Source organism: Bradyrhizobium sp. McL0615 (genome assembly GCF_049993905.1).
Classification (GTDB): domain Bacteria; phylum Pseudomonadota; class Alphaproteobacteria; order Rhizobiales; family Xanthobacteraceae; genus Bradyrhizobium.
Window position 1 is genome coordinate 5,793,995 of the sequence record NZ_CP188254.1, and the last position, 225,367, is coordinate 6,019,361.

At 61.6% G+C, this 225,367-nt stretch carries 212 protein-coding genes, 25 tRNA genes and 4 pseudogenes (1 of these 241 only partly in view); 68 read left to right on the plus strand and 173 right to left on the minus strand.

Annotated features, from left to right (window positions below; translation table 11 throughout):
- The first annotated feature begins 64 nt into the window (after positions 1-64).
- Positions 65-1,801: an adenylate/guanylate cyclase domain-containing protein gene (locus tag ACPPVP_RS27745; RefSeq protein ID WP_426526375.1), complete on the plus strand. Its 1,737-nt coding sequence runs from the start codon at positions 65-67 to the stop codon at positions 1,799-1,801.
- Positions 1,802-1,978: 177 nt separating this feature from the next.
- On the opposite strand, the gene ACPPVP_RS27750 is transcribed toward ACPPVP_RS27745, so the two are convergent.
- Positions 1,979-5,479, minus strand: a complete 3,501-nt coding sequence (locus ACPPVP_RS27750; RefSeq protein WP_426526377.1) for an indolepyruvate ferredoxin oxidoreductase family protein — start codon at positions 5,477-5,479, stop codon at positions 1,979-1,981.
- A 269-nt stretch (positions 5,480-5,748) separates the two neighbouring features.
- Between ACPPVP_RS27750 and ACPPVP_RS27755 the strand changes: the two genes are divergently transcribed.
- On the plus strand, positions 5,749-6,984 hold the full coding sequence (locus tag ACPPVP_RS27755; RefSeq protein WP_426526379.1) for a cytochrome c: 1,236 nt from the start codon (positions 5,749-5,751) through the stop codon (positions 6,982-6,984).
- Between the two features lie 121 nt (positions 6,985-7,105).
- Here ACPPVP_RS27755 and ACPPVP_RS27760 read toward each other — a convergent pair whose 3' ends face one another.
- Positions 7,106-7,744: a trimeric intracellular cation channel family protein gene (locus tag ACPPVP_RS27760; protein ID WP_426526381.1), complete on the minus strand. Its 639-nt coding sequence runs from the start codon at positions 7,742-7,744 to the stop codon at positions 7,106-7,108.
- 133 nt (positions 7,745-7,877) lie between these two features.
- On the opposite strand from ACPPVP_RS27760, the gene ACPPVP_RS27765 reads away from it, so the two are divergent.
- Positions 7,878-8,315, plus strand: coding sequence for a hypothetical protein (locus ACPPVP_RS27765; RefSeq protein ID WP_426526383.1), 438 nt, complete (start codon positions 7,878-7,880; stop codon positions 8,313-8,315).
- Positions 8,316-8,385: 70 nt separating this feature from the next.
- On the opposite strand, the gene ACPPVP_RS27770 is transcribed toward ACPPVP_RS27765, so the two are convergent.
- From ACPPVP_RS27770 to ACPPVP_RS27790, 5 genes and pseudogenes are all read right to left on the minus strand, one after another.
- Complete coding sequence (locus tag ACPPVP_RS27770) at positions 8,386-9,999, minus strand: hypothetical protein (protein ID WP_426526385.1); 1,614 nt, start codon at positions 9,997-9,999, stop codon at positions 8,386-8,388.
- A gap of 297 nt (positions 10,000-10,296) precedes the next feature.
- Positions 10,297-10,509: pseudogene (locus tag ACPPVP_RS27775) on the minus strand (isocitrate lyase/phosphoenolpyruvate mutase family protein); the annotation flags it as partial.
- Positions 10,510-10,553: 44 nt separating this feature from the next.
- Entirely contained in the window at positions 10,554-11,930 is a 1,377-nt protein-coding gene (locus ACPPVP_RS27780) for a SagB/ThcOx family dehydrogenase (RefSeq protein WP_426538100.1), read from the minus strand.
- A 93-nt stretch (positions 11,931-12,023) separates the two neighbouring features.
- Positions 12,024-14,270, minus strand: coding sequence for a TOMM precursor leader peptide-binding protein (locus ACPPVP_RS27785; protein ID WP_426526387.1), 2,247 nt, complete (start codon positions 14,268-14,270; stop codon positions 12,024-12,026).
- 215 nt (positions 14,271-14,485) lie between these two features.
- Positions 14,486-14,635, minus strand: coding sequence for a hypothetical protein (locus ACPPVP_RS27790; protein ID WP_426526389.1), 150 nt, complete (start codon positions 14,633-14,635; stop codon positions 14,486-14,488).
- A 500-nt stretch (positions 14,636-15,135) separates the two neighbouring features.
- Between ACPPVP_RS27790 and ACPPVP_RS27795 the strand changes: the two genes are divergently transcribed.
- Entirely contained in the window at positions 15,136-16,005 is an 870-nt protein-coding gene (locus ACPPVP_RS27795; RefSeq protein WP_426526391.1) for a VOC family protein, read from the plus strand.
- 381 nt (positions 16,006-16,386) lie between these two features.
- Here the strand turns inward: ACPPVP_RS27795 and ACPPVP_RS27800 are convergent, their stop codons facing one another.
- The 3 genes from ACPPVP_RS27800 to ACPPVP_RS27810 all read right to left on the minus strand — a co-directional run bounded on the left by ACPPVP_RS27800 (position 16,387) and on the right by ACPPVP_RS27810 (position 20,752).
- The gene (locus ACPPVP_RS27800; protein WP_426538102.1) at positions 16,387-18,027 is read right to left on the minus strand and encodes a glycosyltransferase family 39 protein; all 1,641 of its coding nucleotides are present in this window, start codon (positions 18,025-18,027) and stop codon (positions 16,387-16,389) included.
- Between the two features lie 1,536 nt (positions 18,028-19,563).
- Entirely contained in the window at positions 19,564-20,376 is an 813-nt protein-coding gene (locus ACPPVP_RS27805) for an isocitrate lyase/PEP mutase family protein (protein ID WP_426526393.1), read from the minus strand.
- Between the two features lie 67 nt (positions 20,377-20,443).
- On the minus strand, positions 20,444-20,752 hold the full coding sequence (locus ACPPVP_RS27810; RefSeq protein WP_426526395.1) for an NIPSNAP family protein: 309 nt from the start codon (positions 20,750-20,752) through the stop codon (positions 20,444-20,446).
- Between the two features lie 230 nt (positions 20,753-20,982).
- Between ACPPVP_RS27810 and ACPPVP_RS27815 the strand changes: the two genes are divergently transcribed.
- The 4 genes from ACPPVP_RS27815 (at position 20,983) to ACPPVP_RS27830 (ending at position 23,797) form a co-directional block, all read left to right on the plus strand.
- On the plus strand, positions 20,983-21,681 hold the full coding sequence (locus tag ACPPVP_RS27815; protein ID WP_426526397.1) for an ArsR/SmtB family transcription factor: 699 nt from the start codon (positions 20,983-20,985) through the stop codon (positions 21,679-21,681).
- Positions 21,682-21,760: 79 nt separating this feature from the next.
- Entirely contained in the window at positions 21,761-22,285 is a 525-nt protein-coding gene (locus tag ACPPVP_RS27820) for a DUF1993 domain-containing protein (RefSeq protein WP_426526399.1), read from the plus strand.
- 160 nt (positions 22,286-22,445) lie between these two features.
- A complete protein-coding gene (locus tag ACPPVP_RS27825; RefSeq protein ID WP_426526401.1) occupies positions 22,446-23,456 on the plus strand; it encodes an alpha/beta fold hydrolase in 1,011 nt (336 codons plus the stop codon).
- A gap of 92 nt (positions 23,457-23,548) precedes the next feature.
- Positions 23,549-23,797: a GCG_CRPN prefix-to-repeats domain-containing protein gene (locus tag ACPPVP_RS27830; protein ID WP_426526402.1), complete on the plus strand. Its 249-nt coding sequence runs from the start codon at positions 23,549-23,551 to the stop codon at positions 23,795-23,797.
- Positions 23,798-23,872: 75 nt separating this feature from the next.
- Here the strand turns inward: ACPPVP_RS27830 and ACPPVP_RS27835 are convergent, their stop codons facing one another.
- Together ACPPVP_RS27835 and ACPPVP_RS27840 are read right to left on the minus strand one after the other, a co-directional pair.
- A complete protein-coding gene (locus ACPPVP_RS27835; RefSeq protein ID WP_426526404.1) occupies positions 23,873-24,307 on the minus strand; it encodes a twin-arginine translocation signal domain-containing protein in 435 nt (144 codons plus the stop codon).
- Positions 24,308-24,461: 154 nt separating this feature from the next.
- Positions 24,462-24,809, minus strand: a complete 348-nt coding sequence (locus ACPPVP_RS27840; protein WP_426538104.1) for a hypothetical protein — start codon at positions 24,807-24,809, stop codon at positions 24,462-24,464.
- A 143-nt stretch (positions 24,810-24,952) separates the two neighbouring features.
- On the opposite strand from ACPPVP_RS27840, the gene ACPPVP_RS27845 reads away from it, so the two are divergent.
- On the plus strand, positions 24,953-26,200 hold the full coding sequence (locus ACPPVP_RS27845) for a glycerophosphodiester phosphodiesterase family protein (RefSeq protein WP_426526406.1): 1,248 nt from the start codon (positions 24,953-24,955) through the stop codon (positions 26,198-26,200).
- Positions 26,201-26,326: 126 nt separating this feature from the next.
- Here the strand turns inward: ACPPVP_RS27845 and ACPPVP_RS27850 are convergent, their stop codons facing one another.
- The 5 genes and pseudogenes from ACPPVP_RS27850 to ACPPVP_RS27870 form a co-directional block, all read right to left on the minus strand.
- Complete coding sequence (locus tag ACPPVP_RS27850; RefSeq protein WP_426526408.1) at positions 26,327-26,674, minus strand: hypothetical protein; 348 nt, start codon at positions 26,672-26,674, stop codon at positions 26,327-26,329.
- A gap of 78 nt (positions 26,675-26,752) precedes the next feature.
- Positions 26,753-27,741 (minus strand): annotated as a pseudogene (locus ACPPVP_RS27855) (Bug family tripartite tricarboxylate transporter substrate binding protein).
- Between the two features lie 213 nt (positions 27,742-27,954).
- Positions 27,955-28,761 carry a hypothetical protein gene (locus tag ACPPVP_RS27860; protein ID WP_426526410.1) on the minus strand — a complete coding sequence of 269 codons (807 nt, stop codon included), beginning with the start codon at positions 28,759-28,761 and terminating at the stop codon, positions 27,955-27,957.
- A 195-nt stretch (positions 28,762-28,956) separates the two neighbouring features.
- Positions 28,957-30,195 carry a cell division protein FtsZ gene (gene ftsZ, locus ACPPVP_RS27865; protein ID WP_426526412.1) on the minus strand — a complete coding sequence of 413 codons (1,239 nt, stop codon included), beginning with the start codon at positions 30,193-30,195 and terminating at the stop codon, positions 28,957-28,959.
- 57 nt (positions 30,196-30,252) lie between these two features.
- Positions 30,253-30,750: a hypothetical protein gene (locus ACPPVP_RS27870; RefSeq protein WP_426526414.1), complete on the minus strand. Its 498-nt coding sequence runs from the start codon at positions 30,748-30,750 to the stop codon at positions 30,253-30,255.
- Between the two features lie 242 nt (positions 30,751-30,992).
- Between ACPPVP_RS27870 and ACPPVP_RS27875 the strand changes: the two genes are divergently transcribed.
- From ACPPVP_RS27875 to ACPPVP_RS27895, 5 genes are all read left to right on the plus strand, one after another.
- Positions 30,993-31,202 carry a hypothetical protein gene (locus ACPPVP_RS27875; RefSeq protein WP_426526416.1) on the plus strand — a complete coding sequence of 70 codons (210 nt, stop codon included), beginning with the start codon at positions 30,993-30,995 and terminating at the stop codon, positions 31,200-31,202.
- A 208-nt stretch (positions 31,203-31,410) separates the two neighbouring features.
- On the plus strand, positions 31,411-31,764 hold the full coding sequence (locus tag ACPPVP_RS27880; protein WP_426526418.1) for a cupin domain-containing protein: 354 nt from the start codon (positions 31,411-31,413) through the stop codon (positions 31,762-31,764).
- Between the two features lie 212 nt (positions 31,765-31,976).
- Complete coding sequence (locus ACPPVP_RS27885) at positions 31,977-33,935, plus strand: alpha/beta hydrolase domain-containing protein (protein ID WP_426526420.1); 1,959 nt, start codon at positions 31,977-31,979, stop codon at positions 33,933-33,935.
- A gap of 287 nt (positions 33,936-34,222) precedes the next feature.
- Positions 34,223-34,771: a hypothetical protein gene (locus ACPPVP_RS27890; RefSeq protein ID WP_426526422.1), complete on the plus strand. Its 549-nt coding sequence runs from the start codon at positions 34,223-34,225 to the stop codon at positions 34,769-34,771.
- Positions 34,772-34,916: 145 nt separating this feature from the next.
- The gene (locus ACPPVP_RS27895; RefSeq protein WP_426526423.1) at positions 34,917-35,567 is read left to right on the plus strand and encodes a glutathione S-transferase family protein; all 651 of its coding nucleotides are present in this window, start codon (positions 34,917-34,919) and stop codon (positions 35,565-35,567) included.
- A gap of 56 nt (positions 35,568-35,623) precedes the next feature.
- Here ACPPVP_RS27895 and ACPPVP_RS27900 read toward each other — a convergent pair whose 3' ends face one another.
- Positions 35,624-36,001, minus strand: a complete 378-nt coding sequence (locus tag ACPPVP_RS27900; RefSeq protein ID WP_426526425.1) for a DUF7674 family protein — start codon at positions 35,999-36,001, stop codon at positions 35,624-35,626.
- Positions 36,002-36,066: 65 nt separating this feature from the next.
- The gene (locus ACPPVP_RS27905) at positions 36,067-37,599 is read right to left on the minus strand and encodes an acyl-CoA carboxylase subunit beta (RefSeq protein WP_426526427.1); all 1,533 of its coding nucleotides are present in this window, start codon (positions 37,597-37,599) and stop codon (positions 36,067-36,069) included.
- 137 nt (positions 37,600-37,736) lie between these two features.
- Between ACPPVP_RS27905 and ACPPVP_RS27910 the strand changes: the two genes are divergently transcribed.
- From ACPPVP_RS27910 to ACPPVP_RS27920, 3 genes are all read left to right on the plus strand, one after another.
- Positions 37,737-38,144, plus strand: a complete 408-nt coding sequence (locus tag ACPPVP_RS27910; RefSeq protein WP_426526429.1) for a DUF4260 domain-containing protein — start codon at positions 37,737-37,739, stop codon at positions 38,142-38,144.
- 70 nt (positions 38,145-38,214) lie between these two features.
- Positions 38,215-39,213, plus strand: coding sequence for a dienelactone hydrolase family protein (locus tag ACPPVP_RS27915; RefSeq protein ID WP_426526431.1), 999 nt, complete (start codon positions 38,215-38,217; stop codon positions 39,211-39,213).
- Positions 39,214-39,296: 83 nt separating this feature from the next.
- Positions 39,297-39,785 carry a hypothetical protein gene (locus tag ACPPVP_RS27920; RefSeq protein ID WP_426526433.1) on the plus strand — a complete coding sequence of 163 codons (489 nt, stop codon included), beginning with the start codon at positions 39,297-39,299 and terminating at the stop codon, positions 39,783-39,785.
- A gap of 79 nt (positions 39,786-39,864) precedes the next feature.
- Here ACPPVP_RS27920 and blaOXA read toward each other — a convergent pair whose 3' ends face one another.
- Entirely contained in the window at positions 39,865-40,683 is an 819-nt protein-coding gene (gene blaOXA / locus ACPPVP_RS27925; RefSeq protein WP_426526435.1) for a class D beta-lactamase, read from the minus strand.
- A 160-nt stretch (positions 40,684-40,843) separates the two neighbouring features.
- On the opposite strand from blaOXA, the gene ACPPVP_RS27930 reads away from it, so the two are divergent.
- Positions 40,844-41,803 (plus strand): hypothetical protein, encoded by a 960-nt coding sequence (locus ACPPVP_RS27930; protein ID WP_426526437.1) that lies wholly within the window; start codon positions 40,844-40,846, stop codon positions 41,801-41,803.
- Positions 41,804-41,810: 7 nt separating this feature from the next.
- Positions 41,811-41,951 (plus strand): hypothetical protein, encoded by a 141-nt coding sequence (locus ACPPVP_RS27935; RefSeq protein ID WP_426526439.1) that lies wholly within the window; start codon positions 41,811-41,813, stop codon positions 41,949-41,951.
- A gap of 17 nt (positions 41,952-41,968) precedes the next feature.
- On the opposite strand, the gene ACPPVP_RS27940 is transcribed toward ACPPVP_RS27935, so the two are convergent.
- The 7 genes and pseudogenes from ACPPVP_RS27940 to ACPPVP_RS27970 form a co-directional block, all read right to left on the minus strand.
- Complete coding sequence (locus tag ACPPVP_RS27940) at positions 41,969-42,235, minus strand: EscU/YscU/HrcU family type III secretion system export apparatus switch protein (RefSeq protein ID WP_426526441.1); 267 nt, start codon at positions 42,233-42,235, stop codon at positions 41,969-41,971.
- Positions 42,232-43,830, minus strand: a complete 1,599-nt coding sequence (locus ACPPVP_RS27945; protein ID WP_426526443.1) for a flagellar hook-length control protein FliK — start codon at positions 43,828-43,830, stop codon at positions 42,232-42,234. The genes ACPPVP_RS27940 and ACPPVP_RS27945 overlap by 4 nt, the downstream gene beginning before the upstream one ends.
- A 68-nt stretch (positions 43,831-43,898) precedes the next feature.
- Entirely contained in the window at positions 43,899-44,672 is a 774-nt protein-coding gene (locus ACPPVP_RS27950) for an ATP12 family chaperone protein (RefSeq protein ID WP_426526445.1), read from the minus strand.
- 185 nt (positions 44,673-44,857) lie between these two features.
- Positions 44,858-46,084 (minus strand): amidohydrolase family protein, encoded by a 1,227-nt coding sequence (locus tag ACPPVP_RS27955; protein WP_426526447.1) that lies wholly within the window; start codon positions 46,082-46,084, stop codon positions 44,858-44,860.
- Positions 46,085-46,186: 102 nt separating this feature from the next.
- Positions 46,187-47,383: an RluA family pseudouridine synthase gene (locus ACPPVP_RS27960; RefSeq protein WP_426526449.1), complete on the minus strand. Its 1,197-nt coding sequence runs from the start codon at positions 47,381-47,383 to the stop codon at positions 46,187-46,189.
- Positions 47,380-47,697, minus strand: coding sequence for a HigA family addiction module antitoxin (locus ACPPVP_RS27965; RefSeq protein WP_426526451.1), 318 nt, complete (start codon positions 47,695-47,697; stop codon positions 47,380-47,382). The genes ACPPVP_RS27960 and ACPPVP_RS27965 overlap by 4 nt, the downstream gene beginning before the upstream one ends.
- A gap of 12 nt (positions 47,698-47,709) precedes the next feature.
- Positions 47,710-47,886 (minus strand): annotated as a pseudogene (locus tag ACPPVP_RS27970) (type II toxin-antitoxin system RelE/ParE family toxin); the annotation flags it as partial.
- 195 nt (positions 47,887-48,081) lie between these two features.
- Between ACPPVP_RS27970 and ACPPVP_RS27975 the strand changes: the two are divergent.
- Complete coding sequence (locus tag ACPPVP_RS27975) at positions 48,082-49,029, plus strand: alpha/beta hydrolase (protein ID WP_426526453.1); 948 nt, start codon at positions 48,082-48,084, stop codon at positions 49,027-49,029.
- Between the two features lie 6 nt (positions 49,030-49,035).
- Here ACPPVP_RS27975 and ACPPVP_RS27980 read toward each other — a convergent pair whose 3' ends face one another.
- The 3 genes from ACPPVP_RS27980 to ACPPVP_RS27990 are packed head-to-tail and all read right to left on the minus strand — an operon-like array spanning position 49,036 to position 52,480.
- Positions 49,036-49,752: a tetratricopeptide repeat protein gene (locus ACPPVP_RS27980; RefSeq protein WP_426526455.1), complete on the minus strand. Its 717-nt coding sequence runs from the start codon at positions 49,750-49,752 to the stop codon at positions 49,036-49,038.
- On the minus strand, positions 49,749-51,083 hold the full coding sequence (locus ACPPVP_RS27985) for a replication-associated recombination protein A (RefSeq protein WP_426526457.1): 1,335 nt from the start codon (positions 51,081-51,083) through the stop codon (positions 49,749-49,751). The genes ACPPVP_RS27980 and ACPPVP_RS27985 overlap by 4 nt, the downstream gene beginning before the upstream one ends.
- A complete protein-coding gene (locus ACPPVP_RS27990; RefSeq protein ID WP_426526459.1) occupies positions 51,080-52,480 on the minus strand; it encodes a DegQ family serine endoprotease in 1,401 nt (466 codons plus the stop codon). The genes ACPPVP_RS27985 and ACPPVP_RS27990 overlap by 4 nt, the downstream gene beginning before the upstream one ends.
- Positions 52,481-52,782: 302 nt before the next feature.
- Between ACPPVP_RS27990 and ACPPVP_RS27995 the strand changes: the two genes are divergently transcribed.
- The 8 genes from ACPPVP_RS27995 to ACPPVP_RS28030 all read left to right on the plus strand — a co-directional run bounded on the left by ACPPVP_RS27995 (position 52,783) and on the right by ACPPVP_RS28030 (position 65,158).
- Positions 52,783-54,291 (plus strand): porin, encoded by a 1,509-nt coding sequence (locus ACPPVP_RS27995; protein ID WP_426526461.1) that lies wholly within the window; start codon positions 52,783-52,785, stop codon positions 54,289-54,291.
- A gap of 197 nt (positions 54,292-54,488) precedes the next feature.
- Positions 54,489-57,704 (plus strand): efflux RND transporter permease subunit, encoded by a 3,216-nt coding sequence (locus ACPPVP_RS28000; RefSeq protein ID WP_426526463.1) that lies wholly within the window; start codon positions 54,489-54,491, stop codon positions 57,702-57,704.
- A gap of 24 nt (positions 57,705-57,728) precedes the next feature.
- Entirely contained in the window at positions 57,729-58,991 is a 1,263-nt protein-coding gene (locus ACPPVP_RS28005) for an efflux RND transporter periplasmic adaptor subunit (protein WP_426526465.1), read from the plus strand.
- A gap of 71 nt (positions 58,992-59,062) precedes the next feature.
- On the plus strand, positions 59,063-60,616 hold the full coding sequence (locus ACPPVP_RS28010; protein WP_426538106.1) for an efflux transporter outer membrane subunit: 1,554 nt from the start codon (positions 59,063-59,065) through the stop codon (positions 60,614-60,616).
- A 106-nt stretch (positions 60,617-60,722) separates the two neighbouring features.
- Positions 60,723-61,736 (plus strand): zinc-binding alcohol dehydrogenase family protein, encoded by a 1,014-nt coding sequence (locus tag ACPPVP_RS28015; protein WP_426526467.1) that lies wholly within the window; start codon positions 60,723-60,725, stop codon positions 61,734-61,736.
- Between the two features lie 154 nt (positions 61,737-61,890).
- On the plus strand, positions 61,891-62,868 hold the full coding sequence (locus ACPPVP_RS28020) for a Bug family tripartite tricarboxylate transporter substrate binding protein (RefSeq protein WP_426526469.1): 978 nt from the start codon (positions 61,891-61,893) through the stop codon (positions 62,866-62,868).
- Between the two features lie 7 nt (positions 62,869-62,875).
- Positions 62,876-64,369 carry an amidase gene (locus ACPPVP_RS28025; protein WP_426526470.1) on the plus strand — a complete coding sequence of 498 codons (1,494 nt, stop codon included), beginning with the start codon at positions 62,876-62,878 and terminating at the stop codon, positions 64,367-64,369.
- Between the two features lie 399 nt (positions 64,370-64,768).
- Positions 64,769-65,158, plus strand: a complete 390-nt coding sequence (locus ACPPVP_RS28030; RefSeq protein ID WP_426526472.1) for a hypothetical protein — start codon at positions 64,769-64,771, stop codon at positions 65,156-65,158.
- Positions 65,159-65,410: 252 nt separating this feature from the next.
- Here the strand turns inward: ACPPVP_RS28030 and ACPPVP_RS28035 are convergent, their stop codons facing one another.
- The 35 genes from ACPPVP_RS28035 to rpsL all read right to left on the minus strand — a co-directional run bounded on the left by ACPPVP_RS28035 (position 65,411) and on the right by rpsL (position 86,873).
- Entirely contained in the window at positions 65,411-65,812 is a 402-nt protein-coding gene (locus tag ACPPVP_RS28035) for a hypothetical protein (protein ID WP_426526474.1), read from the minus strand.
- A gap of 155 nt (positions 65,813-65,967) precedes the next feature.
- Complete coding sequence (locus ACPPVP_RS28040) at positions 65,968-66,264, minus strand: DUF1330 domain-containing protein (protein ID WP_426526476.1); 297 nt, start codon at positions 66,262-66,264, stop codon at positions 65,968-65,970.
- Between the two features lie 8 nt (positions 66,265-66,272).
- Positions 66,273-67,073 carry an SDR family NAD(P)-dependent oxidoreductase gene (locus ACPPVP_RS28045; RefSeq protein WP_426526478.1) on the minus strand — a complete coding sequence of 267 codons (801 nt, stop codon included), beginning with the start codon at positions 67,071-67,073 and terminating at the stop codon, positions 66,273-66,275.
- A gap of 146 nt (positions 67,074-67,219) precedes the next feature.
- Positions 67,220-67,675 carry a hypothetical protein gene (locus tag ACPPVP_RS28050; protein WP_426526480.1) on the minus strand — a complete coding sequence of 152 codons (456 nt, stop codon included), beginning with the start codon at positions 67,673-67,675 and terminating at the stop codon, positions 67,220-67,222.
- 132 nt (positions 67,676-67,807) lie between these two features.
- Complete coding sequence (gene rplQ / locus ACPPVP_RS28055; RefSeq protein WP_426526482.1) at positions 67,808-68,224, minus strand: 50S ribosomal protein L17; 417 nt, start codon at positions 68,222-68,224, stop codon at positions 67,808-67,810.
- A 122-nt stretch (positions 68,225-68,346) separates the two neighbouring features.
- Positions 68,347-69,387 carry a DNA-directed RNA polymerase subunit alpha gene (locus tag ACPPVP_RS28060; RefSeq protein ID WP_426526484.1) on the minus strand — a complete coding sequence of 347 codons (1,041 nt, stop codon included), beginning with the start codon at positions 69,385-69,387 and terminating at the stop codon, positions 68,347-68,349.
- Between the two features lie 117 nt (positions 69,388-69,504).
- Positions 69,505-69,894, minus strand: a complete 390-nt coding sequence (rpsK, locus tag ACPPVP_RS28065; RefSeq protein WP_006021048.1) for a 30S ribosomal protein S11 — start codon at positions 69,892-69,894, stop codon at positions 69,505-69,507.
- A 117-nt stretch (positions 69,895-70,011) separates the two neighbouring features.
- The gene (rpsM, locus tag ACPPVP_RS28070; RefSeq protein ID WP_161855307.1) at positions 70,012-70,380 is read right to left on the minus strand and encodes a 30S ribosomal protein S13; all 369 of its coding nucleotides are present in this window, start codon (positions 70,378-70,380) and stop codon (positions 70,012-70,014) included.
- Between the two features lie 188 nt (positions 70,381-70,568).
- Positions 70,569-71,438, minus strand: coding sequence for an adenylate kinase (locus ACPPVP_RS28075; protein WP_426538108.1), 870 nt, complete (start codon positions 71,436-71,438; stop codon positions 70,569-70,571).
- Positions 71,439-71,515: 77 nt separating this feature from the next.
- Complete coding sequence (gene secY / locus ACPPVP_RS28080) at positions 71,516-72,847, minus strand: preprotein translocase subunit SecY (RefSeq protein ID WP_426526487.1); 1,332 nt, start codon at positions 72,845-72,847, stop codon at positions 71,516-71,518.
- 146 nt (positions 72,848-72,993) lie between these two features.
- Positions 72,994-73,482 carry a 50S ribosomal protein L15 gene (gene rplO, locus ACPPVP_RS28085; RefSeq protein WP_426526489.1) on the minus strand — a complete coding sequence of 163 codons (489 nt, stop codon included), beginning with the start codon at positions 73,480-73,482 and terminating at the stop codon, positions 72,994-72,996.
- A 76-nt stretch (positions 73,483-73,558) separates the two neighbouring features.
- Positions 73,559-73,753 carry a 50S ribosomal protein L30 gene (gene rpmD, locus ACPPVP_RS28090; protein ID WP_171578044.1) on the minus strand — a complete coding sequence of 65 codons (195 nt, stop codon included), beginning with the start codon at positions 73,751-73,753 and terminating at the stop codon, positions 73,559-73,561.
- 37 nt (positions 73,754-73,790) lie between these two features.
- The gene (gene rpsE, locus ACPPVP_RS28095) at positions 73,791-74,363 is read right to left on the minus strand and encodes a 30S ribosomal protein S5 (protein ID WP_079570998.1); all 573 of its coding nucleotides are present in this window, start codon (positions 74,361-74,363) and stop codon (positions 73,791-73,793) included.
- 62 nt (positions 74,364-74,425) lie between these two features.
- Entirely contained in the window at positions 74,426-74,785 is a 360-nt protein-coding gene (gene rplR, locus ACPPVP_RS28100; RefSeq protein WP_426526491.1) for a 50S ribosomal protein L18, read from the minus strand.
- A gap of 11 nt (positions 74,786-74,796) precedes the next feature.
- Positions 74,797-75,330 (minus strand): 50S ribosomal protein L6, encoded by a 534-nt coding sequence (gene rplF, locus ACPPVP_RS28105; RefSeq protein ID WP_426526493.1) that lies wholly within the window; start codon positions 75,328-75,330, stop codon positions 74,797-74,799.
- A gap of 16 nt (positions 75,331-75,346) precedes the next feature.
- Positions 75,347-75,745: a 30S ribosomal protein S8 gene (gene rpsH, locus ACPPVP_RS28110; protein ID WP_426526495.1), complete on the minus strand. Its 399-nt coding sequence runs from the start codon at positions 75,743-75,745 to the stop codon at positions 75,347-75,349.
- Between the two features lie 14 nt (positions 75,746-75,759).
- Positions 75,760-76,065 carry a 30S ribosomal protein S14 gene (gene rpsN, locus ACPPVP_RS28115; RefSeq protein WP_334385807.1) on the minus strand — a complete coding sequence of 102 codons (306 nt, stop codon included), beginning with the start codon at positions 76,063-76,065 and terminating at the stop codon, positions 75,760-75,762.
- 44 nt (positions 76,066-76,109) lie between these two features.
- Positions 76,110-76,667, minus strand: a complete 558-nt coding sequence (gene rplE / locus ACPPVP_RS28120; protein ID WP_426526497.1) for a 50S ribosomal protein L5 — start codon at positions 76,665-76,667, stop codon at positions 76,110-76,112.
- Positions 76,660-76,974 carry a 50S ribosomal protein L24 gene (gene rplX, locus ACPPVP_RS28125; protein ID WP_426526499.1) on the minus strand — a complete coding sequence of 105 codons (315 nt, stop codon included), beginning with the start codon at positions 76,972-76,974 and terminating at the stop codon, positions 76,660-76,662. The genes rplE and rplX overlap by 8 nt, the downstream gene beginning before the upstream one ends.
- Positions 76,974-77,342 carry a 50S ribosomal protein L14 gene (gene rplN, locus ACPPVP_RS28130; protein WP_011473865.1) on the minus strand — a complete coding sequence of 123 codons (369 nt, stop codon included), beginning with the start codon at positions 77,340-77,342 and terminating at the stop codon, positions 76,974-76,976. The genes rplX and rplN overlap by 1 nt, the downstream gene beginning before the upstream one ends.
- 84 nt (positions 77,343-77,426) lie before the next feature.
- Positions 77,427-77,675, minus strand: coding sequence for a 30S ribosomal protein S17 (rpsQ, locus tag ACPPVP_RS28135; protein WP_057843583.1), 249 nt, complete (start codon positions 77,673-77,675; stop codon positions 77,427-77,429).
- Positions 77,676-77,686: 11 nt separating this feature from the next.
- A complete protein-coding gene (rpmC, locus tag ACPPVP_RS28140; protein ID WP_426526502.1) occupies positions 77,687-77,893 on the minus strand; it encodes a 50S ribosomal protein L29 in 207 nt (68 codons plus the stop codon).
- A gap of 4 nt (positions 77,894-77,897) precedes the next feature.
- On the minus strand, positions 77,898-78,311 hold the full coding sequence (gene rplP, locus ACPPVP_RS28145) for a 50S ribosomal protein L16 (protein WP_025588649.1): 414 nt from the start codon (positions 78,309-78,311) through the stop codon (positions 77,898-77,900).
- A gap of 32 nt (positions 78,312-78,343) precedes the next feature.
- Complete coding sequence (gene rpsC / locus ACPPVP_RS28150; RefSeq protein WP_074828492.1) at positions 78,344-79,042, minus strand: 30S ribosomal protein S3; 699 nt, start codon at positions 79,040-79,042, stop codon at positions 78,344-78,346.
- Positions 79,043-79,061: 19 nt separating this feature from the next.
- Positions 79,062-79,448, minus strand: a complete 387-nt coding sequence (gene rplV / locus ACPPVP_RS28155; RefSeq protein ID WP_334385804.1) for a 50S ribosomal protein L22 — start codon at positions 79,446-79,448, stop codon at positions 79,062-79,064.
- A 10-nt stretch (positions 79,449-79,458) separates the two neighbouring features.
- On the minus strand, positions 79,459-79,737 hold the full coding sequence (gene rpsS, locus ACPPVP_RS28160; protein WP_108518089.1) for a 30S ribosomal protein S19: 279 nt from the start codon (positions 79,735-79,737) through the stop codon (positions 79,459-79,461).
- Between the two features lie 12 nt (positions 79,738-79,749).
- A complete protein-coding gene (gene rplB, locus ACPPVP_RS28165; protein ID WP_212420848.1) occupies positions 79,750-80,583 on the minus strand; it encodes a 50S ribosomal protein L2 in 834 nt (277 codons plus the stop codon).
- A 12-nt stretch (positions 80,584-80,595) separates the two neighbouring features.
- Positions 80,596-80,895 (minus strand): 50S ribosomal protein L23, encoded by a 300-nt coding sequence (locus tag ACPPVP_RS28170; RefSeq protein WP_025588656.1) that lies wholly within the window; start codon positions 80,893-80,895, stop codon positions 80,596-80,598.
- Positions 80,892-81,512 carry a 50S ribosomal protein L4 gene (gene rplD, locus ACPPVP_RS28175; protein ID WP_426526506.1) on the minus strand — a complete coding sequence of 207 codons (621 nt, stop codon included), beginning with the start codon at positions 81,510-81,512 and terminating at the stop codon, positions 80,892-80,894. Before rplD ends, ACPPVP_RS28170 begins: the two co-directional genes overlap by 4 nt.
- Before the next feature lies 1 nt (position 81,513).
- Positions 81,514-82,233 (minus strand): 50S ribosomal protein L3, encoded by a 720-nt coding sequence (rplC, locus tag ACPPVP_RS28180; RefSeq protein WP_334385801.1) that lies wholly within the window; start codon positions 82,231-82,233, stop codon positions 81,514-81,516.
- Between the two features lie 52 nt (positions 82,234-82,285).
- Complete coding sequence (rpsJ, locus tag ACPPVP_RS28185) at positions 82,286-82,594, minus strand: 30S ribosomal protein S10 (protein WP_002712302.1); 309 nt, start codon at positions 82,592-82,594, stop codon at positions 82,286-82,288.
- Positions 82,595-82,682: 88 nt separating this feature from the next.
- A complete protein-coding gene (gene tuf / locus ACPPVP_RS28190) occupies positions 82,683-83,873 on the minus strand; it encodes an elongation factor Tu (RefSeq protein WP_426526509.1) in 1,191 nt (396 codons plus the stop codon).
- 40 nt (positions 83,874-83,913) lie between these two features.
- Positions 83,914-85,986: an elongation factor G gene (gene fusA, locus ACPPVP_RS28195; protein ID WP_426526511.1), complete on the minus strand. Its 2,073-nt coding sequence runs from the start codon at positions 85,984-85,986 to the stop codon at positions 83,914-83,916.
- A 29-nt stretch (positions 85,987-86,015) separates the two neighbouring features.
- Positions 86,016-86,486, minus strand: a complete 471-nt coding sequence (gene rpsG, locus ACPPVP_RS28200) for a 30S ribosomal protein S7 (RefSeq protein ID WP_057849131.1) — start codon at positions 86,484-86,486, stop codon at positions 86,016-86,018.
- Positions 86,487-86,501: 15 nt separating this feature from the next.
- Positions 86,502-86,873 carry a 30S ribosomal protein S12 gene (rpsL, locus tag ACPPVP_RS28205; RefSeq protein ID WP_025588683.1) on the minus strand — a complete coding sequence of 124 codons (372 nt, stop codon included), beginning with the start codon at positions 86,871-86,873 and terminating at the stop codon, positions 86,502-86,504.
- A 712-nt stretch (positions 86,874-87,585) separates the two neighbouring features.
- Between rpsL and ACPPVP_RS28210 the strand changes: the two genes are divergently transcribed.
- A complete protein-coding gene (locus ACPPVP_RS28210) occupies positions 87,586-88,794 on the plus strand; it encodes an FAD-dependent oxidoreductase (RefSeq protein ID WP_426526514.1) in 1,209 nt (402 codons plus the stop codon).
- A gap of 5 nt (positions 88,795-88,799) precedes the next feature.
- Here the strand turns inward: ACPPVP_RS28210 and ACPPVP_RS28215 are convergent, their stop codons facing one another.
- The 8 genes from ACPPVP_RS28215 to rplJ form a co-directional block, all read right to left on the minus strand.
- Positions 88,800-89,540, minus strand: a complete 741-nt coding sequence (locus tag ACPPVP_RS28215) for an MOSC domain-containing protein (RefSeq protein ID WP_426526516.1) — start codon at positions 89,538-89,540, stop codon at positions 88,800-88,802.
- Positions 89,541-89,632: 92 nt separating this feature from the next.
- On the minus strand, positions 89,633-91,654 hold the full coding sequence (locus ACPPVP_RS28220) for an ABC transporter ATP-binding protein (protein ID WP_426526518.1): 2,022 nt from the start codon (positions 91,652-91,654) through the stop codon (positions 89,633-89,635).
- 165 nt (positions 91,655-91,819) lie between these two features.
- Positions 91,820-93,874 (minus strand): FAD-dependent oxidoreductase, encoded by a 2,055-nt coding sequence (locus ACPPVP_RS28225; protein WP_426526520.1) that lies wholly within the window; start codon positions 93,872-93,874, stop codon positions 91,820-91,822.
- A gap of 242 nt (positions 93,875-94,116) precedes the next feature.
- Positions 94,117-95,214 (minus strand): helix-turn-helix transcriptional regulator, encoded by a 1,098-nt coding sequence (locus ACPPVP_RS28230; protein WP_426526522.1) that lies wholly within the window; start codon positions 95,212-95,214, stop codon positions 94,117-94,119.
- A 182-nt stretch (positions 95,215-95,396) separates the two neighbouring features.
- A complete protein-coding gene (gene rpoC, locus ACPPVP_RS28235; protein WP_426526524.1) occupies positions 95,397-99,596 on the minus strand; it encodes a DNA-directed RNA polymerase subunit beta' in 4,200 nt (1,399 codons plus the stop codon).
- A 153-nt stretch (positions 99,597-99,749) separates the two neighbouring features.
- Positions 99,750-103,868, minus strand: a complete 4,119-nt coding sequence (gene rpoB, locus ACPPVP_RS28240) for a DNA-directed RNA polymerase subunit beta (RefSeq protein WP_025588701.1) — start codon at positions 103,866-103,868, stop codon at positions 99,750-99,752.
- Between the two features lie 371 nt (positions 103,869-104,239).
- On the minus strand, positions 104,240-104,611 hold the full coding sequence (gene rplL, locus ACPPVP_RS28245; protein WP_426526526.1) for a 50S ribosomal protein L7/L12: 372 nt from the start codon (positions 104,609-104,611) through the stop codon (positions 104,240-104,242).
- Positions 104,612-104,663: 52 nt separating this feature from the next.
- The gene (rplJ, locus tag ACPPVP_RS28250; RefSeq protein ID WP_426526528.1) at positions 104,664-105,182 is read right to left on the minus strand and encodes a 50S ribosomal protein L10; all 519 of its coding nucleotides are present in this window, start codon (positions 105,180-105,182) and stop codon (positions 104,664-104,666) included.
- 637 nt (positions 105,183-105,819) lie between these two features.
- Between rplJ and ACPPVP_RS28255 the strand changes: the two genes are divergently transcribed.
- The 3 genes from ACPPVP_RS28255 to ACPPVP_RS28265 are packed head-to-tail and all read left to right on the plus strand — an operon-like array spanning position 105,820 to position 107,600.
- Positions 105,820-106,197 (plus strand): hypothetical protein, encoded by a 378-nt coding sequence (locus ACPPVP_RS28255; RefSeq protein ID WP_426526530.1) that lies wholly within the window; start codon positions 105,820-105,822, stop codon positions 106,195-106,197.
- Complete coding sequence (locus ACPPVP_RS28260; protein ID WP_426526532.1) at positions 106,190-106,735, plus strand: hypothetical protein; 546 nt, start codon at positions 106,190-106,192, stop codon at positions 106,733-106,735. The genes ACPPVP_RS28255 and ACPPVP_RS28260 overlap by 8 nt, the downstream gene beginning before the upstream one ends.
- Positions 106,707-107,600 carry a sigma-70 family RNA polymerase sigma factor gene (locus tag ACPPVP_RS28265; protein WP_426526534.1) on the plus strand — a complete coding sequence of 298 codons (894 nt, stop codon included), beginning with the start codon at positions 106,707-106,709 and terminating at the stop codon, positions 107,598-107,600. The genes ACPPVP_RS28260 and ACPPVP_RS28265 overlap by 29 nt, the downstream gene beginning before the upstream one ends.
- A gap of 4 nt (positions 107,601-107,604) precedes the next feature.
- On the opposite strand, the gene ACPPVP_RS28270 is transcribed toward ACPPVP_RS28265, so the two are convergent.
- From ACPPVP_RS28270 to secE, 5 genes are all read right to left on the minus strand, one after another.
- On the minus strand, positions 107,605-108,558 hold the full coding sequence (locus ACPPVP_RS28270) for a 2-hydroxyacid dehydrogenase (protein ID WP_426526536.1): 954 nt from the start codon (positions 108,556-108,558) through the stop codon (positions 107,605-107,607).
- 118 nt (positions 108,559-108,676) lie between these two features.
- Positions 108,677-109,369, minus strand: a complete 693-nt coding sequence (rplA, locus tag ACPPVP_RS28275; RefSeq protein WP_334385786.1) for a 50S ribosomal protein L1 — start codon at positions 109,367-109,369, stop codon at positions 108,677-108,679.
- Positions 109,370-109,375: 6 nt separating this feature from the next.
- A complete protein-coding gene (gene rplK / locus ACPPVP_RS28280; RefSeq protein ID WP_334385785.1) occupies positions 109,376-109,804 on the minus strand; it encodes a 50S ribosomal protein L11 in 429 nt (142 codons plus the stop codon).
- A 129-nt stretch (positions 109,805-109,933) separates the two neighbouring features.
- On the minus strand, positions 109,934-110,464 hold the full coding sequence (gene nusG / locus ACPPVP_RS28285) for a transcription termination/antitermination protein NusG (RefSeq protein WP_247787048.1): 531 nt from the start codon (positions 110,462-110,464) through the stop codon (positions 109,934-109,936).
- A 20-nt stretch (positions 110,465-110,484) separates the two neighbouring features.
- The gene (gene secE, locus ACPPVP_RS28290; protein ID WP_283034105.1) at positions 110,485-110,676 is read right to left on the minus strand and encodes a preprotein translocase subunit SecE; all 192 of its coding nucleotides are present in this window, start codon (positions 110,674-110,676) and stop codon (positions 110,485-110,487) included.
- Positions 110,677-111,054: 378 nt separating this feature from the next.
- Between secE and ACPPVP_RS28295 the strand changes: the two genes are divergently transcribed.
- Positions 111,055-111,240, plus strand: a complete 186-nt coding sequence (locus tag ACPPVP_RS28295; protein ID WP_426526538.1) for a hypothetical protein — start codon at positions 111,055-111,057, stop codon at positions 111,238-111,240.
- Positions 111,241-111,294: 54 nt separating this feature from the next.
- Here ACPPVP_RS28295 and ACPPVP_RS28300 read toward each other — a convergent pair.
- Positions 111,295-111,370, minus strand: a tRNA-Trp gene (locus tag ACPPVP_RS28300).
- Positions 111,371-111,518: 148 nt separating this feature from the next.
- On the opposite strand from ACPPVP_RS28300, the gene ACPPVP_RS28305 reads away from it, so the two are divergent.
- The gene (locus ACPPVP_RS28305) at positions 111,519-112,742 is read left to right on the plus strand and encodes a serine hydrolase domain-containing protein (RefSeq protein WP_426526540.1); all 1,224 of its coding nucleotides are present in this window, start codon (positions 111,519-111,521) and stop codon (positions 112,740-112,742) included.
- 142 nt (positions 112,743-112,884) lie between these two features.
- Here the strand turns inward: ACPPVP_RS28305 and ACPPVP_RS28310 are convergent, their stop codons facing one another.
- Positions 112,885-113,652 carry an SDR family NAD(P)-dependent oxidoreductase gene (locus ACPPVP_RS28310; protein ID WP_426526542.1) on the minus strand — a complete coding sequence of 256 codons (768 nt, stop codon included), beginning with the start codon at positions 113,650-113,652 and terminating at the stop codon, positions 112,885-112,887.
- A gap of 90 nt (positions 113,653-113,742) precedes the next feature.
- Positions 113,743-114,456, minus strand: coding sequence for a histidine phosphatase family protein (locus ACPPVP_RS28315; RefSeq protein WP_426526544.1), 714 nt, complete (start codon positions 114,454-114,456; stop codon positions 113,743-113,745).
- A 135-nt stretch (positions 114,457-114,591) separates the two neighbouring features.
- Here ACPPVP_RS28315 and ACPPVP_RS28320 point away from each other — a divergent pair, with 135 nt between their 5' ends.
- The gene (locus ACPPVP_RS28320) at positions 114,592-115,377 is read left to right on the plus strand and encodes an SDR family NAD(P)-dependent oxidoreductase (RefSeq protein ID WP_426526546.1); all 786 of its coding nucleotides are present in this window, start codon (positions 114,592-114,594) and stop codon (positions 115,375-115,377) included.
- Positions 115,378-115,447: 70 nt separating this feature from the next.
- On the opposite strand, the gene ACPPVP_RS28325 is transcribed toward ACPPVP_RS28320, so the two are convergent.
- A complete protein-coding gene (locus ACPPVP_RS28325; protein ID WP_426526548.1) occupies positions 115,448-115,804 on the minus strand; it encodes an NIPSNAP family protein in 357 nt (118 codons plus the stop codon).
- Positions 115,805-116,064: 260 nt separating this feature from the next.
- On the opposite strand from ACPPVP_RS28325, the gene ACPPVP_RS28330 reads away from it, so the two are divergent.
- Positions 116,065-116,955, plus strand: a complete 891-nt coding sequence (locus ACPPVP_RS28330) for a hypothetical protein (RefSeq protein ID WP_426526550.1) — start codon at positions 116,065-116,067, stop codon at positions 116,953-116,955.
- 56 nt (positions 116,956-117,011) lie between these two features.
- On the opposite strand, the gene ACPPVP_RS28335 is transcribed toward ACPPVP_RS28330, so the two are convergent.
- The 3 genes from ACPPVP_RS28335 to ACPPVP_RS28345 are packed head-to-tail and all read right to left on the minus strand — an operon-like array spanning position 117,012 to position 120,280.
- Positions 117,012-117,923 (minus strand): DMT family transporter, encoded by a 912-nt coding sequence (locus ACPPVP_RS28335; RefSeq protein ID WP_426526552.1) that lies wholly within the window; start codon positions 117,921-117,923, stop codon positions 117,012-117,014.
- Positions 117,924-117,930: 7 nt separating this feature from the next.
- Positions 117,931-118,989, minus strand: a complete 1,059-nt coding sequence (locus tag ACPPVP_RS28340; protein ID WP_426526554.1) for a phosphotransferase family protein — start codon at positions 118,987-118,989, stop codon at positions 117,931-117,933.
- A 58-nt stretch (positions 118,990-119,047) separates the two neighbouring features.
- Positions 119,048-120,280, minus strand: a complete 1,233-nt coding sequence (locus ACPPVP_RS28345; protein ID WP_426526556.1) for an acyl-CoA dehydrogenase family protein — start codon at positions 120,278-120,280, stop codon at positions 119,048-119,050.
- Positions 120,281-120,485: 205 nt separating this feature from the next.
- On the opposite strand from ACPPVP_RS28345, the gene ACPPVP_RS28350 reads away from it, so the two are divergent.
- A complete protein-coding gene (locus tag ACPPVP_RS28350; RefSeq protein ID WP_426526558.1) occupies positions 120,486-121,178 on the plus strand; it encodes a TetR/AcrR family transcriptional regulator in 693 nt (230 codons plus the stop codon).
- A gap of 242 nt (positions 121,179-121,420) precedes the next feature.
- Here ACPPVP_RS28350 and ACPPVP_RS28355 read toward each other — a convergent pair whose 3' ends face one another.
- Positions 121,421-121,813, minus strand: a complete 393-nt coding sequence (locus tag ACPPVP_RS28355; protein ID WP_426538110.1) for a RidA family protein — start codon at positions 121,811-121,813, stop codon at positions 121,421-121,423.
- 270 nt (positions 121,814-122,083) lie between these two features.
- Between ACPPVP_RS28355 and ACPPVP_RS28360 the strand changes: the two genes are divergently transcribed.
- The gene (locus tag ACPPVP_RS28360) at positions 122,084-123,247 is read left to right on the plus strand and encodes a mandelate racemase/muconate lactonizing enzyme family protein (protein WP_426526560.1); all 1,164 of its coding nucleotides are present in this window, start codon (positions 122,084-122,086) and stop codon (positions 123,245-123,247) included.
- A gap of 90 nt (positions 123,248-123,337) precedes the next feature.
- On the opposite strand, the gene ACPPVP_RS28365 is transcribed toward ACPPVP_RS28360, so the two are convergent.
- From ACPPVP_RS28365 to ACPPVP_RS28410, 10 genes are all read right to left on the minus strand, one after another.
- A complete protein-coding gene (locus ACPPVP_RS28365) occupies positions 123,338-124,564 on the minus strand; it encodes a CaiB/BaiF CoA transferase family protein (protein WP_426526561.1) in 1,227 nt (408 codons plus the stop codon).
- A 285-nt stretch (positions 124,565-124,849) separates the two neighbouring features.
- On the minus strand, positions 124,850-127,228 hold the full coding sequence (locus ACPPVP_RS28370; protein WP_426526563.1) for an ABC transporter substrate-binding protein: 2,379 nt from the start codon (positions 127,226-127,228) through the stop codon (positions 124,850-124,852).
- 454 nt (positions 127,229-127,682) lie between these two features.
- Positions 127,683-130,058 carry an ABC transporter substrate-binding protein gene (locus tag ACPPVP_RS28375; RefSeq protein WP_426526565.1) on the minus strand — a complete coding sequence of 792 codons (2,376 nt, stop codon included), beginning with the start codon at positions 130,056-130,058 and terminating at the stop codon, positions 127,683-127,685.
- A gap of 304 nt (positions 130,059-130,362) precedes the next feature.
- On the minus strand, positions 130,363-132,657 hold the full coding sequence (locus ACPPVP_RS28380) for an ABC transporter substrate-binding protein (RefSeq protein ID WP_426526567.1): 2,295 nt from the start codon (positions 132,655-132,657) through the stop codon (positions 130,363-130,365).
- Positions 132,658-133,054: 397 nt separating this feature from the next.
- Positions 133,055-134,248: a M20/M25/M40 family metallo-hydrolase gene (locus tag ACPPVP_RS28385; protein ID WP_426526569.1), complete on the minus strand. Its 1,194-nt coding sequence runs from the start codon at positions 134,246-134,248 to the stop codon at positions 133,055-133,057.
- A 91-nt stretch (positions 134,249-134,339) separates the two neighbouring features.
- Entirely contained in the window at positions 134,340-135,803 is a 1,464-nt protein-coding gene (locus tag ACPPVP_RS28390) for a GntP family permease (RefSeq protein WP_426526577.1), read from the minus strand.
- 4 nt (positions 135,804-135,807) lie between these two features.
- Complete coding sequence (locus ACPPVP_RS28395) at positions 135,808-136,836, minus strand: patatin-like phospholipase family protein (protein ID WP_426526580.1); 1,029 nt, start codon at positions 136,834-136,836, stop codon at positions 135,808-135,810.
- A 38-nt stretch (positions 136,837-136,874) separates the two neighbouring features.
- Positions 136,875-137,108, minus strand: coding sequence for a hypothetical protein (locus ACPPVP_RS28400; protein WP_426526582.1), 234 nt, complete (start codon positions 137,106-137,108; stop codon positions 136,875-136,877).
- Between the two features lie 54 nt (positions 137,109-137,162).
- The gene (locus ACPPVP_RS28405) at positions 137,163-137,738 is read right to left on the minus strand and encodes an HdeD family acid-resistance protein (protein ID WP_426526584.1); all 576 of its coding nucleotides are present in this window, start codon (positions 137,736-137,738) and stop codon (positions 137,163-137,165) included.
- Positions 137,739-138,083: 345 nt separating this feature from the next.
- Positions 138,084-138,515 carry a hypothetical protein gene (locus tag ACPPVP_RS28410; protein ID WP_426526586.1) on the minus strand — a complete coding sequence of 144 codons (432 nt, stop codon included), beginning with the start codon at positions 138,513-138,515 and terminating at the stop codon, positions 138,084-138,086.
- 276 nt (positions 138,516-138,791) lie between these two features.
- Between ACPPVP_RS28410 and ACPPVP_RS28415 the strand changes: the two genes are divergently transcribed.
- Positions 138,792-139,520: a DUF4908 domain-containing protein gene (locus ACPPVP_RS28415; RefSeq protein WP_426526588.1), complete on the plus strand. Its 729-nt coding sequence runs from the start codon at positions 138,792-138,794 to the stop codon at positions 139,518-139,520.
- Positions 139,521-139,776: 256 nt separating this feature from the next.
- Positions 139,777-140,115 carry a hypothetical protein gene (locus tag ACPPVP_RS28420; RefSeq protein WP_426526590.1) on the plus strand — a complete coding sequence of 113 codons (339 nt, stop codon included), beginning with the start codon at positions 139,777-139,779 and terminating at the stop codon, positions 140,113-140,115.
- 153 nt (positions 140,116-140,268) lie between these two features.
- Here the strand turns inward: ACPPVP_RS28420 and ACPPVP_RS28425 are convergent, their stop codons facing one another.
- A complete protein-coding gene (locus ACPPVP_RS28425) occupies positions 140,269-140,406 on the minus strand; it encodes a hypothetical protein (RefSeq protein WP_426526592.1) in 138 nt (45 codons plus the stop codon).
- Here ACPPVP_RS28425 and ACPPVP_RS28430 point away from each other — a divergent pair.
- The gene (locus ACPPVP_RS28430) at positions 140,405-142,036 is read left to right on the plus strand and encodes a caspase family protein (RefSeq protein WP_426526594.1); all 1,632 of its coding nucleotides are present in this window, start codon (positions 140,405-140,407) and stop codon (positions 142,034-142,036) included. The genes ACPPVP_RS28425 and ACPPVP_RS28430 overlap by 2 nt on opposite strands.
- Positions 142,037-142,247: 211 nt before the next feature.
- Here ACPPVP_RS28430 and ACPPVP_RS28435 read toward each other — a convergent pair whose 3' ends face one another.
- The 4 genes from ACPPVP_RS28435 to ACPPVP_RS28450 form a co-directional block, all read right to left on the minus strand.
- Entirely contained in the window at positions 142,248-142,565 is a 318-nt protein-coding gene (locus ACPPVP_RS28435; protein WP_426526596.1) for a hypothetical protein, read from the minus strand.
- 223 nt (positions 142,566-142,788) lie between these two features.
- Positions 142,789-143,583: a hypothetical protein gene (locus ACPPVP_RS28440; RefSeq protein WP_426526598.1), complete on the minus strand. Its 795-nt coding sequence runs from the start codon at positions 143,581-143,583 to the stop codon at positions 142,789-142,791.
- Between the two features lie 24 nt (positions 143,584-143,607).
- Positions 143,608-144,825, minus strand: a complete 1,218-nt coding sequence (locus ACPPVP_RS28445; protein WP_426526600.1) for a sigma-70 family RNA polymerase sigma factor — start codon at positions 144,823-144,825, stop codon at positions 143,608-143,610.
- A gap of 824 nt (positions 144,826-145,649) precedes the next feature.
- Complete coding sequence (locus tag ACPPVP_RS28450) at positions 145,650-145,946, minus strand: HU family DNA-binding protein (protein ID WP_426526602.1); 297 nt, start codon at positions 145,944-145,946, stop codon at positions 145,650-145,652.
- A 392-nt stretch (positions 145,947-146,338) separates the two neighbouring features.
- Between ACPPVP_RS28450 and ACPPVP_RS28455 the strand changes: the two genes are divergently transcribed.
- Positions 146,339-147,325: an LLM class flavin-dependent oxidoreductase gene (locus tag ACPPVP_RS28455; RefSeq protein ID WP_426526604.1), complete on the plus strand. Its 987-nt coding sequence runs from the start codon at positions 146,339-146,341 to the stop codon at positions 147,323-147,325.
- Between the two features lie 87 nt (positions 147,326-147,412).
- Here ACPPVP_RS28455 and ACPPVP_RS28460 read toward each other — a convergent pair.
- The 10 genes from ACPPVP_RS28460 to ACPPVP_RS28505 form a co-directional block, all read right to left on the minus strand.
- A tRNA-Trp gene (locus ACPPVP_RS28460) sits at positions 147,413-147,487 on the minus strand.
- 3 nt (positions 147,488-147,490) lie between these two features.
- A tRNA-His gene (locus ACPPVP_RS28465) sits at positions 147,491-147,565 on the minus strand.
- 99 nt (positions 147,566-147,664) lie between these two features.
- A tRNA-Gln gene (locus tag ACPPVP_RS28470) sits at positions 147,665-147,741 on the minus strand.
- A gap of 19 nt (positions 147,742-147,760) precedes the next feature.
- Positions 147,761-147,837 (minus strand) — tRNA-Glu (locus ACPPVP_RS28475).
- A 1-nt stretch (position 147,838) separates the two neighbouring features.
- Positions 147,839-147,914 (minus strand) — tRNA-Gly (locus ACPPVP_RS28480).
- Between the two features lie 113 nt (positions 147,915-148,027).
- Positions 148,028-148,114: transfer RNA gene (locus ACPPVP_RS28485), tRNA-Ser, on the minus strand.
- A gap of 8 nt (positions 148,115-148,122) precedes the next feature.
- Positions 148,123-148,198 (minus strand) — tRNA-Arg (locus ACPPVP_RS28490).
- Positions 148,199-148,202: 4 nt separating this feature from the next.
- Positions 148,203-148,277, minus strand: a tRNA-Cys gene (locus ACPPVP_RS28495).
- A 24-nt stretch (positions 148,278-148,301) separates the two neighbouring features.
- Positions 148,302-148,378 (minus strand) — tRNA-Arg (locus ACPPVP_RS28500).
- 7 nt (positions 148,379-148,385) lie between these two features.
- Positions 148,386-148,460 (minus strand) — tRNA-Glu (locus ACPPVP_RS28505).
- A 254-nt stretch (positions 148,461-148,714) separates the two neighbouring features.
- On the opposite strand from ACPPVP_RS28505, the gene ACPPVP_RS28510 reads away from it, so the two are divergent.
- Positions 148,715-149,557: a hypothetical protein gene (locus tag ACPPVP_RS28510; protein ID WP_426526606.1), complete on the plus strand. Its 843-nt coding sequence runs from the start codon at positions 148,715-148,717 to the stop codon at positions 149,555-149,557.
- Between the two features lie 122 nt (positions 149,558-149,679).
- On the opposite strand, the gene ACPPVP_RS28515 is transcribed toward ACPPVP_RS28510, so the two are convergent.
- The 17 genes from ACPPVP_RS28515 to ACPPVP_RS28595 form a co-directional block, all read right to left on the minus strand.
- A tRNA-Asn gene (locus ACPPVP_RS28515) sits at positions 149,680-149,755 on the minus strand.
- Between the two features lie 82 nt (positions 149,756-149,837).
- Positions 149,838-149,913: transfer RNA gene (locus ACPPVP_RS28520), tRNA-Phe, on the minus strand.
- Positions 149,914-149,917: 4 nt separating this feature from the next.
- Positions 149,918-149,991, minus strand: a tRNA-Gly gene (locus tag ACPPVP_RS28525).
- Between the two features lie 9 nt (positions 149,992-150,000).
- Positions 150,001-150,085: transfer RNA gene (locus tag ACPPVP_RS28530), tRNA-Tyr, on the minus strand.
- A 679-nt stretch (positions 150,086-150,764) separates the two neighbouring features.
- On the minus strand, positions 150,765-151,301 hold the full coding sequence (locus tag ACPPVP_RS28535) for an HNH endonuclease (RefSeq protein WP_426526608.1): 537 nt from the start codon (positions 151,299-151,301) through the stop codon (positions 150,765-150,767).
- A gap of 19 nt (positions 151,302-151,320) precedes the next feature.
- Positions 151,321-151,395 (minus strand) — tRNA-Ile (locus ACPPVP_RS28540).
- A gap of 5 nt (positions 151,396-151,400) precedes the next feature.
- A tRNA-Pro gene (locus ACPPVP_RS28545) sits at positions 151,401-151,478 on the minus strand.
- A 4-nt stretch (positions 151,479-151,482) separates the two neighbouring features.
- A tRNA-Asp gene (locus ACPPVP_RS28550) sits at positions 151,483-151,557 on the minus strand.
- A gap of 3 nt (positions 151,558-151,560) precedes the next feature.
- Positions 151,561-151,643: transfer RNA gene (locus ACPPVP_RS28555), tRNA-Leu, on the minus strand.
- Between the two features lie 10 nt (positions 151,644-151,653).
- Positions 151,654-151,737 (minus strand) — tRNA-Lys (locus ACPPVP_RS28560).
- Positions 151,738-151,808: 71 nt separating this feature from the next.
- Positions 151,809-151,967: a hypothetical protein gene (locus ACPPVP_RS28565; RefSeq protein WP_426526610.1), complete on the minus strand. Its 159-nt coding sequence runs from the start codon at positions 151,965-151,967 to the stop codon at positions 151,809-151,811.
- Between the two features lie 20 nt (positions 151,968-151,987).
- A tRNA-Ile gene (locus ACPPVP_RS28570) sits at positions 151,988-152,061 on the minus strand.
- A 7-nt stretch (positions 152,062-152,068) separates the two neighbouring features.
- Positions 152,069-152,144, minus strand: a tRNA-Val gene (locus ACPPVP_RS28575).
- A gap of 4 nt (positions 152,145-152,148) precedes the next feature.
- Positions 152,149-152,223: transfer RNA gene (locus ACPPVP_RS28580), tRNA-Val, on the minus strand.
- A 46-nt stretch (positions 152,224-152,269) separates the two neighbouring features.
- Positions 152,270-152,346, minus strand: a tRNA-Leu gene (locus ACPPVP_RS28585).
- A gap of 4 nt (positions 152,347-152,350) precedes the next feature.
- Positions 152,351-152,426, minus strand: a tRNA-Ala gene (locus ACPPVP_RS28590).
- 291 nt (positions 152,427-152,717) lie between these two features.
- Positions 152,718-152,918: a hypothetical protein gene (locus ACPPVP_RS28595; protein ID WP_426526612.1), complete on the minus strand. Its 201-nt coding sequence runs from the start codon at positions 152,916-152,918 to the stop codon at positions 152,718-152,720.
- A 1,193-nt stretch (positions 152,919-154,111) separates the two neighbouring features.
- Between ACPPVP_RS28595 and ACPPVP_RS28600 the strand changes: the two genes are divergently transcribed.
- Complete coding sequence (locus ACPPVP_RS28600; protein ID WP_426526614.1) at positions 154,112-154,471, plus strand: hypothetical protein; 360 nt, start codon at positions 154,112-154,114, stop codon at positions 154,469-154,471.
- A 65-nt stretch (positions 154,472-154,536) separates the two neighbouring features.
- Here the strand turns inward: ACPPVP_RS28600 and ACPPVP_RS28605 are convergent, their stop codons facing one another.
- From ACPPVP_RS28605 to ACPPVP_RS28620, 4 genes are all read right to left on the minus strand, one after another.
- Positions 154,537-157,014 carry a two-component system VirA-like sensor kinase gene (locus ACPPVP_RS28605; RefSeq protein WP_426526616.1) on the minus strand — a complete coding sequence of 826 codons (2,478 nt, stop codon included), beginning with the start codon at positions 157,012-157,014 and terminating at the stop codon, positions 154,537-154,539.
- Positions 157,011-158,060: a cytochrome-c peroxidase gene (locus ACPPVP_RS28610; protein ID WP_426526618.1), complete on the minus strand. Its 1,050-nt coding sequence runs from the start codon at positions 158,058-158,060 to the stop codon at positions 157,011-157,013. The genes ACPPVP_RS28605 and ACPPVP_RS28610 overlap by 4 nt, the downstream gene beginning before the upstream one ends.
- A 162-nt stretch (positions 158,061-158,222) precedes the next feature.
- Positions 158,223-158,834 (minus strand): DUF1127 domain-containing protein, encoded by a 612-nt coding sequence (locus tag ACPPVP_RS28615; protein ID WP_426526620.1) that lies wholly within the window; start codon positions 158,832-158,834, stop codon positions 158,223-158,225.
- Between the two features lie 162 nt (positions 158,835-158,996).
- On the minus strand, positions 158,997-159,722 hold the full coding sequence (locus ACPPVP_RS28620; RefSeq protein WP_426526622.1) for a response regulator: 726 nt from the start codon (positions 159,720-159,722) through the stop codon (positions 158,997-158,999).
- Between the two features lie 609 nt (positions 159,723-160,331).
- Here ACPPVP_RS28620 and ACPPVP_RS28625 point away from each other — a divergent pair.
- Positions 160,332-161,690, plus strand: coding sequence for a glycosyltransferase (locus ACPPVP_RS28625; RefSeq protein ID WP_426526624.1), 1,359 nt, complete (start codon positions 160,332-160,334; stop codon positions 161,688-161,690).
- Between the two features lie 451 nt (positions 161,691-162,141).
- Positions 162,142-164,670: an ATP-binding protein gene (locus tag ACPPVP_RS28630; RefSeq protein ID WP_426526626.1), complete on the plus strand. Its 2,529-nt coding sequence runs from the start codon at positions 162,142-162,144 to the stop codon at positions 164,668-164,670.
- 75 nt (positions 164,671-164,745) lie between these two features.
- On the opposite strand, the gene ACPPVP_RS28635 is transcribed toward ACPPVP_RS28630, so the two are convergent.
- The 6 genes from ACPPVP_RS28635 to ACPPVP_RS28660 are packed head-to-tail and all read right to left on the minus strand — an operon-like array spanning position 164,746 to position 168,884.
- A complete protein-coding gene (locus ACPPVP_RS28635; protein ID WP_426526628.1) occupies positions 164,746-165,480 on the minus strand; it encodes an amino acid ABC transporter ATP-binding protein in 735 nt (244 codons plus the stop codon).
- Entirely contained in the window at positions 165,477-166,127 is a 651-nt protein-coding gene (locus ACPPVP_RS28640) for an amino acid ABC transporter permease (protein WP_426526629.1), read from the minus strand. Before ACPPVP_RS28640 ends, ACPPVP_RS28635 begins: the two co-directional genes overlap by 4 nt.
- A gap of 5 nt (positions 166,128-166,132) precedes the next feature.
- Positions 166,133-166,840, minus strand: coding sequence for an amino acid ABC transporter permease (locus tag ACPPVP_RS28645; protein WP_426526631.1), 708 nt, complete (start codon positions 166,838-166,840; stop codon positions 166,133-166,135).
- A 57-nt stretch (positions 166,841-166,897) separates the two neighbouring features.
- Positions 166,898-167,767: an amino acid ABC transporter substrate-binding protein gene (locus ACPPVP_RS28650; RefSeq protein WP_426526633.1), complete on the minus strand. Its 870-nt coding sequence runs from the start codon at positions 167,765-167,767 to the stop codon at positions 166,898-166,900.
- Positions 167,768-167,785: 18 nt separating this feature from the next.
- Positions 167,786-168,484 (minus strand): HAD hydrolase-like protein, encoded by a 699-nt coding sequence (locus ACPPVP_RS28655; RefSeq protein ID WP_426526635.1) that lies wholly within the window; start codon positions 168,482-168,484, stop codon positions 167,786-167,788.
- Complete coding sequence (locus tag ACPPVP_RS28660) at positions 168,477-168,884, minus strand: hypothetical protein (protein ID WP_426526637.1); 408 nt, start codon at positions 168,882-168,884, stop codon at positions 168,477-168,479. Before ACPPVP_RS28660 ends, ACPPVP_RS28655 begins: the two co-directional genes overlap by 8 nt.
- Before the next feature lie 233 nt (positions 168,885-169,117).
- Here ACPPVP_RS28660 and ACPPVP_RS28665 point away from each other — a divergent pair, with 233 nt between their 5' ends.
- Entirely contained in the window at positions 169,118-169,753 is a 636-nt protein-coding gene (locus ACPPVP_RS28665; RefSeq protein ID WP_426526639.1) for a GntR family transcriptional regulator, read from the plus strand.
- Positions 169,754-169,930: 177 nt separating this feature from the next.
- On the opposite strand, the gene ACPPVP_RS28670 is transcribed toward ACPPVP_RS28665, so the two are convergent.
- Entirely contained in the window at positions 169,931-171,007 is a 1,077-nt protein-coding gene (locus ACPPVP_RS28670; protein ID WP_426526641.1) for an alpha/beta hydrolase family protein, read from the minus strand.
- A gap of 150 nt (positions 171,008-171,157) precedes the next feature.
- Here ACPPVP_RS28670 and ACPPVP_RS28675 point away from each other — a divergent pair, with 150 nt between their 5' ends.
- Positions 171,158-171,556 (plus strand): hypothetical protein, encoded by a 399-nt coding sequence (locus ACPPVP_RS28675; protein ID WP_426526643.1) that lies wholly within the window; start codon positions 171,158-171,160, stop codon positions 171,554-171,556.
- Positions 171,450-171,803, plus strand: coding sequence for a cupin domain-containing protein (locus ACPPVP_RS28680; protein ID WP_426538112.1), 354 nt, complete (start codon positions 171,450-171,452; stop codon positions 171,801-171,803). Before ACPPVP_RS28675 ends, ACPPVP_RS28680 begins: the two co-directional genes overlap by 107 nt.
- 246 nt (positions 171,804-172,049) lie before the next feature.
- Here the strand turns inward: ACPPVP_RS28680 and ACPPVP_RS28685 are convergent, their stop codons facing one another.
- The 12 genes from ACPPVP_RS28685 to ACPPVP_RS28740 all read right to left on the minus strand — a co-directional run bounded on the left by ACPPVP_RS28685 (position 172,050) and on the right by ACPPVP_RS28740 (position 182,950).
- Positions 172,050-172,487, minus strand: a complete 438-nt coding sequence (locus ACPPVP_RS28685) for a hypothetical protein (RefSeq protein WP_426526644.1) — start codon at positions 172,485-172,487, stop codon at positions 172,050-172,052.
- Positions 172,488-172,777: 290 nt separating this feature from the next.
- On the minus strand, positions 172,778-173,779 hold the full coding sequence (locus ACPPVP_RS28690; RefSeq protein WP_426526646.1) for an amidohydrolase family protein: 1,002 nt from the start codon (positions 173,777-173,779) through the stop codon (positions 172,778-172,780).
- Positions 173,780-173,846: 67 nt separating this feature from the next.
- Positions 173,847-174,551 carry an ABC transporter ATP-binding protein gene (locus ACPPVP_RS28695; RefSeq protein ID WP_426526648.1) on the minus strand — a complete coding sequence of 235 codons (705 nt, stop codon included), beginning with the start codon at positions 174,549-174,551 and terminating at the stop codon, positions 173,847-173,849.
- Positions 174,544-175,299, minus strand: a complete 756-nt coding sequence (locus ACPPVP_RS28700; RefSeq protein ID WP_426526650.1) for an ABC transporter ATP-binding protein — start codon at positions 175,297-175,299, stop codon at positions 174,544-174,546. The genes ACPPVP_RS28695 and ACPPVP_RS28700 overlap by 8 nt, the downstream gene beginning before the upstream one ends.
- 115 nt (positions 175,300-175,414) lie before the next feature.
- Positions 175,415-176,674, minus strand: a complete 1,260-nt coding sequence (locus ACPPVP_RS28705; protein WP_426526652.1) for an ABC transporter substrate-binding protein — start codon at positions 176,672-176,674, stop codon at positions 175,415-175,417.
- Positions 176,653-177,669: a branched-chain amino acid ABC transporter permease gene (locus ACPPVP_RS28710; protein WP_426526654.1), complete on the minus strand. Its 1,017-nt coding sequence runs from the start codon at positions 177,667-177,669 to the stop codon at positions 176,653-176,655. The genes ACPPVP_RS28705 and ACPPVP_RS28710 overlap by 22 nt, the downstream gene beginning before the upstream one ends.
- Complete coding sequence (locus ACPPVP_RS28715; protein ID WP_426526656.1) at positions 177,666-178,517, minus strand: branched-chain amino acid ABC transporter permease; 852 nt, start codon at positions 178,515-178,517, stop codon at positions 177,666-177,668. The genes ACPPVP_RS28710 and ACPPVP_RS28715 overlap by 4 nt, the downstream gene beginning before the upstream one ends.
- A 13-nt stretch (positions 178,518-178,530) precedes the next feature.
- Positions 178,531-179,409 (minus strand): polysaccharide deacetylase family protein, encoded by an 879-nt coding sequence (locus ACPPVP_RS28720; RefSeq protein WP_426526658.1) that lies wholly within the window; start codon positions 179,407-179,409, stop codon positions 178,531-178,533.
- 2 nt (positions 179,410-179,411) lie between these two features.
- On the minus strand, positions 179,412-180,119 hold the full coding sequence (locus ACPPVP_RS28725; RefSeq protein WP_426526660.1) for a fumarylacetoacetate hydrolase family protein: 708 nt from the start codon (positions 180,117-180,119) through the stop codon (positions 179,412-179,414).
- Positions 180,116-181,012, minus strand: coding sequence for a polysaccharide deacetylase family protein (locus ACPPVP_RS28730; RefSeq protein WP_426526662.1), 897 nt, complete (start codon positions 181,010-181,012; stop codon positions 180,116-180,118). The genes ACPPVP_RS28725 and ACPPVP_RS28730 overlap by 4 nt, the downstream gene beginning before the upstream one ends.
- A gap of 37 nt (positions 181,013-181,049) precedes the next feature.
- Complete coding sequence (locus ACPPVP_RS28735; protein ID WP_426526664.1) at positions 181,050-181,700, minus strand: cysteine hydrolase family protein; 651 nt, start codon at positions 181,698-181,700, stop codon at positions 181,050-181,052.
- 8 nt (positions 181,701-181,708) lie between these two features.
- Positions 181,709-182,950, minus strand: a complete 1,242-nt coding sequence (locus ACPPVP_RS28740) for an alpha/beta hydrolase family protein (protein ID WP_426526666.1) — start codon at positions 182,948-182,950, stop codon at positions 181,709-181,711.
- A gap of 305 nt (positions 182,951-183,255) precedes the next feature.
- Here ACPPVP_RS28740 and ACPPVP_RS28745 point away from each other — a divergent pair, with 305 nt between their 5' ends.
- On the plus strand, positions 183,256-183,903 hold the full coding sequence (locus ACPPVP_RS28745; protein WP_426526668.1) for a GntR family transcriptional regulator: 648 nt from the start codon (positions 183,256-183,258) through the stop codon (positions 183,901-183,903).
- 340 nt (positions 183,904-184,243) lie between these two features.
- On the opposite strand, the gene ACPPVP_RS28750 is transcribed toward ACPPVP_RS28745, so the two are convergent.
- The 7 genes from ACPPVP_RS28750 to ACPPVP_RS28780 all read right to left on the minus strand — a co-directional run bounded on the left by ACPPVP_RS28750 (position 184,244) and on the right by ACPPVP_RS28780 (position 190,162).
- A complete protein-coding gene (locus tag ACPPVP_RS28750) occupies positions 184,244-185,095 on the minus strand; it encodes an amidohydrolase family protein (RefSeq protein WP_426526670.1) in 852 nt (283 codons plus the stop codon).
- Positions 185,095-186,126 (minus strand): aldo/keto reductase, encoded by a 1,032-nt coding sequence (locus ACPPVP_RS28755; RefSeq protein WP_426526672.1) that lies wholly within the window; start codon positions 186,124-186,126, stop codon positions 185,095-185,097. The genes ACPPVP_RS28750 and ACPPVP_RS28755 overlap by 1 nt, the downstream gene beginning before the upstream one ends.
- Before the next feature lie 512 nt (positions 186,127-186,638).
- Positions 186,639-186,803: a hypothetical protein gene (locus ACPPVP_RS28760; protein ID WP_426538431.1), complete on the minus strand. Its 165-nt coding sequence runs from the start codon at positions 186,801-186,803 to the stop codon at positions 186,639-186,641.
- Between the two features lie 240 nt (positions 186,804-187,043).
- Positions 187,044-188,258, minus strand: a complete 1,215-nt coding sequence (locus ACPPVP_RS28765; RefSeq protein WP_426526674.1) for an MFS transporter — start codon at positions 188,256-188,258, stop codon at positions 187,044-187,046.
- A 47-nt stretch (positions 188,259-188,305) separates the two neighbouring features.
- A complete protein-coding gene (locus ACPPVP_RS28770; protein ID WP_426526676.1) occupies positions 188,306-189,196 on the minus strand; it encodes a TauD/TfdA dioxygenase family protein in 891 nt (296 codons plus the stop codon).
- 446 nt (positions 189,197-189,642) lie between these two features.
- Positions 189,643-189,774: a hypothetical protein gene (locus ACPPVP_RS28775; RefSeq protein WP_426526678.1), complete on the minus strand. Its 132-nt coding sequence runs from the start codon at positions 189,772-189,774 to the stop codon at positions 189,643-189,645.
- 94 nt (positions 189,775-189,868) lie between these two features.
- Complete coding sequence (locus ACPPVP_RS28780; RefSeq protein ID WP_426526680.1) at positions 189,869-190,162, minus strand: usg protein; 294 nt, start codon at positions 190,160-190,162, stop codon at positions 189,869-189,871.
- Positions 190,163-190,408: 246 nt separating this feature from the next.
- Between ACPPVP_RS28780 and ACPPVP_RS28785 the strand changes: the two genes are divergently transcribed.
- The 4 genes from ACPPVP_RS28785 (at position 190,409) to ACPPVP_RS28800 (ending at position 194,858) form a co-directional block, all read left to right on the plus strand.
- On the plus strand, positions 190,409-190,726 hold the full coding sequence (locus ACPPVP_RS28785; RefSeq protein WP_334437886.1) for a co-chaperone GroES: 318 nt from the start codon (positions 190,409-190,411) through the stop codon (positions 190,724-190,726).
- Between the two features lie 136 nt (positions 190,727-190,862).
- Positions 190,863-192,512 carry a chaperonin GroEL gene (gene groL, locus ACPPVP_RS28790; protein WP_426526682.1) on the plus strand — a complete coding sequence of 550 codons (1,650 nt, stop codon included), beginning with the start codon at positions 190,863-190,865 and terminating at the stop codon, positions 192,510-192,512.
- Positions 192,513-193,455: 943 nt separating this feature from the next.
- The gene (locus ACPPVP_RS28795; RefSeq protein WP_426526684.1) at positions 193,456-194,490 is read left to right on the plus strand and encodes a complex I NDUFA9 subunit family protein; all 1,035 of its coding nucleotides are present in this window, start codon (positions 193,456-193,458) and stop codon (positions 194,488-194,490) included.
- A complete protein-coding gene (locus tag ACPPVP_RS28800; RefSeq protein ID WP_426526686.1) occupies positions 194,487-194,858 on the plus strand; it encodes a hypothetical protein in 372 nt (123 codons plus the stop codon). Before ACPPVP_RS28795 ends, ACPPVP_RS28800 begins: the two co-directional genes overlap by 4 nt.
- A gap of 708 nt (positions 194,859-195,566) precedes the next feature.
- Here the strand turns inward: ACPPVP_RS28800 and rocD are convergent.
- From rocD to ACPPVP_RS28815, 3 genes are all read right to left on the minus strand, one after another.
- Positions 195,567-196,775 (minus strand): ornithine--oxo-acid transaminase, encoded by a 1,209-nt coding sequence (gene rocD, locus ACPPVP_RS28805; protein ID WP_426538114.1) that lies wholly within the window; start codon positions 196,773-196,775, stop codon positions 195,567-195,569.
- A 490-nt stretch (positions 196,776-197,265) separates the two neighbouring features.
- Entirely contained in the window at positions 197,266-197,436 is a 171-nt protein-coding gene (locus ACPPVP_RS28810; protein WP_426526688.1) for a hypothetical protein, read from the minus strand.
- 149 nt (positions 197,437-197,585) lie between these two features.
- Positions 197,586-197,948 (minus strand): hypothetical protein, encoded by a 363-nt coding sequence (locus tag ACPPVP_RS28815; RefSeq protein WP_426526690.1) that lies wholly within the window; start codon positions 197,946-197,948, stop codon positions 197,586-197,588.
- A gap of 755 nt (positions 197,949-198,703) precedes the next feature.
- Here ACPPVP_RS28815 and ACPPVP_RS28820 point away from each other — a divergent pair.
- Positions 198,704-198,880 carry a PRC-barrel domain-containing protein gene (locus ACPPVP_RS28820; protein WP_426538116.1) on the plus strand — a complete coding sequence of 59 codons (177 nt, stop codon included), beginning with the start codon at positions 198,704-198,706 and terminating at the stop codon, positions 198,878-198,880.
- A 288-nt stretch (positions 198,881-199,168) separates the two neighbouring features.
- Here the strand turns inward: ACPPVP_RS28820 and ACPPVP_RS28825 are convergent, their stop codons facing one another.
- Positions 199,169-199,387 carry a hypothetical protein gene (locus ACPPVP_RS28825; RefSeq protein ID WP_426526692.1) on the minus strand — a complete coding sequence of 73 codons (219 nt, stop codon included), beginning with the start codon at positions 199,385-199,387 and terminating at the stop codon, positions 199,169-199,171.
- Positions 199,388-200,266: 879 nt separating this feature from the next.
- Between ACPPVP_RS28825 and ACPPVP_RS28830 the strand changes: the two genes are divergently transcribed.
- The 4 genes from ACPPVP_RS28830 (at position 200,267) to ACPPVP_RS28845 (ending at position 204,646) form a co-directional block, all read left to right on the plus strand.
- Positions 200,267-201,466, plus strand: a complete 1,200-nt coding sequence (locus tag ACPPVP_RS28830) for an LLM class flavin-dependent oxidoreductase (protein WP_426526694.1) — start codon at positions 200,267-200,269, stop codon at positions 201,464-201,466.
- Positions 201,467-201,547: 81 nt separating this feature from the next.
- Entirely contained in the window at positions 201,548-202,900 is a 1,353-nt protein-coding gene (locus tag ACPPVP_RS28835; protein WP_426526696.1) for an MFS transporter, read from the plus strand.
- 22 nt (positions 202,901-202,922) lie between these two features.
- Positions 202,923-203,804 (plus strand): SDR family NAD(P)-dependent oxidoreductase, encoded by an 882-nt coding sequence (locus ACPPVP_RS28840; protein WP_426526698.1) that lies wholly within the window; start codon positions 202,923-202,925, stop codon positions 203,802-203,804.
- Positions 203,801-204,646 (plus strand): SDR family NAD(P)-dependent oxidoreductase, encoded by an 846-nt coding sequence (locus ACPPVP_RS28845; protein WP_426526700.1) that lies wholly within the window; start codon positions 203,801-203,803, stop codon positions 204,644-204,646. The genes ACPPVP_RS28840 and ACPPVP_RS28845 overlap by 4 nt, the downstream gene beginning before the upstream one ends.
- A 21-nt stretch (positions 204,647-204,667) precedes the next feature.
- Here ACPPVP_RS28845 and ACPPVP_RS28850 read toward each other — a convergent pair whose 3' ends face one another.
- The 3 genes and pseudogenes from ACPPVP_RS28850 to ACPPVP_RS28860 all read right to left on the minus strand — a co-directional run bounded on the left by ACPPVP_RS28850 (position 204,668) and on the right by ACPPVP_RS28860 (position 206,698).
- Positions 204,668-205,321 carry an IclR family transcriptional regulator domain-containing protein gene (locus ACPPVP_RS28850; protein WP_426538118.1) on the minus strand — a complete coding sequence of 218 codons (654 nt, stop codon included), beginning with the start codon at positions 205,319-205,321 and terminating at the stop codon, positions 204,668-204,670.
- A pseudogene (locus ACPPVP_RS28855) lies at positions 205,322-205,429 on the minus strand (helix-turn-helix domain-containing protein); the annotation flags it as partial. It lies immediately after the preceding gene.
- A gap of 384 nt (positions 205,430-205,813) precedes the next feature.
- Positions 205,814-206,698 carry a LysR family transcriptional regulator gene (locus ACPPVP_RS28860; protein ID WP_426526702.1) on the minus strand — a complete coding sequence of 295 codons (885 nt, stop codon included), beginning with the start codon at positions 206,696-206,698 and terminating at the stop codon, positions 205,814-205,816.
- A 278-nt stretch (positions 206,699-206,976) separates the two neighbouring features.
- Between ACPPVP_RS28860 and ACPPVP_RS28865 the strand changes: the two genes are divergently transcribed.
- The 4 genes from ACPPVP_RS28865 to ACPPVP_RS28880 all read left to right on the plus strand — a co-directional run bounded on the left by ACPPVP_RS28865 (position 206,977) and on the right by ACPPVP_RS28880 (position 211,724).
- Positions 206,977-207,924, plus strand: a complete 948-nt coding sequence (locus ACPPVP_RS28865) for an MBL fold metallo-hydrolase (protein WP_426526704.1) — start codon at positions 206,977-206,979, stop codon at positions 207,922-207,924.
- A 467-nt stretch (positions 207,925-208,391) separates the two neighbouring features.
- Positions 208,392-208,901 carry a hypothetical protein gene (locus tag ACPPVP_RS28870; RefSeq protein ID WP_426526706.1) on the plus strand — a complete coding sequence of 170 codons (510 nt, stop codon included), beginning with the start codon at positions 208,392-208,394 and terminating at the stop codon, positions 208,899-208,901.
- A 593-nt stretch (positions 208,902-209,494) separates the two neighbouring features.
- A complete protein-coding gene (locus tag ACPPVP_RS28875) occupies positions 209,495-211,096 on the plus strand; it encodes a hypothetical protein (protein WP_426526708.1) in 1,602 nt (533 codons plus the stop codon).
- Complete coding sequence (locus tag ACPPVP_RS28880) at positions 211,080-211,724, plus strand: tetratricopeptide repeat protein (protein ID WP_426526710.1); 645 nt, start codon at positions 211,080-211,082, stop codon at positions 211,722-211,724. The genes ACPPVP_RS28875 and ACPPVP_RS28880 overlap by 17 nt, the downstream gene beginning before the upstream one ends.
- 1,175 nt (positions 211,725-212,899) lie before the next feature.
- On the opposite strand, the gene ACPPVP_RS28885 is transcribed toward ACPPVP_RS28880, so the two are convergent.
- Positions 212,900-213,310, minus strand: a complete 411-nt coding sequence (locus tag ACPPVP_RS28885) for a nuclear transport factor 2 family protein (RefSeq protein ID WP_426526712.1) — start codon at positions 213,308-213,310, stop codon at positions 212,900-212,902.
- A 30-nt stretch (positions 213,311-213,340) separates the two neighbouring features.
- Positions 213,341-214,075: an SDR family NAD(P)-dependent oxidoreductase gene (locus tag ACPPVP_RS28890; RefSeq protein WP_426526714.1), complete on the minus strand. Its 735-nt coding sequence runs from the start codon at positions 214,073-214,075 to the stop codon at positions 213,341-213,343.
- A 278-nt stretch (positions 214,076-214,353) separates the two neighbouring features.
- Here ACPPVP_RS28890 and ACPPVP_RS28895 point away from each other — a divergent pair, with 278 nt between their 5' ends.
- Positions 214,354-215,250, plus strand: coding sequence for a LysR family transcriptional regulator (locus ACPPVP_RS28895; RefSeq protein ID WP_426526716.1), 897 nt, complete (start codon positions 214,354-214,356; stop codon positions 215,248-215,250).
- Positions 215,251-215,557: 307 nt separating this feature from the next.
- Here ACPPVP_RS28895 and ACPPVP_RS28900 read toward each other — a convergent pair whose 3' ends face one another.
- A complete protein-coding gene (locus tag ACPPVP_RS28900) occupies positions 215,558-216,064 on the minus strand; it encodes a MarR family winged helix-turn-helix transcriptional regulator (protein WP_426526718.1) in 507 nt (168 codons plus the stop codon).
- 275 nt (positions 216,065-216,339) lie between these two features.
- On the opposite strand from ACPPVP_RS28900, the gene ACPPVP_RS28905 reads away from it, so the two are divergent.
- From ACPPVP_RS28905 to ACPPVP_RS28920, 4 genes are all read left to right on the plus strand, one after another.
- The gene (locus tag ACPPVP_RS28905; protein ID WP_426526720.1) at positions 216,340-216,735 is read left to right on the plus strand and encodes a putative quinol monooxygenase; all 396 of its coding nucleotides are present in this window, start codon (positions 216,340-216,342) and stop codon (positions 216,733-216,735) included.
- A 107-nt stretch (positions 216,736-216,842) separates the two neighbouring features.
- A complete protein-coding gene (locus ACPPVP_RS28910; protein WP_426526722.1) occupies positions 216,843-217,337 on the plus strand; it encodes a cupin domain-containing protein in 495 nt (164 codons plus the stop codon).
- A 188-nt stretch (positions 217,338-217,525) separates the two neighbouring features.
- Positions 217,526-218,461, plus strand: coding sequence for a glutathione S-transferase family protein (locus ACPPVP_RS28915; protein ID WP_426526724.1), 936 nt, complete (start codon positions 217,526-217,528; stop codon positions 218,459-218,461).
- 676 nt (positions 218,462-219,137) lie between these two features.
- Positions 219,138-219,437, plus strand: coding sequence for a hypothetical protein (locus ACPPVP_RS28920; RefSeq protein WP_426526726.1), 300 nt, complete (start codon positions 219,138-219,140; stop codon positions 219,435-219,437).
- A 613-nt stretch (positions 219,438-220,050) separates the two neighbouring features.
- On the opposite strand, the gene ACPPVP_RS28925 is transcribed toward ACPPVP_RS28920, so the two are convergent.
- The 5 genes from ACPPVP_RS28925 to ACPPVP_RS28945 all read right to left on the minus strand — a co-directional run.
- Positions 220,051-220,839, minus strand: a complete 789-nt coding sequence (locus tag ACPPVP_RS28925) for a 3-hydroxybutyrate dehydrogenase (protein ID WP_426526728.1) — start codon at positions 220,837-220,839, stop codon at positions 220,051-220,053.
- Positions 220,840-220,913: 74 nt separating this feature from the next.
- Positions 220,914-221,705 carry an acetoacetate decarboxylase gene (locus ACPPVP_RS28930; protein WP_426526730.1) on the minus strand — a complete coding sequence of 264 codons (792 nt, stop codon included), beginning with the start codon at positions 221,703-221,705 and terminating at the stop codon, positions 220,914-220,916.
- Between the two features lie 37 nt (positions 221,706-221,742).
- A complete protein-coding gene (locus ACPPVP_RS28935; RefSeq protein ID WP_426526732.1) occupies positions 221,743-222,894 on the minus strand; it encodes a patatin-like phospholipase family protein in 1,152 nt (383 codons plus the stop codon).
- A gap of 349 nt (positions 222,895-223,243) precedes the next feature.
- On the minus strand, positions 223,244-223,756 hold the full coding sequence (locus tag ACPPVP_RS28940; protein WP_426526734.1) for a hypothetical protein: 513 nt from the start codon (positions 223,754-223,756) through the stop codon (positions 223,244-223,246).
- A gap of 13 nt (positions 223,757-223,769) precedes the next feature.
- Positions 223,770-225,367, minus strand: the 3' portion of a protein-coding gene (locus tag ACPPVP_RS28945; RefSeq protein ID WP_426526736.1) for an efflux RND transporter permease subunit. 1,555 nt of this gene lie beyond the right edge of the window; only the last 1,598 of its 3,153 coding nucleotides appear in the window; its start codon lies beyond the right edge, outside the window; its stop codon occupies positions 223,770-223,772.

The window sequence follows — 225,367 nt, forward strand, 5'->3', positions numbered from 1 at the left end:
CAACAAAGTGCTAGGTTCCTCCTTGTCCCAGCGACGTGGTTGGTCTGGCCGTTTGGAGGGCGCTGTGACCGAGCAGCGGATTCAAAGGCGACTAGCGGCGATCTTGGCCGCTGACGTGGTCGGTTACTCCGCGTTGATGCAACGCGCTGAGGAAGCTACCCATGCCGAGTTCGAACAGCTCAAGCGAGAATTGATCGAGCCTAGCTTCTGCCGCCACGAAGGGCGACTTATAAAGACAACGGGTGATGGCGCGCTCGCCGAGTTCGCCAGTCCCTTAGCCGCCATGAGATGTGCGGTTGAGATACAGGATCATCTCGCAGCGAGCAGCAGTCCCCTAAGGTTACGCATCGGGCTTAACCTTGGTGACGTTATCGTTGGGCAGGACGGTGACCTCTACGGCGACGGGATCAACATTGCGGTCCGGCTGGAGGGCGCCGCCGATCCGGGCGGCATCCTGATTTCGGAGAAGGTGTACAGCGAAGTCGGAGACAAGCTGGACGTTGGCTTCGAAGATCGTGGCGAGCAGCAACTCAAGAACATCACCAAGCCGGTCCGCGCTTACGCTGTACGCGCGGCAGCGCGTGGCGTGTTGATGAGTGCGGCCCCTCCACTTCCAGACAAGCCTTCTATTGCGGTTCTGGCGTTCCAGAACATGTCCGGGGATCCCGAGCAGGAGTATTTTGCCGATGGGATGGTTGAGGAGATCATCACCGCACTCTCGCGGTTCAAATCGCTGTTCGTAATCGCTCGCAATTCGAGCTTCACCTTCAAAGGCCGAGCCGTCGATATCAAGGAAGTCGGACGCAGGCTTGGTGTGCGCTACGTCCTTGAGGGAGCTGTACGCAAGGCTTCGGGGAAAGTCCGTATCACAGGACAGCTGATCGATGCGATTACGGGCGCACACATTTGGGCGGACAGATTTGAACGCGACTTGACCGACGTTTTCGCCCTGCAGGACGAAGTGACGGTCGCGGTTGTCTCAGCCATTCAGCCAAAATTGCTTCAAACAGAAATTGCAATGGCGGCCCGGCGGAGACCAGAGAACCTTACCGCCTATGACCTTTTTCTCCGAGCCATGCAGCAGTTTTACCTAGCGACCCGCGAAGGGGAGACCGAAGCGCTCCAGCTCGCTCGTCGTGCTCTGGAGCTAGACCCTCGCTTCAGTTCTGTCGCTGCGCTGGCAGGTGCCTGCCACATGCACAACGTCGTTTGGGGCTACACTATCGATCCCCAATTCGACCGCGAGGAAGCAATCCGGCTGCTTCGCTTGGCATTGAGCCTCGACGATAGTGACCCGGAAACGCTGGCTTGGGCTGCCTTTATCTCGGCGTACATGGTCGGCGATTGTGAAAGTGAGATCGAAATGGCAGACAGGTCGGTCGCGCTCAATCCCAATTCATTTATCGCTTGGCACTTTAGAGGCTGGGTCTATAGAAATGCGGGGCGGCCGGAGGAAGCGATCCAGAGCTTTGAACGTGCCATTCGCATGAACCCAGTAGACCCGCTGCTACACCGGTCATTTACTGGGATTGGATACGCCTTTACTGAGCTTCGCTGCTTTGACGAGGCTGTCGCCGCAGTTAAAAAAGCCCTGCGTCAGAACCCCTTCTTTGCGCCGGCTCACCGCTGTCTCGCATCCGCTTTCGCTCATCTCGGACGTGACGAAGAGGCCCGTGAGGCGGCGGCTCGTCTGCTTGAGCACGATCCTAAGTTTACAATCTCTTCGTGGATTGCTCGTGGCGGGCAATCAAACGCGAAGCTGTTGATTGAGGGACTTCGGAAAGCGGGGTTGCCCGAATGAACCCGCGCAAACTTGTGCCAATAAGGTGATCGAATGACCCAAAGCGGCCACCTGAGGGGATCGCGAAGCGGTCGTCTCGAAGGATGGCGGCGGTCGAGATTGGGGCCGCGTGATTCTCCCGGCGATACGAAGCGTCGTCCGGCGACTGCGCTTCGCACCTCCGTGAGGGTTAGTGCCCTACTCCGCCGCGATCTGCCGCGGTGCCGGCGGCGGATTGACGAGATCGGCGGCTAGTTGCGCGTAGCGCGCCTTGGCGTCCTGCACGGCCTTCTCCTTGACCGGGCCGTAGCCGCGGATGCGGTCGGGCAGCGAGAGGATCTCGACCGCCGTATCGTGCGTCATCGGCGACAGCAGGCCGAGCACGGTAGCGACGTCTTTCTCGTAGCCTGCAATGAGATCGCGCTCGAGCTTGCGGTCGGGGCTGTAGCCAAAAATGTCGAATGGCGTGCCGCGCAGGAAGCGGAGTTTCGCCAGCGTCCGGAACACCGGCATCATCCAGGCGCCGAAGGCGCGCTTCTTCGGGCGGCCGAGCGCATCCTTGCCACCGCCGAGGATCGGTGGCGCAAGATTGAAGTTGAACTTGAACTCGCCTTCGAACTGGTCGCGGAGCTGTTTTTCGAACTTGCCGTCGGTGAACAGGCGCGCGACTTCGTATTCGTCCTTGTACGCAAGCAGCTTGGCGTAGTTGATTGCGACCGCGCGCGGCAACGCGTCGCCATAACCGCCGTCGATAGCGGCATCGCGAACGCGCTTCACGAGGCTCTGGTAGCGTTCGGCTAGTCCGCGCCCCTGATAGGAGGTCAGGAAGTCGCTGCGATGGGCGATGACCTCATCGAGCGTCATGGCGTCCAGCGTCTTCGTTACCACCGGCTCGTCCTGACCCTTCATCATGCCCTCGAGCCGCGCCGGATCAGCCGCGGCGAGACGGCCGAGCTGGAAGGCTTGCGTGTTCATCTTGATCGAAACGCCGTTGACCTCGATCGCCTGCAAAATGGCCTTCGCCGACAGCGGCAGCAGCCCTTTCTGGTAGGCGTAGCCCAGCATCATGATGTTGGTGGCGATGGAGTCGCCGAGCAGCGCTTCGGCCGGCTTGGTGAAATCGTAGAAAGAAGAGTCCTTGCGCAGCTCGGTCTCCAGCACGTGGTTGACCTTGCGGCTCTGGAAGTTGAAGTCGCGGTTGAGGATGAAGTCGGCGGTCGGAATGACGTGGGTGTTGATGACGCCGACGGTGCGGGTCGCTTCACAGAGCGTAATCGTGTCCTTGGCGGCGGCGACCACCTCGTCGGCGGCCATCACCAGATCGGCGGTGCCGGTGACGATGCGCGAACAGGTGACGTCGGCGGTGTGTTCGGAAAGCCGGACATGGCTCAGCACCGCGCCGCCCTTTTGCGCAAGGCCGGACATGTCCAGGATCATGCTGGCCTTGCCCTCGATATGCGCGGCCATGCCGAGCAGCGCGCCGATGGTCAGCACGCCGGTGCCGCCGACGCCGCCGACCGCGATGTTGTAGGGCCGCTCCAGCGAGGGGAACGAGGCCGGCTCGGGCAGATCGCCGATGTCGCCGGCGTCGCCAGGGTTGGCCGGCGCACGGCGGCGCGGCTTGCCGCCGTCGATGGTGACGAAGGACGGGCAAAAGCCCTTCACGCAGGAATAGTCCTTGTTGCAGGTCGACTGGTTGATGGTGCGCTTGCGGCCCATCTCGGTTTCGAGCGGCTCGACCGAAATGCAGTTCGACTGCACCGAGCAATCGCCGCAACCTTCGCAGACGGCCGGATTGATCATGACGCGGCGCGCCGGATCCTCCATCAGGCCGCGCTTGCGGCGGCGGCGTTTTTCAGCGGCGCAGGTCTGCACGAAGACGATCGCCGAAGTGCCCTTCAGCGTGCGGCAGGTCTTCTGGACCGCGTCGAGGTCGTCGCGATGCGCGACCTTGACGCCGGGCGCGATGTCGGACGCCGGATAGGCCTCGGGAGTTTCGGAGACGAGATAGATGTTGCGGATGCCTTCCGAATGAAGCTGGAAGGTGATCTGCTGCGGCGACAAATCGCCGTCGACATGCTGGCCGCCGGTCATCGCGGTCGCGTCGTTGTAGAGCAGCTTGTAGGTGATGTTGGCGCCGGAGGCGACCGCCTGCCGGATCGCGAGGCTGCCGGAATGGAAGTAGGTGCCGTCGCCGAGATTGGCGAACACGTGCTCTTCCTTGGTGAAGGGAGCGACGCCAACCCACGGCACGCCCTCGCCTCCCATATGGGTGTAGGTCTCGGTCGAGCGGTCCATCCACAGCGCCATGAAATGGCAGCCGATGCCGGCAAAGGCGCGGCTGCCCTCGGGCACCTTGGTCGAGGTGTTGTGCGGGCAGCCGGAGCAGAAATAAGGTGTGCGGGTAACCGGCGCGACCGCCTGCATCTGGGTCGCCTGCCGGCCGTTGAACCAGTCGGCCTTGGCGCGGAGCATCGCCGCGATCTCAGGGTTGAGATTAAGTCGAAGCAGGCGTTCGGTCAGCGAACTGGCGAGCGAAGCGACGCTGAGTTCGGCGGCGAAAGTGAGAAAACGCTTGTCGTGATCGTCCATCTTGCCGACGATGCGCGGGCGGACGTCGTCGCGCCAGTTGAACAGCTCCTGCTTGACCTGGTTCTCGACGATCTCGCGGCGCTCTTCGACGATAAAGATCTCTTCGAGTCCGACCGCGAATTTGCGTACGCCTTCCGGCTCCAGCGGCCAAGGCATGCCGATCTTGTAGAGTCTGAGCCCGATCTTGGCGGCGACCTCCTCGGTGATCCCGAGTTCGCGCAGTGCCTGGCGGATATCCTCGTAGCTCTTGCCCGACGCCATGATGCCGTAGCGGGCGTTCGGCGAATCCATGGTGATGCGGTTGATCTTGTTGGCGCGGGCAAACGCAATCGCGGCATAGCCCTTGTAGTCCTGCAGCCGCAGGTCCTGCGCAAAGCGATCGTCGGGCCAGCGCAGATTGAGGCCGCCGGGCGGCATCTCGAAATCGGTCGGGATCACGAATGGCGTCATCTCGTCGGTGAGGTCGATCTCGGCGGTGGTTTCCACCGTCTCGGTGATCACCTTCATGCCGACCCAGCAACCGGAGTAGCGCGACATCGCGATGCCCAGCAGACCCATCTCGATCATTTCATGGATGCTGGAGGGATAAAGATAAGGCATCAGCGCGGAGATGAAGGCGTGGTCGGACTGATGCGGGACGGTGGAGGATTTGGCGCCGTGGTCGTCGCCGGCAAGGACGAGCACGCCGCCATTCTTGGCCGAGCCTGCGGTATTGCCGTGCCTGAATACGTCGCCGCAGCGGTCGACGCCCGGGCCCTTGCCGTACCAGATGGCGACCACGCCATCGTATTTGGCGCCGGGCGACAGATTGAGCTGCTGCGAGCCCCAGACCGCGGTCGCCGCCAAGTCTTCATTCACGCCTGGCTGAAACTTGATGTTGTACTGTTCGAGGTGTTTTCGGGCCGCAAAGAGCTGCTGGTCGTAGCCGCCCAACGGGGAGCCGCGGTAGCCGGAGATGAAGCCTGCGGTGTTCAGCCCCGCGGCACGGTCGCGGCGGATCTGCGCCATCGGCAGGCGGACCAGCGCCTGGATGCCGGTCAGGAAGATGTGGCCGGTGCCTTGGGTGTATTTCTGATCGAGACTGATCGGACCCTGGTTTATTCCCATTGCACCCTCTTGAGCCTTGATCGGGACGACTGTTTTTAGCTAGTCATCTGAGCTTGTTAGAACCAGTCTATGTCGGATTTTCCTGGCCACGCACTACAAATCTCGGCAATGGAGCCCCGGTTTCAAAGATCGCAACTTCGTGCCGGGAATGGCGGCGCGGCTTTTCGGTTTGTGTCTTCCGGGAGCCTTGGCGCGAAACGGCATGACGTCGCCACACTCCCCGCTTTCACGCTATAACGCCCGAAGAGGCCAATAGGTGCAGGGACGACATGCGGACGATTCTCGCCGGCTTGCTTTTGTGCACTGCGCTCGCTGTGGGCGCGGGCCATGCCCAGATCAAGCTCCAGCCAATCGCTGAGCCGATCACCGAAGAGGACATCGCGCGCGGCAAGGCGCTGACGGAAGCCGGCGACTGCGCAAGCTGCCACACCGCTGACCCCGCCAAGCCATTCGCGGGCGGAAAGCGGATCGATACGCCGTTCGGCGGCATCTATTCGCCCAATCTGACGCCGGACCGCGAGACGGGCCTGGGCGCCTGGAGCGATGACGATTTCTACAGCGCCCTGCGCTTCGGCGTCGCACGCGACGGCTCGCGTTATTACCCGGCCTTTCCCTATCCGAATTTCACGAAACTGACGCGGCAGGACATTTTTGCCATCCGCGCCTATCTGGCGACGCTGACGCCGGTGAGCAATGCGCCGCGCGCACCCGAGCTACGCTTTCCGTTCAACTATCGCTTCGTGATGCGCGGCTGGAACTGGTTGTTCTTCAAACCCGGCATATTGATGCCGGACCAGCAGAAGAGCGCGGAGTGGAATCGCGGCCGCTATCTGGTCGAGGGCGTCGCGCATTGCGGCGCCTGCCATACGCCGAAGAACATGTTTGGCGCGGACAAGCGCGGCCGGGCCTATGGCGGCGGGCGGATCGCCGGCATGTTTGCACCAAGGCTCGATGGCGCCGCGCGCAGCGGCCTGAAATCCTGGAGCGTGGAAGATATCACCGAATATCTGCAGAGCGGCCGCAACGGCAAGAGCCATGCCGGCGAATTGATGTCGGAGGTCGTGGTCAATTCGACTTCCAGGATGAGCGGTGCGGATGTCAGGGCGATCGCGGTTTACCTGAAGGGCCTGCCGGCAGGTAGGGCGGAGCCGAAGGTCACCGCGCCCTCGCCGGCGCAACTGGCGGAAGGCAAGAAACTCTACGACGGCGCCTGCGTCGCCTGCCACGAGAACGACGGCTCGGGCGCGCCGCGGATCTATCCGCCGCTGCCCGGCAACGCCAACCTACAATCCGCCGACGCCTTGAGCACGCTGCGCATCATCCTCGACGGCGCGGAGACCGTGACGACGCCGCGCGCGCCCAACAAGGGATCGATGCCGGCCTATGCCGCCAAGATGACCGACCAGCAGATTGCCGATATGACGAATTACATCCGCAATGCCTGGGGTAATGCCGCGCCGCTGGTGACGGCGGACCAGGTCGCGAAAGCGCGGCGGGCGAAGTAGCAAACCTCATGGTGAGGAGCCCCGCAGCGGCGTCTCGAACCATGCAGCCACAGACGGGCCTACATCCTTCGAGACGCGCTGCGCGCTCCTCAGGATAAGGATTGACGGCACTGCACGCAGCCTATCGCTCGTCATTGAACACGAATTTCGGCATCTCCCATTTGTAGCGGATCGCGAGCAGGCGCAGCGTGAGACCCAGCGCAAAGGTCAGCGCGGTCCAGACGTGGGCATTGAGATTGAGCCCGAAGGCGGTGGCGTAGAACAGTCCGGTCACGACGGAGACGCTGGCGTAGAGTTCGGCGCGAAACAGCAGCGGCACGTCGTTGCAGAGAATATCGCGCAGCACGCCGCCGGCGCAGCCGGTGATCATGCCCGCCACGATCACGATCGGCAGCGAGGCATTCATCTGCCAGGCGACATCGCAGCCGGCCATGGTGAACACCACCAGCCCGATCGCATCGAGCACCAGGAATGCGACATTGAGCCGGTGCACATGCCGCGCGATCAGGATGGTGGCGAAAGCCGCCACCGCAGTCAGCGCGAGATAGGACGGGTTCTGCACCCAGACCAGCGGATAGTGCCCGAGCAATACATCGCGGATGGTGCCGCCACCGAGCGCGGTAATGCAGCCCAGCATGCAGACGCCAGCCCAGTCCATGCTGCGCCGGCCCGCCGCGAGTGCGGCCGTCATCGCCTGCGCGGCCAGCGCCACATAGGTCAACATCTGCAGCACGGTATCGCTCGGTGGCAGGCTCCACATGGCAACCTCACATCGGGAACCCGGGGAATCGCCGGTTCCAACATTACGGGGCTGCAACATTGGCGCGGAACATCCGCTCTCGCCAACCATTGTCTTCGCACTACCTGCGGGATGCTAACGGAGGAACCCATTCATGGCATACCAACCCAATCCGAACGATCCCTACCGCGCCGGCCTGAGCGATGAAGAAATCCGCCATCAGGCCCGCCTCAACAGTCTCGATAATGAGTTGCAAGCCGATCCCGAGTTGGCCGAGGGTCCCGCCAGCGGCGCCAAGGTCGCGATGTTCGCGGTCGCCATCGCACTGGTGATGGGCGCGCTGTTCTACGGCCTGAACAACACCAGCGTGAACCAGGCTGGCACCACGCCGCCCAGTCAGACGGCGCAGACAAACCCGGCAAGCCCTCCTGCGGCGCCTCCCGGCATGCGTGATGTAACGCCGCGCGGCAACACCAGCACCGGCACGACCACGGGTGCTGCGACCAACCGCCCGACGCCGCCGGCGCCGGCCAGCACGGACATGAACAAGTCGACGCCGCCGGCCGATAACGCGCCGGCCAGCAAGCAGTAACGATCAATATCCGAAACGACGCGCAGCGGGCCGATCGGCCCGCTGCTTTTTTATGCTCGCGTGTGCGGGGTTATCCCCACATGTGCTGGAAATGTTGTATCACCTCGGCGAGCTCCGAATGGTGGATGTCCGCGACCGTCGAGGCTACATCATGAGTCGGGGCGACATCGTGATGCGTACCGGCGTCAGCGGCAGCCAGTGTTGCCGCCGGTGCTGGTGCAGCAGCCGCCGTGGCCACAGGTGCTGCCGGTGCCGCAGCCGCTGGTGCGGCAGCCACCGGTGCGGCCGCAGCCACCGCAGCGGGGGCCGGGGCTCCGGCCGTCGACAGCACGTCAGCCACGGTCAGACCATCGGCATTGTAGGTGCCGCCGTTCACCGGGATGTTGTTGCCTCCGACATCGGCCGAATTGGCGTGCATCTGCTCGGCGGCCGCGCCGACCAACGCCGCGTTTCCGCTCTGCAAGCCTTCGATCATCTTGGTTACCTCGGCTCCAAGCGTACTCGTATCGCCGAGCAGCTCGTTGTCGAACCGTGCCTCGAAGATGCCCCCCTGCGCAGCGTCGAAGTTGGTGACGTCCGTCTGGAAGGTATGCAGGTTGGCGATCACAGCAGCGGTCGCCGCCGCATCGTGCGCGGTGACGGCCGCAACCGCCTGTTGTCCCAGCGAATTGGACTGCGCGATGAAGTTTGCCCAGAAGTTGGTTTGCGCATCGTTGTCAGTGTATTTCGGCGTGGGGTTCAGTGAGTCCCCGAACGGCGTAAAACCGGAAACGCCACCCTGGTGCGCCATGTTCGCCAGATTGGTGTCGCCCTGGACGATGTCGATGATGTCGAGGATATTGTCGTTGCTGCCCCTTCCCGCATCGGGGCTTATTCCGGCCTGGGCAATGTAAGTATTCTCAAGCTCCAGCTGACGTACGACCGCTTCCGCGTGAACGCCGGTCAGCCCGCCGAACAGCAGCGGGTTGGCCGTCATCAAGGCCTGCATGTCCGTGATGAGCGCACTCACGTCGTTGCTGATCACGGTCGCATTGTTGGCATTGACGCCGCCGAGTATTTGGCTCGCCACGTCGTTGAAGATGACGCCGATCTCGGCGAGATTGGCGTGGGGCGCGGTCGCGGCCGTGACGCCGTCGGCAAGGCCCACGGGCGCTGCGAGAAATCCGGCCGCGCCGTTTTGCGTCGCCAAGGTGGCGAGATTGGCATCGTTGTTGACGACATTGAGGATGTCGAGATGGCTGGTGCGCAACGCGGTTTCCGCCGCCGCGACGCTGCCAAAATCTCCGCCGCCATTCACCGAGGCCGTGGCCGCCGAGAGCGCGGTCGTAATATCGGCCAGGATCGTGTTGACATGGGTCAGCGTGTCACCGGTGAATTGCCCCGCGGCTACCTCGGCCTGAAGGCCGGTTTGCACAGTGGTGAGATCGGCGGTGTATTTCAACACGCTGCCAAATCCCTGGCCCCCCTCTTCGACGGCGTTTTGCCACAAACCGCCCACCAGGGCGCGACCCGCGTCATTGAACGTCAGGCCAAGGTCCGAGAAGGCCGGCGCAGACGACGCAGGCGGTGTCGGATCGGCGGGCGATGTCGGATCGGTCGGAGGTGTCGGGTTGGACGGAGGATCCGGAGTAACAACCGGGGGCGACGGATCGTGGCGATGATGGTGATGAGAATGGCTTGCCATGGGCTGGCTTTTCTCCCTGTCAACGTGGCTGATGGTCGCAATCGATCGTCTTCTTTCGTGGCGTCATTCAGCCGACACCGCGGCCGATGCGTGCAGAAGCAAGGTAATACGCGGACGAATATATGTTGGGGAACCGCGGCTGAGCCACATTGTCCGAATTGGACGCGCGCGCCCGTGGCCACCAGAAATAGAGGCGAGGCAATCACCTCGCCCGATCTCGGCCAATCCCAAGTTACGGCTTCACATCCTGGAGCGTGATCTTTTCGGAAAACGGCGCCCACGTTTCCGGATCATGCTCTAGCCGAACATCTTGTTGCGTTCGCCGCCGGGATAACCGTTGGTGAATTCGGTGAACGTCCCCTGCTCCGCCATCTGCTTGGATGCCTTCATGAAGCCGGTCCATGCCATCCGCGCCAGCGCGCCACCGACGCTGATGCGGCGCACGCCGAGGTCGCCGGCGACTTGCAGCAACGGGCCGGCGGCGTCGACCAGCATATTGACGGGTCTTGGGACTGGCGGACAAGTGGGTACCGCCTTTCGAGAAATATCGTGCTCTAGCGTGCGGCCTCCGGCTTCTTACCGCGTCCGAGCGCGAATTGACCGACCGGGCCCTCTACATGGAATTCGAGCCCCGTCATTTTTGCAAACAGATCGATATTGCCAGTGCCGATGGCGCAGCCGCCCAAGCCCATATCGGTCGCCGCCAGATAGAGCGTCTGGATCAGGCTGCCGACATCCTTCAGGATCAGGGAGTATGCGATTGAGCTGTATTTCCAGGAGATTCGCCCAAAACGCGCTGATATCGTGATCAGGACCTGCGGTGGACCTGACGCGTCCATGGCAAACTCGGCTGCCGCCGAAAGCGCCTGGAGTTGCTGTGCGGAGACCCCGATCGCTACCAGCGCGTGGCCGCCCGCGTCGTAGTGGTAAAGTCCGCGTGCAAGCCCCTCGCAGTTCGAAACCGCCAGATACAATTCCAGTTCGTAGGCGCTACCGGCCGACGGATAGGGTCTTGTGCTGTAGGTGATCTCAGGACCGCCTGCGAAATTCGCAGCGCTCTTCCATTCCGACAGGACGCGGGCTGTGATGTCGAGAAAGCGCGCGAGCTCGCCGAGCGTGACCGGATGCGCGTCATCGAAATCCCGGACTGAATGGCGTGCGCGCAACAGCTTTGCGAAGGGCGAGATTGGATCCGAGGTGGGCAATTGGCGCAGGTCGATCTTCTTGCCGGGCCAAGGCGTACGCACCGCAGGCAGCGGTGAAACGACGCTTGCATAGGCGAAGGTGCCGCCAACCGGATTGGCCTGTCGGCCCTCCGTGCTCCGCGTGTGAAACACGAGATCATGGAAATCCCAGAGAACGAGATTGCCGTCGCCTTCATTCACCCGAAGGCCGTCGCCGCTGTTCGCATCGAGCTTGAGCAGGAACTGGCTGTCCAGCAGCAGTTCGAGCAGATCGAGGTTGAAGGAGGCCGCGTGGCGGCGAAGCCTGCTGATCTTCTGAGGCTGCGCCAGCGCAGCGAGGGTGGCGGCAATAGCGGGATCGTTGATTCGAAACAGGGCGCAGGCGCGCGGCGATTCCAGTACCATCTCGTTGCCGCGCCGGCGCAGATTGGCAAAGCGCGACAGCACCACGGTGTCACCCTCACCGAGCCTTGTGCGTTGCGGCCAGTACTCAGGAACCTGGGGCTCGATGACCACGAGGACCTGCTCGTCACGCGGAAAGGACAGGCGATATTCGAGCAGGCCGTGCCGCGCCAGTCGATGCACCAGGACGTCGACTTCCCTCGCGATGGCGCTCTTGCCAGCAAAGGACGCGAGCGGCAGGCCATCGGTCAGACTCCGCGCACGGTCCATCGCGGCCGTGCTCAATTGTCCCAGATTGACGGAATAGCCGTCCACGAAGGCGGTGATGCTCCCGTCCGCCTGCATCTGCAGGGAGAAATGACCGTTCAATCGGGCGGCGATGACGGGCGCGATCTTCCTGGCCGGCTTGTTCCGGGGAGCGCGCACGAAAGACCCCTTTCAGGTGTGCGGCAGGAACGGAGTGAGTTCGCTTTCCAGCCGCGGGCGATCCAACAATCCGAGCTTCAACGGAACATCGTAAAGCCGGCCCGGTGCGAAGCGGCGATAGAAATGCCGCAGGCCCGGAACAAGCACGCGAACGACCGGGACCTCAACATCGGGCCGCGTCTGGTCGAGCACGAGGAAATCGTAACCTGCCCGGGTCGCGATCTCGACACAGGCATTCACCTGATCGCGCGTGTTGTCGTGAACCTCAAGGCCGGGTGCCGGCGGCACGATCGGATTGTCGCTCGGAATCAGGAACGGATAATCCCCCAGACGCAGCGGATTGACACCGTCAAGTGATGGCTTCTCGCCGCTGCCGCCGCCCATCATGCCGATCGACATGAACTGGGTCAGTTCGGTGAGCGAACGCAGCAGGGCAATGCGGCGATCGAAATGCGCGCCGGAGCCGAACTCGATGTTCTCGTGGCCGTTCTGCATCCAGTGCATGATCGCCACATAGGTGGGAACGCCGAGATCGCTGGTGACGTCGAGCACCCACAGCCGTCGACCGGCATCGGCAAACTGGGTTTGCAGATCCCGGATATAGGAATCGTCGAATTGCTTGAGGTCAAGCTCGGCACGCTGCAGCCGGTTGTACCACCAGATGGCGTAGGCATCGCGCTCGACCAGTTCGAGAAAACCCTGAACGATGGCTTCCTCGCGGGTGTTGCCGGCTGCGCAACCGTTGGAGTCGGTATGGAAGCCGCCATAGAAGAAGTAGAGCAGACCGGTCGGAAGATATTTGAAACGCTTGTCGCGCAACGACCAGACCGGCGACCACTCGGTCTTGGTCGAGGGATCGAGCGGCTCGGGAACCGGATGTGAATCGTCCGGCTGCTCGGCAAACCTGCCTTCAAACTGCGCTTCGCTGAAAAGCTGGATATCATTGGGGTGAATGGCGTCGCCGGGATCGAAATCGGTAAAGCGCCGCGCCGTCCTGATCTCATCACCCTGGAAAATGCCCGAATAGCGCTCGATTGCCTCCATCAGCGCGCTGGCCTCGCCCTGCTCAGCCGTGGAGCCCTTGCCGAAGCTGCCGCCGCTCAGTCCGGACCTGAGCTGATCGACGCTATGGGCCGGCCCAGAGAAATTGTGATAGGCGAAAAAATTGGTGTTCATCGGCAGATCGACCTCGATCCGCGAAAGCCGCGTCACCACGCCGGTCAGCGGGCTCACATGCTTGCGGAAGCGCGCCACGGTGGCCCCGGAAGTCACGGTGCGATAGCCACCGCTGGTCATGATGAGCTTGCTGCCTTCGGCGATCTCGATCGACGTTGCCGCCCGGCGTGGATTCTGCAGCTTCTTGCTGCCGCAGGTGAGGCATTGCGGGCGCCGCGCGACAAAGTGCTTGGCGATCACAGCGCCGGTCAGATCGAGGCTCGCAATATGATCGCGCAGATCGGTGCGAAAGCCTGAGGCAATCGCTTTCGCGATTTCGACGGCGGCGAAGTGGACAGCGGTCTGTCCAATGGTGTCCTGAACGAGGGGCGATATAGCGACGGCACGCGCCTGTCCGCGGTCGAGAAACCCCTTGATCTCCCGGTTGCGAATCATGCGATCGAACAGACAGTTCCAGCAGGCGCTCTCGCCCGGCTTGAATACCGGGCCCACCAGCGGAAAGACACCAGACGGCTGCACCAGCAGCCAGGGCGTCTTGTCGGCCACGTGCTCCAGGTTCATCTCGGCGAGCCGCCGGTCAAGATAGTCGTTCACCAACGTGATCGTGAGCTTGGGCGAACGCTTGGCGATCTGTACGCCGAGGTTGCTTAAGGCCGCGGCGAGTTCTTTAGCGCCTTTGACATCAATCGCTTCGATCCGCACGGGACAATCACGGAGATTTTGTTCCGCGACTTCGAGAGGCAGGCCGAGGCTCGCCCAATATCCGGCGACACCGCCATCGAATGCGCGCGATGCTCCGGTAACGACGTATCGGCGCTCGAGCAGCCGCTTGATCGCTTCCTCTATCTTGTCGGCCGGAAAGCTCTTCGAAAGCTGGCGAACGATCTCTGGTGCGGCTCTTCCATTTTTTCCGATCGCCGTGGCTACCGCACAATAGAGATCGCCGTGCAGGAAGAACTTGCGATCCTCCGAATAGAGGCAGACCACATCGGGAGGAAGTACATAAGCGGTGAAGTTCGGCGCAAATCGCAGGATGTCCTTGCGGGTCTTGTTGGCTGCGAGGCTCTTGCGATTGGCTGTCATGGGGTCAGCACGCGGATCCTGTTGCCGGTTCAAATCGCCAGAGGCGCTCGGTGCAACGAAAACAAGAAATTGGCCGGGTCGATCGCGGGCCCGGCCAATGAAATCGTGGCGTGTCGGTACACAATCAGAAAGCGTCGTTGCCTAACACCAGCGGCACCGGCCCCAGGATGCACAGCAACCCGTACATCCTATGCCGATGCCTATGCCCGGCACGCCTATCCAACCAACGCCGCAGCCACCACCACAGCCGCCACAGCCGACGCCGCATCGGCAGGCTCTGCATCCTGCGCAGCCGCGACAACCACCGCATCCGCGGAAGCCACCGCCACCGCATCCGCGGCAGCCACCGCATCCACCGCACCCACGGGCTAGCACCACGCCGCTAAGGAGATTTTCTTCGTCATCGAAGAGATGGAAGGTAGCAAGGCTGACGTCGGAAATTTCTTCTTCACCGAGTGTGACCATCACGCCAGGTGCGAAATTCGGCCGTTGAACATCGGCCGTGGGTACGGCCGCTGCATATGCACTTCCTGCTAGCGAAAAGGTTAGTCCCGCGGCGCCCAACGCCGGTACTGCGGTTCTGGTTACTCGCTTCTTTTTTGAAGCTTGCTTCACCCGAGGCATGGTCGCATCCTCCAACATGTTACGAGAAGGATCTCCGAGGCAGTGATCTTACGCTGACCAAATGAGGCAGGCAAGATTCATGCACACACGAAAATGTAATGACGCTCGTTCAGATTGCATTCATCTTCATGAACAGCGTCGCCGCATTTTCGCCTATTGCAACAACGGTCCGCGGCCATAGTGCAGACCACAACGAGATTTGGTGCAGTGCGCAATCGCCTCGCTTGAACGGAGAATTGGCTTGGTCAATCAAGTTGGACACTTCGCCTGGTATGAGCTCCTGACCACGGACGTCGCTGCCGCAAGCGACTTTTACGGCAAGGTCGTCGGTTGGGCTGCGATGGATGGGTCGACTCCGGAGCTGCCCTACACGGTGCTTGCTGCCGGCGAAGTCCCGGTGGGTGGGCTTATGGAGCTCCCGGAAGAGGGACGGCGATTGGGGGCAACTCCGAGATGGGTCGGCTACGTCGCGGTCAATGACATGGATGCGACGGCCACACAGATCAGGCGTCGTGGAGGCGCTGTCTTGCTGCCACCAACGGACAGCAATATCGGCCGGATTTCAGTGGTCGCCGATCCGCAAAAGGCGACTTTTGCGCTGGTCAGCGGACTGACGTATGGCCAACGCCAATCCGGCGGGCTGGACGAGCCGGGGCGCGTGGGCTGGCACGAGTTGCTGGCTGAAGACCGCAACAAGATCTTTGATTTCTACGGCGAGCTTTTTGGCTGGCAGAAGGCCCCTGGTGAAACCGACCCGGCAGACCCGTATCAACTGTTTTCGGCGGCCGGGCAGACGATCGGTGGCATGCTCACCAAGCTTCCGAGCGTACCGCAGCCGTGTTGGCTCTATTACTTCAATGTCGACGACATCGGCACGGCCGCCAAGCGCGTCAATGATAGCGGAGGCCGGGTCCTCCAGGGTCCGATCGAATTGACGGATGGTTGCTGGATCGCGCGATGTGCCGATCCCCAAGGCGCGCTGTTTGCGCTGCAGGGTGCTCGAGGTCAGAGAGACACGGAGCAACCCTCGGCCTCGGAAGTCGCTTGGTCCGCCAAGTGGGGTGGCATTGCCTCACAGGGCAGGATGGTGCTGCCAAAGCCGAAGCGTTAAGCCAGAGCGCTCGCACGTACCAACTTTCACCAGTTCGCCACGCGCAAGCCGACCGCGAACCTGGAAGCGCGGGAGGTAATGGCCCGATCGCGCGCACTCCAGCTTGCGGCTGAGCAATGTCCGCACTCCCAAGCTGCAACCACAACCAGGCCGTCCGTCTAACAACCTTGCTGTTCCCTGCAATGCATGAGGCCGCTTGTGGCACCTTTGAGACATGCCTGCCTATCCTGAGAATGTCCGTTCACCGGGGTAGACCGGAAGTCGCCGTGGTCCGGTCAAACCGACGCGAATGATCCACAACGGACCTAGGCCCCGCTGGCCGAGCTCTGTTGATAACCCAGAGCAGAGATTTGCCGCGGCCGAAGCTACCGGTCGACGGCTCTAATTCCATTTCGGGCGCGTACGGCGAACGGCGCTGAAATCTTGCGAAATGTCGGAGGCCGGCGGCGGGGCGATCGTCGGCTCTGCCGAAGGCGGCACCACAAGAGCTGTGAAGCGCTCGCTGGCGCCGGACTGACCCAACAGCGTCGACTCCACGACGAACTCGGATTTGACGAACCGGTTAGCTCGCGCGGCGGTCCGTTCCATTACCGCGATACAAGCGGCGTCTCCGCCAAAGCACAGGGCTGCCCATCCATGCTCGAAGGTGATGGGATCCGGCGATGGTTCCGTCTTCGAGTTGACGAGGCGCTCCTCATAGAGGGGATGATCCGGGCTATAGAAAGCGAGCGAGAAGGCAAGGTCATCGTCGCCGCCGGCCGCCGGAAGTGTGGCGTCGGAGTGCGCGCGCCATTGCCGGGTCAGCTCTTCCGCGGACAACTGATAGAAGTTGCGTCCTTCGTGCAACGGATAGATGTTCCGATAGAGCGCGTGAACAGGCGCCACCACGGCGACGGCCAGGATCGCCATGCCGATGACGAGGACAGCCAAGTTGATAGAATAAAAGCGTTCGATCGGGTAGCTGGCGCCGCAGACAATCAGAATAGCGAACAGGAAGAGACCTTGTAACGCCCAGATCGGTGGCATGTCGGTTCCCAACGCAACCGTGGTGATCGCGGGAAACAGGATCGTCCCGACGCTGACCAGAAACAGCAGCAGCAAGCCGGCATTCATCGCCCGGAAATCTTCAGAAAATTTCTTGAGCCGGTCCCCTACGATCAGGACCCATGCCGCCGCAGGCAGCGCGAGGACCATCGCAACGCCCAGGATGAAAAGAAGCGCCTCGAGCAGTGACGGGGCAAAAGCCTTGCCCGCATGCGTCGCAAGCGCATAGGCGCACGGTTTTGCACCCGTCGTCGCCAGCCAGTGCATATGCGGCGAGAGTGCGGCGAGACCCACGGCTATCGAAACCCACGGGGCAGACGAGCCGAAATAAGCGCGTCGTTGCGGATGCACGATCGCGGCGAAAGCGAAGCTGGCGATCAGAAACACCGAATAGTACTTGCCGAGCATCGCCAGCGCGGCCGTTGCGCCCGCCGCCACCGCCCATCCGAAGTGACGCGTTTCAAACGACCGCAGGAAGCAATAGGTGGCAAGCGGCCAGGTCGCCAGCAGAACCGTGTTGGCATTGAACCGCTGGGCATGGAACTGGTAGGTCGGCAGCAGCATCAGAAGCAGCAGCACGACCAGTCGCTTGTCGCCCCTGGCGAAGCGGCGCGAAATCAGATCGACCATCCATAGCGCGATCGCCGAATTGGTCAGGGCCATCAACTGGAACGACCAATTGCTGAGTGGAAAGATCGACGTCCAGGCCCGCGCGATCCATCCCATCAACGGCGGATGTTTGGAGTAGCCCCATTCAATGCTGCGCCCGAGTGTCCATGTTTCCAACACGTCGGGATGCAGATCGCCACCGAAATAGGCGATGGCCAGAAAGGCCTGCCAGACCGCGACGAATCCGATTAGCAGAAGCGGAACGGCCCAACCCGCCTCGATACCGTCCATCCAGCTCAGAAACGGTCGCCGCCAACGCGCAGGAGAAGCTTCCGAACGCGCCGCCATCGGTGAGAACGCAAGATACATCGGCACACAAACTCATCGCACGCAGCAAGGAAAACAAATCGCGTCCTCCACTCGCATCACGCGCGGAGGCTGAGACCCGTCCTGCACTGCCAGGTAGCGTATCATCTTCATTATCGAACGTTCATGTCCCAATTTCAAAACATTGATGTTTCAATTGAGGTCATGTTTTGGCACACGCGGGCTCTTCGCATTTGATCTTTTATGCACAGGCATCAAGTAGGCGGACGAGATCCAGGGCCAAGCTGCTCTTTGAGGAGCGCCGGCCGCGGATACAGAGCGCGTGAGAGTCACCGTTTCGCGCGCCGGAAGCGGCGCCGGAATCCATCGCAGCTCGGCCTCACTCTACCACCGACCTGCTGCCTCGCGCTGACAAGGTTGTCGAGTAGGCAGTCTGCCGACGAATTCCGCTAATGATGCTGTGGACGGCTCCGAGAGCATTATGGCCAGCGGTCATGTGAACCGCGCTAACAGGCCGAACACATGGCTGCACCGACCAGCCTGCGACGTGAAGAAAGTCCTTGCCAACTCGGAGCCGTCCATACATGGCACTTTTCCGACGTGCTGCGGCAGTCTTCCGATGTCCGCTGTTGGGCGTTCAACGGACCTAAATTAACCGCGCCCGACGGTCGCCTTTTGACCCAAAGCGGACGGACCTTAACGGATCATCGGCTTTGAGCTAAGGTCGAGCTACCTCAACATTGCAACTCCCCAGTTCGATGCCCAAAAATTTGCAGGATGCTCATCAACCGCCCAATGAGTTGCTCCACTCGATGTGGCCCTTCGCTAAACGTGTAGGGATTATCAACGGTCTGCTTGCTCTCTTCGGCATCAGTGTAGCTCTGTACGTTTATTGCGAGTTTCCGATACCACCCACAATTGTTCATCATCGACTCGACAAATTCGGTCAGCCTGTTGGCCCCGAAAGTACGTTGCTTTATCTTTTCGTTTTTCCGGTATTCCAAGTCTGGCTCGTGATAATGCCCCTATTTGGAGGGTGGCGGGCAACCCGAATTGGCTCCGCCGAGCAAGCGCGGCGTGACAGTGTCGCTAGCATGGTAAGTAAGTTGCTCCCTTCGGTCAGGCCCGCCGAACCTTCTAGAGGCTTCCTTCGGTTATTTCTTATCGGTCTTGTGGTTGTCGAAATCGGTTTGCTTATCGTTACGATCATTCGCGCTGTCTCTGCTGCGCTCCTCAACGCCTGAGACGATTTCCGCTTCTGGCAGATTTTGTTGCAAAAGTCGAAAATCGAGCGACCCGGAAAATCTCGCGAAAGTTGATCTTTGGACTTCTCCGCAGCTGCGTCGCTTTTCAACGCCACTGCGGAGGTTCGTGATCGATTTTGGATGAAACGATATGGTCCCTCACGTTGCCGCGCATAAAGCGCATCAGCGGCTCTAAGAATTTTCGTTCGCCACCCCAAAAAGACTTTCGCAACAATATCGGCACTTTTCGGACCTCACACGATGTCCGACTTAAGTCCGGAATACGCACCAAAGCGGACATCCGCCGGCCACTCCGAATCTATGGGTTCATGCTTTAGCTGAACATCTTGTTGAGTTCGCCGCCGGGATAGCCGTTGGCGAATTCGGTGAACGTCCCCTGCTCCGCCATCTCCTTTGATGCCTTCATGAAGCCGGTCCATGCCATCCGCGCCAGCGCGCCGCCGACGCTGATCCGACGCACGCCGAGATCGCCGGCGACCTGCAGCGACGGACCGGCCGCGCCGACCAGCAGATTGACGGGTCTTGGCGCGACCGCCTTCACGACCGCCGAAATCTCTTCCGCCGTCGCGATGCCGGGCGCGTAAAGACAATCGGCGCCGGCTTCGGCGTAAGCCGTGAGCCGGTCGATCACGAGTTTCAGATCCTTCTGCCCGCGCAGGAACGCTTCGCAGCGGCCGGTGAGCAGGACGCCGCTATTGTCGGCATCGATCGCCTTGCGCGCCGCCTTGATGCGGTCGATTGCGAGCGCGCGATCGAACAGAGGTTTGGCGTTGTCTCCGGTAAAATCCTCGATCGAAAGGCCGGCGACACCGGTCTTCACCGCGCGGGCGACGTTGACGGCGACCTTGTCCGGCTCGTGCGCAAAGCCGTCCTCGAAGTCGGCATTGACGGGAATATCGACCGCCGCGCAGATCGCGGCGAGATGATCGCAGACATCATCGACGGTGACGCGGTTGTCGGCCTTGCCAAGCGTCCAGGCAAAGCCTGCGCTGGTGGAAGCCAGCGCCTTGAAGCCGAGATGCTGCAAGGCCTTCGCGCTGCCGACATCAAAGGGATTGGGAATGATGAAGCATCCGCTCTCGTGCAATTTTCTGAACGCGGCGCGTTTGTCAGCAGATGTCAGCATGGGTCGCTCCCGTCAATGTTGTTTGCGCCGCATAGATAGGTGCACAACGGCCGCTCTGCCAGTCGCCTCACGCCACGACCTTGCGCAGGAACGTCCGCTCCTCGGCGAGGATGAACTTGTTCTCCTCGGCGAAATTGAAATTGGCCATGCCTTCGCTGTCGGCGCGCAGCCGCACGCGGTAGCTTTCGTAGGCAGCGAGACTCTCGAACGAGATCAGCGCGAACGCAATATTGTTGGTGCCCTCGTGCGGCATCCAGTAGCCGAGCAGGTCGCCGCCGCATTTCGGGATGATGGTGAGCCAGTTTTTTGAGTATTGCTCGAATTGGGCGCGCTTGAACGGATCGAGCTGGTAGCGGATGAAAACGGTGATGGTCATGGTGGGGCTCCTCGGTTGCTTCACCGTCATTGCGAGCGCAGCGAAGCAATCCATGCCGCCGCAAGCGGATAGATGGATTGCTTCCGCCTTCGCTGAAGCTACGGCGGACAAGTCGTCGCTTCGCTCCCTTGCGCAAACGCTTCGCGTTTGTCGCAGGCAATGACGGAGCTGGTTTCTGAGAGCGACAATACCCGCTTGATCGACGTCAATGCTTCGGCTATCATCGAACTATGAAAGCAGGTCCCGACATTGCCATGGTCGCCTCTCTCGTCGGCGATCCCGCGCGCTCCAACATGCTGACCGCGCTGATGACCGGTCGCGCGCTGACCGCGAGCGAGCTGGCGCATCAGGCCGGCATCACGCCGCAGACCGCGAGTTCGCACCTGGCGAAACTCGAAGCCGGCGGCCTGATCGAGCCGGAGAAACAGGGCCGTCACCGCTACTACCGCCTCACCGGCCCCGACGTCGCCCATGTGCTCGAAGGCCTTGCGGGCCTGGCCGAGCGCGCCGGCCACACCCGCGTGCGCACGGGGCCGAAAGAGCCGGCGCTGCGGCGCGCGCGGATCTGCTACGACCATCTCGCCGGCGATCTCGGCGTCCAGATGCTCGACAGCCTACGCAAGCAGCGGCTGGTCCGGCAGACAAAACAGGACATCGAACTCACCGGCGAGGGCAAGCGCTTCATGGCCGAGGCGCTGCAGATCGACACGGAGGCGCTGGCGCATCCGCGCCGTCCGGTGTGCAAGGCCTGCCTCGACTGGAGCGAACGGCGCCATCACCTCGCCGGCACGCTGGGCGCCGCCGTGATGAACCGCTTCACCGAATTGAACTGGGCGGCGCGCGATCCCACGCCGGGCAGCCGCGTCGTCAACTTCACCCGCACCGGCGAAAAACGCTTCGCCGTGCTGTTCGGAAGCGCGCAGGACTAGCGTTTCCTACTCGGAAGCAATCGCGCGGGCTTGACGGCATGACCTCATGGTTCGCGACGCACGGCGTATGGGAAGGCCGATGGCGACATCACTCTACGACCTGAGCGTGCCGACCTTCCTGCAGACCGTGAGCGCCGTCGCAGGCTTTGTCGACCGTGCCGCACGCCATTGCGCGGAGACGGGCGCCGACCCCGACGACTTCGTGGACGCGCGCCTCTTCGACGACATGGCGCCGTTCCACTTCCAGATCGAATGCGTGGCGCACCATTCCGTATGGGGGCTGGAGGCCGTGAAGAACGGCGCGTTCGCCCCGCCCGCTCTGGTCGGATCGGTGCCGTTCGCCGACCTGCAGGCTATGATCGCCCAGGCCGAAGCCGCGTTAAAGGCGCTCACTCCCGATGAGGTCAACGGCTGGTCGGGCAAGAAGCTGGACTTCCAGATTGGGCCCCGCAGACTCACCTTCACACCGGAAACCTTCTTCCTCTCGTTCTCGTTGCCCAACTTCCATTTCCACGCCGTCACCGCCTACGACATCCTGCGCACGCGGGGCGTGCCGCTCGGCAAGCGCGATTACGAGGGCCGGCTGCGCACCAGGCAGGCCTAGCGGGGTAGCCGCCTCATCGTGTTCCGCGGCAAGCGCAACGAGCGCCGCGCTGAAGATCGAATGAGGCAGGCCCGATCTCCGCAAAAAGTGAAGCCGCGCAGGCTTTACCGCGCGCGTTCATCGCATCAATAAGGCCGCATCTCAAAAGATGGAGCCTGCGATGCGACGCGCGATCATGATCTGCTTTTCGGTTATCGTGGGCGGCCTCTCCTGCGCACTAGCCGCCGAACCTGCGGCGCGCGAGCCGTACGGCATCGGGCTCGAAGGTTTTGCCTATCCCTACCCCGTCCATTTGCTGCCGCTGGTCAATGACGGCGAACAGGTGCGGATGGCCTATATGGACGTAGCTCCGGCGCAGCCGAACGGCCGCACCGTGGTGCTGCTGCATGGCCGGAATTTTCCATCGAGCTATTGGGCGCCGGTGATCAAGACGCTGAACGAAGCCGGTTATCGCGTGGTCGTGCCGGACCAGATCGGCTTCGGAAAATCCTCGAAGCCGCAGGGGGACCTGCACTTCGACACGCTGGCGCGCAACACGGTCACGCTGCTCGATCATCTCGGAATAGCAAAAGCCGACATCGTGGCGCATTCGCTCGGCGGCATGCTGGGAGTACGGATCGCGCGCGCCTATCCCGACCGGATCGCGCATCTGGTGTTGACCGCACCGATCGGCCTTGAAGATTACCGGCTCTACGTGCCGCCGACGCCGACCGAAAAGATCCTTGAAAATGAAGACAAGTTGACCGCCGATGGCTATCGCAAACAGCTGGAGACGAACTATGCGCTGAAACTGCCGCCCGAACAGGTCACGCCGTTCATCGACGCGCGTTTCAACATCAAGGGCAGCGCCGAATATCCGCGCTGGCTGCGCGCGTTCGTCAGCTCGGCGCAACTGATCTACCGCGAGCCTGTCGCGCATGAGATTCCGCTGATCACGCAGCCGACGCTGTTCGTCATGGGCGCCGACGATCACAACGCGCCGGGTCGAGCGAATGCGCCGGAGGCGCTGCGCGCGAAAATGGGCCAGAACGCCGAACTCGCCTGGGCGCTCGCCGCGAAGATGGCGAACGGTCGGGCCGAGGTGATCCCTGACACCGGACACCTGGTATTTCTGGAGGCGCCGGCGAGGTACAACGAACTGTTGTTGGGATTTCTGGCGGCAGCCCGATGAAAAATCACGACATTCATGTTCCGTTCAGCTGTTCGTGACTAGGTTCCGGACCGCGCCGCCCTTGCGGCCAAGAACGGGAGAAAACGTAAAACATGAAGTACCTTTTCGCAGCAGTTTTGGCCCTGGGCACCGTTGCCAGCTTCAGCGCGGCGGAAGCCGCCGGTGGATGCGGTCCCGGCTGGCATCGTGGCCCCTATGGCGGCTGCCAACCCAATCGGCGGGTCGTTGTGGTCAACCCTGCGCCGATCGTCGTGGCGCCGGCTCCGGTCGTCGTGGTGCGGCCCGGCCGCGTGTGTCCTTACGGCACCGTGTGGCGCTATGGACGCTGCCGCGCTTACTGATATTTTCAACGCAAGACAAAAGCCCCGCTCGCGCGGGGCTTTTTTTTATTCTCTCCAAACAATCCTGGCGGCGGCTTACCAGTAGTAACGACGACGACGCCAGTAGCGACGGCGCCAACGACGGCGGCGGTGCCAGCCCCAATGCCGGCGACGCCAGCGGCGGCGGCGCCAACCCCAGTGGCTGCGACGCCAGCCCCAGTGCCGGCGGCCCCAGCCACGATGACGGCCGCGGCCCCAGCGCACTTCTTCCGGCGTGAGGCGATCGACCTCCTCGCCCGACGTGACGGCGGGCTGGGCATCCGGATAGACGGGCAGTTTGGCGTCGTCGGCGAGCGGCGCCGGCATCAGCGGCGCGGCCTGCGCGCTCGCTGCAAGCGCGATGCCGCCCGCGGCAAATCCAAAGGCGAGTTTCAGAAAGTGGCGGCGTTCCATCACATCTCCTCCTCCGTCTGCTGTGAGCGAAGAAGAGAGTTTCGAGGTGCCGAGATGAATGCGCCATGAACTGCGCATCCAGCTCTGTTGCGAAAGAAGCCGATCCAGATTTATTTTCCTAGCACCGCTGATAACGGCGGAACATTTATCGCGATTGCGCGATTACTGCATCGCGCACCGGTGCGATCCGGCTTCGCTCTGTGAGCTACGCCGGACAAGCGATCCCGGTGTGTTATGCCGCGCGTTCCTCCGCCAGCACCAGCACCTCGCGCGTCCGCGTCACGTCCGGCCAGTCGCGGTTGAAGTCGGCGACCAGACGCTTCATCTCCGGCCCCTCGGTTGCGCGCTCCAGCGCCGTCTTGTCCGCGAACTGGTACATCGCGTGGTGCAGCGAGGGATCGGTGGCGCTCCAGTAGCGCCATGCCTTCACGGCGCCGAACGACTTCATCGCATCCGGCAGATGTTCGCGCGAATACCAGGTGCCGAAGGCCTCACGCCTGGCCGGATCAGTGACGGTGGAAAAAAGCTGCGGACATGTTTCTCTCCCTGGAATTGTTCTTGTAGGGTAGGCAAAGCGCAGCGTGCCCACCTTTTTTTGCACCGTTGTTGATGGATGGTGGGCACGCTGCGCTTTGCCCACCCTACGCACCTGCGTACCATTCAAACTGTCATATGCTCCGTGATATCAAGGCTGCGCGCAACGCGTTATCCGAGGTGCCACCCATGTCCACCCGCCATCGCTCCGCCCTGCTTGCAGCCCTGTGCCTGTTGACGGCGGCCGTTCCCACCCTTGCCGACGACATCGCGCTGCCGCGCGAGCCGCAGCTCGGGCCGCGGCCGTTTTATCTGGTCGACAAGATGAAGGACGGGCCGCTGAAGCAGCAGCTCAGCCAATGCACCGGGCCGTTTCGCAAGACCGATTTTTCCATCGGCCACCGCGGCGCAGCGCTGGAATTCCCCGAGCACAGCCGGGAGTCCTATCTGGCGGCCGCCCGAATGGGCGCCGGCATCATCGAATGCGACGTGACCTTTACCAAGGACCGCGAACTGGTCTGCCGGCACTCGCAATGCGACCTGCACACCACAACCAACATTTTGACGGTGCCGGAGCTCGCCGCAAAATGCTCGCAAGCCTTCAGCCCGGCCGATCCCGCCACCGGCAAGAAGGCGTCGGCGAAATGCTGCACCAGCGATATCACGCTAGCCGAATTCCGGCGGCTCAACGCGAAGATGGACGGCTTCAACGCCGATGCGAAGACGCCGGAGGAATTCCAGAACGGCACGCCGCGCTGGCGTACTGATCTTTACGCCAATTCCGGCACGCTGATGACGCATGACGAGAGCATCGCCCTGATCAAGAGCCTGGGCGCCAAGTTCACGCCGGAATTGAAGGCGCCCGAAGTGGCGATGCCGTTCGACGGCGACTACACGCAGGAGAAATACGCTTCGCAAATGCTGGACGCCTACAAGAAGGCCGGCATTCCCCCGGGCGATGTGTTCGCGCAAAGTTTTGATCTCGCCGACGTGCTCTACTGGGTGAAGACCGAGCCGGAGTTCGCAAAACAGGCGGTGTATCTCGAAGAGCGTTACGAGAAGCAGGGCCTCGATCCCAACAAGCCCGAGACCTGGAAACCCTCGATGGCGGAACTGAAAGCGCAAGGTGTCGCGATCCTCGGGCCGCCGATCTGGACCATGCTGACGCTGAACGACAAAAAGGAAATCGTCCCGTCCGAATACGCCAAGGCGGCGAAGGCCGCAGGCCTCGACCTGATCGGTTGGTCGCTGGAACGCGACGGCCCGCTGCACAAGGGCGGCGGCTTCTATCACAAGTCGATCCGATCAGTCGTCGATCGCGACGGCGATACGCTGACGGTGCTGGATGTGCTGGCAAAACAGGTCGGCGTCCGCGGCATGTTCTCGGACTGGCCGGCGACGACGACGTTCTATGCGAGCTGCACGGGAATCAAGTGAGAGGCTTCGTAGGGTGGGCAAAGGCGCGCTAGCGCTGTACCTACCGAACTTGCTCGAACAGGAGTGGTGGGCACGCTGCGCTTTGCCCACCCTACGGACTACGCGCCGCCCTCACGCGCCGCCACGTCAATTCAATTTCATGGGGCTATCGCCAACGACCCGGAGATCGATCCGGCTAATCAGATCCGAACGGAGCGCCTCGGCGGCGCTGATGGCGTCCGTCGTCTGTCGCAACGTACTGACATTCGATCCGAGCGACACGATTCCGCCGAGCACCGCGGCGATCGAGCCGAGGGCGGCGACCTGACTGGACCCGAACAGGCCGAGCACCGTCACGACCAGCAACGCGAAGCCGCCGGCGATAGCCGCCTTGGAAACCAGGATGATCTTCCGGCATCGCTCCGAGACTTCGGCAAGCTCCTCGAGCCGTTCCTCGATCAGTGAAATCTCGTCGGTCGGGTCGTCCTCGGCCATTACATTCAAGATCGAACACCAAGTGCGGTTTCGCAAGGTAGGTTAGCGCCCCACCCTACCCGCTGTGCGGCTTTCCCGCTAGACCGGCTCCAGGCCGAGCGCCTGCGCGCTCTCGATCCAGGTCGGCAATTCGCGCTGGTACAGCGCATTGCTTTCCTTGAAGCCGAGCGTCGGCTCGAGCACGAAGGTGGCGAGAACTTCCTTCACCTTGGGATCGCTGTTGGCGGCTACGAACAGTTCCGACAACCGCTCGACGACCGATTGCGGCACAGCCTTCGGCACCGCCCAGCCGGTGAAGCCGCTCAGGCGGAAGAACTTCGACGTCGCGCCCTGTTCAGGCAGCGTCTTGATATTTGGAATCGCGTCGACCTTCTTCGAATGCACCGCGAACACGACGCCTTTGTTACCCTGCAGGACGGTTTGGGCTGCCGTGTAGCTGCCCATCGCGACATCGAGCGTGCCATCCAGCAGCCCCGTCCACATCGGTGCTTCGCCGCGGTAGTGGATCGGTTCGATCTTGAGGCCGTACTGCTTGTTGAGTTCGTTGATCGTCATGTGCGGCGCCGAGCCCGCGCTGTAGGTGCCAAAATTCACCTGGCCCTTGCTGCGCGCGAACGCGACGAAATCGTCCAGCGTCTTGACGCCGGATGCCGGACTCGCGATCAGCAGCAGGCCTGCGCCCGGGATGATACTGACGAGCGTCAGGTCCTTGTCCATGTCGTAGCCGGGGTTCTTCATCATGACCCGGTTCATCACATAGGTGGCCGAGATGGAGCACAGGATGGTGTGGCCGTCCGGCTCCGCGCGCGCGACGTCGGCTGCGCCAATCGAGCCTGAGGCGCCGGCCTTGTTCTCGATGACGACAGTCTTCCCCACCTGCCGGGTGATGAAATCGCCGAAGGCGCGCGCGAGCAGATCGGTCTGCCCGCCCGCCGGGTAGCTGCACACCATGCGGATATTGCGCGACGGCCACGCAGCTTGGGCCGAGGCCCCGCGCGACAGAAAGGCGTCGCGGCGGCGGCCGAACCCGCGGCGATGAAGTAACGGCGATTGATTTTCACTGACATTGATTTCCTCCATGAATTTTTCAAGGAGCGTAGCGCATCGCGCGGCTACCGCTACACGCGAAGGCCGGGACAGATTGGCGCAGTGACCGACATTCGCGCAGGCGCAGCAACGCCATGAATGGCATTGGCGACTGCCATATTCCGGGTGTTGAAAATATTGCAACCACCGAGAGAGGCAACACAGCCTTCGGCGGATGGCAGCGCCCGTGAAAACTACGGCTGCCGGGACTGCAACTGCACCGGCGCCCGCGCTTGGACTCTGGCTTGCGTCGCTGGAGCCGTTGACGCGGGCTTGCGCGCAGGATTGGCAACCGGCCGTAGCGGATTGGCCGATGTCGCCACTGATCTCGCCGCAGATGGTCCTACAGGTAACTTGGGCCGCAGGTTCTGCTCGGACGCGTTGGCGATCACGCGCGCCATTTGCTCCTGGTTCGCCTTGAGCTGTTCGGCGGTCCTGGCACTTTCGCGGGCCAATTCTGCCTGGCTGGCCTTGAGCTGCTCGATCTCTTGCTGCAGGCTTGCGAGATCGCGCGCCATCGTCTGGAGCAATTGTGCCTGCTCGGCAACGATCGGAGCAGCCGGCAATTGCGGAACTGCCGCATCGGCCGCGGCCAGTTGAACGTCAGGCGGGCTCTGCTGGTCGGCAGGCTTCGGTGTTTCCGACGGCAGCGACGAAGCCGCAGCCAGTTGCGGTACCCACCGCGAGATCATCGGCCTGACCGTCTCGCCATAGGACTGCCAGACGAAAGCCGCGGTACAGATGCCCGCGGTCAACAGCAGGCCCATCAAACCGCGTAGCGCCGGCCAGCCTCGCGATGGCTGACGAGGCCTGTTCGCGGGCTTCTTCTCCAGCCTGGAAATCTGTTCATTGAACCGTGCGAGTTCTTCATCGGCGCGAGCGATCTGCTCGTAAGCGTGCGCGAGCCGTTCATCGGCGCGCGCGACCAGCTCCATCTCTTGCGTGGACAGTGCCGGATTGACGAGTGGATCGGCTTGCCTGGTGTTAACAGCAGAATCCATGGGCGCCTCCTGCCAGTTTACCGTCAACTGAACGGGCGATCGTCGGATTTTAGACACTCCCTACCGCCGATTTGACCAAAGCAAGGCCGGGAGATGGAAAGTGTAGGGCTGATTTTGGACAATAGCCATTCTGGCATCGCTGGGGAAGCCGCCCTGCGGCACCTGGACGCGAATTGCGCTGGCTCTAACGAGGGCTCAGTTGGCCTTGCGGTTCAGGAAGACCGGGATGTCGAGAACCTTTTCCTCGACCGGGTTGCGCACGGGAGCGGCGCGGCCGAACGGATCGAGGCGCTGCGGGGCCACCGGGCGCGCATGTTCCGCGATCGGCCTTGCGGGTCGTGCCGCCGGAATCAGCGACGGCGGACTCGCGAATTGCGGCGCCGGTACGCGGTCGGGGATGCGGCGCCGGTCGCTGCTGAGCCGGCCGGCAAGGTCCGTCAGCGAGCTGTCCACCGGCTGCTTCTCGCGCGCGGAGCCGAGATTGTCGATGCCGGTCGCCACCACCGACACGCGGACGACACCATCGAGGCTGGCATCGAAGGTGGCGCCGACGATGATGTTGGCGTCCGGATCGGCCTCGTCTCGGATACGGGTCGCAGCCTCGTCGACCTCGAACAACGTCAGGTCCCTGCCGCCGGTGATGGAGACGATCAGGCCGCTGGCGCGCTTGATGGAGGGATCCTCGATCAATGGATTGGAAATCGCGGCAATAGCGGCATTGAGCACGCGCTTCGGGCCGGAAGCCTCGCCCCTGCCCATCATGGCCTTGCCCTTCTCGCGCATCACCGAAAGGACGTCGGCAAAATCGAGATTGATCAGGCCTTCCTTGACGATGAGGTCAGAGATGCAGGCCACGCCCGAATAGAGCACCTGATCGGCCATGGCGAAGGCGTCCGCAAACGATGTCTTCTCGTTGGCGACCCGGAACAGATTCTGGTTCGGGATGATCAGGAGGGTGTCCACCTCCTTCAGGAGCTCGGCGATGCCGGCTTCGGCATAGCGCATCCGGCGCTGGCCCTCGAACTGGAACGGCTTGGTGACGACGCCGATGGTGAGAATGCCGAGCTCGCGCGCGGCCCTGGCGATGACGGGTGCAGCACCGGTGCCGGTGCCGCCACCCATGCCGGCGGTAATGAACGCCATGTGCGCGCCGGCCAATTGATCGCGGACCGCCTCGATGGCCTCTTCCGCTGCCGCGCGCCCCACATCCGGCTGCGCGCCGGCGCCGAGGCCGCCGGTCACCTGCGTACCCATCTGGATGACGCGCCCGGCCCTCGAGCTGGTGAGCGCCTGGGCATCGGTATTGGCGACGATGAATTCGACGCCTTCGAGCCCGGCCTCGATCATGTTGTTGACGGCATTGCCGCCGGCGCCGCCGACCCCACACACGACGATGCGCGCCTTCAGCTCGCGGATACCGGTGATGTCAGTCATTGTTGCCCCACGATTGCTCCGCCGGGCGGCGGAAGCGGAATGAGAAGAGAGGGAAAGCTATCCACGCGCAGCCTTGCGGTCCGAGTCCACCAGGGTCGCGGCGAGCTGCCCCAGCCGGCGTTCCGTCTTTTCGATCGAGCTATCCGTGCGGGCACGGGCCCGCAGGACCGCCACCTCCCCCTCAAGCCGCGCCGCCGCCTCCCTGGCGGCCGCGGCCTCGGCGGTCGCCTGCTTGAGCTCGGCCATCAGACGATCGGCGCGCGCGCGTTCGTGCTCGAAATCGGCGCGGTGGCTGGCCACGCTTGCTTCAAGCTGCGCGATCTCGACGTGCAACGCCGCGACCATCGTCGTCCACTGCGCGGCGTCGCATTCCTGGCGACGCGCCGACGGCTGCGGCGTATGCTTGATTTCAGCGAGATCAACGCTCACCAGGGCCTTGCCGTCGTCCGACAGCGAGCGCGGCAAGCCGAGCCGCCTGGCAAGCGAACGCGCGGCCATTGGTGAGATGTTCAGGCGGGCGCCGAGGGCGCCGTAGGTCAGAAACTCGAGGGACATCGGCTGTTCTCCTCGAACGAACCGGCGGTAATCCGCTAGTGATCACAGGCAATGATCGTAGGCTAGGCCGGCATGGTTAACAGATGGTTAACAGGCGAGCCGCAAGCCGCTGATTAGGCCGCCGCAGGGCCGTCATGACCCATCCGAATTCGCGCCCGTAAGGTAACCAAGCGCGTCGAAAGCTGGCACGGGATCAACAGCTTGCGGTATATTTATGGGATCGCGACTGAGGCGCGAAATCCATGGACGACGAACAGCTCGCTGACCTGCACAAATTCCTTGCCGATCACCATCGAAGGCTTGCCAGGGAAGCCGTGCTCGACGTCGTGCAGCACTATCACGCCGACCTCGCGCAGCGCCTGGCGGACGAGGCCGCGCTGATCTTCAGGCGAACGGCGATCGCACAGCGCCTTCGCGAAGGCGAGCAGCGCAAGAAGGACGAGCTGGAGTGATGAGGCGGCGGCCGTCCAGCTTCGTAGGGTGGGCAAAGGCGCACTTCGCGCCGTGCCCACCGGTTCTAGCGCGTCTATAAAACTGGTGGGCACGCTTCGCTTTGCCCACCCTACGAAGCTTTGCCCACCCTACGAAGCCAACCTTTTCCTGAACGGCAAAGCAAGGCTATCATCCACGCGAGGGGCGGATGATCCGAGGGAGGCCGTCATGAACCAGCCGCAGCCAGTCAAGGACGCCAGTTCGCTATACGAAGTCGAGCGTCGTGCCCAGCACGCCGCTCGCCCCGGCTTTCGCATTACGGAGTTGCAGCTCTCCGCAACCCAGAAAGTCCCGTGGCACACCCACACCCATGTGTCGGATACTTTTTACGTCCTCGAAGGCCAGATGCGGCTGTTCCTGCAGAACCCGAAAGAGGAAGTGAATTTGAAGCCCGGCGAAGTCTATGTCGTCAGGCCGACGCGGCCGCATCTGGTGACCAACGGCGGCGCGAAGTCTCTCACCTTCCTGGTTCTGCAAGGCGTGGGCGAATACGATTTTGTGCCGCTGTTGGGGACGAAGTAAGGGGCTTCGTAGGGTGGGTTAGCGCAGCGTAACCCACCGCCGCTTCAACCGCGCATCGACACCGCCGGTGGGTTACGGCTTCGCCTAACCCACCCTACCCACACGTCGAGATTTATCCGCGCGCCCTCGCCCCGCGATGCTATAGATGGCCGCGACAAAAACGAGCGCGGAGAGGATTTCAACCTCTCGCGCCAGACAGCGAAGGAACGGCCATGCGCAGGATAATCGCGGGCGCGATCGCGGCGGTTTGTCTCTCACCGGTCGCGCTGCGGGCCGAAGTCATCCGCTTCGATATCGTGGAACGCGCGCCGGCCTTCGCCGGCCGCAGCTTTGGCGACGTCGGCCCCTATGAGCGGATCACTGCGCGCGCCACCATCGCCCTCACCCCGTCTGATGATCGCAACGCCATCATCACCGATCTCGGGCAGGCGCCGCGCAATCCGGACGGCAAGGTGGAAGCGACCGCCGACGTCGTGATCCTGCGGCCCGCCGATCCCGCCCGCGGCAACGGCACGCTGCTGCTGGACGTGCCCAATCGCGGCCGCAAGCTCGCGCCGCAACTGTTCGACGATTCATCGCAGCCCGGCGCGAACAACGCGCAAGGCGCCGACGACGCCGGCATCGGCTTCCTGCACCGCCAAGGTTACACGATGGTGTGGGTCGGCTGGCAGGGCGATATCCCCTCCAGGCCGGGGCAGATGGCGCTGACGGCGCCGGTGCTCAAGGGCGTGACCGGGCCGGCGCGCGAGGAATTCGTCTTCGACACCACGACAAGTCCCGCGCGGGCGACCTTGACCTGGCCCGCGGCCGATCCCGCCAATCTCACCGTCACCGTCCGCGCCGCCTGGGCCGATGCGCGCCAGACGCCATCAGGCCTCTCGGCCCGCCTCGTCGATCCCGCAACCGTCGAGATCACGCGGCCCGAGGGTTTCGATGCCGGCGCGCTCTACGAGATCACCTACGCGGCGCGCGATCCGGCGCTGCTCGGCATGGGCTTTGCCGCGGTGCGCGACGTCGCGAGCTTCCTTCGCCGGGATATGACACCGACCAACCCGCTGCTCAATGGCCTGCATCCGTCCGTCAGCCGCGCGATCGGCTTCGGCGTTTCGCAATCCGGCCGCTTCCTGCGCGACTTCCTCCATCTCGGTTTCAACGAGGATCTGCAGGGCCGCGTCGTGTTCGACGGCCTGATGCCGCATGTCGCCGGCACAAGGCGGATGGCGACCAATGTTCGCTTCGGGCAGCCCGGCCGCAACCCGCGCCATCCGCAGGATCCTGCCTGGCAGGCCGACCTTTTCCCCTTCACTTACGCGACGCTGAACGATCCGATCTCCGGCAAGACCGACGGCCTGCTGCGCCGCTGCACGCTGTCCACGACCTGCCCCAGGGTGATGCAGACCGACAGCGAGCATGAATGGTGGGCCTCCCGCGCCTCGCTGCTGATGACCGATCTCGCGGGCAACCACCTCGATTTGCCGGACAATGTCCGCGCCTACATGATCGCGGGCACGCCGCATTTCGCCGATCCCACCGACGTGATGCACAAGGGCGTAGCGGCGTTGTCGCTGCCGCAGAATCCGATGCATGCCGGCGCGCCGATGCGCGCGCTGCTGACCGATCTCAATGCCTGGGTCAGCGATGGCGTGCCACCGCCCTCGAGCCGCGTGCCGATGCGCGCCCATGGCACGCTGGTCGCAGCCGAAGGCGCGGTGCGCATCGATATCCCCGGCCTGCCCTTCAAGGCCGTCCATACGTCGGCCGCCTTCTCCGACCAGAGCGTGCTGCCGCCCAAGGAGATCGGCCGCTATCCGGTGTTCGTGCCGAAGGCGGACGATGACGGCATGGCAATCTCAGGCATCCGCCAGCTCGCACTCGCGGTGCCGCGCGCGACCTACACGGCATGGAATCCGCGTGCGCAAGGCTTTGGGCCGACCGCGCTCTATCCATTGCAGGGCGCCGTGGTGCCGTTCGCACCGACCGAAGCGGCACGAAAGGAAATCCACGACCCGCGGCTATCGATCGCGGAGCGTTACGCCGACAGCGACGCCTATGTCGCCGCGGTGCGTCGCGAGGCGGCCCGGCAAGTCGCCGAACGGCTGCTGTTGCCGGAGGATGCGGAGCGCGCGATCGAGGCTGCCAAGCAAGGCAAGCTCGCAAAACTCGGGCAGTGACCGTAGGATGGGTAGAGCGTCGCGAAACCCATCATCTTTCCGCATACGCGGTGGTAGCCCCGATGGGTTTCGCGGAGTTTATCATCGGGCCGGCCGAAGGCCGGACCCGTTGGCTCTACCCATCCTACGCCCGATCTCAACCGCAGGGCGCTTGCCCCGAGGTCGACCCGCCAGCGCCATCAGTCGGCCTCTAACCAGCCCAAATTGATTTTGAAGCTGCCAACGCCGGCCCGGACTTGCGGGATACGGCGGATTTTTTGTTCGATTGGCCTCGGGGGAAGCGGCAAATGAAGCAAACCGTCATGTGGCTGGCATTGGCGTTGTTGTTTGCGATCGGCGCGACCCTCTCGGTCATCGCCGACTCATTCGGGCCAGCGGCCACGGCCCCGACGGCCACGGCCGAGACGACGGCGCCAGCAACCTTCGTGGAGGCGCCACAACCCGTCGCAGTGGCGAGCGCGAAACCGGCGGCGCCGGAGGTTCCCGTCGTGATACTCGATGACGTACCACCGAAATCGGCCGTTAGCTCGGAAGCGCTGGCTCGCTGGTTCGTCGCACCCGGCGCACCGCCAGCGGCCGAGGCGCTGCTCACGCCCTTGCCTCTCGCTCCAGCAACGACAATTGCCGCTCGCCCCGGGCAAGACTCCAAAGCGGACATCAAGCCGCTCGAAGGCGACGCGCGGCCAGCCAGAAAGCCCAGAGACAGCAACGCGCAACTGCCCGGCAAACGGCGAACGGCCAACGCCAGGGCATGCGGATCGCAAAGCCGATTTTCGGATCTGTTGCGACGATTGAATCTCGCATCGCGCTGCCCGACCAGGCGCTCGGCCGCTTAAGGCCAACAGCATATCGCGGTATTCGTGGGTTACCCCAACGCTGACCCTCCTACGCCGTTGGCCAGTGCTGACGAAAAAACTTGTCACCCGTGTCGGAACGCGCGCCCCTCATCCGTCTATGCGTGAACAGACACGGAGACACCGCATGGCCGACCTCACGCTGACCACCTTCGACTGGATTCCCGAAATGCGCCGGGGCTTTGTGCGCGACCTGCGTGTGCGCTGGGCGCTGGAAGAGGCCGGCCTGCCCTATCGCGTCGCGAGCGTGCCGTTTGGCGACCGGAAGGCTGCGCATTTCGCGCACCAGCCTTTCGGCCAGGTGCCGTGGCTGACCGACGGCGACATCTCGATCTTCGAGAGCGGCGCGATCCTGCTTCATCTCGGCGGGTTGAGTACGGCGCTGATGCCTGCCGATCCGCGCGGCCGCAGCGAGACGATGGAGTGGGTGTTCGCCGCGCTCAATTCCGTCGAGATGGCAAGCCTGCCCTGGATCATTCTGAAGCTCACCGGCAACGCTGGCGATACGCCGACAGCAAAACCTCTCATTGACTTCCTCAAGCTCCGGCTCAACCGCATGGAGCCGGTGCTGGCAGGACGCGAATGGCTGGCGGGGCCGTTCTCCGTCGCCGACATCCTGATGTCGGATGTGCTGCGCCTTGTCGGTCGCCTGGACGGGCTAACGAACCATCCCGCCTGCCGCGACTACGTCGCGCGCGCCGCGTCCCGCCCATCATTCGTCAAGGCACATGCAGACCAGATGGCGCATTTCGCGGCGGCGGACTGCAAGGCGCGTTAGGCACCGCCGTAACCCGCCGCATTTAGCGTCACGAAAAGATGGCGGGTTACGCTTCGCTAACTCGCCCCATGCGCTTGGACGTACGGCAATGATTTGGCCATGCCGGCATCGACCAGTTGCAAATATACCCTCTGCAGAGTTGGCCCCATCAAGTCCCACGCCCACTGCGCGTTATGCAGGTGCAAGTGTTCGATAAACGACACTCCGATCGCATTTTTCATACGATCATTTCCATCCCTGTAGTACTTCGCGGCCAGCTTAAAACACAATGCGACATCCTTCGCATTCTCGAGCGTGATGGCGCGTTGCACGAAATCGGCCAGTACTCCCATCTCCAGATGCAACAACCCGTATTGTGAGTTAATTGCGTCTCGCAAATCGGGAAAGGTGCCCTTTAGCTCCTTTAAGAAAATGCTCCGGTGAAGGCTACCCATGGCCCGCATCCCCGAAAGTTCAGGCGTTTGGCGAGTTGCATACCTGCCCTACACCATTAACCTGCTCACAACGGCAGATTGTCGTGCTTCTTCGCTGGCATCTCGACTTTCTTGTCTTTCAGCATCGCCAGCGCGCGCGCGATCCGCCGGCGGGTCGAATGCGGCATGATGACGTCGTCGATGTAGCCGCGCTCCGCTGCAATGAACGGGGACAGGAAGCGGTCTTCGTATTCCTTGGTGCGCGCGGCGATTTTTTCGGCGTCGCCGATGTCGCTGCGGAAGATGATTTCGACCGCGCCCTTGGCGCCCATCACGGCGATCTGCGCGGTCGGCCAGGCGTAGTTCATGTCGGCGCCGATCTCCTTGGACGCCATGACGTCGAAGGCGCCGCCATAAGCTTTTCGGGTGATCACCGTAACCAGCGGCACCGTGCATTGCGAATAGGCGAACAGCAGTTTGGCGCCGTGCTTGATCAGGCCGCCATATTCCTGGGCGGTACCCGGCAGGAAGCCTGGCACGTCGACGAAGGTGACGATCGGGATGTTGAAGGCGTCGCAGAAGCGGACGAAGCGCGCGGCTTTCCGGGAGGCATCGGAGTCGAGCACGCCGGCCAGCACCATCGGCTGGTTGGCAACGAAGCCCACCGTGCGGCCGGCGATGCGGCCGAAGCCGGTGACGATGTTTTTCGCAAACGTTTCGGAGATTTCGAAGAAGTCGCCCTCGTCCACGACTTTCTGGATCAATTCCTTCATGTCATAGGGCTTGTTCGGATTGTCGGGGATCAGCGTATCGAGCGACATGTCGACGCGTTCGATGTCGTCAAAGCTCGGCCATTCCGGCACGCCGTCGGTGTTGTTGGACGGCAGGAAGTCGATCAGCCGGCGCATCTGCAGCAGCGTCTCGACATCGTTCTCGAACGCGCCGTCCGCAATCGAGGAGCGCGTGGCGTGCACCGAGGCGCCGCCGAGTTCTTCGGCGGTGACCACTTCGTTGGTGACGGTCTTCACCACGTCGGGGCCGGTGACGAACATGTAGGAGGTGTTCTTCACCATGAAGATGAAGTCGGTCATGGCCGGCGAATAGACGTCGCCGCCGGCGCAGGGGCCCATGATGACGGATATCTGCGGGATCACGCCCGAGGCAATGACGTTGCGGCGGAACACGTAGGAATAGCCCGCGAGCGCCGCCACGCCCTCCTGGATGCGCGCGCCGCCGGCGTCATAGAGGCCGATGATCGGCGCCCTCGCCTTCATCGCCATGTCCTGCAGCTTTGTGATCTTCAGCGCGTGGGTCTCGGACAGCGAGCCGCCGAACACGGTGAAATCCTTGGCGAACACAAACGTCTTGCGGCCGTTTACCGTGCCCCAGCCGGTGACGACGCCGTCGCCCGGCACCTTTGACTTCTCCATGCCGAATTCGGTCGAGCGGTGCTCGACGAACATGTCGAATTCCTCGAACGAGCCCCTGTCGAGCAGCAGTTCGATGCGCTCCCGCGCGGTCAATTTTCCGCGGGCGTGCTGCGCCTCGATGCGCTTTTCGCCGCCGCCGAGCTTGGCGCCGGCGCGCCGTTCTTCGAGGGTATCCAGGATGTCCTTCATGCTGCTTCCGCCCGCCTTTTGGGTAACGATTTGAGGGGGTTCTAACACGGCATTTTCCGATCCGGAAACACCCCTTCCGGCCTCTGGTACCGCCGCCTGGCGCCCCCTATATCCGCATCCTGACTATGGGGAATGGAATGACCGATACCGCAAGCGCCGACACGTCAGGCGCCGTTACCGGGGGCGTGCGCACGGTGCTCCGGCTCGAAGGATTAGCGCTCTTTATCGGTATGACGCTGCTATATTATATCTGGGACGGCGACTTGTGGATCTATGCCATCCTGTTCTTCATGCCCGATCTCAGCTTTGCGGCCTACCTGTCCGGACCGCGTTTCGGCGCCATGATCTACAACGCAGCCCACAGCTACCTGGCGCCGATGGCGATGATGACGACCGGCTTTGGCACCGCCTCGCCGCTCATTCTCTCGATCGCCATGATCTGGCTGGCCCATATCGGCTTCGACCGCGCACTCGGCTACGGCCTGAAATACGCCAGCGGTTTTGGGGTCACCCATCTGGGGCGGATCGGGAAGCTTCCGAATTGACAGCCGATTGACCTCTTGATGTAGTCCCATCCAAAGCTGCCACAGGACAGCAATAAAATTGGGGGGATCGATGTTGACAGATTGGCGCGTCGCGGCTGCGGCCGCGGTTTTCTGCACGGGACTATTGGTCACCTGCATCGAAACATCGGCGCAATCGATGCCGAAGGACGTCGCGACACGCACCGAAATCTACGCGATCCCGTCGCTGACGATTTCCGACCAGCAATTCCTCACCGGCGACGCCAATGGCAAGCAGGTCACGGTCGCCGGCGAATTCCGCATCGCGCAAGGCAACGGAAAACTTCCCGTCGTGGTGCTGATGCACGGGTCGAGCGGCGTCGGCGCCGGCATGGATCCGTGGGTGCGCCACTTCAATGCGATGGGAATTTCGACCTTCGTGATCGACGGCTTCAGCGGCCGCGGGCTGACGGCGGTCGGCCCCAACCAGGCCCTGCTCGGCCGGCTCAATTTCATCGTCGATATCTACCGCTCGCTGGAGATCCTCGCCAAGCATCCCCGCGTCGATCCTGACCGCATCGTGCTGATGGGATTTTCGCGCGGCGGACAGGCCGCGCTCTACGCCAGCCTCGCTCGCTTCCACAAGCTCTGGAACAAGTCCGGCGCGCAGTTCGCCGCCTACATTCCGTTCTATCCGGATTGCTCGACCAGCTATGCCACCGACACCGAGACTGTGGCGCGTCCGATCCGGATCTACCACGGCACGCCCGACGATTATAACCCGGTCGCAAGCTGCAAGGCCTATCTCGCCCGCCTGCAGGAGGCCAAGCGCGATGTGGTGCTGACGGAATATCCGGATTCCGAACATGGCTTCGATGCCGGCCTGCTCGGCGTCAGCACGGTCGCCGTATCGACCAATGCCCAGTCGGCGCGGAACTGCCGCCTCAAAGAAGGCGAAGCCGGCGTTCTGATGAATGACGATACCAAAGAGCCCTTCAGCTACAAGGACGCCTGCATCGCGCTCAACCCGCATGTCGGCGGCAATCCGGCCACCGCGCAGGAAGCTCGCAAAGCCGTGAGCGACTTCCTGCAGGCGTTGCTCGGATTGTGATAGCCACACAGGGTGAACCCTGCAACCGGTGAGCCCATTTGCAGTTTGGGGCTGATTGCCCAAACCAAATGGAGGCATCAGAGATGTCTGGATCCAATCTTACGCGAGCGGCATTGCTGTTCGCATCGCTGTCGCTGGCCGGTAGTGCGGCGCTGGCCGCGCCTGCCTCGCCCTTTGCCGCTATGGCGGGTACATGGTCGGGTGGCGGCGTCGTGAACACCTCGGACGGACAACAGGAGCGGTTGCGTTGCCGCGCATCGTATGACGTCGACGGAGCCGGCGACCAGCTCCGTCTCAACCTGACATGCGCGAGCGACAGTTTCAGACTCGAGCTCGCAAGCGACGTCGAATACCGCGGCGGCGCGATCAGGGGTTCATGGACGGAAGCAAGCCATAACGCGTCAGGAACACTTTCCGGACGTGCGGCCGGCGATCACGTCGAGGCTGCCGCACGAGGCGATGCCTTCTCGGCCAACCTTTCGTTGACGACGCATCGCGGGCACCAAACGGTATCCATCGAGCCCCAGGGGACCAGCATCAGGTCCGTCTCGCTCGCGCTGAACCGGCGCTAGCGATATCGGCGAGACGGCGCTGCGCCGCAAATTCGGCACAGCGGCGATCCGCGCCTTGCGTCCAGGTGCGGTCAGCCCGTCAATAGGCCACGATGTCGGCGAGGCACTGCTGCACCACCGTCATGCGGGCGGCGATGTGGGTTTGCTCCTTGCAGTCCATGTTCATGGCGAACACGGTGGTGGAAGACCCCTTCTCCACCCAGCCGACCATCCAGCCCAATGACGGCTTGCCCTGCTCGGCGCCGAGCAACCCGCTCTTGGCGCGGATGGTGGCGTCGCCGACCTTGGTCACCGGCAGGATGTCGCGCGTCAATTCCTGGCTGCGCTTGGACACCGGCAGCACGCCACGGCGCAGCCGGTCGACGAAATCGATCTGCTGGACGGGATCGATGCGCAAATTGCCGGTCAGCCAGAACTGATCGATGCCGCCGCCGATGTCGCGGTTGCCATAGTCGAACAGGTCGACATATTTCTGCATGCGCTCGGCCCCGATGCGGCGCGCGATCTCCTGATAGACCGGCACGGCGGACACCGCGATCGCCGAGCGCAGCGTGTGATCCTTGTTCCAGGCCTCGATGCTGCGCGTCACGCCGTCCCACTTGAAGACGTCCTTGTCGGGGTCCTCGACCACGGCGGTTTCCAGCGCGATGACCGAATTTGGAATCTTGAAGGTCGAGGCCGGCAGCTTGCCCTCGCCCGAGCGCACCTTGTCGCTGGCGACGATCAGGTAGTCGTCCACCTTGTAGGCGACGAAGGTGCCCGTCGTGCCAAGATCGAAAAACCGCTTGGAGAGATCGTCGCGAAACTCGCTGCGCTGGTAGGAGACGTTGGCGAAACTGCGGTTGGGAAGAATGCTCGCGGCGGTGAGAAGACCGAGCGCATGGCGGCGATTGATCACGACGAGACCTCAAACAACGGTGCTGACGCCATCGTGGTAAAACATTGACAACCAAAACGCCAGAACGCACGCTTGGATCATAACCAAGCGCACACTTCACTCTTTGATTGTGCTAGATGGACGCGCACTTGAGCAGGCGATGCGCTTGATAATTGTACCCATGATCTTCTGTCTGGCCGTCAGTTCAGCGGCCGCCGCGCCGTTCGTAACGCCCGGCGTCACCCCGCCCGACTACATCGTCACGATGGAACTAACATTCTCTGGTCGCAAGGGAAGCAGCACCAGGGTCGTGACCCGTCACGGCGAATGGACCCGCAGCGACAGCACGTCGGCCACCCCGCCCGAGACCGCCTATTATCGGCACGGCAGCAATGCCTACGTTATTGACAACGGATGGATCAGCCACTTTCGGCGCAATATCAAACTCGAGTACGACCACCAAGCCCGCAACACCGGTGAGAGGCGGACCCATCTCGGTGAAAGCTGCACGGTGTGGGAAACGGCGCGGAGCAAAGCCGATAGCCCCGCCCGCCATAGCTTCACCAGCCTTAGCTGCTTCACCGATGACGGCATCGAGTTGTGGCACCGGAGTTTCGGCGCCCAAGGCATCAGCTGGTCGGCCGAGGCGATCCGGATCGAGCGTCGGCCAGTTGCAGCCGAGAAGGCCCGGCTGCCGCCAGCGCTGCTGGCGCTGGACTGGTGGGACCGCAATGTCGCCGCGAGCGCGATGGCGCCGGACCACGAGACAGTCATGGAGCTTTCGGACAGCAGGGAGCGTCCGGACGGATCGAAGCTGGATTCGCGTACCGTTCGCACGACGCGCCGGGCTGGCCCGTGGCTATTCAAGGAAGTGATCGCAGGCGCCCAGCGGAAGATCGAGATTTCCCATGATTCAATCCGGATGCGCCTGACGTACGAGAACGGCGGGTCCGGCGTGCAAGAGGAGCTCACGATCGCGAGACCCGATCCTGAACCCACGAAACCGGAGTCCGCATCACTCGAAGACCTTCGAGCCTATTGGCCAGGACCGTTACGATACCGTCCTTGGCGAACGCTGCCGCTGGTTCGACATGACTCCCGGAATGCAGGACGCCGGCACGAATGCATGTTTCACAGATGACGGCATCATGCTTAAGGAAGAACATTACTCAAGGAACTCCCTGCGCGCGTCGTGGACCGCAACGCGCCTTGTCCGGCGCCCGGTCGCGATCGACGAAGTCAAGCCACCGGCCGAACTGCTGCAGCCGCGCACATGGGACCTCGACTGACGCGGTTTCGCGCGAAGCTAACGGATCCGGCCCGACAGCCGCAGCACGAAGACCAGCACTTCGGCGACCGCCTTGTAGAGATCCGGCGGAATTTCGTCGCCGATTTCGACATGGGACAAGGCGCCGGCCAGCACCTCGTTCTCCTCGATCGGGATGTCATGTTCCCGGGCGAGTTCGACGATCCTGGCGCCGATGACGCCCTTGCCCTTGGCGACGACGCGCGGCGCGCCGGTCTTGTCATAATGCAGCGCGACCGCAAGCTTGCTCTTGGTGTCGATGCTCATAGCGCGCGGTCCAGAAAATGGCCGGCACGGGCGGCGGGTGCGGCCTGCGGCGGCGCCCCGTCGCGGATCACGATGTCGCCGGGCTGAAGCTCGGCCCGGCTGAGCGCCTGGCTCAGGTCGGAGGCGCTGGCGCGCAGTTGTTCCGCCGTGGCAAACCGTTCCGCCCAGATCCGCACCGAAGTCTTGTCGCCTTGAAGCGAGACCAGCGCATGAACCGGACCGGCCGGCTCGACGTCGAGCGAAAACCGCGCCCGCCATATCCGCTTGACCGCCTCGACGCTCTCGCTGCCGCCATCGCGGGAAATCTCGAACTGCGCCATTGCCGTGCCCTGCGGCGTCGCGAACGGAATCTCGAAATTCCAGCGCGGCACGTTCATGTCGGCTTTCGGCGCTGAATTGTCGATACGATCCGGCAGGGAGGCCACCTGCAGCAGGGTCTGCCGCGCGATGGCGGCATCGGTGTCGTCGAGCAGGTGATGCGCGGTGGTCTCGAGCGGCCCATCCGGCGCAATCGTCGGCGAGGCAATCGGCTGGGCGGCGGGAAGCGCGCCGCGGACCGGCGGCGGCGGGGTGTTGGTGTGAAAGGCTGCGTCCGCGCCGCGAGCGTCTTTCGATGCGGCGGCGACGCGCACGGGGGTGCCGAGCTCCTGCAGCGCTTCCTGCAGCAGGTTCAAGGTCGCTCCGGCCGAAGGTCCGGTGTCGAGCGCGGCCGCCAGCGGACTGCGCGCGGCCTGGCCGGCCAGCGCGAGGTTTTCCGCGACTACCAACCGTGCCTGCGGCAGCAGGATTTCCTGGACATCGAGATTGGGCGACAGAGACGCTGCCAGGCTCGCGGCGCTGGCCTGTGGCGCGGCAGCTTGCGGTGCGCCTGCCGGCGCGGCCGGAGTTGCCACCGTCGAGTTGCCGAGCGCCGACTGCAGCGTCTGGCGCAGCACGATCAGCGCGGCCTTGAGATCGGGGACGCCGCTCGCCGGGACCGAGCCCGCCGCCAGCGACGCCTCGAGGAAGATTCCGGATTTCTGGAACGCGGTCTTGATGTCGGCGCCGTCGAGGTTCTGATCGAGGCTGGTCTGCTGCGCCAGCACCTGCGCAATCGCCGCCTGCAGTTTCGTCGGCAGGTTGCTGGCGGAAACCGCCGCGCCGAGATTGGCAAACAGCGGCGCCAGGCTGTCCTGTTCGGTGACCGCAGCCTGCGCGGCTGTGGAGACGGCCGCGCGCTCCAGCAGCGTCAGCACGCTCTTCGGCGAAACGATGGCCGGCCGATTGATCGCCGCATCGGCCAACGCGTCGGGTGACAGCGTCACGGCATCGGCCGATGCCCCACCGGCATCGCCGCCCTGCCCGACCATGGCGAGGCGGATGCCGTCCTTGGTCTGCATGACCGCAAGCTGAAGGTTCTGGCCCTGCTGCAACGGAATTTCGGTGGCCACGTCGATCGAGAGGCTGGCAATCGCGATCCGCACCAGATCGGCGGACAGCACTTTCAGGACCTGGGCGCTGACCACGCTCCCCGGCTGCAGCACGAGTTCGGGCGCCACGCCGCCAGCTTCTTGGGCGGCTTGTACCGGGAGAACGGGATTGATCGATATCGCCATGTCTGAGGTCTCGGCCAGGCCAGAGGCTAACCCGGCCACGTAAACCTCTCGTTAACCCGCAGGCTCGCTCAGGCCTTCAGGGCGTCCAGAATGCTGACCGCAGCCCGGAAATCGACCAGCCGGGCGGCGCGGCTGGCCGCGACCTCCTCGTCGACGCCCCATTTTTCGGCGTTCCAGTCCTCATCGACATGGGCGGCGGTCCAGACCTGATCGGGATCGCGGACGCCGTGCAGCAGCGCCAGCGCCAGCAATGCGGAGCCCGTGAGCGTCGTCACCACATGCAGGGCGGCTACCGACCAGGGATCGGCCGGAAACACACCACGGGCGGCGCTGACCGCCTGCGCCGGCTGGACGACATGCACGATCCCCTCGGACAGGATGAAATGGGCGCCGAGTTCGTTCGCAGCCCAGGACAACACGGGATCCCAATGCGCGGCTTCGCGCGCGACCAGCGCCTCGGGATGGCCGGCGCGATAGAACAGCAGATCCGAGCCGAGGTATTTTGCGATGTCGTCGGCCACGGCATCCACGCGGTCGTTGACCTCGGCGACGCTGTTGGCAAAGCGAGTCAGCGGCATGGTCAGGGGATCGATGGTCTCACCTTGCGCATTCCACTCGGTGGCGATCGCCTCCGCGATCCCACGCGTCGGCGCTACGACATGGCGGCCGGAAGGCGTGCGTATCTGCTTGCCGTCGAGCGTGACGGCAAACCCGCCATCGGCTGGCGCAATGCCGGCCTCCTTGTAGAAGCGCTTGCGCTGGGGCGTGCGCGTGGCGCGTCGCACCGCCTCCTCCGGATCGAGCGGCGAATGTCCGGCGACTTCATCGAATAGTTCACGCATGCGGTAGCCAGTGGTGGGTGATAATCGAGGCCCGACAATACGATATAGCGGGATGCAAATAAAGCCGATGAGGAGGTTCCGGCGAGACGTGCAAGTAGCAAGTAGGATGGGTAGAGCGAAGCGAAACCCATCGCGGTCGCAAAAGCAATGATGGGTTTCGCTGCGCTCTACCCATCCTACGGAACTCAGGGCTTTTGATAGATCACCTTCCCCGCACGAATGGTGTAGGCCACCCTGGCGAGGTTCTTGACGTCGGCCGTGGGATCGCCGTCGAGCACCACGACGTCGGCGTCAAACCCCTTCTCGACCCGGCCCTTCTTCGCAGCCTTGAAGTACTGCGCGGGATTGGTCGTCAGCGAGGCCAGGATCTGGCGTTCCGACAGCGCGCGATGCATCAGCTCATATTCGAGGGTCGTGTCGTAGATCTTGATGAAACCAACGTCGGTTCCGAACAGCACGACGCCACCGTTCTCCGAGAATTGCCTGAGCTGATCGGCGGTTGCCGTAACGATGCGGGCCGTTACGGCGGGGTCGAGTACGACCGTCGTGAAAAGCGACAGTGTCGGTGTCAATGCAATGCCCTGCAATTTGAACCGCGCGAGTTGCTCTGGCGTGTAGCCACCGCGTTGACTGGGAACGGTGTGCGCCATCACATCGACGCCGGCGCCAATCACAGTTTCGACGCCGGCCGTATTTTGCGGATGGGCAAACACCGGTTTGCCTTGGGCATGGGCGACATCTACCGCAGCCTTAGCGACGGTGGGGTCCATGTTCACGACCGGCTTGTCGCCCATGAACGCACCGGTAAACAGCTTGATGCCGTTATGGCCCATTCCGAGGAAATTGCGCGCCATTGTTGCCGCTTCATTCGGGGTCGCCACTTCGGGAACCTCTATCTCGGCCGGCACATAAATGGGATGGCCGCCCTTGGGATACATATTGCCGGCAAGCAGAATGTTGGGGCCTGCGACATTGCCGGCATTGATGCGCGCGCGCAGCGGCAGTGAAGCTCGGGGGTCGGAGCCGAGATCCCACACCGTGGTGAAGCCCCATTTGGTCAGCATGTCCCGCATCGGCGCTTCAAGCGCCGCAGCGGGCGCGCTGGCTGCGTTTTTCCATACCTCTTGCGTGAAGTGGACGTGGCTGTTCCAGAAGCCCGCAACGACGGTCTTACCGCTGCAATCAATGACCCGCGCGTCAGAGGGAATTTGTACCTCGCTGCGGCTGCCGATCGCGGTGATGACGCCATCGGATGTAATCACGACTGCGTCGGCAAGTGGCGCTGCCTCGGGCGACGCGTAGACGTTGCCCCCGACGAGCGCGAGGGTCTGCGCATCGGCCGGCGCTGTTGCACCGGCGGCCCCGAGCAAAACGAAAAAGCAAAACGCGAGGCGAACCAGATTTCCGTTCATGCGCGGCATCCCTGAAGTTACCGGCGGCCGGCTGTTAGAGACCGCCTGGACCGCGCAATATCAAATCAGCGTGTTTGCCGTTTGACAGTTGTTGCGCCCACCTCACTCCTCCGGCGCGTTCTCGATCGGATCGAACCGGTCGTGCTCAAGCCCGAGCAGGTTCCAGGATTGCAGCATGTGCGGCGGCAGCGGCGCGCTGGCATCGATGACGCCGCCGCGCGGATGCGGGATCACGATCCGCCGCGCCAAAAGATGCAGGCGGTTCTGCAGGCCGCCCGGCAGCTGCCAGTTCTCCTTGTTGAAATATTTGGGATCGCCGACGATGGCGTGATCGATATGGGCCATATGGGCGCGCAATTGATGGGTGCGTCCCGTGACCGGTTTCAGCGATACCCAGGCGAGTTTTTGGGCGGAGGTCTCGACCACCGCATAATAAGTCACCGCGTGGCTCGCCCCCTCATCGCCGTGTTTTGCCACCCGCATGATGCTGTCGTCCTCGCTCTCCTCCTTGGCGAGGTAGGTCGAGATGCGGCCCTGCTTCGGCTTCGGCACGCCCGCCACCAGCGCCCAGTAGATCTTGCGCGCCGAACGATGGCGGAACGAGCCGGTCAGGGCGGTGGCGGCAAAGCGGGTTTTTGCGATCAAGAGACAGCCCGAGGTTTCCCGGTCCAGCCGATGCACCAGCCGCGGCTTCTGCCCCTTGGCGTCGCGCATCACTTCCAGCATGTCGTCGACATTTCGCGTGATGCCGGAGCCGCCCTGCACGGCGAGGCCGGCGGGCTTGTTCAGCACCATGACATCGGCGTCCTCAAAGAGGATCATGTCCTTGAGGGCCTGCAGCGTCTTGGTCGCGGCTTCCGAGAGCTGACCCCCGCCCTTCGGCGTGTCGAGCTTCAGCGGCGGAATGCGGACACTCTGGCCTTCTTCCAGCCGGTCCTTGCTGTCGGCGCGCTTGCCGTTGACGCGCAGCTCGCCTTTGCGAACGATGCGCTGGATATGGGAGAACGACAGGCCGGGGAAGCGCGCCTCGAGGAAACGGTCGACGCGCATGTTGTTCTCGTCTGATGTGACGACGACGGTCTGAACCTTGGTCGGCAGCGGCGGCGGCTCGGGCGCGACCTTCTCCGGCTCGGGAACGAAAGGCTTTGCCGCACGGGACGCAGCAGCCGGAAACCGCGCCGGTGGCTTGCCGCCCGGACGATACGATTGCGGCCGTTCGGCCGGCGAGCCCCGATAAGGGCGCGCCCCCTTCGGGCGATCGCCCGCCGGGCGGAGAGGTCTCTTGACGCGGCGGCTCATGCCGATTTTCCAAGTTTTCGAGATATCTGACGGGTGGCACGACGCGGCAATACCGCAATTTTCGCACCGACCTGGCTTTCGGCGAGACGCAGTTCGTAGGTCTGCTGCAGGTTCATCCAGAATTGCGGGCTGGTGCCAAACCAGTGCCCAAGACGCAACGCCGTATCGGCCGTGATGCCGCGCTGGCCGTGGATGATCCCTGTGATGCGGTTCACCGGCACGTCAATCTGACGCGAAAGCTCGGCAGCACTCAAGCCAAGCTCGCGCAACTCTTCGGCAAGATGTTCGCCGGGATGGACTGGTGTACGAGGCACGATGGTCTTCCCTCAATGATAGTCGACGATCTCTACCTCGACAGGCCCAGGCATCCCGTCGGGCCATGCGAAGCAGATACGCCATCGATCGTTTATCCGAATTGAAAACTGTCCAGCACGATCGCCCTTGAGCGCTTCCAGGCGATTGCCCGGCAATCCTGCCAAGTCTGCGAGGCTCGCTGCGGCATCCCAGCGGCTAGCAGCATTTACGACTTACGTAAACAGTAAATCCCTTGCCACAGGCGCGTCGCACGGCAGAAACGCGCTTTCCAGCGTCGGGGCGCAGCAAACAGATGCAGCGGATCGTCACGGTGAAAAGGCTACAAATCGGCTGCACAATCGGCCATGCTGGCCCCAGACAGAAGAAACGAAGGGGTATCGGGGATGGCATTTTCGAGATCGGCGCTGCTGGCCACGATGGCCGTCCTCGTCGCCAGCGCGGCCTCTGCGCAGCAAGCCCCGATGCCGGAAGATCTCGTCTGGAAGCTGCTGGAAATCGGCCGTGTCGTCGATCCGCCCAAAACCGCGGCGCTGTTCGCACCGATGCAGGAGCAGGAACCGTATCAGGGGGTAAAGACCGAGCGCGAGGTAAAATACGGGCCGGCCGATCGCCATCTGCTCGACGTCTTCACGCCGGAGACGGCGGCATCAGCCCGACCGGTGCTGATCTTCATCCACGGCGGCGCCTTCGTCGGCGGCAACAAGCGGACAACTCCGACCAGCCCGTTCTACGACAATGTGATGCTGTGGGCCGTCCATAACGGTTTTGTCGGCGTTAACGCCACCTATCGGCTCGCGCCGCAATCGCCCTACCCGGCGGGCGCCGAGGACCTTGCCGCCGTCGTGGCCTGGGTCGCCAGCAAGATCGGCGAGCGTGGCGGCGACCCCGCGCGCATCTACCTGATCGGTCATTCGGCCGGCGCAGTTCATGTCGCCAACTACGTGTCGCATCCGGAATTTTACAAGGTAAGGGATGGCGGCCTCGCCGGCGCGGTGATGGTATCCGGCATCTACGACCTGAACGCGTCGCCGCTCGGCGATCCCGAGATCGCCTATTTCGGCTCCGACCCGTCACGCTATACCGAGCGCTCCTCGCTGCAGGGTTTGCTCGCGGCGAAGATCCCGCTGATGATCGCCGCCGCCGAACTCGATCCGCCGCGCTTCGTCGAACAGTTCAATCTGCTGAAGCAGGCGACCTGCAAGAGACCGAACGGCTGCGCACGGGCGGCGATGGTGCCGCAGCAAAGTCATATGTCGGAAGTGTATGCGATCAACGCTGCGAGTTCGCCCCTAACCGATGGGATTCTCGATTTCCTGAAGACGGATAAATAGTGAGCACTATTTGCACTGCGCTACGCTTCTCACCGCGGTCAGGTCGCTGATGGAATTGTTCGACGGCCGCCTTTTGGCGGCCTCCTCCGCTGCGGTGCAGGCCGCCGCAGCGTCTCCGTTCTGGAATCTCGCCCAGGCGAGATTGGTCCAGGCATCGCTGAAGTCCGGGGATTCCTTCACCGCCTGGTCCAGCACCTCCTGCGCATCGCGCGGCCGCTTGGCGATCAGGAGCATGCGGCCATAGTCGGCCTTGAGCGCCTTCACCGGGTTAGGCTGCTTGAGCGCAATCTTGAACAGTTCATCGGCGGCGTCGAAATCATTGAAGCGAGCTTGAGCAATCACCGCGAAGCCGTGATAAACGGTGCTCTGGTCTGGTGAAATGAGAAAGGCCTGATTAAACCGAACCGCGGCCTCTCGTACCTTTCCGGCCTGTAACGCTATCCAGGCGCGCTTCGTTGTTTCCTCGAAGGCCTTTTCGCGCGAACCGGTGGCGCCGATGATGGCGTCTACAAATTTTTCATCGCCGGCCTTCTCCTCCGCGCTCTTGGCCGAAAATCCAAAAAACGGCTGCTCGTTGATCGGCGAGGAATACGCCCGCTTCGTCACTTGCACGCCCGGCACCACCTCGACGGTCTCGGCGGCAGCCGCAAGCGTCGACACCAGCGTGGCCGCAAAGCCTGTGGCGCGAATGGTCTGCCTGAGATAATTCACGATACTACTCATTCGCGTTCCCGTTCCCTACGCAACTTCGCCCAGTAATCCAGCCGCTTGCGGATTTCGCGCTCAAAGCCGCGATCCGGTGGATCGTAGAAGGTTTGCCGTCCCAATGCGTCCGGAAAGTAATCCTGTCCGGAGAAGGCGTCCGGCGCGTCGTGGTCGTATTCGTAGCCCGAACCATAACCTTCCGACTTCATCAGCTTGGTCGGCGAACTCAAAATATGTTTTGGCGGCAGCAGCGAGCCGCCCTCCTTCGCCGTGCGCATCGCAGCGCCGAACGCCTTGTAGGCGGCGTTCGATTTCGGCGCGGTGGCGAGATAGATCACGGCCTGCGCGATCGCGAGCTCGCCCTCAGGAGACCCGAGAAAATCGAAGGCATCCTTGGCGGCGTTGCAGACCGCCAGCGCCTGCGGATCGGCGAGCCCGATGTCCTCGACCGCCATGCGCACGACGCGCCGCGCCAGGAACAGCGGGTCCTCGCCGGCATCCAGCATGCGCGCGAGATAATACAGCGCCGCATCGGGATCGGAGCCGCGCACCGATTTATGCAGCGCCGAGATCAAATTGTAATGGCCGTCGGCGGACTTGTCGTAGATCGGCGCGCGGCGCTGCAGGATTTCCTGCAATTGCGCGGCATTGAAGATTTCGTCCTTGCGCGCGGCACGCCAGACCTCTTCGGCGAGCGTCAGCGAGGCGCGGCCGTCGCCATCGGCCATCCGCACCAGTACCGCGCGCGCCTCCGCATCGAGCGGCAGTTTTCGGCCCTCGACCTTCTCGGCATGCGCAAACAGTTTTTCGATCGCGGCGGCATCGAGCGAGTGAAACACCAGCACCCGCGCCCGTGACAACAACGCGGCGTTGAGCTCGAACGACGGGTTTTCCGTGGTGGCGCCGACCAGCACCACGGTGCCGTCTTCCATCACAGGCAGAAACGAGTCCTGCTGCGCGCGGTTGAAACGATGTACCTCGTCGACGAACAGCAGCGTGCCCTTGCCCATCTCGCGGCGGGCGCGTGCGGCGTCAAACACCTTCTTGAGGTCGGCAACGCCGGAAAACACCGCGGAAATCTGCTCGAAATGCAGCTCGGTGGCGTCAGCCAAAAGCCGCGCCACGGTGGTCTTGCCGGTGCCGGGCGGTCCCCAGAACACCAGCGAGCCCAGCGTGCGTGTCTCCAGCATCCGCGTCAGTGCACCATCGGGACCCAGGATGTGATCCTGGCCGACGACGTCGGACAGCGACTGCGGGCGCAACCGGTCGGGCAGTGGACGCGGCGCGTCCTGCTCCATCCCCGCCGCGGCGAAGAGATTGGTCGCCTCGCGAGGTTGCTTCGGGCTCATCCGCCCAGCGTCACGTTGATCTGCTGACCGCCGCGCACCACGACGATGCGCCAGAGCCTGGACCCCGCTTTCGAGGCCTTGTCGAGGTCGCTGGTCTTGGCGATCTTCTGGTTGTTGACCGCAAGGATGATATCGCCCTTCTGGAATCCGACGCTGGCCGCGGTGCCGCCGTCGACGAGATCGATCACCACCACGCCCTCGGTCTGGGAATCCAGATGCAGTTCGTCGGCAACCGCCGGCGAGATGTTGGCGACCTTGGCGCCCTGGAACGGCGAGCGCGCGGTGAGTTCGATTTCATCGCGGTTGGTGTCGGGCGCGGTCTCCAGCGGTACCGTCAGCTTGACGGTCTTGCCGGCGCGCTGCACGTCGATCTGCGCGGAGCCACCGAGCTGGCGAGTGGCGAAGCGGTAGTCGAACGCGTTGGGGTCGTCGATGGTCTGGCCTTCGACCGCGATAATCAGGTCGGAGGGTTTCACCCCGGCGCGCGCCGCCGGACTGTTGGGCGCGACGTTGGCGACCAGTGCGCCGTTCGGCAGTTTCAGTCCCATCGTCTCCGCGATCTCGGGTGTCACCGCCTGAAGCTTGGCGCCCAGCCACGGCCGCTTGACGGCCTTGCCGCCGCTCTTGGCCGACGCCACCACCACGCGCACCATGTTGGAAGGAATCGCAAAGCCGATGCCCTGCGAGCCGCCGGAGCGCGAGAAGATCGCGGTGTTGATGCCGGCGAGCTTGCCGGTCATGTCGACCAGCGCGCCGCCGGAATTGCCGGGATTGATCGCGGCATCGGTCTGGATGAAGAACTGGTAGTCGGTGATGCCGACTTGCGTGCGCGCCAGCGCCGATACGATGCCGTGGGTCACGGTCTGGCCGACCCCAAAGGGGTTGCCGATCGCGAGCACGACGTCGCCGACCAGCAATTCATCGGAATTGGCGAAGTCGAGGGTCGTGAACTTCTCCTTGCCATCCTTGATCTTCAGCACGGCCAGGTCGGTGCGGCTGTCCTTGAGCACGATCTCGGCTTCGAATTCGCGCTTGTCGGCGAGCGAAATCTTGACCTGATCGGCACCCTCAATGACGTGGTTGTTGGTGACGACGAGCCCCGTGGAATCGACCATCACGCCCGATCCCAGCGAGCGCTGCATCTGTTCGGGCTGCTGGCCGGGCACGCCGAAGAAGCGGCGGAAGATCGGGTCATCCAGGAGCGGGTTGCGGTTCTGCACGGTCTTGGCGGCATAGACGTTCACCACCGCCGGCTGCACGCGCTGCACGATGGGCGCGTAGGACAGCCGCAGTTCGGCGCCTGAGGACGGCACACGGCGGTCCTGGGCCGCCGCGTGATCGACGGCGCCCGCCAGATATCCGACACAGAGCAGAATGGTCGCAAAAGACTTGAGCATCTAGCCTAACCTCTCGGGAAAACCACGGGAATATAGCGCTTCGGTGCGCCTTTAGAAGAGCGGTTTCGTGGTTCTCCCGGTGCAGAATCGCCCGAATCGGCGCGGCTTCGCGGCGGTTGAAATCGGGCGATTCCGGAAGACTGCAAACCCGCAACAGGCGTGATGTCGAATCCTGTGGCGCGATAGCGACAGGAATGGATTTTCGCACCCGGGGAGTGCATCAGGAAGCGAACACAGCTTGTCAGGCAGCTGGCATCAGCTCAAGAAAGTGTTCGCAGCGGTTCAAGTCGCTGGGGTTACCCATGACAAAACGGCGTATTTCTGCAGGGATCGTGCTCGCAGTTGCCGGTGTCCTGTGCGTAGGGAATGGATGGGCCGCCGACGCGGAGCCGGTGAAGGCCCCGGCGGCCGTGGTAGGTTCGACGCCCAAGCCTTGCACCGACGGTTGGAGCTTTATTGCCACGGATTGCCAGCTGACCTGGCGGGGCATCACGGTCTATGGCGCGATTGACGCCGGGTTCGGCTGGCAGAGCCACGGCGCTCCGTGGGACCCGCGATCCGCTGTCGGCGCCTCCTATTTAATCCAGAAACAGAACAACTCGGCAGTTTGGGGCCCCGCACCCAACGCGTTGACCAATTCATTCATTGGAATCAAGGGAACTGAGCCGATCGGCGGGAACGTCTCCGTTGTCTTTGCGCTGGACGCCGGCTTCGACCCGTATTCCCTGCGATTCTCCAATGGACCGGGATCGGTTGCTGCGAACGCCGGCATCCCGCAAAACTTCGCAACCGCCTTCTCCGATTCAAGCCGGGCGGGCCAGTGGTTCAACGGCCAAGGTTATGTCGGCCTCAGTTCTCCGACCTATGGCACCCTGACCGTTCTCCGGCAGAACTCGCTGACCCTGGACGCCGTCTTCGACTACGATCCGTTCGGCGCCTCTTACGGCTTCTCACCCATCGGTTTTCAGGGAATAACCTGCGGCGGCGGCAATACCGAAAACTGTAGAAACTCCACTTCACTGAAATATCGGGTCAATGTCGGCCACTTCCGGGCGGCGGCGCTGTGGCAATTCGGCGGCTACGCCCAGAACAATGCCTCAAACGGCGCATACCAGTTCCAGGCCGGCGGCGATATCCCGATGTGGGGCAACGGCGTGCTCTCGCTGGACGCGATTTACAGCCATGTCCGAGACTCCGTGTCGCTCTCACTTGCGCCGGGAAGCAACAACGCCAATGGGGTGCCGATACCGCCGTTCTTGCCACAGACGCTCACAGCGACGATTTCCGACAATGAAGCCGTGATGCTGGTGGCCAAGTATACCAACGGACCGTTGAAGCTATACGCCGGTTACGAACACATTCGATATATGGCGCCCAGCCATCCGCAGACCGCCTTCACCAGTATCGCGGGAAACTTTCTCTGCCTGGGCTGCGATGCGCTCAACAACACCAATATCAATAATGCGGCCTTTGGCGTGAACGGTCTTGGCAACAAGACTTTCCAGGTCATGTGGGGCGGGGCCAAGTACGCCATCACCGAAAATCTGGATGTGATCGGCGCGTACTACCATTATATCCAGAACTCCTTCTTCGGTACCCCCGCCGGGGGGCCTGCGCCCTGCTCCAGCACCGCGCACTCGCAATGCGCCGGGACATTCGACGCGATCTCTGCTGCTCTCGATTGGCGGTTTGCCCCGAAGTGGGATCTCTATTCCGGGATCATGTTCACGCAAGTGAATGGCGGATTGGCCTTCGGCTTCCTCCAGCGCAACAACATCGCTCCCACGGTCGGATTGCGATTCCGTTTTTAGATCCACCGAATTTTTCCATACCGCACGATTCATTCGATGCCGTTCCGGCCAGCCGTATTGAGATTTGTCACTTAAAACTATTTTTAATGGCCTTGTTCCGGAGGGCTTCCCAACTTGGGTCGTGGCGCGGATATCGGTTGCAAACCCCGCCCCTAATGGCCTCGGGATGCATTCCGGCGGCCGCGGGAGACCACCTGATGTCATTCGTCGCCTTTATGCTGAAGCGGCCATATACGGTTATTTCAGGCTTGATCCTGATCGCGCTGCTCGGCATCGGGGCCGCAGCGCGTATGCCGATCGACATCTTTCCTGAAATCGACGTTCCGGTCGTCGCCGTTGTCTGGACCTATAACGGCATGTCGGCGCAGGATGTCCAGAACCGGATCCTGACGCTTCACGAACGTCAGCTTGCGTCGGTTGTCGATGACATCGAACGGATCGAGGCAACCAGCTATTACGGTGTCGGCGTCGAAAAAGTATTCCTGCACCAAGGCGCCGATGTCACGAGGGCTATCGCCCAACTCTCGAGCAGCGCGCTGCTGGTTCTCAAATACATGCCGCCCAACATCACGCCGCCGCTCGTGCTGCGCTACGGGGCGACGGATGTGCCGATCATCCAGCTCAGTCTTTCGAGCCCGTCGCTGCCCGATTCCACGCTCAACGACCTCGGGCAAAACATCATCCGCCCCGATCTCGCAGTCGTACACGGGGCCGAGGTGCCCTATCCGTATGGCGGCAAGCCCCGCGTCATCATGGCCGACCTCGACCAGGATGCCTTGAACGCGCGCGGCCTGACACCGAGCGACGTCGCCAAGGCGCTGCAACGACAGAACATCATTCTCCCTTCCGGCGACGTAAAAATCGGCAGCAAGGACTATTCGCTGTCGATGAACAACAGCCCCGACGTCATCTCCACGATCAATCGCTTTCCAATCAAGCAGGTCGACGGCCGCACGATCTTCGTTCAGGACGTCGCTCATGTTCACGATGGTTATCAGGTGCAGACCAATTCCGTCGCGGTCGACGGAACTCCCGGCGCACTGATGTCCGTTCGCAAGACGGGCGGCGTCTCGACCCTGACCGTCATCAACGGTATCCGGGACAACCTTTCGAACATCAGGCGGCTGCTCCCCGAAGGCGTATCGATCAAGCCGATCTTCGACCAGTCCGTCTTCGTCAAGGCGGCGCTGAACAGCGTGGTGATGGGAGGCCTGATGGCGGCCGGACTTACCGCGCTGATGATCCTGCTGTTCCTCGGCAACTGGCGGCTGACGCTGATCATCCTGGCGACGATACCCATGGCGATCATCACGGCGATTCTGGCCATGTATGCGGGTGGCGAGACGCTCAACACGATGACGCTCGGCGGTTTCGCGCTGGCCGTCGGCATCCTGGTCGACAACGGCACCGTGGTAATCGAGAACATCGAACGGCATGTCGGCCTGAAGGAGCCGCTGGTGCCCGCGATCATCAATGGCGCCGGTGAGGTCGGCATCCCGACGGTGCTGTCGACGATGTGCATTTGCATCGTCTTTGTCCCGATCTTCCTGCTTCAGGGAGTGGCGAAGTATCTGTTCTCGCCGCTGTCGCTTTCGGTATGCCTTTCCCTGATTGCCAGCCTGCTGCTGTCGTTCACGCTCGTCCCGCTGCTTTTCCGTGTCCTGATGCAGTCGACGGTCGAGCAACACGGCAGCCATGAGGACGGACCTCGGGCTTCGCTCGCGAGCCATGCTCTCAGACCCTTCAGAGCGATTCACAGCGGCTTCGAAGCAGGCTTTTCCCGATTCCGGGAAGCTTACCGGAATGGGCTCGCGTTCAGCGTCGCGCACTCGCCGCTCACCGTCCCGTTTTTCGGCGTCCTGATGGTTTGCTCGCTGGCGCTCTTTCCCCTGCTCGGACGGGACTTTTTTCCGCAAGTCGACGCCGGTCAGATGCGGTTGCATGTGCGTGCCCCGCCGGCAACCCGGATCGAGGAAACCCAACGTCAGTTCGCTAAGGTCGAACGTGCGATCCGCAAGATCGTCGGCAACGATCAGATCGATACGATGCTCGACAATATCGGACTGCCCTATAGCGGCATCAATATCGCGCTGAGCGATTCGGCGACCGTCGGACCGATGGACGGAGAAATTCTCGTCTCCTTGAAAAAGAACCACACGCCGACCGCAGCCCATGTCGCCGATCTGCGGCGCGAATTGCCGAGGCAATTTCCCGAGATGCAGTTCTTCTTCCAGGCGGCTGATATCGTCGACCAGGTCCTGAACTTCGGCCAGCCCGCGCCGATCGATGTCAAGATATCCGGGCCCGACAGCGACTTCAGCTTTGCGCTGGCGTCAAAGATCGCCGCGGATCTGAAGAAAGTGCCGGGAATCGTCGACTCGCACGTATTCCAGGTTCCCGACGCGCCCGCGCTCACAGTGTCGGTCGACCGCGGAATTGCGCAACAATTCGGGTTGGACCAGGGCGATATTGCCAGCAACGTGCTGGTAACGACCAACTCCAGTGCGCAGACATCTCCGAATTTCTGGGTCAGCCCCAAGAACTCCGTCAGCTATCCGCTGGTCATTCAAGCACCGACCTACCGCCTGAATTCAACCGGCGCCATTGACACCTTGCCGGTGTTGGCAAGCAGCACCGGCAAGCAGGGCCAGATACTGATGAACGTTGCGAAGCTTGGGCGCGAGAAAATTCCGCTGGCGGTGTCTCAGCTCAATATCCGCCCGGTATTCGACGTCAATGCCGACGTTCAGGGGACCGACCTCGCAACGGCCGCGAGCGCCATCGACAAGGTGTTGGCGGCGGACGCGCCACCGGCTGCAAAGGCCACTTCGGTGACGCTTGCCGGCCAGGTGCAGACCATGCGCGACAGCTTCAACGGCTTGTTTTCCGGCATGGCGGTCGCAGTCGTGCTGGTCTACCTGATCCTCGTCATCAACTTCCAGAGCTGGATCGATCCCTTGATCGTGCTGTCCGCCGTCCCCTTTGCCATCGGCGGGGTGGTGTGGATGCTGTTCCTGTCGGGCACTCACATCAGTGTCCCTGCCCTCATGGGCACCCTGATGTGCATCGGCCTCACGACGGCCAACAGCATTCTTGTCGTCACTTTCGCCAATCAGCGGATGATGGCCGGAGATACCCCATTCGCCGCCGCGATCGCGGCGGGTTACACGCGATTGCGGCCGGTCCTGATGACGGCCGGCGCCATGATCCTGGGCATGATCCCGATGGCGCTCGGCATCGGTGAAGGCGGCGAACAGAACGCGCCACTCGGAAGAGCCGTCATAGGCGGATTGCTGTTTGCAACTTTTGCAACGTTGATCCTGGTGCCGACCGTCTATCGGCTGTTGCGACGCCCGTTGCAGGCGGAAGCACCGACGGCTCGGTTCGTCGAGCACGGTCCAGCCATTCCATAGGGAATTTTCCAGCCGAGGTATGCCATGCTGACCAGCCCGCCCCCGCCGAACGATGAAGAGCCGCCGGAAGCGTTCGCGTATAGTCGAGGCACAGGAAGACGAATGAGCGTCCTCGCTCTGGCGCTTGCCGGCGCGCTGGCCGTCGGGTTCTTCTTCATCAACGCTCAGCGGCGATACGAGATCAACCAATTGGCCGCCGCGACGGGGGCGGAGACGTCGAAGCCGCCATCGGTTGACGTGGTCTCTGCGAAGTCGTCTCCCCTCACCCAGCACCTCGTCCTGCCGGGCGAGACGGCTGCCTGGTATGACAGCAAGATCTACGCCCGGGTGAACGGCTACGTTGAAAAGTGGCTTGTCGACATCGGCGACCATGTCAGCAACGGACAGGTTCTGGCGTTGATAGAAACACCCGAGCTGGACGCCCAGCTCCAGGCCGCCCGCGCCAAACTAAGTGCCGCGCAAGCCGAGGTGAACGTCAAGCAGGCCCATGCCGACTTCGCCAAAAGCACATACGAGCGCTGGCGCAGCTCGCCGCAAGGCGTCGTATCAGAACAGGAACGCGAATCGAAAAAGGCGGTTTCTCTGGAGGCAGAATCCGACCTGATCGCAGCCAAGGCTCAGGTCAATCTTGATGAGGCGGACGTCGACCGGCTGACCTCATTGACCGAGTTCAAAAAGGTGAAGGCGCCGTTCGAGGGCACGATCGTCGAGCGCGATATCGATATCGGAGATCTCGTGACTGCCGGCAGCGGATCTGGAACGTCAGCCCTGTTTCGGGTCGCCCGAAACCAACCGATGCGGGTGTTCGTCAACGTGCCGCAAAGCGCCGCCGATGATCTTCTGACGAATGATGCGAAAGCCAGTATTACAATCGGAGGCGATGCGAAGCGGCACTACGAAGGCAAAGTGTCACGCACCTCACGCGCCATCAATCCCCAGTCGAGGACACTGCGAACGGAAATCGATATCCCGAATGCAGACGGCCGCCTGGTGCCGGGAATGTACGTCGAAGTCAGTTTTACCCTCAAGCGCCCCATTGGGGTCCAGGTTCCGGCAGCGGCGTTGTCGTTCCGGCCAAAACCACAGGTTGCGATCGTCGATGAAAACAATGTATTGCAGTTTCGGGACGTCAAGATCGGCGTGGACGACGGCGACGTCGTGCAGATCCAGTCCGGACTCGAGGAAGGAGACAAGGTAGCGCTCAACCTTTCCAGCCAGATCGCGTCCGGAATGAAGGTCGATGCGCATGATCTCGATCCCAGTCCGCGGCAGGACAAGGGATCATGACTCATCCTCACAGACCGCGAAACCTCGTGAAAGCATGGCAGGTGCATATGAGTTCGCTCCCTCCCAAACAGATGCTTCGAAATTGGATTCTATGTTGCGGAGCCGCGGGCCTGTCGGCTTGCTCCGTCGGCCCTGATTTCAAGCCTCCCGAAACGGAGCTTCCGGGAAGCTACGTCGCCAACCTCGACCCCCGGGCGACGGCTTCCGGCCGGGCTACGAACGTCGATCTCACGCAATGGTGGCGTTCGTTTCGTGATCCGCAACTGGTTTCACTTGTCGAGCGGGCGATCACGGCCAATCCCGATATCGCAATCGCGCTTAGCCACCTGCAACAGGCACGCGCCCGGCAACTCGTCGCGGCCGGCGCGGCTCTTCCGAAGGGCGAATTGTCGGCGGGTGCCGGGGTTGGCACCGGTAGCGACAATACCCGCGGACGCGTCTCGGAGGCGCTGCATAGCGCCGGCAACACGACCGGCTTCGATCACGTGAACGAAGCGGGAGGCTTCGATTCGGCGTGGGAGCTCGACGTGTTCGGCAAGCTGCGCCGCGAGATCGAGGCCTCGCAGCTGGACGCGCTGGCCGCGGCGAAGGCTCGTGACGCGGTTCTCGTTTCGGTCATCGCCAATGTCGCCCGCGCGTATGTCGAGCTGCGGGGGTATCAGGCCCAGCTTGCCGTCATCCGCAGGAACATGGAAACCGCCCGTCGGAGTCTTCTGGTCGCGCAGACCCGCTACAGCCAGGGATTGACCAATGAACTGGACGTGACGCTAGCGCAACGTCAACTCGCGACATTCGAGGCGAACCTGGGACCGCTCACGGGCCAGATCCAATCCAGCCAGTATGTCATCGCCGGCTTGCTCGGCCAATATCCGGAGACGTTGACGAAAGAACTCCGGGCGGAAGGCATTGTACCGAGATATCCAGCCAGGATTCCGATCGGTCTGCCGGTCAGTCTGTTGCAGCGACGCGCGGACATCCAGCGCGCCGAACTCGAAATAGGGGCGGCAACGGCGCGCGTCGGCTCCGCGGTCGCCGATCTTTTTCCACGCGTGGCGGTGACGAGTGCCGTGGGCGGTCAGGGCGGCGCGCGCGCGGCCAGCGGAACGCCGATCACCTTCATTGGCGGAATTGGCCCGGCGCTCTACTGGCCGGTTTTGGACTTCGGGACCCTCGATGCGCGCATCGAGGTGGCCGACCATCGGGCACGTGAAGCACTGCTGCGGTACAAGGCAAATGTGCTGGAGGCGGTGCTGGAGGTCGACCAGGCGATTTCGGGTTACAATGCCGAACAGAGTCGTTTGGCCAGCCTTTCCCGCGCCCGCAGCGCCTCCCTTGAAGCAGTCAGGCTGGCGTCAGAGCGCTATGAGCGGGGGTTGACGGATTTCCTCAACGTGCTCGATGCCGAACGACAACAGTTTGAACTCGAGGCCCAATATGTCATCTCCCGGCGAAGGGCGGGTGTTCAGCTCGTGGCCCTCTACAAGGCCCTTGGTGGCGGATGGGAGCATTACCAGGCCGTTCCACCGATCCGAACGCCTGAGCCCGCGATCGCCGCCGCCGCGCGGGAATCCAGCAGACTGCGTCCGGTCTCGATGGATTCCGGTTTGTCGCAGGTCCAACCCTGACGCGCTGATCGCCGACTTTTTAACTCCCCGTCACCGGCAGCGGCTTGTAATTGCGTTGCGGGTGGGACAAGTACCTGACGGGCTGCTGATCCCATGGAGTACAGGCATGAAGGCCGTCGGATACCGAAAATCGCTCCCCATCGAGGACGCGAATGCCCTGATCGATTTCGAAACCGCCAAGCCGGAACCGAAGGGCCGCGACATCAGGGTTGCCGTCAAGGCGATCTCGGCCAACCCGGTCGACTACAAGGTCCGCAAGCGCGCTGCCCCGCCCGAGGGCGAGACCAAAATCCTGGGCTATGACGCCGCCGGTATCGTCGATGCGGTCGGCCCCGACGTGACCCTGTTCAAGGCCGGCGACGAAGTGTTCTACGCCGGCTCGATCCTGCGCCAGGGCACCAACGCGGAATTTCATCTGGTCGACGAGCGGATCGTCGGCAAGAAGCCAAAATCGCTATCGTTTGCGCAGGCCGCGGCGCTGCCGCTGACCTCGATCACCGCATGGGAATTGCTGTTCGACCGGCTCGGCGCCGTGCCGGGCAAGAGCGTCGATCCGCGCACGCTTTTGATCACGGGCGGCGCCGGTGGCGTCGGCTCGATCCTGATCCAGCTCGCGCGCCGCCTCACCGGACTGACGGTCGTCGCCACCGCCACGCGGCCGGAGTCGCAAAAATGGTGCCTCGACCTCGGCGCGCATGCCGTGATCGATCACTCAAAACCGATGAAGGAGCAGATCGAGAAGCTGAAACTGCCGCCGGTCGCGCTCGTCGCGAGCCTCACCTTCACCGACCAGCACTACAAGGCGATCGCGGACCTCATCGCGCCGCAGGGCAAGTTCGGCCTGATCGACGATCCGCCGGAATTCACCGTCTCTGCCTTCAAGGGCAAGGCGGTGTCTATCCACTGGGAATCGATGTTCACGCGCTCGTCGTTCCAGACGGCTGACATGATCGCCCAGCATCATCTGCTCAACGACGTGGCAGACCTGATCGACAAGGGCGTGCTGCGCACCACCCTCGACCAGACGTTTGGGACCATCAACGCAGCAAATCTGAAGCGGGCGCACGCGCTTTTGGAAAGCGGCAAGTCGCGCGGTAAAATCGTGCTGGAGGGCTGGTAGAGCCCAACAACCCTGCTGTTGGGCTGCACCTCAACAACAGGGTTGATCGGGAGGCCTATTCAAGGGACCCTGTTCCATCGATCCGGGATGGCTGTCACCGAAAACCCCGGCGCGAATTGCCGGGGAACACGGAAGGCAGGAGACCTGTTTCGACATGATAAGAATGATTCTGGCGGCCGCGATGATGTCGGCCTGTGTGGTGGGCTGTGCTTCGATCGCAACGGCGCAAGGTAATTACCCCGAAAAGCCGCTGCAATTGATCGTGCCCTTTCCGGCGGGCGGCGCCTCCGACGTCGTCGGGCGCATCCTTGCCGGCGAGCTCGAGACCCGCTTGGGCAAGCCCGTCATCGTGATCAATCGCCCCGGCGGCGGCACCACGATCGCCGCCAAGGAGGTCGCCATCGCAGCTCCCGATGGCTACACCCTGTTCTCCAGTTCGAATTCGACCTTCACCTTGCAGAATGCAGTGAAGGACAACGTGCCGTATGACAGCGCGAAGGATTTCGAGCCGATCGCCCAGACCGGCACCATCACGATGGTGCTGGTCACCCATCGCGACAATCCGATCAAGGACGTTGCTGCGCTGGTCGCGGCGGCCAAGGCTGATCCAGACAAACTGTCGTTGGCTTCCTTTGGTGTGGCGACCATTTCGCATTTTGCTGGTGAGCTGTTCAAATCAAGCGCCGGCATCAAGATGGTGCACCTGCCCTACCGGGGCAGCGCGCCGGCGATGAACGACCTGATGGGCAAGCACATCGAGTACCACGTCGACACCGTGATCGCGATCAGGCCGCAGATAGAAGCCGGCACGGTTCGCCCGCTGGCGGTGTTCTCCGCCAAGCGCTCGCAGTTCCTTCCCGACGTTCCGACGCTCGCCGAACTCGGTTATCCCAATATCGACCTTGTTTCATGGGGTACCGTGGTCGTGCCCAAGGGAGTCCCGCCGGCCATTCGCGACCGGCTGGCCTCGGTGCTGGAAGAGGCGATCGCCAGCCCTTCGGTGATCGAGCGTTTCCAGAAGGTCGGGTACGAAGCCGCCTTCAAGCGCTATTCGGACTGGCCGGGATTCATCGCCAAGGAAACCGCCGAGATGAAGGACCTGGCCCGCCAGGGCGGGATCAAGGAAGAGTAATCCTGACATGACCGAGCCTTGCGACCTGCCCGCGGTAACGGCGCGGGCGCTGATCGGCGAGCGCAAGCTTTCGCCGGTCGAACTGATGGACAGCTGCATCCGGCGGATCGAGGCGATCGATCCGGCCGTCAATGCGGTGATTGCGCGCTCGTTCGAAACGGCGCGCGCAACGGCGCGGGCGAGCGAGGCTGCCGTGATGCGCGGCGATGACCTCGGCCCGTTGCACGGGCTTCCGCTCGGGGTAAAGGACCTGATCGACGCCAAGGGGCTGCCGACGAGTTTCGGCAGCGTACTGTTCAAGGACAATATCGCGGCTGAGGATGAGGCCATCGTCGCGATGCTCAAGCGTGCGGGCGCCATTGTTATCGGCAAGACCAACGTCCCCGAATGGGGCGCGGGCGGCAACACCCGCAACGCGCTTCATGGCGCTACCGGCAATCCCTTCGACCCCGAGCGTTCGGCCGCCGGCTCATCCGGCGGATCGGCGGTGGCGCTTGCCGCCGGCATGGTGCCGCTGGCAACCGGTTCGGACACCGGCGGCTCGGTCAGAAATCCCGCCGCGTTTTGCGGTGTGGTCGGTTTCCGCCCCTCGCCCGGGCTGATCGCCAGCAACAGCCGCAACATGGCTTGGCTGCAAATCTCGCAGCTTGGACCGATGGCGAGAAACGTACCGGACGTGTGCCTGATGCTTTCCTGCATGCTCGACCGCGACGCGCGCGACCCGCTGTCGGCGATCCTGCACGCCGGCGGAACGCCCGTGCGCGAGACCTATCGCAATCCGCCAGCGACCGATCTCGCCAGCTTGCGGATCGCGGCAACACCCGATTTCGGATTTGCGCCGACCGAGCGCGCCATCGCCGAAACGTTTAAGAAGAAGCTCGCAACGTTCGGATCGGCCTTCCGCAGCCTCGCATGGACTCATCCGGACTGCAGCCATGCCGACGAGGTGTTTCGCGTATTGCGCGCCGTCGCATTTCTGGGGCGTCACCGTGAGCTTGCGGAAAAGTATCCGGACAAGGTGGGGCCCAATATCCGCGACAACGTCGCCGAGGGACTCGGCTATTCCGCGCTCGACGTGGCGCGTGCGCTCTCGCTGCAGACTGCGCTCTACCGGAGCTGGCAACAATTCTTCGGCGAGCATGATTTTGTCATCGCGCCGGCGGTCACGATCAGCCCGCGGCCGTGGTCAGAACTCTACCCGGCCATGATCGACGGCACGCCGACCCAGAGTTATTTCCACTGGCTGGCGATGGCCTATGCCGTGACCAATGCCGGGCATCCGGCGGTGGCGATACCGGCCGGCCGGGACGGCGCCGGATTGCCGTTCGGCATCCAGATCATCGGTCCGCGCGGCGGCGATGTCCCAACGCTTTCGGTCGCCCGCGAGATCGAGGCGTTGCTTGCCGCCTATCCGGAGACGGCCCGTCCCGTCCCCGATCTCGCCTGGCTGCGCCGTCAGCCGCCGATGGCCTCCCGGCCCGGTTTTCTGGATTTCGACTGATCCCCGGCATTGAACGGTAATCGGTCAGACCAGCGAAATGATGCCCGCGTTCGACAACGCCCTGCTCGGCGCACCTCGCGGGCTCGCGGCGCGCGCCGAATGCTACCGGACCTGAGGCAGATGCTCGTGGCGATCTCCGTGAGCAGCGCGAGACATCATTAACGCGCCGAAAGGAGTTCCACATCCTGGAAAAATGGTGCTTCGCAACGAAGGCTCGACTCGCCGTTGCCTGGAACCCCCGTTCATGAAAGTTAAATTTGCCGCCAAAGCCGTTTGCAAGCTGGCACATGGGCAACGAATTTCACTCAAAAGTGTTTATCGAGTCTCTGTTTTACGAAAGGAGCGAACTCCGCTCGAATGTAAAATGTTTGGCGTCTGTCTTACGGAAAGGAGTGGTCCATGAGGAAAGCACCTTTGGTATTGGCCGCCGCGGCAACGCTTGGCCTCGCCACCATCGCAGCACCGGCGCCCGCGCAGGCCTGGCGTGGCGGATTCTTCCCGGGGGTGGCTGGCGGCCTTATCGCGGGGGCGGTGATCGGAGGAATCGCCTCCAGCGCCTACGCCTACGGTCCCGGCTACGGATACTATGACGGCTATGCGCCGGGATATGGTTATGGCGGTGGATACGCCCCGGCCTACTATGGCGGCTATTACGGCGATGGTTACGCGCCAGCTTACTATGGCGGCGGGTACGGCTCCTACTATGGCGGACCCTATGTTCGCCGCGTGTATCGTTCGTACGCCTATTATCCGCGGCGGCATTACGGCGGCTACTATCGGCGCTGGTGATCGCGCATATGAGAGGGCCGCCGAATGTGGCGGCCCTCCTTTTCTTGAACTGAACAACAAGAGCCGTCAGTCGATTTCGTGCACAACGGTCCGCGTAGCGGGATCAATCAGCATGACCATGTACTAGGAACACCATCTTGAATGGTGGGCACGTTTCGCCTTGCTCTACTTGGAATTCGGCAAGTCCCGTGCTGAGAGGGTAGTAGAATCCGTGGGCAAAGGCGCACTTGCGCCGTGCCCACTATCTTTCCGTTATCCCTCGAAAAAGGATGCGCCATACTTCTCGACGAGGTGTTCGCGTGGCGGTTGGCCAATATTGGCCACATGTTCAGGTCTAAAGGAAACCAGGTCGCCTTCGCGCAGTCGCAGGTTCTCAGCAATGCCGGGGTTGTTGTCGAGAACCCCGATATAGCCTCCTTCCGTCCTGGCTTTGACGATAACCCACATTCGATCAACGCCACGATCGATAACGTGGTCGCCCTTCCTCGTTTCGATGTCAAACAGCAACTTCGCTGCGTCCCCTGGTGACAAAGACTCGCGCGTGACCCGAGGTGGGATTTGAAATGTGTCGGGAGCAGCCGCAGCTCGCTCTTCGGCTGAAACCAACGCCCAGCCGTTTTCGTCGATTGTCGAATAGCTAGGCGTTTCGTTCATCTACCCTTGCCCGGTCGATCAACCAGCAACGAAATATGCGCATCAAATCTACCGATAAGGAGCCCACGTTCAAGCGTTGAATGAGGAAGACCAGCTTAGGCCGTGCTCTCTGAAGACGCTTGGTAGGCACGCTGCGCTTTGCCGACCCCACTAATTCAAACTGCCTGTACGCCCTCGACAAAAATCAGTCGGCGGTCGAGTGCGGTACGCCGGTGCTTCAGCGCCTCGGCGTATTCCGGCGAGGCGTACCATTCGCGCAAACGTTCCATGGTCGGAAATTCGACGACGATGATCGTCTTCGGCGGCGGGCCGCCTTCGGCTACGTTGGCGGCGCCGCCGCGCACCAGATAGCGGCCACCATACTGCGCGATCGCTTTCGCGGCGATGGTGCGATAGGCTTCGAAGCCTGCCGCGTCACGCACATCGACTTCGGAAATGACGTAGGCTGACATCTCTCGCCTCACGCGATGGTCTGGATCAGTCCGCCTTCTGCACGTAACGCGGCGCCGTTGGTCGCGGAAGCCTCTTTCGAACTGACGTAGATCACCATATTGGCGATCTCCTCGACGTTGGCGAAGCGCTGGATCAGCGATCCCGGGCGATGCTGCTTGATGAACTGCGCGGCCGCATCCTGCTCGGACTGGCCGTTCTGCTTCGCGAGATCGGCGACGAAAGTCTCGACGCCTTCGGACATGGTCGGTCCCGGCAGCACGGAATTGACGGTAACAGCGGTGCCGCGGGTCAATTCGGCAAGGCCGCGCGAAACGGCGAGTTGCGCCGTCTTGGTCATGCCGTAATGGATCATCTCCTTGGGAATCATCAGCGCCGACTCCGAGGCGATGAAAACGATACGGCCCCAATTGCGCTTCAGCATGCCCTGCATGTAGGCGCGAGACAAACGGATGCCGGACATCACGTTGACATCGAAAAAACGGCTCCAGTCCTCATCCGGAATATCGAAGAACGGCTTCGGTTCGAAGATGCCGGTGTTGTTGACGAGAATGTCGACATCAGGCAGCGCCGCAACCAGGGCCTTGCATCCCGCCGCCGTCGAGACGTCAGCGGCAACACCCCGCACCTTGCCGGCGGCCTTGCCAGCAGTCTTGCCGAGCGCAGCGGCCACGGCATCGACCTTGGCTTGCGTCCGGCCATTGATTACTACATCCGCGCCCGCAGCAAAGAGGCCCTTGGCAATGGCGTGGCCGATACCGGAGGTGGAGCCCGTTACCAGCGCGGTCTTGCCCGAAAGATCGATTTTCATCCGTCATCTCCATTGTTGATGACAGCGATATCGGGAGCGGCGGGTACAACCACAATTGCAGCCCGCGCGCGGCAGATGCGCAAATAAAAAGCGGCGCACGTGGCGCCGGCTGTCGAACCGCTCGCGATAGGGATAAGGGCAGGTCCTTAGCTCTTGATCCCATTCAAGACTGCGGCATCCCGCTTGCCGTCTAACTCCTCGAACTCCTGGGCGAACTTATCGACAGCGACATACTCGGTCGTGAAACGAATAGTAGCCAAATTCTGGAGGTCAGCATCAGGCGTGCTCCAGACCTCCGAGGAAAGGTCGACGTGCACAAGAAGCGTTCCACGGCTGTTGTACGGTTTAACAGCGATCCTGAGGTGGCACTGCTCTAGACTTCCTGGCTTCTCCTTGCTCCAGAATCCGCCCTCGATGAGCGCTGGAGTGGTCGCTGTCAGTGGAAAAGATCTGAGCGCAGCCAGGAAGGTTTGCTTCACGTTGATTCGATCAAACCACGCCGCTCCCCGCGCGGAGAATTCACCTGATTTCACTGTCGCAATGATCTGACCAGTCCAATCCTCGTCGGTCCGATAGCTGACCTGCAATTCCGATGCACTCATTCGGCAAACTCCAATGATGCCCGCGCGATTGTTTCACCGCATTGAAACAGTTTGGAAGAGCCTGCGCGTTTGAAACGGCCAATAAAAAAGCGGCGCTGGAGGCGCCGCTTTTGAAAACCTGATCCGGAAAGCTTACGCCGCTTCGGCGGACTTTTCCTGCACCGGGCCGGAATCCAGGCCCTTGGCATCGACGTCGCGGTCGACGAACTCGATCACGGCCATCGGTGCGTTGTCGCCGTAGCGAAAGCCGGCCTTGATGATGCGGGTGTAGCCACCCTGGCGGTCCTTGTAGCGGGGCGCCAGCACGTCGAACAGTTTGCGGACCTGATCCTTGTCGCGCATTTCCGAGATCGCCTGGCGGCGCAGGGCCAGCCCGCCCTTCTTGCCGAGGGTGACCAGCTTCTCGACGATCGGGCGCAATTCCTTCGCCTTCGGCAGCGTGGTGACGATCTGCTCGTGCTTGATCAGCGCCGCGCACATGTTGGCGAACATCGCTTTGCGATGCTCGGCGGTGCGGTTGAGCTTACGATGAACCTTGCCGTGACGCATTGATCTATTCCTTGATTTGTCTTCGTCGCGACGGTTCGTCGGACATGTTGCTCAGGTGGGCTTCCTGCGTTCGCCCGGTAACCTGATGGCCGGGAGTCCCCGGCCATCATGATAATGTCAGATCAGTAGTGATCCTCGAAGCGCTTGGCGAGCTCGTCGATGTTCTCCGGCGGCCAGCCTGGCACTTCCATGCCGAGATGCAGACCCATCTGGGCCAGCACTTCCTTGATCTCGTTCAGCGACTTGCGGCCGAAGTTCGGGGTGCGGAGCATTTCCGCTTCCGACTTCTGCACGAGGTCGCCGATGTAGACGATGTTGTCGTTCTTCAGGCAGTTTGCCGAACGCACCGACAGTTCGAGCTCGTCGACCTTCTTGAGGAAGGCCGGGTTGAACGCGAGATCGGGGATGATCTCCTGCGTCACTTCCTTGCGCGGCTCTTCGAAGTTCACGAACACGTTGAGCTGATCCTGCAGGATGCGGGCGGCATAGGCCACCGCGTCTTCCGGCGAGATCGCGCCGTTGGTCTCGATCGTCATGGTCAGCTTGTCGTAGTCGAGGATCTGGCCCTCGCGGGTGTTCTCGACCTTGTAGGAGACCTTGCGCACGGGCGAGAACAGGCTGTCGACCGGAATCAGGCCGATCGGCGCATCCTCGGGCCGGTTACGCTCGGCGGCGACGTACCCCTTGCCGGAAGCGACGGTGAACTCCATGCGGATTTCCGCGCCCTCGTCCAGCGTGCAGATCTGCAGGTCGGGATTGAGCACGACGACATCGCCGACGGTCTGGATGTCGCCGGCGGTGACGGCGCCGGGGCCCGACTTCTTCACGACCATGCGCTTGGGGCCTTCGCCCTGCATCTTGATCGCGATGTCCTTGATGTTGAGCACGATGTCGGTGACGTCCTCGCGAACGCCCGCGATCGAGGAGAACTCGTGCAGCACGCCGTCGATGTGCACCGACTGCACGGCGGCGCCTTGCAGCGACGACAGCAGGATGCGGCGCAGCGCGTTACCGAGCGTCTGGCCGAAGCCGCGCTCGAGCGGCTCGGCCACGACGGTGGCAAACCGGGTCGCATCGGTGCCCGGCGTTACCTGCAGCTTGTTCGGTCGAATAAGTTCTTGCCAATTTTTCTGGATCGTCACTTTGTCACCCCTTCGGGTCAATAGACCGGCCAGTCGATTTGCCTTCAAATCACCGGCGTTGGAGACCGCGGATCAGCCCGCGGCCGTCAAAATTCCAAAAGCAATCGCAAGGCGGCGCTTGCCGCCCGCGACCCGATATCAGACACGCCGGCGCTTGCGCGGACGGCAGCCATTGTGCGGGATCGTCGTCACGTCGCGGATCGACGTCACGGTGAAGCCCGCCGCCTGCAGCGCACGAAGCGCCGATTCACGGCCCGAACCGGGGCCGGCAACTTCCACTTCCAGCGTGCGCATGCCGTGTTCCTGCGCCTTCTTGGAAACGTCTTCGGCCGCGACCTGCGCGGCGTACGGGGTCGACTTGCGCGAACCCTTGAAGCCCATCGTGCCGGCCGACGACCAGGCAATGGTATTGCCCTGTGCGTCGGTGATGGTGATGGTTGTATTGTTGAACGACGAATTCACGTGCGCGATGCCGGATGCGATGTTCTTGCGTTCGCGGCGGCGTACGCGGGTGGCTTCCTTGCCCATTACCTAAAACCTTCCTGTGATCTCAAACGCCGCCGTACTGCCAGCGGCTACACCTAAGAAGCGAATGAGGAGCGGCGAATGATTCCATTCGCCACTCTCTGTGCGCTATTCGAAAAATTACTTCTTCTTGCCGGCGATCGACTTGGCCGGACCCTTGCGCGTGCGCGCGTTGGTGTGGGTGCGCTGGCCACGCACCGGCAGGCCGCGGCGATGACGCAGGCCGCGATAGCAGCCGAGGTCCATCAGACGCTTGATGTTGATACCGGTCTCACGGCGAAGGTCGCCTTCGACGAGATAGTCGCGGTCGATCACTTCGCGGATCTGCAGGACTTCCTGGTCGCTCAGCTGGCTGACGCGACGATCCTCGGGGATCTTGACCTTCTCGATGATCTCGGCCGCGTTCTTCTGGCCGATGCCATGGATGTACTGGAGCGCGATCAGAACGCGCTTGTTGGTCGGGATATTCACGCCGGCAATACGGGCCACGGACTTCTCTCCTGTCGCCGGTCCCTCACGGAGCGGCTTTTAAAGTTCTTGCTATCTCGGGCAGGTGTCCGCAAACGCGAACACGACGCCCTTCCCCTCATCTGCTTCGGGGCCCGGCATCGTCATAAAACTATCCGACTTGGATGCGGGGCTTATTAAAGGATTCAACTCGGTTTCGTCAACCGCCTCTATCGCTTAGCTCGCTTTTTCGTGACCTTTTTGGTGGCCTTCCGGACGGTCGTTTTTGCCGCCTTTTTGGCCTTGGCAGTTCCCCGCCTCCTAGCCGGTGGAGCGGCCTTCCCCTTGGCTTTCCCAACCTTGCTGGAAGCGGCTTTCTTGCCCTTTGGAGCCGCTTTGGCGGCCTTTTGGGCGGTTTTGGCGGCCTTTTTGCCCGCCGGCTTCGCGGTCTTCCTAGCGGCGCCCCCGGCCTTTTTGGCCGAGACCGCAGGTTTGGCCACCTTGGGTTCCACCGCCCCGATGGCCGACAGGATCCGGTTAATCTCCCGGGTGACGTGCTCGATGGTCATCATGCCGTCGACGGTCAGGAGCTTCCGCCGTTCCGAATAGTAGTGAATCAGGGGCTCGGTCAGCGACCGGTAGTTCGCCAGCCGCTTCGACAGCACTTCCGGGGTGTCGTCGATTCGCACGTCCTCGCCTCGGGCCCGCATCTCGGCCACGCGCGTCTCCACGCGGGCCAACAGCGCGCTCTCGTTGACGCGCAGCTCGACCACGGCGTCCAGTTTGATGTGCTTTTTCTTCAGCAGTTCGTCGAGGGCGGCCGCCTGCGGCACCGTGCGCGGAAAGCCGTCGAGGATGAAACCATTCTTCATGTCGGGCTGGTCGAGACGGTCGGAGATGATCCCGATCACGATCTCATCCGGCACCAGCGCGCCGCTGGCCATGATGTCCTTGGCCTGCAGGCCGACCGGCGTTTGGGCGGCGACCGCCGCACGCAGCATCTCGCCGGTGGAAAGCTGGACGATGCGGTACTTCTGAACCAACCGCTGCGCCTGGGTCCCCTTGCCCGCACCCGGCGGACCCAAAAGGATCAATCTCATGACTATTCGCCCCCCGGCTTGGTGAGCGAAACGCCGCACACCCTCTTATTGAAATTTAGACCGCGGCCTGCCGCGCGTCAGCGGCGACGGCCCCTCAATTTGGACTTCCTGATCAGCCCTTCATACTGATGGGCCAACAGATAACCCTGCACCTGCGCCACCGTATCCATGGTCACGCTGACGACGATCAGGAGCGAAGTGCCGCCGAAATAGAACGGCACCGAGGCATAGGAAATCAGGATTTCGGGAATCAGACAGACAATCGCCAGATAGATCGCGCCGAGCACGGTGATACGCGACAGCACGTAGTCGATATATTCGGCGGTGCGCTCGCCCGGACGGATGCCGGGGATGAAGCCGCCATGCTTCTTCAGATTGTCGGCGGTCTCGGTCGGGTTGAACACGATCGCGGTGTAGAAGAAGGCGAAGAACACGATCAGCGCCAGATAGAGGAAAAGGAACAGCGGACGGCCGTGGCTGAGCTGGGTGTTGAGCCACTGGAACCATTCCGGGCCCTTGCCGGCGTTGAAGTTCGCAACGGTGGCCGGCAGCAGCAGCAGCGACGAGGCGAAGATCGGCGGGATCACGCCCGAGGTGTTGAGCTTGAGCGGCAGATGCGAGGACTGGCCCTCGAACATCTTGTTGCCGACCTGGCGCTTCGGATACTGGATCAGAAGCCGGCGCTGCGCGCGCTCCATGAACACGATGAAGGCGATCACAGCGACCGCCATCACGATCACGACCAGGATCAGGCCGGTCGAGAGCGCGCCCTGGCGTCCCAGTTCCAGCATGTTGGCGAGCGCCGATGGCAGCTCGGCGACGATGCCGGCCAGAATGATCAGCGAAATGCCGTTACCGATGCCGCGCGAGGTAATCTGCTCGCCGAGCCACATCAGGAACATGGTGCCGCCGGTCAGCGTGATCGTCGTGGAGATCAGGAAGAACGGGCCGGGGTCGCTGACGACGTTGCCGGCGCCCTGCAGGCCGACGGCAATGCCGTAGGACTGGAACGAGGCCAGGATCACCGTCAGATAGCGGGTGTACTGGTTCAGCGTCTTGCGGCCGGCCTCGCCTTCCTTCTTCAGCGCCTCGAGCTGCGGAGACACCGTGGTCAGGAGCTGGATGATGATCGATGCCGAGATGTACGGCATGATGTTCAGGGCGAAGATCGCCATGCGGTGGATGCCGCCGCCGGCGAACATGTTGAACATGCCGAGGATGCCGCCGGCCTGCGACTTGAACACCTGCTCCCAGATCGCGGGGTCGATGCCGGGCAGCGGGATATAGGTGCCGAGCCGATAAACAAGCAGCGCACCCAGCGTGAACCAGATGCGCTTCTTCAGTTCGTCGGCTTTCGCCAAGGCGCCAAAATTGAGGTTTGCCGCAAGTTGTTCTGCTGCTGAGACCATGATCAGGCTTTCTCCCGCCGCCCCCCAAAGCCGATGCCCCGGGCGGGGCTATCGACAGACGCCGGACATTATTTGGTGCTCGGCTTCGATAAGTCCATTGCTCTCACGTGCGGATCGCCCGCCCATGGCGGGCGATGACGCAGATGTTACGCCGCCTCGCCTTCTTCCTTCTTGGCCGGGGCCAGGATCTTCACGGTGCCGCCGGCCTTCTCGACCGCCGCGACCGCGGACTTGGAGGCGCCGTGCACCTCGAGCGCGAGCTTGGCCTTGAGTTCGCCGCGGCCAAGCAGCCGCAGGCCGTCCTTGGCGCGACGGATCACGCCCGCCTTCACCAGCGATTCGACGGTGACGGTTTCCTTGGCGTCGACCAGCTTGGCGTCGATCGCTTCCTGCAGCCGGTCGAGATTGATCTCGGCGAAGTCGAGCCGGAAGATGTTGTTGAAGCCGCGCTTCGGCAGGCGCCGATGCAACGGCATCTGGCCGCCCTCGAAGCCCTTGATGCGCACGCCCGAACGCGCGGTCTGGCCCTTGCCGCCGCGGCCCGAAGTCTTGCCCTTGCCGGAACCGATGCCACGGCCGACGCGCATGCGCTTCTTGCGCGAGCCGGCGTTGTCGGCGATATCGCTGAGCTTCATCGTTAGCTTCCTTTATTCTTGGCGCGTGGTCCTGACCGAAAACTGGTAGCCCGTTTTCGGGATCACGCTCCCTTACTTACTTCTCGCCGACGATGCGGACGAGATGTTGAACCTTGGCGATCATGCCGCGAATTGCAGGCGTGTCCTGCAGCTCGGTGACACGACCGATCTTGTTGAGCTTGAGGCCGATCAGCGTCGAACGCTGCGAGTGGTGGCGGCGGATTGCGCTGCCGGTCTGCTCGACCTTGATCGTCTTTGCGGCCTTGGCCATCGTCTTAACTCCAAATAGCGCTCGAAAATCGCGCCAGTTATTCAGCCACCACTTCGGCATCGCCACCGACGCGGCGCGACTGCAGCGTGGACACCTTGATGTTGCGGCGCGCGGCCACCGAACGCGGCGAATCCTGATGCTTCAGCGCGTCGAAGGTGGCGCGAACCATGTTGTAGGGATTCGACGAGCCGATCGACTTCGCCACCACGTCCTGGATGCCGAGCGTTTCGAACACCGCGCGCATCGGACCGCCGGCGATGATGCCGGTACCGGCCGGAGCGGCACGCAGGTAGACGCGGCCGGCGCCGTGGCGGCCGGCGATGTCGTGATGCAGCGTGCGGCCTTCGCGCAGAGCGACGCGCGTCAGGTTGCGCTTGGCCGACTCAGTCGCCTTGCGGATCGCCTCAGGAACTTCACGCGCCTTGCCGTGGCCGAAACCGACCCGGCCCTTCTGGTCGCCGATCACGACCAGCGCTGCAAAGCCGAAGCGCTTGCCGCCCTTGACGACCTTCGCCACACGATTGATGTGGACGAGCTTGTCGACGAACTCACTGTCGCGCTCTTCCCGGCCACCCCTGTGGCCTCCACCGCGTTCGCGTTCACCTGCCATGGTGTTTTCCAATCTTTAGGGGAGTTAAGCCCCTGTCCTCGTAAATTTCCAAAACCGGTTCGTTAGAAGCTCAGTCCGCTTTCGCGGGCAGCATCGGCGAGCGCCTTGACGCGCCCGTGATAGAGATACTGACCGCGGTCGAACACCACTTCCTTGACGCCGTTCTTCACGGCGCGTTCCGCCAGCAGCTTGCCGACGGCCTTGGCCGCATCGATGTTGGCGCCAGTATTGCCGCCCTCGCGCATGGTCTTTTCCAGCGACGAGGCGGAAGCCAGCGTTTCGCCCTTCAGGTCGTCGATGACCTGGGCGTAGATATGCTTCGACGAACGGAACACCGACAGACGCGGACGTCCATTGGCTGACCGGCGCAGCGAGTTGCGCACGCGCTGCTTGCGCCGGGCATTCGTTACCTTGAGTGACATGACCGGCTCCGTTACTTCTTCTTGCCTTCCTTGCGGAAGATGAATTCGTTGGCGTACTTCACGCCCTTGCCCTTGTAGGGCTCCGGCGGACGGTAGGCGCGGATTTCCGCGGCGACCTGGCCGACGCGCTGGGAATCGTTGCCCGTGATCGTGATCTCGGTCGGCTTCGGCACCACGATGGTGATGCCTTCCGGGATCGCGTAGACGACGTCGTGGCTGTAGCCGAGCGCGAGCTGCAGGTTCTTGCCCTGCAGCGCCGCCCGGTAACCGACGCCGGTGATCTCGAGCTTCTTCTCGAAACCCTTGGTGACGCCCTCGACCAGATTGGCGACCTGCGCACGGGCGGTGCCGTACATCGCCTGGGCGCGATTGGTCGAAAGCCTCGGCGCGACCTTGACCGCGCCGTCCTCGAACTTCACTTCAACGTCGTCGTGCACGACGAACTGAAGCTGGCCCTTCGGCCCCTTCATCTTGACGGTCTGCCCTTCGACGCTCGCCGTCACACCGGACGGGATCGCCACAGGCCGTTTGCCAACACGTGACATGGCTCTAAATCCTTCCTCAGAACACCGTGAAGAGAATTTCGCCGCCCACGTTCGCGTCGCGCGCTTCGTGGTCAGCCATGATTCCCTTCGGCGTCGACAACACCGAAATACCGAGACCGTTGTTCACGCGCGGCAGGTTCTTCACCGAGGCGTAAACCCGACGGCCCGGCTTGGAGACCCGCTCGATCTCGCGAATGACGGGCTCGCCGTCGAAATATTTCAGCTCGATCTCGAGCTCGCTGCGGCCCGAAGCATGTTCGACGCTGGCGTAGCCGCGGATGTAACCCTCGGACTTCAGCACTTCGAGCACGCTGGCGCGCATCTTCGAGCCCGGGGTCGAGACCTTGGACTTCGAACGCATCTGCGCATTGCGGATGCGGGTGATGAGATCGGAAATCGGATCGTGCGTTGACATCTTGACGACCCTCCTTACCAGCTCGACTTCACGAGCCCGGGAACCAGGCCCTTGGAGCCGAGTTCACGCAGCGCGATGCGGGAAAGCTTGTTCTTGCGGTAGTTCGAGCGCGGGCGGCCGGACAGTTCGCAGCGGTTGCGAATGCGCGTCGCCGACGAATTGCGCGGCATCTGGGCGAGCTTCAGCGTCGCCGCGAAGCGCTCTTCCATCGGCCGGGTCTTGTCGGCGATGATCGCCTTCAACTTCGCACGCTGCGGGGCGGCGTTCTTCGTCATCCGCTTGCGCCGGTTGTTCTTCTCGATCGAACTCTTCTTTGCCATGCTTGGCTCCTGGGTTTCCGCGTTTGAGAGGCTTTAGTTGCTTCTCACTGCCGGAACGGGAAATTGAATGCGGTCAACAAGGCACGCGCCTCGTCGTCGGTCTTCGCCGTGGTGCAGACCGTGATGTCCATGCCGCGGGCTTCCGAAACCTTGTCGAAATCGATTTCGGGGAAAATGATGTGCTCCTTGATGCCGAGCGAGTAATTGCCGCGGCCGTCGAAGCTCTTTGGATTGAGGCCGCGGAAGTCGCGCACGCGCGGCAGCGCCACGTTCACCAGGCGGTCGATGAACTCATACATCTTGGCCTTGCGCAGCGTGACCTTGCAGCCGATCGGCTGGTTTTCACGCAGCTTGAAGGTCGCGATGGCAACGCGCGAATAGGTCACGATCGCCTTCTGGCCGGCGATCAGCGTCAGTTCGCCAGCCGCGGTCTCGGCCTTTTTCCGGTCGTTGACAGCATCGCCGACGCCCATGTTGAGGACGATCTTGTCCAAGCGCGGCACCTGCATGACGTTGGCATAGCCGAACTGTTCGGTCAGCTTGCCGCGGATTTCCTTGTCGAACTGCGTGCGCAGGCGCGGTGTGTAAGCGGTATCAGCCATCGATCTCTGCTCCCGAGCTCTTGGCAATGCGTACCTTCTTGCCATCAGCCTGAATCTTGAAACCCACGCGGGTCGGCTTGCCGTCCTTGCCGACATAAGCGACGTTGGACAGGTGGATCGGCGACTCCTTGGAGATGATGCCGCCTTCCTGGGCCTGGGTCTGCTTCTGGTGACGCTTCACCATGTTGATGCCACGCACCAGCGCCTTGTTCTCGGCGGGGCGGACCTCGAATACTTCGCCGGTGCGGCCCTTGTCGCGGCCGTTCAGCACAATGACCTTGTCACCTTTCCGGATCTTGGCAGCCATCACAGCACCTCCGGCGCAAGCGAGATGATCTTCATGTGGTTCTTGGCGCGCAGTTCGCGCGGCACGGGCCCGAAGATACGGGTGCCGACCGGCTCCGACTGGTTGTTGATCAACACGGCGGCGTTGCGGTCGAAGCGGATGACCGAACCGTCAGCGCGGCGGATATCCTTGCGGACCCGTACCACGACGGCCTTCATCACATCGCCCTTCTTCACCTTGCCGCGCGGAATCGCTTCCTTGATCGACACGACGATGACGTCGCCCACGGTGGCGTAGCGGCGCTTGGAGCCCCCCAGCACCTTGATACACATGACACGGCGTGCGCCTGAATTATCGGCCACGTCGAGGTTGGTCTGCATCTGAATCATTGATGCACCTCGTCCTCTTTCTGATGCGCTCGAATTAGCGCCTAAAATTTTTCCTGATTACCCGTCCGGCGAAGCCGAACGAACTCAGGCGGTTTTCTTCTGTTCGCCCCGGACCACGGTCCAGCGCTTCAGCTTGGAGATCGGCTTGCTCTCCTCGATCCACACCATGTCGCCCGGCTTGAACTCGCTGTTCTCGTCGTGCGCGTGGTAGTTCTTGGAGCGGCGGATCGTCTTCTTGTAGATCGGATGGGTGAAGCGGCGATCGACGCGCACAACCACCGTCTTGGCTTGCTTGTCGCTCACGACCACGCCCTGAAGGGTACGTTTCGGCATAATACGGCCTCTTACTTCTTCTTCGCGCGCGTTTGCGCGGCGATGGTCTTGATGCGGGCGATGTCGCGGCGGGCTTCGCGCAGCCGCGAGGTGTTCTCCAGCTGCCCGGTGGCGCGCTGGAAACGCAGGTTGAAACGTTCCTTCTTCAGATTGAGGACCGCGTCGTCCCTCTGGTCGTCGCTCATCGCTTTGATGTCTTCAACTTTCATCGGGGCCATGACGTTACTCCGCAATGCGCGCGACGAAGCGCGTCTTGATCGGCAGCTTGGCGGCGGCCAGCGAGAGCGCCTCCTTGGCGGTCTGCACGGTGACGCCGTCGATTTCGAAAATCACGCGGCCGGGCTTGACCCGCGCCACCCACAATTCCGGCGTACCCTTGCCGGAACCCATGCGGACTTCGGCCGGCTTCTTCGACACCGGCAGGTCCGGAAACACGCGGATCCAGACGCGGCCGGCGCGCTTCATGTGACGGGTCAGCGCGCGGCGCGCGGCTTCGATCTGGCGGGCGGTGATGCGCTCGGGCGCCATCGCCTTCAGGCCGAATTGACCGAACGACAACGTCGCACCCGAAGTCGCAACGCCGTGGATACGGCCCTTATGCGCCTTCCGGAACTTCGTTTTCTTTGGTTGCATCATGGCTTTAAGCCCTCAAACCTTCTTCTGATGTCTCACGCAGCGTCGCGGCGCGGCCGTGTGTTGTCGCCTTCGGCCATCTTCTTGTCCTGGGCCATCGGATCGTGCTCGAGGATCTCACCCTTGAAGATCCAGACCTTGACGCCGCAGGTGCCGAACGTGGTGAACGCGGTCGCCACGCCGTAATCGATGTCGGCGCGCAGCGTATGCAACGGCACGCGACCTTCGCGGTACCATTCCATGCGCGCGATTTCGGCGCCGCCGAGACGGCCAGAGCAGTTGATCCGAATGCCTTCGGCGCCGAGACGCATCGCCGACTGCACCGCGCGCTTCATGGCGCGGCGGAAAGCGACGCGACGCTCGAGCTGCTGGGCGATCGATTCAGCGACCAGGGTAGCGTCGAGTTCGGGCTTGCGGATTTCGACGATGTTGATGACAACGTCGGAAGCCGTGATATCGGCAACCCGCTTGCGCAGCTTGTCGATGTCGGCGCCCTTCTTGCCGATCACCACACCCGGACGCGCCGAATGGATCGTCACGCGACACTTCTTGTGCGGACGCTCGATCACGATGCGGGCAACCGCCGCCTGCTTGAGCTCCTTGTGCAGGATCTCGCGGATCTTGACGTCTTCATGCAACAGCTTGCCGTACTCGTTCTTGCCGGCGAACCAACGGGAATCCCACGTGCGGTTGATGCCGAGACGCAGTCCGATTGGATTGATCTTTTGACCCATCGTTTTCTCCTGCGCCGCTTTAAGCGCTTGCCTCGGCCTCGACCTGACGAACCACGATGGTCAGGTGCGAGAACGGTTTATACACACGCCCCGAACGGCCACGGCCGCGCGGCGAAAAACGCTTCATCACGATGCCGTTGCCGACATGCGCCTCGGCGACGACGAGATCGTCGACCTCGAGGTCGTGGTTGTTTTCGGCATTCGCGATCGCCGATTCCAGGCACTTCTTGACGTCGACCGCGATCCGCTTGCGCGAGAACTGCAGGTCGGCGAGCGCAGCTGCCGCCTTCCGGCCGCGGATCAGCTGCGCGACAAGATTGAGCTTCTGCGGGCTGACGCGCAGCATCCGGGCAACTGCCTTGGCCTCGTTGTCCGCGAGGACACGTTCGCGCTTTGGTTTGCTCATCGTCTATTCCTCAAGCCTTCTTGGCTTTCTTGTCGCCAGAATGGCCATGGAAGGTACGGGTCGGCGAGAACTCGCCGAACTTGTGACCCACCATTTCCTCGTTGATCGAGACCGGCACGTGCTTCTGGCCGTTGTAGACGCCGAAAACCAGGCCGACGAACTGCGGCAGAATGGTCGAGCGGCGGCTCCAGATCTTGATGACGTCGTGACGGCCGGACGCGCGCGCAGCATCTGCCTTCTTGAGCAGAGACGCTTCGACGAACGGGCCTTTCCAGACTGAACGTACCATGTCCGGCGTTCCTTACTTCTTCCGCTTGTGGCGGCTTAGGAGGATGAATCGATTGGTCGACTTGTTCGAACGGGTCTTCTTGCCCTTGGTCGGCTTGCCCCACGGCGTGACCGGGTGGCGGCCGCCCGAGGTGCGGCCTTCGCCGCCGCCGTGCGGATGGTCGATCGGGTTCATGACGACGCCGCGGTTATGCGGACGCCAGCCGAGCCAGCGGGTGCGGCCGGCCTTGCCGATCGAGATGTTCATGTGGTCGGGGTTCGACACCGCACCGATGGTGCCGCGGCAACGGCCGTGCACCAGGCGCTGCTCGCCCGAGTTCAGGCGCAGAATGACGTAGTCCTGGTCGCGACCGACGATCTGGGCGTAGGTGCCGGCCGAACGCGCGATCTGGCCGCCCTTCCCGATCTTCATCTCGATATTGTGGATGATGGTGCCGACCGGCATGTTGCCGAGCGGCATGACATTGCCCGGCTTGACGTCGACATAGTTGCCGGCAACCACGGTGTCGCCCGCAGCCAGACGCTGCGGCGCCAGGATGTAGGCCTGCTCGCCGTCCTGATACTTGATCAGCGCGATGAACGCGGTGCGGTTCGGATCGTATTCCAGCCGCTCGACCACGGCGGGAACGTCGACCTTGTTCCGCTTGAAGTCCACCAGGCGGTAGGACTTCTTGTGGCCGCCGCCGCGGAAACGCACGGTGATGCGGCCGGTGTTGTTGCGGCCGCCATTGCCGAGCTTGCCCTCGGTCAGCGCCTTTACCGGCTTGCCCTTGTAGAGCGCCGAACGGTCGACCATCACCAGCTGGCGCTGGCCCGGCGTCGTCGGATTATATGTTTTCAATGCCATCGCTGTATCGCCTTAAAGTCCGGTAGTGACGTCGATGCGGTGGCCCTCTTCGAGGGTCACGACCGCCCGCTTCACATCCGACTGCGAACCGAAATTGCCGCGGAACACCTTGGTCTTGCCCTTGCGGACCAGCGTGTTCACGCGCTTCACCTTGACGTCGAACAGCTTTTCGACGGCTTCCTTGATTTGCGGCTTGGTCGCCTTGGCTGCGACCCTGAACACGACCTTGTTGTGCTCGGACGCCACCGTCGCCTTTTCGGTGACGACGGGTGCGACGATCACGTCGTAATGGCGCGGATCGATGTTCTTCATTTGAAGCGCGCCTCCAGCGCATCGACTGCCGCCTTCGTCAGCACGAGCTTCTGACGACGCAGAATGTCATAGACGTTGATGCCTTGGATCGGCAGCACGTCGATATTCGGAATGTTGCGCGCAGCGGTCGCGAAACCGGCATGCACCTCGGCGCCGTCGATGATCAGCGCGTTGGTCAGGCCCAACCCCGAGAAATGACCGACCAGCGCCTTGGTCTTGGCGTCCTTGATCTGCGCATTGTCGATCACGATCAGGCCGCCGTCCTTGGCCTTCGCCGACAGGGCATACTTGAGCGCCAGCGCGCGCACCTTCTTCGGCAGGCCGGTCTCGTGCGAGCGAACCACCGGACCGAACGCACGGCCACCGCCGCGGAACTGCGGCACGCGGGCCGAGCCGTGACGGGCGCCGCCGGTGCCCTTCTGCTTGTACATCTTCTTGCCGGTGCGCCAGACGTCGGCGCGGCCCTGCGTCTTGTGCGTTCCGGCCTGGCGCTTGTTGAGCTGCCATTGCACGCAACGCTGGATGATGTCGGTACGCGGCTCGAGACCGAAGATCGCGTCCGAGAGCTGGACCGAACCAGCTTCCTTGCCTTCAAGGGTCGTGACTTTCAGTTCCATCTCACGCGCCCTCCTGCTCGGCCGGAGCCTGAGCCTGCTCACCGCCGGCGACCTTGAATTTGCCGGGCTTCGGAGCTTCCTTCGGCAGCGGCTTCTTGACGGCGTCGCGCACCGAGATCCAGCCGCCCTTGGAGCCGGGAACGGCGCCTTCGACGAGGATCAGGCCGCGCTCGACGTCGGTCTGCACCACACGCAGATTGAGCGTGGTGATGCGATCGACACCCATGTGACCGGGCATCTTCTTGTTCTTGAAGGTCTTGCCGGGATCCTGACGTCCGCCGGTCGAACCGATCGAACGATGCGAAACCGACACACCGTGGGTGGCGCGAAGACCGCCGAAATTCCAGCGCTTCATGCCGCCGGCAAAACCCTTACCGACCGAGGTGCCGGTGACATCGACGAACTGGCCGACCACGAAATGGTCCGCCTGAATCTCGGCGCCAACCGGGATCAGCGCGTCTTCCGACACGCGGAACTCGGTCACCTTCCGCTTGGGCTCAACCTTGGACACCGCAAACTGGCCGCGCTCTGCCTTCGGCAGATAGACGGTCTTGCGGGTACCCGAACCGAGCTGCAACGCGACATAACCGTTCTTCTCGGTCGTGCGGTGGCCCAGCACCTGGCAATTGCCCAGCTTCAGCACGGTCACAGGGATATGTTCGCCGGTCTCCGTAAAGACCCGCGTCATCCCGACCTTTTGTGCGATCACTCCGGAGCGCATCGGCGTGCTTCCTGTTCTTTCTGTCCGTTAACTTCGGACGATCCTGAAAATCTTAGAGCTTGATCTCGACGTCGACACCGGCGGCCAGATCGAGCTTCATGAGAGCATCGACGGTCTGCGGGGTCGGATCGACGATGTCGAGAAGGCGCTTGTGGGTGCGCATCTCGAATTGCTCGCGGCTCTTCTTGTCGACGTGCGGTGAACGGTTGACGGTGAACTTCTCGATGCGGGTCGGCAGCGGAATGGGTCCGCGAACCTGGGCACCGGTACGTTTCGCCGTGTTCACGATCTCGCGGGTCGACGTATCGAGGATACGATGGTCGAACGCCTTGAGACGGATGCGAATATTTTGGCCGTTCATTGCCGTGTCTCTTTCTTCGTCGCTTGATGCGAGTAGTGAGCGGCGGGTAGCGAAAGAAATCCTTCGCTACCCGCTTTTCGTTTTCTCTTTACTCGATGATGCTTGCGACGACGCCGGCACCGACGGTGCGGCCGCCTTCACGGATCGCGAAGCGCAGCTTTTCTTCCATCGCGATCGGCACGATCAGGTGCACTTCCATCGCGATGTTGTCGCCCGGCATCACCATTTCGGTGCCTTCGGGCAGATGCACGACGCCGGTCACGTCGGTGGTGCGGAAGTAGAACTGGGGCCGGTAGTTGGTGAAGAACGGGGTGTGACGACCGCCCTCTTCCTTGGTCAGGATGTAAGCCTCAGCCTTGAACTTGGTGTGCGGCTTGACCGAACCCGGCTTGCACAGCACCTGGCCACGCTCGACTTCCTCGCGCTTGGTACCGCGGAGCAGCGCACCGATGTTGTCGCCGGCCTGGCCCTGATCGAGCAGCTTGCGGAACATTTCGACGCCGGTGACGATGGTCTTCTGGGTGTCGCGCAGACCGACGATTTCGATTTCCTCGCCGACCTTCACGATACCGCGCTCGACGCGACCGGTCACAACCGTACCGCGGCCCGAGATCGAGAACACGTCTTCCACTGGCATCAGGAACGGCTGGTCGATCGGACGCTCCGGCTGCGGAATGTAGGCGTCGACCTGCTTCATCAGCTCGAGGATGGCGTCGTGACCCAGCGCCTTGTCCTTGTCTTCGAGGGCGGCCAGCGCCGAGCCCTTGACGATCGGGATGGTGTCGCCCGGGAATTCGTACTTCGAGAGCAGTTCGCGGACTTCGAGCTCGACGAGTTCGAGCAGTTCCGGATCGTCGACCATGTCGCACTTGTTCAGGAACACGACGAGCGCGGGAACGCCGACCTGACGGGCGAGCAGGATGTGCTCGCGGGTCTGCGGCATCGGGCCGTCGGCGGCCGACACGACCAGGATCGCGCCGTCCATCTGGGCTGCACCGGTGATCATGTTCTTCACGTAGTCGGCGTGGCCCGGACAATCGACGTGGGCGTAGTGCCGGTTCTGGGTTTCGTATTCGACGTGGGCGGTCGAGATCGTGATGCCGCGCGCCTTCTCTTCCGGCGCCTTGTCGATCTGGTCGTACGCCGTGAACGTCGCACCGCCGGTTTCAGCCAGCACCTTGGTGATCGCTGCGGTCAGCGAGGTCTTGCCATGGTCGACGTGACCGATGGTTCCGATGTTGCAGTGCGGTTTATTACGTTCAAACTTTGCTTTGGCCATTTGACTCTCCGTTCAGTCGTTAGCTTTGAACCAACGACAATCAGGCAAACTTCTTCTGGACTTCTGCCGACACGTTCGCCGGCGCTTCAGCGTAGTGATCGAATTGCATCGTAAAGGTCGCGCGTCCCTGGCTCATCGAGCGCAGGTTATTCACGTACCCGAACATGTTCATGAGCGGCACCATCGCGTTGATGACGTTGGCGTTGCCGCGCATGTCCTGGCCCTGAATCTGGCCGCGCCGGGAATTCAGGTCGCCGATGACCGAACCGGTATAGTCTTCCGGGGTCACCACCTCGACCTTCATGATCGGCTCGAGCAGAACGGACTTGCCCTTCTGCAGCGCTTCGCGGAATGCCGCGCGCGATGCGATTTCGAAGGCCAGCGCCGAGGAGTCGACGTCGTGATACTTGCCGTCGACCAGCTGGACCTTGACGTCCACCACCGGGAAGCCGGCGACCACGCCCGAACCCATCACGCTGTTGAGGCCCTTTTCGACGCCGGGGATGTATTCCTTCGGCACCGCGCCACCGACGATCTTCGATTCGAACTCGTAGCCCTTGCCGGGCTCGTTCGGCTCGACGATGATCGACACTTCGGCAAACTGACCGGTACCACCGGTCTGCTTCTTGTGCGTGTACTTGACCTCGGCGCGCTTGGTGACCCGCTCGCGGAACGCCACCTGCGGCGCGCCGATGTTGGCGTCGACCTTGTAGGTGCGGCGCAGGATGTCGACCTTGATGTCGAGATGGAGTTCGCCCATGCCCTTCAGAATGGTCTGGCCGGACTCCTGATCGGTCGACACCCGGAACGACGGATCTTCCGCGGCGAGCTTCGCCAGCGCAACACCCAGCTTTTCCTGGTCGGCCTTCGACTTCGGCTCGATCGCGATTTCGATCACCGGCTCCGGGAATTCCATCTTTTCCAGGATCACCTGCTTGTCGGGATCGCACAGCGTGTCACCGGTGCGCGCTTCCTTCAGGCCCGCAAGTGCCACGATGTCGCCGGCATAGGCTTCCTTGATGTCTTCACGGTTGTTCGCATGCATCAGCAACATGCGGCCGATACGTTCCTTCTTCTCGCGAGTCGAATTGACCACGCCGGTGCCGCTGGCAAGAACGCCAGAGTAGATGCGGCAGAACGTGATGGTGCCGACGAACGGGTCGTCCATGATCTTGAACGCGAGCAGAGCCAGCGGCTCCTTGTCGTCCGCCTTGCGCACCACTTCGTTGCCGTCGTCATCAATGCCCTTGATCGCGGGCACGTCGACCGGCGACGGCAAGTAATCAACGACGGCGTCGAGCAGCGGCTGCACGCCCTTGTTCTTGAAGGCCGAGCCGCACAGCACAGGATAGAAGGCGCCGGTCAGCACGGCCTTGCGGATCATGCGCTTCAACGTCGCCTCATCGGGCTCGTTGCCATCGAGGTAAGCAGCGAGAACTTCGTCGTCGAGTTCGACGGCAGCTTCCAGCAACTTCTCGCGGTATTCCTTCGCCTTCTCAAGCATATCCTCGGGGATATCGACGTCTGAGAACTTGGCGTCGAGCTTCTCTTCTTCCCAGATCACGCCCTTCATGCGGACGAGATCTACCAGGCCCTTGAAATTATTCTCGGATCCAATCGGAAGCTGGATCGCAATCGGTTTGGCGCCGAGGCGATCAACGATATCCTTCATGCACTTATAGAAGTCGGCACCGGTCTTATCCATCTTGTTGGCGAAGACGATGCGCGGAACCTTGTACTTGTCACCCTGGCGCCAGACGGTCTCGGTCTGTGGTTCGACACCCTGGTTGGAATCGAGCACGCATACGGCGCCGTCGAGCACGCGCAAGCTGCGCTCGACTTCGATGGTGAAGTCGACGTGGCCGGGGGTGTCGATGATGTTCAGGCGCTTGCCGTTCCAGAACGCGGTGGTCGCAGCGGAAGTGATCGTGATGCCACGCTCCTGCTCCTGCTCCATCCAGTCCATCGTCGCGGCACCTTCGTGCACTTCGCCGATCTTGTGGCTCTTGCCGGTGTAATAGAGGATGCGCTCGGTGGTCGTGGTCTTGCCGGCATCGATATGCGCCATGATGCCGAAATTGCGGTAGTTCTCAATGGCATGAACGCGGGGCATTGTCTGTTCCTTAAATCCGTGTTTCGCCGTTACCAGCGATAGTGCGAGAAGGCACGGTTGGCTTCCGCCATCCGGTGCACGTCTTCACGCTTCTTGACGGCGTTACCCCGGTTGTTCGACGCGTCGAGCAGCTCGGCCGAGAGCCGCTCCGTCATCGTCTTTTCATTGCGCTCGCGCGCTGCAGTGATGATCCAGCGAATACCCAGCGCCTGACGGCGAACCGAGCGCACTTCGACCGGCACCTGGTAGGTGGCGCCACCGACGCGGCGCGACCGCACTTCGATGGTCGGCATGACGTTTTCCAGCGCCTGCTCGAACACCGGCAGCGGACCCTGCTTGGTCTTGGTTTCGATCATGGCGAGCGCGCCATAGACGATGCTCTCGGCGGCAGACTTCTTGCCGTCGTACATGATCGAGTTCATGAACTTCGTGATGATGACGTTCCCGAACTTCGGATCCGGGTTCACTTCACGCTTTTCAGCAGAATGGCGACGAGACATCTGATCTGTTCCCGCTTACTTCGGACGCTTCGCGCCGTACTTCGAACGACGCTGCTTACGGTTCTTGACGCCCTGGGTATCGAGGACGCCGCGGAGGATGTGGTAGCGCACGCCGGGCAAATCCTTGACGCGGCCGCCGCGGATCATGACCACCGAGTGCTCCTGAAGGTTATGACCTTCACCCGGGATGTAGCCGATCACTTCGAAGCCGTTGGTCAGGCGCACCTTGGCGACCTTACGAAGTGCCGAGTTCGGCTTCTTCGGGGTCGTGGTGTAGACGCGCGTGCAAACGCCGCGCTTCTGCGGCGACTGCTGCAGCGCCGGCACCTTCTTGCGTGACTTCTGCACCGCACGCGGATTTGCGATCAGCTGGTTGATCGTCGGCATGTCAGCCTTCACCCTTTAGTTCGCGCGAAACCTTGAATGGCTTTCGCAAATTTCTTCTCGGAACTAGCCGTTCCGTTCGGCCCGCTTGGCGTGAAAAAACTTCCACGCAAAACGAAATCACGCCAACCACTCATCGCTGAGCGGAAAGCGCTTCGACGCCACAGAGGACCGCGACTGAAGACCGATCAGCTTTCGCTGTCCGGCCTGCTACCGAGGTCATGCATCCGAATTCACTCTCAAGAGAACGTGCTCAAGAGAACCAAAATCGTCCTGGCAGTGCCTAGCAATATAATCGACAGCGTTTGAGCGGCATTCGTCGAGGTTGGTGCCCGTCCAGGTCCCTTAGGAAACTTCCGTAAGGATTTGAAAGGGTGTTCCGTTCCGACGTTGGCGTTGCTCACCGCCTGTCGTTAAGTGGCCGTCTTCTATAAGCGGTGGATAGCTAAGTCAAGCGAAACGAGAACGCTCGAAATGCCTATGGCGTCTGCGGATTCAGTGCTTCGCGGGAATGCGCCAAGCGCGGAAGTGAATTCGCGACGTCCGAAACAGATAGTGTTCCGCCCTGCCCTGCGCCACCCGAATCGTTATTTTTACCCGGATAAATACAACCAGAAACATTATTCTCGGGGAATCCGGACCAAGGCGAGCTGCCGGCTAAGCCTTTATTTGCCATTCCGGGTGCAAAAGTGTCGCACCCCGGCTGAGATTCCCTATGAAATACACCGACATTGCGATCATCGGCGGCGGCCTTGCCGGCTCGACCGCGGCCGCCGTGCTCGGACGTGCGGGGATCTCAACTGCTCTGATCGATCCGCATCAGGTCTATCCATTCGACTTCCGCGTCGAAAAAATCAGCGGCGACGAGCAGCTCGATCGTTTCTACCAGACCGGAATCGCCGATTCGGTGCTGCGCTCGGCGACCCATGACGGCGAAAACTGGATCGCGCGATTCGGCTATTTGCTCGACAAGAAGCCGAGCCGCCAATACGGCATCATGTACGACGCGCTGATCGGCGCGGTCCGGGCGGAAATCGCAGCCCCCGCCGAACTCATCCACGCCAAGGTGACCGATGTCTCGACCAGCGCAGAACGGCAGAAGCTCACGCTGTCCAACGGCGAAACCATTTCGGCCCGCCTGGTCGTGCTGGCCAACGGCCTGAGTGTCGGGCTGCGCCACCTTCTCGGCATCGAGCGCCAGATACTCAGCGTCAGCCATTCCATCTCGATCGGATTCGACATGGTGCCGGTCGGACGGCCGGCCTTCGAATTTCCGGCGCTTACCTACTTTTCGGAACGGGTAAAGGAGCGCGTCGCCTATGTGACGCTGTTCCCGATCGAAAACCGGATGCGGGCCAACCTGTTCGTCTACCGCGAGGTCGACGATCCCTGGCTGCGCGAGATGCGGAAGAAGCCGGTCGAGACCATGAACGCCGTGCTGCCCAGGCTGCGCCGCATCACCGGCGAATACGCCGTTGCCGGCGACGTCAAGATCCGACCTGCCGATGTCTACGTCTCCACCGGCTATCGCCAGCCCGGAATCGTTCTGGTCGGCGACGCCTTTGCGGCCACCTGCCCGGTTACCGGCACCGGCACCGACAAGGTGTTCACCGACGTCGCCCAGCTCTGCAACGTCCATATCCCCGCCTGGCTGGCGACCGAGGGCATGGGCGCGGACAAGATCGCGTCCTTCTACGACGATCCGGTCAAGCAGGCCTGCGACGCCTGGTCGATGGCCAAGGCCATCAGCTTCCGCAAGGTCACGATCGAGAACGGGCTATACTGGCGCGCACAGCGCTGGGCGCGCTTCCTGGCGTGGTTCGGCGAAGGCCACTTGCGGCGGATGCGAAACCGGATCGGCGCGGCGCCAACCCGCCGGGCTCACGCCTCGCCGTCGTCATCGTCATTATCGACGTCGGCCTGACCGGACTAATCCTGAAGGACGATATCGTCACCCGGGCGAACCAGACCCTCCACCAGTACGGCGGCGTACACCCCGGCTGTCCCGTCATGATTCTTGGCTACATGCCGCAAAATGTCAGGATTCTCGTCGAGCGAGTCCGGATCAATGCTGATCATGCGGCAACGGATATCGCGTTCCAGAATGTGGACCGTCAGTTTCGGACCGATCCGCAATTGTCGGCCAACGAATGCGTCTTCGGCAAAGCTTTCACCGCCATTGAGATCGAGATAGAGGTTTTCGCGAAAGCGGCGCTTGTCGAGCGTCAAGCCGACCGCGCGGCCGATTCCGTCAATCGTCTGGGTTGCGAGCAACGAAAGCGGGCGACAATCCGTCATGGCTCGGTCCGAGCGTATGATGGTCAGCTCGGAAGCGTTGAGCTGATCACCTCCGATCAAGCCCGGCAGCGCCGGATCGGACGCGGACAGCGTTTGTCCGTTCGGCGCCTCGATCTCAAGCGCCAGATCTTCGCTTAACGGAAACAGTGGTGTCAGGCCGGGACCACGGATTTCTGCTTCGGTCAGGTTATCAGGCACAAGCGTCAGCTCGGGATGACGAAACCTCGGCCGAAATCGCAGCATTTCCTTCCTGCTTCGTGCGGTGAGGAATGGAAAGGCCTTGGGCGCGCCCGCATGATGGACAGCATAGAGCCGGTCGCCGAGCACACCGGCAAAGCTGACATAGGCCTCGGGTAGCGATTCTCCCGGCATGCTTTTGACCGGGTAACGCCAAACGCTTTCAAGTCGCCCAACGACCTTCATTACAATTCTCGTCTGACATTTCCTGGCCGCGGCGGTCCGGACTACTCGTCGTCATCGTCATCATCGTCGTCATCGTCTTCGTCGGCCTGAGCGGCGGCGTTGTGCGGCGTATGGCCCTGGTCGTCCCAGAGCTTGCGATAGACGCCGTTGGCGGCGAGCAGCTGCACATGCGAGCCGCGCTCGATCGCCTTGCCGCCTGAAATCACGATGATCTCGTCCATCTCCACCACCGACGTCAGGCGGTGGGTCGACCAGATCATGGTGCGCCCTTCCGCCACGTTGAGAAGCGTGCGGTTGATCGCGGCTTCCGTGGTCTGGTCGAGCGCCGAGGTCGCTTCGTCGAGCAGCAGCAGCGAGGGATTGCGGATGACCGCACGCGCGATCGCGATGCGCTGGCGCTGGCCGCCCGACAGCGTGTCGCCGCGCTCGCCGACCGGCGTGTCGTATTTCTGCGGCAGGCTCATGATGTAGCTGTGGATCTCGGCCTTGCGCGCGGCCGCCACGACCTCCTCGTCGCTGGCGCCCTCCTTGCCGAGCCGGATGTTTTCGCGGATCGACATGTTGAACAGCATGTTTTCCTGGAACACGACCGCCATGCCCCTGCGCAGCGACTCCCGTGTGACGCGGCGGATATCGACGCCATCGATGGCCACCCGCCCCTCGTCCGGCACGTAAAGCCGCAGAATCAGATTGAGCAGCGTGCTCTTGCCCGAGCCGCTGGGGCCGACGATCGCGATCCGTTTTCCCACGCCAAGCTTGAGGCTGAAATTATCCAGCACCGGCGTCGCGCTGCCTTCGTAGGCGAAGGTGACGCGCTCGAAGCTGATGTCGTTGGTGATGGGCGGCAAATCGGGCGCGCCCGGGCGATCGGCGCCGCGCGTCGGCTCGTCCAGCAGTTCCTGGATATGCCGCACCGCCGCCGCCGACTGGATCGACACCGGAATGAAATGCATCAGATGGGCGATGTTGTAGGACACCTCCCAGAACGCACTTTCGAAGGTGACGAAGGTGCCGATGGTGATCTGGCCCTTGGTGGCGAGATAGGCGCCGATCGCCAGCACCACGAGGTGCAGCAGCAACACCGAAATGGTGACGGTGCGCTCCACCATCGTGGAGAGGAAGACCGCGGACGCGGTCTTGATGCGCACTTCCTGGTTGCGCATGGTGAACCAGCCCAGCGTGCGCCGCTGCAGGCTGAACGCCTTGACCACTGCCTGCGCGGCCACGTTTTCCTGCACCGTGCCGAGCAACGCCGATTCGTTGAGCTTCTGCTCGTAATTCGCCTGCACCGCCTTCGGCGTGAGGATCCGCGGCCCGATCAGCGTGATCGGAAATACCAATAGCGCCACCGCTGCGAGCTGCCAGTTCAGAAACAGCATCAGGATGATGCCGGCGATCAGCTCCAGGAACGGCAGCGCGGCGCTGTTGGCGAAGGTCTTGACCGAACCTTCGAAGGCCGCAAGGTCGATCGAGAAGCGCGAGAGGATTTCGCCGCGCTTGGTGCGGGCGAAATACGAGGACGGCAGGTTCTGGACATGCTCGAACAGCCGGTTTCGCACGTCGGCAATGATCGACGCCGCCAGCCGCGCATCCCAGCGCTCATACCAGACCGCGATGATTGAGGTGATGATGCCGGCGACCGCGAGCACGCCGAGGATCTTGTAGAGCGCCTGAAAGTCCTCCTCGCCGAGCGCGTCGTCGATCAGGAATTTGAGGCTCAGCGGCATGATGACGTTGAACAGCGTCTCGACGAGAACGCCGAACGTCACGAAGGCGAGCAGCTTCCGGTAATTGCCCAGATACGGCCGAACGAAGCCGTAGATGGTGGCCATCGCGCCGGCGGCTTCCTTGGCGGTGAAGACGACGAGGTCCTCGTCATCATCATCGTCGTCGAGCTCCAGCTCGTCCTCTTCGTCGTCCTTGCCTTCGTCAGGAGGCGCGGCGATCGGCTTGCCACCTGCGGGGGGCGCACCTGCAGCCCCGGGCGCGAGCTTCTTCGCAAGCTCAGGATCATCCGCCGGCGCGGGATTCTGATCATCCGGGGATGGAGGCTTGGGCGCCATGAAACCAACCGATGCTGCACGGCCGGCATGACCGCAAATCGAACGCGGCAGCGGCAAGCGCTACCGCTACGGATTCTATGCGATCGGGATCAATTCGGCAAACATTTGGCACGACCGGCCCTGGTTCATCGGAGCCGCTCGCGCCTTGATACAACCAGTCGGACCTCAATCGCCCGATTCGACCTTGTCAAAGAACGAATAGCGCAGGCTGTCGGCGTCGGCGTACCACTGTCCCGGCCCCTTGTTGGCGGCCAGCGTCGCCGCCCACACCGCATCGGTGCAGTCGCGGCGGTGCATCGAGAGGTCGAAGCCGTTTCCGAAGAACAATTCAGACCATTCCCACCAGGTGCCGAGCTTCTTCACGCCGCGCAACAGGTCGTAGCGGTCGATCAGCGCCGGCGCCATGTCCGAGGTGACAGATCCGAACACGAGCCCGGTCTTAACGACGCGGTTGAGTTCGCGCACCGCCCGCGGGACCTGCTTTTCGACGACGTGGCAAAGGCTGGTCTCGAACACGAAATCGAATTCGTCTTCCTTGAACGGCATGTCGAGGATGGAGCCGAGCTTGTTGTACTTTTTCAGCGCCTTCGGCGTCTTGGCGTGGATGGCCTTGTTGTTCTCGATGCCCCAGGCATCGATGCCGCGCTCGCGCAGCGCGCCCACCAGCTCGCCGCTGGCTGAGCCAGCAACCAGCAGCTTGTAGCCCCTGGCCCTGTTCCAGACGATCTTGATCAGGTTCGTCAGATAGGCCAGATCGGTAAACTGGTTCCAGACTTCGCTGTAGGGCCCGAGGCCACGGTAATTCTCGAAATAGCTGCGGTCGATCTTGTCGGACGTTGCCTCGCTTTGCTGCGCATGGGCGCGGCGCAGCCGCATCATCTCGGTCAGAATGATATCGGTGGCGGCGTCGGAGGAATCGAGCAGGCCGTTCAGCGTCGAATCGAACAGATAGTCGCCGACCACGACGATTCCCGGATGCTCTTTCGGCTCCGGCCGATGGTTGGTCATGACGTCGCGCACCGGCAGGCCGCCCGGCAGCGCATTCACCGATGACAGCCAGCGGTGGATCTTGCCTTCCATGAAATGATCGCGCGCGTTGCCGAGCGAGGCCGGCAACGATTTCAGCGCGGCGTCGATCAGTTCCTGATCGCTCAGATTGGCGAACGCCAGCGCGTCCGATCCGGCGATCAGCCAGTTGAGCACGCCGTGCTTGCCGACGTCGTGGCGGGCGCCCTCATTGTAGACGCAGCAGCCGCCGAACGCTTCCGACATGAACCAGGCGCCGGGGATCTTCTCGCCCCAGAACGGTTCGTCGAACAGAATCGAAACCCGAAGGTAATGCGCCGGACGGTCGAAATAGGCGACGTGCTTGACCATCGACTTGCGTAGCGCTTCGCCATCCCAGCGCATGGTGGCGAGCCAGGAATGCGGCAAGCACATCAGCACCAGATCGAAATCCCGCGTCTCCGGCCCCTTCCCGTTCATCATGTTGAGTTCGTAGCGACCGGAGTCGGTCTTGCCGACCTTGAGCACGCGATGGTTGAGCTGGATATCGGCGTCGACTTCCGAGCGCAGGCATTCGATCAGTTGCTCGTTGCCGTTCTGGATCGAATACAGGCCGATATAGCCGTCGATATCCATCACGAAGTTCTTCAGCGCGTTCAGGCCGTTGGTGTTGTGGCTTTCGGTTGCGAGATCGGACCGCGCCATCGCTTTAAGGAAGCGCTTGGCGGTGGGATCGTCGACTTCCCGGTCGAGCAGTTCCTCGCAGGTGATGTAGGCCCACGGATGCTCGTTATCGTGAGCGCCGACGCCTTCGTAATATTCGATCGGCGACACCATGTCGGAGCAGCGCTTACGGAACGCCTCGATCGCATCAGCGGTTTTCGCGCCGTATTTGCGGCGCATGCCCGGCACGTCGTTGAGCAGTTCCCCGTCAAGTTGCACCTGCTCGGCGTCCATCGGTATCGTCTGCAGGCCGAAATGCTGAATCAGTTCCCTTAAGGGATCCGGGCCGGTCATCGAATAATCGTAGATTTCGGCAACGCCCGCCTCGTACATCGCCGGCGCGGAATCGAATTTGCGCGAGACGATCTTGCCGCCGACGCGGTCGGACGCCTCGTAGATCGTGACGCGGCAGAGATCGCCGAGCTTTTTCTTCAAATACCAGGCGCTCATCAGCCCGCCGGGGCCGCCGCCTACGATTGCAAGATCCAACATGTCTTTTCCGTCGCCCTCCGGTGCTCCCCGCGTTTCGGAAAGCAGCCGGTCTAAACCACATTAGCAAAAGCGCTTTTCACCCTGAAGGGAAGATGAACAAAGCAGGCCCTCGCAACGCAGCAATGAAAGAAAGCAGCAAAATGGCCGCCTTGCGCCGGCCTTTTGTCTTCGCACCGTATTCTTGCGGAAGCCTTATGCGGCCGGCGGAAGGGTCAGCGGTTCTGCCCCGGAGCCGTATCCACCTAACCGCCACGGAACGCCTTGCCGGAGAGCAGGCTGACCAGCTCCTGCTGGCGCGAAAGACCGGTCTTGGACAGTACGGCCTTGAGCTGGCTGCGCACCGTTTCCCGGTTGACGCCGGTCGCATCTGCAAGTGTATCGATGGTTTCGGCCTGGCCGATGCCCCGCGCCACCCGCGCTTCCGCCGGCGTCAGGTCGAACAGGCCTTGCAGGACCTCCGCAGTCGGCACCGCGGCGCGGTCGACCGGCGTCACCACCAATAGCGCGGTGGCCTGGGCGAAGATATCGCGTGCGGAGCCGCGCACGGGGATGACATGCAGCACCATCGGCACGTGACCCACCGTCGCGGCGACCGGTATGGATTTCACGGTCCGACTGCCGGCAAGCGGCAGCGCGCCGAGCGCTTCGGCGAGCAGCGCATCCGCGGCGACGTCCGCGATCGTCACGCGCTGGGCGCGATCCTGGAACAGCGAAGGCACCAGCGCATCGAACAGGCCGTTCGTCGCCAACACCCAGCCAGACTCGCGCAGCATCGCGCCCGGCAGGCCCAGCGCCTGCAATGCATCCACCTGGGCACGTGCGCGCTCGAAGCCAAGGCGGTTTGCCGCCAGGGAGGCGCGGGCCAGATGCGGCCGCAGTCCATCCAGCAAGGCGACGACCTCCCACGGCACCGGGCCACGATCCTGATGCCGCGGCAGCACAATGGCGATTGAATCGCCGATCGGCATCGGGATCAGCGTTCCGGCCCGGTAGCCGATGCCGTGCTTGCGGTAAAAATTGCAATAGACTTCGTTGGTCGCAATTTCCTCCTCCGAGAGGAGGTCGTAGTCGGTGACGAACCCCGCATGATTGAGGGCGATGGCGCGCGGCAGGAGGGGATCGCGTTCGCTCCATCCCTCTCCCAGGAAAGCCGGCATCAGCTGGTCATATTCGACCGAATTGACCGCGCTCGTGTATCCATCCCGCACGCCGAACAGAAAGCCGCCGTTACCGCCGACCGCTGCACCGAGTTCGCCAAGCAGCGCCGGCCAAAGCGAGGGAATCAGTCCGGCCTCATAAATGCGATCGATCAGGCGTTCGGGGTCAATTGATGCGTTCATCGGCAATCGAAAGGACCGTTCACAGGGGTCAGGCAGCGCACCATCATTTGGTAACACGTATCACCCTGATGGGTGAAGCTGGGGTGAAGCGCAGACCAGGCCCCTGAAAAGCAAAAGCCGGCTTCGCAGCCGGCTTTCTTTGTCGATCGGAACTTACCCGTTGGTCGAAACCTGGTGGAGCCTTACTCCGCCGGCGGCAACGCCAGCGGTTCCGGTTCCGGCGCGCTCGGCACGATCGCCGACTGCTTCTCGCGCTCGTCGAGAATCAGTTTGTCGCGCTTGACCGCGACTTCGCGGATCTTGGCCATCGAGGCGCCGGTGCCCGCCGGGATCAGCCGGCCGACAATGACGTTCTCCTTGAGGCCTTCCAGCGGATCCACCTTGCCGTTGACGGCGGCTTCGGTGAGCACGCGGGTGGTCTCCTGGAACGAGGCCGCCGAGAAGAACGAGCGGGTCTGCAGGCTCGCCTTGGTGATGCCGAGCAGAACCGGCGTTCCCGTGGCGGGCTTCTTGCCCTCTTCCTTTGCCTTGACGTTGAGCGCGTCGAACTCGATCTTGTCGACCTGTTCGCCCGAGATCAGGTCGGTGTCGCCCTGGTCGGTAACCTCGATCTTCTGCAGCATCTGACGGACAATCACCTCGATGTGCTTGTCGTTGATGAGCACGCCCTGCAGCCGGTAGACTTCCTGGATTTCGTTGACCAGATAGGCAGCGAGTTCCTCGATGCCCTTGATCGCCAGGATGTCGTGCGGCGCCGGATTGCCTTCGACGATGAAATCGCCCTTTTCGACGATGTCGCCGTCCTGCAGATGGATGTGCTTGCCCTTCGGGATCAGGTACTCTCTGGTCTCCTCGGTCTTGTCCATCGGCTCGATCGAGATGCGGCGCTTGTTCTTGTAGTCGCGGCCGAAGCGGATGGTGCCCGCGATTTCCGCGATGATCGCCGCGTCCTTTGGCTTGCGGGCCTCGAACAGTTCGGCCACCCGCGGCAGACCGCCGGTGATGTCACGGGTCTTGGCGCTTTCCGTGGAGATACGCGCCAGGATGTCGCCGGCCTTGACCTTGGCACCGACGTCGACCGACAGAATGCCGTCGACCGACAGCATGTAGCGGGCATCGCCGCCACGTGCGAGCTTCAGCACCTTGCCGTCCTTGCCCTTGACGACAATGGCCGGACGCAGATCCGCCCCGCCCCGCGACGCGCGCCAGTCGATGACGACGCGCTTGGCGATACCGGTGGATTCGTCAAGCGTTTCCGAAATCGACTGGCCCTCAACCAGGTCCTCGAACCCGATGGTGCCTTCGACTTCGGTAAGAACCGGACGGCTGTACGGATCCCATTCCGCGATGCGCTGGCCACGCTTGACCGTATCGCCCTCGTCAACGTGCATGCGCGCGCCGTACTGAATGCGGTGGGTCGCACGCTCGGTTCCGTCGGCATCGGTGATCGCAACGACCATGTTGCGGACCATCGCGACCAGGAGGCCTTCGCTGTTCCTGGCGATGGCCTTGTTCCTGATGGTCACCTTGCCGTCGAAATTCGACTCGACGAACGACTGCTCGTTGATCTGCGCCGCGCCGCCGATGTGGAACGTGCGCATCGTCAGCTGCGTGCCGGGTTCACCGATCGACTGGGCGGCGATGACGCCGACCGCTTCACCGTGGTTGACCGGCGTGCCGCGGGCGAGATCGCGGCCGTAGCACTTGCCGCAGATGCCGTTGACGAGTTCGCAGGTCAGGGCCGAACGGATCTTCACTTCCTGGATGCCGGCCTGCTGGATGGCGTCGACATGCGTCTCTTCCATCAGCGTGCCGCGCTTGACCACGACCTTGTTGGTCGCGGGATCGCGCAGGTCCTCGCCCGTGGTGCGGCCGAGGATACGCGACGCCAGCGACGCAACCACCGTGCCGGCATCGATGATGGCGCGCATCTTGATGCCGAGCTTGGTGCCGCAATCGTCCTGCGTGATGATGCAGTCCTGCGCCACGTCGACCAGACGGCGGGTCAGGTAACCGGAGTTCGCGGTCTTCAACGCGGTGTCCGCGAGGCCCTTGCGGGCGCCGTGGGTCGAGTTGAAGTATTCGAGCACCGACAGACCTTCCTTGAAGTTGGAAATGATCGGCGTCTCGATGATTTCACCCGACGGCTTCGCCATCAGGCCGCGCATACCGGCGAGCTGACGCATCTGGGCCGGCGAACCGCGCGCGCCCGAATGCGCCATCATGTAGATCGAGTTGATGTCGGCGTCGGCGCCCTTCGGCGTCTTCTTGGTCGAGGAGATTTCCTTCATCATCTCCTTGGCGATTTCTTCGGTCGCCTTCGACCAGGCGTCGACCACCTTGTTGTACTTCTCGCCATGGGTGATCAGGCCGTCATTGTACTGCTGCTCGAAATCCTTCGCCAGCGTACGGGTGGTGTCGACGATCTTCCACTTCGAGTGCGGCACGACCATGTCGTCCTTGCCGAACGAGATGCCGGCCTTGAACGCGTTGTAGAAGCCGAGCGCCATGATGCGGTCGCAGAAGATCACCGTCTCCTTCTGACCGCAGTGACGGTAGACTTGGTCGATCACGCCGGAGATTTCGCGCTTGGTCATCAGCTTGTTGATGATGTCGTACGAGATTTTCGGCGAGCTCGGCAGCAGGTTGCCGAGCATGACGCGGCCCGCGGTGGTTTCGATCCAACGCTTGGCCTGCTTGCCGGTCTCGTCGATGCCCTCCCACCGGTATTTGATCTTGGTGTGGAGGTGAATGACCTTCGAATGCAGGGCATGCTCGAGTTCGGCCATGTCGCCGAAGATCTTGCCCTCGCCGGGCAGGCCTTCGCGCATGATCGACACGTAATAGAGGCCGAGCACGATATCCTGCGACGGCACAATGATCGGCTGACCGTTGGCGGGATGCAGGATGTTGTTGGTCGACATCATCAGGACGCGCGCTTCGAGCTGCGCTTCCAGCGACAGCGGAACGTGCACGGCCATCTGGTCGCCGTCGAAGTCGGCGTTGAACGCGGCGCAAACCAGCGGATGCAGCTGGATCGCCTTACCTTCGATCAGCACAGGCTCGAACGCCTGGATGCCGAGGCGATGCAGCGTCGGCGCGCGGTTGAGCAGCACCGGATGCTCGCGGATCACCTCGTCGAGAATATCCCAGACCTCGGGACGTTCTTTTTCGACCAGCTTCTTCGCCTGCTTCACGGTGGTGGACAGACCCTTGGCGTCGAGCCGCGAATAGATGAACGGCTTGAACAGTTCGAGCGCCATCTTCTTCGGCAGGCCGCACTGATGCAGCCGCAGTTCGGGACCGACCACGATCACCGAACGGCCCGAATAGTCGACGCGCTTGCCGAGCAGGTTCTGCCGGAAGCGGCCCTGCTTGCCCTTGAGCATGTCGGCCAGCGACTTCAGCGGACGCTTGTTGGCGCCGGTGATGACGCGACCGCGGCGGCCGTTGTCGAACAGCGCGTCGACAGCCTCCTGCAGCATGCGCTTTTCGTTGCGGATGATGATGTCGGGCGCGCGCAGCTCCATCAGCCGCTTCAGGCGGTTGTTGCGGTTGATGACGCGGCGGTAGAGGTCGTTGAGATCGGACGTCGCGAAGCGGCCGCCGTCGAGCGGCACCAGTGGACGCAGGTCCGGCGGAATCACCGGCACCACGGTCAGGATCATCCACTCCGGCTTGTTGCCGGAATAGCGGAAGGCCTCGACGATCTTCAGGCGCTTGGCGAGCTTCTTGTGCTTGATGTCGGATTCGGTCTCGTGCATTTCCGCGCGCAGGGTCTGCTCGAGCTTTTCGAGCTCAAGCCCCTTCAGCAGCTCGCGGATCGCTTCCGCGCCGATCATGGCGGTGAACGAGTCCTGGCCGTATTCGTCCTGCGCCTTCAGGTACTCGTCTTCCGACAGCAGCTGACGGTCCTTGAGCGCGGTCAGGCCCGGCTCCAGCACGACGTAATATTCGAAGTACAGGATCCGCTCGAGATCCTTCAGCGTCATGTCGAGCAGAAGGCCGATGCGGGACGGCAGCGACTTCAGGAACCAGATGTGGGCAACGGGTGCAGCCAGTTCGATGTGGCCCATGCGCTCGCGCCGGACGCGCGAAAGCGTCACTTCGACCGAGCACTTTTCGCAGATGATGCCCTTGTATTTCATCCGCTTGTACTTGCCGCACAAGCACTCGTAATCCTTGATCGGCCCGAAGATGCGGGCGCAGAACAGGCCGTCGCGCTCCGGCTTGAAGGTCCGGTAGTTGATGGTCTCCGGCTTCTTGATCTCGCCGTAGGACCAGGACAGAATCTTCTCCGGAGACGCAATCGAGATCCGGATCTGGTCGAAGACCTGAGCCGGTGTCGTCGGATTGAAGAGATTCATAATTTCTTGGTTCATCGTCTTCTCCTCGCGTGCCGATCGTCACCGGCAGCAAATTCGAAACTCTTTTTTAGCGCGCGCCCCGCTCAACGTCCGAGAGGAGCGCGAATGCCCGGCCCATCTGCGTGAAGGTTTGCTTCGCGCTTCCGGCCGGACATGGAATCTCAAGCGTTACTCAGCCGCCTCGGACGTCGGCGCCGGTCCCACCTTGGAATTGTGCAGGTCGACGTTGAGGCCGAGCGAGCGCATTTCCTTGACCAGCACGTTGAACGATTCCGGGATACCCGCCTCGAACGTGTCGTCGCCACGCACGATCGCCTCGTACACCTTGGTACGGCCGGCGACGTCGTCCGACTTCACGGTCAGCATTTCCTGCAGCGTGTAGGCCGCGCCGTAAGCTTCCAGCGCCCACACCTCCATTTCGCCGAAACGCTGTCCGCCGAACTGCGCCTTGCCGCCCAGCGGCTGCTGGGTGACGAGCGAGTACGGTCCGATCGAACGCGCGTGGATCTTGTCGTCGACCAGATGGTGCAGCTTGAGCATGTAGATGTAGCCCACCGTCACCTTGCGATCGAAGGCATCGCCGGTGCGGCCGTCATAGACGGTCGACTGGCCGGAGGCGTCGAAGCCCGCGAGCTTCAGCATCTCCTCGATGTCGGCTTCCTTGGCGCCGTCGAACACCGGCGTCGCAATCGGCACGCCGTGGCTCAGATTCTTGCCAAGCTCCATCAGCTCGTTGTCGTTCAGCGTCTTGATGGTTTCATCGTCGCCATAGATCTTCTTCAAGGTCTCGCGCAGCGGCTTGAGATCCTGCTTCTGATAATAGGCGTCGATGGTCTGGCCGATGCGCTTGCCGAGGCCTGCGCAGGCCCAGCCGAGATGCGTCTCCAGAATCTGGCCGACGTTCATGCGCGAGGGCACGCCGAGCGGATTGAGCACGATGTCCGCATGCGTACCGTCCTCGAGGAACGGCATGTCCTCGATCGGAACGATCTTGGACACCACACCCTTGTTGCCGTGACGACCGGCCATCTTGTCGCCGGGCTGGATCTTGCGCTTCACCGCGACGAAGACCTTGACCATCTTCATCACGCCGGGCGGCAATTCGTCACCACGCTGCAGCTTTTCGACCTTGTCGAGGAAGCGCTGTTCAAGGCCCTTCTTCGATTCGTCGTACTGCTTCCGCATCGCCTCGATTTCGCTCATCAGCTTGTCGTTCGGCGAGGCAAACATCCACCACTGCGACTTCGGATACTCCTCGAGCACGGCGCGCGTGATCTTGGTGTCCTTCTTGAAGCCCTTGGGACCGGCGATGCCCTGGCGGTTTTCCAGAAGCTCCGCGAGGCGGCCGTAGACGTTGCGGTCGAGAATCGCCTGTTCGTCGTCGCGGTCCTTGGCCAGACGCTCGATCTCTTCCCGCTCGATCGCCAGCGCACGCTCGTCCTTGTCGACGCCGTGACGGTTGAACACGCGCACTTCCACGATCGTGCCCTGCACGCCGGGCGGCACGCGGAGCGAGGTATCGCGGACGTCGGAAGCCTTTTCGCCGAAGATGGCGCGCAGCAGCTTTTCTTCCGGCGTCATCGGGCTTTCGCCCTTTGGCGTGATCTTGCCGACCAGGATGTCGCCGGCGCGGACTTCGGCGCCGATATAGACGATGCCGGCTTCGTCGAGGTTCTTCAGCGCTTCTTCCGAAACGTTCGGAATGTCGCGGGTGATTTCCTCAGGTCCGAGCTTGGTGTCGCGGGCCATCACCTCGAACTCCTCGATGTGGATCGAGGTGAAGACGTCGTCCTTCACGATCCGCTCGGAGAGCAGGATCGAGTCTTCGAAGTTGTAGCCGTTCCACGGCATGAACGCGACCAGCACGTTGCGGCCGAGCGCGAGTTCTCCGAGATCGGTCGAAGGACCGTCGGCGATGATGTCGCCCTTCTTGACGATGTCGCCGACCTTCACCAGCGGACGCTGGTTGATGCAGGTCGACTGGTTGGAACGCTGGTACTTCATCAGCCGGTAGATATCGACACCCGACTTGGTGGGATCGAGATCTTCGGTGGCGCGGATCACGACGCGGGTGGCGTCGATCTGGTCGATCACGCCCGAACGTCGTGCGGCGATCGCAGCACCGGAGTCACGGGCGACCACGCCTTCCATGCCGGTGCCGACGAACGGCGCCTCGGCGCGAACCAGCGGCACCGCCTGGCGCTGCATGTTCGAGCCCATCAGCGCGCGGTTGGCGTCGTCGTTCTCGAGGAACGGGATCAGCGCCGCAGCGACCGAAACGAGCTGCTTCGGCGACACGTCCATGTAGTCGACCTTGTCGGGCGTGATCGGCAGCACCTCGCCGGCGTGACGGCAGATGATCAGGTCTTCGGTGAAGCGGCCCTTGGCATCGAGCGGCACGTTGGCCTGCGCCACGCGATAACGGCCCTCTTCCATCGCCGAGAGGTACACGACCTCCTCGGTGACGCGGCCGTCCTTGACCTTGCGATACGGCGTTTCAACGAAGCCGTACTTGTTGACGCGCGCAAACGTCGCCAGCGAGTTGATCAGGCCGATGTTCGGGCCTTCCGGCGTTTCGATCGGGCAGATGCGGCCGTAATGGGTCGGATGCACGTCGCGCACCTCGAAGCCGGCGCGCTCGCGGGTCAGACCGCCCGGTCCAAGCGCCGAGAGACGGCGCTTGTGGGTGATCTCCGACAGCGGGTTGGTCTGGTCCATGAACTGCGACAGCTGCGAGGAGCCGAAGAACTCGCGCACCGCGGCAGCCGCCGGCTTGGCGTTGATCAGGTCCTGCGGCATCACGGTGTCGATGTCGACGCTCGACATGCGCTCCTTGATCGCGCGCTCCATGCGGAGAAGACCGATGCGGTACTGGTTCTCCATCAGCTCGCCGACCGAACGCACCCGGCGGTTGCCGAGATGGTCGATGTCGTCGATCTCGCCCTTGCCGTCGCGCAGGTCGACCAGCGTCTTGATGACGGCCAGGATGTCTTCCTTGCGCAGCGTGCGATGGGTGTCGGGCGCGTCAAGCTCGAGACGCATGTTCATCTTGACGCGGCCGACCGCGGAGAGGTCATAGCGCTCAGAGTCGAAGAACAGCGACTGGAACATGGTCTGGGCCGAGTCGATGGTCGGCGGCTCGCCCGGACGCATCACGCGATAGATGTCGAACAGCGCGTCTTCACGCGTCATGTTCTTGTCGGCATGCAGCGTGTTGCGGATGTAGGCGCCGACATTGACGTGGTCGATGTCGAGCAGCGGCAACTCCTTGTAGCCCTGCTCGTTGAGCGCCTTCAGCGACTTCTCGGTCAACTCCTCGCCGGCTTCGGCGTAGATTTCACCGGTCTTCGGATTGACGAGATCCTCGGCGAGATAGTTCCCGACCAGCTCTTCGTCCGACAAACGCAGGGCTTTCAGGCCCTTTTCCTGCAACTGGCGCGCCGCACGCACCGTCAGCTTCTTGCCGGCCTCGAGCACGACCTTGCCGGTATCGGCGTCGATCAGGTCGTTGATGGTGGAGTAGCCGCGGAAACGGGCGGCATCGAACGGCACGCGCCAGCCTTCCTTGGCGCGCTTGAAATTGATCTTCTTGTAGAAAGTGGACAGGATCGTCTCGCCGTCCAGACCGAGCGCGTACATCAGCGAGGTCACCGGGATCTTGCGGCGGCGGTCGATGCGCGCGAACACGATGTCCTTGGCGTCGAACTCGATGTCGAGCCAGGAACCGCGATACGGAATTACGCGCGCGGCAAACAACAGCTTGCCGGACGAATGGGTCTTGCCCTTGTCGTGGTCGAAGAACACGCCGGGCGAACGGTGCATCTGAGAAACAATGACGCGCTCGGTGCCGTTGACGACGAAGGTGCCGTTCATGGTCATGAGCGGAATGTCGCCCATGTAGACGTCCTGCTCTTTGATGTCCTTCACCGACTTGGCGCCGGTTTCCTCATCGATATCGAACACGATCAGGCGCAGCGTCACCTTCAGCGGCGCAGCATAGGTCATGCCGCGCTGGCGGCACTCGTCGACGTCATACTTCGGCGGCTCGAATTCGTAGCGGACGAATTCCAGCATCGAGGTGCCCGAAAAATCCGAAATCGGGAACACCGAGCGGAAAACCGCCTGCAGTCCCTCGTCCAGCCGACCGCCCTGGGGCTCCTCGACCATCAGGAACTGGTCGTAGGACGCCTTCTGAACCTCGATGAGGTTCGGCATCTCGGCAACTTCCTTGATGTGTCCGAAGAACTTGCGAACGCGTTTGCGACCGGTGAATGTCTGCTGCGCCATCGTGGCCTCTCATTTTCGTCGCCCTTGTGGGCGAACCTTCCGAAGCGCGACTGCCATCGCCCCCGGGTTGAATTTCGAATCGCTCAAAAGGAACAAAGCCCAATTTCAGGAATTAAGTCCTGAATCCGCACCTTAGACCTTCAAAACGCAAAACGACGCGCGGGGCGCATGACTGCACCCGCCCGTCTCAACTTGCCGCTTCACGGACTGAAAAAGCCCGAAATCTGACTGTCTCCCAACGGCTTACGCCGGGAACCCTGCCGTTCCCATTCGCCTACCGCGTTTTCCTGCTGCCGCCCCGATATGGGGCGAAATAGTGGAGATTCGAGGGGCTAACCCCGCGAATCCCCACACTTTTCTGTGTAGTACGCTTACTTCAATTCGACCTTGGCGCCAGCCTTTTCGAGCTGAGCCTTGAGCTTGTCGGCCTCTTCCTTATTCACGCCTTCCTTGACCGGCTTGGGCGCGCCTTCGACGAGGTCCTTGGCTTCCTTGAGGCCCAGGCCGGTGATGGCGCGGACTTCCTTGATGACTTCGATCTTCTTGTCGCCGGCGGCAGCGAGAACGACCGTGAACTCGGTCTTTTCTTCAGCCGGAGCAGCAGCGGCGGCAGCGGGACCGGCGACCGCCACAGCGGCAGCAGCGGACACGCCCCACTTTTCTTCGAGGAGCTTTGCGAGCTCGGCAGCTTCGAGCACGGTCAGGCCCGAGAGGTCGTCGACGATTTTCTGTAGGTCAGCCATTGATCTATTTCCTTAAAACGTTTGGTTCGAACCAGGTTTGATTTGCGAAGGGTCAGGCCGCTTCGCTCTTTGAGGCATAGGCCTGGACGACGCGCGCGAGCTTGGCCGCGGGCGCAGTGGAGAGCTGAGCAATCTTGGTCGCCGGCGCCACCAGGAGGCCGACAATCTTGCCGCGCAGTTCGTCCAGCGACGGCAATGAGGCAAGCGCCTTCACACCGTTCACATCCAGGACGGTTTTACCCATCGAGCCGCCGAGAATGACGAACTGTTCGTTCGCCTTGGCGAATTCGATGGCAACCTTCGGCGCCGCTACCGGATCGTTTGAAGTCGCGATCACGGTCGGACCCTTCAGCAGGGAACCGATGGCAACGACATCCGTGCCTTCAAGAGCAATTTTGGCGAGACGGTTCTTCGAGACCTTCACCGACGCGCCCGCCTGCTTCATCTGCATGCGCAGCTTCTGCATCTGGGCCACGGTGAGGCCGGAATAGTGGGCGACGACTGCAACGCTGGTGGTCTTGAAGACCTCGTTCAGCGCGTCAACCGCGTCCTTTTTTGCCGCTCTTTCCACAGCAAGTTCTCTCCGGTTGGCGGCCTTCGCTTAGGAGCGAGACCGCCGGGTTGCACCCATCGTCTCACCCAAAACCTGACCTCTAGACACCAGTCTCAAGGACACGCCGGGCAAGACGACATTGATAAGCCTGCCCTCCCGAACCAGATGGCGCGGGGTGTCGAGGTTCGAACCAAATCAGCCATGGCGCCGCGCGAAAGCGGCGTTGAAGCGAAATCCGGTCTTCACCCGTCTATGCAGGCTGTAAGATTAAGCCGTTGAAGAAATTTAAATTTCTTCGCAGGCGCCTGCAGTCTTGGACAGGATCGAGGCCATCCGGCAAGCCGAAAGACCCCTGCCGCAATCCACCGAAGCGATGAGCTTTCCTTCCTTTCGAGCAATCCATGCGGATGTCCTGAAAGGAATGATCTCCTACCGTATCGGGTTTTCGGAATGCGAGCACAGACGTGCCAGCAACCGCCAGCACGCCCGGAAGCCACTGTTTACCGAGTCTTGCCCGGCTTGCCAAGGGCAAAATTCAGACCAGATCGCGGACCGCGCCGGCGGCGAATTTGGGCCCGAAATGGCCCGGAAATTTCTTTGGCCAGTTCCGTCACACCCCGGGTCGCCTCGTTCGTCTTAGCCGCAGGAGGTTCTCATGCGGCGTCTGATAGCAGCAATTCTCGCGATACCCACCCTCTTTAACGGGCTGGCGATGCTCGCTGCCGGTCCGCTCTGGTACGAAACCGTGCCCGGGGTGCCGGACACCGGCCCGTTCAACCCCCATTTCGTCCAGGACATCGGCGTAGCGTTCCTCGTGGCCGGCCTCGCGCTCGCCGCGCGGGCATGGCGCCCTCGATACTGGCCGGCGGCCGTTGCGGGTGCCACCTTCCTGGCCGCACACGCTCTGCTCCATCTCGTGATGATTGCAAGCGGCCACAGCCATCACGCCGCGTTCGACCTCCTCGCGATCGTGCTGCCGTCGGCAGCCGCGCTCTATTCCGCCTTCCCCAGCCAAGGAGAATATCATGCGTAGTTGGATCGCGCGCCGCACGCTGCGCGCATTTGCCAGGCGTTACGGGTACGACGTCAGCTATCTCGAAGTGATGCTGAACTGTTCCCCTTCCGCCTTCTTCAAGTTCGCGCCCCTTATGAAGGCGGCCGCCCATCGCGAGGCGGTGCCGATCAACGCGAGTTTCACAGCCAAGATCGTCGGCGCCCTGGCCGAGGATTGCGGGCCCTGCACTCAACTGGTCGTCGACATGGCGCTGGAAGCGGGCACGGCGAAGGACCAGATCGAAGCCGTTCTTCGTCGCGATCCGCGCGCGATGAGCGACACGACCCGTCTGGCGTTCAGGTTTGCGGACGCCGTGGCGCGCCGTTCCATCGACGACGAGGAATTTCGCGACGCCGTACGTGCCCAATGGGGCGAGAAAGGCGTTATCGATTTGACGCTGGCGTTACAATTGGGCCGGATATTCCCGATGGTGAAGGCGGGGCTCGGCTATGCCAAGGAGTGTCGCCGCGTCACGGTGGATGGACATAATGTCGACGTCGTCAAACAGGCCGCATGACGGCGATCCGCTGGCGCCCCATCGCGGGCGCCTGCTCGGGCTCGCCTATCGTATGCTCGGCAGCCGCAGCGACGCGGAAGACGTGGTGCAGGACGCCTATCTCCGCTTTGCCGGCGCGCAGGACGTGCACAACGCGGAGGCGTTTCTCGTCACCGTCGTGACCCGGCTTTGTCTCGATCGCCTGAAGAGTGCAAGAGCGCAGCGAGAAGTCTATGTCGGGCCGTGGCTCCCGGAGCCGGTGTTCGACGCGGAGGGCCTGTCGGCGGAAGCCGCTACCGAACTCGCTGACGATCTCTCGTTCGCCTTGTTGCTGGCGCTCGACCGGTTGTCGCCACTGGAACGCGCGGCCTTCCTGCTTCACGACGTCTTCGACACGCCGTTTTCCGAGATCGCCGCCATGCTTGACCGCACCGAAGCGGCTTGCCGGCAACTGGCGACGCGGGCCCGCCGCGCCGTGCGCGACGAACGCCCGGCGCCGGCGGCGACGCCGGACAATCACGCCCGTCTACTGCAGGCTTTCGGCGAAGCCGTGACCAGCGGCAACGTTGCGCGTCTGGCCGAACTGCTGCGCGAAGACGCGGTCGCGATCACCGACGGCGGCGGTCGCAAGACCGCAGCGCGCAATCCGATCCAGGGCGCCGACAAGATCGCGCGCTTCTTCATCGGCCTCGCCGCCAAGAACGCCGGCCACGAGATTCGCGTCGAGCCCGCCATGATCAACGGGGCCATCGGCGCCCTGCTCTATCTGGACGGCGAGCTCGATCACACCATGAGCATGGCGATATCAGGCGAGAAAATCGCCGCGATCTATATCGTCCGCAATCCCGACAAGCTCCGCCACCTGGCGGCGGCTGGGATGCGCTGAAGTGTCAGCCGAGCGGCACCGCGTAAGGCAGCGGATTGCCGGCGAAGAACGCCTCGAGATTGGCGATCACGCAGTTCTGCATCGCCACGTGCGATTCCAGCGTATGGCCGCCGATATGCGGGGACAGCACGACGTTCGGCAGCGCGGTCAGGGCATCCGGCGCATGCGGCTCCTTCGCGTACACGTCGAGGCCGGCGCCGGCGACGGTCTGGTCGGTCAGCGCCGCGACCAAGGCCTGCTGGTCGATCACCGAGCCGCGCGAGATGTTGACGACGTAGCCATCCTTGCCGAGCTTGTTCAGGATATCGGCATCGACGGCGTGGTTGGTATCCTCTCCCGCCCGCACCGCGACCATCAGGACGCTGCACCATTCGGCCAGCGCTCCGAGCGTCGGAAAATATTGATAGGGAACGTCGTGCTGGCTGCGGCTGAAATAGCCGACCTCGGTTTCGAACGCGGCGACGCGTGCCGCGATCTTGCGGCCAATCTCGCCCATGCCGTAGACGCCGACCTTGCGGCCGAGCATGCCAGCCTGCGGGCGCATCATCGGTGACGGCTTTGCCGCCGCCCAGCTCCCGCCCCGCACGTAATCGTCCGCAGCGGGCAGTCGCCGCGTGGCCGCCAGCATCAGGGTGACCGCGATATCGGCGACCGACGCCGCGTTCGCTCCCGGACTGTGGCCGACCGCAATTTTGCGCTTCGCCGCGGCCACCAGATCGACACCGTCATAACCGGTGCCGTAGCAGACGATGGCGCCCAATTTCGGCATCATGTCCATCGCCTCGCCGCGAAGCGGCGTGCCGCCGGCCGTGATCATCGCGCGAATGTCCGCGAGTTGATCGGCGGAAAACACTTCGTGGGGTGGCTTGCCGGCGGCGTTCAGGAGTTCAAACCGTTCGCCGAAACGCTCCATCTGGGCCTTTGGGAAACGCGAATAGATCAGGACCTTCTCGGGCATTGTTGTTCTTTCTTTTCCTCATCCGGCGCGGCGACGATTACGCAAAACCGACAGCAAACGCAAAGGGCGGAATCGGTCACCCGATTCCGCCCTTTTTATTCACGTAAGCCGCCGGGAATTAGCCGAGCAGCGTGCCCGGCTCGACCTTGACGCCCGGGCCCATGGTGGAGGAGACCGCCACGCGCTGGATGTAGGTGCCTTTGGCGCCAGCCGGCTTGGCCTTCGACACCGCATCCGCAAGCGCCTTCACGTTCTGCACGAGCTTTTCCTCGGAGAACGAGGCCTTGCCGACGCCGGCCTGCACGATGCCGGCCTTTTCGACGCGGAATTCGACCGAGCCGCCCTTGGCGCCCTTTACGGCGGTGGCGACGTCCATCGTCACGGTGCCGATCTTCGGGTTCGGCATCATGCCGCGCGGGCCGAGCACCTTACCGAGGCGGCCGACCAGCGGCATCATGTCCGGGGTGGCGATACAACGATCGAAATCGATGTTGCCGCCCTGCACCTTCTCGACCAGGTCTTCGGCGCCGACGACGTCAGCGCCTGCGGCCTTGGCTTCTTCCGCTTTTGCACCACGGGCGAACACGCCGACGCGCAGCGTGCGGCCGGTGCCGTTCGGCAGGTTGACGACGCCGCGAACCATCTGGTCGGCGTGACGCGGGTCGACGCCGAGATTGATCGCGATCTCGATCGTCTCGTCGAACTTCGACTTGGCGCGTTCCTTGACCATCTTGATGGCATCCGCGAGCGGATAGAGCTTCTCGCGGTCGACACCCTCGCGGGCCTTGCTCAAACGTTTTCCGATTGCCATGACCCGTTACCCCGCAACTTCCAGACCCATCGAACGGGCGGAGCCCTCGACCATCTTCATGGCCGACTCGACGGAATCGCAATTGAGATCCTTCATCTTCTTCTCGGCGATCTCGCGCACCTGTGCGCGTGTCACCTGGCCGGCCTTGTCGCGGCCCGGAGCTTTCGAACCGGACTGGATCTTGGCGGCCTGCTTGAGGAAGTGGGACATCGGCGGCGTCTTCATCTCGAAGGTGAAGGAACGGTCCGCATAGATGGTGATGATCACCGGGATCGGGGTGTTCTTTTCTTCCTTCTGCGTCTGCGCGTTGAACGCCTTGCAGAATTCCATGATGTTGAGACCGCGCTGACCAAGCGCGGGACCGATCGGGGGCGAAGGATTCGCCGCACCGGCCGGCACCTGCAATTTCAGGTATCCGGTCACTTTCTTTGCCATGTATCGCTCCTGTTGTGCCGGCCGGAGCCGGCTGTTTCAGGGTCCGTGGTTCGGTTGAAGAGCGGTTGGCGACCGCCCTCTTCCTCCCACGGCCTCATATTACGCGAAGACCAAGCTTCGCGCTTTCGGTCAGACCTTCTCGACCTGACCGAATTCCAGTTCGACGGGCGTGGCACGGCCGAAGATCGACACCGCGACCTTCACGCGCGAACGCGCCTCGTCAATTTCTTCAACCACGCCGGAGAACGACGCGAACGGACCATCGGCCACGCGGACGTTCTCGCCGATTTCGAACGACACCGACGCCTTCGGACGTTCGACGCCTTCCTGCACCTGATGCAGGATCCGCATTGCCTCTGATTCGGAGATCGGCATCGGCTTGTTCTCGGCGCCGAGAAAACCGGTGACCTTGGGCGTGTTCTTGATCAGGTGAAACGCCTCGTCGGTCAGCTTCATCTTCACCAGCACGTAGCCCGGGAAGAACTTGCGCTCGGCGTCGATCTTGCGGCCGCGGCGCACCTCGGTGACCTTTTCGGTCGGCACCAGCACCTGCTCGAACAGATCCTCGAGCCCGCGCTGCTTCGCCTGTTCCCGGATCGATTCCGAGACCTTCTTCTCGAAGTTCGAATAGGCGTGAACGATGTACCAGCGCTTGTCCATGGTTTGGGTTCCGGTGCTCATCAGTGGACGCCCAGCAGGAAAGTGACAACGTAGCGGATGATCAAATCCGACGTGAAGAAGAAGATCGACGCCAGTGCAACCATCACGAACACCATGATCGTGGTGATCGTCGTCTCGCGGCGCGTCGGCCAGGTGACCTTGGCGGTCTCCGAGCGCACTTCCTGCAGGAATTTGAACGGGCTGAAAGCCATCGTTGGTTACCGCGTCCTTCGTGAGACGATTGTGATTTAAGCGAAATCCGAACAGCCCTCTAGCGCCCAGCCCTCTCTCGAAGGATGAGCGCCAAGCGGGCTCGATTGTTCGGGGGAATTCAAAGCCGCGCCGGATATCCGTAAAACGGGCCGGCAGCAGGTGGCGGGTATCTACTGCCAGCCGGGCAAAAGGTCAAGGTACGGGGTGCCGCGGGGCTCCAAATCGGACCCTTTTTGGGGGCCAAGCGAAATAAGAACCGCCGGCCAGCCATTGGTTAATTCCCAGGTAAAGGCTTTCCTCAAATGCGCACAAGCCCACGATCTGGATTTTAAAAGCTCCCCGCTATGCTGAGCGCTCCAAATATGGGGAACGAGACCATGGCTACGCTAGGCCAAGACCTGGAAAGAACATCGGGCGAGACGGCCTGGACCGTGCTCGACGCGGCGAACGACCTCGGCGACAGCATGACGGTCGATGCATGCCGGCGGGTGATCGACGCCGATCTGCGGGGCGAGACTCCGGCCCGGTCGGACGTCGCCGTCCTCACCGCATTCTTCGCGTAAGACCCAGGCACCATCCCAGGAATTCTATCAAGTCTTTGATTATGCTGATTTAGCTGGCAGGAGTGGCAGGGCTCGAACCTGCGACCCCCGGTTTTGGAGACCGGTGCTCTACCAATTGAGCTACACTCCTGCAGGGAACCGGCGCGTGCGCCGCTTCGCGCCGTTTCAAGCATAGGGCATACCCCGATTGCAAGGGCGAAGCGGCTTGCGCCCTATTCAAAGCACGCCTTCTACGCCAGACTTGGGTCTCATAAACAACAAGAGCCACGGGAGAGACTATGAACGCCCAGACCGCCGCCCGGCCAGCATCCGCCCCCCTGACCCCTTCTCTCCCCGACGCCAAGCCGGAAACGATTGGGCTCTCGAGTACCCGCCTGCAGCGGATGTCGGATGGCTTCAAGCGCGAGGTCGACAAGGGAACCCTCCCGGGCGCAACCGTGATGGTGGCGCGACGCGGTCAGGTCGGCTGGTTCGATGCGATCGGACGGCAGAATCCGGCGGCGAGCGCGCCGATGGCGCACGACAGCATCTTCCGCATCTTCTCGATGACCAAGCCGATCGTTTCGGTCGGCATCATGATGCTGATCGAGGACGGACATTTCGTCCTCAACGATCCCGTCGCCAAATTCATTCCGGAGTTCGCCGAGCAGAAGGTCGGCGTCGAGAACAACGGCAAGCTCGAGCTGGTACCGGTGAAACGGCAGATGACCGTGCAGGACCTGCTGCGGCACACGTCCGGCCTGACCTACGATCACACCGGCAACGGCCCGGTCCAGCAGCTTTATCAGCAGTCGCGTCTGCGCAGCCGCAAGATCACCAACGCCGAACACGCGACCATGATCGCCGGCATGCCGCTGATGTGCCAGCCGGGCGCGGAATGGAACTATAGCCGCTCGACCGACGTGCTCGGCCGCATCATCGAGGTCGTCTCCGGCAAATCGCTCGGCGCCTACCTGACCGAACGCATCCTGGCGCCGCTGCAGATGGCCGAGACCACATTCCATGCATCGGAAGCGAACGCCGGCCGCCTCGCCGAACCATTTCCAACTGATCCCTGGAACGGCGACAAGGTGCAGCTCTTCAATATGCTGGAGAAGCCCGCGATGGAATCCGGCGGCGGCGGGCTGGTCTCGACCACGATGGATTACGCGCGGTTCTGCCAAATGCTGCTCAATGGCGGCGCGCTCGACGGCAACCGGATCATCGGCCGCAAGACGCTGGAACTGATGGCTTCCGACCATCTCTCCGCGAGCGTGAAGGTCGAATCGCCGCTGATGCCGCCCGGTCACGGTTTTGGCCTCGGCTTCGCCGTCCGTACTCACCGCGGCGTCGCACCGTTCCCGGGCTCGCTCGGCCAGTTCTTCTGGAGCGGCATGGCCGGTACGTTCTTCTTCATCGATCCCGCGGAAGAGCTATTCACGGTGTTCATGATGCAGGGCCCCGGCCAGCGCGAATATATCCGCAACATGCTGCGGGATCTGGTTTACGCCGCGGTGGAGTGAACCCCACCCACAATTGTCATCCCCGCGAAGGCGGGGATCCAGTACGCCGGGAATTCTCGTTCATTCACGGCCGCCGCGGCGTACTGGATCATCCGCCTTCGCGGACGATGACACCGGTGGGATGCACGCACCCCGCAATTGATCAGCTAATCGTAGCCCCGCCGTCGATCACGATGGTTTGGCCGGTCATGAAGTCGCCGGCCTTCGAGCCCATCAGCACCGCGGCGCCCGCGATCTCGTCGGGCACGCCGATGCGCAGCAGCGGCGAACGCGCCGTGGAGGCTTTCAGCGTCTCCGGATTGTCCCACAGCGCTTTCGCAAAATCGGTCTTGATCAGGCCGGGCGCGATGCAATTGACGCGAATGTTGTGCTTGCCGTATTCGCAGGCGAGATTGCGCGCGAGCTGCATGTCGGCGGCCTTCGAGATCGCGTAGGCGCCGAGCACGGTCGAACCCTTAAGGCCGCCGATCGAGGACACGATCACGATCGAGCCGTCCTTGCGCTCGATCATCTGCGGCACCACCATGCTGATCAGCCAGTTGTTGGCGACGATGTTGTTGTCGAGAATTTTTCGGAACTGGTCGTCGGAAATGCCGCCGAGCGGACCGTAATAGGGATTGGACGCGGCGTTGCAGACCAGCACGTCGATCTTGCCGAAGGCGCGGTTAGATTCGTTGACGAGGTTCTGAAGGTTTTCCTTGCTGGAAATGTTCGCGGCGATCGCAACCGCCGTCCCCTTCCCGAACTTGTCATTGACCTGCTTGGTGACGGAATCGCAAACATCCTGCTTGCGCGAGGAGATCACGACCTTGGCGCCGTGTTCCGCCATGCGCTCGGCGATGGCGAGGCCGATGCCGCGCGTCGAGCCGGTAATGACAGCAACTTTTCCCGACATATCGAACAAGGTCATGTCTCTCTCCCCAATGTTGATCCGGCGCGATGCCGGTTTTGTTCTTCAGGTTGAACTAAGCAGCGTTTGCGGTCCTCGACAACTCAAGGCTCAGGCGAGTTTGGTCTCCGGCGGCTTCACCTCCGGGCCTGCCGGCTGATGCATCGCGTTATGCGAGGCGTCCGCGATCCAGGGCTGCTGGTTGACCATCGGCAGCCGCCAGCCGGTGTAACTGGCGCTTGAGAGATGATCGAGCCGCGTCACCGAGCAATTGTCGATATCGAAGGCGAGACCTTTCTCCGGCTGACCGCCGAGCGCAAGGCCGACGGCGGCCCTGATCGTGCCGCCATGGGCGACGACGATGACGTCCCTGCCCGCCCGCTCGGCGTTGATGCGCTCGATGGCGCCGCATGTGCGGTTATAGAGGTCCATGAAACTCTCGCCGCCGGGCGCGGGTTCGTTGACTTCAGTGAGCCAGTGGCTGCCGACCGGCCGGCTGGCGATGAACTCCGCACGATTCAGGCCTTGCCACTCACCGAGATGCTGTTCGGCGAATGCGTTCACATGCGGCATCTCTGAAGGCTTGGGAAAGCCCGCGGCCCAGATCGCGCTGGCGGTCTGATGCGTGCGCTTCAGATTGCTTGCATACCAGACCGCATTGCGCGGCAGGATCTTTCCGACCGCCTCGAACACGACGCGGTCGCTGGTGTCGCAGCCCAGATCCTTCTGCCCGTAAATGCAGCCATTATCTTCGCGGACCGGTGCGTGGCGAATCCACCACCATCGCGTCGTCACTACAAGCGGCTTCCCAGAATTGGACATCATCAAAGCCCTTCAATACTGTTCGCTGTCGCTGTACGTCAGAGCACGCATCGTCTCAAGTGACTTTGCCGTTTTAAATCTTGTTTGAATTCCGCAAGGCGGCAGACGCCTGCGCGCATAACGATCAGGGAGAAACTCATGGGCCGCCTCGAAGGCAAATCCGTCGTCATCACAGGTGCCGGTAGCGGTATCGGGCGCGCCGCGTCGGTGCTGTTCTCCAGGGAGGGCGCGAAGCTCATCATCGTCGACCGCGCCGAGGGCGTGAAGGAAACCGCCAAACTCGTCAGCGATGCCGGCGGCACGGTCGAGGCCGTGATGGCGGATGCCGGTTCCGAAGCCGACGTGAAGGCCTTCATCGACAAGGCGGTCGCGAAATATGGCAGGCTCGATGCGATCTGGGCCAATGCCGGCGTCAGCGGCGGGCTGGTGCCGCTGGCGGAGCAGACCGTCGAACACTGGCAGGAAGTCTTGCGCATCAATTTGATCGGGCCGTTCCTCGCCATCAAGCATTCGATGCCGCATATGATCAAGCAGAAGTCCGGCTCGATTGTCTGCACCGCATCTGTGGCGGGCCTCAAGGCCGGCGCCAGCGGTCACCCTTACGGCGCCAGCAAGGCCGGCGTGATCAGCCTGGTGCAGACCACCGCCTACTCGCTGTCCGGCACCGGCGTGCGCATCAACGCGGTGTGCCCCGGCCTGATCGAAACCGGCATGACCAAGCCGGTGTTCGACCGCGCCAAGGAGCGCGGCACCCAGGACAAGATCGGCCAGCTCAATCCCCTGAAGCGCCCCGGCCAGCCGCATGAACTCGCGGCGATGGGATTGTTCCTCGCCAGCGATGACGCCTCCTACGTCAACGGCCAGGCGATCCCGGTCGACGGCGGACTCACCGCGTCGATGCCGTACGCGGGCAAGCCGATTTAGCGAGATTCGCGTGTCCCGGACGCGGTGCAGCGTGTAACGCCGCTCCGCAGAGCCGGGACACGAGAATGATCTATGCTGACGCCGCAAGAAGGCTCCTGCCTTTCGCCGGCGAATAGTCCGTCGGCACAAGCAAACGATCCTCGATCTGGCCCACCATCAAGCCGTGCTCCGCATGCGTCACGCGCTTGATCTCGGACCATTCGGTATCGGCCATGAAGGCCGACCATGCGGCAATCTTCGCCGCCTCGTCGGGCCATTCCAGCAAATAGGCAAACTCGGTCCTGTCGCCAAACTTCGTTTCCCACATCGCGACGATCCGGAAACCGTATCTGGTTTGCATGATGCGCGCGGCGTGATCGCGAAAGCGGGTGTGGAACGCGGCCTTGTTCTTTTCGAATATTTCGTAGATGCGCAGTTGCTGAATCATGACGACGTCCCTTTATCCAGAGATAAGGTTGAAGCATTGCCATTCAAATCCCGCCGGACATGCGGTAGATGATTTGCGAGCTCCCAAGACCGCCGACGCGATTCCTGCTCTCGCCTGTTAAGCCAACGCTACGAAATCCTCCGCAATCTGCGGTAGCGTTTCACATTCATTCAAACTATCCTTTCTACATTGGAGATCGCGTCGCACCTGTTGGCGCATCGCATTGGAAGAATTTGAGAATTGAAAGTGGGGAAACTACAATGAGCCTGGCCGAGGGGCCGCCGGATCTGCCTTATCCGAAGCTGCCGTTCTGGGACACCGTCAGCCTGTCCTACTCAACCTATTTCCGTCATTTCATCGACGCATTGCGCGCATCCTGGCTATGGCTGATCGTGGCAGCCGTGGTCACGGGTTTCGCGAGCTGGCAGCAATGGTCCTGGATGGCCACCATGCTAGCGAACCTGAAACCGGGCCTGCCGCTTAAAATGTCAAGGCCCTCCGAAATGGCGTTGCTTCTGAATCTCGACAACATCCTCTTGCTGTTTGCCGGCGTGAGCATTGCTGTCGCGTGGCACCGGCTCATGATCCTGAACGAACAGCCTGGCTTCAGCGGCGGCAACGTCGCGACAAAAGATCTGTGGCGCTACATCGTCATGGCACTTGCGCTCTTTCTGGTCATGTTTCTGCCAATGGCAGCCGTCATGTTTCCGACGCTCTACCTCCTGCAACCGGTTCCGGGTCCAGCCCCGCCACCTCCGGCACTCTTCCTGTTGCTCCCGCTGCTCTTTGCGCTCTACGCCGTCGGCACCTTCGTCGCGTTTCGCCTGACTCTTCTGCTCCCGGCACAGGCGATCGGAGACACCAGCCTGACCTTCAAGCAGGCATGGAATCGCACCCGCGGAAATGTCTGGCGGCTGTTTTGGGGGGTCGTGGTAACGACGATGCCGGCCTTGCTGATTGCGCAGGTTGTCTTTTTGGTCGGAGTCGGCCCTCCTCGTCCATCGACCGTCGTCAGTGAGGACTTCGTGGCGCAAATGACCGCTATGAGCACAGTCTTCGCCGTCTATTACCTGCTCATCCTTCCGATCGGAATCGGCTTTCTGTCACACGCTTACCGGCATTTCTTTGTTGCACCGCTGGAGCTGCCTTGAAAGGCAAGTTGGGCCGGAACACGCTTCACCGTATCCGGGATGCGGCCTTAACTTCATCATAGCCCGTCAGGCGGCAAGCCGGAGGATTCCGCAGCCAGCGCGCGGTGACGGATGCGCTCGCGGTAGAAGGCGTAGAGACCGGACAGCACGATGATCGAGGCGCCCAGCACCATCATCGCATCGGGCACGTCGCCGAACACGAGATAGCCGAGCAGCATCGCCCACAGCAGCGCGGAATAGCGGAACGGCGCCACCGCCGAGATGTCGCCGGAGCGCAGCGCCATGATGATGCATTGATAGCCGATCAGGAGCAGCACGGCAGCCAGCGCCTGCAGGCCGAGCGCGGCTGTCGATGGCGGCGTCCAGCCTCCGAGCGGAACGAGGATGACGCCGCCCGCGGTCGTCACCGTCACTGTTGTCAGCAAGGTGATGAACAGTGACGGGATCTTCGGCGGGATGCGCCGGGTCGCGAGATCGCGCAGCGCGCAGAAGGCGACCGACACCAGCGCGAACAGCGAGAACTGGCTGAAGCCGGCAAGCCCCGGCCGCACGATGATGAGCACGCCGATGAAGCCCGCCACGATCGCTGACCAGCGCCGCCAGCCGACCGGCTCGCCGAATATCACGGCGGCGCCAAGCGTGATCGCCAGCGGCAGCGCCTGGAAGATCGCCGAGGTGTTGGCGAGCGGCAGATGCGCGAGCGCCGCCATGAACGAGATCGTGCCGCCGATTTCGCCGAATACCCGCAGCGCCACCGGCTTGAGCATCAGCGTGCGCAGCGGACGCAGCGCGCCCTGATGCCAGGCGAACGCCGCGACCAGCAGAATCGCGAACAGCCCGCGCACCAGCATCACCTGGCCAAAATTCATCTCGGACGACACCACCTTGGTGATGGAGTCGTTCGTGGTGAACGCCGCCATGGATACCGCCATGAGCAGGCTGCCGCGAATATTCGGGGAAAGTGCCACCAGTCGGCTAGGTCGCGCCGGCCTTCTGCGCGTATGCCCAGGCATCCTTCGACAGCGGCACGGTGCGGGCCGCCGACTCCAGCGCCCTGGCGTTGGCCGCGGTGCCGTCGCGAACCCGCCCGGCAATACCTTGCGTGATGCCGGCCAGGCGGAACAGGTTGTAGGAAAAATACCAGTTGAGGTCAGGCACGGCGCTGCCGGTGACGTTGCAGTAGATCTGCGCGGCCTCTTCCAGGCTCGGAATGTTCAGCGCCTTGAGGTCGGCATTGGCAAGACCCGGCATGGTCCACTGCATCAAGAGATAGGTGAAGTCGGCCATGGGATCGCCGAGCGTCGACAGTTCCCAATCCAGTACCGCCTGAACCCGAGGTTCCGTGGCATGGAAAATCATGTTGTCGAGACGGTAGTCGCCGTGAACGATCGACGCACGCGCCTGCGCCGGCACGGTTTTCGGCAGCCACTCGGCGAGTTTTTCGAATTCCGGAATGTGCTGCGTCTCGGAGGCGCGGTATTGTTTGGTCCAGCGGTCGACCTGACGGGCGAAATAATTGCCCGGCTTGCCGAAATCGCCGAGCCCGATTTTCTCGGGGTCGAAGACATGGAGTTTTGCCAGCGTCTCGATTTTGCTGGTGAAGATCTTGCGGCGCGCGTCCGGCGTCTGGCTCGGCAGCGTGGGATCCCAGAATACCCGGCCCTCTTCCATCGACATGATGTAGAAGGCGGCGCCGATCACGGCATCGTCAGTGCACAACGCGTAGGCCTTCGCGACCGGAAAGCCCTGCTTGCCGAGCGCCGCGATGACGCGGAACTCGCGATCGACCGCATGCGCCGACGGCAGCAATTTACCGAACGGTTTGCGGCGCATCACGTAGGAGCGAGCGGGCGTCTCGATCTTGTAAGTCGGATTGGACTGACCACCCTTGAATTGCAGGACTTTGAGCGGCCCCTGATAGCCCTCGACATGCTCGCGCATCCAGCCATCGAGGCTCGCCTCGTTGATGCGATGACGCTCCTCGACTTCCTTGGTGCCCGAGAACTCTTCGTCTTTCCTGACGCCGTCCGCCACGATGACGCTCCCTTGAATTTCTTCTTAGACTTTGGGGAGCGCCATCAGAGCGTTCCCGTTAGTGCGACGTGTTTGCATACTTCCGAAGTTCAAGCCTGGCAATGGCGCGATTGTGCACCTCGTCCGGACCGTCAGCCAGCCGCAGCGTACGGATATGGGCATAATCCTTTGCCAGGCCGGCCTCGTCGGAGACACCACCGCCGCCATAGGCCTGGATCGCATTGTCGATGATCTTCAGCGCCATGTTGGGGGCCGTGACCTTGATCATCGCGATCTCGGCCTGCGCGGTCTTGTTGCCGACCTTGTCCATCATGTCGGCGGCCTTGAGGCAGAGCAGACGGTTCATTTCGATATCTGCGCGCGCTTCACCGATGCGCTGTTCCCACACCGAGTGCTCGATGATCTTCTTGCCGAACGCGGTGCGCGACGCCAGCCGCTTCACCATCTTCTCCAGCGCCTCCTCGGCCTTGCCGATGGTGCGCATGCAGTGATGGATGCGGCCCGGACCGAGGCGGCCCTGCGCGATCTCAAAACCGCGGCCTTCGCCGAGCAGGATGTTTTCCTTCGGCACGCGCACGTTTTCCAGCAGAACCTGGGCGTGACCGTGCGGCGCGTCATCGAAGCCGAACACCGGTAGCATCTTCTCCACCTTGATGCCGGGAGTGTCGAGCGGCACCAGGATCTGCGACTGCTGCTGGTGCTTTGCGGCCTTCGGATCGGTCTTGCCCATCAGGATCGCGATCTTACAGCGGGGATCGCCGACGCCCGACGACCACCATTTGCGGCCGTTGATGACGTAGTGGTCGCCATCCTTTTCGATGCGTGTTTCAATGTTAGTGGCGTCCGACGACGCGACCGCCGGCTCGGTCATCAGGAAGGCGGAGCGGATCTCGCCTTCCATCAGCGGCTTCAGCCACTTCCGCTTCTGCTCCTTGCTGCCGTAGCGGATGAACACTTCCATGTTGCCGGTATCGGGAGCGGAGCAGTTGAACACCTCCGAGGCCCAGGAGATGTGACCCATCTCTTCCGACAGCAGCGCATATTCGAGATTGGTCAATCCCGCGCCGCGGAATTCGTCGTCTTCATGCGCGTTCGGCGGCATGAACATGTTCCAGAGGCCTTCGGCCTTCGCCTTCTTCTTCAGCTCCTCGAGGATCGGGATCACCTTCCAGCGCGGGCCCTCCGCGTCCTGCTTGTCGTAAATCGGAACTGCGGGACGAACATGCGTCTTCATGAACGCCTGCACGCGGTTCAGCCATTCCTTCTGTTTCTCTGACATATCGAAGTTCATGGGACGCTCCTCGGCTAGCTTCTGAATTGTTGGGCCGCACTGTCTGCCTGCCGCTTGTGGCTCGCAAGCCATTTTGCGGATGACGGCGACAGTCTGGACCGGCGGAAAATGCGACCCGTTCGCAAACGTGAATTGACATTTCCACCCTTCAAACGATAGTTTCATACAACTGTTTGAATTGCAACTCCCCCAACGGGAGGCTGATATGTCGAGCGATCGGACCCGGTCCGCCATCCTTGCCGCCGCCGAACGGCTTTACGCCGATCGCGGCTTTGGCGACGTGACGCTGCGCGACATCGTCGCGGAAGCGAACGTCAACCTTGCCGCGGTGAATTATCATTTCGGCTCCAAGGACGAATTGATCGCAGAGCTGTTCGTCACGCGCAGCCTCGCCACCAACCGTGAGCGGCTCAATGAATTGAAGGCTGCCGAGGAAAAGGGCGGCGGCCGGGCTCCGATCGACGCCATCCTGCACGCGCTGGTGGGCCCTACCCTGCGTGGCTGCCTCGGCCCCGACCGCGAAGGCTCGACGGCGGCGCGCTTCATGATCCGCGCATCCATTGAATCGGTGCCGCCGATCCGCCGCATCAAAAATCGCGAGGTCGACCATTTGCGGAAATTCGTCGCCGCGATGCGCCGCGCGATGCCCGGCCGCGACGACGCCGATCTCTATTGGGGCCTGCACTTCGCGCTGGCGATGTCGCACCACACCATCCGGGAAAAAGAGCGGCTGACGAAATTGTCGGAAGGACAATGCGACCTCAACGACGTCCAGGCGATCATCGACCGCGTGGTGTCGGTCTCGGTGATGGCGCTGACAGGCGGCGAGACGCTGACAAAGAAGGCGCCCGCCCGATCGGCGGTGCCACATGGCAGACTGACCCGGCAGGATCTCTAAGCTAAGTTCTTGTAGCCCGGATGAGCGAAGCGACATCCGGGGCGGCGCGAGAGTGGTCCCGGATATCGCTTCGCTCATCCGGGCTACGAACTGTTACCCGGGGAGCAGCGTCAAGGCGCTCAAGCCCTTCCGTCATTGCGAGCGCAGCAAAGCAATCCATCCTTCCGTGCGCGAGGTGACAATGGATTGCTTCGCTGCGGTCGCAATGACGGCGAGAGCTGTCGAGGCCATGGGCATGCGACCTACATCACGGCCACGCAATCAATCTCGATATCGAACGGCCCAAACCATTCGGGCACGCAGACGAAGATGCGCGCCGGCGGATCTTCCGGAAAATAGCGCGCGTAGATCGCGTTGACGGCGGCGAAGTGCTCGACCGAAGTGCAGTAGACGTTGCACTTCATCACGTTCTGCAGCGAGGTGCCCGCGGTTTCCAGGCACCGTTTCAATTGATCGAGGACGAGCTCGGATTGACGTTCGATCGGACCGGTGAAGAGCTCGCCGGTATCGGGATCGAATGGCGGCAGGCCCGAAACAAACACCATGCCGCCGCCGCGCGTCACCGGAGAGACCGGCGCGTTCCGCTTCGCAAGCCAGGACGACATCGGTTCGACGCGAATGACTTCCCGTTTCATCATCGTTACCTCTCGAACAGACTGATCGAGGGTGCAAGCTAGCGCAATTCGACGCCAGCATGCTTCGATTAAGATGGAAGTGTCGATGTCGGAACCCCATTGAACCAGACCAATTCCATTGGTATTGCCAAATCAACATAACCAATTTCGGGAATAGCATTGGTATCCTTCCAAATCGAGCCGTACTGATCCATCTGACGGTCGTTGTCGGCCTAGCCGGAATGAACGAGGGCGGCCGGACGCCAGAGAGCCACGCGGAAGGAAAGCACCATGCGCATTGTCGATGTCGTTGAAATCACCAAGCCGATCGCCTCCCCGATCCGCAACGCCTACATCGACTTTTCGAAGATGACGGCGAGCCTCGTCGCGGTCGTGACAGATGTGATGCGCGATGGGCGTCGGGTCGTTGGCTATGGCTTCAATTCGAACGGCCGTTATGGTCAAGGCGGCCTGATCCGGGAACGCTTCCGCAATCGTATCATCGAGGCCGATTCGATCAGCCTTCTCGACGACGAAGGCACCAATCTCGATCCGCACCGGATCTGGGCCGCGATGATGTCCAATGAAAAGCCGGGAGGGCACGGCGAGCGTTCCGTCGCGGTCGGCACGCTCGACATGGCGGTCTGGGACGCGGTCGCCAAGATCGCCGGCAAGCCGCTGTTCCGCCTGCTCGCCGAAAAGAAGCGCCGTGAGGCCAATCCCCGCGTCTTCGTGTATGCGGCAGGCGGCTACTACTACCCCGGCAAGGACAATTCCGCCCTACGCGCGGAAATGCGCAGCTATCTCAACCGCGGCTACAACGTGGTGAAGATGAAGATCGGCGGCGCGCCGATCGACGAAGACCGCGGACGGATCGAGGCCGTGCTGGAGGAGATCGGCTCGCAAGCGCGGCTTGCCGTCGATGCAAATGGGCGCTTCGATCTCGAGACCGGCATCGCCTACGCGAAAATGCTGCGTGAATACCCGCTGTTCTGGTACGAGGAGATCGGCGATCCCCTCGACTACGCCCTTCAGGCCGCCATGTCGGAATTCTATCCGGGCCCGATGGCGACGGGTGAGAATCTCTTCTCACACCAGGATGCGCGCAACCTGCTGCGCTACGGCGGCATGCGGTCCGATCGCGACTGGCTGCAGTTCGATTGCGCCTTGTCGTACGGGCTTGTCGAATATCTGCGCACGCTTGATGTTCTGGCCCAGCATGGCTGGTCGCCGTCCCGCTGTATCCCCCATGGCGGGCACCAGATGTCGCTGAACATTGCGGCTGGCCTCGCCCTCGGCGGCAATGAGAGCTACCCGGCCCTGTTTCAGCCCTATGGCGGCTTCCCCGACTCCGTTCGCGTCGAAGACGGCCACATCGTCATGCCGGATCTGCCAGGCATCGGCTTCGAGGGCAAATCCGACCTGATCAAGGTGATGCGCGAGCTGGCCGAGTAAGCCAGCGTCGCGCGCGCGGTCCTGAACGGGATGGCTCCGGTAGGATGGGTAGAGCGTAGCGAAACCCATCCTACGAACTGATAGCGCGCTCTAGACGATCTTCTTTTCCTTCAGCGCTTCCAGCGTCGCCGCGTCGTAGCCGATCGTCGCCAGCACGTCTGCGGTATCGGCACCGAGCAGCGGCGGCGCGCGGTAGTTCTTGATCGGGGTACCGGAGAAGGTAATCGCATTGCGGATCAGCGAAAGATCCGGCTCAAAGGGATGATCGACCTTGACCCGCATGCCGCGCGACTGGACGTGCGGATCGGCGAACACCTGCTCGAAATTGTTGATCGGACCCGAGGGCACGCCGGCCTTCTCCAGTTCGTCCAGCCAGTACGCCACCGGCTTCTTCAGGAACAGCCCGGCGAAGATCGCCATGATTTCCTTGCCGTGCACGACGCGGTCGTTGTTCTTGAGGAATCTCTTATCGGTCGCGAGCTCGGGCGCGCCCAGCACCGCGCAGGTGCGCTGGAACTGGCCATCATTGCCGACCACCAGCATCAGCTCGCCGTCGGTCGCCCGGAACACGCCGGCGGGCATGCCGCCATTGCCCCAGGTGCCGCGGCGCGGCGGCGTCTGGCCGTTGACGAGGTAGATCTGCAGCCAGTGCGACAGCGAGGCGATCACGGTGTCGAACAGGCAGACGTCGACATGCTGCCCTTCCCCGCCATTGGCCTTGCGATGAAACAGCGCGGACAGAATGCCGATCGATGTGTTCATGCCGGTCATGTAGTCCACGATAGAGGGGCCGACCTTCATCGGGCCCTCGCCGGGCTCGCCGTCGATATGACCGGTGACGCTCATCAGGCCGCCCATCGCCTGCAGGATGGCATCGTAACCGGCGCGCGGCGCGTAAGGTCCGGTCTGGCCGAAGCCGGTCACCGAACAATAGATGATGCCGGGGTTGAGGGCCTTGATCGATTCGTAATCGAGCCGGTAGCGCTTGAGGTCGCCGACCTTGTAATTCTCCATCATCACGTCGCAGGTTTTCGCCAGCTCGCGGATGATGTCCTGGCCCTCTGGCGAGGCGATATTGACGGTAACGGACTTCTTGTTGCGGTTGGCGCAGAGGTAGAAGGAGTTGTTGTTGTTCGCCTTGCCCTCAGGGTCCTTCAGGTAGGGCGGGCCGAAGGCGCGGGCGTCGTCGCCGCCGCCGGGGCGTTCGATCTTGATCACTTCGGCGCCGAGATCGGCCAGCATCTGCGCCGACAGCGGGCCTGCAAGCACCCGTGTCAGGTCGAGAATCTTGATGCCCGAAAGTGGCAGAGCCGACATGAACTTCCTCCGAATTTTTTGGCGTGGTGGCGCGGCGAACGCGTCCGGGCGCTGTGAAGCCAAGCCGATACACTATTTTATGTGATTGAGCCCTGCATTACCGGCATGACGCCATCCGCTCAGTGCCCGCACTTGCGCGCTGGTGGCCGGACGAACGAGGACTTTCGGGGTCTCGACAAGGAAGCGGATGCGATATTCCAGGCAAAGGGAACAGCCCGGACATCCCAAAAGCACGACGGCCTGCCGAAGCGGGCCGTCTTGTCGTCAAACCGTGGTATCGGCCCGTTACCTGCTGGCGCCGGCCTTGGAGCGGCTGGCCCGCCATTCCAGGAATTCGCGATACAGCGGGTCGCGGTCCTGCGGGGCAAGCGCTGCGGCCGGTGCTGCAATCGGCGCAACAACCGGCGCCGACGGCGCGGCGCCCGATGCCGCGGCCGCACCCGGGGGCAGCGGCATGTTGCGGTCGAGCCATTCCTGCGCGGCCTTGAAGCGGGTCCAGCCCGACACCGTCGCCCGCGGCGCCATTTCCTTCCACTTCGGATGGAACGGCGGACGCTGCAACTGCCCGACCTTGTCGAACATGGTGTCGACCAGAAGCGCCAGGCGGCGGTAGCGGTCGCTGTTCGGCGCCCAGTTATACGACGCCAGCACGGCTTCAGCCGCGATCGTCTCGACGGAGCCCCCCTCCGCCACCAGGCCCGGATAGTCCGCCGAACCAAGCTTGGACGGCAGATACTCCTCCTGAAGCGGCTTGGCGTATTCGACCGGCACCAGATGCAGGTTGCGGTCGTTGATCTGGTTCAGCCATTGCAGCGGCTTGCCTTCGATCGCCACGATCGCGTCGACCTCGCCCTTGCGTAGCATGTCCACCGCCAGCCGCGGCTCCTGATAGATCAGATGCGGCCGGATGCCGAGCCGGTCGAACACGTTGATCGCCGTCACGAAGGTCGAGCTGTCGGGCAAGTCGACCACCACGGTCTTGCCGTCGAGATCCCGCATGTTGGTGATCGTCCGCGGCGCCAGCACGTGCATCTCTTCGTTGAACATCTTGGCGACGTAAACGAACTGGTTGCGGATGTCCTTGGCGAAGTCCTTGCGGTCGAGATAGGACAGCGTGTCCTTGCGCACGATGCCGGCGTCGACGCCGCGCAGCAGCAGGATGTCCGACACCGCCTGCACCGATCCGCGGCCCATCACCGGCAGGATCCGCAAGCTGGTGCCGTTGTCGAGCACGGAGGCGAGATCGGCGCCGACCTGGGCGTAGGTCGAGCCGAACGAACCGGTCATCAGGCTCACCGTGTTGGCGTTGAGCTGGTTCGCCAGATCGCGCTTGGTGGCGGTGCCATATTTGAAAATGGTCTTGAAGGACTCGCTGACGGCGCCCGCATCAACGCCGCTGCGCACCGGGCCGAAGTGCTGCCAATTGCCGTTGGTGAAGCGCATCATCCGCATCTGCTCGATCGGCGCATGGTCGGACGGGCTGGTGTTGATCTGGATGCCCGACACCATCATGGGAAGCTGGATGCCTTTGAGCAGGCGGGCCTGCCTCATGATATTTTCGCGCGACAGGTCGTCGCCGCAGTTCCTCAGGACCTCGACCGTCAACTTACCGACCAGATAACCGAGGACGGCCTGACCGTTGGCCTTGCTCACGCTCGGGACATAGCGCTGCATGAAAGCGCTCCACTCGCGGAAGGCTACATCGCCGGCTGCCGCCGCATCTTCTCCCTCCAGCCTGTATGCTGCCGACAACAGACCTTCGGCATTTTGCGGGCCCGCCGGCTGAATTACGGACGAGTACGCCGACGCAATCGACGCGGTGAAATGTAGCGGCCTCCAACCAAGTTCGGCGGTTCGTTTGATCGCCATGATCGCGAATTTCGGCGTGGTGAACTCAATGAATACGTCGGCGCCGGTAGCCTTGAGCTTGGCGAGTTGCGCATCGATATTGGCGTCCGCGACCTTGTATGAAGCCTCGCCCACGATCGCCATCTTGCCGCTCAGGCCGTCCTTCAGGCCCTTCAGGTATTCCTTGCCCATGCCATCCTCCTGATAGAGGACGGCGATCCGGCTGCGGGGATGGTTCTCCAGCAGATACTGCGCAAAAATTTGCGCTTCAGCCGTGTAGGTCGGCAAGAAGCCTATGGTCCAGGGAAACTCTTGCGGCTGGTCCCAGGCCGCCGCACCCGACAAGGCAAAAAGGTGCGGGACCTTTTTTGAGTTCAAATAGGGCTGGATCGCGGCGTTCGTGTTGGTACCGATGGTCCCCAGGGTAAGGAGAACGTTGTCTTCCTCGACCAGCTTGCGGGTCATCGCCATGGTTTTGGTGGGTTCGTAAGCGTCGTCATAGGTAACCACATTGATCTTGCGGCCGTTGATCCCGCCTTCGGCGTTGATCTTGTCCAGATACGCCAACATGGCCTTGGCGATAACACCGTAGGCGGAGGCCGGACCGGTATAGGGCGCGGTGTTGCCAATCCGGATCTCGTTGGCGCCCGGGGCCGCCGCCAGGCCCTGCCCGAAAGCCGGCCCCGCCATCGCGGCAAACACCAGTGCCGCCGCAGCGTTGCGCCGAGGCGCGGCGAAAAGCCGCTGCCGGGCGTCACGGGCCACCAGCCCCGAAAATTGCATCACCGCCCAGCGAGTATCAGTTAAAGCCCGCATCTGCCTGCCCCCCTAGAGCAATATGTCTGCGATTTATCTGCGTTTTCCCGAGCACCGAGACAATTAGCGTCCCAGCCGCACTCGCTGAGATTGTGTCTCGATTGGATTGATTTTATGTCAAGGCCAACAATTTAACAGCGCACGGTTAGTCGATTGTGTGTTTCTGCCGCAAGAATGCAGCGCATTCGGGTTAGCGAAGCTCGATCGCACCTGCGAACATCGATACACCTTATGATTGTATCTACAACTTGCGGTCGACATCGAAAGCCTTGATTGAATGCGCAATCACTGGCGCGCGTCCGCCCGATCGACCTGCTTCGTTACGACCCCGATCGTTCGTGCGCCGCGGCCTGATTGCCGTCGTCGACGATCGACCGCCATTGACCCCCAAAAGCAAACGGCCCGCCGAAGCGGGCCGTCTTTATCGCTAAGCCTCAAGTGTCGGCCGGCCTGATCACCTGCTGGTGCTGGCCTTGGCGCGGCCGGCCCGCCATTCCAGGAATTCGCGATACAGGGGGTCGCGGTCCTGCGGGGCAAGTGCGGTCGGTGCCACAACAATCGGTGCCGACGGTGGTGGTGCGGCAGAGCCCGAGGCTGCCGACACGGCCGCACCCGGGGGCAGCGGCATGTTGCGGTCGAGCCATTCCTGCGCGGCCTTGAAGCGGGTCCACCCTGACACTGTCGCCCGCGGCGCCATTTCCTTCCACTTCGGATGGAACGGCGGACGCTGCAACTGCCCGACCTTGTCGAACATGGTGTCGACCAGAAGCGCCAGGCGGCGGTAGCGGTCGCTGTTCGGCGCCCAGTTATACGACGCCAGCACGGCTTCAGCCGCGATCGTCTCGACGGAGCCCCCCTCCGCCACCAGGCCCGGATAGTCCGCCGAACCAAGCTTGGACGGCAGATACTCCTCCTGAAGCGGCTTGGCGTATTCGACCGGCACCAGATGCAGGTTGCGGTCGTTGATCTGGTTCAGCCATTGCAACGGCTTGCCTTCGATCGCCACGATCGCGTCGACCTCGCCCTTGCGCAGCATGTCCACCGCCAGCCGCGGCTCCTGATAGATCAGATGCGGCCGGATCCCGAGCCGGTCGAACACGTTGATCGCCGTCACGAAGGTCGAGCTGTCGGGCAAGTCAACCACCACGGTCTTGCCGTCGAGATCCCGCATGCTGGTGATCGTCTTCGGCGCCAGCACATGCATCTCTTCGTTGAACATCTTGGCGACGTAAACGAACTGGTTGCGGATGTCCTTGGCGAAGTCCTTGCGGTCTAGATAGGACAGCGTGTCCTTGCGGACGATGCCGGCATCGACGCCGCGCAGCAGCAGGATGTCCGACACCGCCTGCACCGATCCGCGGCCCATCACCGGCAGGATCCGCAAGTTGGTGCCGTTGTCGAGCACGGAGGCAAGATCGGCACCGACCTGGGCGTAGGTCGAGCCGAACGAGCCGGTCATCAGGCTCACCGTGTTGGCGTTGAGCTGGTTCGCCAGATCGCGCTTGGTGGCGGTGCCGTACTTGAAGATGGTCTTGAAGGACTCGCTGACCGCGCCCGGATCGATGCCGCTGCGCACCGGGCCGAAGTGCTGCCACTGGCCGTTGGTGAAACGCATCATCCGCATCTGCTCGATCGGCGCATGGTCGGACGGGCTGGTGTTGATCAGGATGCCCTGCACCATCATGGGAAGCTGGAGACCCTTCAGCAGGCGGGCCTGCCGCATGATGTTCTCGCGCGACAGGTCATCGCCGCAGTTCTTCAGGATCTCGACCACCGACTTGCTGACCAGATAGCCGAGGACGGCCTGGCCATTGGTCTTGCTCACGCTCGGGACATAGCGCGCCATGAAGGCGGTCCATTCGCGGAACACGACATCGCCGGCCGCCGCCGCGTCCTCGCCTTCGAGCCGGTAGGCCGCCGACATGAGGCCTTCAGCATTTTGCGCGCCCGCCGGCTGAATCACCGCTGAATAGGAATTGGAGACCGACGCAACGAACTGGTTCGGCCGCCAGCCGAGTTCGGCGCTTCGCCGAATTGCCATGGTCGCGAATTTGGGCGTGGTGAACTGGATGAAGACGTCAGCATTCGAGGCTCTCAGCTTGCCGAGCTGCGCGTCGATATTGGCGTCGGTGACCTTGTACGACGCCTCTGCCACGATCGGAATCTTGCCGCCCAGGCCGTCCCTCAGGCCCTTCAGGTATTCCTTACCCATCCCGTCTTCCTGATAAAGAACCGCAATCCGGCTGCGCGGATGATTCTCCAGGAGGTACTGCGCATAGATCTGGGCTTCAGCCACGTATGTTGGCAGGAAGCCCATGGTCCAGGGAAACTCCTGCGGCTGATCCCACGCCGCCGCGCCCGACAACACAAACAGCTGCGGGACCTTCTTTGAATTCAGATAAGGCTGGATCGCCGCGTTCGTGTTCGTACCGACAGTCGCCATGGTGAAGAGAACCTGGTCCTCTTCGACGAGCTTGCGGGTCACCTCCATAACCTTGGTGGGTTCATAGCCGTCGTCATAGGTGATCATATTGATCTTGCGGCCGTTTATGCCACCTTCGGCATTCACCTTGTCCATATAGGCCACCATGACCTTGGCGATGACGCCATAGGCCGATGCTGGACCGGTAAAGGGCGCCGTGACGCCGATCCGGATCTCCTTGTTCCCCGGCGACGCCGCACCCTGCCCGAAAGCCGGCCCCATCATCGTGGCAAGCACCGCTGCTGCTGCTACGCTGCGCCGAGGCGCGGCGAACAGCCGGCGCAAGCCGTCACGGGTCCCAGACCCGGACCGTTGCGCCGTCCAACGAATGTCAATTAAAGCCCGCATTCTGCCCTGTCCCCTTAAGCAATACCTGCAAATTCCCAGCAGCGAGAGGGATACCGTTTCAGCCCCGCTCGCTGACAATGTGTCTCAATCGGATTGATTTTGTGTCAAAGCCAGCCGTTTCACGGAGGTCGGTTAGTCGATTGTGTGTTCTGCCGCAACAATGCTGGACATTAGCGTTACCAAATCAAGGCTTGGTTGCAATCGCGAATATGAATTCTTCTTATGGTTGCAACACCCGCACCTTGAAAGCACGACGGCCCGCCGAAGCGGACCGCCATCATCGTCAAGCCACCGGCTGGCCTGCCTACCTGTTGCTGCTGGCCTTGGCGCGGCTGGCCCGCCATTCCAGGAACTCGCGATACAAGGGATCCTGCGCCGCAGGTGCTGCAATCGGCGCAACAACCGGCGCCGACGGCGCGGCGCTCGATGCCGAAGACACGCCCGGGGGCAGCGGCATGTTGCGGTCGAGCCATTCCTGCGCGGCCTTGAAGCGGGTCCACCCCGACACTGTCGCCCGTGGCGCCATTTCCTTCCACTTCGGATGGAACGGCGGACGCTGCAACTGCCCGACCTTGTCGAACATGGTGTCGACCAGAAGCGCCAGGCGGCGGTAGCGGTCGCTGTTCGGCGCCCAGTTATACGACGCCAGCACGGCTTCAGCCGCGACCGTCTCGACGGAGGCGCCATCCGCTATCAGGTTCGGGTAGTCCGCCGACGAAAGCTTGGACGGCAGATATTCCTCCTGAAGCGGCTTGGCGTATTCGACCGGCACCAGATGCAAATTGCGATCCTGGATCTGGTTCAGCCATTGCAGCGGCTTGCCTTCGATCGCCACGATCGCGTCAACCTCGCCCTTGCGCAGCATGTCCACCGCCAGCCGCGGCTCCTGATAGATCAGATGCGGCCGGATGCCGAGCCGGTCGAACACGTTGATCGCCGTCACGAAGGTCGAACTGTCGGGCAAGTCGACCACCACGGTCTTGCCGTCGAGATCCCTCATGCTGGTGATCGTCTTCGGCGCCAGCACGTGCATTTCCTCGTTGAACATCTTGGCGACGTAGACGAACTGGTTGCGGATGTCCTTGGCGAAATCCTTGCGATCGAGATAGGACAGCGTGTCCTTGCGCACGATTCCGGCGTCGACGCCGCGCAGCAACAGGATGTCCGACACCGCCTGCACCGATCCGCGGCCCATCACCGGCAGGATCCGCAAGTTGGTGCCATTGTCGAGCACGGAGGCAAGATCGGCGCCGACCTGGGCGTAGGTCGAACCGAACGAACCGGTCATCAGGCTCACCGTGTTGGCGTTGAGCTGGTTCGCCAGATCGCGCTTGGTCGCGGTGCCATACTTGAAGAGGGTCTTGAAGGACTCACTCACGGTGCCCGCATCGACGCCGCTTCGCACCGGCCCAAAGAACTGCCAGTGGCCGTTGGTGAAGCGCATCATCCGCATCTGCTCGATCGTCGCGTGGTCGTACAGGCTGGTGTTGATCTGGATGCCCGGCACCATCATGGGAAGCTGAAGACCCTTGATCGAGCGAGCCTGCTTCATGACGTTTTCGCGCGAGAAGTCGTCGCCGCAGTTCTTCAGGACCTCGATAATGAGCTTGGAGTTCAGATAGCCGTAGACGGCCTGGCCGTTCGACTTGCTGACGCTCGGGACATACCGCTCCATGAAGGCGCTCCATTCGCGGAACGCCGCGGGTCCGGCCGCCTGCGCATCCTCGCCCTCTACCCGGTACATGGCCGACATGATGCCTTCGGCGTTTTCCATGCCCGCCGGCGCCATTACGGCCGACACAGATTCAGACACCGAGGCGAGGAAATGCACCGGCTTCCAGCCGAGTTCGGCATTGCGCTTGATCGCCATGGTGGCGAATTTCGGCGTGGTGAATTGCATGAAGATATCGGCGCCCGAGGCCTTGAGCTTGGCGATCTGGGCGTCGATGGTGGTGTCCGTCACCTTGTACGGCGCCTCGGCCACGATCGGAATCTTGCCGCCGAGGCCGTCCTTCAGGCCCTTGAGATAGTCCTTGCCGAAACCGTCGTCCTGATAGAGCACCGCGATCTTGCTGCGCGGATGGTTCTCAAGGATATATTGCGAATAGATGTGGGCTTCGGTCTGGTAGCTGGGCAGGAAGCCCATGGTCCAGGGAAACTCGCGCGGCTGGTCCCACATCGTCGCGCCCGAGGCGACGAAGAGTTGCGGGATCTTCTTCGCGTTCAGATAGGGGTGGACTGCCTGGCTGGTGTTGGTGCCGAGGCTCGCCAATATAAAGAGAACGTTGTCCTCCTCGACGAGCTTGCGGGTCGCCTCCATCGTCTTGGTCGGATTGTAGGCGTCGTCATAGGAAATGAAGTTGATCTTGCGGCCCCTGATACCGCCCTCGGCGTTGACCTTGTCGAAATAGGCCGCCATCACCTTGCCGATCACGCCGTAGGCGGAAGCCGGACCGGTATAGGGTACCGTGTTGCCGATGCGGATTTCGTTGGCGCCCGGGCCTGCCGCCTGGCCTTGCGCGAAAGCCGGCGCCGCCATCGCGGCCAGCATCAGCGCCGTTGCCGCGGTGCGCCGCGGCGCGGTGAAAAACCGGCGCATCGCCCCCGCTGTCCGAAACCGGGACAGTTGCACCCCTCGCGCACGAGTGACGTTGATCGCAGCCATTGCAGTCCCCCCATGTGAGCCCAATTTTTTTATTTTTTTTGAACGCATGATGCGAGCGGGCAGCAGCGCGTAACCCTACTCGCGTACTCGCCAACAATGTGTCTGAATCGGATTGATTTTGTGGCGCATGCTGTTGTTACGCAGGACATGATCATCAGGCACGCATTCCGCCCTCAGAAACGCCGCGCAATTGACGTCAACGCATCGCCGCCGCCAATCCACGCGTACCACACCTACAATCAATGATTGTACAAACGATCATCTCGCGCAACAATGCCGGGAAGACGTGAGTAAATTTCGAAACAGATGGCCGTGATCTGAACCGCGATGCTCACCGCATCGTCGCGAGTTGGACTGCCAACGCACACGCCCGGTCGTACTCGTCGAGATTGATCCACTCGTCGATCGTGTGCGGCTCGTTCTGCCCTGCGCCGAAGGTCACCGTCGGAACGCCGTGACGGACCATCCAGTTTGCATCCAGCCCGCCATTGGCGGCGCGGATGTTCGGCGTTGCGCCGATGCCGGACACGGCCTCGACCGCGCGTTTGACCACGGGCAGGCTCTCCTTCATGCGGAACGGATAATAGTCGGTCTCGGCCTTGAACTTGACGCGGCCCGACTTGCCGTCGCTGTTCTTGACGCGCTGTGCAGCTTTTTCGAAGGCTGTTTTGTAGGCCTTGGTGATCTCCTTGAAGAACTTGCTGTCATGGCTGCGGCTTTCGCCGCGCACGTGCACATAATCGGTAACGACGTTGGTGGCGTCCCCGGCCGGCCGGCCGTCACCGCCAGTGACGGGGCCGACATTGCTGGTGCCCTGCAGCTTGCGCTTTACCACCTTGCCGAACCAGCCACCGGCCTTCACGTCAGCGAGCGCGAGTGCCAGGATCATCATCGAACTGATCCCGCGCTCCGGTGCAACGCCGGCATGCGAGGCGCGGCCGAAAATCTCGACGTGCCAGCGATCCGCGCCGACGGCGCCGATCGTGACATTGGAGGCCGAGCCGCCGTCATAGTTGAAGGCCATGACCGGCGAGCCCAGCTCCTCGGTCTTGACGTGGCGCGCGCCATAGAGCCCGCTCTCCTCGCGCACACAGAACAGCAGCGTGATCGGCGGATGATCGAGGTTTTGTTTGGCAAGCTCGGCCGCCAGCGTGACGAGAACGCCACAGCCGGCGCGGTTGTCGCCGCCGAGCGCGGTCTTCGCCTCATTGACGATCTTGCGCCCCTTTAGTTTCGGCTTCGCTCCGGCGCACAACGGCACGGTGTCCATGTGAGTCATGAACATGATCCGCGGCTGGTTGTGCATGGCGCCCTTCCCCGGCAGATCGACAATGAGATTGCCGGTCTCTGTCGGCACGGGAATGCGTGTGTTGGCGTCGTCGAGCCGGATCGCGGACGCCGGCACGCCACTTTCCTGCAGCGCCGCGCTGAGTTCGCGTCCGATCGCGGCCTCCTTTCCGGTCACTCCCTCGACGGCGAGGAAGCGCATGAGGCGGTCGGTGGCGGTTTTGACGTCGACGGACATGATGATCCCTTGGATAGAGGCTTGCGGGCCTTGTGAGCATCGTTCGAGACGCATTGCTTGGCAAGGCTCATGAGAGAATTGGGCCGATGCGTCAGAACGACCCCACCATCGAGCCGAGCGCAATGACGGCGACCAGCGCCACCAGGGCGCCGATGATGCCGACCATGACGATGTCGCGATAGCTCTCCCCGTGCGTCGATCCGCAGACCGCGAGCAACGTGACCACCGCGCCATTGTGCGGCAGGCTGTCAAGCGTGCCTGAGCCGATCACCGCGACGCGATGCAGCAACGCGGGATCGAGCCCGATCTCCGCCGCGCGCGCCATGTAAGTCGCCCCGAGCGCATCGAGCGCGATGGTCAGCCCACCCGACGCCGAGCCGGTCAGGGCCGCGAGCACATTGGTGGCGACGGCCAATGACACCAGCGGTCCACCGCCGATGCCGAGCACGGCGTCGCGCACCACGGCGAAAGCGGGCATCGCCGCCACCACGGCGCCGAAACCGACCAGGCTCGCCACGCTGATCGCCGGCAATACCGAGGCGTTGGCGCCGGCGTCGATGGTCGCGCGCAGCGCCGGCAGTCGCCGAAGGCTGACCGCGAGCACGGTCAGAATAGCGCAAGTGAGCGCCGTGATCACGGCCCACACGCCGCCGACAGCGGCGAGCGACGTCCCGCCCCAGCGGGCTTCCGCGAGAAAGCTTGTGTCGAGTGACGGCAGGATGAACAACGACATCGCGAGATTGACGATAATCACCACGACGAGGGGCAGCGCGGCGAGCACGGCCGGCGGCGGCACGTCGGTAGTCTTGCCGTGCCCGATCTCCGCCGGATCGAACTCGCGCGCGGTGGTGGCGCGTTCACGCAATTTTTCATCGGCGGCGAGACGGTCGGACGGCATCGGCACGCCATCGCCAAAACTTTCGCCGTTCCTCCTGGCGATCGCCTCCTGGCGATTGAGCCACCACAGGCCGAAGCCGAGCATGATCAGCGACGCCAGGAAACCAAGGCCGGGCGCGGCAAACGGCGTGGTGCCGAAGAACGGCATCGGGATCGCGTTCTGGATCGACGGCGTGCCTGGCAGTGCCGACATGGTGAAGGTGGAGGTGCCGAGCACGATCGCCGCCGGCATCAGGCGCCGCGGGATGCCAGCCGCGCGAAACAGTTCCTGCGCCATCGGCGCCAGCACGAAGAAGGCGACGAACAGACTGACGCCGCCATAGGTGACGAGCGCGCCGGCGAGCACGACCGCGAGCACCGCCCGCTGCGGGCCGAGCAGCCCGGTCATGAAGTTCGCGATCGCGGCGACCGATCCGCTATCCTCCATCAGCTTGCCGAACAGCGCGCCAAGCAGAAACAGCGGAAAGAACTGCGCGAGGAAGCCGGCCGCGCTGGCCATGAAGGTCTGGGTCCAGTGGGCGAGCAGCGGCTCGCGGGAGAACAGCGCGGCGATCAGGGCCGCGAGCGGCGCCAGCAGCAGCACGCTCCAGCCGCGGAAGGCGAACGCGATCAAGAGGCCGAGCCCGATCAGGATGCCGAGAAGCCCTGACACCGTCATGACCTCAGCATTCCTCCAGCAGCGCGTCGAGATCGGTCGTGGATTGCTTTCCGATATCCTCGGCGTGGGCGTTGAGGAATGCGTCGGCGCACTTGCGGCCCTCTTCTTTCAGCAGTGAGACGAACGCCCACTCGGCGTTCATCTTCGACGATGCACCGAAGTCCGCGAGCGTGTCGGTCATGATCCGGTGCGTGCGCATTCCAGCCCAGCGCGCGCCCTCGCCGTGTCCGGGGTCCGCCACCTGGCGCAGCAGCGCCATCATGCGCAATTCCTTCATCAGCGGCGAGTTGAAGGAAATCTCGTTGAGCCGGTTGAGGATCTCATTTGCCGTGCGTGGCAGGTCCGGCCGTTCCCGCGGATTTATCTGCACCAGAATGGTGTCGCACGCATCGCTTTCGCGCACCAGCGGCGTCAGCGTCGGATTGCCGGCATAGCCGCCGTCCCAGTACGGTTCGCCGTCGATCTCGACTGCATGGAACATGGTCGGCAGGCAGGCCGAGGCAAGCAGGACGTCGGCGGTGATCTCCTTGTTGCGGAAGATGTGGCCGCGGCCGGTCCGCACATTGGTCGCGGTGATGAACAGCTTGATCGGTGCGCCGGCCAGTCGGTCGAAATCGATGCTCTCATCGAGGATTGAACGCAACGGGTTGAGGCCGAGCGGATTGAGATCATAGGGCGAAACCATGCGGGCCATCAGGTCCATGGCGAGATAGGCGGGCGACGTGTCGAGCGTCCAGCGGCCCATCAGGCGGTCGAGCGGCGAACGCTGCAGCGGGCTGAACGCCGCAGCCTTCGACACCCGCCGCCAATAGCTATCAAGCGCCGCCCGTGCGCCTTCGGCGCCGCCTTGCGTCCATCCGTCCGCCACCAGGGCTGCATTCATCGCGCCCGCCGATGTGCCGGAGATCGCCTCGATCTGCAGCCACGGCTCGTCGATCAACCGATCGAGCACTCCCCAGGTGAACGCGCCGTGGGAACCCCCGCCCTGCAACGCGAGGTCCACCAGAACTGGTTCGTGCGCGATTTTACCCATCGTCATCCTCCTCGGCCGGAGATGAAACGACACTTGATTCAGGGAGAGCCCATAACGCTTCGTCTCGACCCTTCATAGGATCGACGCAGCAGCGCATACAGGCTCCCGCCCGTCGCCGCGCCAAGCAGGTAGGTGACGGCGACCAGCAGCGAGAGCGGCACGCGGGCATTGCTGCCGAGGAAGGACATGGTGACGATCTCGAAGTTCTGCGCCGCGAAGACGATCGTCGCGGCGGCGAACAGAATGATGACGGCGAGGTAGACCCAGCGCACGGGCGCCTCCTGATTGTCGATCAACCACGTGGCACGCAGTCCGCCACCACCACCTCAACGGCTTCGGCGCAGGCCAAAACCTATTCCGATCCAGCCTGCGCCGGCCATGATGAGATCGATGCCGAGGAACAGGCCGAGAATATAAAGGCTCGAGACCGGCCATCGCGCCAAAATCAGGAGACCGAGCAGCAGCGTGATCACGCCTGACAGCGCCACCCAGATCCAGGGCGTTTCCCGTTTCATGCTGAAGGCCAGGAAGATCCGCATGATGCCCGAGGCCACCAGCGATGCGCCGAGAATGAGGGTGAGCAGCACGGCCGCGAGCAGCGGATTCTCGAACGTGACGAAGCCCGCGACGATGTAGAGCACACCGAGCAGGACCCAGAGCAGGAATTTGCCCCAGCTCTTGATCTGGAAGGCGCTGAACACCTCGGCGACACCCGCGATGATCATCATCACGCCGACGATCAGGACGCTCGCGACGGTAGCCATCATAACGCTGCCAAGCGCGATAAACCCGGCGATGAGATAGACGACGCCGAGAGCGATGATCCAGCCCGATTTGGCACGTAGTGGCGCCGTATCCGAACCGGCCTGGGGATCTGCCATTGTGCCTGAAGTATTGGTCATGACGGTCCTCCTATGTGAAAACCTATCCGACGTTCGTCTCCAAGAGATGGAAGATAATAGCAGAGTTGGAGGAGGTATTCAGTCTAATTGCCCGGATCACATCCAATGGTTGTCGAAATGAGATCGAGAGTTCTCACTAAGTCACTGAAATTGCTAGGAACCCCCGACTTCGCCGTCGGGCCGCCTGACCAGCAGTTCGCGGGTCTTGCGCGCGCCCCAATGCAGCTTCTCGCCCTTCAGGCGGACAATCAGGGTCTCTATCCGGGCCGGCAAACTGCGGAGCGATCTTGAGAACAAGATCGCGCGCAGCGGGGCCGAGCCAGGCCCTGAACCCCTCCAGGGCGCTCACAAATTGTTCTGCAAATATTCGAACACGTAGTCGACGTCGTTGCTCGAATTGAAATTGACCTCGTAGTCGATCGTGCCATCCTTGAGCACAACCGTGCGCTGCGGTCCAAAACTACACGTCAGGCTTTTGATCTTCTGTTTGACGGCTTCCTTGCCGGCCTCGGAGCCACAGACGCGCCACATGGCTTCGAGAGCCACCTTGCAGTAACCGTAGGCGCTGTAGGTCTTCCGATCCTCCGGCGTCGGCGGCTTCAACCAGTTAAACTTCGCCGTGAGACTGTTGCCGCACCGCTCGTTGGTGGAGCTGACCTCTCCCGCAAGATATTTCTCTTGTTCGGCGAAATACTCCTTGTCCTTCAGCGATTGCGCAAACGCGACCGAGGAGAAGATCGAGAGCGCGACGACGGCGACACCGGTCCGGATATTCATAGCGGATAACTCCAAATTAGATGTTCATGCGCGCATGCCGTGCGGGCACGGCGTCCGGCCATTGCGGCGGACCCAGGGATAGACGGACAGCGGCCGTGATTTTCCCGCGCCATCGCCAGCACCTCGGTCCATCTTGATCGAAACATTTTGAAAAATGAATGCGTCGCGTCCAACATGCGTGTCGGCCGCAAAAACTCCGCATTTGCTTCTCACTTCTCCCTGCGCTTATCAGCGATACCGCATCCCGCGGATTGTCGTGATGCTGTGAGGTATGCCATGTCCGGACGTTTCCGAATGATCGCCGTCGGCGCCGCCCTCACCTTGATCATCGGCAATGGCGACCTCGCCGCGCAAAGCGGGCCGCCGCTTCGCATCGGGCATTACAGCACCGGCAGCGGATTGATCGGCTTTGTGATCGACCGCATGGGAATGCCGATCAAGCTGCGCTTCGACGGCTCCGACGAAATCCTGGCCTTGACCGCCGAGCAGGCTCCATACAATTCGATGACGCTCAAGCGCGACGACGGCGTCTCGGTTCTTCGGATCTACGAAACGGGCCGCATCCTGGTATTCAGCGACAAATTGTCCGGCGGTTCGGCTGACGCGTATCGCGACCAGGAAGCCGAGCCGCTCGTGGTCAAGAAGGCAACGAAAGAGCAGGCCGAGACCGAGGCGGAGTCGCTCGGGCGCAGTCTCGGGCGCGCGGGCGCCCCGGCGCTCGCGATCTCGCTCGACGCCCCGCGCCTTTCCGCCGACGCCGCCGCATGGTCGGCGATGGCGGACGCCATCGCCGTCACCGGAAAAACCCTGGCCGAGATGCTCACCTCGCCGATCGCACGCGAGATCATCGCGGTGAAACTGCGGCGCGTCGTCATCCGCGACGCCGACCAGGTCGACGTCAGGCTGGCGGGCGACACCCTGATCGTAGAGGTCGAAGCCAGGGAAGCGATCACAGGCCGGCCCTCCTCGGCGCGCCTCAAGTCTGCGATCGGCGATCTCCTGTAGCTAAATCTTTATCCGGGGCGGGGCGCGAATTTACAGCAGCCGGCGCGGAGAAAAATGCTCACCGGTCCGTCTCTCTATCTTGATGTGGTGGCGATGGCCGCGGGCCGTCTCAAATGTCACCGCAATATGGTGCACTGTTGTCAAGAAAGAGAGGAATCCAATGTCGGGTCTTTTAACTGGGATCGTTTTGCTCGCGCTCGGCGCCCTAGCGGCCGCCTCGAGCATCGTCGCGAGGCGTCCGGACGCGAAGGTGTATATGGAACTGATGATACCTTACCAGGGATGGTTCGGATTCATAACCTGCCTGTGGGGCACCTGGACCATCATCAATGCGATCATCAACCTGAACTGGTTCGGCTACGTGCCGGTCTGGTGGTTGACCTACCTCGCGACCGGCGTGCTCATCGCATCGCTCGGCCTGCTGCTCGGCTATGCGTTGCTGACGAAGTTCATTTTCAGCCACAATGCTCAAGCGGCTCAGCGCGGCGAGCAGATTCGCGCTGCCATTGTCCCCTATCAGACCGTGCTCGGCTATGCCGCGATCGCCCTCGGCCTATGGACGATCGTGGCTACGTTTCTCTATCGTATCGTCTAGCTGGAACCTGATCCGGAAAATGCCTGCCCGCACTTGATGCGGGCGGGAGACCGTCTCACTTAGCTAACAAACACGAACCGCGTTTGCGCGGAGACCACGCTCAAAGAGCGCGATGACGAAGTTCTCGTCCATCCGCCGATCCACAGATACACATCATCCGGCCATAAAACTCACCACAATGACTTGGCGGATAATGGCGCTCAACCGCCGAACAGCTTGGCCAACCGGATGAAACAGCCGCTCCATGAGCCCGCCAAGAGCATCGAAGAGAGCATCGACGAGAGCATCCATGTCGAAGACAAACTTGTGCCTCGCGATCCTCGCGCTGGGCATCGCGATAAGTTTCGCCACGACCGCTCACGCGGAGAAGCGCGTTGCCCTGCTGGTCGGCAATAACGCCTATCAGAACGTTCCCCGGCTGCAGACCGCCGTCAACGACGCGCGTGCGGTCGGCACCGCACTGCGCGGGCTCGGCTTCTCGGTGATTCTCGCCGAGAACCAGTCGCGCCGTGCCATGAGCGAGGCCCTGCTCGCTTTCGACAAGGCGATCGAGCCGGGCGACATCGCGCTGTTCTTCTTCGCTGGGCACGGCTTCGAGATCCGCGGCCAGAATTACCTGCTGCCGACGGACATCCCGGAGGTCCGCGAAGGACAGGAGGAGCTGATCCGCGATTCCGCGTTTCCAGCCGACCGGATCATCGACCGGCTGCAGGGGCGCGGCGCCCGCACGACGGTGCTCGTGCTCGACGCCTGCCGCAACAATCCGTTCGAGCGGCCGGGCGGGCGCGGGCTCAGGGGCAGCGGCGGGCTCGCCATGATGACGCCGGCCGAGGGCGTTTTCATCATGTTCTCCGCTGGCGCCAGGCAGACCGCGCTCGACCGGCTGTCCACCAACGATCGCGCTTCAAACTCCGTGTTCACGCGAAACCTGGTCCGCCGGCTGGCGGAGCCGGATTTAACGCTGGTGCAGATTGCCAAGCGCCTGCAAATCGAAGTCCGGCAGTTGGCGGCGAGCGTCGGCGGCGACCAAACGCCGGCCTACTATGACCAGGTCGTCGGCGAGATCGTACTCAACTCAAGCGGAAACACCACGCCCGCCGGCCCGCCGCCACCACAGACCGCGGCCCTGCTCTCCGACGTCGACAAGCGCGCCGCCGAGGCCGTGCCGGCTCCTTCGGTCGATCCTGCAATCGCCGAACTCGACGCGCTGGCGGCCGCGAAGAGCTGGAGCGAACTCCGCGGCCACCTGACAACGGTGAGGCCGACGGCGCGCGACGCACACTGGGCTTCGCTGGCCGAACAAGCCGCGATCGGCGAATTAACTCCCCTTGTAACGTCGACCCGTCCGTTTGGCGATCGGCTTGCGACGCTCGAGCACTATGCCACGACGTTTCAGATCCTGAACGACAACCCCAAGTTCCTGGCCCTGCGCGGGTCGATCGTGCTGTCGGCGTTCGGCGAGTGCCTTGAGGAGGGTTACGGGGCAGTGCTCGCCGACTGTCGCCGGGGACTGGAGGGGTTCGTGCGCACAACGCCCCAGAGCGTCGGCACAGCGCGCGCCGACCTTGCGCGTGGTGCCGCCCATCTCGTCGGGCGCAAGCTCAACCGCTCGGCCGCCGTACCGTTTTTCGCCATCGCGATCGAGGCGCCGGCCGAAGCGAATGTGGCGGCCTGTATGGATCCAGATCTTACGGACGCCGTCATTGCCGCACTCGGCCGGCCTCCCGACTGGGACGAGGCCAAGGCAGCAGAAGCACTCACGGAAGCCTGCTGGAGCGCACTCGGCACTGCGATCGTGGCGCAGGTCGCACGCGAGACTGGCGACAGCTACTACCTTGGCAACGCCTGCCCGATACTGCTGCGGCGCGACGCTTTAACGGGACTGCGCGCGGCCCGCTGCCGGGAAATCAAATCGCGATAGGCAAGGTAGTCGCCCCGGAGCGCCATGAATTCAGGTTTAAATCTCATCGCGCTCCGGTTTCTTGTTTGCGCATGATCCTTCTCGGAAAACCAGTGTCCGCCCATCGGGTCGTGGCTCGATGGGCGGCGCAGGTTCTTCGCCTTGACGTGAGCCTCCTGAGAAGAAAGACTCCGACAGATGGACGCCCAGCCTTGCTTCCCGCGCGGCTACATCAGAACGAGCAGCCGAAGCTTTGCAGCGAGGCCTTCATCGCGTCCGTCGTCTGCTTGCAGCTCTGCTCCATGGTCGACTTCGCTGATGGGTTCTTGGCCATATCAAGCCACGCCTTGCGCGTCTGGTCGAGCTGTGCCTTGTAGGTCGCGCGCTGCGCCTCCGGAAGCTTCGACGTCACGCAAACATCGTATTTTTGCAGGAAGTCGTCGCAGGCGGCGATGCCGGTGCTCTGCGCACGTGCAGGCCCGGCTACCGCAAACGTGAGCAGAGCAGCACCTGCCACATGCAAGAGCAGCAACGCTCTGCGCGTGCTCAAGTCTGATCCGATCGCAGCCTTCGTCGTTGTATAACGCATTATCTCTTGCTCCTTTGCGGCATGAGAGTTTGATTGCCAACATTAGAGCAGACGGACAGGCTCTCACTTTTTTGGTCTGTCGCCAGCCATCGCGATGCCTCGTTCGACCAGTCCTGACGACTGGACCGCAACGCTCCGCCCGCAACCGAGATGCGGCCCTGACGACTTAAGCATCGCGTTGAGGTCAGTTCGATCCTGCGGAAGCGGGGCGCTCATGCTTGCCGGCCCCTACCGGCTTCGGCCCGCATGGATCATCGTTTTTGCTGGGCGCCTCGCCTGGACGTTCGGCCCCCGGCCCGGTCACGCGCGTTTCAGTACGGCGATCATTCCCGATGTTATCGGGTGTCGACTTCCTGGCCTGTTCGTTCGCGTCCACGCACGACTGAGAATCTTTCTTCCTGGTCGGACTGGACGGAGCCACCACGATGGCGCGGCTGAGTGTGTCACCTGCGTCGTCCTGCTTGACCGCGATCGCTGCGCGGTCTCCAGCCATCTTCAAAACAGTCGGGACCGCGATCAGAGCCAGGACGGCGAGAGCGAAGCCGGACCACGCTATCGAACGCCGGTACCAAGTAACCGGAGTGACCGCCACCGCCGAAACCCGCTGATGGTTCTGTTCCGACGCCGCAAGAACGCCGGCCGCTCGCGCCATCAAGCCCGCCGGAGCTGTCGCAGGCTGCGCCTGGATTTCGTCCAGCAACGCCGCCGCGGCAGCCAACTCCGCGCGGGCCACCGGGTCGTTGGCAAGTCTTGCGGCGACAGCATCCCACTCTGCCCGCGACAGGGAACCGTCGAGAAACGCGGCGATCTGAGCGTTGTCGATCTCGCCCCATTGACCTGCAACGGAACCCTGCCCCAAACCCTCGGAAATGGTCCGCGACAGTTGCGCGCGAAGCACCTCAAGCGTTTGTAGCCGGTCGGAGCGGCCGTCGTCCTCGTCGAGGGCAGACGCCGGTTCGTGACTGAGGCGTTCAATCATCGGACAGGGTTCCAGTACCCATGTTTAGACGGACATATCGGAATTATTTTCCAATTGCACCGTAATTTCTTTCAACCACTTTTGGGTACGTTGCTTCAAACGATAGACCTCCTCGACCGGACAACCCATCAGCCTCGCGATGCCGCGTGCCGGCAACGGCTCATTCGCCGAGAATACGATCTGAAGGTACAATCGTTCATCGGTCGGAAGCTTCTCCGCAGCCGCATTAACGGCGGCGACGAGAGCTGCGCGATGCTGTTCCTCCTCAAAGAGCAGCAAACGGTCCTCAGGCGTTGGCGACGAATCCGCGATCGAGAGACCCCCACCCTCGCCAAGCAGTGCATCGAGCGAGACGGCCTCGGCGGCTGGCGACGCGCGTTCCAGTCTTGCGATACCGGCAACTCGCGCGACCGATTCGGCGATATCAGCGACTGTTGGATCTTGCGCCAGCCTGCCGCGCAGTGCGGCGGCGAGCCGATCGGCGTCCACCGGACAACCCTCCCACACCACAGCTGAATAAATCGCCTGGTCGAGTGGCGCCGAACGGGCAATTGCCGCCGGCATACGCCGTCGCGGCGTTTCACGCCGCACCAGATCGATCAAGATGCGATCGACCACGGTCAGAATATAGCCGGCGAAGCTGCCACGGCCTCCGTATGAGCGAATGCGATGGAAATCGTTCTCGATCAGCTTGAGGCAAACTTCTTGATACGCGTCCTCGCGACCGGCCCTGCCGAGTTTGCCTGGCAATTGTCTGCCAATCCGGCTTCGAATGTCGGTCCCGAAGTAACGCGAGAATCGCTCCCATGCCTCGTGCGGGGTCTTGCTGAATTGCCCCGCCAGCTGGTCGGCGAGAACATCGCGGGCGACAAGCGACAAATATGTCGTAAGCCGTGAGCGTCCGTCGAACCCCCGCAGCCGTGCATGATCGTCAGCCTTCAGCGATGCGACGATGTGAAGGAATGCAGCCTCCGCGTCGGCTCCATCGCCTGCCAGCTTCACGACGATCGACCACAGCGTCGTCGAGACGTGTTCGAGAAATCTGCTGGCCGCGCCAGCCTCGCCGGAGAGGACAGCATTGACGAGCGCGCGCTCGAAGTTGCCGCTTAGCGGCGGCGCAATCTGCATCTCGGAAGGGGCTGGTCTATTGGCGACCGGATCGGCACTGTCGGCATCGGTGTCGTGTGGCTTGGCCTTTTTCAGGACCAACAGATTCTGGACCAACAGGCTGCGCGACCACATGACTTCTCCCCTGACAAACAGTCGACCCACCGACCGACAGTTGAACAGCCAGAGACTGCGGCCTTCCCACGTTGGCCTTTTTCGCCGCCAAACAACTGGTTTTGTCCGTAAAACAACTGGTGTCCTAATCTGGCGAGATTATGAATTGCAACACATGCGGCGGGCGCCGCAATTGCGTAATGAGCGATGTACGGCGCTAACCCGAGCGCACCACTTGCTGTGCAAGCGACATCTGTTCGTCGTGCCTGCCCTGACATCGCACCAATTTTGCCACAACTGCGCACGCGCAAATAGCACAAGCCGCGTTGCGTCGATTGCCGAGTCTCCGCCCCCCTTTGAAATTGCAGAGTTATCGCAGTCGGCGTCAGCAGCAATGAGCGCGCGACATCGGGATCACGCTTCCAAGGCTCGATACGAATGGGATCTTAACTTTTATGATTGCACTCCATGAGTGCGCCGGCCACCTGGTGTGGCCGACGCATCACGGTCAGAAAAAATCAACAATCGCCCTCGCATCAGTTGAATACTGCGCATTGGCTGATTCATGACGGGCTTCAGCGGTCACGAACTCGATGATGGTTCGCAAGACGCTAACATTCTCGTCGGAGAAGAACGGCCGGAATCTTATCCGGTACCGATTCTCTCTCCCCATGCCCGACGCGCCGGCTGCATCTGGGTTGAGAGGCGGCGCGCTTCTTCAGACAGATTTCCTCTTGCTCGTCAGCCAATCCCGACGGCATTACCAGGCAGGCGCGCTTCCTCAAGCTGGGATGGAAGCACCCGCAGTTCTGGCGAACGAACAGGCCTCAACCAACCCCTCCGCTTCAAACAGCGTCTTTGGCAACCTTCAGAGGTGACGCCTTGACCGACTTGCTGGCTGGCTTGGCCGCGAACTCCATGGGCTCTTTGGTAAAAGGATTTATACCGCTGCGAGCTTCAGTGGCGGGCTTGTTCACGACCGACATTTTGGCGAAACCGGGAATGACGAACTCGCCGGATTCATTCAGCTCCTTATAGCCTACCGTCGCCATATGCTCGATGACGGCCTTTACGTCTGCTTTGGAAACCTGCGTTCCTTCTGCAATTGCATCAATCAACTGATTCTTGGTCATCTTGGCCATGATGGATTCCCTTGTGAAGGCTCAGAACAGTTTTGAAGCGCATGAGCTACCGGCGTACGTCACTCTGCATAAAAGGCGACAAGCCACGCAGTTCGCTTCTCGTTCATACCTGTGATCATGAAGTCACCGGGCTTAAAACCTATCAAGGCCCAAAACGCAAGGAGCAGTTCGGCGTACCAGAGGCGGCCGTTGGCGCGGCGACGCGCCCGGTGCTGATTGCAGTCGGCCCTGTCGGCCAAATGCGTACCGGATTCAACAGGTTGACCCACATGGCGACAGTGTCCATATGGCACACAAGAATCGAATGAAGCCTGCCGTTTCGGACAAGCTTGGACGCGGGCAAGTATCTCTGGCAGCGTCATCCACACCAAAGGTTTCGTTCGGGAGTTCCTATGACGACACTTTCTATCCTCGATCTCGTCCGCGTCACTGAAGGCACCGATGCCCGCGGCGCGCTCGATAACGCCCGCGATATCGCGGTTCATGCCGAGGCTTGGGGCTATCGTCGCATTTGGGTGGCAGAGCATCACAACATGCCCGGCATCGCGAGCGCCGCGACGTCGGTTGTGATCGGTCATATCGCAGCGGGCACAAAAACGATCCGCGTCGGCGCGGGCGGCATCATGCTTCCCAACCATGCTCCCTACGTCATCGCCGAACAGTTCGGAACGCTGGCGCGCCTGTTTCCGGGCCGCATTGATCTCGGGCTCGGCCGTGCACCGGGCACCGACCAGCTTACACTGCGCGCGTTGCGCCGTACGCCCGAAGCGGCCGAAAACTTCCCGCAGGACGTTCTCGAAGTGCAGGCCTTTCTGGCTCCAGCCGGTCCCAATCAGCGCATCCAGGCGGTGCCGGCGGCGGGAACGGAAGTGCCGTTGTGGATTCTCGGATCGAGTAATTTTGGCGCGATGCTGGCGGCTGAACTCGGGCTTCCCTATGCCTTCGCCTCGCATTTCGCGCCTGAGCTGCTGATCCCCGCGCTGCAGATCTACCGCAGCCGCTTCAAGCCGTCCGAGCAGCTTGACCGTCCCTACGCGATGGTAGGCGTCAACATCATCGCCGCCGGCAGCGATGATGAGGCACGCAGGCTGGCGACGACCCAGCAGATGTCCTTCACGAACATCTTCCGCGGCGCGCGGGGCCTGAGCCGGCCACCGATCGACGACATTGAGAGCTACTGGTCACCTGCGGAAAAAGCGCAGGCGATGAGCATGCTCGCGCGCTCCATCGCTGGCTCGCCCGATACGGTTCGTTCGGGCATCGATGCGCTCGTTGCGGAAACAGGCGCCGACGAACTCATGATCGTGTCCGATGTCTACGATCACGCAGCTCGACTGCGCTCTTTCGAACTTATCGCCGGCGCCGCACGTATCGCCTGAAAGCAAGATGGTGGAACGCAAGTTCTTGCCGCAGCAACGCCGCGCGCTGCACACCTGAGAGCGGGCCGCCAAGGCACGAAAAGAAATTGGCACCGGCTGACTGAATCGAACAGTCGACATCGGGTTTTGGAGGCCCGCGTTCTGCCACTGAACTAAACCGGTATCTGGTCCTGACTGGGAGAATCGAACTCCGCGTCTCCCGGTCCACAACCGAGCGTCCTGCCATTGAACGAAATCAGGAGAGATTGAATGGCGAAATGGTCGCGGGTACGGGGGTCGAACCCGCCACTCCAGCCTTATGAGAGCCGGCTCCTTCCCTGCCGAGGCCCCGCGAGAAATTGGCAAGCGCGGCAGGACTCGAACCTGCGATAACCGGGATCAAAATCCGGCGCCTTGGCCAGCTTGGCGACGCGCCCAAGAACTTGTCCTGCAATTTGGTCCTGCCAACGGGAGTTCAACCCGCGAAGTCCAGCGTTGAAAGCGCCGTACCCTTAGCACCAGGCGATGGCAGGTTGGCGCGGGCGGCCGGGATCGAACCGAACACCTCCTGTTTGGAAGACAGGCACGCAGCCCACTACGCCACGCCCGCAAGAATGGAACAGCCGCAATGCACGAGGAAGGCGCCGCTGCAGCGTTCGCCAGCGCTATCCGTCTTGAAAGAACCGGTCGATCGCGATGGGGTCGCCCACCGGGTTCGCGTGATGGCGGAGAGTACAGGGATCGAACCTGTGCGTCCCGAAGGACTCGACGCGTTAGCACCGCGTTGCCTTACCGCTCGGCCAACTCTCCAATTCAAATGGCGCGCTCGACTGGACTCGAACCAGCATAGGGCCGTTTAGAAGACGGCTGACCATCCAGTTGGTCCACGAGCGCGTACTGGAAGCCCCGGCCGGTGCTGCCCCGGCTCATGGCGGTTTTGCAGACCGCCGCGTTCCTGTTTCGCCACGGGGCTAAAGTGGCAACGCGTACCGATGATTGGCCTTCCCGGCAGGACTCGAACCTGCATACCTTCGCGTTCGTAGCGCGCTGCTCATCCAGTTGAGCTACGGGAAGAAGAATATGGCACTGCCAGCGGGACTCGAACCCGCGTCGACCGGCTGAGAACCGGGCGTCCTTGCCGCTAGACGATGGCAGCATGTTGATTCTTTCGCCGTCAAAGGAGGTAGCGAAAATTAAGGCGCGGACTCATGAATCAGATGTTCTGATGCAAGGTCGCGATGCCCGTCTTTCCCTTGGAAGCAGACATTGACACAGCCTGCCGGAAATATCCGGATGGGGGCCAATACCGGACGATGTGCTGCAATCGCTCAAGCTTTATCAGTTGTGTAGATACACTTTTACGCGTTAGGCGTTAGACAAGGCCCGCGCGGATAGGTGGCTGAACGAGCGATGTTCGACGACAGTACGACAATCAAGATTGTACTAGCGCTCGGAGCGGTGGGTTTTTGGGCACTATTTTTGTTTGGCTTTGGCCCTAGACGACGGCGGCCAGATTTATCCTTCAGTGGGTCCGATAAGTGGTCAACAGAAAACTTTGGCGTCTGGTGGATGGCAAGGGCCTTGGTGATTCTTGTGATCGCAGTTGCCGGTGTTGGATTTGCCTTCGGCGGGAAAGGGAGTTCCCAAGGTTCACAGGTTCTCTTTATCTTTTCTGGCGTAATGGCCTTTGGCGCGTACCTTCGTGGAAAAAGTAGCTGTGAGCTTCCCGCGCGGTTCGAGGGCGAGAGGCATGAAGCAACTGAAACAGGCAGCCTCATGCGCAAGAGCGATCTATCGTCGGCTTGGACGTTTTTTTACAAGTTTGTACTCCCGGCTCTCTGGATACCAGGCTTTGGATCAGGAACCGTCACCCTTTGGTTGGATGCTCTTCACGGTAGAAACGACGCATTGCCGTCCTCGGCAATGAAGTTCGTGTTTCTCGGCGTCTGGATCGTAGGATCAGCATTGATTTTGTGGAGCTGCGCCGGACTAAAGCGAGTGCGCGCAGACGAACAACAGCTCTTTGTCTCGAACTACCTTCGAGAAATCTGCATCCCTTTCAGCGCCGTTCGAGACGTGAAACAAAATCGTTGGCTGAATATCCGCCCAATCACAATCTATTTTGGGGACGTCACTGAGTTCGGTGACCGAGCAACCTTCATGCCCAAACGGCGAATTGCCGTTCGATTTTGGCGTGTAGACCCGGTCGTCGACGAGTTGAAGCAATTGGCGGGATTGCTGCCCGATCTGTGAGGCGTGCTCTGCTACATGCCTGCAATGGGTCAATGGCATGCATCGGCCTCAATCCGTTGAACGGTCCGCTATTGGCCGAACAGCTGACATTCGACCGATCGCCGGAATCGGAAGTGGTGCATTGGCTCCCGCCGCACGATTCGAACGTGCCTTCCTCCGTTAACAGCGGAGCGCCCTCACCGAGATGGCTCGACGGGAATGAGATGGTGGAGCAACGGAGAGTCGAACTCCGGACGTCGATCTTGCAAGGATCAACTGCAGCCCGCTGCCTGCCCCGAAATGGTGCCCAGCGCCAGATTCGAACTGGCCTCCTGCGCTCTTCAAGCGCGTGCAATCACCAGATTTGCTAACTGGGCTAGATGGCGCGGACGTCGGTAATCGAAACCGATTCTCCTGAGTGGCACTCAGGTGCTCGACCTTCCAGCTACGTCCGCAATGATGCGTGGTGGGCAACCCTGGAATCGAACCAGGCAGGCACAAAGGCGCGGGCTTTACAGGCCCGCTCAGTCCCCAGACTTGGCGTTACCCAGATTGATTGGGATGCGCGCTTCGAACGCACGTCTCGTAATTATGAGCCACGCCGGAGGCCGGGTAGCCGCTCCGGTCATCCCGCGAAATGGTGCCGAGGTTTGCAAACTCCTCAGCAGCGCCGGCGTACGTCCGGCCTGGCGCGATCGTTGATGGCGGAGAGCCGAGGACATGAGCCTCACACCTTGCGGTGCCATCGGTGTTCGAAGCCGTGCCGGCGCGCCTGTCCGGTTGACTCTCCAAGATTGGGATGACGCCTCTTCGAATCGTCATCCCAATCTGCCTTTTTGTTTGAGCATGATCTCCGCGCAAACGCGTTCTGCGTTTGTCGCGAGGGAAAACCGGTGTCTCCTTTTCCGGATCATGCTCCAAGGTGGCGGACAGCGGAGGCCCTGATCCCCAGCGCCGAAGCGCCCACTCGATTTCCAATCGAGGCCGGCGGCGCGCCGGTTCACTGTCCAAATCGCGGAGTGACGGCGGGCTTGCACCGCAACGCCTCGCGGCGCCCGTCTGTTTTCAAGGCAGCGCCGGCACGCTTGTCCGGTTCGTCATCCAGGGCATCAATTTTGGCGGCCACGATAGGACTCGAACCTACATCCTCGACCTTCGGAGGGTCGTGCTCATCCAGTTGAGCTACGTGGCGATGGACGCCGGCGGCCAAAACTTGCCGGCGGCGCCGTTACTTCTCGAGTTCGACGTCCCAGTACAGATAGTCGCGCCAGGTCTCGTGCAGAAAGTTCGGCGGAAACAGACGCTGGGCGGCCATGAGATCGTGCTGCGTCGGCGCGAACGGCTTCCGCAGCGGCCTGAGGTGGAAGCGGTCCTTGCGCGTGTTGCAAGGGCTGCAGGCCGCTACGATGTTCGTCCAGGACGTCTGACCGCCGTCCGCGCGCGGCAGGACGTGATCGAACGTCAGTTCGCCGCGGAGGTGCTGGTCGCCGCAATACTGGCAACGGAAGCGATCGCGGAGAAAGACATTGAACCGGGTGAAGGCTACGCGAGCCGGCGGCCGCACATACGCGCGTAGCGCGATGACCGACGGCAGCCGCATCACCGTCGACGGGCTGCGTACGAGCTGGTCGTATTCGGCGACGACGACGTGCGATCCCTTCACCACCGCCTTGACGGCGTCCTCCCAGTTAAACAGCGACAACGGAAAATAGCTGAGCGGCTGGAAGTCAGCGTTGAGGACAAGGGTTGGGTTTGCTGCGAACATTGCCCTCTCCTCTCTTTGGTGGTGGGCGCCACCGGATTTGAACCGATACGTGGACTGTTATGAGCAGCCGGCTCTACCGTTGAGCTAGACGCCCGAAGATGGTCAGGATGGCAGGATTTGAACCTGCGGTCTCACGCGCCCGAGGCGTGCGCTTTAGCCGGGCTAAGCTACATCCTGGAATTGGCGCCCATGACGAGGATCGAACTCGCCTTCCCGGATCGACAGTCCGGTCCCTTCGCCAGATGGGGACATGGGCAATTGGTGCGCTCGGCCGGGATCGAACCGGCATGGTCTCCCACCGCCCTCTCAAGACGCCGCGTCTACCAGTTTCGCCACGAGCGCGAATTTGATTTGGAGGACCTGGTCGGACTCGAACCGACGATGCTTTCGCGACGGATTAAGAATCCGCTCCCTTGGCCGCTGGGGGCACAGGTCCGTGATGGAGGATCCGGGTGGTTTCGAACCACGTGCGCACGGGTTAAAAGTCCGCTCCATCTCCATTCAGGTTTAACGCTCCGGATCCATCGCCTCGATGGGTGCGGCGGCCAGCCGCGCCGGTTTGGCGTGGCGCGCCACGATGGCGTCGCTCCTGGCCTTTGCTCGGGCAAGCGCGGCCTGGCTCTCGGCGGAGAGGCGATGCACGCCGGCCGGCAAGTTCTCGGTCATGGTGATCTCCTATGTTGAGTTGGTCCTCCCGTGATGAATCGAACATCCGTCGATCGCTTATCAAGCGATTGCTCTGCCACTGAGCTACGAGAGGGAATTGATGGTGCGTCCGGCAGGCTCTGCCCCTGCTGCCTCCGCCGTGTCACAGCGGCGCTCTCCTGAATGAGCTACGGACGCGAGTTGGTACGCGCTGACCGGATCGAACGGCCGACATCCTGTATGTAAGACAGGCGCTCTACCGCTGAGCTAAGCGCGTGTTGAACAACGGATCCGCCGGGCAGGAGCCGCGGCAGAATTGCAATTGGTGCTCCACGACGGATTCGAACCGCCACCGCACGGAGTCTAAGTCCGTCGCCTCTACCAGTTGGGCTAGTGGAGCAAAATGGTGCCACCGGTGCGGATCGAGCGCACGGCCTCGTCCTTGCCAGGAACGTGGTCTTCCGACTGAGCTACGGTGGCGATGGTGGCCGCGAGGGTGGTCGACTCCCTGACCTCCGCGTTACGAGGGCGACGCTCTACGCTGAGCTACGCGGGCATGGTTGGTTGCCGGCGGAGAGGATCGAACGCCCGATCCTAGCTTTGCCACGCCGGCAAGAAAATTCACAAACGGCCGGGACCAACCCGGCCAAATACGTTCGCTGCCTGAAACCACCGTTTGCCGCCCCACCGAAGGGGACCAGTACCGGATCAGCGGGCCATCTTATGTCCTTGCAGGGACGGCCATCCTGAATTCAAAAACGCTTCACGTCATCACGCGACCTCACAGCGCCCGTGGTTGTCCGCGGGCTGGGCTCGGTTGATGTAGTCGAGATAAATCTGGCGGGCTTCGGCCTCGGAGATCCCTCGGCGCGCCACAACGGTGCGCACGAAGGCGAGTACGACCGGCGAGGAGAAAATCCTCTCGCGGGTACGGCTTTCGAGTCCTGTCTTGGTGGTGGTCTTGCGGGCCATGTTGCCCTCCGCCTGATTGGCAGAGGGTGGATTCCCGCTGCCTGTTACGCTCTACCTGCTATCCTGATGGTTCCGAGATTTTCGGACTTCGTCAGATAGCTTGGACCTTGTTCCGTCACGGACATGCGCGACCAATCGCACGGCCGAATAAACGGCAGCGCGGCGGCGGCTTTCGCGACGATATGTGAGCGTAATCGCAACACGGTTCGGTCCTTACAGAGCGCCGGCGAGTTTGACGGCGTTTCGTGGGGCAGCGGTATGCACAGAGATTTGCGAATCCGTCAAGAGCAGTCGACAAACTATTTTGCAGCGAGCGCTCCGCCGCTGGCAGCGTTAACGAAAGTTTTTCGCAGCTAATCTGTTCCAATGACACAGCTATTCAGTCGATCGAGCGATGTCGGCGGCGTGAAGATCGAAGGCCAACGATTTGAGGCTATCTTCGTTCTGACTCACGAGGGATCGCCATTTTCCGAGCGGCTCGGCCTGAGCTTTCATGCTCAATGATACAGGCTTCTGCCCCACGCGTCGCATCGAGCAACTGGTAACGCCTCTTCATTCGCGCCGAGTTGAACGAATGTGAAGCTCATGTCCCTTTTAACTTCCGTTGGCCACGCCATTTCCCGTTCGGGAGCCAAACGTTCAGGGAATCTCATGTGTATGGAGAAACTGAATGACTACGATCAGACTTCTGTCAGCTGGACTAATCGCTACGGCCGCATTCATAGCCCCGGCTATGGCTCGGCAGCACCACGTAACTCCGCGGCATCACGCGGAAGGCATCGACGCCGGCGACCCGCAAGGCGTTCGCTACAACGACGGGACTTTCTGTATTCCCGCTCCTCGCGTGGGTGCATTTGCGACACAGCCCTGGGACAAGGCGCCGCCCTGCGAACCAACGATGGGATACGACCCGGGCGAGCCGCGCCAGGCTTTCTGATGACTGCCAGGCAGTGAAACTCGCCTGACGTCCGCGCGTAGCGCTTGAGACAACAGACATCGAACATGCCGGGCTGGCGGACAGCCGCCAGTCCGGCGTCTCTACGTGCGGTACGGCGACAAACCATTACAATCGTAACGCATTATTCGAGACGAGTGATGCTGACGTAATAGACCAGCTTCATATTGCCCCGGACCTGACCGGAGCGTTCCACGAGCATGCTCCCTCTGGAATCCAGAAAGATCCGGGTGCGCTAATGATGATTTCGGACGTTGTCTACGATCTCTTCGCGGTCTTCAATGCTTTCCGCCTCGCTTGCTATCTGCAACAGATCTATCAGATCGCGCGTGATACCACCGGCGTTCGGGCAATTTCCTATCCGATCTGGACGCTCTGGACCGCGGCGAACAGTTCGACGGCCATCTACTCCCTCACACACCCTGGAAACATCACACTGGCATGGATCTATGGGCTTAACGCGCTGTGTTGCACCGTGGTAATGGCGCTAACGGCGTTCAAGCAACGCCAATATCATGCGCGGATTGGGCAGATCCCAGCGGGATATCCAAATGTATTTGATTACGCTTCGGCCTGCCAGCGACATGGTACGACCTGAACGGATGCCGCTTTGCCGCTGAAATCGAGCGGCCAGGCGAACTCTCATCAGCGGCACCTGCAATTTCAACCGTAGCTGTAGCTGCCGCTTGCTAAAGACGCCGCCAGACACCGCGATAGTGCGCCGGCAAGCTCCCCCGAGACGAACGGGTGATGGACAAGTTCGGTTATTCCAGAATCCACCAACAGGGGTGCTTCCAATTCCGCGGTCGACGGCGCCGCCAGAATGATCGGTAGCGTCGGCACGGCATCATGCAACGCTGCCGCGAGATCCAGGGCGACGCCTCCGGGCAGGTGACACACCAGTGCCACATCAAAACGCGCCCGCGCCGTGCGACAGGCGGCTACAGCATCGGCGCTTGTTGTGAAGCCGACCGGCTCGTAGCCGAGCGCCGCCAGAATTTCCTCATGTCGCAACAGACGTCTGCGATCCGTCTCGAGCACAAGCACCGTCTCGCCCGCACCGCGAAGCGCTAGCTCCGGCGCGTGTTGAACCGATATCGGGTCATCGAACCTGGCGGATGGCAGCCAGACGTCAAAGCGCGTTCCGGCGCCAACAGCGCTTTGCACGTCGACCGCCCCGCCATGGTCTTCGACGATCTCACGGACCGTTGCCAGTCCAAGACCGTTGCCGTCGGCGCGCGTGGTGAAGAACGGCTCGAATATCCGCTCGACCGTTGCGTCATCCATGCCCGTCCCCGGATCGGAAACCGAAACAATCACAAATCGGCCGGGACCTACCTCGCCTCGCCCGACGCGCACGGGCTGCGCAATTTCTCGCGCATCGATGCAAAGCTCGATCACGCCGGGCTCATTCATTGCCTGCGCTGCGTTGTTGCAGAGATTCAAAATGACCTGCTGCAATTGCGCCGGCTCGGCCCAGACAGCCGTCGTTTGAGTTTTCTCGCTCACGGCGAATGTGACATGCGAGGGCAACGAGGCGGCTAGCAATGCTCGCGTTTCCGCAACCAGTGCCCTGACGCACAGCCGCTCCCGCCTGCCCTCGCCGCGGCGGCCAAACGTCAAAATCTGACCGACGAGTTCCCGCGCCCTTTCGCCGGCACGACGAATTTCCGCAAGGCTGGCAGCAGGGCCGCCAATCGACCTGAGGCGGGCGTCGGCTATTTCCGTATAGCCGAGGATCGCACCCACGATATTGTTGAAATTGTGCGCGATGCCGCTTGCGAAGGTGCCGATCGTCTCCATCCGCCGCGCCTGTTGCAGCTTCACCTGCAGCCGCTCCTTCTCCTGTTCCAGCTTCACGCGATTGACGGCGTTGGCGATGGCGTCAAACGCCATGCGGAACAGCGGGAAGTCGGCCCACGGGATGAGATCACCGGCCCGCACAACATCGAAACCGAGGATCGCGACCCGCTCTCCGCCCAAGGCCGGGATGCACAGCCAACCGCGAACCCCTGCATCCGCGAGCAGGTTCATCGTACCATGCCCGTGAGCCGGCCTGACCTTGGGAATGCAAATGATGCCGTTTTCATCGCGGTCAAAGCGCGACACCGACTTTAGCGCGAGCTCCGGCCAGCCCTGCGGAAACCCGACACCCTCGCGGGCCCATCGGCAACTTTTCGCTGTGCTCACGAAATACGCGCGGTCCGCGCCGATACATTCGGCCAATTGCTGGAGCGCGCTCTCGACGTGGCCTGCGATGTCATCGGGACGCGAATTGATAAAGCGCGTCGAGATCCTGGCGGTCACATGCTCAAAAGCTGCGCGGCGACGCAAGGCCATGGCCCCCGCATGCAGTTGTACTGCGAAATACACCAGCCCGGCCAGCAGCAGCAACGATGTGGCGTACAACAAAAGGCGGCTTCTGCGGGCCAAAGTCCGTGCATCGAGTTGACGTTTCGTGATCGACGCCAGAATCGCGTCCTGCTCGCGATTGTTAGCCTCGGCGATCAACGATTTCAGGATGGCATCTACCCCGGGAAGAACGTCATGCAACATTCGCCCGTGGCCAAGAATTGCGCGGATCGAATCAGCTTCACCGGGCGAACTTTGCAGGCGCGACAACCCTTCCAGCTTCGCTTCGACCTCGCCCGCGGCTGTTGCAGACGTATCGAGTGTGAGGTGCAGCATCGCAGCCCCCAACGCTGAAGCAGCTACGACAACCGCCTTGTCATCTGAAGCCGCAAGCCGGGCGCCGAACAGACCAAAATAGGCAAAAGAGTTCTGCAGTAACGCGTTCTTGGTTTTGAACTGCTCGATCAGCTCCTGGTGCCGGCGCACGCGCGCAGCCAGAATCTCGACGGCGGCACCTGCCTTGAGATCCGAAGCGGTGGCTTCGCGCAATCGGGCCAGCGCATCATCATACGCGTCCGCTAACTGCACGAGTCCATCATAGTTTCGCGACAAGCCGGCGCGCGCGGTCAGCACTTCCCGGCTGATCCCACGTTCGAACCTGGTGAAATCGGCAAGTGCCTTTAGCTCGCGATCGAATCCGGTCGAATTCACGTTCAGGCTACTCCACAGTAGCCAGGTCAGCAGCGCGAGCAGGCACAATGCGCCAACCGTCGCGAGGGAAACCTTCATGGCGCGGCTCCGACTGGCTTGCCGCGATAATTACCGGTCAGGCTATGGAGAAAGGCGACGATCGCCGTCACCTGCGGATCCGTCAGCAGCGTGTTCAACTGGGCCTTGCCCATTTTACGTACTGCATCATCGAGCGTCGGTGCACTGCCGTCGTGGAAATAGGGTGGCGTCGTCGCGACGTTACGCAAACTTGGTACGCGCAGAATTGCAGGATCTGGCGATGCCAAAGGATGGAATATGCCGTGGCGCTGGAACAGATTGCCGCCAATATTTACGCCCTGATGGCAGGAGACGCAGCCCAGGGATTTGAACAGACCGTATCCGTCCAGCTCGTTCGTCGAGAGCGCGGTGGTGTCGCCGGCGAGCCAGCGATCGAAACGACTTCCTGGTGTCACCAGCGTTCGCTGAAAACTTGCGACGGCGTCGATGATATTGTCCGCATCCGGGGCGCGGCCATAGACCGCCAGGAACTTGTTGCGCAGTTCAGAATCGGCGTCGATTTTTTCGGCGACCTCGGAAGGGCTGCTGGCCATGATCTTTGGGTTTCGCAGCGAAGATCTGATGTCCGACTCGGCGCTACGGTATTTTCCTTCCCAGCCGAACCGGAAGCTGAGCGCCGCATTGAAGACGGTAAGCGTGTTCAACGGCAGCTCCGTGCCGTCGGGACCGACGTCGCGTCGCCTCGGGCTCGCGCCGTTTGTACTGAGATCGTGGCAAGACGAGCAGCTGCGCGAATTATCATGCGACAGGCGGCGATCGTCGAACAAGCGTTCCCCGAGCTTGACCTTCAGCGGATCGGTCGTGGGCGGGCTCGATATGGCAGTGATGGGCTCGTCGGTGCCACCAGATGCAGGCGCCGGTCCGGAAGCCTGCGCCGACGAAAGCTGCAAGCAACCCAATACGACGGTAAAGACCGCAATTGTTCGCCGCCAACGCACGCTGCGAACAATTCCGGTCTCACCAAGTCGGGGCAATTGCCGCAAAGACGTTACGCAAAACATATCGCCCAATATGTGGGCTGAACGGTAATATTCTGCAGTTTTCAAGAATTCTTGATCGAGGCGGAACCGTCTCACGGGACCCGGCGCCGCCCTCGGGTCCAGGCTTGCGGCAAAAGGGTAGCCATACCAACCTTCAATCTGCGGGAGAAAATAGACCGGCCTGCGGCATGACAGAAGCCGATTCCGGCGATGGTGAAATAAACCGCATCAGCAATCATGACAGTACCTCACGACCTGCTCGATCTCGGATCGGCTGGCAATACCCATATCTCGCAACGTCCGCTCATCGAATTGCGCCAACGCCACGACGGCCCGCTTGATCTCCCGTTCCCGGCGCCAATTGGCCCGGAGCGCCGCGGCGGTGTCATAAATTGACGCCAGCAAATTCCGGTGCCATGGCAGCCGCGCACCGCGCCCCGAACCACCGCCAAACCGGATGTCCGCCGACAGCAGATCGCCTTCAGGCTCGCGCCGGCTCGAGGTCGACTCGCGACTTCGAGGATGCTGCAGAGACTCTCTGCTCGCCACGAGGATGGCCTGAACCGGAAAGTCCGCGCACGGATACAGCGCCGCACCATATGCGCCGAAGCCTTCCGTGAAAGCGGCCAACACCGACCACCAAAGCGAGGTCGGCGCATGGCCGGCTCTTCCGATCGTCGATATCGCCGCCGGGCCGGATTTCGGCAAGTCAGGCCTCGCAGCCGGGGTTTGACGGGCAATGCCGAAATCATCCGACGGGACAACGCAAAGGGTTACGCCCCTCCGCGGATGCAACCCAACGAAACGGTTCACATTTCGAGACGCGTGCTTTTTCAACATGAAAGTTCTCCCACCACATGTTTGCAGGAGAACCTTGAAGGACGGCTGTTACATCGCGGTCACCGCTCCGAGAAAAACGGTTACATCTGCAGTCCGGTACCGCCCTTGTTTCGCCACCGCAAGCAGTTGCCACTCCGAAAAACGAGCAGGACTGGAATGATTCTAGAAAGACTCCACCGGCAATGCGAACACGTAGCCCACTCCGCGCTCGGTCTGAATAATGCGCGGCGCGCTCGGGTCAGTCTCCAGCTTGCGCCGCAGTCGCAGGACCTGAACGTCGATGCTCCGGTCGAAGATGTCTTCGTGGACGCGCGTTGCCTGCAGCAGGTGTTCGCGGGTCAGCGGTCGCTGCGGCGCCTCGAGGAACGCCAGCAGCAGGGCATACTCACCCTTGCTTAGCGCGACCGGGTTGCCATTGGTGTCCAGCAACTTCCGACCACGGCGTTCGAGCGTCCAACCGTTGAAACGGTATCCGCCGCGCTCGGGATCGCGGGCGCGCGCAACCCTTCCCATTTCCTGCCGGCGCAACACCGCGCGGACGCGCGCCAGCAGCTCCCTGAGGCTGAACGGCTTGATGATGTAATCGTCTGCACCGAGTTCCAGACCGACGATGCGGTCGATTTCATCTGGACGGTGACCGGTCGTGATGATGACGGGCACATCGGAATAGGAGCGAATTTCTCTCAGGAGGTCGAGCCCGTCATCCTGACCAAGCCTCAGATCCAGAATGATCAGGCTGGGCTCACCTCCTTCAAGATGACGCTTCAATTCGTCCTTGCTGGATGCTGCCCTGGTCGGGACGTCGTGATCCTCCAAATATCTGATCACCATCTGCCGTAGCGTGGAATCATCGTCGACAACGATTATGTGGCCCGTTTCTGCTGACATGAACCGATCCCGCAAACTCTTCGTCGCTAACCGAGTCGTGATGTCTGGATTGGAGCGAAATGCATCTATCATCGTGAGTAGCTCTTTGATCGATTGAAAAGGATTCCGAAGGGCAAACGACGTTCTCGACAGATGCGCTACAGGCAATGGCCAAGGCGCCACGGGGTATCCTGATCTAGACCTTTCTTACGAGGACACCAGCAAACTCTCGGAGTTGTGATGACGCGTGATGCTACCCGTGATCGTCAGCGTATGAACTATTGCCGTCGAGCACACGGCAGGCGTGAATAAAATAACCGACACCAGCAATCGGAGCCGTACTGCCACGGACGGGTTGGTATCGTCTCTATGTGACTATGGATGCCAGGTTACCGAGCCGCTTCAGCGTCGGACGCTCGGGTTACAACCGTAATCACGCGCCCGGGCCGGAGCTCCGACATGCGGGCGCCTCGGCAAAACCATCATGCACTGCAGCCGTAACAAGTTCGCGCCGGTCAGAAGCCGCGGTGTAACAGCAATGCCCGCACTCTTGTCCTGCTTCAGACAATCGGTCGGAGGGCACCCGGACAAGCCGGAAGTCCCCCTCCGGCCATCAGAGGACAGGATCACATGAAAATTCTCATCGCATCGACTCCCGCGACCGGTCATCTCAACCCGCTGCTTGCAATCGCGCGCATCCTGATCGCCGAACGCCACGAGATCACCTGCTTGACCGGGACCACACTGCGCGGCCGGGTCGAAAGCAGCGAAGTGAAATTCCGCCCGCTACCCCCGGATGCGGATTTTGATCCGAACGATGTCTTCGCGCGAGCTCCGGACCTCAAGACCATTCCGCCCGGACCGGAATGGATACGCGTCGCCATTGAGCGGCTGTTCGTCGACAATGTCCGACCCCAACACGATGGCCTGCAAGACGCTCTGCAGGACTTCCCGGCCGACATCATCATCGGCGATGATATGTTTTTCGGCGTGCTGCCGATGCTGCTCGGCCCACGTGCGAAGCGACCTCCCGTCGTTCTTTGCGGTACATCGTTTCTGCACTGGCGTCGCCAGGACGGTGCCCCGCATTTCCTCGGCCTGTTACCCGCAAGGACCGAGGCCGAGCGTGCGGAATATGCCGTCATCGCGAGAGAATTCGACAGGATGGTCGATCAGCCCGTCGCCCGCCGTTTGAATCCGATTCTAAGGGAGCTGGGTGTTGGACCGCTGTCGATCCCGATCTTCGATTCCGTCGTCGAACTCGCGGATGCCTACATGCAACTGACGATCCCCAGCTTCGAGTTTCCACGCGAAATTATTCCGCCATCCGTGCATTTCGTCGGCACGCCTCCCCTGATTCCGAACCAGGCTCCGCTGCCGCCGTGGTCACATGAACTGGACGGCTCGCGCAAGGTCGTGCTGGTCACGCAAGGAACGGTAGCAAATCATAATTTCGACCTCTTGATTGCTCCGACCCTCGCAGCACTTGCAAACGAGCCCGACATACTCGTCATCGTCACGGCCGGTGGTCGTCCGGTCGAGGCGATACCCGGCCCACTCCCCTCCAACGCACGGCTCGCGAGCTATTTGCCGTTCGAGTGGTTGTTGCCGAAGGTCGACGTGTTCGTCACCAATGGCGGTTACGGCAGCGTCAACCAGGCTATGAGTTTTGGAATCCCGCTCGTCACAGCCGGGCTGACGGAAGACAAGGCCGGCGTCAATGCGCGCGTTGCGTGGTCCGGCGTCGGTATCGATCTCGCAACCAACGAGCCAACGCCGGAGGCCCTGCGCGGCGCCATCCGTACCGTGCTCGACCAACCCGGCCATCGCCTGCGCGCATCGCAAATGGCCGCCGAGTACGCCGAGATCGACACGCGATCTGAGATCCTTGGGATCATCAACCACGTCCTCGTCAATGAGTCGACCAAGATTGTCGTGCAACGCCGCGGCACAGCGGTCGCTGCTCGCGGTCGGCGCGCCGCCCTTTAACGACGCCTTCGATCAACGGTGACAGGGGGGCGACAATTCTCCCCTCTGTCCGATCACCAAGGTCCAAAGCCAGCCGGGCAATCACGCCATGACAATTCGGCCGGCATCTTCACACCGACGCTCAGCAGAGAGACACTCAATGTGGCTAACACGTCGGACCTTGCCGCCGACTACGGAAGCGGCGGGCCATGTTACGCTCGTAACCAAGTTTCCCTCGCTTGACACAGAATCGTAGCACGGCCCCCGGATCCTGCGGCCCTGGCAGCGCGGAGATTTGTATGAAACAATTCAATTCGGCACGGTGTCTGCGTATCACGGTTCGGGGCCGATTGAACGGCGGCCACATCACAACATTGCGCAGTCTATCGAGACAGCATCATTCCCGCGATGTGCGAACAGCAGGATTGGGGCACGATGAGAGGTGACTCTCCTATTACGGTTACTAGTGCTGGTGGCTGTCGCGCTGCTGCCTGCGATCGGGATCCAAGCGTATAACGAGTTCGATCTGCGCCGCACGCGCCAGATCGAAGTGCAAGGTCACGCTCTCAACCTGGCTGAACTCGCCGCGGCAGAGCAGCGGCAGACCGTTCAGGGGATTCATCAAGCCCTGATTGCGCTGTCGGAGCTTCCAGCGATAAAGGCGAAGGACGTCGACGGATGCAATGCTTACCTCGCCAAGATCAAGCAACGATATCCGGGGTTCATCAGCTTTCTCGTGGTCGACATAAACGGCACTTCATTCTGCAACGCGAACGACTATCACAGGCCCTCGACCGCGGCCGGGCGACCCTATTTCGCCGACGTTCTGAAAACCGGTAAATTTACAGTCGGATCCTTCGCGATTGGTCGGCAAACCGGCCGTAACGTGCTTCACTTCGCGTTGCCTTTCGTCGGTGATGATGGCCGCCTCGGCGGCGTCGTTATAGCCGCTCTCAGCCTCGATTGGCTCGCCGACTCCCTCGCGCGGCGGAATGTTGCGCCCGGAGCTGCGCTCGCGATCGTGGACCGGAACGGCACATACCTCGCCCACTATCCTGACAACGCTCGCTTTGTCGGCCGCAAGATGGCCAGCGACAATGATCCAGGCCGTAACGATCGGAGCACAGCCGATATCGTCGACCTCGATGGCGTGGAGCGGATTGTCGGCTATTCGGCCCTGCGCGATGATTCCGGAGGGCTTCTCATCAGCTTTGGCCTGGACAAGGCCCGGGCATTCAATGAGATCCAACGCGGCACGCAGCTCGGCATCCTTCAGATCATACTGAGCGCCGCGCTGGTTCTGATCCTGACATCATTGGGCGCCCGGCAGTTTATCCATCGTCCGCTTGGGCAACTCGTCGACGCCGCCAATCAATGGCGGTTCGGTGAATTCGACCGACGTGTCGACATCCGCGGAACATCCGAAATCGCACGGGTTGCCGATGCGTTCAACACCATGGCCAATGCACTGGAACACCGTGAGCACGAATTGTCCGAGGCCAAGGAGAAAGCCGAGGAAGCCGCAGCCCGGATCACGATGATCTTTGAGAGCACCACCGACAGCGTGCTCATCATCGATCGAGACTGGCGCGTCAGCTATCTCAACGGGCCGGCCAGGTTGCGGCTGGCCGAGGACCGCGACATCATCGGCATGCCCCTTACGGAAGCCTTTCCGGCCGCCGCCGATATGGAAGTCCTGAAACAAATTCGCGAAGCAACGTCAGAGCAGCGCCCGACCTTCCTCGAAATGCTCTGCCCGCGTACCAAGGCCTGGTACGCGATCAATGCGTTCCCATCCAGCCAGGGCCTCGCGGTCTTCCTCCGGGATATCACCGAGCACAAGCACGCCCTGGAGGCGCGCCGGGTGATGGAAGAGCAACTCCATCAGAGTCAAAAGATGGAGTCGGTCGGACAGCTTACCGGCGGCGTCGCGCACGACTTCAATAACCTGCTCACGGTGATTTCCGCGAACCTCGAACTGATCGAAGGTGCAGCGGATGGCAGCGACGTCCGCCGGTGCGCGGAGGCCGCACGACGCGCCGCTGATCGGGGAGCGAAACTGACCACGCAACTTCTCGCCTTTTCGCGGCGGCAGGCCCTGAGGCCGAAATTGGTCAATGCAAACGAGCTCATTTCCGAGTTCCAGGTACTCATACGCCAAGCCGTCGGGGACGGATGCGAAGTCGCGCTGCAGACAGATGAGGAATTGTGGCTGTGCCATGTCGATCCTTCGCTGCTGGAGACGGCCTTGCTTAACCTCGCCCTCAATGCGCGGGACGCCATGGCGGATAGAGGCGTTCTCCAGATCGAGACCCAGAACATCGTGGAGGAGGAAAGCGTGGCCGGATGTTCACCCGGATCGTACGTTCGGCTCTCTGTCGCAGACAGCGGCTGCGGAATGCCTCCCGAAGTGCGAGATCGGGTATTTGAACCCTTCTTCACGACCAAGGAGGTCGGCAAGGGTACCGGGCTCGGTCTCAGCATGGTCTATGGCTTCGTCCGACAGTCCGGAGGGCGCATTGCCATCGAGAGCGCACCAGGCGCAGGCACCACGATCACTCTGTACCTGCCTGCGACGACACAGAAGCCCGATGCCGAGCCTGATATCATCGAGACGCCGGCCTTGCCGACAGGCTCCGAGAGGGTTCTTGTTGTCGACGACAACGAGGACCTCTTGAACGTCACGTCGACGATGCTGTCGACCTTCGGGTATCAGGTTTCTTGCGCCCACAATGGCGCAGAGGCGCTTCGATCGCTCCAGAGCGACCAACCATTTGAACTTCTATTCAGCGATATCGTGATGCCAAACGGAATGAATGGCATCGAGCTTGCTCGCGAGGCGAAACGGCTGCGCAAAGACATCAAAGTCCTGCTCACCTCGGGTTACGCGGACGGAATGCTGCAACGAAGTAATGCCGTGGGCGAGTTTTCCATCATCGACAAACCCTTCAGTTTGGCGGACCTGGCGCGACGCGTTCAATCGACCCTGCGCGAGGCATGACTGGACTAGGTCGCGGACGAAACGGTGAAGGCGGAAGAGAGCCGAAACCCGTGACCGCGCCCCGCGTTCAGGGCCTCAATGCGACAATATCCTGTCGAGGAATAACCGCGCTCGATCGGAGCGGGACTGCGGGTGATTGAAAAACTCGTCGGTCGAGCAATCCTCCACCACTTCGCCCAGATCCATAAACACTAGACGACTGGCTACGCGGCGCGCAAATCCCATCTCGTGGGTGACCACCATCATGGTCATACCGTCGGCCGCGAGCGCCGTCATGACGTCGAGAACTTCATTGATCATTTCGGGATCGAGTGCCGACGTCGGCTCGTCGAACAGCATGACCTCCGGATCGAGTGCCAGCGCACGCGCGATCGCAATGCGCTGCTGTTGGCCTCCCGACAGGTTCATCGGATACGCCGCCTCCTTGTCCTTCAGGCCGACCCGATCGAGCAGACACCAAGCCCGCTCTCTCGCTTCCTCGGCCTGGCGCTTGAGGACAACACGCTGCGCGAGGCAGATGTTATCGATCACGTTGAGGTGCGGATAGAGCTCGAAATTCTGGAACACCATGCCGACCCGCCGCCGCAAATGCGTCGCCGATCGCGCCTTGCTTCCGACATCGATGCCGTCCACGAGAATATGACCCTCCTGGTAGGACTCAAGCGCGTTGACGCACTTGATCAGCGTCGACTTGCCAGATCCAGAAGGTCCGCAGACCACGACGACCTCTCCGCGTGAGACCTTCATCGTGACATCGCGAAGCACATGGTGTGCGCCATAATATTTGTTGACGCGCTTGAACTCGATCATCGGGCGAATGTCCTTTTCAGCTTTTCCACACCGGCTGTCGCTGCAAGGCAGATCAGGTAATAAACGAGACAGGCAAACGTATAGGCCGCGATCAGCCGCCCGTCCCGGTTGGCAATAATGGTCGTCGCGGTCAGAAAGTCATGCAGCGAGACAACGAAGACCAGCGAGGTATCCTGAAACAGGATGATCGCCTGGGTCAGGAAGACCGGGATCATGGCGGTAAACGCCTGCGGAAAGATCACGTAGCGCAGTGCCTGCGCCCGGCTCATGCCGCTGGCGAGTGCCGCGTTCAATTGCCCGGCGCGAACGCTTTTTAGGCCGGCCCGCAGGATTTCGCTGTAGTAGGCACCTTCGAATAGCGTGAAGGCGACGATCGCCGAGGTCCAGGCGCCGACAGGTCTCCCCAGGATCAGAGGCACCATAAAATAGAACCAGAAGATGACGAGGATTAGCGGAATCGCGCGAAACACGAAGACGTAAGCGTCGACCACACAATTGCCGATGACGCCAGTGAACAGTCGGACCAGCGCCAGGGCGGTACCGACGGCAAGTCCGCCGATAACGCTGACCAGTGTCAGAGTCAGACTGAGCAGCAGACCGTCAAAGAGAAAACTGGCGTTTCGCACGATGAGCGAATAATCCGGCATCGGAGTTACACCGCAATGGGTAAGGCCAAGGTCCGCTGCAGGCGAACCATGACCAGATTGAGAACAAGCGCGACCAGTACGTAGAAGGCCGTCGCGGCACCAAATGCTTCAAAGCCGTGAAAAGTGAAATTTTCGATTTGCCTGCTCTGCGCCGTCAGTTCGAGCACACCGATCGTCAAGGCCAGCGACGAGTTCTTGACGATGGACATAAATTCCGAGGTGAGCGGTGGCAGGATAATCCTTAGCGCTTGAGGCATGACGATGTAACGCAAGGCCTGCGCCCGGTTCATCCCGGTTGCGTCGGCAGCCATCCTCTGCCCGCGCGGAACGGCCTGCAGCCCAGCCCTAAATAACTCCGCCAGACGGCCGGACGTATAGAACGCAAGCGCCAGCACGCCGGTCCAGAACTCGGGGTTCGGCAGATCCCGCTTGAACCACAGGCCGAGCTTGGCGGGCAGTAATTCCGGCACCACAAAGAACCACACGAACATCTGGAGCAGCAGTGGAATGTTGCGAAACACGGAAACGTAAAAGCCGGAAAGTCCGAGTACCCAGCGCGACGATGACGTGCGGGCAATACCGATCGTGGTTCCGAGTGGCAGCGCGATGAGCCAGCCCGCGATCGACAGCGCGACTGTCCAGCCGAGCCCTGTCAGCAGCCAGCCGGCGTAAGGCTCCTTGAGCAGAAGACCCCAATTCCATTGATAGTTCATGACGCAGCGTCTCGTCCGTCAATCATCGAAAAGAGCATCACGCCTGCTGGCTTATTGTTATTCGGCAATGGCTTCGATTTTGAACAAAGTGTCGACCTCACCCTCGATGGGCACGCCATAGGGCGTGATCCATTGGTCATAGAGCTTTTGAAGTTCACCGCTGGTAAGCAGACGGGCAATCGTCCCGTTGATGATAGTCAAGAGGCTGGAATTGTTTTTTCCGACCATGAAGGCGACCTGCTCGAACGACAGCGGCTTACCGACGATGGCGACGTCATTCTTGTTCTGCGCCGTGCGGAGCACACCACCGAGCAAGACCGCGTCATTGACGAATGCATCGACCCGCTGCGATTCGACTGCAAGCAGCCCTTCCGCGTTGTCCCGGACTTGAAGCACCCGGACGTTGATCTTGTTCCGATCCAGGGCAGCACGCACGTAGCGCTCGGCCGTGGTGCCCGCGGCAAGCGCGACAATCTTGCCATTGAGGTCCGACAGACCCTGGATGCCCGATGTCTTTTTCACCAACAGCCTGCCCTCGGCGAGCGCGACGGCATAGCTGAAGTCGACCTGCTCCTGACGGCCCAATGAATTGACGGTGGTTCCACACTCGATATCGACCGTTCCGTTGGCGATCAGCGGAATCCGCGTTTGCGGCGTCACCGGCACGTACCTGGTCTCGATGTGAGGGATGTTGAGCTTGCGGCCGATCTCCTGGGCGATCCTGTTGCAGATGTCGATGGAATAGCCGCTCGCCTGCTTGCGCTCGTCGAGATAGGCGAATGGCGCCGCACTTTCGCGAAATCCGATCGTGACAGCCTTGTTCTGCTGAATGCGCCTCAACGCGGTATCGGCTTCCTGCCCCCGGGCCAGGGCCGGCAGGAGAGCCGCGACGACGACGGTCAGCAGGCTGATCTTTCTAACGGGCATCACACGCTCCTCGTTGCATTACTCTTCAATGTGCACGACGCGGCTCAGGGACTGGATATCCGGGAAAATGAAATCCGGGCGGGGGACCGAAGCGTCGGGGGCGATCTGGCGACGGTTGATCCAGGCAATGGTCAATCCAAGCGGCTTGCCGCCGACAAGATCGGTGAATTGCGATTGCCCGGAGTGCAGGATCTCGTCCTTCGCGACGCCCGCATTCTCGATCAGGTAGCGAAACAGCGTGCCGTCAGGCTTGTAGCCCTCGGCCCGTTGCGCGGTGCATACAAGGTCGAAGTTTCGCTTCAACGGCGTCAACGCCAAAAGATCATCATCGATGTTGGACACCACCGCCAGTCTGTAACGGCGCGACAGTTGATCCAGAGTACGGACGACATCGTCGTAAAGAAAGAAGCGCGGGAAGGCTTCGAAGTAGGCATCGATCAGCCGACTGTCGCCGGCCACCTCGAAATGCGCAAACGTTTCGGCGAGCGAGAGTTCGCAGATCTCCCGATACGAGCGATATGGGCCCCAATAGTGCGCGATATTTCGATGTTCCCAATGTTCCCAGAACGCCTTGACGTCAAGATGATGCGCACCGGCATCGGCCAGGATGCGCTCAAAGGCACTGTAGGAACTGTCGCGAACGCTGATCAGCGTACCGAAGACATCGAACGACATCAGCTTCGGCCGCAGACGCGTCGGGTGCATTTCGCTATTCATAAATCGAATTCCAGATGATGCTTTGGTTCTGAACCAGCCTGCGCTGCTGCACGCGGCCTGGCGCCAAATCGGCGCCGCGCCGCCGTAGATCGAAAACGTGATCGAGTTTGTTCGGGGCGATGCTCACCGCATAGAGCAGATCGCTGACGCCGTGACCGAAGAAGTACTCAGCCTCCTTCAGCGTTGAGACCGTGACCGGCCCCTGCGCGCCATCCATCACCAGTCGGGCGGCATCGATGCTTTTTGCGGTCTTGAGATGCGGATGAAGCCTGTGCAGATGCCGCTTCAATCGCGCCACGTTCGCCATGAGGCGGGATTGTTCCAGGACCAGCCACGGTCTCTCCAAAACGTCGAGCGCTTGACCGATCTCCTGGCGTGAGTAGGCGACGGCGGATGACATGGCCGATCAATCCGCGCGGCCGGAGATGTCCGTTGCGATTCCTGTCGGAACACGCGTCGCAGGCTCGCCGATGCGGTTCAGGCTGTATTGCATATTATATATAATGCGTAGCGACATCGAATTACCTCCCCATTGCAAATGTTATATAAGAGATTGTATATTATATGTCAAACTGGATTCGAGGGATGCCGATGCCAAGCGCAACAAGACCCAAACCGATCGGCAGTACGGCGATGATCGCCGATGCGCTGCGCGACGCGATCTGCAGCGGTGAGATTGCCCCCGGCACACCGCTCAAACAGGATGAGATCGCGGCAGAATTCGGCGTGAGCCATACGCCGGTGCGCGAGGCGCTCAAGGCTCTGGTCTCGGAGGGGCTTGCCACCCTGCATCACAACCGTGGTTGTTTCGCCTCGGATCTGTCGAGCACGGTCGCGCGAGAACTTATGGAATTCCGTGCAGTGCTCGAACCCCGGCTGGCCGGCTGGGCGATCGACCACCTGACCGAGCGCGATATCGAGCACGCCCGCCTCATCATGGCGAAGATCGACAAGACCAGCAATCCAGCGCAGCGCTTGCGGCTCGCCACCGAATTCCACACCATCATATATGCGCGCGCCAACCGTCCATTCTTTCTCGAACAGGTCAGTCGCGCCCGCAACAATCTCAATCGATATTGGCGGCTCGCATGGGGCGACCGGACGTTCCCGGTCAGCACCCAGAACGAACATCAAAAAATATTGGACCTTTGTGTTTCCAGGGATCGGGCCGGCCTGATGGCGTTGATCGAGCGACACATCATGACTTCGGGCGAAGTCGTCCTGCGTTATCTGCAAAAAATGGAATCCGACCAGACCGGCTATTCGTAGGCTTGCGCCTCAAAGCGTATGTGAGTGAAACCTTGCGAACCAGGCCGTGTACCCATAAACGCCAGCGGCGTGATGCGACGAAGGGCTACGTCCGCTTTGCCGCTATAGCGACCAAGTCCGTGCGCCAGCGCAATATGCCGCGATGGGCCAGAAGCGGACAACGGCGCGTCGCCATCTTCACGGAACACGAAGAAAGCGACCAAAAAAGACCTGCGCTGCGCCGATTGCGAGGTCATGCGCCTTGGCCTGCGCGTGAGCGCCTCGACAAGGCGGCAGGTTTGCGCGACCAAGTTCGGTGCAGGTTGCGAGAAAATCATAATGTCCGACGCCGGGAAGCAGATCGACTGCGGCATTCGGGATCAGGGCTGCCGCCGCCAGTCCGCTCGTCGCGGGGGGCTCGACGCTATCGGTATCGCCGAGCACGATATGCACCGGCACGCGCAGACCAGAAAGGCTGGCGGGATCCAGCGCTTGCACCCACGCCGGCGCAATTGCGAAGGCGGCGCGTAAGCGAGGCAACGTGTGATCTTGACTGGCTTGTGCCACGTCGACCGCCAGCTCGGCCGAGTTCAACGCTTTCGCTTGATCGTCAAAGGTCGCCGCGAACTCCTCGTTAGGCTGACAATCTCCATCATCTGGGTTTTCCCGGCAGAACCGTATCCAGCGAGTTGGATCGACTTTCGCTCCGGCCGCTACAAGTGCCGCAAATCCGCCTGCCGAAAAGCCAGCAGCGCCCACGCGATTGCTGTCGAGATGGGGGCCGATGATGGGATCTCGGCCAACCTCATCCAACGCAGTCCGCAAATCGTTGGCGCGATCCCACCAAAGAACCGCACCCGTCATCGTCATCGTATCGGCACCGTTGTTGCCTGGATGGTCGACAGCGATCACGATATAGCCGTCGCGCGCCATGGCAATACCGAACCAACCCACCATTCTGGCCGTACCACCAAAGCCGTGAGACAACATAATCACCGGGTAGGACTGATTGCGTTCAAACACGGCGTCGGGAGCTACAGTGCCTATATCGAATAGAGGCTTATTGGGCGGGCCGATCACCAATGGATGCTCAGGAGCATCTGAAGCGGCTGGGTACCATACGGTGATCCGAAGAGTGTTGCGATGCTGTGCGTCGCGCGCGCTCGCAGTTCGTTCCGTAGCCACGAGGTGTCTTTGACCGACGGCGGCCCATACCGATGACGAGCAAGCAATCCCCATCACGAAGGCCATGAGAAGAGAAAGCCTCAGCAACATCCGGTGAGCCCCAACAACCTTGAGACGAATACCAAAAAACTATCAGTCGCGTGATCGTCAGTAAATGGCCGCTTCGGGGTGAGCGTTTCGTTGTTCTATTTATTTCAGGTTGTATTGTAACCCATATTTGAGCAAGCGTGTGTCGTGTCCATGCAACTGACTGCCAAGGTGGGAGAGTTAGGGATGGCTCAAAACTTTGGCTCGAGCGAAGCCGGCGGCTACAACGAGATCACGAAAGAATACAAGGCAGACCCTTCGATCGAGAACTACGTGAGGCTTCGACGCGGGAATCCGGAGGCTGAGATCGAGGTCAGTGTGGTCGGCGGCTTCGAGTCGATGTTCTATATGCGCGAGGAGCTAGCGCGGTACGACATCGAAGCCGGTCGTTACACGGAAAAATCGGGAAGACACGCAGACGGCTCAGTCCGGCGGAGCGGTTCGCATCTCGGGCGTCAGCCGCCAGCACACGCCTGCGACAAGACTTTGGTTCGGCAAGGTCAGCAACGAACCAGGCTTCCGCTCCCTGCCGCATCATCACGGCGAGGCTGAGACCGGCGGCTACGTGCTTCAGGGCCGCGGACGCATCTACTACGGCGAAGGCTATTCCGAGTGGATCGACATGGAAGAAGGCGACTTCGTGTTCGTCCCCCCCTTTATGCCGCATGTTGAAGCGAACCTGAGCACCGAGAACGATCTTGTCTGGCTGACGACCAGGACCCCCGAGAATATTGTAATCAATCTGCCCGACGTTGATGATAAGGTCCTGGCCGGCTATTCACGGGCAACGAAACCTTGAGGGAAAACGACGCGAGTGATGAACGCAACCGACAAGCGAAGCTACCGGTATGGCATTTTGACTAGCACTGCGTATCGAGCACGACGAGATTGGCGCGTCGACCCGGCATCCGCTCGAAGAAACTCTCGATGGGGAGACCGTCAAGTTTATGCCGAACAAGCTTGGCGTCCCGATGATTATTCGTCAGGTCGAAAAGCGCTAGCGTAAGGGCCATGTAAAAGTGTCCGTCAACGAACAAGAAGCCAACTACTCGTCCAGCCCCGAACGAGCCAGACGTGAAAGCGGCCAGGAGCGATAGCGGGCACGTACGGTCCACGAATAGCCGCTATTTGCAGCGGGACCAATCACGCTTCGCTCCGACAAGAGAGGTCTGCAAAGATCGCAAAACCCGCTTTCCTTTATCGCCGAGCTAACCGCCAATGATATCAGCGAGCTGAAGAGAGTAGCGGAAGAGCGCCAGTACGTCGTGCGTGAATGACGGCAAGACGGTATCTTACGAAGCCGGTGGATGAAAATCGCCAGCTTAACCTGCTGCGACATCGGCGTTTTACTGGCAAGTTGTAGAAGGAAGCGCGAAGAAAAGCGCTCGCGGTGACGGGCCACGGCGGTTTCGACGTGCTCGATCATTTCTCGGATACGGGCGTCCAGGATCGCGAACAGGATCGCTTCCTCCTTCGTCGCCAAACGCGGCCCACAGTTTCTCGGCGGATAAGCAGTGCGAACGGACGACAACCCACATCAACTCACCGCGGACACTGCAGTGCGTTCAGTTCACCCCCCCCCCTCGCATTGGTCGACCTTGGATTTTCTTTGATCTCCCGGTGCACACGTCGTGCACACGCCGCCCTCTAACCACTTGAAAAACTTGAACTCTCGTTCCAATCCATCATGGGGAAGTTTAAGCTAGGTTCAGCCACCAGGAGGTGGCCAAATCCACCCGCCAAAAGCGGACATTTCCGAGCAGTATCAAAGCGCTATGCCCCGACTTTCGATATCTTGAACAGGCGGCCGGCATTGCCGAAGGTGATCTTCTCTTGAACGGCCTCGGACAACCTCGCCTTGTTCACCAAGCCCACTGGATCGTCGTCACCCATGTCAAAAGGAAAGTCGGAACCCAGCATCAGCCGGTCGGAGCCAACCATCGCTACCAGCGCCTCGATGAGGTCAGTTCGAAACACGCAGGTATCGAACCACAGTCGTTTCAGATAGCTCGACGGCGCATCGGCGGTGAGGCTCCGGATTTCAGGACGCACCTTCCACGCGTGATCCATGCGGCCGGCATAGAACGGATAGAAGCCGCCGCCATGCGCGATCACGACGTTGAGGTCTGGATGACGATCGAGCACACCGCCGAGAGTGAAATGCGAGATCGCGATGGCTTCTTCGATCGGCTGGCCAAGGGTGTTGACCATAAAAAACTCACCCAGCCGCTGGCCGTGCGAGAAGCCGAGTGGGTGCACGAACACCGGTACGCGCAGCCTTGCCAACCGCGCATAGAGCGGATCGAAGGCGGCATTCGACAATTCGAGATTCTCGACCCGGGTGTCGATCTGAAAGCCGCGCAGGCCGAGCGTCTCGACCGCATGCACGGCTTCCTCGATCGCCCGGGCGGGAAACCGCATCGGCAGCGTACCCATGCCGGCGAAATGCTCGGGGTCTTCGGCAACCAATGCGGCGACATCCTCGTTCTGTACCCGCGACAGGGCCACCTGCAATTCTTCACCGGCCCAGTAATGCTGCTGCGCCGGGGCCGGCGCGATGACCTGAAAATCGACCCCCATCCGCTGCATCACCTGGCGGCGCGCGGCGACGTCGAGCATCAGCCTCGGCAACAGCTTGCCTTGCTCGGCGTCGGTGGCCCGGCTCTCCGGCGACATGTCGCGGCGATACGGATTTTCCATCGGATCGTATCGGCCGGCGATCAGCGGCTCGACGCGTTTGCTGATGGTATGGGTGTGCATATCGATGATAGGCATGCGGTTCACTTTACTCGGTTCAGTTCGGCGGACGGCGGCGCCGACGGGTCATCGCTAATTATTCTGCTCACTGCACGCCGAGGCGCTGGAATAGCAGATCGGTGTGCTGACTCAGTTCTTTCGCGTCGCCCTGATGCACGATCTGCCCGGTCTCCAGGATGTATACCCGGTCGGCGACGGCCAAGGCGCTGTAGAGATTTTGCTCGACCAGCAGGACCGACAGTCCCTCGCGCTTCAGATCAAGAATGATGCCTTCGAGATGCTGCACCATCACCGGCGCCAGGCCTTCGGATGGCTCGTCCATCAGGATCAGTTGCGGATCGATCATCAGCGCGCGGCCCACCGCGAGCATGCCGCGCTCGCCGCCGGACAATTGTCCACCGCGGTGATGCCGTCGCTCCGCAAGGCGCGGGAAAATCCGGAGCACGCGATCGACCGTCCAACCGTCCTTGGCGTGCGCGCTCTTCAGCATGGTGAGATGTTCGGTCACCGTCAGCGACGGAAACAGCCGCCTGCCCTGCGGCACGATCGCTATCTTGCGGTCGGCGATGTCGTGCGGGCGTAGGCCAACTAGGCTTTCGCCGCGCCAGGTGATCGAACCTGAGCGGATCTGCGGCGGCGTCAGCCCCATGATGGAGCGGATGACGGTGGTCTTGCCCATGCCATTGCGGCCGAGCAGCGCGACGATCTCGCCGGCGCCGACGTCGAGCGCAACGCCGCGGACCACAACCGCGTCGCCGTACCCGCTGTGCAGATCGCGAACCTCAAGCATGACGCGACTTTCCGAGATACACTTCCTGAACCTTCCTGTTGCGACGGATGCCCTCCGGCGCCTCCTCCGCCAAAATGCGTCCTTCAAACATGCAGGTCACGAAATCGACGAGACCAAGCGCAAGATCCATATCGTGCTCGATCAGGACCACGGTGATATCGCGATCCAGCGAGCGGATGATCTGCGCGACCATTGAGCGCTCCGACGGCGACAGACCGGCGGCCGGCTCGTCCAGCAGCAGCATCGTCGGCGTCGTGACAAGCGATAGCGCAATCTCGAGTTGGCGCTGTTCGCCATAGGACAGTTCCTTGACTGTGACATCGGCACGGTCCGCAATGCGGGCCGCGCTGAGCGCGGCGGCGATCCGGAGCGCTTCGACGGAATCCGTGTCGGGCCTCCCGAACAGTGAGAATTTGCGCGGCGACAACCCCCGCAAGGCCAGCACCATGTTGTCCTGCACGCTCAGCGTCGGAAACAGATTGGTGATCTGGAAGGTGCGGGAGATGCCGTGCTGCGCCCGGCGGTGCGGCGGCAGCTTCGTGATGTCATGACCATCGAACATGATCCGGCCGCTGGTCGGCGGTACCATCCCGGCAACAGCGTTGAACAGCGTAGTCTTGCCAGCGCCGTTTGGACCGATGATGGCACGACGCTGGCCGCGCGGCACGGACAGGCTGACGCCGTCGACCGCGCGCAGCGCGTCGAAGGCAACCACAGCATCTGTCAGCGTCAAGATCGGCTCGGACACGAATATTTCCCGGTGGGGTATTGTCAGGCGGCGTGGATACCAGCTTGCCGAACGACAATGGAATCAGTTGTACTTGAGACGCAGCCATTAACCGCGTCTCGGCATCAGCGATGGATCAGGTCTTCTTGATGCCCTGGAAGGTGCGCGAATACGGCGGCTGCTTCAGGTAGGTCTCCGGATCGTATTTCCAGAACTGCGAGACATTCGGATAGGTAGTGGACGGAACGTTCCAGAATTTTCCGTCGGCGCGCTTCACGACCTTGCGGATATAGACGTCGTAGATCGGGTTTCCGTAGGCATCGAGCTTGACTGCCTTGCCGAGCGGAGAGCCATCGAGTTCGGTCTTCAGCACGGTGTCGATGAAGGCCTCGCGATCCTCGACCTTGCCGCCCATCTTCTTCAGCGCTGCGTCAATCCACATCATCCCTGAATACATCGAAAAGCCGTAGAGCGACGGGATCTTGCCGTACTTCGCCTCATACTCCTTCGCGAATTTCTGGGTGACCGGATTGTCGGACCCCTCTGCGAAATGCGCCGGCGAGATGATGCCTTCGCATTCCTCGCCAAGGGTCCGAATCACCGACTGATCGGTGCCATTCATCGCGGCGAGCAGCGGCGTCTTCGCCTTCAGGCCGAAGCTGGCATATTGCTGGATAAAGCGGGTGGAATCCGCACCGGTCTCCATCGCAAAAATCGCATCGATCTTAAGGTCGGCGAGCTGGCCGAGATAGGGACTGAAATCCGCCGTGTTGAGCGGATGCCAGAACTGCTGGACGATCTCGCCGCCGCCTTCGGTGAACACCTGGGCCAGGCCGCCGCACTGCTCGTGACCGAAGGTGTAGTCCTGACTGATCGTGGCGATCTTCTTGTAACCCTGCTTCAGCGCCCAATCGCCGAGCGGATGGGTGAATTCACTGGCGCTATACCCGGCGACGCGGACCACGTTCTTGATACGCTGGCGCTGCGTCAGGTCGTCCGCAGCAATGATCGGAATGAAGTAGGGCGTGCCGGTGCCCTTGACGTAGTTCGCAACAGCCAATCCGGTGTTGGCGAGCAGATTGCCGATCAGGACGTGGCAATTGCCCTGCTCGACCAGGCGGCGCGCTTTCTGCAAAGCGGTGTCGGGGTTTGAGGCGTCGTCCTCGATCACCAGTTCGACTTTGCGGCCACCCATCTCGCTCTTGACCTGATCGAGATAGAACTGCACGCCCTCGACCATCTCCTTGCCGCCTGACGCGACAACGCCGGTGAGCGGCGCGAGCAGGCCGATCTTGATCGGGCCGGCCTGTGCCCGGGCGCTGCGCCAGGGTGCGACGCCCACACCTGCAGCAGCTAGCGCGGCCGTTGTCCTCTTCAGAAATTGCCTGCGGTCCATTTCGATATCCTTTCGTAAAAGCATTCGATTAACGCACCTTTGCGCGTCAGAATGGCGCGCAGCTTGCCGATGATGCCCTCGGGGGCGAAGATCATGATCAGGATGAAGGTGATGCCGAGCACCATTTGCCAGCGTTCGGTGTAGGCGCTGACCACGTTCTCCAGCGCGATAATCGCGGCCGCACCGACGAAAGCGCCGAACAGTGTGCCGACGCCGCCAGCGATCATCATCAATACGCCCTCAACCGACTGCGCCAACGCAACGGTAGACGGGCTGACGAAGTTGTTGAACATCGCGTACAGTGCGCCCGCGACGCCGGCAAAGAACCCGGACACCGTGAAACCGATGAAGAGATGTAGTGGCACGTTGTAGCCAAGGCTGCGCATGCGGCTCTCGCTGTCGCGGATGCCGCGCAGCGTCAACCCGAACGGCGAGCGCACAAACCGCCACATCGCAAATGCCACCATCGCGGCGCTGGCAAGCACGGCCCAATAAAACGCACTGTTGGTCAGGAGCACCGCCGGACGGACGTCGCCGCGCATGCCGTTTTCGCCACCTGTCACCTCGGTCCAGCGCAGGCAGATACCCCAAATGATCATGCCGAGCGCCAATGTCAGCAGCAGGAAGTAGACACCGGAGGTGCGCACGGCGAGTAGACCGAAGATCGCCGCAACCAGTGTGGCGGCGAACACGCCCGCGGCGAAGGCTATCGCCGGTGGCAGTCCGGCATGGGCGGTGGCATAAACGACGACGTAGGTGGAGACGCCGAAGATCGCGCCGTGGCCAAGCGAGGTGCGCCCAGCAAAGCCGGCGAGGATGTCGATCGACATTCCCAGAATGCCGAAGATCAGCACTTCGGTGGCGAGTCCGACCTGATAATTCGACAGCACCAATGGCAGGGCGGCGGCAGCGACAACAATGATGGCGGCGATCAGCGCTGCGCGCCCGGTCATTCCGGCAACACGCAAATCCCTCGTTGCGCGCGGCGTCGTCATGCGGCCCGTCCGAACAGTCCGAGCGGACGAAAAGCCAGCAGTACCGCCATCGGACCAAAAATCACGAAATAGGCCAGTTCCGGAAACATCACCTGGCCGAGCGTGTTAAGCAGACCGACCAGCAGGCTGCCGACCCCAACACCGACCAGGCTGCCACGCCCGCCAATGATCACCACCGCGAGGCTGAACACCAGGATCTCCGCATCGGCCGACGGATACAGCGAGAGAAAGGCGCCGCCCATCAACCCGCCAAGGCCGGCCAAAGCCGACCCGAGCAGGAACGTGACAAGAAACACCCGGCGGATGTTGACCCCTGATGCTTCCACCATTTCGGCGTCATCGACTCCGGCGCGGATCAACGCCCCGAGCCGCGTATGATTGAGCAGCAGCCAAAGTGCAGCGAACACCAGGATGCCGGTGACCAGCACGAACAGACGATAGGTCGGATAAAAAACGCCGAGCACACGCAGGCCGCCGCGCAGCATCTGCGGGATCGGCACCGTGAAACTGTCGCCACCCCAGATCACCAGGGCCAAATCGTTGAGCACAAACGCAAAGCCAAGCGTCAGCAGCACCTGCCGGAGCTCGTTGCCACGCACAAAGCGCAGCAAACCCTGGTCGAGCACGAAGCCGATCGCGGCAATGGCAGCCATGGCGCCAATGCCGCCGAGCGCAAAGCTGCCGGTCTTCACCGCGACGGTGAAGCCGATGTAGCCGCCGAACAGGTACAACGCGCCATGGGCCAGATTGACGATGCGGAGCAACCCGAAGATCAACGTAAAGCCGCTCGCCACCACAAACAGCAGTGCTGCGAAAGTCAATCCGTTGAGGAGTTGAAAGATGCTCATCTCTGATCCTCGACTACGGCGGTTTCGGTCCTACGGAGAGATACCAGTCGAGAATCTGTTCTCCGGTCATGAACGCGACGTCTGACTTCTTCCGGATGGTTTCGAAGATGCGGCGGAAGTATTTCAGCCGGTGCGGTGCACCCATGATGTAGGGATGCAAAACCAAAGCCATGATCCGGGCGGAATCCGCCGCGTCGTCGTAGATCTGTTCGAACTGATCGATGGCGCGGTCGTAATATTCCGACGCCTTGTGATGCTGGATCAGCATCATCGCGACGTCGTTGCACTCCTGGGTATAGGGCACGTTGACGATCGGCGACGTGGTGGTCTTGAGCCAGACCGGCTGGTCGTCCAGCACCCAGTCGGCGACGTAATCATAGCCCTCCTCTTTGAGCAGGTCCGGCGTATCCCAGGTCTCGGTGAGGCCAGGGCCGAGCCAGCCGCGCGGCCGCTTGCCGGTCGCCTCGGCGATTACGTCGGCGGTCTTGCGGATGTCCTCGCGCTCGTTCTCCACCTTCTGCATGTTGCGCTGCGTGAAGCCGTGGCCCATGAACTCCCAGTTCCGCGCCATCGCCGCTTCCACGATCGGCGGATAGGCCGCGAGCGCCGAGCCGTTGATGGCGAGCACGCCAGGGATCTTGAATTCGTCGAACACCTTGAGTATGCGCCAGAACCCGACGCGGTTGCCGTATTCGTGCCAGGCCCAGTTCGGAATGTCAGGAGTAGGCGAGCCGCCGGCCGGCGGCGTCAGCACGGTGCGCGGCATGGTCTGCTTGGCGTCCCACTCCTCGACATTGACGATCACCCACACCGCCATCCGCGCGCCATTCGGCAGCTTGAGCGGCGGACGGCTGGCAATCGGCGAATAGGCAATGCGTTCGGTTGGCAACATGGTCATGCCTCAAGTGGAGCGATGGTGACGGTAAGCGGCGGCAGCCCATCAATGTGGGCGGCAATCAGATCGCCCGGCACGACGGGACCGACCCCCGCCGGGGTACCGGTGTAAATCAGATCGCCTGCGCCGAGCGTGACCTGCTTCGACAATTGCGCGATCACCTCGGGCACGCTCCAGATCATCTGCCCGATATCGCCACGCTGGCGCTCGGTGCCGTTTACCGAAAGTGTGATGGTGCTGCCCTCGAAATGCTGCGCAGCGCGCGCTGGCGCGATGGCGCCGCACGGCGCCGAGGCGTCGAAGCTCTTGCCGACTTCCCACGGCAGACGCAGATCGCGCGCCTCACGCTGACGATCGCGCCGGGTCAGATCGATGCCCACGGCATAACCCCAGATATGATCGCGCGCGTCGGCAACGGCGATGTCGCGCCCGCCGCGGCCGATCGCGATCACCAGTTCCACCTCGAACTGAAAATCGGACGTGAACGGCGGATAGGGCACCTGCGCACCATCGGGCACCACGGCGTCGCGCGGCTTCTGAAAGAAGAACGGCGGATCGCGCTCGTCGGCTTCCTTCATCTCACGGATATGATCGACGTAATTCCGGCCGACGCAATAGACCCGGCGAACGGGGAAGAAACCGCCGCCGACGACCGGAAGCTCGGTTACGGCGACAGCGGGCAGCACGCGTTGAGTGGAAACGTTCACGTCGTCGATCCCTTGGCCGTCTGAGCCCTGTACCAGTCGAGGATCTGCTCGCCGTTCCAGTGCACGACGCCATCGAATTTGTTCACGTAGTTGTAGATCGCCTCAAGATATTTGATCCGGAACGGCTGTCCGCTGATGTAAGGGTGGATCGCGAGCGACAGGATCTTCGGACGCTCATTGCTCTCCTCGTACAGCCGGTCGAAGCTATCGATAGCGCGCTTGAGCATATGATCGCTCTCATGGTGCTGCACCATCATCATCGGGATGTCGTTCAACTCCACCGTATAGGGCAGCGTCACCAGCGGTCCCTTGGCGGTGCGGATCACGGTCGGCTCGTCGTCATAGACCCAGTCGCCGATATATTTGACGCCGGCCTCGGCGAGGTATTCGGGGGTCTCCAGCGTCTGGGTCAGACCGGGTCCGAGCCAACCTACCGGCCGCTTGCCGGTGAAGTTTTCGATCACGCTCATTGCACGATCGATCATCGCCTTCTGGTCCGGCTCCTTGTGAATCGGTCCCTGCTCATAGGCATGGCCCATGAACTCCCAGCCGGCGTCCTTGGCCTGTTGCGCGACGCGCGGATAATCCTCACAAACCCGCGCATTGATGGAGAGCGTGGGCGCAATACCGAGCCGCTTGTAGAGATCGAAGAAACGCCACACACCAACGCGCATGCCGTATTCGTGCCAGCTCCAGTTCGGTACATCCGGCAGCAGCGGAATGCCGGTCGGCGCCGGGAGTACCTGCCGTGCCATCGGTCTACTGATGTCCCAGACCTCGAGATTGACGATGGTCCAGATCACGATGCGGGCTCCGCCCGGCAGCTTCAGCGCCGGACGATCGACGATGGCGGAATAATCGCAGCGGTCGCGCGGAATCATGGGGCCGGTCATGGGAAGTTACTCTTCAGTCGGTTGGGAATCTGAGCGGTCATGCAGCGCTGTTCCGGCGCGGAGCAAGCACGTCGAGCGCCATCACCGTGTCGGAGTCCATCACGAAGCCGAATGCCGTCTTGATGCAGGCGAGACCGGCTGCGTGCAGCTCGGGGCCGTCCATGCTGTCAACGCAGTCCTCGACCACGATCACCGCGTAGTCGCGGACATTTGCCGCGGTCGTTGTCGCGAGCACGCAGGAATTGGTGTTCACACCTGTGATCAGAAGCGTGTTGACGCCATGCGAGCGCAGCAGGAAATCGAGGTCGGTGCCGAGGAAACAGTCGTAGCGTTTCTTGGTGTTGACGACGAAATCACGCGGATCGAGCAGCTGCGGCATCACCGTGCATCCGGGGCCGCCGATGATATTGTGACGCATCACGTTCTTGCGGGTGGCGGTCGGGGCCTCGGCGCGGGTGCGCCAGAACGGATTGGCGCGGATTTCCTCGGCATCGCGATAGGACGTTACCTGATGGACGATCGGAATATCGACGCTGCGGCACCAGTCGAACAGCCGCTTGTTGGCGGCGATGATGCGGGTCGCCACATCGGGCGTGATCGGCATGGTCGCCACCGCCATATCGAGATGGCCGCGATGCAGATCGATCGCGACCACGGCGGCCCTAGGATGATCGACACCGAGATTCATTGCGCGCCTCATATCAAGGGATTGATGGACGACCTCAACAAAGCACGCTGATCGATCCCAAAACGATCGGCGAGCCAATCGGCCAGCACTTCCTGGCCAATGGTCGGATTGTCGTGCTGGCAATGCTCGGCGCCGGTTTCCTCGGGATCCAGCACCCGCATTGTCGCGTCAATGCCGTGCGCCCTGGCATAATCGTAGGTGCTGCGCGCAGCGGTCACCGTCAGCACGTCGTGGCCGCCGTGCAGCACCAGATAGGGACAAGCCATGTGCTCAAGATGCCCCTCCAGCGTGAACGGCTTCATCAATTCATGCGCCTCAGCCATCGTTCCAGCGCCGAACACCCAGCGGATGTGCATGGCGAGACCGAAGTCGTCGCCCTTGGTGCCCCACATGTCGTGCACCGACCAGATCGCGCCATGCGAAATAGCGGCCGCCAATCGCCGCTCGTAGCAGGCTGCGCGCGCGGCGTAGTAGCCGCCGAGGCTCGATCCGCACACGGCGATACGGAACCGATCGACGTCGGGGCGCTGTTCGAGCCAGTCGATGCATTTGCCGATCGGCACTTCGCTGTCGGCGCGGGTAACGATCTTGTGTCGACGCAACGTGCCGCCCTGCCCCGGGCCGTCGATCATCAGCACCGAGATGCCGCGCTGCAGGCAGCCATGGGCCTGCATGAACCACATCTCGTCCTTGATGGAATCGAGCCCGCCCATGCAGATCAGCACCGGCAGTTTATCGCCGGGAAACGGCGCGCGAACGAAATAGCCGCAGATCGGCTTGCCCGGCTCGTAAGGAATCTCGACCACCTCGCCGGGCGGATTGAGGTGACCGATGAACTTGTGCGAGCAGGCTTCCATCTTTTCGAAAGTGGGAAGCCGGCGCGGATCGTCGGGCTCAAGATGGAATTCGGCCTGCCGGTAATAGTCTGCCGCGCGCAGGAAGCAGTTCATCGCGGTGCGGACGTGGCCTGACTTCTCTTCGGCGAGCCCGCGCGCCGAGTTGCGGTCGGCAATCCGCGTCCACTCGGCGTGCCAGCTTTCCAGATCGCCCGGAATCATCCGCGATCCCGCCTGCATCACCTCGCTGACGCTGCCGCCCCCTTCCTGGGTCTCACCGAGCGCCCGGCGAAATTGGTAGGCGAGCCAGGGATACTCCGGCCAATGATGCCAGCCGAACGGCTCGTAGTGCGGACCGCGATCAGCGGTGATCTGCTCGATGGCGCTTTCGCTGATGCTGGGATTCGCTGTCACCATCGGACCTGGGCCATTTTTACCATCGCTGGACGCCCCATGGTTCGTTGAAGTCTGTGCCGAGTCAACCAAAATTACATACACTTTTTTCATTGCACATCGTTTCCGCGCCGCGCCTGCTTTGTAGGCAGGTAAATTGTGCAGCTAAATGTGGATTTCTGAGGAGGCGTGTGGTGGAATGCTCCCGCTAGACTTTCAAGTGTACTCACTTTGAGCAATGCGGGCGTTCCATGACGGACCATTCGGCGCAAGCTATTTTGGAGCCAGCCGGCGGATCGCGCGCTGGCAATCGAGCCCTCTCGGTGATGGACCAGATCCGAGAAGCCGTCCTGAACGGGTCGGTCGCCGCCGGAGAGCGGCTCAATGAGGTCAGGCTCAGCCGGACGCTGGCGGTTTCGCGCACGCCGGTGCGCGCCGCATTGCAAGCGCTCGCCGGCGAAGGACTGCTGGATTACGCACCCAATCGCGGCTTCACGGTGCGCGAATTTCCGCTCGATGCTATCGTCGACGCCTACGAGATCCGCGCATCGCTTGAAGGGGTTGCGGCGCGGTTTGCTGCCGAACGCGGCCTCAGTCCGGACGAAAAGGCGACGATCGAGCGCAGCCTCCGTGCCGGCGACAGATTGCTGGAGCGCGGCTCGTTCGAAGCCGGCGATCTCACGATCTATCGCGATATCAATGGTGACTTCCACGACACTCTGCTCGTCGCCGCACGCAACCGGATGCTCGCCGAGATGATCCGGATCTGCCACCATGTGCCGGTGTCGTCGAGCCGAAACATCGTTGCCTTCGAGCATCGCGACGTCCGCCGCCGACACGACGATCATCATCGAATTTATGAGGCCATCACGGCCCGCGAGCCTTGGCGGGCGGAGATGTTGATGCGCGAACACGTCTCGAGTGTGAAGGCATCGTTGGTCAAATCCCTGACCGAGCGTAACGGGGGACAATGACGCGGGGGCCCGCATCGGCCGGCCAGCTCCCTGGTTAAATAGGCAGCTGACACGCGGATGGTCGAGAATGGCACTTCATTTGCATGCAAACCATAGCCCATCAGGGAAGGAAACAGATGCTTCAAAATTCATTCAAGAAGCGCCGCGGTCGTCTGTCTGTCCTCGGGCGTGGCACGTGAATCTAAGGCGGGCGGGGCGAGTTGCGCATCACCGATCCCGCTTGGTCTGACTACCGCCCTCACCGGCAATCTGGCGTTGCTTGGCATCCAGGGTGGCGCCCATATTCCTCGCGCTACATCGTCAGCGGCTTGACAACGGGGGCAGGAAAGTAGCCGGACGATCAATTGGCCTCGAGTTTCCGTCCCCGGCTTGAGAGATAGATCCGCGCCGCGTTATCGCCGAAAATAGCTGCCCTTTCGTCCACCGACAGATCGGCCAGTAGAGCTTCGGCGGCGGCAAACCATTTTTCATAACCTCCCGCCAGATTGACCACCGGCCAGTCGCTTCCCCACATCAGGCGATCTGTCCCAAAGCATGCCACGACATGATCCACCACTTTCCGCAGATCCAGAATTTGCCAGCCCACAGCGGCCTCTGTCGCCAATCCTGATAGCTTACAGACGATGTTGGGGCGTTCGGCAAGTAGCGCGATATCGCCCTGCCAATCTGCGATCTCTCCGGTCGCAAGCCGGGGCTTGGCGCAATGGTCGAGCACGAACTGCACATCGGGATGATTGTCGGCCAGCCGCAGCAGTCGTGGCAAATGGCGCGGCAGCACCAGCGCGTCGAACACCAGGTTATTTCGGGCCATGGCCGCCAATAGCGGCGCCAAGGCAGGGCGGAGCAGCCAATCGTCATCGGGAATGTCCTGCACCATCGGCCGCAGCCCAACCAGGAGTTTGTGCGCGGCGAGAACATCAATGCGCGCTCCGCCGTCGGCTGCGTCGAAATCCGTCCAGCCGACCACGCCCCGCACCACCTGCGCCTTCGCCGCGATGTCGAGCAAAAACACGGTCTCCGCTTCGGTCGGTGCAGCCTGCACCAAAATCGTGCCCTGGATATCAGCGACAGCGAGGTGCGGGGCCAGGTCCGCAAGGGAAAAGTCACGATGGATCGGTGCGAGCGCAGGTGTCAACCAGCCGTAACCACCTCGGGCGAGAGTCCACAGATGATGATGTGCATCGATCCTCATCAGCCGGCCACTGGAGTGGGCGCTTCCGCAGCCAGCAGGCGCTCGGCCTTCAGATCGGCCCAAAGCGCGGTCGGCACCGTGCTGGACAGCGCGGCGACGTTGCGCTCGACCTCCTGCGGGCTCTGGCCCCCCAGTACAACGCTCGCCACCGCCGGATGACCCAAAGCAAAATGCAACGCCGCGGTCGGCAGGGCAACGCCATGCGCATCACAGACGCATTCGATTCGTGCCACCTTTGCAAGAATCTCAGGTGGCGCGTCCCTGTAATTGTATTTGGCGCCGCTCACCGCGCCGGTCGCCAGAATGCCTGAATTGAATACGCCGCCAAGCAACACACCGATTCCTTGTTGCTGCGCGAGCGGCAAAAATTCCGCGAGCGCCGGTTGCTCCAGCAGGGAATAACGCCCGGCGAGCAGCATGGTATCGAATGATCCCGCTTGCGCGAAACGCACACACATGTCGGCCTCGTTCACACCGATCCCGATGCCAGCAACGACACCCTCCTCGCGAAGCCGGTCCAGCGCCACGTACGCGCCAGCCATCGCTTCGCGAAACCGCTCGTCGATGGCGTCGAGACCATGAGTCCAGACGTCGACGTCGTGGATCAGCAACAGGTCCAGCCGGTCGGTCCCTAGCCGCAACAGCGACTGTTCCACCGAACGCATGGTACCGTCGTAGGAATAATCGAACACGGCCCGGTGCGGCAGCCCTCCCACAAAGCTGGAGCCGTCGCCTCGCCCGTGAAACGGATCCATCCAGCGACCGACCTTGGTGCAAACGACGATGTCCTGGCGCGGCACGCGCCGGATCGCGGCGCCGCAACGATGTTCGGCGAGGCCGTGGCCATAGAGCGGGGAACTGTCAAGAAGATTGATGCCCAACTCGAAAGCGCGTTCCACCGTACCAATGGCCGTTTTGTCATCCAGCTGCACGAAGAGATCACCAAGCGGCGCGGTTCCGAATCCCAGGACCGAAACCTGAAGCCGCGTTTGACCAAGGGCACGGCGTGGCACTGCGAATACTGGTTTCATGTTGACCGGCTCTTTTCGGCCCATTGCCCCGTCGCGGCGATGCGCCTTTTCTTGACCTTGCTTGCCACTGGACTATTTCCGCTTACTGCAAACCCTTGGCCAGCCATGACCACCCGCTAAGGGGATTGCTAAGGCTGGAGAGTGATTTTGCCACTGACAAGCTTCGAGCGAAAGTCAATCCGACGTATAAAACGACGAGCCTCGCACCCGGTGTTTGGCGGTCGACCCGCCACGGGAGGTCGTCCGCAAGACGACGGGAAGAACGGTTCGGGCACCTCACCACTCTCGCCGAGCCCCGTTTCGCAGGATTCGGACGGCTCTGGTTCGCTGGCACGCAATAACTCTTTCATCGTCGGGTCTATCTTCGTTCGTGGCGAACCGCACGAGTTCGAAGCTGGAGGTTCGGCATGCATTTGGTGACCCGAAGCATTTCGCCGGCTCGGCTTATTTTTCATAAGAACGCGAACCGCTTTTCGCTGCGCGCGCACACAACTGCAAAGCAATTCAATCACTTAGGTTTGGCACGAAAGCTGAAATAGCTCCATCTCGGCCAAATCGAGCGCATCGACAAACACGTCGATCACGCGAACCGGGTTGCTCTCGTCAATGAAATCATCGAGGCATTCGGGCAATAGCGTCCATTGCCCACGATCCGCCTCTTCAACGAAGCGCTTCATCAATTCCCCCGCAGAATCACGAGAGAATCATAACAGCAGCACAGCGTTTTCACACAGCCAGGGTCATCAACGGACCTGACCGCCTCGAAATCCAACTTCCGATCTTCCCCAAACAACGGACATCGGTGCGATCAATCGGCGTTAGCAAGCGAGTTCGGCGAGAGTCGTCCGCTTGTGACTCGGTCGGCACGGCGCAGCAATGCGTGGTTTACGCAATTCGTTAGTCTCGAGGCGACATGATCACGCGGCCACCGGCGCGATCGCGGTCGTCTCGAACGGTTGGTCGGGGCGCATGCGGAACGCTAGGCCCGCGCCGAGCAGCAGAAGGCAGATCGAACCGGCGAATGGCAGGGTCCAGCTTCCGGTGCGATCGATCAGATAGCCGAAGACGAAGGGCGAGATGATGCCGGCAAGGCCAAAGCCGAAATTCATCATGCCGCTGGCTGATCCGGAATATTTCGGCGCGATATCCATGGGCACTGCCCAGATCGGCGCTACCACGAGTTCAACAGAAAAGAACGCTGCGGCGAGTGAGATCGCCGACACATTGACGTCGTGAACCAGCATCACTGGAATCAGGAGTAGGACCCCGCCGAGCATACCGGCCACGATGACATTGCGCCGCGCCGCGTTCCGATCGCCCGTTCGACGCAGGATCTGGTCGCTCACCACGCCGCCCAGCGTGTCACCGATTACACCGGAAAGGAAAACGCCGGCCGAGTAGAAAGCCGACTGCATCAAGTTCTGCTGGTAGTTCTGGTAAAAGAGCGATGGGATCCAGCTCAGGAACAGCCAAAGCGTCCACCCGTAGCAAAAATCGACGGCGGTCACCGGCAGCATACGGCGGAGCAGCTTGAGCCAAGGCACCGGCTCGCTCGCAGTGCCTCGACTGCGAGTCGGCAGCGTCGCAAGCTCCTCGGCAGTCAGTGGTGGAGTTGCCGGAACGTCGCGAAAATACCACAACCAGACAAGGACCCAGATCAGGCTCAACAGTGCAAGCACCACGAACGCGCCGCGCCAGGACACCATCCCAATCAACAAGGCGATCAGAGGCGGCGTTGCCGCGTTGCCGATCCGCGCAGACGAATGGGTGATACCCTGGGCGAATCCCCAACTCCGCTCTGGCACCCAAACCGCCATGGCGCGCGTTGCGGTTGGAAAGGTAGCGCCTTCGCCGATGCCGAGGGCTAGTCGCGCGGCGAACAGGCTCGCGAGCCCGCCAACCGCTCCTGTTGCAGCGGTCGCGGCGCACACGACCAGGCCGCTGACGCAAAGCGTGAGACGCGCGCCGAATTTATCGCCGAAGTAGCCACCAATCAGCTGGAACAGCGCGTACGGATAGGCGAACGCCGAAAACGCTAGGCCAAGTTGGGTATTGCTCAAGCCGAGGTCCGCTTTGATGAGCGGGGCGGCCGTCGAGATGTTGACCCGATCCACATAGAGGATCAGGTACATCAGGCAGATGATAAGCAGGACCGTCTTTGAGACGCTGAACCTGCGCATCACACGGGCCGCGCGTCGCCCTTGACCTGGGTGCGGTGCATGATCCGGCGTTGCTTGGGGTCGAACGCGTCACGGCGGTGCATTGTGCAGCGGTTGTCCCACAGCACAAGGTCGCCGACCCGCCAGACATGCTCCCATGCGAATTGCGGCAGCACCGCGTAGCTCCAGAGCTCGTTCAGCAGCGCCTCGGAATCGGCCAGGTCCAGCCCGGCGATATAGGCGTTGCGGCGGCGGCCCAGATAGAGCATGCGCTTGCGGGTATCGGGATGCGTGCACACCAGCGGATGCACGGCACCCGGCGACGTGCGGGGATCGTCGGTCGGTGTGACGCCCTGGCGGACATAGCCGCCGCTATTGTAGGTGCCGTCGTGCTTGATCTTGAGGCCGGCGATACGATCCTTCAGCTTGCCCGGAAGCGCGTCGTAGATCGCATACATGCTGCTGAAAGAGGTGTTGCCGCCGCTGCTCGGAATCTCAAGAGAGTAAAGCATACTCGCCTTCGGCGGCAGATCGAGATACGACATGTCCGTGTGCCACACCGCTTCGCCGTCGCCCAAGCTGCCGATTGGCTCGCCGTTCACCTTGACGTTGGAGACGATGTAGATTTCTGGCAGCCCATCAACGAAACGGCGGCCGGTCTCCTGAATCGGCGCCCAGTCGAGATCACCCAACCGGCGACTAAATGCTATCAACTCATGGTCGCTCAGGGTCTGGTCGCGGAAAAGCAGCACCAAATGGTCGCGCCAAGCCTGCATGATGCGCGCGAACGCGACCTCTTCCAGATCCTTAAGATCGACGCCTATCACCGTCGCGCCCAGCGCTGCGCCGGTAGGAACTACGTGGGTTGGGCCGCCGCTGACGCCGCCCGTCACTTCGGTCTCAGTGCTCAAAGCCATCGGAAGCCTCCGTACCAATCCCTATTTTTAGTCTTCATGATAGCCGCGAAAAAGCCAGCAGCATTGACACAATCGTGCGTAGAGATGAGGCTTGCTGCCCTCACCACGAGGCCAATTCAATGAAGTCGACGCCGGCAAGAGGCGCCCCATGTCTCAGATGGGTCATGTGTGGACGACGCCCGCGTTGCAAGGAGAATCTGACGTTCGGCTTGCGGTCGGGTGCAAGTCATGTGTCCGGCCTGTTTGCGCGGCACCATGACCGCTGGCCCTGATGTAGTCCGCGGATCGGGTCCCAATCATTCGCACGGGCTTTGACGCCCATGACCCAGAAGCGGGTTGTCCCAATCGACGGCTCGACCGTTTCGCATCACGCCATCATCACCCTCGCAATTCGATTGTCTCGCTGCGCCGTTGCCTCATGCTCCCATTGCCAAGCCTCTTCAGGCGGCTGCGGCAAGCTCAGGCGCTCGATAGTATCCTCCCTTGGCCATGATCGCCCAAGCGATGCGCGCCATCTTGTTGGCAACGGCAACGGCGACAAGCTTGGCCGGCTTCCTGGCCAGCAGCTTCATAATCCAGGGATGCTTTTGCGGATGCTGCCGGGCGTGTCGAACAACGGCTGTTGCATGAGCAACAGAGATCGCCCCAAAACTCCGCGCCCTCGCTCTAATGCAGCCGGAACACCCCGTCCACGGCGCGTAGTTCGGCAGGCTTAATCAGTTTGGAGTGCGCGACGGTGACCGCAAACAACGGACCTTCGGGTTCTGTTTCCCAGAACGCTAGGAAATCCATTAGCGCCGGGAAATTCGGAAACAGATCGTAGTCCTGCCAGACGTAGGTTTGCAGCAACCAGTGACGATCCGGGCGGCGATAAACGATTTCCGCTGTTGTCGGTCCGTAGCCTAAGACCTGCTTCCTGAAATCCTTGGAAACCGCATCTTTCTCGACCCTCCAGCTCAACTGAAGAGTAACGCGTGATTCTCAATTCGCCAAAAAGGAAACGTTCAATAGGTCATAGCAATCAACGCGCTAGCAGCATGTTGCTTCACCTGCTAGCAGTCGCCCTCCTCCAGAAACTCAAGTCGCGGTCAAACATCGTGGGCCGAAGCCCTTGCGCCCCAGTGTCACAAGCTTATGTGAAGAGCGGCTAGCACTCGCGCATTGCGACTGCCAATCCAGAAAATCACAAAAGCCAAGGAGGACCGCATGAAATTCCGTCCGCTCCACGACCGTGTCGTGGTCAAACGCATCGATGCCGAAGATAAAACCGCAGGCGGCATCATCATTCCGGACAGTGCCAAGGAGAAGCCCTCGCAGGGCGAAATCACCGCCGTGGGCCCGGGTGGCCGCGACGAAGCTGGCAAACTGATCCCGATCGACCTCAAGGTTGGCGACCGCGTGCTGTTCGGCAAATGGTCCGGCACCGAAGTCAAGATCGACGGCGAGGAGCTGTTGATCATGAAGGAAAGCGACATCATGGGCGTCCTAACCGACGTTCCGGCTGCCAAGAAGAAGGCCGCCTAACCGCACCCGCTCCCTCATCCTGAGGGGCCGGCGCAGCCGGCATCTCGAAGGATGAGCTCCAAGCTCAACTCATCTCATCCTTCGAGACGCCCTCCGGGCTCCTCCGGATGAGGATCAGTTTCAAACGGAGATCATTATGTCAGCCAAAGAAGTCAAATTCGGCGTCGACGCCCGCGACAGGATGTTGCGCGGCGTTGAAATTCTCAACAACGCGGTCAAGGTGACGCTCGGCCCCAAGGGCCGCAACGTCGTCCTCGACAAGTCGTTCGGCGCTCCCCGCATCACCAAGGACGGCGTCACCGTCGCCAAGGAAATCGAACTCGACGACAAGTTCGAGAACATGGGCGCGCAGATGGTGCGCGAAGTCGCCTCCAAGTCGGCGGACGCTGCCGGCGACGGCACCACCACCGCGACCGTTCTTGCGGCTGCGATCGTCCGAGAAGGCGCCAAGTCCGTTGCCGCCGGCATGAACCCGATGGATCTGAAGCGCGGTATCGACATGGCGGTGGAAGCCGTGGTCGCCGACCTCGTCAAGAACTCCAAGAAGGTCACCTCGAACGAGGAAATCGCCCAGGTCGGCACCATCTCCTCCAACGGCGACGCCGAGATCGGCAAGTTCCTCTCCGACGCCATGAAGAAGGTCGGCAACGAGGGCGTCATCACGGTTGAAGAAGCCAAGTCGCTCGAGACCGAACTCGAGGTCGTCGAGGGCATGCAGTTCGACCGCGGCTACATCTCACCCTACTTCGTCACCAACGCCGACAAGATGCGCGTTGAAATGGAAGATGCCTACGTCCTCATCAACGAAAAGAAGCTATCTCAGTTGAATGAATTGCTTCCCTTGCTCGAAGCCGTGGTGCAGAGCGGCAAGCCGCTTGTGATCATAGCGGAAGACGTCGAAGGCGAAGCGCTTGCCACCCTCGTCGTCAACCGTCTGCGTGGTGGCCTGAAGGTTGCTGCCGTCAAGGCTCCGGGCTTCGGCGATCGCCGCAAGGCCATGCTGCAGGACATCGCGGTTCTGACCGGTGGTCAGGCGATCTCGGAAGATCTCGGCATCAAGCTCGAGAACGTCACGCTCTCCATGCTCGGTCGCGCCAAGAAGGTGATGATCGACAAGGAAAACACCACCATCGTCAGCGGCGCCGGCAAGAGGGCCGACATCGAGGCGCGCGTTCAGCAGATCAAGGCTCAGATCGAGGAAACCACCTCGGACTACGACCGTGAGAAGCTGCAGGAGCGTCTGGCCAAACTCGCGGGCGGCGTTGCGGTGATCCGCGTCGGCGGCGCGACCGAAGTCGAGGTGAAGGAGCGCAAGGATCGCGTGGATGACGCGATGCATGCGACCCGTGCGGCGGTTGAAGAAGGCATCGTGCCGGGCGGCGGCGTCGCCCTGCTGCGCGCCTCCCAGCATCTCAAGGGACTTCGCACCAAGAACGACGACCAGAAGACCGGCGTCGAAATCGTCCGCAAGGCGTTGTCGTATCCAGCCCGTCAAATCGCCATCAATGCTGGCGAAGACGGTTCGGTGATCGTCGGCAAGATCCTCGAGAAGGATCAATATTCCTACGGCTTCGACTCGCAGACCGGCGAATACGTCAACCTGATCTCCAAGGGCATCATCGACCCGACCAAGGTGGTTCGTGTGGCAATCCAGAACGCAGCGTCCGTCGCGGCTCTCCTGATCACCACGGAAGCCATGGTGGCCGAAGTGCCGAAGAAGAACGCCGGCGCTGGCGGCATGCCTCCGGGCGGCGGCATGGGTGGCATGGGAGGGATGGACTTCTAACCCCAACCGTTCAGAGCACAACAATAAGAAAGGCCCGGCAGCATTGCTGGGCCTTTCTGCATGAGCTACGCGTTCATCTCGACGACGATACCGCAGGAGAACCATATCATTTACAGCGTTTCGAGGCCGTCAACGACGCGCGTGTCCTTGCGCAATTATAAGGAGATGGCATCACAAACAGATGGCGCACGTTTTATGGCAGCACCGCTGTCTTGAAGTGACCCCACGACTGCATCATGTTGGAGTCGTCGATAAGACGCGTAGGACTTGTCGACATCACGGCAGGCAACGCGACGCGCTTCGGCGCATCGCAACGTTCCGCCACGCGACGCTGCGCGTCGCAACACATCGCTACGCAACGCTTGAGCCGCTGGGGAAGCCTGGCGGCTCGCGCGCGTTTAGCGCGGACGCTCCGCTCAATCGCCTGTGGCTCCGAGACGCCTACCGCAGCGGCCGAAGGCTGAAACCGAGGAGATCTGACACGAGGGCGACCCAGGCCCGCGCCGTTCGATCGGCCGGTTCACGCTGGTAGGCCTTACTTCGGTGAGTGCAAATCGCCTTGAAGCCAGCGTCCAAGGCCCTTGGACTTCATGGGGTCTTCAAACGCGGCAAAACTCGTAAGTACCTGATTGCAGACAGCGCATTCAAACGTTTGCAAGTCGACGCTCCGGGCGCGTGCTGGCTCGATGCTAACGAGCATCATGTGGGCCTTGCACTTCGGACAGGCGGGGCGCTCAATTGCAGCGAATCGAATGACGGACGAGAGGCGTTGAGATTGGGGCATGATGCTTCCCTCGAACAGGCGGGAGCGCAACACTCTCTGTCACCGGTAATGCCTAGTAGGCGGAGCGGTGATTGTTTGAGTATGCGCCTGAGGGATCTCAAACGCGAGTTAATTCGCAGATATTTGGAAGGAAGGTAAGCGCGGCGGGCAACGCCGCCTGTGAAAGACTTCATCATGGCGAATGATCGCTCGATCGCCCGGATGGGTTCCTCGCCCCCAAGCAGTGACTGCTCCGACATAAACTGGCGAATTTTAGTCATGGTGGTAACGAACGGTCGCACCGTCACCGTGTTCGGCGGAACGGGCTTTCTCGGCCGCCGCATCGTTCGGCATCTGCGCTATCGCGAATTTCCCGTTCGGATCGCGTCAAGGCATCCGCATCGGGGGCACAGCCAGTTTGGCTCTGATGATCCGCAACTTCAATTGCTGGAGGCCAACATTCAAGACGAGCGGTCAGTCGCGGATGCACTTGCCGGCGCTTACGGCGTTGTAAATGCCGTCAGCCTCTACGTCGAACACGGGCTAGAGACTTTTCATTCCGTTCACGTCGAGTCTGCCCGACGGATAGCAGCTCAAGCACACCGGGCTGGAGTTGAGCGGCTTGTTCACGTTTCGGGGATTGGCGCCAATGCCGCCTCGCCGTTTCGCTACATCCGAAAGCGCGGCGAAGGCGAACTGGCGGTCCGGGCCGCCTTCAGCGATGCAATTTTCGTCCGCCCGGCGGTGATGTTCGGACCGGACGACGCATTTCTCATCACCATCCTCAAGTTCCTTCGCCAGCTTCCAATCTATCCGATGTTCGGCCGCGGCCTGACCAGATTGCAGCCGGCCTACGTAGAAGATGTTGCGGAGGCGATTGGTCGGATCATGCAGCGTGCCGAGACACCTTCAATGATCTTCGAATTCGGCGGCCCTCGCGCCTACTCTTACGAGGAATTTCTCAGAACGGTTGCGCACCAAGCTGGCATTCTGCCCCGACTGGTTCCGATCCCGTTTGCCGTCTGGCACGCACTGACATGGGCCTCCGAAATGTTGCCAGATCCACCCCTCACGCGTGACCAGGTAGATCTGATGACAATCCACACCGTGTCATCGCCGGAAATGCCCGGATTTAGTGAACTCGGAATTACGCCGCACTCGGTCGAGGTAATTCTCCCAAGGATGTTATCGAACTGCGAAAGGAGACCATCATGAGAATGCCCACAATTTTGCAGGGTGAGGCCCGGACCCGCTTCCTCCAAGGTATTGCTTTCAGCGCCATTGCGGCGATGACGATCGGATTTATCTGGGGCGGCTGGGTAACCGAAGGCACTGCCAGAACTATGAGCGCAATGGCAGAAAGCAGTGGTCGGATGTCCATCCTGGTCCCTATGTGCGTCGCGCAGTTCACTGCGGCTGACGGCGCCGTCGCCAAGTTTAACGCGGCGGGCCCATATTCAAAGGACAACGTCATCGGCGAATTCGTGAAGACCGTTGCCTCCACGAGTATGGACTACTCCTTCGCCAAGGCGTGCGCAGCCGGCGTGGAAGCTGAACTCTCAAGGACGGCCACGAAGAGCTAAGCGGTCAGTTCGCCAAGATCAGGGATCGAGCAAATGAGCGGTTACAGGTCCGGACGCCCTTTCTATCTCGTGTGCTGTTTACTGGCAGTCATCCTGTTCGGCTGTTATGTGATGTTCAATGGCTTTCAGGACGACAACTCCGCAACCATGGCCCCAAATCTGACACTCAATCGCTGACGTCTCGCGCGGTCTTTCTTTGGGAACGCACCGGCACGCCGCGCAGACAAGAGGATCCGCTGCTCCTGTTCGCACCTGCCCGCAGATAGCGAGCTAATTCCGTAGGTCAATACGCCAGGAAATGTGGTCGGCAATCCAGACGGCCTGAAAGGTTCCCATGGCACCCAAGATCAGAGAGCATACCTGTCCGGCCTGCGACGGCACGGGCTTTCCGAAGGTGACGCAGCCAGCGTTGGCTACTCACAGAGTTTATCCGGAGAAGTGCGAGGCCTGTGCGGGAAAGGGAAGGATTACGGATGCCGAATGAAGCGACCCTAACGGCCATCCTCCGCGCGCGCGAGAGATGGCCGATCTGTATCCCTCCATCAGCAAGCACTCGACACCAGTAGCTCATGGGAGGGAATTAGCTCAGCGAACGCGTGCATCCGCATGCGAGTTTTAAAATGGGTTTTCGGTATACCCGGAAGGATGAGGCATGCGGGCGTGTATTGAATCCAACAGAACGACGGCGTCGGCGGCGCTGGCCAGTGGTCACGAGAAATCCTGCCTCAAAGTGGCGGCGATCTGTTCCAGCGCCCAGTCGACCTGATCGCTCGAGATAACAAGCGGCGGGGCGATGCGAATCGTGTGCCCATGTGTGTCCTTGGCGAGGATGCCTCGGGCCTGCAGGGCCTGACAGTAGCGACGTGCACCGCCTGCTTCCGGGTGAAGCTCGACGGCCAGCATCAGCCCGCGTCCGCGCACTTCCCGGATCGTGTTGCTGCGGATGCTGCTCAGGCCATCGAGAAAGCGGGTGCCCTGGGCGGCTGCGTTCTCGATCATCCCTTCCTCGACCAACACGCGCAGCGCGGCCCGAGCCACCGCACACGCCAGCGGATTACCGCCGAAGGTCGACCCGTGCTGGCCAGGTTTCAGGGTGCCGAGCACCGCGTTGTTCGAAAGCACGGCCGACACTGGGTAAAAGCCGCCGGACAACGCCTTGCCGAGCAGCGTGACATCCGCCTCGATGCCCTCGTGCTGTTCCGCGAGCAGCTTGCCGGTGCGGCCGAGCCCGGTCTGGATCTCGTCCAGAATCAGCATCACGTCGTGCGCAGTGCAGAGTTGGCGCACTGCTGTAAAGTAATCTGACGGTGGGATGACGACGCCCGCTTCTCCCTGAATCGGTTCGACCAAAAAGGCGACCGTGTTGGGCGTGATTGCCTTCTTCAGCGCCGTGGCATCGCCGAAGGCGATGATCTTGAAGCCCGCCGCGAACGGTCCGAAATGATCACGTGCCGCCGGGTCGGTGCTGAAGCCGATGATGCCAAGGGTGCGGCCGTGAAAATTATCGGCGCAGACGATGATCTCGGCCTGCCCGTCCGGAACCCCCTTGACCTCATAGCCCCATTTGCGCACCGACTTGATCGCACTCTCCACCGCTTCGGCGCCGCTGTTCATCGGCAGCACCTTGTGTGAGCCGGTCAGCGCCGCGATGTCTTCGTAGAAGAGGGCCAGCTGGTCGTTGTGAAAGGCGCGCGACGTCAGCGTCAGCCGACCCGCCTGCTCCACCATCGCGGCGAAGATCTTCGGATGGCAGTGGCCCTGATTCACCGCCGAATAGGCGGAGAGGCAATCGAGGTAGCGATGGCCCTGCGTATCCCAAACAAAGACGCCCTCGCCGCGCGACAGAACGACGCCGAGCGGTTCGTAGTTCCGGGCGCCAAAGCGCGCTTCCCGCGCGATAAAATCAGTGACCGATATGTTTCGTCACTCCAGTTGGAGCGAACTGTTAGGCATGAGCTATCGCCATTTTCCAGCCTGCGAATGCCCGATGATCATCAAGTTACCACAGGCCTTTTGCTTGCGGACGCATTGGGTGACGGCCGTTTGAGGCCTGCCTTGGCGGTCGGCGCCCCAGTTCTCCTCGCGCTGCATGATCCCTCCGGCGAGACAGCCTGTCTAGGTGTATACCGACGACTTCCGCTCTACCCCCATAAACAGACGTCGTTGCCGTCTGCCGGCATGTCTCAAAGGTGCCACTAGCGGAAGTGAATGCGCTCATTCGATCACCTCGTCGGCGAGCGCCAGCAAGGTCGGAGGTACGGCTATGCCGAGCGCTTTGGCGATCTTAGCGCGGTCGGCCGGAGCCATCTGCGTCACAATCGGCGAAATCCTCTAAGCATTTTCGCCCAGTGAATGCGCCACTATTTCCCGAAGCTCGGGCTAGGCCCAGTCCTAAAGGCATCATGCCCTAGTCTTCGTCCGGCTCGCGCACGACCGGCGGTTCGTCGGCGCCGTCCTCGTCCTCTTCGTCCTCCTCGTCTTCATTGTGATCTCGGGGCGGCATCGTGTTGCCCATGATCACGAAGGGACTCCAGCCGATCAACCTGGTGGAAAATTCCTCGGGAATATGTGCGGTCATGTTGTTGCTCCTCGGATGTGGACCCCCTTCTGTCCGGTTTCCGCGTGGATGGGTTAGCGCCGCACCTAGCGGTTTTCGCACAGCGAGGTCATTTTCGATGCTTCGACGGGCGTCGATGACTTCAGATGTTCACCGACGAGCAGACATTTTCAGCTTTCGTTGGCATATCTCAAGGTGCCGATCGGAAGTACCGGACGCGACGTTGCGGCGTAGGCAGAAGCAGCGAAACTATTCTCGCATTCAATCCACCAGACTAAGGAACGGACGTATGATACGAGCGCCATGGGATGTGAGGCGTTACAGCGCTCTTGCCGGATCAGGCGCAAAGTATCGTCGCGCCCGGCATTCGGCCAACCGGACCGATGCAAAAACGGATCCACGGACTCAGCTAACAGGGTAGCCAATTGGGCCGCGGCGGGCGTGGACTGCTTTTCGGGCGGCAGCGAGCCGACAGAATGGACCGCCAGTCCAGCGGCAACTATCGCAATTGCAGCAAGATATTCGATCCTCATGGCGATGGTTCCTCCATCGGCCCCACGGACTAACCCGCCCCTCTCTGAAATGGTTCCAGAGCGCGCATCTGATCTGGTCTGCAATCGCGGCGTTGTTCTACTCACTGCAGCAAGCACATGTCACGCCGCCGCTGCAGCCATAGTCATTGCTTTCCCAGCCCGCCCGGGACAAAAGCTTCCGAACCTGGGGGCCAATGACCCGATATTCTGCGCGGCAAGTTCCTCAATGCGTCGGCTTGGCGCTCCGATTGCTTCCTCCCGTTCGAACGGCCGTCACGATCAGAAGTCAGGGAACGCAAGCTCCGGTCAAGACTTTAGAAGTACGAGTTCGTCGCTCGCCGTTAACTACACGGCGCATGTCGCGGATAGCCAAAGGTTCCTACTGCAGGGCCCGCTGTTGTCAAAAACAAGCGCTCGCGCAGATAGCCAAAAGCGGCGGTCTCCGGTTCCGTTGCCAGCCGTGTTCGCAAACGGGAGAGCTGCGGGAGGGGTGGACGCCAATCCTGGCGCGTTCTTACCGAACGAGGCTTCGTTATGCGCAACCGCATTGAGATAGACTCCAAACACAGCCAAGCAATCGTGCAAGAGATCGGGGAGACTGCGCGCGTTCCTGCATGAAGAGCGGAATTACCGGGGAGTTTAAGAGCGCAAATCAACCGGCTCCGCGAACTGGAAGAGCAGTCGCCAAATTATTCGCTGGGACAAACTTCGCTGTTGAGCCGCCTAGCACAGCACAGACAGCCCATGGGCGCGCAATACCATCAGGGAAGCGCCGAGCGTCAAAAATCTTGGATGAGTACGGTGCGGCGCAATCCGAATTGATCGGCAAGGCCGTCGTGCTCACCGACGGAAAGGCAGGCACGGTCGAGAACGTTTGGCTGGATGAATTGCACGGGCTTCGGATTTCCATCGCAGGTCACGAGGGAAGATGACCGGTCTCAACGATCAAGCTTGTGGAGTCCTAGACCTCGCATCGGCTGCGCGTTGCCCAGATCGCGCGCTCCTTTCAAAGCATTCCAATCAAAACGAAAAGCCCGACCTCAATCAGGAAAGTGACGCTCATGATCGTGACCGTAAGGAGCACGTCGCTCACCGAGAGAGGGTTCATCAATGCCTCGCATTTTGCGAAGCCCCGGGAGTAAATCATTCAGGGTAGAAAATGTTTCGGTTCCAAATGAAGACGGCGCGAGATGCGAGCGGCGCCGGCATCTGAGGCGGCCTTACCGTAGGCCAATCCGGGCCACGGCCATTTCCGCAATCTCTCGCGGTTCGTTAATGCCTGTCGCGCCGACCTCGATAACCTTGCGAGCGACCATATCGCAAAGCGGGTCGTTGCGATCAACCACGCCTAGTAGGTTTAGAGCGTGGTTGAAGGCCTTGTTCAAAAGCTCGATTTCTTCCGGCGTGCGCTTGTCTTTCAATAACCGATTGATTGGCATTGTCCCGCCCTCAACCGAGGCTTTCTTATAGCACTGGAACTCTATTGACGGCCGAAGAACTGCGGAAGGCATCCTGACCCTTTAAAACGTGCTGCATTTTCGGGGCGATGTTTTTGTTGGCGCTCGCGATGGCAAAGCCATGCTCTCACTCGCATATTCACTGGATGGCGACTATCGTTCAATGCAATTGCGGCGCCGAGTACAGACGCACCGAAGAGAAGTTCTTGGTGCCGCATACGGGTGACGCGATCTGCGCTCTCTGCGGAGCTGCGCTAGAATCGTGGTCGGAAAGCACCCACGTTCCCAAATACGAACTTATTGAACGTCCAGACAGAGAGCCGGAATGATCAGCGTGACGGCGGAATCCTCCTCATGTCCGTTCAGGGTCAATCGCGTCGATTTGCCCCTCCGCTGATGACTTCCGGTCTTCCCCCCGCCGGGAGCGGACATGTCCATGACCGGCCGCTTTGCGCCATGAGCGGTCATTCCGCGAAACTCCGCTCTTGGGACGTCGAGACCGGACTACCCGAACCAGAAAACGCAAAGGTGACTTCCTTAGGAGTTCGCCTCGCTGCGCTTTCCCAACCTAGCTTCGCGTCGAAGACGCATGACGAACCAGCCTGGGCTCGCGCGATTCGGGCCGAGGCCTCTGTGGTGCGGCAATCAAGGTTGGATGCCGTACAGGATCCAGGCCGGGAGGCCGCGGTGGAATGGATTTCTGCGCGGTTCACGACCGAGAGCGAGCATCCTCGTCGCAGTACGGCATTTCACATATGTGGAATTTTCCTTTTGCTCTTGGCGCGACAACGCCTTCGACCGTAACCTGACCGGCAATTGCCTCCACCAAGGAGGATCTCGACTGCCCGAGGGAACGCCGTCATGAAGGTCTTCATCTTCGATCTGCTCGCATACGGCGAACAACTCGAACATCTCAAGATCGGCAGCGAGCTGCCCTACCCGTTGTCGAACCGCTACTTCAAGGCCGACGTCGCCGTTCGAACCTATGCTGAACATCTCGAGGCTTGGGAGGAGATGGACAAGCTCGGCTATGACGGCGTCGGCTTCAACGAGCATCATTGCTCGCCTTACGGACTGATGAACTCGCCGAACCTGATGGCGGCCGCCGCCGCACAAAGGACGAAAAAACTCAAGTTGCTGATTTATGGCAACCTACTGCCGTTGCACGAGCCGCTGCGGCTCGCCGAAGAACTCGCGATGCTGGATTGTCTGTCGAACGGCCGGCTGATCTCGGGTTTCGCGCGCGGAATCCCCAGAGAATATCAGGTTCACAATGTCCCGCTCAAGGATTCTCGCGCGCGCTACGAGGAAGCCTACGAGATCGTGACCCGCGCCTGGTCCGAGGAAATATTCTCCTATTCCGGACAGTTCTGGTCTTACAAGGATGTTGCGATCTGGCCCCGGCCAGTGCAGAAGCCCGGCCCGGAAATCTGGATCCCGATCGTCGGCAGCAAGGAATCGATCGAGTTCGCCGGAAAGAAGAATGCGGTCATCACGCCGGGACTGGCGCGCGGCGGCTTGCAGGAGGACATCATACGCTATTTCGCGAAATGTCTTGCCAATAACGGCCACCAGATCACGCCCAATCACCTCTCGATCGCGTTGTCGGCCTATGTCGCCGATAGCAAGGCCGAGGCGGTCCGTGAATTCGCGCCGTACCACCTCTATTTCAACCGCACGCTGTTCAGCCACGGCAATTTCACCGAAACCGCCAAGCAGCGCGACGCGGGATATGTCTCGCAGGCCTCGAACGATTACGTGCGTCCAGAGAATATGAAGGCCGCGGCCGGCCTCCGCGAGGATTATCGCAACATGACGATGGCGGATTTCGAACGGCAGGCGGAAAACATGCCGCTCGGCACCGCGGGCGAAGTCACCGAGCGGATTATCGGCGCCGCCGAAGCCGCAGGCGCCAACCAGGTTCAGATCAGTCTCAACCGTGGCGCGCTGCCGCATGAAATGTTCATGGAGCAAATCCGGCGCTTTGCGCGCGAAGTCCTGCCCGCGCTGCAGGCCCATGAAGTAAAGCGCGTTCCGCTCGGAGAGGAAATCGCGGCCTAGGATTTAATTGAAATATCTGCGAACAGAACAAGAGTGTCGGCCCAAGGCACCTCCTTCTGATTTTCATTTGGGGAGGCATTAATGAGTGGGGAACTGAAATCGCCGGTCGAAGAGGCGCTGGAAAACCAGCCCTTCGGCGCGCTGCAATTGCGGGTCGTTTTGCTCTGCGCGCTGGTGCAAGCGTTCGACGGCTTTGATCTCGGCACCATCGGCATGGCGGCGCCTTCGCTGTCGAAATCGTGGGGCGTCGCGCCACCGCAATTCACCATCGCCTTCGTGATGTCGAGCGTCGGCATCCTGGTTGGCGCGCTCGCCTCCGGCCCGCTCGGTGACCGTTTTGGGCGCAAGCCGCTCCTCATCATCAGCGTCGCCTTCATCGGCTTGTTCTCGGTACTCAGCGCGTTCGCTTGGTCGGTACCGTCGATCACAGCGATGCGGTTCCTAACCGGAATCGGCATCGGCGGCGCCATGCCCGTTACCGTCGCGCTGACAGCTGACTACTCTCCCATCAGCCGGCGCGGCACGCTCTTGATGCTGATGTTCTGCGGCAACACGATCGGCGGTTTCCTCGGTGGCCAGCTGGTCGCGCAGATTTTGCCGGTCTTCGGTTGGCAGAGTATCTTCCTATCCGGCGGCGTCCCACCACTGGTGCTGATCCCGTTCCTGCTGTTGTACCTGCCGGAATCGCCGCGCTTCCTGATCGCGCATCGCGTCGACGCGCCGGCGACGCAGGAAATCCTGCGCAAGCTCAATGTCAGCGCGCAAGCCGCGGCGACGAAACTCGTCGACGTCGCCAAGGGCAATCCGGTGCAGCAGCTCTTCACCGGCGGCCTGGCGCTGACCACGATGCTGGTGTGGGTCGTGTTCTTCGCAAACCTCCTGAACATGTACCTGTTCAGCTACTGGATGCCGACGGTGCTCAATCTCTCCGGCCTGACGCCGGAGGCCGCGGTGTTTTATGCGAGCATGTTCCAGCTCGGCGGTATTCTCTCCTGCCTCCTGCTCGGCCCGATGATCGACCGCTTTGGCGCGCCGAAGGTGCTAGCCTGCAGCTTTGCCTCCGGTGTGATCTTCGTGCTCGCCGTCGGCCTTGCCCATTTGCCGGTGCCCTTCATCGCGATCCCGATCCTCGGCGCGGGCGCGGCGATGATTGGCAGCCAGTTGGGCGCGAACGCGATGGTGGCGGCATTGTATCCGGCACGGATTCGTTCGACCGGCGTCGGCTGGGCGCTCGGCATCGGCCGGCTCGGCGGCATCGCCGGCCCCGCGATCGGTGGCATGCTGCTCGCCTTTGGCCTGCCACCGAAGCAAATCTTCCTCTGTGCCTGTGTGCCCGCGCTGATCGCGGCGACCTGCACCTTCCTGCTGACTTTGAAGGCCGCGCGCAACCGCGAGGTCGTGGCGACAGCGGCGCCGCAGGCACGCACGGCGTGAGCAAAGGGATGCCGGTGAACCCATGAAGGATTTCTCCGGCAAGGTTGCGTTCATCACCGGAGGTGCCAGCGGCATCGGCTTCGCCATGGCGCGCACCTTCGGCCAGCGCGGCATGAAGGTCGCGATCGCCGATGTCGAAGCCGAGACCTGCGCCAGTGGTGTCGATACGCTGCGACGCGAGGGCATCGTCGCGATCGGCAGCGCCTGCGATGTATCCGATCGTGAATCGCTGGCAGACGCTGCTGCACGGACTTTTCGCGAGTTCGGCACGGTGCACGTCCTCTGCAACAATGCCGGCGTTTCGCGCGCCGGCCCGATCGAGACGATTGCCTCGCCCGATTGGGACTGGGTGATCGGCGTCAACCTCAAGGGCCTGGTGAACGGCCTCCAACTATTCCTGCCGCACATGAAGGCGCATGGCGAAGATGGCCATATCGTCAACACCGCTTCGATGAATGGTGTGGCGGGGGCTGCGCTCGCAGGTCCCTATAGCGCCACCAAATTTGCCGCGGTCGGGATATCCGAGGTGCTGGCTGCCGAACTGGAAGGTACTCCCATCGGCGTCAGCGTGCTGTGCCCAAGCTGGGTCAGGACGCGCATGCTCGACAACGGCCGCAATCGCCCGGCGAAATTCGGCGGACCCATTGCACTCGATCGAGACGGCGCCAATGCCGAGCGCAACAGGCGCTACGCCCAGGCGCTCGAAACTGGCCTCGATCCGGCCTGTGTCGCGAAGCTCGTATGCGACGCGATCACGGCGCGCCGGCTCTACGTCTTTACACATTCCGACCGCCGTACCGATGTTGAGCATCGGTTCGAAATGATGATGGACGGGTTCGACGCACTTGCGGATGAGGTTCCGGGACTGCCGCGACAGCAGGCGGCCCGGTCGGAGCGTCAATGATGGATTTTTCCGGCAAGACTGCCTTTGTCACTGGCGCCGCCAACGGGATCGGCCTCGGCATTTGCCGGGCGCTGGCGCGCAACGGGGCCAATATCGCACTCGCCGATATCGAGCCGGCGCAGTTGGAGATCGCGCGCCGCGAACTCGCCACCTTCAACGTTCGCACCCGTGCGATCGAAGTGGATGTTTCGGATGCGGCTGCCTTCGAGCGCGCGGCGGACCAGGCGGAGGCCGAGTTCGGTAATATCCATTTTCTGTTCAGCAATGCCGGGGTTACGCTCGGCGCCATGCCGCTGTGGGAAGTGACGCCTGCGCAATGGGAATGGATATTCGGCGTCAACGTTCAGGGCGTCGTCAACGGTATCAGAACCCTGGTGCCGCGGATGCGAAAGCACGGCGAGCCCGGACGTGTGATCAATACCGCCTCGATCGGCGGCCTGCAGGTCAATCCCAAGCTGCGCAACGGCTCGTATGCCATGACGAAATACGCCATCGTGGCGCTTTCGGAGGCGCTCGCGCTGGACCTCGAAGACAGCGTGATCGGCGTTTCCGTGCTATGTCCTGCCCTCGTCAATACGACGCTTCATTCCTCGTCCCGGCGGCGCCCGGTGCGGTTCGGCGGACCTTACGAGCGGCCAAGCTCCGATGCTGCCAAGGCCTGGCAATCCGCCGGGTTACCTCCCGACGATGTGGGCATGCGCGTTCTCGACGCCGTCGCGCGGTCCGAGTTCTTCATCTTCACCCATGAAGAGCCGCGGACATGGATCGAGGAACGGCACGCGCGCATCCTTGCGGGCTTCGATTCCATCGCGCGCTACAATGCGAGCGAGCCTGCGACGTAAGAACCAGGCAATCAGGCGGTGTCAATCGATCGTACTGGCGAAAGGTGTCAGGCGCGCATTCTCGGCGCGGATCGCAGCAAGAATGCGCGCCATGTTCTTTTCGATCCGCTCCATCGGACCGGCTACGCCAATCGCCAACCGCCGGTGGTTTGGCGGCGTCGGCACTACCATGCCCACCACGCCGACGCCTTTGGTGACCATACCGCGCGACAAGCAGTAACCGTCGTGACGCACTTTATCGATGCCGGCCTTGAGACGCTCGAACGATGATATCCCACGCTCGATCTTTTTCAGTCTCAGCGTCCGCCGGTAGATCCGGGCGATTTCCTCATCGGTCTCGCCGCTGAGTAGCGGCCAGCCAACGCCGGAGTGCACCAACAGTACCCTGGTTCCGACGGTCGTGTAATATTGCAGCGGCTGCTTGGCCCGAAGAATGTCCACGATCTCCACGTAAATGTCCGCGACCGTCCCGAGCAGAATGGTCTCCCCGACCTTGCGCCCGATACGGCGGACTGCTTCCTGAATGGGTCCGCTCTCGTAATTTGCCGGGGTCACCCAGCTACCAAGTTGCGACAGCCGCAACGTCGGCAGATAGCAGCGCGAAGTGCTCTCGAACGACAGGTAGTTCAGCTGCGCCATGGTCTTCAGCAGGGCGGCGGCGCTAGACGTCGGCATCCCCAGGGAATCGGTGATATCCTTCAGTCGAAGCGGACGTTGCCGCTCCCGAAACAACTCGAGAATATCGAAGACTCTGCGGGCGGATTTCGTCAATTCGCTCGACATGTTCTTGCAGCCGTCACTTCTCAATGCGCAATAGTTCTAAAGGTTAGCTCGGCCGGTCCGAAAAGCCCATCATGCAACATCAGAAAATTCGGAAAGCGGCACCCCGCCGCTGGTGGTGTCATCTGAAACGGAGCAGCGGCCCCGTCAGCGTCACGGCCATTGGCAGGAGTTAGCGGACTACCCCACGACCGTGTCGTTGGCGAACAGGAGGGTGGCGCAGGCATAGGAAAACGAGGCGGATGGTCCCGCCGGAATACGGGCGGAGCATAGAAATCCCGCGGCCTCATGAACGGCCGCTTTGCGCCGGAAGCGGTCATTACTCCAAAGTCCGTTTTTGACTCCGAAGGCGACATTCGTCTTCAGCACCTCCCGCCTTGAATCGGCCTACTTCTCGCTGTGTGCGCTCCGCAATGCCTTCGCGTCCTCTCTCGCCGTTCTATAGACGCATTCGATGAAAAGCTTAGCCGCCGGGCTGCAAGTACGATTCTTGAGAGTTACGATTGCGACAGGCCGCTGGCCAACGGGAAGCCTGATTGGAAGGACCTTGAGAGATTCATCTCGGTTGCTGAAGCCCAGTACCGAGCCTGGAAGCATCGTCACAAATTGCGCGCTTGCGACCAGCCGGAGGCACAAATGAATTGAAAGGGTCGTGATGGGCACGGGGGGCATTGCGGAGCCGCTGTCGCGAAACAACTTTGGCACACCTGCGCCATGCATTGTATCAGCCGGCGGCAGTATCCAGCGTTCGCCGACGAGGTCGGCGAGCTTGAGCTTGCGCGACTTTGCCCATTTGCTCTGCCGGCCCGCAATCACCACGGTGTCATCATTGTACACCACTTTCGCTTCGAGGTCGTCCTCGTCGAACGGCGCCGGAATGCGGCCGATCACCAGATCGATGCTGCGCTCGCGCAACTCGCGATAATGCAGTGCACTCATGACGGTTTGCGCGACGTCCAGTCTAACACGCGGCTGCTCGAGCGAGAAACGCTTGATGACGGCAGGCAAAAAGCCGGCCGCGACGCTCTCGGTGCTGCCTATACGCAGGTCTCCGACGCGCGGATCGGAGAGAAATTCAAGCTCCTCGACGCCGTGTTTGAGCTCGTCGAAAATAGCATGGCCGCGCATGACCAGGGCGCGGCCATAGGCGGTCGGCTCGATGCCGCTGCGACTACGGTCGAGCAGGCGAAGCCCGAAATTATGCTCCATGTCCGAGATCGCTTTCGACACCGCGGGCTGCGAGATCGCGAGTTCGGCCGCGGCCTTTGCCATGCTGCCCTGCTGCACAACCGCGAGCAGAATATGCAGGTCTCGCAGCTTGAGATGACGTCCGACGCGATCGACCCACTTCATGGCACAGACCTATCAAAACAGTTATGTGACGATCACATACCAGAACTGGATATGTATGTCTCTACGGCGCACAGTCCGCATGTCACGAACGTACGTCTTTTGGCCAAACGCCGGACCTCCCGAGCGCCCACCCATTCGTGACCGACGCCTCAAAATCACTCGAGCGTTGGATTCGAAACCAGGCAGGACTGATCATCATGGTGTTCACCATTCGCTGCAGAGTAGTTGCTACTGCATCAATTATCAGCGCGCTTCTCACGGTCGCCGCGCAGGCGCAGGGGATCAAGGTAACGCTTCTGGGAACCGGCAACCCGCCGCCGGTGATGAATCGCTTTGGGCCAAGCACACTGGTGGAAGCCGGCGGACAGAAATTTCTGTTTGATGCAGGCCGCGGTGCGCTGCAACGCCTCCGCCAGATCGGCGTCCGCTGGCAGGACGTGGGTGGTGTATTCCTCACGCACTTGCATTCGGATCACGTGATTGGATTTCCGGATCTGTGGTTGACGGGCTGGCTTGTTTCTCGGCGGGATATTCCGCTCCAGGTATGGGGCCCGAGAGGGACCAAAAAAATGATGTCATACCTTGAGCAGGCGTACGATTACGACATCCGAATTCGGCCCTACGGCGATCAGATTTCGCCGGACGGTGCCGTCTTGCTCGCCGAAGATATTGGTGAAGGCGTGGTCTACGATAAGGACGGCGTGAAGGTAACTGCGTTCGAGGTGGACCACACGCCGGTGAAGCCGGCCTTCGGCTACCGGATTGATCATGCGGGGCGCTCGGTCGTGCTGTCCGGGGATACGCGCATCTCGGAAAATCTCGTCCGATACTCGCAAGGCGTAGACGTGTTGATTCACAACGTGGCCGCGCCCGAAACCCTTCAGCGGGCCGGCCTATCCCCGGAGCGGGCTCAAAGCATAATTGTCCATCACACGACTGCCGAAGAGGCGGGCCAGGTGTTCTCGCGGACGAAGCCCAAATTGGCCGTGTATTCGCATATTGTTTTGCCGAGCGCGACCGAGCAAGATCTGATTCCGCCAACGCGAAAAACTTACTCGGGGCCGCTGGAGGTGGGCGAGGACCTGATGGTCATTGAAGTTGGCGACCACGTGGAGGTTAGGCGGCCTGCCCGCACTTCGCCTTGATCTTCGAATGGCCGCTTCGCGCCAGAAGCGGTCGTTCGCCGTGAACACGTGACTTATAATTGGGGGGCCGAGGGTTCGAGTCCCACCGCACTCACCAATCAGATCAAGTACTTAGCCTAAATCCAAATCTCCGAAACGCCCTCGTGTTGTGTCTGCAACGCAGTTGCGCAGCCGATGGGTGTCATGGACACCGACACGATCGGCCTAATCGTGCATCTGATTGCAATTGTCGCGCTGTTCTTCGCCGCGAGGTGGCAACGGCAGCGCTGACTCTCGATATCTGTCACGGCAAACGGCAGCCGCCATGACTCTGGGAACGCCGCCGGTGCGCCTGCCCGCCGCCAGGCCGTCTGGTGCTGGTCGATCGTTTTGAGCTTTGCAAGAGGCGATCGGAGAGGAACTGGTGGCCCCCTAGCCGCCGGCAATCGATACCAAAGCCCGCCCCCGTCGCCTCCAACGGGGTACACATGAGCCAATTCTCGCCCTCTGCCCGGAAACTCTTCGCGCCCGAATGCCGCTTCATTCAGCAATTCTCGCTCGGCAGGTTTCCACCACTGGACCGCCTGGATTATCTCGATCACGCGGTGATGCTGGTTGAGCGCGAACGCATACGACCTGCGCGACCTGCGCTCGATCAAATTCACGATTACTTGCGTGGCGCCCCGTTTGCGAGTTGGGCTGAGCGTGCGCGCAGCTTCGCGGCGGCAGAAACGCTCGAGCCGAAGGATCACAAAGCGTATCTGCGGACACTCCTCTATCCCGCGCGCTTCTGCTACAGCTGGATGACCGGCCTCATGGGCTCGAACGATGACGCTGTGGCATATCTAAAGGAAAGTGACGTTGTGGGGCTTGATATCAGCTCCCTCGAAGACGCGCTTCAATGTCGCCAAAGCGCCGCTGACCCTGATGCGCTGTTCCCCGAACGAAAAGTGCTCCTGTCTCAGATCGGCGCGTGCGTCGCACTAATCACCACTTGAAATGTCCCGTACGCCAAGGCCGGGCACTGTCGATGTCCGTTCCGGGTCAAAATCAGACGTGGGCCCACGCATAAGCGATGACCGCCCTGCTCCCAAAAACAGACATTCCCGGAAACGGCCGCTTTGCGCCAGAAGCTGTCGTTCGCTCTGGGTAGTCTTCGACCCTACGCTGACTTGCGTGAGCATCGCCGCCCCCTGCTTAGGAAGCGCCGCCCGATTCATCCTGGCGGCGCTTGCGAACCGGCGTAGTCAAGGCTGCGATCTTAATCTGCGAAGGCCGTAGCCCGAATGGGCAAGGTGCCTGACCCTTTTTGATCTCGCGCAGTTTCGTAATTTAACTAGTGTTCCGCTCTGTGAGCGCACACTGTGGACCGATTATCGCCTTCGTCGGTATTTGTCGGTGATAGAGAGCGTCTCGCTCCGTCTTTGCGAGCCGACGAAGCGTGCGTGGCGCGCCTTGGACCGATACGTATACTTGGATTTTTCGCAGGACCACCGGGCGATGGTCAAAATTGCGAGGATGGACGGAGACGCGCCCGTCCTTGGAGCAAGCTTATGGACATGGCTCGCCCGCGCCAGAGAGGAGACTCACCATGAACACGCAATCAGGGCGAAAACTATTTGTCGCCGGCCTGATCAGTGCGGCGCTCGTCAGCGGTGCAATCGGCCAGCAGGACGACAAGCTGGGTAAGGTAGCCTTCACTACCTCCTGCGATCCCGCCGTGCAGGTCGAGTTCGACCGCGGCGTCGCCATGCTCCATTCATACTGGTTCTTGATTGCTCGCCGAAAATTCGAGGAGATCCTGAAGCAGGACCCCACTTGCGCGATGGCGTATTGGGGCGTGGCGATGGATCGCCTTGGTAACACCCTTGCAGTTACACCGACGCGAGCCGAGGCGCAGGCGGGTTGGGAAGCAATCGAAAAAGCGCAGGCCACGGGTGCGAAGACGCAGCGCGAGCGCGATTGGATCGATGCCCTTGCTGTCTATTTCCGCGACCATGACAAGGTCGCCGCGGATGTCCGACTGGCAGCCTATAGTGCTGCGATGGAGAGGGTGGCGCAAAGCTACCCCGACGACTACGAGGCCCAGGCCTTTTATGCCCTGACGCTTCAAGCCGCGGCACCCAAGAGCGATCTCACCTACGCCAATCAGATCAAGTCCGCGGCTCTATTGGAGAAACTCTTCGAGCAGAACCCGCAGCATCCAGGCGTGACGCACTACCTCATTCACGCCTACGACTTTGCGCCGCTCGCCGAAAAGGGAGTAGCGTCCGCACGGCGGTATGCCAGTATTGCGCCGGCCGTGCCGCACGCGCGACACATGCCTTCGCACATTTACTCCATGGTCGGGCTTTGGGAGGAATCTATTGCCTCCAACGCATCGTCGCTCGAGATCCAGCCTGACTACTATCACGCAGCGGATTTTACGGTCTACGCACATCTGCAGCTCGCTCAGGATGCCAAAGCCGACGCGATGATCAAGAGGTCACTTGCGACCGCGGACCGCGGCGATCGTCCGATCAACTTCGTTAATTTCACTGCCAAGGCCGCGATGCCGGCGCGTTACGTCCTGGAACGGGCGGATTGGGCCGGCGCTGGCGAACTGCCGATGACGGCCACCCAATATCCGATGGCGGATTCACTGATCCGCTTCACGCGCGGACTCGGCATGGCCCGCATCGGTAATCTTGGAGGCGCCAAAGCAGAGATCGAGGAAATGAAGGTGTTGCGAACGACACTGCAGCGCGCCGATCAGTCCTACTGGGCGGACCGGACCGAGGAGCAGATGCTTGCCGTTTCGGCCTGGATCGCACTGAAGGAAGGTGCGACCGATCAGGCGCTGCGGTTCATGCGGGCAGCGGCTGACGGCGAAGATGGCAGCCTCAAACATGTGGCGATGGAGAATCGTCTCTATCCGTTCCGTGAATTACTGGCCGAATTACTCCTTGAGACAGGGCAGCCCGCCGCTGCCCTGAACGAATTCGAGATCGCCCTCAAGCAGACACCCAATCGTTTTCGCGCGTTCTGGGGAGCCGCCCGCGCTGCCGATAGCGCAGGCGACCGCCAGAAGGCCGCTGATTACTCTGGTAAGCTGGTGAACCTGGCCAGCAATGCCGATACAGAGCGGCCGGAAATACTTGTGGCCCGGGCATATGCGCGCCAGGACGACACGGTAGGTGCTGCACGAAATTAATTTCTTGGCTGCCTGGCCTGCGCCCGGCAGCCATCAGGCCGAGAAGACAACGATGATCCGCGCGGTCGCATTGGCTACACTGCTCGGCGTGACGGTGAGCGGCTTGGCGGCTTATACGGTAAACTCGCCCGGCTCGCAGATCGTGGCTACACCCTTGGTCGGCGGGCTCGACCGTCCGGCTGAGACAGCTGCCACAACCGCTGCCTGGCCGATCTGCTCCACCATGGCATCCGATGCACCAGACGCGGACTGGGCGCAACTAGATCCGGATTTCAAGGCTGGTAAGAAGGCACTACGCGCAGAGGATTGGAACCGCGCAATCGCAGCGTTCGAACTCGCTGCGCTGCGCGATCCAACTAACGCCGATATTCAGAACTACATCGGCTATGCCTACCGACGGCTGCATCAGATAGGTCCGGCTATAGGCTACTATCAGAAGGCACTGATGCTGAATCCGCGGCATCGAGGCGCCCACGAGCATCTCGGCGAGGCATTTCTGGTGCTTGGCGATTCCGCCGAGGCTGAACAACTATTGGCGGCGCTAGAAAGGCTCTGCCTCATTCCTTGCGAGGAATACGACGATCTCAAGCGAGCCATTACGGTGTCCAAAAGGCTGGCCACGCGTTAAGCAACAAATAAGACCCGAAAGCCGACATCGGGGTACAGTCGCTCTGTCGCGAAGTGCGAGGATTGATTTAAGGCATTAAACTTATCGCCTGACATGCTCCCAACGGGCCAGTGGCAGGTTTCATTGAGTCTTTTCCGGCGAGGTTCCGATTCGATACGATTTTAAATAGTCATTGCGCCTGACTTTTAATTAAGATTTGAGCGAGCTAAAGACTTTTTCTGCTGCCGTACGTTGCGATCACTTGCCCTAGCGGAGTAATTCAATGGTCGAGCTTCGGGCCCAGCAAAGAACTTCAGTCAATTGTCTTGCGCTGCTTCACGTTTACGGTGTTCGCGGCGTTCACCCCTGCCGAGTGGTGAACTTTCATGATCGTGGAGTGGCCCTTCATTGCTCTACGCACTACGTTGCCGCTTTCGAGTTTGATCTTTCATTCGATGGTTTCAAGACAACAAAGCACTGCCACGTGGTATGGAGGGATGGGAATGCGTGCGGTGTCGAATTTATTGATCGAAACCACGCTCCCGTCGCCAACGCGCGGGGGCCGGGAATTGCCTAGGGCAACCCGCGCTGTGTTTCGGTGATGTGAAATGCGCCACACGAACGCCGTAACGTGACTTCCGATTTCGGCACTTTGCCGCCGAATAAGCATTCAGGATGTCCGCGTTGCGCCAAAAGTTGCCATTCGCAAGAATTCAGTTCTCAGACCAACTCGCGCATTGCTACGGGCCGAAGTGCCCCCAACCGCGAAAGATCTCGTGGCAAACTTTGCGCGCCCCTGCATTAGCCCGATCTGGTACCGAGAAAGTCGATTCCACCGAACCAGTCGATTACATTGGCGACTGTCGCACCGGACATGAGCGGTGTGCGAACCGAACTGACTCCTGTCGACGGATCCGGCCACTGGCTTCAACGCAAATGAGCATTTCAACTTGAATGCTCGCCTATACTAGAAACGTCGGAGATTTTGTTTCCAATCCGATGAAGTGCCGCTTTTGCGAGAACCGCAGTGAGTTTTTCGGCGATCTGCCCATCCGTTGGGGGTGCGAGCGGAGCGAAATATCTGATCAAGCGACTGATCGTTTAAAGCGGAAGTCATAGGTGGGAGCCTTTCAGGAAATGGATGTTAGTCGGCACAACATCGTGTCACGCCATCACGATTCACACGTCGAACTTGACTAGGTCCTTGCGTCGATCTGCGAGGCCCGCGCCAGTGCTTGCGTGTCGATGTATTCCTGGATGTGGGTGACTTTGCAGTCTCGAACGGTAATGTCGAAGACCCACTCGTCCTTGAACGGCCTATTCGTGGCTTTGATTTTTCCCGTAGCGACGCCGACGACCATAACCCGGTCTCCCTGCGCCACGAATTCTGGGGGCCTCGGGTACTGCGTTTCCACCTCTTCGGACGCCTTCTTGAGCACAGCCGCCAACTCCGCGTGCCCGCGGTGCGTGCCTGCCAGCGGCCAGCCTTCGCCCGGAATGATCCACTTGATATCTTCAGCAGCCAACGCCAGCAGATCGCGCGCGTTGCCGCTGCCCATGGCTGCAAAGAAATTCTTCACAAGTTGGATATTCTCTTCGGTGCTCATCGTATCTCTCCGTTTTCGCTCGGCGTGAATTCAGATGGCCGAGAAGCCGCCGTCGACGGACAACTCCACCCCGTTCACGAAGCTCGAATCGTCTGAAGCAAGAAACAGCGCGGCTGCCGCAATTTCCTCAGGACGACCCATCTTTCCCCGCGGGATCAGGGATTCGAACATCCGCTTCGCTTCGTCGGTGAGAACCTGGTCCTGCATCGGTGTGGCGATCGGCCCTGGGTGCAGCACGTTCACCCGGATATTCCTGCCCTTGAGTTCGTTGAGCCACCCGCGTGCGAATGCGTGCAGCGCCGCCTTGCTCGCCGCATACACGCTGTAGCCGGGAAAACCTTTGATCGAAGCAACTGACCCTGTCATGAAGATCGATCCGCCGTCGTTGAACAGCGGCAACGCCTTCTGAACCGTAAACAGCGTGCCGCGCGTGTTCAGGCCGAAGGTCGCGTCGAAATGCTGCTCGGTAATCTCGCCCAGTGGGACGGCTTCGCCCGTGCCAGCGCTCGCGTACAGGATGTCGATCCTGCCCTTTTCCCGCTTGACCGTGTCGAACAGACGGTCGAGGTCGTCGAGATTGGCCGCGTCGCCGCGCACGCCGGTCACGTTGCGGCCGATCAGCTTGACGGCTTGGTCCAGCGCCTCCTGTTTCCGGCCCGTGATGAAAACATAGGCGCCTTCTTCAACGAACCGCTGGGCGCTCGCCAGCGCCATGCCGCTCGATCCACCCGTGATGACTGCAACCTTACCTTCAAGCTTTCGCATGACTGCTTCCTTCCAGGCTTCCGCCTCTGATCGTTTGGGGACGCCCCCGAGAACCTCGACATAGGTCCGCCGGGGCCAAGCGTTGAGTGCGGAAAAGCGCACATCGGTGGTGCGAAAACGATCCGGGTCGACGATTGATGCCGGCCGCGATGATCGGTGGTTGCCGGTCGGAATTGGGCAGGGCTCGTCGTCTCAAGCTATGATTTCCGCCAATACTGCGATACGATCCGTTAGATACGGGCTTTTGGAAGGCGCACCGCGTGGTGCTTGATTGCACCATGATCGACTGGGATGACATTCGCTACTTTCTTGCCGTCTCGCGCGGAGGCTCGGTGCGGGCCGCCGCCAAGAGCCTTGGTGTGAACCACGCGACCGTACTGCGACGCATCGCCCAGCTTGAGGAACGCCTCGGGGCGCTCATGTTCGAAAAGCTGCCCGCGGGCTACCGCCTGACGGCTGCAGGCGAGGAGGTCCTCGAGCTCGCGAAGCAGATGGAAGCGTCGTCGCACAAGCTGGAGACGCGCGTCTTGGGTCGGGATCAGAGCGTGCGCGGGCTACTTCGGGTGACGCTGGCCCCACCCCTCGTGACACACCTGCTCATGCCGGACTTCGCCGATTTCGCGCACCTGCATCCGGAAATCGAGATGGAAATCCTATCGTTTGGCGAACTGGCAAATCTGACCAACCGAGAGGCCGACGTCGCGATCCGCGTCGTCTACGACCGCAAAACCCTGCCGCTCAATCTTCACGGCCTGAAAGGACCGGAGTTGTTCGGCGGCGTCTACATGTCTCGCGATCGACTGGCCGCATGGCGTGCTGGCGCGCCTGATCCCATCCGGTGGATCGTCATAAGCATTCATGGAATTCCGGATTGGGCCAGCGAGGGTGAGGTTCGCGCCACGGGGGTTCCATTCAGGACCACCGACGCTGAGTCGCAGATCGTTGCTGTACGGCAGGGGCTCGGGTTGACGACACTGCCGTGCTTCGTTGGCGATGCCGACCCCCTACTGGTGAGGGTGCCGGGCACCGACCTGCACATGTACGGAACGCTCTGGCTCCTCACACAGGGGGAGACACGCAAGACGAAGCGCGTGCGGCTCTTCACTGAGTTCGTATCCCGCCGGCTCGCCGCGTACGCGCCGCTTCTCGCGGGACTGTCCTTATCGCGCGACTGATCTGCAGCAGGTCTCCATCGACGCTTGCAATCGGCAAGTGCCTGCGAGCGCACATCCCGCAGCGTACGCCTTGAAATTTCCGGAGTCACAGCACCTTGGCGGCCTCTCAAAGACTCAGGGACGTCACGATCGAAGCAAGTCTCGGGAGGTGTTTGTTGCAGGTCCTCGCAATGTCGCTCATTGGCACTGAGCCGCCGCCGGCGTTCGGCCTAATGTCCGCTGTGCGCCAACAGCAGACATCAGAGCCGGGTCAGTTTTTGGACCCAAAGCGGACCGTGACCTGAAGTGAGGCAAGCCGATAGCAGAACTAGTTCCGTGCCGTGACAGTATCTTCCCGAGGGCCTGCTGAGCTCACAAAATGACGAAGACGATCCTTTAGGTCGAAGAGGTCGGCCACCGGCACATTTAGGTAGCAGTAAAACTCGCCCAGCATCTGCTCAGTCCGCTTCCGAAGAGAGATTCCCTTCGTGGTTAGATCGACAAGCACGCGTCGTTCATCCGCTGCCGGCCGCCGTCGAGTCACGAGCCCCTTAGCCTCGAGGCGCTTGAGCATCGGCGATAGCGTCCCGAGATCCATCCGCAGGAACGTGGCGAGCTCTCCGACGCCTTGCGGGCCACCACGCTCCCAGAGCACGACGAGGACCAGATACTGGGGATAGGTGACGCCGAGCTTTTCGAGGAACGGCGCAAACAACCGCGTCATGTGGTTGCTGGCGGCATATAGTGCGAAGCACAAATGGCTATCGAGGCCCGGCATGTCGACCGGAGCAATCGGGGCTTCAGCACCTATGTTTTTCTTTTTTTGGCCTGCCATTCCTCGGTTTTCCTGTTCAACGCCATTTAGTGCTGAAGCTAAGAGCACTTAACCTTGGCTGAATGCCACAATGATTTGGACGGGATCTTATCCTTAGCCGCGAGAGCGAAGCAAGCTGTGCAAATACTTGCAATCTGGTTTATTGACTCTCGATAATATCGTGTACAAAATGATTGTATCTTCCATAACGGTCATCGATGGCCGGTGAAAGAAGGGTGTCGTCTGCCTGCAGGCGACACCACGCAACAAAAACTCAAGCGAGGGAGAGAAACATCATGCCAGAAATGGATCGCCGTGCATTCGTGGGTGCCGCTGCTGCGGGAGGCGTAGCAGCTGCCGTTCTTGCTGCTTCGTCCGCTATGGCGGCAGGGCAGAGCGGCTATTTCGTGATCGCGGAAATCGTATCGAAGAAGGACAAGGCCGATGAACTCCGCGCGTTGCTCGTCCCCTTCGCGGAATTGTCGGCCAAGGAACCGGGTTGCCTAGTCTACACGCTCATGGAGGTCATCGGCGAGCCTGGTCGTTTTCTCACTTTTGAACGCTGGACTGACAAGGCCGCGCTCGAGGTTCATATGACCACGCCGCACATCAAGGAAATTGTACCGAAGCTCGATCCCGTTCTGGCGAAACCGTTCACGCAGCTTTTCCTCGACGCGCGAACGGGCGGCTAAGCAAACTGTCGCCCCCGATATGACCGCCGGCGGGACGCTGCGTGCGCAGCGGCCCGGGATAACAATAGATCAACAACTTAAAGCAGACACAGCGATAGGAGGGAAAAATGCGTGGACCAATTTATGGGTTGGGCGCGGTGCTGGCGCTCGCAATTGCTGCTCCGGCGTTTGCCGGCGATTTGACGAGCATTGAACTCGATTCCAGCGGCAAAATCGCGGTTGCAGTCAAGAAGGATTCCGCAAAGCTTGCGCCGATACCTGATATTGGCGGCCGTCCGAACAAAGGATTCACTTATGGCGCAGTCCATCAAGTGGCACCCAACAGCATAAATATCAGCAAAGGCATCAACGTGATGCGCGGGCACGTCGACGCAAAAGGCTCTATCGCGGTTCACGAGGGACCAAATCAAGTATACGTACTTTACGTCATCAGCGGCACCGGCAAAATGACCCTGAACGATAAGGATGGCAAACAGTACGGCGACATCACCTACAAGCCCGATGACGTCATTCTGTTCAGCCCGAATACCTGGCATGGCTGGGTCAACGGCGATACGCCATTCGAATTCTTCGGCTTCGACATGCAGGCGGCAGCAAAGTAACGCCGCCAGCCGCCCTCCGTAATCAACTAAAGCTCGCTTATCATTCAGCCACTCGCCGCCACTCGGATGGCGGTGAGTATTCAATATCCAAAGATCTCGCGATGTTCTCCGTCCGCTCTCGCGAACCGGCGCAATAGACCCGAATCAACGGGCGAATTTGGATAATCCAGCAACGAGGGAGAAAACACATGCCAGAAATCATCCTGCATCATTACCCACTCTCGCCATACTCGGAAAAGATTCGCCTAGCCCTGGGCCTGAAGGGCATCAGCTGGAAGTCAGTCGAAATTCCGGTGTGGACGCCGCGTCCCAAGCTGACCCCGATGACGGGAGGCTATCGGCGAACGCCGATTTTGCAAGTCGATGCGGAGTTTTATTGCGACACGCTCCACATCCTGCGGGTTGTTGACGGATTTAGTTCATCTGGCTCGCTCTATCCCAAAGGCCAGGAAGCGCTTGCAAAGGCGCTGGGCTGGTGGATGGAGAAGGGTTCCTTCATGAACGCCGTATGCCTGACGATCGGCAACATGCCCGGGCTCCCCCAAGAGCTCATCGATGAGCGACGCCCGCTGTTCCGCGTCAACCTGGACCCCAGCGAATTGCGCGCCAAGCGCGCCGTGTACCTGCAAAGGGTCAATGCACACATTGCTTGGCTCGCCCAAGCGCTAGCGGATGGTCGCAAATTCATTTTGGGGCAGCAAGCGTCTGCGGCCGACCTGTCAGCATATCATCCGATCTGGTTTGCGAGGCAGAACGGCGGTGACGAGGTCAACGAGTTGATAGCGTTTGCCGGGATGATCGATCCCTGGTTCAAGCGCGTGGCGGCCATTGGTCATGGTAATCTTTCGGAAATGTCGCCGGATCATGCAATAGAGGTCGCCAAGACAAATGAGCCAGACGAAGCCTTTGAATGGTCGCCCGAGGCTAAAAATGTGGGCCTTCGTCGCGGCGACTGGGTCAGTGTTACTCCCGACGACTACGGCAATCCGGTTTATGGAAGCCTGATCTCCTGGGCGCATGACGAGATCGTCTTGCGGCACGAAGACCCTTCAGTTGGTCAGGTCAATCTGCACTTCCCGCGGGTCGGTTTTGACACCGCGCGGACTGACGAGAGGGCCGCCTAGCAAGCCATTTGCGCAAGAAGCTCGACCTTCGGCATTCCCGCTCGCGTTGACGCGCTTCGCAAGACTATCTGCGCATCGCTGAAGTTGCTGCGGGATGTCCACTTCTGGCCGATTTTGTTGCGAAAGTCTTTTTGGGGTGGCGAACGAAAATTCTTAGAGCCGCTGATGCGCTTTATGCGCGGCAACGTGAGGGACCATATTGTTTCATCCAAAATCGATCACGAACCTCCGCAGTGGCGTTGAAAAGCGACGCAGCTGCGGAGAAGTCCAAAGATCAACTTTCGCGAGATTTTCCGGGTCGCTCGATTTTCGACTTTTGCAACAATATCGGCCCTTAGCCGACCTCGCCAGCGGTCAGAAGGTCCGCTTTGCGCCAGAAGCGGCCGATCAGAAACGGCCGCTTGGGCGAGAACAAAGGTTGGGACGGTTTTGACGCGATGGTCTTCGGCTCGTTATAGAGCGACGCGGAGGGTGGGATAGCGGAGGAACAGTCATGCCTGCGCCGCCAACGGCATCCCGGGAAAGCCGCGGAAGTCCGACGGTCCCGACTTTGTAAGGGAAAGCGTTTCAATTCGGAGATAATTTCATCAATGATCGAATCACTGACTTACGGCAGTTCGAGGCGCGCCCCCCTCGATCATGTCAGTGACAGGCAGCATCTGCAGGGAGACCACGTATGACGCATTCCGAGGATAGTCTGCCTCCCGCAGTCGGGGCCTATTGGATCAAGGAGGAAGATTATCCAGTGTTGCTGCAACTTTTCGACGATGGCGACAAGATGCCGCCGAGTTGGAAAGAATGGCTGAAGATGGCCGAGGAAATGGAGCATGGGCTCAAGGCCTATGGACACGTCGTGCTGCGTGTCTACATCGACCCCACCACATTCCCGGAGTGGTGCGCCGCCCACGGCACAAGCCCGGGCAGTGCCGGACGCAGAAAGTTCGTCGCAGCGGCGGTAACCGAGAGATATGGCTGACAGGCCTGACCAGCACCGCCGTCGTGGCGCGACGCCGACCATCGTCAGCCCAGCCTCGAACAGCACCTTCGGTCCAGCCTGCCCTTGAGGCTTCCGGGTGATCGCGTCCTAGTTGCTTCGTTGCGCGGTCCAATACCCCGAACAGCGCCCACCTGCTGCGTGGCCGCTCCAGGTTCCGCGGCCGGCGTCTTGCGTCAGCCTCCCCGAGCCTGATGCGTATTTGTCGTGGACCGTCACCGACGCGCGAACCGCGCCCGATCTGCCGACATGCCCGCTAAACTTAACCAGATTGGGATGCGTCACGACGCCGTCGTTTATGTTCACTGAGAAATTGTAGGTCGGATCGCAGCTTCCGCGTTGTGTAACGAAGGAGAGATTCCAGGGACCGTCGTAAGAGGTTCGAGCTTCGGCAGCCGTCGCCAGCATAAGGCAGGCACAGCCAATGACATTCGCAATCAGTCGCCTGTTCATGGACTTCTCTCCAGAGAAATTGGTTGATGTTCAGTAAGGTAGTCGTAGGTGTCGGGTATTGTTTCTTCTCTTGGTCTATCGCAGCTGTTCGTCGACCATCTTCTTTCACCATGCGTTGAGCCAGTGTGCATTTCGGCGGGCCCTACGCGGCCGTCCAGCCGCCGTCGATAGAGAGGTTGGCGCCGGTGATCTGCGCGGCGCCTTCGCCACACAGGAAGAGCGCCAGCGAAGCAACCTGCTCGACCGTGACGAATTCCTTCGTCGGCTGGGCCGCGAGCAGGACGTCGTTGATCACCTGATCTCTATCCATGTTGCGCGCCTTCATCGTGTTCGGAATCTGCTTCTCCACCAGCGGCGTCCAGACGTAGCCGGGGCTGATACAGTTGCAGGTGATCTTCGACCGGGCGAGCTCCAGCGCAACCGTCTTTGTGAGTCCCACGATGCCGTGCTTGGCCGCGACGTAGGCCGACTTGAAGGGAGACGCGACCTGCGAATGCGCCGACGCCGTGGTGAGGATACGCCCCCAGCCGCGTTGCTTCATGCCAGGAGTAACGGAACGGATCGCATGGAATGCGGACGAGAGGTTGATTGCGATGACCGCGTCCCGCTTTTCGACCGGAAAATCCTCGATTGGCGAGACATGCTGGATGCCGGCATTGTTGACGAGCACGTCCACGCCGCCAAACGTCCTCTCCGCAAACGAGATCATGTTGGCGATTTCCATTGGCTCGGCCATATTCGCGGGCGAATAGATAGCCTTCACCCCGAAATCGTTCTCGATTGCAGTCCGCGTTTTTTCGACATCGGCCGGTGCCCCAATCCCGTTGAGCACGATATTGGCGCCAGCACCTGCGAATGCCCGCGCATACGCAAGACCGATGCCGCTCGTCGAGCCGGTCACAACTGCGACTTTACCTTCCAGAATATCCATTTCGCCTTTCCTTGTTGATCTGTGACGGTCTTGCGGCCGGACGTCGGGCTCGCGCAGCCGATCGCTGTCGTCCATCAAGTGACTAGACTTCTCTCGTAGCTCCGGAGCGGGCCTCGAACCGGCTGTTGCAGATAGTCGTGAACGACCTTGCCCAGCCCCAGGGTAAGGTCTGCGCGGATGTGAATCGCGGACACGATCTCGAGAACGGGCAAATCAGCCACGGGAGCCAGGGCGTGAGGCGTCAGGGCGAGAGCCGCGGGTCCGGTCCACGCTCCTTTCAAGACAAGTTGCTCAAGGTGATAAGCGACAAGCTCGCAGATCCGCGGACTGCCGTCGACGTGCGGAATGATCTTGAGAAGGAAGTTCGGCTCCTCGAGAGCGGCCTTGACTTGCGCCAGGTCGGCTTCGCGGTGTTTGTGTCCCATCGTGCCGGTTGCTACCCGCAACGGACCGTAATCCAGAGTGCCGATCAGCGTATCGATCTCGGTCCTTAACGTCGGCTGGCCGAGCTTTTTCGGAAAGCCCCAGAGCTCCCGGCCGCCCGCGATCGGTCCCTCATCGTTCAGGAACATGCAGTGGGTGTAGCTGCCCCTGCGACCGCGGAACGACACCGGGATGACCTGGCCGCTCTCGGTATAGTCGCCAAAACCATTGGAATCCGGCATGCGGATGAATTCGTATTTGACCAGTGCTTCGCTTTCATCAAGTTCGAGCGGCGCCGGAACGACCGATCGCAGCCTCGCCGGATCGGTGCGATAAGTGATGATCAGGTATTCGCGGTTGACGAAGCGATACGGCCCCGGCGGATAGGCCGGATTGGTAAGCGGCATCGCGAATGCCCGCTTCACGACTTCACTTTCGCGCATTCAATTCTCCTGTGACTGGGAATAACCGGCTGGCGGCCTATTCGCGACCATCCTGCTCAAGATCGAACGTGGAAACGCCGTCCGCACTGGTCGGGCGAGTCAGCACTTCGGGATGCCGAAGGGTGCGTAACGCATCGTGATAGCCGGCGCGCCAATGATCCTGCATCGAGAGGCGGGAAAACTCATAGTCCTTGGAGTGGCCTTCGTAGTCCCGCGCGCGATAGATCAGGTGAACGAGGCTGTGCACGTTGTGAGAGGCAGCCGTCCTGAGCAGCCTGACGTCCTCTTGCTCGGGCAGATCTTCAGGCAGCCTGCCCAAGAGAGCGGCCAGCTCCCGCTGCAACCGGTGCAGGCTCTTGAACTGGTCTGTGCTCGCGCGCGTGCGGCTCGAGTATTGAATCTCCTTTTGACGCGTAACGACGTCGGCCAGATTGCGCGGAATCTGGCCGCGCGCGCTCCAGAGATCGACCTGAAACACAAGCGTGTCCTGACGGGCGCCACACTCGATCACATATTGCAACGGTGTGTTCGAGACCAAGCCGCCATCCCAATAATGTTCGCCATCGATTTCGACCGCTGGAAATCCCGGCGGCAGCGCCCCACTCGCCAGGATGTGCTCGGGCCGAATCGTATGCGTGGCAGTGTCAAAATAGACCAGATTGCCGGTCCGCACATTGACGGCACCTGCGCTGAACCGCGTCATGCAGGCGTTGATGCGATCAAAATCGACCAGGCGCTCCAGTGTCGTCTTCAGCGCGCTCGTGTCGTAGATGCTGGTGGCGGCAAGCGTTCCACCCGCTTGCAGCCATGGCGCCAGTGGCCGCGCAGAAAAGAATCCGTTCGCGCCGAACATCGCCGCGAAGCTCGCATTGACCTGATTGAGAAAATTGCGGGTGTGATCGCTATTCATCACATCGGTGAACGGCGCGTCCAACGTCACCTGCGTCCAGAACTCGCGAAGCCGGTCAACACGGGAATTGGGGGGATTTCCCGCGATGATTGCAGCGTTGATCGCGCCAATCGAAATGCCGGCAATCCAATCGGGATGGATATTGGCTTCGGCCAGAGCTTCGTAGACGCCTCCCTGGTAAGCCCCCAGAGCGCCGCCGCCCTGTAAGAGCAACGCTACGCAATCGAACGGCAGACGCCTGTCGGTCGTCGTCAGATGTGGTCGAGGCTGAAAGTTCATGGGGTTCTGTGCTCTTGTTTACGATTGCCCAAGCCTGCGTTCTGTTCAGAACGTGTCGTAGCGGGTTTCGCGATCCGATTTAATACACTATACCGTATAGTTTGATATTAGAATTGTCAAGCAAGCCCGTTCACAACTTTGTGCTGCATCTGATTGAGTGACGTTCGTCTGAGGTTGTTGTCGACTACCCGACCAGTTCGACACGCTGACACAACGCCGAAGTCCGCTTCGACGTCACGCAGCTGCGGTGAGAGAACCGGTCTCTGTCACGAGCAGCAGCGAAGCCAACGGGCTTACGATATCCACTGTGTTCGTCGGGTGACGCTCACCCTGCCCGAATTCGTTTTGGCTAGTTGCAAACCAGAACGCGTCGGTGGCGACTATAGGCGTAGTAGCAGTCGCTATCGGAATAATTGCCATCGTTCTCGCTGCCACAGGCATATCCGGCATAGGCTCCCGCGGCATAGGCTGCACCATATCCGTATCGCCGCCCGCCATAGCCATGGCTGAAGCTTCCGGAACGGCTGAAGCCGACCGACGCGGAGCGAGCCTCGACCGAGCGTGCAACCGCAGGTCCGTCACGACCGCCGGCGCGGACGCCGCCAGGCCCCCTTAGATCGCCGCGAGGACCGCCGGCGCCCAGCTGGGGAGCCGGACCACCAAAGCCGGCACCGGCCCCACCGCCAGGCCCCATGGGAGGAGGACCTGCGAATGCGGGAGGACCGCCGGCCGCGATCGGCGGAGGACCGCCGGGCCCCATCGGAGGAGGCGGAGGGAATTGCGCTAACACCGCAGTCGGCGCCAAGGAAATCGTTGCGAGCGTCACGCTGACGGACAGCGTCAAGAGTGTCTTCCTGACCATCATAGTCTCCGTTTTAGATTTGCGTTTCAAGGACCGGCACTGGCGCGGCCGGCGCGAGAGTCGGGTTCGACGAATGGCTGTCGTGCGTCGGGTCAACGGCCTCTAGCACTGGCCCGCCATCGTCGTGAACAGGGTGGATCCGGAACCACGCCACATAGAGTGAAGGCAGGAACAACAGCGTCAGCAGCGTGCCGACGATGATGCCGCCCATCATCGCGTAGGCCATCGGGCCCCAGAAAATCTCGCGCGCGATCGGAATCAGCGCGAGACTCGCGGCGGCCGCCGTCAGCAGGATCGGGCGCATGCGATGCTCGGTCGCTTCGACCACGGCATCCCAGGCCGGGCGCCCCTCCTTCCTCAGATCCTCGATCTGCACGATCAGGATCACCGAGTTTCGGACCAGGATGCCGATCAGTGCCAGGACGCCGAGGATGGCGACGAACCCAAGCGGCGCGCCGCTCGGCAGCATCGCCATGACGACACCGATCACGGCAAGCGGCGCGACCGCAAACACCAGGAACAGGCGGTGGAAGCTTTGCAGCTGAATCATCAGGACCGTGGCCATGACGAACAGCATCAGCGGAACGACGGCCACGATCGGCGACTGGCTCTTGGCGCTTTCCTCCACGGCGCCGCCGATCGCCACCGAATAACCTGCCGGCAGTTCCTTGTTGAACTCCGCCACCTTCGGCGCCAACTGGTCCATGATCGTCTTCGGCTGGACGTTGGTGACGATGCCGGCCTTCAGCGTGATCGTGGGAATCCGCGCGCGGCGCCAGATCGTCGGCTGCTCGATCTCATAGCGCAGATTGGCCACGGCCCCGAGCGGCACCGACTGCCCACCCTGCCCGCTCAACTGCAGATCCCGAAGCGTATCAATCGAGCCGCGTTCGACCGCGGTCGCACGTCCAGTGACATTGACGAGATAGATGCTGTCGCGAACCTGGGTGACCGGGGTGCCCTCGAGCACCGAGTTCACCGCCGTGGCGATGTCTTCCGACGTCACGCCGAGCTGGCGCGCCTTGTCCTGGAGAACGTCGACCTTGACGACGCGCGCAGGCTCCATCCAGTCGAACACGACGTTGCCGAGATCAGGGTTGCTTCGGACGATGCCGGCGAGAGCCTGTGAGAGATCCCTGACCTTCGCGATGTCTGGCCCGCTCACGCGGTATTGCACGGGACGCCCCACCGGCGGGCCGACCTCCAGCAACTTGACGTAGGTGTCGGTGCCTGGAAACGTCTTACGCAGATATTCCTCGAATTTCGCCTTGACGAGGTCGCGCGCCTTGATGCCGCCCTTGGTCACAACCACTTGCTGGCCAAACCACGCATTGGCCGTCTGTACGTCGAACGACAGCACGAACCGCGGCGCGCCGGTACCGACATACGTCGACCAATGCTCCACGGAGCCATTGCCCTGCAGCTGTTCGCGCTCGAAGCGCGCCATCTGCGCATTGGTGTCTGCAATCGAGGCATTTTGCGGCAAATTCCAGTCGATCACCAGCTCGTCACGGTCCGACGAGGGAAAGAATTGCTGCTGGACGAACGTCATGCCGAATAACGCGATGAAGAAGGCTGCAACCGTCACCCCGACGGTGATCCAGCGGTGAT

Bases quoted from the DNA above. Each gene is read 5' to 3' on its own strand.
- ACPPVP_RS27750 (WP_426526377.1), bottom strand. From the start codon at position 5,479: ATGGGAATAAACCAGGGTCCGATCAGTCTCGATCAGAAATACACCCAA.
- ACPPVP_RS27755 (WP_426526379.1), top strand. From the start codon at position 5,749: ATGCGGACGATTCTCGCCGGCTTGCTTTTGTGCACTGCGCTCGCTGTG.
- ACPPVP_RS27760 (WP_426526381.1), bottom strand. From the start codon at position 7,744: ATGTGGAGCCTGCCACCGAGCGATACCGTGCTGCAGATGTTGACCTAT.
- ACPPVP_RS27765 (WP_426526383.1), top strand. From the start codon at position 7,878: ATGGCATACCAACCCAATCCGAACGATCCCTACCGCGCCGGCCTGAGC.
- ACPPVP_RS27770 (WP_426526385.1), bottom strand. From the start codon at position 9,999: ATGGCAAGCCATTCTCATCACCATCATCGCCACGATCCGTCGCCCCCG.
- ACPPVP_RS27780 (WP_426538100.1), bottom strand. From the start codon at position 11,930: ATGCAGGCGGACGGGAGCATCACCGCCTTCGTGGACGGCTATTCCGTC.
- ACPPVP_RS27785 (WP_426526387.1), bottom strand. From the start codon at position 14,270: ATGACAGCCAATCGCAAGAGCCTCGCAGCCAACAAGACCCGCAAGGAC.
- ACPPVP_RS27800 (WP_426538102.1), bottom strand. From the start codon at position 18,027: ATGTATCTTGCGTTCTCACCGATGGCGGCGCGTTCGGAAGCTTCTCCT.
- ACPPVP_RS27805 (WP_426526393.1), bottom strand. From the start codon at position 20,376: ATGCTGACATCTGCTGACAAACGCGCCGCGTTCAGAAAATTGCACGAG.
- ACPPVP_RS27810 (WP_426526395.1), bottom strand. From the start codon at position 20,752: ATGACCATCACCGTTTTCATCCGCTACCAGCTCGATCCGTTCAAGCGC.
- ACPPVP_RS27815 (WP_426526397.1), top strand. From the start codon at position 20,983: ATGAAAGCAGGTCCCGACATTGCCATGGTCGCCTCTCTCGTCGGCGAT.
- ACPPVP_RS27820 (WP_426526399.1), top strand. From the start codon at position 21,761: ATGGCGACATCACTCTACGACCTGAGCGTGCCGACCTTCCTGCAGACC.
- ACPPVP_RS27825 (WP_426526401.1), top strand. From the start codon at position 22,446: ATGCGACGCGCGATCATGATCTGCTTTTCGGTTATCGTGGGCGGCCTC.
- ACPPVP_RS27830 (WP_426526402.1), top strand. From the start codon at position 23,549: ATGAAGTACCTTTTCGCAGCAGTTTTGGCCCTGGGCACCGTTGCCAGC.
- ACPPVP_RS27835 (WP_426526404.1), bottom strand. From the start codon at position 24,307: ATGCGCAGTTCATGGCGCATTCATCTCGGCACCTCGAAACTCTCTTCT.
- ACPPVP_RS27845 (WP_426526406.1), top strand. From the start codon at position 24,953: ATGTCCACCCGCCATCGCTCCGCCCTGCTTGCAGCCCTGTGCCTGTTG.
- ACPPVP_RS27850 (WP_426526408.1), bottom strand. From the start codon at position 26,674: ATGGCCGAGGACGACCCGACCGACGAGATTTCACTGATCGAGGAACGG.
- ACPPVP_RS27860 (WP_426526410.1), bottom strand. From the start codon at position 28,761: ATGGATTCTGCTGTTAACACCAGGCAAGCCGATCCACTCGTCAATCCG.
- ftsZ (WP_426526412.1), bottom strand. From the start codon at position 30,195: ATGACTGACATCACCGGTATCCGCGAGCTGAAGGCGCGCATCGTCGTG.
- ACPPVP_RS27870 (WP_426526414.1), bottom strand. From the start codon at position 30,750: ATGTCCCTCGAGTTTCTGACCTACGGCGCCCTCGGCGCCCGCCTGAAC.
- ACPPVP_RS27875 (WP_426526416.1), top strand. From the start codon at position 30,993: ATGGACGACGAACAGCTCGCTGACCTGCACAAATTCCTTGCCGATCAC.
- ACPPVP_RS27880 (WP_426526418.1), top strand. From the start codon at position 31,411: ATGAACCAGCCGCAGCCAGTCAAGGACGCCAGTTCGCTATACGAAGTC.
- ACPPVP_RS27885 (WP_426526420.1), top strand. From the start codon at position 31,977: ATGCGCAGGATAATCGCGGGCGCGATCGCGGCGGTTTGTCTCTCACCG.
- ACPPVP_RS27890 (WP_426526422.1), top strand. From the start codon at position 34,223: ATGAAGCAAACCGTCATGTGGCTGGCATTGGCGTTGTTGTTTGCGATC.
- ACPPVP_RS27895 (WP_426526423.1), top strand. From the start codon at position 34,917: ATGGCCGACCTCACGCTGACCACCTTCGACTGGATTCCCGAAATGCGC.
- ACPPVP_RS27900 (WP_426526425.1), bottom strand. From the start codon at position 36,001: ATGGGTAGCCTTCACCGGAGCATTTTCTTAAAGGAGCTAAAGGGCACC.
- ACPPVP_RS27905 (WP_426526427.1), bottom strand. From the start codon at position 37,599: ATGAAGGACATCCTGGATACCCTCGAAGAACGGCGCGCCGGCGCCAAG.
- ACPPVP_RS27910 (WP_426526429.1), top strand. From the start codon at position 37,737: ATGACCGATACCGCAAGCGCCGACACGTCAGGCGCCGTTACCGGGGGC.
- ACPPVP_RS27915 (WP_426526431.1), top strand. From the start codon at position 38,215: ATGTTGACAGATTGGCGCGTCGCGGCTGCGGCCGCGGTTTTCTGCACG.
- ACPPVP_RS27920 (WP_426526433.1), top strand. From the start codon at position 39,297: ATGTCTGGATCCAATCTTACGCGAGCGGCATTGCTGTTCGCATCGCTG.
- ACPPVP_RS27930 (WP_426526437.1), top strand. From the start codon at position 40,844: ATGATCTTCTGTCTGGCCGTCAGTTCAGCGGCCGCCGCGCCGTTCGTA.
- ACPPVP_RS27935 (WP_426526439.1), top strand. From the start codon at position 41,811: ATGCTTAAGGAAGAACATTACTCAAGGAACTCCCTGCGCGCGTCGTGG.
- ACPPVP_RS27940 (WP_426526441.1), bottom strand. From the start codon at position 42,235: ATGAGCATCGACACCAAGAGCAAGCTTGCGGTCGCGCTGCATTATGAC.
- ACPPVP_RS27945 (WP_426526443.1), bottom strand. From the start codon at position 43,830: ATGGCGATATCGATCAATCCCGTTCTCCCGGTACAAGCCGCCCAAGAA.
- ACPPVP_RS27950 (WP_426526445.1), bottom strand. From the start codon at position 44,672: ATGCGTGAACTATTCGATGAAGTCGCCGGACATTCGCCGCTCGATCCG.
- ACPPVP_RS27955 (WP_426526447.1), bottom strand. From the start codon at position 46,084: ATGAACGGAAATCTGGTTCGCCTCGCGTTTTGCTTTTTCGTTTTGCTC.
- ACPPVP_RS27960 (WP_426526449.1), bottom strand. From the start codon at position 47,383: ATGAGCCGCCGCGTCAAGAGACCTCTCCGCCCGGCGGGCGATCGCCCG.
- ACPPVP_RS27975 (WP_426526453.1), top strand. From the start codon at position 48,082: ATGGCATTTTCGAGATCGGCGCTGCTGGCCACGATGGCCGTCCTCGTC.
- ACPPVP_RS27980 (WP_426526455.1), bottom strand. From the start codon at position 49,752: ATGAGTAGTATCGTGAATTATCTCAGGCAGACCATTCGCGCCACAGGC.
- ACPPVP_RS27985 (WP_426526457.1), bottom strand. From the start codon at position 51,083: ATGAGCCCGAAGCAACCTCGCGAGGCGACCAATCTCTTCGCCGCGGCG.
- ACPPVP_RS27990 (WP_426526459.1), bottom strand. From the start codon at position 52,480: ATGCTCAAGTCTTTTGCGACCATTCTGCTCTGTGTCGGATATCTGGCG.
- ACPPVP_RS27995 (WP_426526461.1), top strand. From the start codon at position 52,783: ATGACAAAACGGCGTATTTCTGCAGGGATCGTGCTCGCAGTTGCCGGT.
- ACPPVP_RS28000 (WP_426526463.1), top strand. From the start codon at position 54,489: ATGTCATTCGTCGCCTTTATGCTGAAGCGGCCATATACGGTTATTTCA.
- ACPPVP_RS28005 (WP_426526465.1), top strand. From the start codon at position 57,729: ATGCTGACCAGCCCGCCCCCGCCGAACGATGAAGAGCCGCCGGAAGCG.
- ACPPVP_RS28010 (WP_426538106.1), top strand. From the start codon at position 59,063: ATGCTTCGAAATTGGATTCTATGTTGCGGAGCCGCGGGCCTGTCGGCT.
- ACPPVP_RS28015 (WP_426526467.1), top strand. From the start codon at position 60,723: ATGAAGGCCGTCGGATACCGAAAATCGCTCCCCATCGAGGACGCGAAT.
- ACPPVP_RS28020 (WP_426526469.1), top strand. From the start codon at position 61,891: ATGATAAGAATGATTCTGGCGGCCGCGATGATGTCGGCCTGTGTGGTG.
- ACPPVP_RS28025 (WP_426526470.1), top strand. From the start codon at position 62,876: ATGACCGAGCCTTGCGACCTGCCCGCGGTAACGGCGCGGGCGCTGATC.
- ACPPVP_RS28030 (WP_426526472.1), top strand. From the start codon at position 64,769: ATGAGGAAAGCACCTTTGGTATTGGCCGCCGCGGCAACGCTTGGCCTC.
- ACPPVP_RS28035 (WP_426526474.1), bottom strand. From the start codon at position 65,812: ATGAACGAAACGCCTAGCTATTCGACAATCGACGAAAACGGCTGGGCG.
- ACPPVP_RS28040 (WP_426526476.1), bottom strand. From the start codon at position 66,264: ATGTCAGCCTACGTCATTTCCGAAGTCGATGTGCGTGACGCGGCAGGC.
- ACPPVP_RS28045 (WP_426526478.1), bottom strand. From the start codon at position 67,073: ATGAAAATCGATCTTTCGGGCAAGACCGCGCTGGTAACGGGCTCCACC.
- ACPPVP_RS28050 (WP_426526480.1), bottom strand. From the start codon at position 67,675: ATGAGTGCATCGGAATTGCAGGTCAGCTATCGGACCGACGAGGATTGG.
- rplQ (WP_426526482.1), bottom strand. From the start codon at position 68,224: ATGCGTCACGGCAAGGTTCATCGTAAGCTCAACCGCACCGCCGAGCAT.
- rpsK (WP_006021048.1), bottom strand. From the start codon at position 69,894: ATGGGCAAGGAAGCCACCCGCGTACGCCGCCGCGAACGCAAGAACATC.
- ACPPVP_RS28075 (WP_426538108.1), bottom strand. From the start codon at position 71,438: ATGAGATTGATCCTTTTGGGTCCGCCGGGTGCGGGCAAGGGGACCCAG.
- secY (WP_426526487.1), bottom strand. From the start codon at position 72,847: ATGGTCTCAGCAGCAGAACAACTTGCGGCAAACCTCAATTTTGGCGCC.
- rplO (WP_426526489.1), bottom strand. From the start codon at position 73,482: ATGAAGCTCAGCGATATCGCCGACAACGCCGGCTCGCGCAAGAAGCGC.
- rpmD (WP_171578044.1), bottom strand. From the start codon at position 73,753: ATGGCCAAGGCCGCAAAGACGATCAAGGTCGAGCAGACCGGCAGCGCA.
- rpsE (WP_079570998.1), bottom strand. From the start codon at position 74,363: ATGGCAGGTGAACGCGAACGCGGTGGAGGCCACAGGGGTGGCCGGGAA.
- rplR (WP_426526491.1), bottom strand. From the start codon at position 74,785: ATGTCACTCAAGGTAACGAATGCCCGGCGCAAGCAGCGCGTGCGCAAC.
- rplF (WP_426526493.1), bottom strand. From the start codon at position 75,330: ATGTCACGTGTTGGCAAACGGCCTGTGGCGATCCCGTCCGGTGTGACG.
- rpsH (WP_426526495.1), bottom strand. From the start codon at position 75,745: ATGTCAACGCACGATCCGATTTCCGATCTCATCACCCGCATCCGCAAT.
- rpsN (WP_334385807.1), bottom strand. From the start codon at position 76,065: ATGGCAAAGAAGAGTTCGATCGAGAAGAACAACCGGCGCAAGCGGATG.
- rplE (WP_426526497.1), bottom strand. From the start codon at position 76,667: ATGGCTGATACCGCTTACACACCGCGCCTGCGCACGCAGTTCGACAAG.
- rplX (WP_426526499.1), bottom strand. From the start codon at position 76,974: ATGGCTGCCAAGATCCGGAAAGGTGACAAGGTCATTGTGCTGAACGGC.
- rplN (WP_011473865.1), bottom strand. From the start codon at position 77,342: ATGATTCAGATGCAGACCAACCTCGACGTGGCCGATAATTCAGGCGCA.
- rpsQ (WP_057843583.1), bottom strand. From the start codon at position 77,675: ATGCCGAAACGTACCCTTCAGGGCGTGGTCGTGAGCGACAAGCAAGCC.
- rpmC (WP_426526502.1), bottom strand. From the start codon at position 77,893: ATGGCCCCGATGAAAGTTGAAGACATCAAAGCGATGAGCGACGACCAG.
- rplP (WP_025588649.1), bottom strand. From the start codon at position 78,311: ATGATGCAACCAAAGAAAACGAAGTTCCGGAAGGCGCATAAGGGCCGT.
- rpsC (WP_074828492.1), bottom strand. From the start codon at position 79,042: ATGGGTCAAAAGATCAATCCAATCGGACTGCGTCTCGGCATCAACCGC.
- rplV (WP_334385804.1), bottom strand. From the start codon at position 79,448: ATGAGCAAACCAAAGCGCGAACGTGTCCTCGCGGACAACGAGGCCAAG.
- rpsS (WP_108518089.1), bottom strand. From the start codon at position 79,737: ATGGTACGTTCAGTCTGGAAAGGCCCGTTCGTCGAAGCGTCTCTGCTC.
- rplB (WP_212420848.1), bottom strand. From the start codon at position 80,583: ATGGCATTGAAAACATATAATCCGACGACGCCGGGCCAGCGCCAGCTG.
- ACPPVP_RS28170 (WP_025588656.1), bottom strand. From the start codon at position 80,895: ATGAAGAACATCGATCCGCGCCATTACGACGTGATCGTCGCACCCGTC.
- rplD (WP_426526506.1), bottom strand. From the start codon at position 81,512: ATGGAACTGAAAGTCACGACCCTTGAAGGCAAGGAAGCTGGTTCGGTC.
- rplC (WP_334385801.1), bottom strand. From the start codon at position 82,233: ATGCGCTCCGGAGTGATCGCACAAAAGGTCGGGATGACGCGGGTCTTT.
- rpsJ (WP_002712302.1), bottom strand. From the start codon at position 82,594: ATGAACGGCCAAAATATTCGCATCCGTCTCAAGGCGTTCGACCATCGT.
- tuf (WP_426526509.1), bottom strand. From the start codon at position 83,873: ATGGCCAAAGCAAAGTTTGAACGTAATAAACCGCACTGCAACATCGGA.
- fusA (WP_426526511.1), bottom strand. From the start codon at position 85,986: ATGCCCCGCGTTCATGCCATTGAGAACTACCGCAATTTCGGCATCATG.
- rpsG (WP_057849131.1), bottom strand. From the start codon at position 86,486: ATGTCTCGTCGCCATTCTGCTGAAAAGCGTGAAGTGAACCCGGATCCG.
- rpsL (WP_025588683.1), bottom strand. From the start codon at position 86,873: ATGCCGACGATCAACCAGCTGATCGCAAATCCGCGTGCGGTGCAGAAG.
- ACPPVP_RS28210 (WP_426526514.1), top strand. From the start codon at position 87,586: ATGAAATACACCGACATTGCGATCATCGGCGGCGGCCTTGCCGGCTCG.
- ACPPVP_RS28215 (WP_426526516.1), bottom strand. From the start codon at position 89,540: ATGCCGGGAGAATCGCTACCCGAGGCCTATGTCAGCTTTGCCGGTGTG.
- ACPPVP_RS28220 (WP_426526518.1), bottom strand. From the start codon at position 91,654: ATGGCGCCCAAGCCTCCATCCCCGGATGATCAGAATCCCGCGCCGGCG.
- ACPPVP_RS28225 (WP_426526520.1), bottom strand. From the start codon at position 93,874: ATGTTGGATCTTGCAATCGTAGGCGGCGGCCCCGGCGGGCTGATGAGC.
- ACPPVP_RS28230 (WP_426526522.1), bottom strand. From the start codon at position 95,214: ATGAACGCATCAATTGACCCCGAACGCCTGATCGATCGCATTTATGAG.
- rpoC (WP_426526524.1), bottom strand. From the start codon at position 99,596: ATGAACCAAGAAATTATGAATCTCTTCAATCCGACGACACCGGCTCAG.
- rpoB (WP_025588701.1), bottom strand. From the start codon at position 103,868: ATGGCGCAGCAGACATTCACCGGTCGCAAACGCGTTCGCAAGTTCTTC.
- rplL (WP_426526526.1), bottom strand. From the start codon at position 104,611: ATGGCTGACCTACAGAAAATCGTCGACGACCTCTCGGGCCTGACCGTG.
- ACPPVP_RS28255 (WP_426526530.1), top strand. From the start codon at position 105,820: ATGCGGCGTCTGATAGCAGCAATTCTCGCGATACCCACCCTCTTTAAC.
- ACPPVP_RS28260 (WP_426526532.1), top strand. From the start codon at position 106,190: ATGCGTAGTTGGATCGCGCGCCGCACGCTGCGCGCATTTGCCAGGCGT.
- ACPPVP_RS28265 (WP_426526534.1), top strand. From the start codon at position 106,707: ATGTCGACGTCGTCAAACAGGCCGCATGACGGCGATCCGCTGGCGCCC.
- ACPPVP_RS28270 (WP_426526536.1), bottom strand. From the start codon at position 108,558: ATGCCCGAGAAGGTCCTGATCTATTCGCGTTTCCCAAAGGCCCAGATG.
- rplA (WP_334385786.1), bottom strand. From the start codon at position 109,369: ATGGCAATCGGAAAACGTTTGAGCAAGGCCCGCGAGGGTGTCGACCGC.
- rplK (WP_334385785.1), bottom strand. From the start codon at position 109,804: ATGGCAAAGAAAGTGACCGGATACCTGAAATTGCAGGTGCCGGCCGGT.
- nusG (WP_247787048.1), bottom strand. From the start codon at position 110,464: ATGGACAAGCGCTGGTACATCGTTCACGCCTATTCGAACTTCGAGAAG.
- secE (WP_283034105.1), bottom strand. From the start codon at position 110,676: ATGGCTTTCAGCCCGTTCAAATTCCTGCAGGAAGTGCGCTCGGAGACC.
- ACPPVP_RS28295 (WP_426526538.1), top strand. From the start codon at position 111,055: ATGGCTACGCTAGGCCAAGACCTGGAAAGAACATCGGGCGAGACGGCC.
- ACPPVP_RS28305 (WP_426526540.1), top strand. From the start codon at position 111,519: ATGAACGCCCAGACCGCCGCCCGGCCAGCATCCGCCCCCCTGACCCCT.
- ACPPVP_RS28310 (WP_426526542.1), bottom strand. From the start codon at position 113,652: ATGACCTTGTTCGATATGTCGGGAAAAGTTGCTGTCATTACCGGCTCG.
- ACPPVP_RS28315 (WP_426526544.1), bottom strand. From the start codon at position 114,456: ATGATGTCCAATTCTGGGAAGCCGCTTGTAGTGACGACGCGATGGTGG.
- ACPPVP_RS28320 (WP_426526546.1), top strand. From the start codon at position 114,592: ATGGGCCGCCTCGAAGGCAAATCCGTCGTCATCACAGGTGCCGGTAGC.
- ACPPVP_RS28325 (WP_426526548.1), bottom strand. From the start codon at position 115,804: ATGATTCAGCAACTGCGCATCTACGAAATATTCGAAAAGAACAAGGCC.
- ACPPVP_RS28330 (WP_426526550.1), top strand. From the start codon at position 116,065: ATGAGCCTGGCCGAGGGGCCGCCGGATCTGCCTTATCCGAAGCTGCCG.
- ACPPVP_RS28345 (WP_426526556.1), bottom strand. From the start codon at position 120,280: ATGAACTTCGATATGTCAGAGAAACAGAAGGAATGGCTGAACCGCGTG.
- ACPPVP_RS28350 (WP_426526558.1), top strand. From the start codon at position 120,486: ATGTCGAGCGATCGGACCCGGTCCGCCATCCTTGCCGCCGCCGAACGG.
- ACPPVP_RS28355 (WP_426538110.1), bottom strand. From the start codon at position 121,813: ATGAAACGGGAAGTCATTCGCGTCGAACCGATGTCGTCCTGGCTTGCG.
- ACPPVP_RS28360 (WP_426526560.1), top strand. From the start codon at position 122,084: ATGCGCATTGTCGATGTCGTTGAAATCACCAAGCCGATCGCCTCCCCG.
- ACPPVP_RS28365 (WP_426526561.1), bottom strand. From the start codon at position 124,564: ATGTCGGCTCTGCCACTTTCGGGCATCAAGATTCTCGACCTGACACGG.
- ACPPVP_RS28370 (WP_426526563.1), bottom strand. From the start codon at position 127,228: ATGCGGGCTTTAACTGATACTCGCTGGGCGGTGATGCAATTTTCGGGG.
- ACPPVP_RS28375 (WP_426526565.1), bottom strand. From the start codon at position 130,058: ATGCGGGCTTTAATTGACATTCGTTGGACGGCGCAACGGTCCGGGTCT.
- ACPPVP_RS28380 (WP_426526567.1), bottom strand. From the start codon at position 132,657: ATGCGCCGGTTTTTCACCGCGCCGCGGCGCACCGCGGCAACGGCGCTG.
- ACPPVP_RS28385 (WP_426526569.1), bottom strand. From the start codon at position 134,248: ATGTCCGTCGACGTCAAAACCGCCACCGACCGCCTCATGCGCTTCCTC.
- ACPPVP_RS28390 (WP_426526577.1), bottom strand. From the start codon at position 135,803: ATGACGGTGTCAGGGCTTCTCGGCATCCTGATCGGGCTCGGCCTCTTG.
- ACPPVP_RS28395 (WP_426526580.1), bottom strand. From the start codon at position 136,836: ATGGGTAAAATCGCGCACGAACCAGTTCTGGTGGACCTCGCGTTGCAG.
- ACPPVP_RS28405 (WP_426526584.1), bottom strand. From the start codon at position 137,738: ATGACCAATACTTCAGGCACAATGGCAGATCCCCAGGCCGGTTCGGAT.
- ACPPVP_RS28410 (WP_426526586.1), bottom strand. From the start codon at position 138,515: ATGAATATCCGGACCGGTGTCGCCGTCGTCGCGCTCTCGATCTTCTCC.
- ACPPVP_RS28415 (WP_426526588.1), top strand. From the start codon at position 138,792: ATGTCCGGACGTTTCCGAATGATCGCCGTCGGCGCCGCCCTCACCTTG.
- ACPPVP_RS28420 (WP_426526590.1), top strand. From the start codon at position 139,777: ATGGAACTGATGATACCTTACCAGGGATGGTTCGGATTCATAACCTGC.
- ACPPVP_RS28430 (WP_426526594.1), top strand. From the start codon at position 140,405: ATGTCGAAGACAAACTTGTGCCTCGCGATCCTCGCGCTGGGCATCGCG.
- ACPPVP_RS28425 (WP_426526592.1), bottom strand. From the start codon at position 140,406: ATGGATGCTCTCGTCGATGCTCTCTTCGATGCTCTTGGCGGGCTCATG.
- ACPPVP_RS28440 (WP_426526598.1), bottom strand. From the start codon at position 143,583: ATGATTGAACGCCTCAGTCACGAACCGGCGTCTGCCCTCGACGAGGAC.
- ACPPVP_RS28445 (WP_426526600.1), bottom strand. From the start codon at position 144,825: ATGTGGTCGCGCAGCCTGTTGGTCCAGAATCTGTTGGTCCTGAAAAAG.
- ACPPVP_RS28450 (WP_426526602.1), bottom strand. From the start codon at position 145,946: ATGGCCAAGATGACCAAGAATCAGTTGATTGATGCAATTGCAGAAGGA.
- ACPPVP_RS28455 (WP_426526604.1), top strand. From the start codon at position 146,339: ATGACGACACTTTCTATCCTCGATCTCGTCCGCGTCACTGAAGGCACC.
- ACPPVP_RS28510 (WP_426526606.1), top strand. From the start codon at position 148,715: ATGTTCGACGACAGTACGACAATCAAGATTGTACTAGCGCTCGGAGCG.
- ACPPVP_RS28535 (WP_426526608.1), bottom strand. From the start codon at position 151,301: ATGTTCGCAGCAAACCCAACCCTTGTCCTCAACGCTGACTTCCAGCCG.
- ACPPVP_RS28565 (WP_426526610.1), bottom strand. From the start codon at position 151,967: ATGACCGAGAACTTGCCGGCCGGCGTGCATCGCCTCTCCGCCGAGAGC.
- ACPPVP_RS28595 (WP_426526612.1), bottom strand. From the start codon at position 152,918: ATGGCCCGCAAGACCACCACCAAGACAGGACTCGAAAGCCGTACCCGC.
- ACPPVP_RS28600 (WP_426526614.1), top strand. From the start codon at position 154,112: ATGATGATTTCGGACGTTGTCTACGATCTCTTCGCGGTCTTCAATGCT.
- ACPPVP_RS28605 (WP_426526616.1), bottom strand. From the start codon at position 157,014: ATGAAGGTTTCCCTCGCGACGGTTGGCGCATTGTGCCTGCTCGCGCTG.
- ACPPVP_RS28615 (WP_426526620.1), bottom strand. From the start codon at position 158,834: ATGTTGAAAAAGCACGCGTCTCGAAATGTGAACCGTTTCGTTGGGTTG.
- ACPPVP_RS28620 (WP_426526622.1), bottom strand. From the start codon at position 159,722: ATGTCAGCAGAAACGGGCCACATAATCGTTGTCGACGATGATTCCACG.
- ACPPVP_RS28625 (WP_426526624.1), top strand. From the start codon at position 160,332: ATGAAAATTCTCATCGCATCGACTCCCGCGACCGGTCATCTCAACCCG.
- ACPPVP_RS28635 (WP_426526628.1), bottom strand. From the start codon at position 165,480: ATGATCGAGTTCAAGCGCGTCAACAAATATTATGGCGCACACCATGTG.
- ACPPVP_RS28640 (WP_426526629.1), bottom strand. From the start codon at position 166,127: ATGCCGGATTATTCGCTCATCGTGCGAAACGCCAGTTTTCTCTTTGAC.
- ACPPVP_RS28645 (WP_426526631.1), bottom strand. From the start codon at position 166,840: ATGAACTATCAATGGAATTGGGGTCTTCTGCTCAAGGAGCCTTACGCC.
- ACPPVP_RS28650 (WP_426526633.1), bottom strand. From the start codon at position 167,767: ATGCCCGTTAGAAAGATCAGCCTGCTGACCGTCGTCGTCGCGGCTCTC.
- ACPPVP_RS28655 (WP_426526635.1), bottom strand. From the start codon at position 168,484: ATGAATAGCGAAATGCACCCGACGCGTCTGCGGCCGAAGCTGATGTCG.
- ACPPVP_RS28660 (WP_426526637.1), bottom strand. From the start codon at position 168,884: ATGTCATCCGCCGTCGCCTACTCACGCCAGGAGATCGGTCAAGCGCTC.
- ACPPVP_RS28665 (WP_426526639.1), top strand. From the start codon at position 169,118: ATGATCGCCGATGCGCTGCGCGACGCGATCTGCAGCGGTGAGATTGCC.
- ACPPVP_RS28670 (WP_426526641.1), bottom strand. From the start codon at position 171,007: ATGTTGCTGAGGCTTTCTCTTCTCATGGCCTTCGTGATGGGGATTGCT.
- ACPPVP_RS28675 (WP_426526643.1), top strand. From the start codon at position 171,158: ATGCAACTGACTGCCAAGGTGGGAGAGTTAGGGATGGCTCAAAACTTT.
- ACPPVP_RS28690 (WP_426526646.1), bottom strand. From the start codon at position 173,779: ATGCCTATCATCGATATGCACACCCATACCATCAGCAAACGCGTCGAG.
- ACPPVP_RS28695 (WP_426526648.1), bottom strand. From the start codon at position 174,551: ATGCTTGAGGTTCGCGATCTGCACAGCGGGTACGGCGACGCGGTTGTG.
- ACPPVP_RS28705 (WP_426526652.1), bottom strand. From the start codon at position 176,674: ATGGACCGCAGGCAATTTCTGAAGAGGACAACGGCCGCGCTAGCTGCT.
- ACPPVP_RS28710 (WP_426526654.1), bottom strand. From the start codon at position 177,669: ATGACGACGCCGCGCGCAACGAGGGATTTGCGTGTTGCCGGAATGACC.
- ACPPVP_RS28715 (WP_426526656.1), bottom strand. From the start codon at position 178,517: ATGAGCATCTTTCAACTCCTCAACGGATTGACTTTCGCAGCACTGCTG.
- ACPPVP_RS28720 (WP_426526658.1), bottom strand. From the start codon at position 179,409: ATGTTGCCAACCGAACGCATTGCCTATTCGCCGATTGCCAGCCGTCCG.
- ACPPVP_RS28730 (WP_426526662.1), bottom strand. From the start codon at position 181,012: ATGACCGGCCCCATGATTCCGCGCGACCGCTGCGATTATTCCGCCATC.
- ACPPVP_RS28735 (WP_426526664.1), bottom strand. From the start codon at position 181,700: ATGAATCTCGGTGTCGATCATCCTAGGGCCGCCGTGGTCGCGATCGAT.
- ACPPVP_RS28745 (WP_426526668.1), top strand. From the start codon at position 183,256: ATGGACCAGATCCGAGAAGCCGTCCTGAACGGGTCGGTCGCCGCCGGA.
- ACPPVP_RS28750 (WP_426526670.1), bottom strand. From the start codon at position 185,095: ATGAGGATCGATGCACATCATCATCTGTGGACTCTCGCCCGAGGTGGT.
- ACPPVP_RS28755 (WP_426526672.1), bottom strand. From the start codon at position 186,126: ATGAAACCAGTATTCGCAGTGCCACGCCGTGCCCTTGGTCAAACGCGG.
- ACPPVP_RS28760 (WP_426538431.1), bottom strand. From the start codon at position 186,803: ATGAAGCGCTTCGTTGAAGAGGCGGATCGTGGGCAATGGACGCTATTG.
- ACPPVP_RS28765 (WP_426526674.1), bottom strand. From the start codon at position 188,258: ATGTACCTGATCCTCTATGTGGATCGGGTCAACATCTCGACGGCCGCC.
- ACPPVP_RS28775 (WP_426526678.1), bottom strand. From the start codon at position 189,774: ATGAAGCTGCTGGCCAGGAAGCCGGCCAAGCTTGTCGCCGTTGCCGTT.
- ACPPVP_RS28785 (WP_334437886.1), top strand. From the start codon at position 190,409: ATGAAATTCCGTCCGCTCCACGACCGTGTCGTGGTCAAACGCATCGAT.
- groL (WP_426526682.1), top strand. From the start codon at position 190,863: ATGTCAGCCAAAGAAGTCAAATTCGGCGTCGACGCCCGCGACAGGATG.
- ACPPVP_RS28800 (WP_426526686.1), top strand. From the start codon at position 194,487: ATGAGAATGCCCACAATTTTGCAGGGTGAGGCCCGGACCCGCTTCCTC.
- ACPPVP_RS28810 (WP_426526688.1), bottom strand. From the start codon at position 197,436: ATGACCGCACATATTCCCGAGGAATTTTCCACCAGGTTGATCGGCTGG.
- ACPPVP_RS28815 (WP_426526690.1), bottom strand. From the start codon at position 197,948: ATGAGGATCGAATATCTTGCTGCAATTGCGATAGTTGCCGCTGGACTG.
- ACPPVP_RS28825 (WP_426526692.1), bottom strand. From the start codon at position 199,387: ATGCCAATCAATCGGTTATTGAAAGACAAGCGCACGCCGGAAGAAATC.
- ACPPVP_RS28830 (WP_426526694.1), top strand. From the start codon at position 200,267: ATGAAGGTCTTCATCTTCGATCTGCTCGCATACGGCGAACAACTCGAA.
- ACPPVP_RS28835 (WP_426526696.1), top strand. From the start codon at position 201,548: ATGAGTGGGGAACTGAAATCGCCGGTCGAAGAGGCGCTGGAAAACCAG.
- ACPPVP_RS28840 (WP_426526698.1), top strand. From the start codon at position 202,923: ATGAAGGATTTCTCCGGCAAGGTTGCGTTCATCACCGGAGGTGCCAGC.
- ACPPVP_RS28845 (WP_426526700.1), top strand. From the start codon at position 203,801: ATGATGGATTTTTCCGGCAAGACTGCCTTTGTCACTGGCGCCGCCAAC.
- ACPPVP_RS28850 (WP_426538118.1), bottom strand. From the start codon at position 205,321: ATGCCGACGTCTAGCGCCGCCGCCCTGCTGAAGACCATGGCGCAGCTG.
- ACPPVP_RS28860 (WP_426526702.1), bottom strand. From the start codon at position 206,698: ATGGCAAAGGCCGCGGCCGAACTCGCGATCTCGCAGCCCGCGGTGTCG.
- ACPPVP_RS28865 (WP_426526704.1), top strand. From the start codon at position 206,977: ATGGTGTTCACCATTCGCTGCAGAGTAGTTGCTACTGCATCAATTATC.
- ACPPVP_RS28870 (WP_426526706.1), top strand. From the start codon at position 208,392: ATGAGCCAATTCTCGCCCTCTGCCCGGAAACTCTTCGCGCCCGAATGC.
- ACPPVP_RS28875 (WP_426526708.1), top strand. From the start codon at position 209,495: ATGAACACGCAATCAGGGCGAAAACTATTTGTCGCCGGCCTGATCAGT.
- ACPPVP_RS28885 (WP_426526712.1), bottom strand. From the start codon at position 213,310: ATGAGCACCGAAGAGAATATCCAACTTGTGAAGAATTTCTTTGCAGCC.
- ACPPVP_RS28890 (WP_426526714.1), bottom strand. From the start codon at position 214,075: ATGCGAAAGCTTGAAGGTAAGGTTGCAGTCATCACGGGTGGATCGAGC.
- ACPPVP_RS28895 (WP_426526716.1), top strand. From the start codon at position 214,354: ATGATCGACTGGGATGACATTCGCTACTTTCTTGCCGTCTCGCGCGGA.
- ACPPVP_RS28900 (WP_426526718.1), bottom strand. From the start codon at position 216,064: ATGGCAGGCCAAAAAAAGAAAAACATAGGTGCTGAAGCCCCGATTGCT.
- ACPPVP_RS28905 (WP_426526720.1), top strand. From the start codon at position 216,340: ATGCCAGAAATGGATCGCCGTGCATTCGTGGGTGCCGCTGCTGCGGGA.
- ACPPVP_RS28910 (WP_426526722.1), top strand. From the start codon at position 216,843: ATGCGTGGACCAATTTATGGGTTGGGCGCGGTGCTGGCGCTCGCAATT.
- ACPPVP_RS28915 (WP_426526724.1), top strand. From the start codon at position 217,526: ATGCCAGAAATCATCCTGCATCATTACCCACTCTCGCCATACTCGGAA.
- ACPPVP_RS28920 (WP_426526726.1), top strand. From the start codon at position 219,138: ATGACGCATTCCGAGGATAGTCTGCCTCCCGCAGTCGGGGCCTATTGG.
- ACPPVP_RS28925 (WP_426526728.1), bottom strand. From the start codon at position 220,839: ATGGATATTCTGGAAGGTAAAGTCGCAGTTGTGACCGGCTCGACGAGC.
- ACPPVP_RS28930 (WP_426526730.1), bottom strand. From the start codon at position 221,705: ATGCGCGAAAGTGAAGTCGTGAAGCGGGCATTCGCGATGCCGCTTACC.
- ACPPVP_RS28935 (WP_426526732.1), bottom strand. From the start codon at position 222,894: ATGAACTTTCAGCCTCGACCACATCTGACGACGACCGACAGGCGTCTG.
- ACPPVP_RS28940 (WP_426526734.1), bottom strand. From the start codon at position 223,756: ATGGTCAGGAAGACACTCTTGACGCTGTCCGTCAGCGTGACGCTCGCA.